The sequence below is a fragment of the Lentzea fradiae genome (assembly GCF_900100955.1).
Taxonomy (GTDB): Bacteria; Actinomycetota; Actinomycetes; order Mycobacteriales; family Pseudonocardiaceae; genus Lentzea; species Lentzea fradiae.
On record NZ_FNCC01000009.1, the window covers coordinates 227,060 to 428,368 of the forward strand.

Consider the following 201,309-nt stretch of genomic DNA (forward strand, 5'->3'; position numbering starts at 1 on the left):
GTACCGGAAGGTCAACGTCGTCGGGCACGACCTGGGCAGCATGGTCGCGTTCGCGTTCGCCGCCAACTTCCCGGAGGCGACGAAGAAGGTCGCCTTCATGGACGTCCTGCACCCGGACGAGAGCTTCTACCACATCCCGCTGCTGCCGCCGCCCGGCGTCTTCAGCGTCTGGTGGTTCGCGTTCAACCAGGTCATGGGGCTGCCGGAGCAGCTGCTGGCCGGGCGGTTCCGGTACCTGGCCGACTGGCTGTTCGCCAACACCGCGTTCACCCCGTCCGCCATCGACGAGCGGTCGCGGTCGATCTACGCGCGGGCCTACGACTCACCGGAGGCGATCCGCGCGAGCAACGGCTGGTACCAGGCGTTCCACCAGGACATCGCGGACGGCAAGACCTACGCGAAGCTCACGCCGCCGGTGCTCGGGCTCGCGTCGGTGTCGTCCTACGACCAGTTCCTGGGGACGCTCCCGGCCGTCGCGAACCAGTTCGAGGTCGTGCCGGTCGACGGGTCCGGCCACTGGCTCGCCGAGGAGCGGCCGGACGTCGTCACGAGCGAGATCATCCGTTTCTTCGGCTGACCGACGGGAGGAACGCCGCGATCGCGACGGCCACCAGCGCGGTCGCGGCGCCCAGCCCCATGATCAGGTGGAACCGCAGCGGGGCGGCGACCTGCGTCAGCACGACGCCCGCCACCGCGCTGGACACCGACGTGCCGATCGAGCGCATGAGCGTGTTGAGGCCGTTGGCGGCGGCCGTCTCCGAGGTCGGCACGGCGCCCATGATCAGGGCGGGCATCGCGCCGTAGCCCAGGCCGATGCCGAGGCCGATCACGGCGGAGATGAGCACGAGCTGCCAGATCTCGGACAGCAGGAAGATCCCGATGCAGTAGCCGAAGGCGACGACCAGCGCGCCGACCATCAGCGTCGTCCGGGGGCCGCGCGCGTTCGAGATCCGCGCGGACAGCGGCGACGACGCCATCATGACGAGCCCGGACGGCACCAGCACCAGGCCGGTGACCAGCAGCGACTGACCGAGCCCGTGCCCGTCCCCCACCGGCGCCTGCAGCACCGCCGGCAGCACCAGCGACTGCGCGAACAGGGCGAACGCGAACGACACAGACGCGATGTTGGTCAGCAGCACCTGCTTGCGGGCGGTGGTGCGCAGGTCGACCAGCGGCCGCGGCGCCCTCAGCTCCCACCAGCCCCACACGGCGAGCACGACGGCCGCGCCGACGAACAGGGTGGTGACGGTGCCGCCGCCCCACGTCGACGCCTTCGACACGCCCAGCAGCAGGCAGATCAGCGCGATCGAGAGCCCGACGGCGCCGGGGAAGTCGAACCGGCCGCCGCTGCGCACCGGTGACTCCGGCACCCAGACCAGCACCGCCACGACGGCCAGCGCACCGACGCACGCGGACGTCCAGAACAGCATGTGCCAGTCGCTCTGCTCCACCAGGAACGCCGCCGCGGGCAGGCCGAGCGCGCCGCCGACGCCGAGCGAGGCGCTCATCAGCGCGGTCGCCCCCGCCAGCCGTTCGCGGGGCAGCTCGTCGCGCATGATGCTGATGCCGAGCGGGATCACGCCGACCGCCATGCCCTGCACGACACGCCCGACGACCAGCGGCCCCAGCGAGTTGCTCATCGCCGCGATCAGCGACCCCAGGACGACCATAGACAGGCTGACCAGCAGCATCCGGCGCTTGCCGTACATGTCCCCGAGCCGGCCGATGACGGGCGTCGCGACCGCGCCCGCCAGCAGCGTGGAGGTGATCACCCACGTCGTGTTGCCCGGCGACGAGCCCAGGAGCCGCGGAAACATCGGCAGCAGCGGGACGACGAGGGTCTGCATCAACGAGACGGTGATGCCGCCCGCCGCGAGCACCGCCACGACGACGTTGGGACGCGTGACGGGGCGCGTTTCTTCGAGGAGCACGCCACCGAGTCTAAGTCAGTCACTTGACTTAATCTGGAGCGGTCAAGATGTCCGCGATGTCCGGAGCCGCTCCGGCCACGCGCAGGCGACGCGGGGAAGATGGTGCCGTGATGAGCAAGGTGGACAGCCCGTCCCGGACCGAACGCGCCAACGCCACCCGCGAGCTGATCCTGACGGCCGCGGAGCGCCTGTTCGCCGAGCACGGCGTGCTGGCCGTGTCGAACAGGCAGGTCAGCGAGGCGGCCGGGCAGGGCAACAACGCCGCCGTCGGCTACCACTTCGGCACCAAGGCCGACCTGGTCCGCGCCATCGCGCGCAAGCACCTCGCGCAGGTCGAGGAGGTCCGGCAGCGGATGATCTCCCGGCTCGGGCAGGAGCCGGACCTGCGGGACTGGATGCGGTGCCTGGTCCACCCGCTCACCGAGCACCTGGAGGCGCTCGGCAACCCCACGTGGTTCGCGCGGTTCGGCGCCCAGGTGATGACCGACCCGAGGCTGCGGCCGATCATCGTCGAGGAGAACCGGTCGTCACCGTCGCAGCGGCGCATCCTCGCCGGGCTGGACGTCTGCCTGGCCCACCTGCCGCAGGACGTGCGGGCCGAACGGCACGACATGGCGCGGCAGCTGCTCGTGCACATCATCGCCGAACGGGAACGCGCCCTCGCCGAGAACACCCCGACCCCGAGGACGAGCTGGCACGACGCCGCGACGGGTCTGGTCGACGCGCTGGTGGGCCTGTGGCAGGCGCCGGTCAGCGGCGAGCGCCGCCCCTGAGCCGGACGTCAGCGGGTGGCGGCGTTGTCGCGCAGCCGCCGCAGCACCAGGGCCAGCCGCAGCCGGAACCGCCCCGGTGCCTCGTCGAGGCCGAACCCGAGCACCGCCTCGGCCCGCGCGAGGCGCGCGGTCATCGTGCTGTGGTGCCGGTGCAGCACCGCCGCCGCCTTGCGCACCGAACCGGTGGCGCACAGGGCGTCCAGCGCCGTGATCATGTCCGGTTCCCCGGCGAGCCGGTCGAGCGCGCGGACGTCCGGCAGCGCCGCGATCTCCGCCGGGCTCGTGCCCGCCAGGAGCGCCAGCCCGCCCAGCTCCTCCCACCGCACCACCGGTTCACCGTCCGATGTGTACCGCAGTGCGGCGCGGGCGGCGCGCCACGACTCGGCCGCGTCGATCGCGGGCAGCAGCGGCCCGACGCCCATCCGCCCGGTCACCGGCGGCACCTCCGTGGCGAGCACCGCCCGCACGGAGCCGAGCACCACCGACCGTCCCGGCACCTCCCCGGTGACCGCCAGCACGCGCATCGGCGCCGTGGCGGCGATGCCGAGCAGGTGCAGGGCGCGGGAACGTTCCGCCGTGCCAACGCTTTCCGAGAGCACCAGCTCGACCAGCGCCGGGTCGCCCAGCTCCGGCAGCGGGACGCCGGAGTGCTCCAGCAACACGGCGGCGGCGATCGCGAACCGCTCCAGCAGCATGTCGTCCAGCGGTGCGGGGGTGCCCGGCCGCGCGACCCACACCTCCACGCCGCCCTCCAGCGCGCGGACGGCGGCCTTCGCGGGCACCGGGCCCACCGTGACGGGACCGCCCGCGTCCGCCCGCAGCGCGAGGCCCTGGCCGGGCGCGTGCAGACCGGCGGGGCACCCGGCGAGCTCGGACGTGCTGCGCACCAGCCGGTCGAGCCCCGCCCGCTCGGTGATCAGGCGGTCGAAGAACCCGATCACCCGCACCGCGCCCTCGGCGTCGGCGTCCAGCTCCGACAACCTCAGCAGCAAGCCCTTCATCCCGTCACGATAGCCCCGCCAGGTGGTGGGCGAAGGGCCTGAACCGCCCGCCAGGTGTCGGATGCGCGCGCCACCGCGGAGCACCGAGGATCGGTTCATGAGCTACGACTACGACCCCGAGCTCCTCCCCTGGCTCCACCTGCTGCCCGACGTGCAGCTGACCGGCTACGACTCCTTGCTGGCACTGCGCGCCCAGCAGGAGGGCCCGATGGCCGGTGGGCCCGAGTACGAACCGGTGCACCCGATCGACGTCCGGGACGTCCTGGTGCCCGGACCGTCGGACGCGCCCGACGTGCGGGTGCGGATCTACAGCCCCGCCGACCGCCAGGGGCCCGTGCCGGGGCTGGTCTACGTCCACGGCGGCGGGTTCGTGCTCGGCGACCTGGAGTCGTTCCACCCCCAGGTTCTGCGCGTCGCGGACGAGCTGGGGATCGTGGTCGTGGCCGTGGACTACCGGCTCGCGCCCGAGCACCCCTTCCCCGCTCCGGTCGAGGACTGCTACGCGGCGCTGAAGTGGGTCGCGGAGAAGGCTTCGGAGCTGGGCATCGACCCCGCACGCCTGGGCATCTCCGGAGAGAGCGCCGGCGGCGGGCTCTCCGCCGCGACCGCGCTGCTGGCGCGCGACCGCGGCGGCCCCGCGCTGGCGTTCCAGCTGCTCTCCTTCCCCGAGCTGGACGACCGCCTCGGCACCGAGTCGATGCGGGACTACGTCGACACGCCGATCTGGCACCGCCGCAACGCGATCTACAGCTGGACCGCGTACCTGGGCACCGAGCCGGGCGGCGAGGACGTGTCGCCCTACGCCGCCCCGGCCCGCGCCACCGACCTGTCCGGGCTGCCGCCCGCGTTCGTGACGGCCTGCCAGTACGACCCGCTGCGCGACGAGGGCATCGAGTACGCCCGCCGGCTCGCCCACGCGGGCGTGCCGGTCGAGCTGCGCCTCTACCCCGGCACGTTCCACGGCTCGGTGCTGGTCGGGAGCGCGTCGATCTCGCGCCGGATGACCGACGACGAGCTCGACGCGCTGCGCAGGGGTCTGCGGATCACGGAGTCCCGCTGACCGAGCTGCCCGACCTCGTGACGCGGTAGGTGACGGTGGCGCCGCTCCAGTAGTGGAACGTCAGCGTCACCTGCGCGTTGTCGCGGACCTCGGCGAAGAACTCCGGCGTCAGCGTCGTCACGCCGCTCGTGTAGTCCGGCGCGAAGGCGCGGTCGAACTCCTTGAAGGAGGTCCAGTCGTGCGGCCCGGCGTTCGTCCCGTCGGCGTACCTGGCCTCCATCGTGGCGAGCCGGTCGCCGCGGAAGGCCGTCGGGATCGAGAACGCCCCGGTCGTGCCGGTGGCCGCGGACAGCACCGGCACGTCGTGCGTGATGACGTCGATCCGCCACGGCACCCCGGCCGAGAAGTGGGCGGTCAGCACGGCGTTCGTGCCGTAGACCCGTGAGCCGCTCAACCGGGTCAGCGCCGCGGCGGTCAGGGTGAGCTGGTCGCCGGAGATCGTGTAGTCCGTGCCGCGCACCAGGTCCACGCCGTTGTGCCGCAACGCCGTGAACGTGGTTCCGTTGGGCTGCAACGTGATCGTCTTGGCGGTGATCGCGTTCGCCTTCGCGCTGAACACCATGTCGCTCGACGCCGTGCCGGACCTGGTCGTCCAGCTCGACCTGATCTGCGCCCACAGCTCGGGATCGCTCCACGCGAACGACGTCCGGCCGAGGTGCTGGCCGTTGTCCCACAGCATCGTGGTGATCTGCTTGGCGCGCGCGTAATGACCGAACAGCTCGAAGAACTTGAGCTTCTCGCCCTGCTCGATGGTGCCGGTGTGCCGGTCGAAGCCGAGCAGCCCGTACTCCCCCAGCACCACGGGAACGCCGCGTGCCACGAAGGTGTCGTGGACGCGGTCGAACGAGTCGGTGAGGTCCTTCTGCGCCGTCGCGTCGAAACGGAAGCCACCGGCGACGTTCACGCTGAACGGCCAGTACCCGTAGTAGTGCACGGTCGCGGCGATGTTGCGGTCGCCGAACCCGCTGATCGAGGCCGCCAGCTCGTCGAGCCGCGCCTGCTCCGAGGACGTGTGCAGGGTGGGCAGCACGAGCAGCCGGTTCGCGTTGTTGCCGCCGGAACGCCGCACGATGTCGCGGAACGAGGAGTTCAGCTCGTGCAGCAGCTGCGCGTTCTGGGCGTCACCGGAGCTGCCGGTGAACTGCGGTTCGTTGACGCTTTCGAACACGAGCTTCGCGGGCGCGTCCTTGAACGCGGTCGCCAGCTGCGTCCAGATCGCGTTGTAGCGGGCGAGGACCCCGGTGCGGTCCGAAGGCATGGCGGAGATCCACTGCCACGAGTCGTGGTGGATGTTGATCATCACGTGGAAGCCGTCCGCCAGTGCCCAGCCGACGACCTCCTTGACGCGGTTGAGATACGCGGCCTCGACGGTGTGGTCGGCGGCCTGGTGCTGGCCCCACGTCACGGGGATGCGGATGCTGTTGAAACCCTGCGCCCGCACGGAGTCCAGCAGCGCCTCGGTGACCCGCGGGTTGCCCCACGACGTCTCGTCGGCGCCGGTCGAATCCAGCGTGTTGCCGAGGTTCCACCCCGGCTGCATCGCGGCGACCTGCGCCATCGCATCGCCGGGCACGGGGTTCTCGGTGGTGGTGGTCGTGGTCGTGACCGGGCTGCCGGTGCAGGTGACCCCGTTGAGGGAGAACGACCGCGGCGCGGTGTTCGCGCCCGTCCAGGTGCCGTTGAAGCCGAAGGACACCGTGCGGTTCGTCTCGATCACGGCGTTGTAGCCGGCGTCGGTGGCCACCGCCTGGCCGCCGGACGACGTGACGGTGGCGTTCCAGGCTTGGGCGACCTGCTGACCGGACGGCCACTCCCAGGTCAGCCGCCAGCCGTCGACCCGGTCCCCGACGTTGGCCACGGCGACGTTCGCCGTGAAGCCGCCCTGCCACTGGCTCGCGACCTCGTAGTCCACGCGGCACCCCGGCGCCGCTGCCGCCGGTGCCGCCACCGCGAGCCCGATTCCCGTCGCCACCACCGCGAAAGCCGCCAACAGCGCCACGCCGCGCCGTCCGCTCATGATCCACCTCCGTTTTCTGGGAACGTTCCCAGATTTTCGAAACTGTAGCCATGTCCTTGTGCGACAGGAAGATCGTGTCGAACCGGAGGACACCGACGTCGAACTGTGGTCGAACGGAATCGATGGGAGCGTTGCGCAGCACGCAATTAAGTCGAACTGTCGAACAGGAGCGGAAAATTTCCTGCGTGACCGTTACAGTCCGGTTTCTGGGAGCGCTCCCAGTCCTACGTCGAAGCTTCAGTCATCGGAGGCTCACGTGCGCATGTCGAGAGCTGTGCCGGTCGTCCTCGCCGCCGTGCTGACGGCGCTCGCGGCGTTGTCGGGGCCGCTGGCGTCCCCGTCGGCCGCCGCTCCCGCGTACAACTACGCGGAGGCGTTGCAGAAGTCGATCTGGTTCTACGACGCCCAGCGCTCGGGGGCGCTTCCGGCGGGCAACCGCGTGAGCTGGCGGGCCGGCTCCGCGCTGAACGACGGGTCCGACGTCGGGCTCGACCTGTCCGGCGGGTTCTACGACGCGGGCGACCACGTGAAGTTCGGTCTGCCCTTCGCGTTCACGATGTCGATGCTCGCCTGGGGCGTCGTGGAGAACCGGGACGCCTACGCGAGCTCCGGCCAGCTGCCGCACCTGCTCTCGAACCTCAAGCACGGCACCGACTGGATCATCAAGGCGCACCCGTCGCCCAACGTCGTCTACGGGCAGGTCGGCGCGGGCAACCCCGACCACGCCTGGTGGGGCTCGGCCGAGGTCATGACGATGGCCCGTCCTTCGTACAAAGTGGACGCTTCCTGCCCCGGCTCCGACCTCGCGGGCGAGTACGCGGCCGCGATGGCCTCGGCCTCGATGGTCTTCCAGGCCACCGACCCCACCTACGCGGCGACCCTGCTGACGCACGCGAAGCAGCTCTACTCGTTCGCGGACACCTACCGCGGCAAGTACAGCTCCTGCATCACCGACGCCTCGAACTTCTACAACTCGTGGAGCGGCTACCAGGACGAGCTGGTGTGGGGCGCGATCTGGCTGCACCGCGCCACCGGTGACGCGTCCTACCTCACCAAGGCGAAGGCCGAGTACGAGAAGCTCAGCACCGAACCGCAGAGCAGCGAGCGGTCCTACAAGTGGACGATCGCGTGGGACGACAAGTCTTATGGCGCCTACGTCCTGATGGCGAAGCTGACCGGTGAGCAGACCTACGTCAACGACGCGAACCGCTGGCTCGACTACTGGACGACCGGGTACAACGGCAACCGGATCCGCTACTCCCCCGGCGGCCAGGCGGTGCTCGACAGCTGGGGATCGCTGCGGTACGCGGCCAACACCGCGTTCGCCGCGCTGACCTACTCCGACTGGCTGTCCACCCGGGACAGCACGCGGGCGCGCACCTACCACGACTTCGGCGTGCGGCAGATCAACTACGCGCTGGGCGACAACCCGCGCAACTCCAGCTACGTCGTCGGCTTCGGCGCGAACTCGCCGCGCAACCCGCACCACCGCACGGCGCACGGCTCGTGGGCCGACAGCATCCAGGAACCCGCCGTCAGCCGGCACGTGCTCTACGGCGCGCTGGTCGGCGGTCCCAGCACCAACAACGACGCCTACACCGACAGCCGCAGCGACTACGTGATGAACGAGGTCGCGCTCGACTACAACGCGGGCTTCACCAGTGCCCTCGCCCGCCTCTACGGCGAGTACGGCGGCACGCCGCTCGCGAACTTCCCCGTGGCCGAGACGCCGGACGGGCCCGAGCTCACGGTTCAGGCGTCGGTGAACCAGAGTGCCACGCAGTTCACCGAGGTGAAGGCGTTCCTGCTCAACAAGAGCGCGTGGCCGGCCAGGACGTTCAACGGCACCCTGCGCTACTACTTCACGCTCGACGGCGCGACGACGCCGAGCCAGATCACCGTCACGACGAACTACAACCAGTGCGGGGCGGCGAGCGCGCCCGTGCAGCACCAGGGTTCGGTGTACTACGTGGAGATCCCGTGTCCCGGTGTGGCACCGGCCGGGCAGTCCGCGTACCGCAAGGAGGTCCAGTTCCGCATCACCAGCGCGGGCACCTGGGACCCGTCCAACGACTGGTCGTACGTGGGCCTCGGCAGCGGCAACACCGTCGTCCAGACCGACCGGCTCGTGCTGCGCGAGAACGGCAAGACCGTCTGGGGCACCGAACCGGACGGCGGCAGCGGAGTCGAGGACTCCGAACCCCCGTCGGTCCCGAGTGGACTGACCACGTCGAACGTCACCAGCAGCGGCGTCACGCTGAGCTGGACGGCTTCGACCGACAACCTCGGCGTGGCCGGGTACGAGGTCCTGAACGGCAGCACTGTCCTCGGTTCGTCAGCCACCACCACCCTCCGGCTGACCGGCCTCACCCCCGACACGTCCTACTCGCTCGCGGTGCGGGCCAGGGACGCCGCGGGGAACGTCTCCGCCGCGAGCAGCGCGGTCACCGTGCGGACTCTTCCCGGTGACAGCGGCGGCGGGACGCTGGCGGTGCAGCACAAGGGATCCGGCCCGGCCACGTCGAACCAGATCGGCGCCACGCTCCAGCTGACCAACCGCGGCACGTCCCCCGCCGCCCTCGGCACCACGACGATCCGGTACTGGTTCACCGGCGACTCGCCGTCGGCGAGCTACCAGGCGTGGTGCGACTGGGCGCAGCTCGGCTGCTCGGGCATCACGGTGCGGGTGATCAAGCTCACGACCGCCCGCACCGGAGCCGACGCCTACCTGGAGGTCACCCTGCCCTCCCGCGACCTCGCGGCGGGGGCGAGCACGGGCGACATCCAGGTGCGGATCGCCAAGTCCGATTGGTCCACTTTCAACCAGTCCGACGACCACAGCTACCGCGTGAGCGCCGCTCTCACGGACTTCGACAGGGTGACCGCGCACACCGGCGGGACCCTCGTGTGGGGCACCGAGCCCTGAGGACTTCGGGGCGGGACGTTCTGCACCTGCAGGCGTCCCGCACCGACCCCAAGCCGCGTTCCCGGCACAGCGGCGTGTCGGGAACGCGCTCTCACGGCCCTACGATGAAGTCATGACGGAGATCGACCGGCACCGGCGGCCAGGCCCGCGCATCGAGGAGGTGGCGCGGTTGGCCGGTGTTTCCAAGTCGACGGTCTCCCGCGTGATCAACGGCGAGCAGTACGTCAGCGCCAAGGCGCGCGACGCCGTGCACACCGCCATCACGCACCTCAAGTACAGCCCGAACCAGGCGGCCCGCTCGCTCGCGGGCAGCAAGGCCAACGCGATCGCGCTGATCGTCTCCGAGCAGGGCGGGCGGGTCCTCGGCGACCCGTTCTTCGCCGGGGTGATGCGCGGCGTGCACGCCGAGCTGGCAGGGCGCCACATCCAGCTGCTGCTCATGATGAGCCGGCCGGAGGACCACAACGACCTGCTCACCTACCTCGCGGGCGGCCACGTCGACGGCGCGCTGCTGGTGAGCCTGCACGGCGACGACCCGTTGCCGCGCAAGCTCCAGGAGCTCGGCGTTCCCGTGGTCGTGGGCGGCCGTCCCCTCGCCGCCACCACCGTTCCCTTCGTCGACTCGGACAACTTCACCGGTGGCCTCGACGCCGTCCGGCACCTCGTCTCGATAGGACGGCACCGGATCGCGACGGTGGCGGGCCCGCGCGACATGGCGGCGGGGCTCGACCGGCTCAGCGGCTGGCGGCGCGGGCTCGGCGAGGCGAAGCTGCCCGCGGACCTCGTCGCCGAGGCCGACTTCACGCCGGAGAGCGGCGCGCAGGCGATGGCGAACCTGCTGGACAGGGCCCCTGACATCGATGCCGTCTTCGTGGCGGCGGACATCATCGCCATCGGCGCCCTCCAGGTCCTGCACGCCAGAGGCAGACGCATCCCGCAGGACGTGGCGGTGGTCGGGTTCGACGACTCGCTGCTGGCCTCGACCGCGACGCCGCCGCTCACCACCGTCCGCCAGGACGTCGAGCAGCTCGGCCGCACGATGACGTGGCGCCTGCTGGGCGAGCTCGCGGGCGAGGAAGGACTGCCGCCGTCACTGCTGCTGCCGACGTCGCTGGTGCGTCGCGAGAGCGCCTGACGAGACGTCGTCTCACCCGAAAGCGCTACACCGACCGAGGGAACCGGGGCGGGCGTCCAGCAGGGCGTCCGCCCCGGAACCGTCTGGGGACCTCCCAGAAAGCCGGTTCCCGGCGCGCTGCGTGCCGGACGCGCCACTCACTGTTAACCCAAAGGTCACAGTTCCGGGAACGCTCCCAGGTTTCCCAACTGTGACCTGAGGATGAACATCGAGGTCACCCGGTTATCGCAGCCCGGAAACGCCTGGTGTACCCCGGAGTGTGTCTTGACACACGTTCGAAGCCAGTACGACACTCCTCCGCATCTGGGAGCGCTCCCAGAACCCGCCGCCGAGACCAGAGGAGTTCTCCCGTGCGACACCGTAGGGTCAGCGTGCTGATCTGTGCCGCCGTGTCCGCCGTCGTCATGACCGCGTGCGGATCAGGCGGGTCCGGCCAGTCGGCAGACGGCAAGACCGAGCTGACGATCGCGACGTTCAACGAGTTCGGCTACGAAGAGCTGTTCAAGGAGTACGAGGCAGCTCACCCGGACATCAAGATCACGCAGCGCAAGACCGGCCAGGGCCAGCCGCACCACCAGAACCTGTTCACCAAGCTCGGCGCCGGCTCCGGCCTCGCCGACATCGAGGGCGTCGAAGAGGGCTACCTCAGCCAGGTGATGGCGAAGTCGGGTCAGTTCAACGACCTGAACGAGATCGGCCCGAAGATCGAGGACGGCCGCTGGCTGGACTGGAAGACCCAGGCGATCACCACCAAGGACGGCAAGCTCATCGGCTACGGCACCGACATCGGTCCGCTGGCCATGTGCTACCGCAAGGACCTGTTCGAGCAGGCCGGCCTGCCGTCCGACCCGGAGGGCGTGAAGACGCTCTTCGCCACGTGGGACAGCTACTTCGCCGCGGGTGACCAGTTCATCGCGAAGGTCCCGGGCGTCGCGTGGTTCGACAGCGCCGCGCAGGTCTACAACGCCATGCACAACCAGCTGGAGACCGGCTACTACGACACCTCCGACAAGCTGGTCGTCGACACCAACCCCGACATCAAGAAGAACTGGGACACCGTCGCGGCGGCCGTCTCGAAGGGACAGTCGGCCCGTCTCGTGGCGTTCAGCCCCGAGTGGAACACCGGCTTCAAGCTCGGCAAGTTCGCCACCAAGACCTGCCCGTCGTGGATGCTCGGTGTCGTCGAGTCGCAGGCCGGTGCCGAGAACGCCGGCAAGTGGGCGGTCACCGACGCGTTCCCGAACGGTGGCGGCAACTGGGGCGGTTCGTACCTGACCGTGCCGAAGCAGAGCAAGAACGCGCAGAAGGCCGCCGAGCTCGCCGCGTGGCTGACCCAGCCGGAGCAGCAGATCAAGGCGTTCAAGGCCAAGGGCACGTTCCCGAGCCAGGTCAAGGCCCTCGACGCGCCGGAGCTGCTGGAGCAGACCAACGCGTACTTCGGTGACGTGAAGGCGGGCGAGCTCTTCGCCACGCAGGCCAAGAAGATCAAGGCCGCGCAGTACAAGGGCCCGGCCGACGGTCAGATCCAGGAGACGGTCTTCAGCCCGGCTCTGCAGTCGATCGAGCAGGGCAAGAACGCTGAGGAAGCCTGGACGGCGGCCGTCGACGGCGCTAAGAAGGCGGCCAAGTAGTGACCGCCACTCTTCCTGAGGTGGAGGACCGCGGACGAGCGAACACCGCTCGGCCGCGGCCTCCGCGGCGTCACCGGCTGTCCAACCTGGACGCCAAGGTCTCGCCCTACCTGTTCGTCGCGCCGTTCTTCGTGCTCTTCGGCGCGATCGGGCTGTTCCCGCTGCTCTACACGGCCTACGTCTCCCTGTTCGACTGGGAGGTCGGTGACGACGAACCGGCGTTCATCGGACTGGAGAACTTCCGGACGCTCGTCGCGGACGACCAGTTCTGGAACGCGCTGTTCAACACGTTCAGCATCTTCTTGCTCTCGAGCGCGCCCCAGGTCGTCGTCGCGGTGGTCATCGCGGCGCTGCTGAACGCGAACCTGCGGGCCCGCACGGGCTGGCGGATGGGCGTTCTGCTCCCCTACGTCGCGAGCCTCGTCGCTCTGACGATCATCTTCGGCAACCTGTTCGGCCCCCAGTACGGCCTGGTGAACGACGTGCTCGGGCTCGTCGGCATCGAGCCGATCGACTGGCAGGCCAGCACGTTCGGCAGCCACGTCGCCATCGCCTCGATGGTCAACTGGCGGTGGACCGGCTACAACGCGCTGATCATCCTCGCCGCGATGCAGGCGATCCCGAGGGACGTCTACGAAGCGGCGGTCGTGGACGGCGCCAGCGCCCTGCGGCAGTTCTTCAGCATCACCCTCCCGATGCTGAAGCCGACGCTGATCTTCGTGATCGTCACGTCGACGATCGGCGGCCTGCAGATCTTCACCGAGCCGAAGCTGTTCGAACCAGCCGGCGGCAGTGGCGGCGGCACGGAACACCAGTACCAGACAGTCGTGCTCTACCTGTACCAGTCGGCCTTCCAGGGTCTCGACCTCGGCTACGCCTCCGCCATCGCGTGGGTGCTGTTCCTGATCGTGATCGCGGTCGCCGGCCTCAACTTCCTCATCACCAGGAGGGCGGTCCGATGACGAACCGCAGACCCTCGTTCCTGGTGTACGGCCTCCTCGGCGCGTTCGTGCTCGGCTCGGCGTTCCCGTTCTACTGGTCGTACCTGGTCGCGAGCCGTGACAACTCGGTGCTGACCGGCGACTTCACGCTGATCCCGGGTGGCAACTTCATCGCGAACGCCTCCAGGGTGTTCGACTCCATCCCGTTCTGGAAGGCGCTCGGCAACAGCTTCATCGTGTCCGGCACGGTGACGCTGTCGGTCGTGCTGCTGTCGACGCTCGCCGGGTTCGCCTTCGCCAAGCTGCGGTTCCGCGGCCGCGGGGTGCTGTTCCTGTTCGTCGTGGCCACGCTGGCGGTGCCGACGCAGCTCGGCATCATCCCGCTGTACATGGCGATGGCCGAGTTCGGCTGGGCGGGCGAGCTGGAAGCCGTGATCGTGCCGAACCTGGTCACCGCGTTCGGCGTGTTCTGGATGCGGCAGTACCTCGTGGACGCCATCCCCGACGAGCTCGTCGAGGCGGCGCGCATGGACGGCTGCAGCCTGTGGCGGACGTTCTGGCACGTGGCGCTGCCCGCGGCCCGTCCCGCCGCCGCGATGCTCGGTGTCTTCACGTTCATGCAGTCCTGGAACGACTTCCTGTGGCCGCTCGTCGTCCTCAACGCCGACAACCCGACTCTCCAGGTGGCGCTGGAGAAGCTGCAAAGCGGCTACTACGTCGACTACTCGCTGGTCCTCGCCGGAACGACGCTCGCGACGATTCCGGTGCTCATCGTCTTCCTCGTACTCGGGCGGCAGATCGTCGCCGGTGTCATGCAGGGCGCCGTCAAGGGGTGAAAATGGAGAACATTGTTTTCCCGCAGGGTTTTCTGTGGGGAGCCGCGACCGCGGCCTTCCAGGTGGAAGGCGCGACCGAGGTGGACGGCCGCACCGACTCGATCTGGGACGAGTTCTGTCGCCAGCCCGGGAAGGTGGTCGGCGGAGACTGCGGTGAGCCCGCGGCCGACCACTACCGCCGGTTCGAGCAGGACGTCGCCCTGATGGCGGACCTCGGGCTCAAGGCGTACCGGTTCTCCATCGCCTGGCCGCGCGTGCGGCCGGACGGTGGCAAGGTCAACCAGGCCGGTCTCGACTTCTACAGCAGGCTCGTGGACACGCTGCTGGAGAACGACATCCTGCCGTGGCCGACGCTGTACCACTGGGACCTGCCGCAGGCGCTGGAGGTGGAGGGCGGCTGGGCCAACCGCGACACCGCGTTCCGCTTCGCGGAGTACGCGACGTCCGCGGTCGAAGCCCTCGGCGACCGCGTCAGCTCGTGGACGACGCTCAACGAGCCGTGGTGCTCGGCGTTCCTCGGCTACGCCTCGGGTGTGCACGCCCCCGGCCGCCAGGACCCGCGCGCGGCCGTGTCCGCGGTGCACCACCTGCTGCTGGGCCACGGGCTCGCCGCCGACGCGATCCGCGCCGGCGTCCCCGGTGCCCAGGTGGGCATCACGCTCAACATGTACCCGATCATCCCGGTCGACCCGAGCAACCCCGCGGACCTCGACGTGGCGCGCCGTCTCGACGGCCTTCAGCAGCGGATCTTCCTCGACCCGTTGCTGCGCGGCGAGTACCCGGCCGACATCGTGGCCGACCTGGAGCCGTTCGGGTTCGCCGGCAACGTCCAGGACGGTGACCTGGACATCATCTCCGGGCCGCTCGACATGCTCGGCGTGAACTACTACAGCGAGCACTACGTCAGCTCGTCGGCCAACGGCAGCGAGCCCGGCCCGTCCCCGTGGGTGGGCGTGGAGCAGGCGTCGTTCCCCCGCAGGGACGCGCCGATCACCGACATGGGCTGGGAGGTCCGGCCGGACGGCCTGACCGCCACGCTGCTGCGGCTGCACCACGACTACCCGCGGCTGCCGCTGTACATCACGGAGAACGGGGCCGCGTTCCGCGACCACGTCAACGGCTCCGGTGCGATCGACGACGTCGACCGCACCGGCTTCATCGCCTCCCACCTCCGCGCCGCCCACACGGCGATCGAGGCGGGAGTCGACCTGCGCGGGTACTTCTGCTGGTCGCTGCTGGACAACTTCGAGTGGGCCGAGGGGTACGCGAAGCGGTTCGGCATCGTCCACGTCGACTACGACACCCAGGTCCGCACCCCGAAGATGAGTGCGAGGTGGTACAGCCGGGTGGCGCGCGACAACGCGCTGGTCTCCGTCTCATGACGGAAGGCAGGAGTCGGCGCCCCGGCCCGCGCATCGAAGAGGTCGCGCGCGTGGCCGGGGTGTCGAAGTCGACCGTGTCCAGGGTGATCAACGGCGAGAAGTACGTGAGCGAGCGGTCGCGCCAGGCGGTCCACCGCGCGATCGCGCTGCTCGGGTACAGCCCGAACCACGCCGCCCGCACCCTGGCCGGCAGCAAGGCGAACGCCATCGCGCTGGTGATCTCGGAACAGGGCAGCCGGGTGCTGGCCGACCCGTTCTTCGCCGGGATCCTGCGCGGTGTGCACGCCGAGCTCGCCGGACGGCACGTCCAGCTCCTGCTGATGATGAACCAGCCGCTCGACGGGGAGGACCAGGTCGCCTACCTCACGGGCGGCCACGTCGACGGGGCGCTCGTCGTGAGCCTGCACGGCGAGGACCCGTTGCCGAGGACGTTGCACGAGACGGGCTTGCCCGTCGTGTCGGGTGGCCGTCCCCTCGCGGGTGGCGGCGCCCCGTTCGTCGACTCGGACAACTTCAACGGCTCCCTGGGAGCCGTGCGCTTCCTCATCTCGCTGAACCGCCAGAAGATCGCCACGATCGCGGGCCCGCGGGACATGGCCGTGGGCATGGACCGGCTGAGCGGCTGGCGGTGCGGGCTCGCCGAGCACGGCATGCCCGTGGACCTGGTGGTGCACAGCGACTTCACGCCCGAGAGCGGCGCCCTCGCCATGGAGGAGCTGCTGCGCAGGGCACCCGATCTCGACGCGGTCTTCGTGGCCGCGGACATCATGGCCGTGGGCGCGTTGCGGGTGTTGCAGGCCCAGGGCCGCCGGATTCCCGACGACGTGGCCGTCGTGGGGTTCGACGACTCGGTGCTGGCCGCCACCGCGACGCCGCCGCTCACCACCGTCCGGCAGAACGTCGAGCAGCTCGGCCGCACCATGACGTGGCGCCTGCTCGCCGAGCTCGGCGGGGACGAGAAGCTGCCGCAGTCGATGCTGCTGCCGACCTCCCTGGTGCGCCGCGCGAGCGCGTGACCGCGCGGACGCGCGTGGGCGCCCACCCTTGCGGATGAGCGCCCACGTGGCGGTGAAGACTCAGACGGTCGCGGCGGTGCGGGACGCGAGGCCCTCGATCACGGCGGCCAGCTTCTCGGTGACCTCGGGGTCGTCGACCGGGTGCAGCTCGGCGAAGCGCACGACGGAGCCCGGGATGGACAGGGTCAGGTCCTCGGCGACCGCCGCACCGGCGATCTTGACGGCCTTGCGGGCCTCGTCCTGCGCCCACACGCCGCCGTACTGGCCGTAGGCGGTGCCCACGACGGCGACCGGCTTCTCCTGCAGCGCGCCGGCGCCGAACGGGCGCGACAGCCAGTCGATGGCGTTCTTCAGCACGGCGGGGATGGTGCCGTTGTACTCCGGCGAGACGAGCAGCACGGCGTCGGCCTCGGCGACGGCCTCGCGCAGCTTCGTCGCGGCGGCCGGGACCGTGCCCTCGACGTCGATGTCCTCGTTGTAGAACGGCACGGCGTCCAGGCCCTCGTACACGCTGATCTCGACCTGCTCCGGCGCGATCTGCACGGCGGCCTCGGCGAGCCTGCGGTTGTGCGAGCCGGACCGGAGAGAGCCGACGAGCGTGATGATGCGAACGGCCATGATGTGAACTCCCGGAGGATGAGAGGGTGAGGTCGACTACGGCGATAAACGGGACGCGGCCCGGTTGTCTTCCGGATAGGCTGCCATAGTGATCGACGGCACACCCCTCCCCCTCGCGGACCAGCGGAAGCCACCGCGGGCGGACGCAGCACGCAACCGGGCGCTGCTGCTCGACGCCGCGGCGGCGCTGGCGGCGCGGTGCGGGGCGGCGGCGATCACGATGGAGTCCGTCGCCGCGGCGGCCGGCGTGGGCAAGGGCACCGTGTCGCGGCGGTTCGGCGACCGCAACGGCCTGCTCCAGGCCCTGCTCGACCACTCGGAACGCCAGTTCCAGGAGGCGTTCCTGACCGGCCCTCCCCCACTCGGGCCCGGCGCGGACCCGCTGACGCGGCTGCACGCCTACGGCCCGGCCGCGGTGCGCCACGAACACCTCCACCGCGACCTCTACCTGGCGGCCGAACCGCCGCCGGGACGCCGGTACTCGGTCCCCGCCGGGCAGCTGCGGCACCGGCACGTGGCCCTGCTGCTGCGCGCCGCCCTCCCGGACGCCGACGCGGGACTCCTCGCCCACACCCTGCTGGCGTCGGTGGACCGCGTGCTCGTGGACCACCTGGTGCGCGAGGAGGGCGTGTCGCTGGAACGGGTGGAGGCGGCGTGGCACGACCTGGTCGACCGCCTGCTGGGACGGCGCGCGTAGACGTCGGCTGGTCACGTCCGGGACAGTCGCGACCGGACGGACTTCCCGGACATCGCCGGGATCGAGTCGAATCGACCATCGAACGCGGCCACTGACCGACCGGCTCTTGTAGCCGCCGCCGAACTCGCCCTACGGTCGCCTGGGAGCGCTCCCAGACACCCCGTCGGCGAGGCGCTCCCAGACGCCCGTCGACGAGGACGGAGAACCTCACTGCCATGAGATCGCAACCCCCACGCCTGCTCGCCGCGACCCTGCTCGTGGCGCTCACCGCGTTCCCGCTGGCGGCACCCGCCGCCGCGGCGGACTACGAGCGCGTGCTCAACGGGTCGTTCGACAGCGGCAGCGCCGATCCCTGGTGGCCCGGCGCCGGAGTGTCCAACCGCGTGACCGGCGGCGAGCTGTGCGCGTCGGTCACCGGCGGCACCGCGAACCCCTGGGACGCCCTGATCGGCCAGAACGGCGTGCCGTTCGAGAGCGACCAGTCGTACACGTTCTCGTTCGACGCCCACGCCACGACGGAGCAGCCCGTCACGGCCGCGGCGGGCGAAAGCGTGAGCCCCTACCGCGGGATCGCCAGCAAGCAGTTCACGGTCACGCCGCAGAAGCAGCGCTTCACGTTCACCTTCACGTCCACTCTGGACTTCCCCGACGCCGGTCACGGCCAGGTGGCGTTCCAGCTCGGCGGGCAGGACTTCGACAACACGGTCTGCGTCGACAACGTGTCGGTGGTCGGCGGCGTGAAGCCGCCCGGCGGGGGCAACCCGACGCCCACCAAGAAGGTCCAGGTCGACCTCGTGGCGTACGCGCCGGGCCTGCCCAAGCGCGCGACGCTCGTCTCCGACGCCACCGCCCCGCAGGCGTGGACGCTCAAGAGCTCCGCGGGCGCGACCGTCGCGAGTGGACAGACCACGCCGAAGGGCCTGGACGCCACGTCCGGCGACCGGGTGCACATCATCGACTTCTCGTCGTTCGACACCCCCGGCTCCGGCTACACGCTGGTCGTGGGCGAGGAGAGCAGCTACCCGTTCGACATCTCCGCGGACGCGTTCAAGAAGCTGCGCTACGACTCGCTGGCGTTCTTCTACCACCAGCGCAGCGGAACGCCGATCGAGGCGCAGTACGTCGGTGACGAGTACGCGCGTCCCGCCGGGCACATCAACGTCGCGCCCAACAAGGGCGACAACAACGTCCCGTGCCGCGCCGACCTCGCCTGCGGCTACACGCTCGACGTGCGCGGCGGCTGGTACGACGCGGGTGACCACGGCAAGTACGTCGTCAACGGCGGCATCGCGACCTGGCAGCTGCTCAACGCCTACGAGCGCGCCTCCCTGGTCGGCGACGCGACCGCGTTCCGCGACGGCTCGCTGGCCATCCCGGAGAAGGCCAACGGCGTGCCCGACCTGCTCGACGAGGCGCGCTGGGAGGTCGACTTCCTGCTGAAGATGCAGGCACCCGGCGGCATGGCGCACCACAAGATCCACGACGAGAACTGGACGGCACTGCCGACCAGGCCCGAACTGGACTCCGAGGTCCGCCGCCTGTCGGCGACCAGCACGGCGGCGACGCTGAACCTGGCCGCCGTCGCGGCGCAGGCGTCCCGGCTGTGGAAGAACATCGACGCCACCTACGCGGCGACGACGCTGGAAGCGGCCCGCAAGGCGTACGCCGCGGCCAAGGCCAACCCGGCCAAGATCGCCGACCCGAACGACGGCACCGGCGGCGGCGCGTACAGCGACAACGTCCTCACCGACGAGTTCTACTGGGCCGCCTCGGAACTGTTCGCGACGACCGGCGAGGCCGCCTACCGCACCGACGTGACGTCGTCCCCGCACTACAAGGCGGCGAGCCTGAGCCGTGAGGGCTTCCACTGGGGCGGCACGGCCCCGCTGGGCGACATCACGCTCGCCCTCGTCCCGAACGGCCTGCCGGCGGCGGACGTCTCGGCGATCAAGTCGTCCTTCGCCACCGTCGCGGACCAGCACCTGACCGCGATGTCCGGCATGGGCTACGCCGCGCCGTACGACAACAGCACGGCGGGCTACGTCTGGGGCTCGAACTCGGCGGTCCTGAACAACGCCACCGTGCTCGCACTGGCGCACGACTTCACCGGTGCCGAGAAGTACCGCGAAGGCGTGTTCGAGGCGCTGCACTACCTCCTCGGCCGCAACCCGCTCACCACCTCGTACGTGGCGGGCTACGGCGACCAGGCGATGCGCAACGCCCACCACCGCTTCTGGGCCAACCAGAACGACCCGACCCTGCCGATCGCCCCGCCCGGATCGCTGTCGGGCGGCCCGAACAGCGCTCTGCAGGACCCGGTCGCGCAGCGCGTGCTCGTCGGCTGCCCGCAGCAGAAGTGCTGGGTCGACGACATCGAGGCGTACTCGGTGAACGAGGTGGCGATCAACTGGAACTCCGCCCTCGCGTGGGTCTCCGGCTGGGCGGCGGAGAAGGTGGGCACCCCCACCACCCCGCCGACGCCGGACTGCGAGGTCGGCTTCACCGCGGGCCGCTGGCCCGGCGGCCTGTCCGCGCAGGTCAAGGTGACCAACACCGGCACCACCCCGTGGGCCGACTGGAAGCTCGCCTTCGCCCTGCCCGGCGACCAGCGGGTGACCGCCGGCTGGTCGGCGACCTGGAGCCAGACCGGCCAGAACGTGACCGCGACGAGCATGTCGTGGAACGGCGCGGTCGAGGCGGGCAAGTCCGTCTACATCGGCTTCAACGGGTCCGGGAGCGGAGGCGACCCGACCGCCTTCACGGTCAACGGCAAGACCTGCCGGACCGCCTGAGCACCCGCTGACCGAGCGCCCGTCCCCACCGCGGTGGGGGCGGGCGTTTGGCGTTTCCGGGGTGGCGGGGTGCGGCTGGGGCTCGGGCGGCGCGGAGGAGGCAGCCCGGTTGGGCGCGACCCGATCGAGGGCTGCCCGGCCGACAGGCTGCCCGGCCCACCTCCGAACCCCCGCCCCGCGACCCGGCAGAACCCGCCAGCCGAACCCCCCAAGCCTCCCCGTTTCCCCTGCCACCCGCGCTGTGAGCGCTAACAGCATCACCTTGCCGTTACCGTCTCGACTCTTGACGCGGCTGTTGTTAGCGATAACACTCGCCCCCCACAGCATTGTTGCCTGCCGGTGACATCGAGGAGAACCAATGAGGCTTGTCCGGATCGCGGTCACCACCGCACTCGCCGTCTCCCTCGCGGCCTGCGGTTCCACGGAGAAGACAGTCGACCAGCAGAGCGGAACCGGGGACGGTGCGCTGGTGGGCGTCACGATGCCAACCCGGTCGTCCGAGCGGTGGGTCCGCGACGGCGACAGCCTCAAGAAGAGCCTTGAGGCCAAGGGGTACAAGGTCGACCTGCAGTACGCGGAGGACAACATCCCGACGCAGGCCAACCAGATCGAGAACCAGATCACCAAGGGCGTGAAGCTGCTGATCGTCGCGTCGATCGACGGCAAGGCGCTCAGCTCGCAGCTGCAGCAGGCCGCGGACGCGAAGATCCCCGTGATCTCCTACGACCGGTTGCTCCTGAACACGCCGAACGTCGACTACTACGCGACGTTCGACAACTTCAAGGTCGGTGTGCAGCAGGCGAACTCGCTGCTGGACGGGCTGAAGACCAGGGGCGAGGGGCCGTTCAACATCGAGATCTTCGCCGGATCCCCAGACGACAACAACGCCACGTTCTTCTACAACGGCGCGATGTCGGTGCTCCAGCCGCTGATCGACCAGGGCAAGCTCGTCGTCAAGTCCGGTCAGACGGACTTCAAGACCACCGCGATCCTGCGCTGGGACGCGGCCACCGCGCAGCGGCGCATGGAGGACCTGCTGACCTCGACGTACGGCAACGCCAAGGTCGACGGCGTCCTGTCGCCGTTCGACGGCCTGTCGATCGGCATCCTCTCGGCGCTCAAGAGCAACGGCTACGGCACGGGCGGCCAGCCCTACCCGATCGTGACCGGGCAGGACGCCGAGGTCGCCTCGATGAAGTCGATCATCGCGGGTGAGCAGTACTCGACGATCTTCAAGGACCTCCGCCAGCTCACCGACGTGGCGGCGAACATGGCCGACGCGGTGCTCAAGGGCACCAAGCCGGAGGTCAACAACACGACCGACTACGACAACGGCGAGAAGGTCGTGCCGTCGTTCCTGCTCCAGCCGGTTCCCGTCGACAAGTCGAACTACCAGAAAGAGCTGATCGACTCCGGCTACTACACCGCCGACCAGCTCAGGTAGGGCCCGTGTCCGACGACGTCCTGGTGATGCGCGGCATCACCAAGAGGTTCGCGGGTGTCACCGCGCTGCACGAGGTCTCGCTGACCGTGCGGCGCGGTGAGATCCACGCGATCTGCGGGGAGAACGGCGCTGGCAAGTCCACGCTGATGAAGGTGCTGTCCGGGGTGCACCCGCACGGCACGTACGAGGGCGAGATCCTCTTCGAGGGTGAGCCGTGCGCGTTCCAGAGCGTGCGCGACAGCGAGCGGCGCGGGATCGTGATCATCCACCAGGAGCTGGCGCTGTGCGGCCAGCTCTCGGTCGCGGAGAACATCTTCCTCGGCAACGAGCGGTCGCGGCGCGGGTTCGTCGACTGGAACCGCACCAACCACGAGGCCCAGGCGCTGCTCGACCGCGTCGGGCTGCGGGAGAGCCCGACGACGCGGGTCGACGACCTCGGCGTAGGCAAGCAGCAGCTCGTCGAGATCGCGAAGGCGCTGTCGAAGGAGGTCAAGCTCCTCATCCTCGACGAGCCGACGGCGGCGCTCAACGACGACGACTCGCAGCACCTGCTCGACCTGCTCGACGGGCTGCGGTCGGAGGGCGTCACCTCGGTGATCATCTCCCACAAGCTGGGTGAGGTCACGAGGATCTCCGACACCGTCACGGTGCTGCGCGACGGCAAGACCATCGAGACGCTGCCCGCGCAGGGGCTGAGCGAGGACCGCATCATCGCCGGCATGGTCGGCCGCGACCTGGAGCACCGGTTCCCGCCGCGCACGCCCGACATCGGCGAGGAGGTGCTGCGCATCGAGGACTGGACGGTGCACAGCCCCGCCCAGCCGGACCGGGTGGTCGTGGACAGGGCGACGTTGTCGTTGCGGCGCGGGGAGATCGTCGGTCTCGCCGGCCTGATGGGCGCCGGGCGCACGGAGCTCGCGATGAGCGTGTTCGGCCGCTCCTACGGTGTCGGCGTCTCCGGGCGGGTCGTCAAGGACGGCCGGGAGATCGACACGCGCACGGTGCGGTCGGCGATCCGGCACGGCATCGCGTACGTGAGCGAGGACCGCAAGCGCTACGGGCTCAACCTGATCGAGGGCGTACAGCGCAACGTCTCCGCGGCGGCGCTGGACAAGCTGTCGAGCCGCGGCTGGGTGAACGAGAACGAGGAGAACTCGGTCGCCGAGCGGTACCGCAGGTCCATGGGCATCAGGACGTCGTCGGTGTCCACGCCGACCGGCACGCTGTCGGGCGGCAACCAGCAGAAGGTCGTGCTGGCGAAGTGGATGTTCACCGACCCGGACGTGCTGATCCTCGACGAGCCGACGCGCGGCATCGACGTCGGCGCGAAGTACGAGATCTACTCGATCATCAACGACCTGGCCGCGCAGGGCAGAGCCGTGCTGGTGATCTCCTCCGAGCTGCCGGAGCTCCTCGGCCTGTGCGACCGCGTGTACGCGCTGTCGGAGGGCCGCATCACCGGCGAGGTGAGCCGAGAAGAGGCCACGCAGGAACGTCTGATGCAGTACATGACGCGAGGACAGGGCTCATGACCACGAAGACCGCCGCGGCACCGGCCGCCGCTCCCTCGGAACCATCCAGCCGGTTCTCGATCAACATGCGGCAGTCGGGCATCTACGTCGCGTTCGCGCTGATCGTCGTGCTGTTCGCGGTGCTGACAGACGGCGCGCTGCTGCAGCCGCAGAACATCTCGAACATCATCGTGCAGAACTCGTACGTGCTCATCCTCGCGATCGGCATGATCCTGGTGATCATCGGCGGGCACATCGACCTGTCGGTGGGCTCGACCGTCGCGCTGACGGGCGCGGTCTGCGCGGTGCTGACCGTCCAATGGGGACTGCCGTGGCCGCTGGCGGTGCTGCTGACGCTGCTGTCCGGCGCGCTGATCGGCGCGGCGCAGGGCTACTGGATCGCCTACTTCGGCATCCCCGCGTTCATCGTCACGCTGGCCGGCATGCTGGTGTTCCGCGCTCTCACCATGACGACGCTGGGCAACCAGGGCATCGGCCCGTTCCCCGACGAGATCCGGTCGCTGTCCAACGGGTTCACGAGCGGCTACCTCGGCAACATCGGCCTCGGCCCGCTCGGCGGCGCCGACCTGGTGAGCCTGCTCGCCGGGCTCGCCTGCGTCGCCGGGTTCGCGTTGTCGCAGTGGCGCAAGCGGTCCGCGCGGCTCGGCTACGGGCAGAGCGTCGACCCGATGCCGGTGTTCGTGCTCAAGATCGCGGGCGTGGCGCTGGTCGTGATGGCGGTCGTGGTGCAGCTCGCCCGGTTCCGCAACCTGCCGTGGGTGCTGGTGCTGCTGGCGGCGCTCGCGCTCGGGTACTCGCTGATGGCGAACAACTCGGTGTTCGGCAGGCACATCTACTCGATCGGCGGCAACCTCCAGGCGGCGACGCTGTCGGGTGTGAAGGTCAAGGCCGTCACGTTCTGGGTGTTCGTCAACATGGGCGCGCTGGCGGGACTCGCCGGCGTGATCTTCGCCGGGCGGCTCAACCAGGCGGGGCCGACGGCGGGCATGTCGTTCGAGCTCGACGCCATCGCGGCCGCGTTCATCGGCGGCGCGGCGGTGCAGGGCGGTGTCGGCAAGGTGGTCGGCGCGATCACCGGTGGCCTGATCATGGGTGTCATCAACAACGGCATGTCGCTGATCGGCTCGCCCAGCGAACGGGTGATGCTGGTGAAGGGTCTCGTGCTGCTCGTGGCCGTCGCCTACGACGTGTGGACCAAGCGCCGCGGCTGAGCCCCCACCGGCCGGGACTCGCCGCGTTCCCGGCCGGTGGGAACCACCCGGCGGACGGTGCCGCGATCTCCTACGATCGACTACGAAAAGCACCGCACCACAACGGTTCCGGCCACCGCACAGCCGGGGTCCGGGCGCACTCGACCCAAGGAGTTCCATGTCCCAGCGGGAACCCGAGCTCAGCCGGGAGCTCTTCGGCAGGCTCGGTGACACCGACGTCCACCGGTTCGTCCTCTCGTCCCCGGGAGGCGTGACCGTGCGGGTGCTGGACTACGGCGGCGTCGTCCAGTCGCTCGACGCGCCGGACCGCGACGGTGAGCCGGCCAACGTGGTGCTCGGGTTCCCCGCGCTCGACGACTACGTGAAGAACAGCCAGCCCGGCGCGAACAGGGTGTTCTTCGGCGCGCTGGTGGGCCGCTACGCGAACCGCATCGCGCGCGGCACCTTCACCCTCGACGGCGTCACGTACCGGTTGCCGGTCAACGACGGCCCGAACACCCTGCACGGCGGGCCGGAGGGGTTCGACTCCGAGGTGTGGTCCGCGACCGAGCTGCGCGAACCGGACAGCGTGGGCGTGCGGCTGGAACTGGTGAGCCCGGCCGGGGACAGCGGTTTCCCGGCGACGGTCTCGACGGAGGTGACGTACCGCCTCGACCGGGACGACAGGCTCAGCATCACCTACCGCGCGACGGCGGACGCGCCGACGGTGCTGAACCTCACCAACCACACCTACTGGAACCTCGCGGGCGAGGGCAACGGCGACGTGCGCGGTCACGCGCTGACGTTGCACGCCAGCCGGTTCTGCGCGGTCGACGACACGTTGATCCCGGTCGGCGAGCCGGTGCCGGTCGAGGCGAGCCCGTTCGACTTCCGTCAGGCGACGACGATCGGCGCCCGCATCGGCGAGTCCCACCCGCAGCTCGGGATCGCGGGTGGCTACGACCACAACTGGGTGCTGGACGAGGAGGCGCCGTTCGCCGCCCAGGCCACCGACCCGGAGTCGGGGCGGAGGCTGACGATGTGGACGACGGAGCCCGGTCTGCAGTTCTACTCCGGCAACTTCCTCACCGACGAGCTCGTCGGCACCGGTGGCCGCCCGTACGGGCGCTACTCCGGTTTCGCCCTGGAGGCGCAGCACTTCCCGGACTCGCCGAACCGCGACGACTTTCCCAGCACGGTGCTGCGGCCGGGTGAGGTGTACCGGCAGGAGACGGTCTTCCAACTGTCCACTGCGGACTGAAGTGTGACGAAAGTTACTTCATGGCAAAACTTCTCGAATCGACAGGTGATTCGACACACGACGAAACCTGAAACGGGCACCCTCGTGGTGTGTTCAGGGAATCCGTTCTGCGCGACCTTCCGCCCGCCGATCGCGCGCTGTTCCTGGAGTTCGGCGCGGGGCCGATCAGGACCCCGCCGTTCGACCACGTGCACCACGCCTTCGAGCGGCACGCCGAACGACGCCCGCACGTCACGGCGGTGGAGCACCTCGGCGAGTCGCTGACGTACGGGGAGCTCGACGCCAGGGCCTCGCTGCTGGCCGAGCTCCTCGTCCGGCGCGGTGTGCGGCCGGGTGACCACGTCGGACTGTTCCTGTCCCGGTCGATCGCCATGGTGGTCGGGATTCTCGCGGTGCTGAAGGCGGGCGCGACCTACGTGCCGCAGGACACCCGCACCGCCACGGAGGAACGCCTGCGGCACGTCGTGCGGACCGCGCGCATCGACGTGGTGCTCTCCACCACCGCGGACGCCCTGCCCGCCCACCTGGCCGCCGTCGTCACCATCGACGACCTGCCGGACGTGCGCTCGTTCTCCCGCACCATCACCCCGGACGCCGAGATCGCCGCCGTGGTCTTCGGTTCCGGCGCCGGGGTCAGGGTCTCGCACGCCAACCTGTGCAACCTCCTGCTCACCGCGCCGGGGTCGCTCGGCGTCACCACGGGCACGCGGGTGGCGCACCTGCTCGACATCGACTCCGGGGTGGCGATGTGGGAGGTGCTGGGCACGCTCGCGAACGGCGGCACGCTGGTGATCCGCGGTGACGACGCCGGACCGGCCGCGAGCACCGCGGAGGTCATCATCGCGACGCCCGGCGTGCTCGCCTCGCTCGACCCGGACGCGTGCCGGCGGGTGCACACCGTCGCGGTGGCCGGTGACCGGTGCCCGCGGGACCTGGCGGACCTGTGGTCACGGCGCGCGATCTTCCACAACGCCGGTGGCCGCACCGAGGTGAGCATCGTGAACACCGTGCAGCGCTACCGGCCGCGCACCGGGCCCCTCACCTTCGGCAGGCCGCTGCCGAACACGACGACGTACGTCCTGGACCAGGAGCTGCACCCGCGCCCCATCGGCGCGGCCGGCGAGATGTGGGCCGGGGGCGCGTGCGTCACGGCCGGCTACCTCGGCGACGGAGACCTGACCGCGCAACGGTTCCGGCCGGACCCGTTCCTCGGCGGGGACCACCTGATGTTCCGGACGCACGTGCTCGGCCGGTGGACCAGCGACGGCGAGCTGGAACACCTCGGGCCGCCGGCGGGGGTGACGGCGCACCCCCGCCGGCGGTCTCTCAGCAGGGCGAGTTGGTCTGCGTGAGCAGCCCGAGCCGCCACGGCAGCCGGTTGTACTCCCCGCCCGCGTCCGGGTCCATGCCCTGGTAGAGGTAGCTCAACCGGCAGGGACTGATCTCCATGTTCTGGTCCACGTTGGTCCGCACCATCTCGCCGTGGCTGATGTCCTGCGTCCACCGTCCACCCGGGAACGTCACGTTGTTGGCCCGGGCGAACGGGTTCGACTCGGTGTCGGCGAGCGCCGTCCACGGCCCGGTGATCCCCGGCGCGGTCCACGAGCGGAACCAGCGGCGGCCGTCGGTGCCGATCGCCTCGTGCACCAGCAGCCACTGGTCCTTGCCGGCGATCTTGTAGACGTTGGCCGCCTCGAACAGCCGGTAGCGGTCGCTGTCCTCCATGGCGATCACCGTGTTGCCGAAGCCCTGGGGGAACTGGGCGAGCGTCGTCTCCGACCGGTAGAGGTGCCCGTTGTCGTCGGAGGAGAACAGGTAGCACTTCGCGGTGTCGCACACCGTCCAGAAGTCGACCCAGTAGCCCTCGCCGATGTTGTCGCGGATGATCTGCGGCATCCCGTTGGCGTAGAACTGCTTCGGCGTGGACCAGGACAGCGGGTCCGAGATGTTCGAGGTCGTCGAGTAGGACGCGTTGTCCCCGGTCTGGTAGACGAGATACCACAACCGCTGGGGCGCGAAGTAGAAGACCTGCGGCGCGGCCCGGTAGCCGGTGCCGATGCCGGAGCGGTCGAGGTAGTGGTGCGTCGCGTTCGGCGCCTCCGACCAGTCCCGGAAGCTCGTGTACATCAGGTTGTAGCCGTCGGTGTAGGTCGACGCGAAGACGTGGTACTTGCCGTCGTGGTAGACGACGCTCGGGTCCTTCACCGCGACGTTCGCGTGGGTGGAGTCCGGCTTCGGGCTGATCAGCTGACCGCTGGACGACCAGCTGAAGCTCGACGGCAGGCCGGGCACGGGCCCGGTCGTCGTGGTCGTGGTGGTCGTCGTGGTCGGGACGACGTCACCGGTGCACCGGGTGCCGTTGAGGGAGAACCCCGTGGGGTGCGGGTTGTTCGCGCCCGTGCTGGCGCCGTTGAACCCGAACTCGACCTCACCGCCGGTGCGGATCGTCCGGTTGTAGGAGACGTTGCGCGCGGTCACCTCGGAGCCGGACTGCCGCACGTCGGCGTTCCACGCCTGCCGCACCTGCTGGCCCGCGCCGAAGCTCCAGGTGAGCGTCCAGCCGTCGACCGGGTCACCGAGGTTGGTGATGACCACCTTCGCGGTGAACCCCCCGTCCCACTGCGCCGGCGCGGAGTAGGAGACGGAACATCCCGGAGCCGCCGCGGCGGGCTGCTGCGCCACGGCGGTCAGCGCGGCCACCGTGAGGACCGAGACGGCGGCGGCGGTGAGCCGGGAGGTGAACGATCGCGCGAACATGATCACCCTTCATGGCAGGAGGATCCGTCGCCGAACCGCCGTCCACAGTGGACGGCGAGACTGCGGCAGTGCGACTTCCTGCAATGTAGAAGACACCGTCTCACATGGTCAAAGCTAAATTGTGAGCGCTAACTTTTAGCCGCCGCACCGGTTCGGGGGCGCCACCGACGCACGCAGGCGCACACGGGGCGGAACGCGGTGGACCAGAGGGGCCGGCAGGACGTGCGTGTCCAGCAACGAGGTCAGCACCGCGACCGCCCGTGCGCCGAGCTCGTGGCGCGACACGGCCACCGTCGTCAGCTGGGGGCGCATCCACGATGCCGCGGGGTCGTCCCCGAACCCCAGCACCGACACGTCACGGGGTGTCGAGAGCCCGGCCTCCGTCAGCGCCTGCTGGGCACCGAACGCGAGGCGGTCGTCCAGGCACACCAACGCGGTGGGCCGGCAGTGCCGCACCAGCGCGCGGGTGGCGTCGTAACCCGCCTCCGGTGTCCACTCGGGACAGCGGGACCCGGACACCGCGACCCCGGCCGCGTCGAAGACGTCGCGCAGCCCGATCAGCCGTTCCAGGGCCGTGATCCCGTCGGGCGGGACGTCGAACCGGCCGGGTCCGGCACCGACCAGGTGCACGTGCCGGTGTCCCGCCTCGACCAGGACGCGTGCCGCCGCACGACCGCCCCGCACCTCGTCGGGAACGACCGAGGGCACCGCGGCCGCGGTGGAGTTGAGGAGCACGACCGGTCCCGGACGCAGGCCGCGCGGCGCGGTGGTCGTCCTGGTGCCCGCGACGTGGACGACGCCGTTGACCGGCTCTCCGCCGGAACCCATGACCAGCAAGGAGAAACCACGCCAGGACGCGGCCTCCGCCACTCCCCTGACCACGTCCGGCGCACCGGGCTCCAGCACCAGGCCGATGGTCCGCGCGCGGGGACGTGCGGGCGGGCCGCCACGCCGGTAGCCCAGCAGGTGCGCCGTCGACCGCACCCGTTGTTCGGCCGCCTCGGAGATGCGCAGCTCTCGCGCACGTCCGGTCAGCACCAGCGACGCCGTCGTGACCGAGACGCCGGAGGCCGCGGCGACGTCGGCCAGCGTCACCCGTGTCCTGCTCACCGCGTCTCCCACGGGGAAGGCCGGTGCCCCGTCCCGGAGCGGGACGGGGCACCGGTGTGGATCAGGAGGAGCAGGGCACGTCGTTCAGCGTCGCCCCGGAGAACGGGGGCGTGGAGCCGCTGAGGTTGGCGTTGTAGCCGAGGGTCAGCTGACCGCCGGCCGCGATCGAGCCGTTCCACGCCGCGTTGGTCACCCTCACCACGTCACCGGTGTCGGACCAGGTGCCGTTCCAGCCCGAGGTGACGCTCACGCCCGGTGCCGAGAACGAGAACGTCCAGCCGTTGATCGCCCCACCGCGGTTCTCGATGACGATCTCGCCGGTGTAGCCGCCCTGCCACTGGCTGACGACCCGGTGGGTCGCCTTGCAGCCGCTGCCGGGGTTGCCACCCGTCGTCGTCGTAGTGGTCGTGGTGGTGGTGGTGGTGGTCGTCGTCGTCGTGGTGATCGGTCCCGCCGCGATGGCGAGGTCGTAGGCGCGCTGCGGCACGAACTGGCCGGCCGGGCCGATGCAGCCGTCCGACTCGCCCGGCAGCTTGACCCACAGGAACGCCGCGATCTGCGAGTCGCCCGTGTTCGTCGTGCTGGGCGTGCCGATCGCGCGGCCGGGCGGGTCGCACCACTCGCTGCCCGCGGGGCCGTTGCCGTTGCGGCTCGTGTCGACGACGGCCTTCAGCCGGCCGTCACCGAGGTTGTTGAGCACGCTCTTCGCGAAGTTCACCTCGTCGGAGGTGCTGCGGTAGTTCGACACGTTCGTCGAGATGCCGTCGGCGCTGTTGAAGATGTCCGCGCCGCGCAACCGGTTCGCGGCCTCCGACGGCGCCAGCCACGCCGAGTGGCCGATGTCGAAGTACACCTTCGCCTGGCTGGAGCCCTGCTTGAGCTTCTTGCCCGCGTAGGCCATGGAAGCCATCGTCTCGGCCTGCTGGCCCGAGTTCTGGCAGCTGGTCATCAGCGGCAGCACGTCCGGTTCCAGCACGATCGTCGCCGGACGGCCACCGAGGCCGGCGGCCACCTCGTCGACCCACGCGCGGTAGGCCGAGTGCGACGGCGCACCGCCGCCGCTGGCGCCTCCGCAGTCCCGGTTCGGGACGTTGTAGACGACCATGATCGGGATCTTGCCCGCGGCCGCGGCGGCGCCGACGAAGGAGCTGACCTCCGACCGCACGGACGAGGTGTTGGTCGTGGTGTACCAGCGTGCCTGCGGGACTTCGGCGATCCGGTCGCGGATGACCGCCGCCCTGGAGTCACCGGGGTTGGCCGCCACCCACCTCGCCGCCCCGGTGTTCGGGTCCACGTAGAAGGCCGACTCGGCGGCGCTGACGGTCGCGGTTCCCCCGACCGCGAGGACGGTGACCCCGGCAACGACCGCGCTGGCGAGCAGGCCCGCGCCCGTCGTCTTGCTCCACCGTGTCATCGTGTCTCCACTTCGCTCGGTTGCGATGATTCAGGTTCTCGCAGCGGCGTTGCTGTCCGGACGTGAGAATCGGCGACGCGAGAGCACTCTCAGAACGTCGGAGAAGCGAATGCGAGCTCGGGCCAACGTAACCATGCGGCGCTGAATCGTCAACGTCGCGAGTGATCATGACAACGTTGACGGATCGATGTTTCGAAAATTCGACGAACAATCCCCGCACGCCCCTGACGTGGCACTTGGGAGCGCTCCCTACGCCGTTCAGGGCAACCTGCTGTCGAATTCGACAGCGACTTCTTGTGAGTTCGCTGGAACGGCTGCGACACTCCGGAACGGCACCGGCGGGCGATGACGGAACAACTCCCGTCAATTCTTCACGCTCACCGAGATCCGGCTTTGGCGCACCGGGTCCGGCCATCCGTCCTGCCCATCCCCACCCTGCATTAGGGGTGACCACAGGAAAGTGCGGAACATGAGACTGACAGCGAAGTCAGTGGCCCTGATCCCGGCCATCGCCACGGTCGCGGCAGCGGCGATCGGCGCCACCCTGATCACAACCCCGGTCGCGAACGCGGCGACCACACTGGCCGCCGCGGCCCAGCAGAGCGGCCGGTACTTCGGGACCGCCGTCGCGGCGTACAAGCTCAACGACTCGACCTACACGGGCATCCTGAACCGCGAGTTCGACATGGTCACGGCCGAGAACGAGATGAAGATGGACGCTCTCGAGCCGAACCAGAACCAGTTCAGCTACGGCACCGCGGACCGGATCGTCAACCTGGCTCTCAACCAGGGCAAGCGGGTGCGCGGTCACGCGCTGGCGTGGCACATGCAGCAGCCCGGCTGGATGCAGAACATGGGCGGCACCCAGCTGCGCAACGCGATGCTGAACCACATCACGCAGGTGGCCACGTACTACCGGGGCAAGATCTACGCCTGGGACGTGGTGAACGAGGCGTTCGCCGACGGCAGCAGCGGCGGGCGTCGTGACTCGAACCTGCAGCGCACGGGCGACGACTGGATCGAGGCCGCGTTCCGCGCGGCACGGGCCGCGGACCCGACCGCGAAGCTCTGCTACAACGACTACAACACCGACGACTGGTCGCACGCCAAGACCCAGGGCGTGTACCGGATGGTGCAGGACTTCAAGTCGCGCGGCGTCCCGATCGACTGCGTCGGCTTCCAGTCGCACTTCAACAGCCAGAGCCCGGTGCCGGGCAACTACCAGACCACGCTGCAGAACTTCGCGAACCTCGGCGTGGACGTGCAGATCACCGAGCTCGACATCGAGGGCTCCGGCAGCACGCAGGCCCAGAACTACTCCAGGGTCACGCAGGCTTGCCTCGCCGTCGCCCGCTGCACCGGCATCACCGTGTGGGGCATCCGCGACACCGACTCGTGGCGCGCCTCCGGCACCCCGCTGCTGTTCGACGGCAACGGCAACAAGAAGCAGGCGTACAACTCGACGCTGGACGCGTTGAACGCGGGCGGCACCACCGACCCGACCACGTCGACGACGACCACCACGACCACGACCACGACGACCACCACGAGCAACAACCCCGGTAACGGTGCCTGCACCGCGACGGTGTCGTTGAACCAGTGGAACGAGGGCTTCGTGGCGACGATCAGGGTCACGGCCGGATCGAGCGGCCTCAACGGCTGGAGGGTCACGACCACGTTGTCCAACGCGACGGTCACCGGGTCGTGGAACGCTGATCGCAGCGGCAACAGCGGCAGTGTGAACTGGACGAACGTGTCCTACAACGGGAACGTGCCCGCCGGCGGCTGGACCGAGTTCGGCTTCCAGGGCAGCGGCAACGGATCGGGCCTCAACCCGACCTGCTCGGCGCGATAACCCGCACCCACCACACCACAGGCAGGTTCCCGCGGAACGGACGTGAGGTCCCCCGCGGGAACCGTCCTGCGCTGGTGCGCTTCAGCGCCCGACCCCCGATCCCACGCCGTCCTGCCGCGGCGGGACGGCGCCCCCAGCGAGGAGGCGAGGTCACCGTGACCACCGCTAGCCCCACCCGCACACCCCGCAAGTCCACCAACATCGTCGCGATCGTCGCGGCCGCACTGGCGTTGATCACCGCCGTCGGCCTGTCCCTGGTCCCCCAACCCGCGCACGCCGCGTCCCTGCAGCAGGTGACGAACTTCGGCACCAACCCGACCAACCTGAACATGTACGTCTACGCACCGGACCGGCTGGCCGCCAGGCCGGCGATGCTCGTGATGATCCACTTCTGCACCGGGTCCGCGAGCGCCGTGCACAACGGCGGCGGCCGGGACTTCGTCTCGGCGGCCGACCGCTACGGGTACGTGATCGTGTACCCGGAGGCGACCAGGGAGGGCCGCTGCTTCGACGTGTCCACCCAGAACGCGTTGCGGCGCAACGGAGGCAGCGACTCCACCGGCATCATGTCGATGGTGTCACACGCGCGTCAGCGCTACAACGTCGACCCGTCGCGGATCGTCGTCGCCGGCATCTCGTCCGGCGCGATGATGACCAACGTCCTCGCGGCCCAGTACCCGGACGTGTTCAGCGCGGCGTCGGCCTTCGCCGGTGTGCCCGCCGGGTGCTTCGCCACCACGGACGGGTCGATGTGGAACAACCAGTGCTCCACCGGCAACCTGAACAAGACCCCGCAGCAGTGGGGTGACCAGGCACGGGCGATGTACCCCGGCTACACCGGCAGCTACCCCCGGATCCAGCTCTTCCACGGCACGAACGACACCACCCTGGCCTACCCGAACTTCGGTGAGGCGCTCGACCAGTGGACGAACGTGCACGGCGTGAGCAGGACCCCGGTCTCCACCGACCAGCCGCAGTCCAACTGGACGCGCACGCGGTACGGCTCCAACGGCGTCGTCGAGGGCATCAGCGCCCAGGGCGTCGGCCACGACGTGCCGACCAACGGGATGGTCGGGTACGCCATCTCCTTCCTCGGCCTGGACCGCCCGTCGGAGACCACGACCACGACCACCACGACGACCACCACGACGACCACCACCACCACGACCACGACGACCACCACCACGAGCAACGACCCCGGTAACGGTGCCTGCACCGCGACGGTGTCGCTGAACCAGTGGAACGAGGGCTTCGTGGCCACGATCAGGATCACCGCCGGCTCCAGCGGCCTCAACGGCTGGAGGGTCACGACCACGTTGTCCAACGCGACGGTCACCGGGTCCTGGAACGCCGACCGCAGCGGCAACAGCGGCAGTGTGAACTGGACGAACGTGTCCTACAACGGGAACGTGCCCGCCGGCGGCTGGACCGAGTTCGGCTTCCAGGGCAGTGGCAACGGATCGGGCCTCAACCCGACCTGCTCGGCGCGATGACGAAAAGGAGGATGACCATGTCACGGCACAGGATGGCGCTTCTGGGAGCGGCCACGAGCGCGATGGTGTTCCTCGGCGCGGCGGGCATCGCCCTCGGCGGCCCGGCGACCGGTGAGACGCCGGCGGCGGCGGGGGAGGTCAGCGCCGCGGCGGGCACCGCGGGCTGCGGCAAGGCACCACTGACCAGCGGGCAGCGCACCATCAGCTCCGGCGGGCAGAACCGGACGTACTTCCTCCGGGTGCCCTCCAACTACGACAGCAACCGCCAGTACCGGCTCTTCGTGGGCTTCCACTGGCTCAACGGCACCGCGAGCGAGGTCGACTCCGGCGGTGGCGACGGCTACAACTGGTCCTACTACGGCCTGCGCCGGCTCTCCGACAACGCGAACAACGACACCATCTTCGTGGCGCCGCAGGGCAACAACAACGGCTGGGCCAACCCCGGCGGCCAGGACCTGAGGTTCGTCGACGACCTCGTGGCGCTGCTCGACAACTCGCTGTGCATCGACACGACCCGGCGCTTCGCGGGTGGTTTCAGCTACGGCGGCGCCATGTCCTACGCGGTGGCCTGCGCGCGGGCGAACGTGTTCCGGGCGGTCGTCGTGTACGCGGGCGCACAGCTCAGCGGGTGCGACGGCGGCAACCAGCCGATCGGGTACCTGGGCATCCACGGCGTCAGCGACTCCGTGCTGAACATCAGCATGGGTCGCCAGCTGCGCGACACGTTCGTCCGCAACAACGGCTGCACGTCCCAGAACCCCCCGGAACCGGGGCGGGGCAGCCGGACCCACTACGTCACCGAGTACAGCGGGTGCCGTCAGGGGTACCCGGTCGTCTGGGCGGCGTTCGACGGCGACCACACCCCGGCTCCGCTCGACAACGGCGGCACCGGCTGGCAGACCTGGACCTCCGGTGAGGCGTGGAAGTTCATCAACCGGTTCGCCGGTGACCCGACGACCACGACGAGCACCACCACGTCCACGACGACGAGCACCACGACCACGACCACGACGACCACCACCACGAGCAACAACCCCGGCAACGGTGCCTGCACCGCGACGGTGTCGTTGAACCAGTGGAACGAGGGCTTCGTGGCGACGATCAGGGTCACGGCGGGGTCCAGCGCCATCAACGGCTGGACCGTCACGACCACCTTGTCCAACGCGACGGTCACCGGCTCGTGGAACGCTGACCGCAGCGGCAACAGCGGCAGCGTGAACTGGACGAACGTGTCCTACAACGGGAACGTGCCCGCCGGCGGCTGGACCGAGTTCGGCTTCCAGGGCAGCGGCAACGGATCGGGCCTCAACCCGACCTGCTCCGCGCGATAACCCGCACACATGAGAACGCGACCGGCTCGCTGAGCCGGTCGCGTTGTCATGTCAGGAGGTTCAGCGTTGCAGGGTCAGCAGGCCCGGCCGGTAGGGCAGGCGGCCGTAGTCACCTCCGGAGTTCGGGTCGCGGCCCTGGTAGAGCAGCTGCAGGTTGCAGGGGTCGATGGTCTTGGTCTGGTCGGGGTTCGTGCGGACCAGGTCACCGTGGCTGATGTCGTTGGTCCAGGTGGCACCGCTGTTCGCGCGGCCGGCGAACGGGTTGCCCTCCGAGGCGGCCTGCGGGGTCCAGGACCCGTTGAGGCTGCTGGAGGTGAACGACCGGAAGTAGCGGCCGTTGTTGCCGATCGCCTCGACGATCATGAGGTACTGGTTCTGGCCCTGGACCTTGTACACCTCGACGCCCTCGAAGAGGTTCGCCTGGGTGTCGCTCATGATCTCGGTGTAGCTCGACCCGAAACTGCCGGGGAAGTTGCCGATCGGCATGCTGGAGCGGTAGATCTTGCCGTTGTCACCGGCGAAGAACAGGTACATGTTCGACCCGTCCGCGATGAGCGTCTGGTCGATCGGACCCGTGCCGGAGTTGGGGATGCTGCCGGTGAACAGCGGCTGTGCCGAAGACCACCCGTTGGCGTTCGTCGGGTCGTTCGACGTGCGGTAGCTGAACGCGGTCGGGCCCCACTGGTAGGCGAGCACCCAGATGTTCTTCGGCGCGAAGTAAAGCAGCGTCGGCGCCACCGCGGAGAAGTTCATCCCGTTCTGGCTGACGGAGCCCATCTCCGACCAGTTGGAGAACTGGCCGAAGTTCATCGAGCCCCAGCTGCTCCCGTTGTCGTGGGTCGTCCCGTAGACCAGGTGCTTGCCGTTGTGGACGACGTTGGTGAAGTCCTTGAGCGACACCCAGCCCTGTTTCGGCTGCGCCAGCGGGCCCGACGACGACCAGCGGTAGGTCGACGGCAGCTGGCAGGAGCCACCGGGGTTGGTCGTCGTCGTGGTGGTCGTGGTGGGGTTCGTGCCGCCGCCGACGCGAACCAGCTGCCACTGCTGGTTGGAACCGTTCCAGTCGCGGTACTGCACGATGTTGGCGCCGTCGGCGGTGGAACCGCCCTGCACCTCGACCGCCTTGCCGCTGTTGCGGTTCACCAGCCGCACGTACCCGCCGTCGGAGTCGGCGAGGCGGAACTGCTGGTTGGAGCCGTTGCCGTCGGTCCACTGCACGATGCTGCCGCCGTCGGCGGTGGAGAAGTTGTAGACGTCGAGGACCTTCCCCGACAGCCGTGACTTCAACCGGTAGTAACCGCCGCCCGAGTCCACGAACTGCCATTGTTGCTGGTTGCCGTCGTTGCGCGCCCACTGGGTGATGCGCGCGCCGTCGTTCGTGGCGAGGTTGTAGACGTCCAGCGCCTTGCCGCTGTTGCGGTTGACCAGCACGTACCAGGCTGTGGTGTCCACGGTCGCCGCCGACACGGGCGCGGCGGTGAACGCTGCCGCGAGACCGCCCAGGAGGACCGTGACGGCGGCGAGGACGCCTGCCATCCGGGTTCTGCCGGCGCGGGGGACGGAGGTGGGCGGGTGGCCTGTTGCGGCCATGAGCGTGCTCCTCTTCGTCGAGGTTCGAAAAAAGAACCGCGACCGGAAGGACGTCCGATCGACCGCCTGCGCCAACGGTCGAGCGGCCACGTGCGTCGCCGGAAGCGACAGCACGGTTACCGGCCGCGTCCTTGCACTGTGGAGGAGATTCCCCTTTGAGGTCAAGAAGTGTCGAACGCGTTCGACTGTGGACGGACTCCGTTCGACGGCCGGAGGGCGTCACCGGCAGGGCCCGGGGGTGCACGAGGTGGCGGCGCCGCTCCCCCTCGGCCGCGCCGCCACCTTCCCCCCAGACCGTGGAGCCCCCTCCTCCACGGCGCACAGCTTGCCCGGTGGAACCTGAAGCGACGCTGAAGGACTCTGAACCGGATTTCAGGACTCGATCACGGGAGATGCGGCACGCTCTTCCCATGCGCGTGCTCGTGGTGGAGGACGACCGGCGCCTCGCCGAACTGCTGACCCGCGGCCTGACCGCCGAGGGGTTCGCCGTCGACGTCGAACGCACCGGCACGGACGGGCTGTGGCGGGCGAGGGAGCACCCGTACGACGTGATCGTCCTGGACATCATGCTGCCCGGCCTCAACGGCTACCGGGTGTGCCAGGAGCTGCGGGAGGCCGGGGTGTGGACGCCGATCCTGATGCTCACCGCCAAGGACGGCGAGTTCGAAGAGGCGGAGGGCCTCGACACGGGAGCGGACGACTACCTGACCAAGCCGTTCTCCTACGTGGTGCTCGTGGCGCGGCTGCGGGCGCTCGCGCGGCGGTCGCGCACCGCCCAGCCGGTGCTGCTGCGGGCGGGTGACCTGGTGCTGGACCCGGTCAGCAGGCAGTGCCACCGCGGCACCACCGCGATCGACCTGAAGGCGAAGGAGTTCTCGGTGCTGAGCTTCCTGCTCAGGCACACCAACGAGGTGGTCACCAAGGCCGAGATCATCGAGGGCGTGTGGGACTCGGCGCAGGACCCCGACCCCAACCTCGTCGAGGTCTACATCAGCTCGCTGCGGCGCAAGATCGACGCGCCGTTCGGCAGGCGGTCCATCACGACGGTGCGCGGCGTCGGCTACCGGCTGGTGGACCGGTGAAGTCCCTGCAGGTCAGGATCACCGTGCTGGCGACGGTGGTCACCGCGCTGCTGGCGGGGCTCGCCGGGGTGCTGCTGCTGGAGGTCCAGCGCGACCAGGTCACCGCCAGTGCCGTGGACGGGTCGCGCCGGTACCACCTGTGCGCGGGGCAGGACTGCGCCGAGCTCGTCCCGGGTGCTCTCGCCGGCGCGCCGGCGCCACTGGTGCGGTACGTCGGCTCCGAGGTCCACCCGGAGCTGTCGCTGTGGCCGTTCGGCGGCGACACGCGGACGCCGTACCAGGTCACCGGGGACGGCCCGCCGATCGCACCGGAGTTCGCTCAGGGCGTCGCCGACGCTGCCCAGTGGCGGCTCAACAGCATCACGACAGCGTTCCTCGTCGTGCTGGCCGCGGTCACGACGGCGGTGGCGGTCACCGTCTCGGCCGCGGTCGGCCGGGTGCTGCGGCCGGTGGAGCGGATGCGCGCCGAGGTGGCCGAGATCAACGAGAACAACCTCACCCGCCGCGTCCCCGTGCCGTCCTCCGACAGCGAGGTCGCGCGGCTGGGCGCCGCGCTGAACGAGACGCTCGACCGGATGCACCGCAGCGTGGAGGACACCCGCAGGTTCGTCGCCGACGCCTCGCACGAGCTGCGCAGCCCGCTGGCCGCGCTGCGGGCCGAGCTGGAGATCGCGTTGTCACACCCGTACCTCGCGGACTGGCCGACCGTCGTGAAGGCGGCGCTGGAGGACGCCGAGCGGCTGCAGGAGCTGACCACGGACCTGTTGCTGCTGGCCAGGCTGGACGCCGACGCGCCGGAGAACCAGGACACCGTCGACCTCAGCGCCGTGGTGCGCCGCGAGGTGGCCCGCCGGGCGATGGTCACCCTGGAGGCCGACGACCACGTGCTCGTCCCCGGACGGCGCGCCCAGCTGTCCCGGCTGCTCGGCAACCTGCTGGACAACGCGGAACGGCACGCGGGCACCGCCGTGGTGGTGCGCCTGCGCGGCGGGCCGTCCGCGACGCTGGAGGTGATCGACGACGGCCCCGGCATCCCCGAGGCGGACCGGGAACGCGTCTTCGACCGGTTCGCCCGCCTCGACGAGGCCCGCACGCGGGACGCGGGTGGTGCCGGTCTGGGTCTCGCGATCGCCCGGCGCATCGCGACGAGGCACCACGGCACGCTGGAGGCCACCGACGCGGAGGGGTTCCGCGGGGTCCGGTTCGTCGCGTCGATCCCGACCGGCATCCCGCAGCCCCGCAAGGCCGTCGTCGCGCACCGGCGCACGGGGGACGAGGTCTGGCAGTTCCTCAACGGCTCGATCGTCCCCGCGCACGGCTTCCTGCCGGAGCCCCGCCCCGCCCCCGAGCCGGAACAGGTGTGGGAGCTGGTGTTCGGCGGGCACCCGCCGGTGTCGCTGGGCCGCACGCCCCCTCGTGACCTGCTGCCCGCCGGACACCGGCGCTGGACCTGACGCCACCGCCCGGCACCGCAGCCTGATGTCGCCACCCGACGCCAACACCCGACTCCGTCCGGCGTCACCGCCCGGCGGTGAGCTCCGCGGCCAGCGCCGCGATGGCGGCCGGGCCGGTCCGGCAGCACCCGCCGACGAGCCTGGCACCGGCGCCGGCCCACTCCCCCGCCGCGAAGCCCGCCGCACCACCGCTCCACGCGCGTTCCCTCGCGTCCCAGGTCTCGCCGCTGTTCGGGTACACGACGACCGGCAGACCGGTCACCTCCCGCGCCACGGCCACCGCGCCCGCCACGTCCTGCGGCGCGCAGCAGTTCACGCCGACGGCGACCACCTCGTCCACATCGGACACCACGGCGAACGCCTCCTCCAGGGGCTGGCCCGCGCACGTCCGGTCGCCGCGCACGCTGTACGAGAGCCAGGCCGGAACTCCGCTGCCGCGCACCACTTCCAGCACGGCGCGTGCCTCGTCGACGTCCGGGACGGTCTCCACGGCGAGCACGTCCGGCTCCGCCTCGGCCAGCGCCTCGATCCGCGGGCGGTGGAACCGCACCAGCTCCCGCGTGGTCAGCCCGTACCGGCCGCGGTACTCCGAGCCGTCCGCCAGCACCGCCCCGTAGGGCCCGACGGACGCCGCGACCCAGCGCTGTCCGTCCACTTCGGACGCGGTGGAGCGGGCCAGTCCCACCGAGGACCGCAGCAGCCGCGCCGTCTCGCGCGCGCCGAGGCCGTGCCGGGCGAACCCGGCGAAGCTCGCCTGGTAGCTCGCGGTGATGGCGACCTGCGCGCCCGCCCGGAAGTAGGCGAGGTGCGCGGCGCGGACGGCGTCCGGCTCCGTGAGCAGCAGGCGGGCCGACCACAGCTCGTCGGACAGGTCGTGCCCGGCCTCTTCCAGGGCCGTGGACAGACCACCGTCGAGCACGACCACGTCTTTTGCCAGTGCCTCCGCCAGTTCCACCGGCCGAGTCTACGAAGACCCGGCCCCACGTGTGTGCGGAGGAGTGCGCGACAGCCGCTCCGCCGATTGGGTCGCGCACTCCTCCAGGACGGTGTCCGGGGCACGTTCGCACGCGCGCGCCGCGTTTCCGCGCGTGCGAACACCCGTCGACCGCCCGTTCGAGCCGCCCTCCAGGACCTGGAGGGCGGAGTCAGCCGGTCGCGCCGTGGCGGGCGATCGGGTCCGGTGTGCTGGCCCGCCGGGACAGCCGTGGCGGCAGCAGCAACAGCGGGGGCGGTTGCTTGCCCTCCAGCTTCGCCACGAGCAGGTCCACGGCGTGCCGGCCGAGCTCCTCCGCCGGCAGCCGCACCGAGGTGAGCAGCGGGGACGACTGCTCCGCCAGCTCGTCGGGGCAGATCGCCACGACCGCGACGTCGTGCGGGACCTGACGGCCCGCCGCGCGCAGGCAGGGCGTGATCCAGCCCAGCGCCGCCTCGTTGTGCACGACCAGCGCCGTCATCGACGGGTGGGCGCGGATGAGGGCCTTCGTCGCCCTGAGCACCGAGTCGTGGTCGCCCTCGACGGACAGCGCGGTCGCGGCCACTCCCCTGCGCATGGCCGCCGCGCTGAAGCCGTTCATGGTGCGGTGGGCGAAACCCGTGCTGCGCCGGTAGACCGCGCTCGGGGCGCCGAGGAAGCCGATGGAGCGGTGGCCGAGGTCGGCGAGGTGGTCGACGCACTTCGCGCCCGCCGCCTCGAAGTCCAGGTCCACGCAGGTGAGGCCGCGCGCGGCGGCCGGGTGTCCGATGAGGACGGACGGCTTGGACAGCTGCCTCAGCAAGGGCACGCGGTCGTCGTCCATCTCCACGTCCATCACGAGGAAGCCGTCGACCTGGGCGCTGTTGGCCGCCCTGCGCAGCCCCGCCGCGCCGTCGTCCGCCGTCATGAGCAACAGGTCCATCTCGTACCTGCGCGCTGTCGTCACCGCCGCCGTGACGAAGCGCATCACCGCCGGCAGGTGCGTGCCCGCGCGCAGCGGGAGCACCAGCCCGATCACGTTGGTCCTGCTGGACGACAACGCGCGGTCGGTGACGTGCGGCTGGTAGCCCAGCTGCCTGATGCTCTCCCGGACTCTCGACTTCGTGCCCGCGGAGATCGTTCTCTTGCCGGTGAGGACGTAGGAGACCGTGCTGGGGGCGACCCCGGCGTGCCGTGCGACGTCCGCGATGGTGACCACGCAGCCTCCTTTCGCGCTTACACCCGGTGAGCGTGTCGACACCATAAGGAGCACCTTCTGAGACATCAAGAGTTATGTGTGCGTTAACATTGCGCATCTCAGGTGGTCCAGACGAATTCCGCACCGTCTGGAAACTTGCCGGAATGAAGATCAGCGCTGCCAGGAAGAGCGGGCCCACACGGCGCGACCCCCGAAACGGGAGCCGGCCGCATGGGCACGCTCACATGAACCTGGTGTTACATCACATCGCGTTCATATCGACCGCGTGTCACAGCGCCGGGTAGGCGTTGGCCAGGAGCTCCTGGAACTGCGCGGAGAACCAGTGACCGGACACGGGGGCGTTGGGAAGCGCACCGGACGGGTTGTTGCCGTTGCGCACGTTGCCGCCGTACGTCGGGTCGCACATGCGGTCGAAGCCCTTGCCCTCGTTGTTCGGGATCTCCTCGCTGGCACCGTCGGACTCACCCGGCGGCTTGACCCACACGTAGGCGTCGATGCCGGCCGCGGGGCTGGCCTTCGGGCGCTCGCCGATGCCCGCACCGGCCTGGTTGCACCAGTTGCCGGTGTGGAGACGGCGGTCGAGCCTGCCGCCGTCGACGTAGGCGTCGACCGACGTCTTCGGGCCGGGGCCCGTCGGACGCGCGGAGCCGCCCCAGCCGTTGCGGCTGGTGTCGATCAGCATGCCGATGTTGGAGTCGAAGCCCGCCTGGATGGCGCGCTGCCGGAACGCCTGCGCGTAGGGCAGCTCACCGGTGTAGCGGTTCCAGTCGACCCACTTCGACTGCCGCACCGGGGTGCCGTTGATCGACTCGTCGATCGAGAAGTTCGGCTCGGTGAGGGCGCCGTAGTTGGCCACGTTGGCGACGAAGCCGTGGACGTTGGCCTTGGTGCTGCCGGACGCGTTGGCCGCCGTGTAGAGCAGCTCGGCCGTGGCACCGAAGTTGTCGTCCCAGCCCAGCCAGCCGTGGTGGCCGATGTCGATGTAGTTGTAGGTGTTCGACTTGGCACCGAGCTTCGCGAGCGCGTAGCCGACACCGGTGACGTAGTTGCCGTTCGCCTTCATCACGTCGCACTCGGGAACCTGCGTCTCGCGGGGCGAGACGTTGGTGATCAGGTTCGGGAGCGAGTCGATCTCGACGATCGTCACGATGCGCAGGTTCGCGTACTCGGGACGACCGATGATCTCCGCGATCGGGTCGATGTACTCGGACTTGTACCGGTCGATCTCCGTCGGGCCCAGCTCACCGTTGGACGCCAGCGCCGAGCAGTCACGACCGGGCAGGTTGTAGATCACGACCTGGAAGACGAGTGGTGAGCCCGCCGCCTGGCGCACCGCCTCGTCGAGGTGTGCCGCGAGACCGCGGCTGGTCGAGGTGCCCGCGATGGCCGCGATGCGGTCCATCCACACCGCCGTGGGCTGGTTGGAGATCTTGGTGCCGCCCGGCTCCGCCGCCGCCTTGGCCGACCAGTCCGGGTCCACGTACATCTTCGCGCCGGCGTACGGGTTGTCCACCCTCGTGCCGGGGTTGTTGCCGCCGGAGGTCGTGGTCGTGGTGGTGGTCGTCGTGGTGGTGGTCGTGGTCGTCGGCCCGACCTGACCGGTGCACGTCGTGCCGTTCAGGGTGAACGTCGTCGGGTTGGCGTCGTTGGCACCGGCGCCGCTGCCGTTGAAGCCGAGGTCGATCGACTGGTTGGTGCCGAGGTTGCCGTTCCACGACATGCTGGCGGCCGTGACGTCCTTGCCGGACTGCGACCAGGTCGCGCTCCACCCCTGGGCCACGCGCTGGCTGCCCGGGAAGGAGAACTTGAGCGTCCACCCTCCCGAGATCGCGTCACCCAGGTTGGTGATCTTCACGGTGGCGCCGAAGTTCCCGCCACCCCAGCTGTTCGCCGCGTAGTCCACGCGACATCCGGGTGCGGCGCCCGCCGGGGCGCTCATCGCCACCCCGAAGGTCGCCACGGCGGTGGCGACCACGGCACCCGCCGCGGCCCACCGCCTTTGTCCGTTGAGCTTCATTGCTCCGGATCTCCTGTCTCTCAATGGTGTTCGATCTCTATGAGCGAGCACGCGGTGGGCGTGCACTCGAGTCGTTTCAGGCCCAGGTACTCCATCCCGATCGAGCCGGTGAGCGCGAAGCCGTCCCCGAAGGCGAGGTCCGGGTCACCCCGGACCTCGCCGTTGGCGAGCGCCGTCCGCCATGCCTGTTCGAGGCCAGGCCGCAGGACCAGCAACCCGAGCCGTGAGTACGGCTCCTTGGCGCAGGTCCCCCACTCCACCACGAACGGCGCGTAGACCTTCGACCGCACCGGCCCTGCGAAGTCGGTGAAGTCGTCCCCCCGCCGGACGTCGGAGCACTCGCCGGTGAGCTCGTTGAGCCACGCGGCGATGCCGTCGACGCCACGGCTGAGGTCCGGGGTGGGTTCGGTACGTCCTACGAGGAGGGCGAACGCGACCGAACCCACCACCAGGAGGGCGAGGAGCACCCTCATCACCGGATGGCGCACACGGATCCGTTGAGCGTGAAGGACGTCGGATCCGCCGGCGTGGACGTCGTCGTGGCGTTGAAGCCGAACGACGCCGTCGCGCCGGGTGCCAGGTTGGCGTTGTAGGACGCGCCTGTCGCGGTCGCCTTGCCGTTCGCGACCGTGATGGTCGACGACCACGCCTGCGAGAGCTGCTGCCCGGACGGGAAGTCCCAGACGAGCTGCCACGCGTTGACCGCGCTGGTGCCGGTGTTCTTCACCGCGACGTTCGCGGTGAACCCGCCGCTCCACGAGCTCGGCCTGCTGTAGCTGACCTCGCAGGAGCCCGTCGGGTCACCACCGCCGCCGGACGCCGTTCTGACCGTGACGCTCGACGACGCCGGGGACGTGTTGCCCGCGGAGTCCTTCGCGACGACGGTGAACGAGTACTGCGTGTCCGCGGACAGCCCGGTGATCGTGGCCGACGTCGACGACGTCGTCGCGACCGCCTGGGTACCGCGATACACGGTGTAGGACGTCACGCCCACGTTGTCCGTGGCGGCACTCCAGTCGAGCTTCACCGAGTTGCTGGTGACGTTCGACGCGACGGGCGTGCCGGGCGCCGACGGCGCGGTGGTGTCACCGTTGTTGTTGCCGCCGCCGAACACGACGTCCGAGCAGCTGTAGAACGCCTCGGGGCTGTCCGACCGCTGCCACAGCGAGTAGATGATGTGCCGGCCCGTCTTGTTGGGCAGACGGGCCTGCCAGGAGTACTCACCGTTGGCGAGCGGCGGGTTCGTCACCGAGTCGAAGGGCACCGACTCGAGGTCGGACCACTTCAGCGGCTGCGACGGGTCGTAGCCGTCCCTGGTGACGTACTGGTCCCACGTCCCGGGGTGCGGTGCCCACGCGTTGTACCGGAACGTGACCGTGGAGTTCGCCTGGACCTGCGTCACGGGCCAGTCGGACCGCGCGAGGTTGTAGGCGGCGAACTTCGTGGTGGGACCGCAGAGGTTGCCGTCCGGGATGATCTCCCGGTGGCGCCCGGCCGCGTTGCTGATCAGGTTGCCGAACCAGTCCCACAGCGGTTGCTTGCCGCCCTGTGCCACCGCCGCGGCACACGCGGGGTTGGTGGGCTGCAGGTCACCGCCGCCACCGCCGGCACGCCCGTCCTCGTAGCAGAGGTACGTGCGGCTGCCGGGCCAGACCATCGATCCGTGTGCGACCGCCGTGCCGCCGGTGTGCACCAGCACGGCACCCACTGTCGCCGCGACCGCCAGTAATGCGATGCGTTTCTTCAACTGGTCCCTCCTCACCCGAAGAGCTCTGCGTGCAGCGCGAACGCCGTGGCGATCTCGGCCTGCGCCCAGAAGCGGTGGTAGGTGAACGTCGGAGCGGGGCCACCGTCCAGGTACGCCTGGACCTTCGGCCACTGCGGGTCGTTCTTGTACATCGACCGCATCGACAGGAACGAGGAACCCTGGCCGATCTGGTCGCCGTTCGGCATCTTGCCGGTCCAGCCCGGCGGAACGTACGGGCCTTCCCGCGTGCTGGTGTCGTAGACGTCGTCGAACCGGTTGTAGTCCGACCGGGTCTCCGGCGTCGCGATGCCGAGGTCGTCCTGGTGGTCGAGCAACGCCGTCAGCAGCGCCTCACCCGTGGTCTTCGCCGCTTCGTTGCCGGAGCGCTCCGCGTAGTTCAGCAGCACCTTGGCGTAGGAGGCGGCGATGCCGACGTCCTGGTTGTAGTTGAGCACGCGGACCCGCAGGTTCGCGTTCGAGCCCGGGTTGCTCGCGTTCCACGTGTCCGGCGCGCCCGTCCACTCCATGTCGGACGGGATCTGGAAGTTCGTGCCGGTCGTCGTGTTGGCGATGGCCCACGGCACCCACTTGTCGAGGATCTTCTTGGCCCGCGCGTCACCGGTCAGCCGGTACAGCGCCGCCGTGCGCTCGATCCCCCACACCTGGAAGCCGAACCACCGGTTGCTCGGCGGGTCGCGCCACACCGGGTGGGCGTCGTAGTACATGCCGTAGAACGTCGGCGTGCCCGAAGGCGGCGCGCCGTACTGGCCCTCCCAGCTGTTCGTCACACCGCCGGCGATCGCACCGTCGGCCGACTGCAGCCACTGCAGGAGCTCCAGCTGCCGGTCGAGGCTCGTCGACCAGTCCTGCTGCCCGGTGGCGGACAGCGGCTTGAGCGCCGGAACCTGCGACAGCGCGTACGCCGCCAGCGGGTTCTGGTAGCCCTGGTGCGAGGCACCGTCACCGATGCGCCACGCCCAACCGGCGGACGTGTCGGTCGCACCACCCCACGCGTAGTACCAGGACATCAGGTAGTGCGCGCTGCTCTTGCCACTACCACCGGGGCACGACGTCGGGCTGTTGCAGTTACCGATGCGCTTGAAGTACTTGTCGAACATCGCGTACCGCAGGTAGTCGCCCATCTTGGCGGACTTGCCGATCTCGGTCGAGATCTCGCTCGCCTTGCCCTGCGCCGTCGCCCACTGCTGGGCGAGCAGTGCCACCTGCACCACGCGGGCGTCCGCGTCCGGCGCGTTGGTGTACTTCCACTGCTTGGCGTAGGACGCGTCCTTCGTGAACAGGTCCAGGAAGCCGTTGGGGCCACCGTGCTTGAACGTGTCGCAGGAAGGCTGCGGGATGGTCTCCCACACCGACTCCGACGAGCCGCGCTGGTAGGTGTTGATGTACGACGGTGCCGTCGTGCCGTCACCGCAGCGGCCGAAGCCGTAGGTGTTGTCGACGTCGATCAGCCAGTGCATGCCGTAGATGTCCGAGTTGCCGTACGCCGCCTTCAGCTCGGCCGCGATCGGGTCGGAGCCGACCGGAGCGGAGCTGTTCAGCTCGGACGGGTACTGGTCCATCCGCGGGTGCTCGGGCGCGTAGGTCGCCGGCTTCGACGCGTCGTACTTGTCGTTGGTCGGCTGGTCCTCCTTCGCCGGGATGATGAACTTCTCCATCGACGCGAAGGCCGACTTGAACGGCGCCCAGTCCCCGGTGACGCGGCCGTAGCTCGCCTCCAGCCACAGGTAGTAGCTGAACGCCTCGGACGTGGTCTGGTGACCGTGGTCCGGTGCCTCCACCATCAGCGTCTCGACCGAGTGGTAGGGCACGAGCAGGTCGCCGAACTTGCGGAAGTATCCGCTCGCCGGGTCCTTGATCTTGTTGTACTGGTTCAGGAACGCCTGGTTGAAGTCCGAGGTGGACGGGTCCAGTTCCTTCACCGTGACCGTCGCCGGGGTGTGGCCGGTGGCCGACGCCGTGAAGGTCGCCGTCCCGAGCTCACCGCCGTTGCCGGTCGAGGTGACCGTGACCGTCTGCTTCGCCGTGCTGCTGAACGTCAGCGTCGACGGGCTCACCGTCAGGTTTCCGCTCCCGCTGCGGGTGAGCGTGACCGTGACGGGCGAGCTCGGCGCCGTGGCCAGCGAGACGTCGAAGGTGGCCGTCTGCCCCTGCTTCACCGAGACGGTGCTCGGTGAGGCCAGCACCGCGGGCCCCGACAGGACCTTCACGCCCACCGGTGCCGACGTGGCCACCAGGCCGAGGTTGTCGGTCGCCCTCGCGGTGATGCTGTGGTCACCGGCCGGCGCCGACGACCACGTGCCGGTGAACGGCGCGCTGGTGTCGGTCGCGATCAGCTGGTCGCCCGCGTAGAAGTCGACCTTCGCGACGGAGCCGTCGTCCGTCGCGGTCGCCGCCAGCGGGATCTGCGCGGGAACGGTGTAGCTGGCCCCGCTCGTGGGCGAGGTGAGCGCCACGGTCGGTGCCTTGTTCGGTCCCGTGCAGGACACGCCGTTCACGGCGAAGTCCGTCGGTGCGGTGTTCGTGGCTCCCTTGCTGCCGTTGAACCCGACCTCGGCCGTGCCTCCGGTGGGCAGGTTCCTCGCCCAGTCCGGGTTGGTCACGGTCACCACGGACCCGTTCTGCGAGAACGTGCCGTTCCAGCCCTGCTGGACACGCTGCCCGTCGGGGAACGTCCAGGTAAGCCTCCACCCGTTCATCGCGTCGCCGTCGTTCCGGATCGCCACCGAGGCGCCGAAACCGTTGTTCCACTCGTTGGTGACTTTGTAGGTGACGGTGCAGGCCACCGCGAGCGGTGCCGCCACAGCGGGTACCCCGCCGCTCAGCACCACCGCCGCAACCGCCAACGCCACTCTTCGTCGAGTCATGCCGCCGCCCTCTCGACAACTGGGAGCGCTCCCAGAGTTCACGGCACTGTAACGTGGACCACAGGAGCCGTTCTGGCGGCGGTGCAACGACTTCTCCCCCGGAAGGCGCTTTCCACTCGGCTGCCCGGACCAACGTCGGCTCGTCTTCCGGTTCCTCTTACTGCTCCCTTCGAGTGGAATTCTGGGAGCGGTCCCAGATAACAGCGAAAGCGCCCGCACGAGTGCGGGCGCTCCCCGTCCTGGCCCCTCTCCTGGACCGATGAAGTCGTTGGTGACCAGGCGTTTCAGCGAACTCACGCGGTCGGCGGCCGACAGGTGAGGACGGCTCTTCGCCGAACCGCTTCGACCACCCGGCGTCGAGTGGCCGGGGTGCTCGTTCGACAAGACCGGAAAACCACCGGATGAGCCGCGCCCATCACGGTGGAACAGCTCCCGGTGTTCTCGCGGAAGCCGCTTGCGGCCAGGACGCTCACCTCGAAGGCCGACGCGTCCGCCGGGCGGTCACACCGCCGTAATAGTCGCGGTGAACGCGCACGGAGCGCTCCCGCGCGAACATCAGGTGACCGCTACACGAGCTCGCACTGCCTGGGCGGTGCGGTGCCGCATCCGCCAGGGGGCAACGGCTCTCCCACCGGCCCGCGATCACCGGACCCCGGCGCCGGTTCCCCCGGCGAGCCGAGAGCACGCCCGACCCGGCGCAGACTGCTCTCCCTGCCGAGCAGCACGAGCGACTCGTACAGCGGCAGGGTCACCCGGCGGCCGGTGATGCTCAGGCGCAGCGCGGTGAGCGCGGCGCGGGCGAAGGCGACGTCCTCACCGAAACCGTCCTTCAGCTGAACCTGCAGCGTTTCCTCCGTCCACTCCGGGACGTCCGCCAGGATCTCGGCGGCGGCACGCAACGCCGTCCGGTCCACGCGCGAGGCGATCTCCTCGTCCTGCAAGGAGATGGAGTCGTCCCGTTGGAACAGGAACGCGACGAGACCGGCCGCCTCGTCGAGGTTTCTCGCTCGGTCGCGGACGAGCGGCGCGGCACGGCGCAGCAGGCGCCGCTGCCGGGCGTCGAGTCGCGAAGGGAGCACACCGGTGTCCGTGGCGAACGAACGCAGGGCGGAGGTGAACCGTTCCGTGTCGAGCGCACGCAGGTGCGCGGTGTTCATCGAGGCGGCCTTCTTGGTGTCGAGCTTGACCGGCCGCGGCTTGATGCGGCGCGGGTCGAACGCCTCGACCAGCTCCGCCGCCGAGAAGATCTCGCCGGCGCTCGGGTGCGTCCATCCGATGGAGGCCAGGTAGTTGACCATCGCCTCGGGGAGGAACCCCCTGTCCCGGTAGCCGAGCACCGCGGCGTCCGGGACCGCCCTGGACAGCGGGCGGCCCTGCTCGTCCAGCACGGAGGAGATGTGGCCGAAGCGGGGCGTGAACCGGGCGACACCGATCCGTTCGAGCGCCAGGTAGGCGCCCAGGTGCCGCGGGACCGACGCCAGCAGGTCCTCGCCGCGCAGGATGTGGGTGATCCCCATGAGCGCGTCGTCCACCGGGTTGGCCAGCGTGAAGGTCGGATCGCCGTTGGCGCGCACCATGACCGGGTCCGGCGTGGCGTCGAGCCGGAGCACCATCGGTCCCCGGACCAGGTCGTCGTAGACGACCTCCCGGGAGGGCATGCGCAGCCTCAGCACGGGCACGCGGCCCTCGGCGCGCAACGCCGCCTTGCGGGCTTCGGAGAGGTCGCGGTCGGCGTTGTCGTAGCCCATGCGCGGGTGCCGCCCCGCCGCGCGGTTGCGCTGCTCGACCTCCTCCGGCGTGGAGAACGACTCGTACAGCTCGCCCGCGGCCTGCAGCTGCCGGGCGACGTCGAGGTGGAGCGGGCGCCGCTGGGTCTGCAGGTACGGCCCGTTCGGGCCTCCCACGTCCGGGCCCTCGTCCCAGTCCAGCCCCAGCCAGCGCAGGACCTCCAGCAGCGGCTCGTAGTACTCCTGCCGCCCTCTGGCCAGGTCGGTGTCCTCGATGCGCAGCACGAACCTCCCGCCGTGGTGGCGGGCGAGGGCCCAGTTGTAGACCGCCGCGCGGATCAGCCCGATGCTGGGCGGCCCGATCGGCGAGGGGTTGAAGGTCGTGCGCACCTGCCGTGTGGACGAATCGACGGCATGCGGAACATGGGCCACTTGTTTCCCCGTCCTGCTCGGCCCGTGAAAGGGTACCAGCGAGTCAAAAAACCACCGGTAATCCCGGAGGAATTCCCCGGCAATTCACCCGGTGGCGACACTAATCGTTGCGCGCACTCGTCAGAACGACGCCGTGCCGATGGCCACCGGGCCGCGCGACATAACCGAACTCCATCGCGTTCACGACCATCTCGACCTTCGTCGCGGCGTTGAGCTTCTCCCTGATGCGGCGGGCGTAGGTGCCCACGGTGGCCTCGGACAGCCCCATCCTGCGGGCGACCTGCCGGTAGGTCAGCCCGGCGCCGATGTGCCGCATGGTCTCGATCTCGCGGCGGCTGAGCGGAGCGCCCCGGTGAGGCCGGGGGTGGCCGTCGCGCGGGCGGTCCGCCTCCACCTCGGCGGCGAGCCCGCGCAGCGCGGCGACCAGGTCCGTGACCTCCGCGTCGTGCTCCACCACCAGGTGAGCGCCGGTGTCCGCGGCGAGCTCGCGGGTGGCGGGGTCGCTCGCGGACACCAGGAGCAGCACCTTGCTCGTCCTGGCCAGCCTGGCGAGCGTCGCCGCGCACGGCGGCCTGCGCAGGGGGTCGAACTCCGCGACGACCAGGTCGGCGGGCCGGGCGAGGTCCTCGGCCGACTCCACCGACTCGACCACGCGGAACCCGTTCTCCGCGGCCGCCGCCCAGGCGACGCCCGCTCGCACCAGTGGATGACGCGCGGCGATCGCCACCGTGCACGACCGGCTCTTCTGACCATTCCACCCGTGATCGACGGGAGTGATGGACGCGGCCACCGTCGGCCCTCCTTCGTGGTGCCGGAATGCGTGTTCCCACTGTCTCCGCGACTGTTCCCCTTGCGGTCCTGCTCCATGACCGCTCGCGTTCCCCCATTGCTCCCGACCTTTGTCAAGTCATGGTTCGTGTGACTTCCTGGACGGCGGCGGATAGCTGTCCACTGCTCCCCAGGCCCAGCGCTCGAATGGCGCGCGACACGAACCAGGAGTGGTGATGAGTCCTACCGGAAAGCGGGGTTCACGCAGGATCTCGGTGTTCGACACGACGCTGCGCGACGGTGAGCAGGCTCCGGGCAACGCGATGTCCGCGCAGACCAAGCTGGAGCTCGCGCTCGCCATCGAGGCCCTCGGCGTGGACGTGATCGAGGTGGGGTTCCCCAACTCCAGCCCCAGCGACCTCGCGGCGCTGCGGCTCGTGTCGGAGGCGTTGACGACCGCCCGGTTCTGCTCGCTGGCACGGGCCAACCGCGCGGACATCGAGGCCGCCGTCACGGCCGGTGGCACCGAGCGCCACCAGGTCGAGATCATGGTGACCGGCAGCGAGCTGCACATGGAGCACAAGCGCGGCATCACCCGCGCGGAGAACCTGGCGGAGACCGAGTTCGCCATCGGCCTCGCGCGGTCGCTGGGCGTGCGGGACATCTCGCTGGGTCTGGAGGACGCCAGCCGCGGGTCGGACGACCTGCTGCGCGCCCTGATCGAGACCGGCCTGTCCGAAGGCGCCACCACCGTCGTGCTGGCCGACACGACCGGGCACATGGTGCCCGCCGAGTTCGGTGACATGACCGCCAAGGTGCGTTCCTGGATCCCCTCCGACGTCGTGCTGAGCGTCCACTGCCACGACGACATGGGGCTGTCGCTGGCGAACGCGCTCGCGGCCGTCGAGGCGGGCGCGGACGAGGTGCAGGCGACGGTGGCCGGGATCGGCGAACGCGCCGGGAACACGCCGCTGGAGGAGCTCGCGACGGTGCTGACCTACAAGGGGCACCTGTACGACGCGTACACGACCCTCGACACCACCGGGCTGTACGAGGTGTTCCAGACCCTGTCCAGGAAGATCGGCCTGGCCCCGCCGCGCAACAAGGCGGTCTTCGGTGACAACGTGTTCAGCACCCTGGCCGGCATCCACCAGGCGGGAATGCTGCGCAACCCGATCACCTACGAGTACGTCGAGCCGGAGCGGTTCGGCCGGGAGCGGAAGATCCTGGTGGGCAGGCACTCCGGCCGCGCGGTGCTGCGGCACGTGTTCGACGAGCTGGGCCTGCCATGGGACCAGGAGCTGGGGCAGAAGCTGTACGAGGAGCACATCGCCAGCCGTTCGGACGGCGACTTCATCTCGGTGGCGGAGCTGAAGCACGTGCTGAGCACGACGGTCGCGGCGGCGATCTGATGACTCGACCGAAGACCGTCATCGACAAGATCTGGGACGACCACGTCGTCTGTTCCGACGCCAAGGGCGACCTGCTCTACATCGACCTGCACCTGGTCCACGAAGTCACGTCGCCACAAGCGTTCGACGGCATCGAGCACGAGGGACGGCGGGTGCGTCGTCCCGACCTCACCCTCGCCGTGGAGGACCACAACGTCCCGACCGACAGCCTGCTGATCCGCGACCCGATGGGCAGCGCCCAGGTCGAACGGCTGCGCGAGAACTGCGCCCGGCACGGGATCGAGCACTTCGCCCACGGTGACGAACGGCAGGGCGTGGTCCACGTCGTCGCACCGGAACTGGGCCTCGTGCAGCCGGGCATGTCCGTGGTGTGCGGTGACAGCCACACGTCCACGCACGGTGCCTTGGGCGCGTTGGCGTTCGGGGTGGGCACCAGCGACGTCGAACACGTGCTGGCCACGCAGACGCTGCGGATCACCAAACCCGCGACCATGGCCGTGGAGTTCGTCGGCACGCTGCCCGCGGGGGTGTCGCCGAAAGACCTGGTGATGGCGCTGATCGCGGAGATCGGCGCGAACGGCGCGAACGGTCACGTCATCGAGTACCGCGGCCCCGTGATGCGCGAGATCTCGATGGAAGGGCGGATGTCCATCTGCAACATGGCCGTCGAGGCCGGTGCGCGCGCCGGTCTCGTGGCGCCGGACGAGGTGACGGAGGAGTACCTGCGCGGCAGGCCCGCCGCGCCCTCGGGCTCCCGGTGGGACGAAGCCGTGGCCGCCTGGCGGGAGCTGCGGACCGACGACGGCGCGTCGTTCGACAAGACCGTCCGGATCGACGTGTCCACCTTGACCCCGTACGCCACGTGGGGCACCAACCCGGGACAGGCGGCGCGGGTCGGTGACGGCGTCGTTCCCGACCCGGCGACGTTCACCGACCCCGGTGAGCGTGCCGCCGCACAACGCGCGCTCGAGTACATGGGCCTCGCGCCGGGCACCAGGCTGCGCGACATCAAGATCGACACCGTCTTCCTGGGCTCCTGCACCAACGGCCGCATCGAGGACCTGCGGGCCGCGGCGGAGGTGCTCGAAGGCCGCAGGCTGGCCAACGGCGTGCGCATGATCGTGGTGCCGGGCAGCATGCAGGTCCGCAAGCAGGCCGAGCAGGAGGGCCTGCACGAGGTCTTCACCGCGGCGGGCGCGCAGTGGCGGCTGTCGGGCTGCTCGATGTGCCTCGGGATGAACACCGACCGGCTCACCGGCCCCGCCCGCGTGGCGTCCACGTCCAACCGCAACTACGAACGCAGGCAAGGAGATCACGCGCGAACGCACCTGGTCTCCCCCGCGACCGCGGCGGCCACCGCCGTGGCGGGACACCTCGCCGCACCCCAGCACCTGGACGGAGCCACCACGTGACCACGACACCGTTCACCGTCCACAGCGGACGGGCGATGGTCCTGCGCCGCGACGACATCGACACGGACCAGATCATCCCCGCCGAGTTCTGCAAGCGGCTCACCAAGCACGGCTACGAGGACGGGCTGTTCGCCGGGTGGCGCGGCGAGCCGGGGTTCCCGCTCGACCAGCCGCACCTGCGTTCGGCGACGGTCCTGGTGGCGGGCAGCAACTTCGGCACCGGCAGCTCCCGCGAGCACGCGGTGTGGGCGTTGCGCGACTGGGGTTTCCGCGCCGTCGTCGCCGTCAGCTTCGGCGACATCTTCCGCCGCAACGCGTTCACCAACGGCCTGCTGCCGGTCTGCCTGTCCAAAGAGGACGTCGCGGCGCTGTCCGACGCGGTGGAGGCCGATCCCGCGATGCCCGTCACGATCGACCTGCTGGAGCGGGAGCTGCGCACCCCCGGCACGAGCAGGAGCTTCGACGTCGACGAGCGCGCCAGGCACCTGCTGGTCAACGGCCTGGACGAGATCGGGCTCACCGAGCAGCAGGAGCAGCACATCGCGCGGTACGAGCTGACCCGCAGGCCCTGGTTCCCCTCCCTGCGCCCCGGCTGCCTGTCGGGCGGCAGGTGGCAAGCCGCCCGCTGACCCCACCCCCAGCAGACAGGAACGACGAGAATGACCGTCATCTCGGTGCTCCCAGGAGACGGCGTCGGCCAGGAGGTCGTGCCGGAGGCCCTCCGCGTGCTCGACGACCTCGGCCTCGGCTTGGAGTTCGACGTCCTGGACCACGTCAACGCCGGCGCGTACCTCGCCACCGGCACCGCCCTGTCCGACGACGACGTCGACCGGATCAGGCGCAGTGACGCCGCGTTGTTCGGCGCCATCGGCGATCCCAGGGTCACCAGCCCCGACTACGCCAGGGGCGTGCTGCTGCGGCTGCGGTTCGAGCTCGACCTCTACGTGAACCACCGCCCGGTCAGCCTGCCCGCCGAACGGCTGAGCCCGCTCAAGGACGCGAAGCGCGGCGCCATCGACTGCGTGGTGGTCCGCGAGAACAGCGAGGGGCTCTACGCGGGGATCGGCGGCGCGCTGCGGCAGGCGACGTCGCACGAGGTCGCGCTCGACGTCGAGGTCAACACCCACAGCGGGGTGTCGCGCATCCTCGACTACGCGTTCGGCATCGCCCGCTCCGAGGTCTGCATGGTCGACAAGTCGAACGCCGTGCCGAACGGCGGGCGGCTCTGGCAGCGCTGCTGGGCGGACGCCCGGCGGCGGCACCCCGCGATGGTCACGCGGCACCTCTACGTCGACGCCGCGGCCATGCGGCTGGTCTCCGACCCCGCCGGGTTCGACGTGATCGTCACGAACAACTCCTACGGCGACATCCTCAGCGACCTCGCCGCCGAGCTCGGTGGCGGGATCGGCATCGCGACCTCGGTCAACCTGAACCCGTCGACCGGCTTCGGCCTCTACGAGCCGGTGCACGGCAGCGCGCCCGACCTCGCGGGGCGCGGCGTCGCCAACCCCGTCGCCGCGATCCTCTGCGCCGCGCTGATGCTCGGCGACCTCGGTCACACGGCCGAGGCCGAGGCGGTGCGCGCCGCGGTGGCGCGCACGGTGGAGGCGGGACGGTGCACGCCGGACCTCGGCGGGTCGCTCGGCACCGCGCAGGCGGGTGCGGCGATCCGCGCCGAGCTCGGCTGACGTCCGCGACGGCGCCGGACACTTCCTTCCGCACCACCACCTTCCGAGGAGAACACCCCGATGGGCGAAGCCACCGTCATCCCGGGCAGGACCATCCCCCAGCTGCCCGGCGACTACTTCCAGAACCCGCACGAGGTGCACGACGCGCTGCGCGCGGAGGGCCCGGCGCGGGAGGTCCGCATGCCGGGCGGGCTCAAGGTCTGGTTCGTGACCCGCTACGACGAGGTGAAGGCCGCCCTCAACGCCCCGGGGGTCAGCAAGAACGTCGGGGGCAGGGTGACCCACGACGCGCTGGCCGAGCACATCGTCTACATGGACCCGCCGCACCACACCCGGCTGCGCAGGCTCGTGACCAAGCCGTTCACCGCCCGCCGCGTCGAGAAGATGCGGGCACGGATCGAGGAGATCACGGCCGAGCTGCTCGCGGAGCTGGCCGACGGCGACGTGGTCGACCTGCTGGAGGCGTTCGCGTTCCCCTTGCCGGTCAACGTCATCTGCGAGCTGCTCGGCATCCCGATCGACAACCGCGACGAGTTCCGCGAGTGGTCCAACCAGGTGCTGACCTTCGGCACCCCGGAGCAGGTGAGGGCGGCCACCGCGGGGATGGCGGCCTTCCTGCACCAGCACGTCGCCAAGGTGCAGGCGGCCGAGCCCGACGACACGTTCTTCTCCGCCCTCGTGCACGCCACCGACTCCGGCGACCTGCTGAGCCGGGAGGAGCTCGTGTCGATGGCGTTCCTCCTGCTGGTGGCGGGCCACGAGACGACGGTGAACCTCATCGGCAACGCGGTGCTGGCCCTGCTGCGCAACCCGGACCAGCTGCGGATCCTGCGGGAGAGGCCCGAGCTGATCCCCGCGAGCACCGACGAGTTCCTCCGGCTGGAGGGCTCGATCAACATCGCGTCGTTCCGCTACACCACCGAACCCCTGGAGCTGGGCGAGGTCACGGTGCCCGCCGGGGAGCTGCTGATGGTGTCGCTGCTGGCGGCGAACCGGGACCCCGAGCGGTTCGAGGACCCCGGCCGGCTCGACGTGACGCGGTCCGCGCAGGGCCACGTCGGGTTCGGGCACGGCATCCACTACTGCCTGGGGGCCCCGCTGGCCAGGCTGGAGTTCGACGTGGCGCTGACCCGGCTGCTGGAGCGGTTCCCGAACCTCGAGCTCGCCGCGGAGCCGGAGACGCTGGTGTGGCGGGAGAGCACGCTGATCCGCGGCCTGCACACGCTGCCCGTGCGCCTCGGCTGATCTTCGCGAACGCCGTCACGGCAATTCCTCCGCACGTCTCACCCCATCCCGGAACGACGGCCGGAAAATCGACGGACAATCACGCGGGAACCTCGAACGATTACCGCCGAATTGCTGACCGATGACCGGCGGCCGTTAGCATCGCGCGATATGTTAAGGCAATTTTCGGTTCCCGCGGGCACATCCCGGCAGCTCGTGCTGGCGAGCCTGCTGATGTCCGCGGGCAACGGCGCTTTTCTGACCTGTTCCGCCATCTACTTCACCAGGGTGGCGGGGCTGTCCCCGGCTCAGCTCGGGCTCGGGCTGACGGTCGCGGGCGCGGTGGGCCTGTTCGCGGGGGTGCCGCTCGGGCACCTGGCGGACCGCCGCGGGCCGCGGGAGGTCGCCGCCGCGCTGGTCGCGTTGAACGGCGTGGCGGCCGCCGCCTACCTGTTCGTGCGCGAGTTCTGGACGTTCGTGCTCGTGGCCGCCGTGTTCGTGCTGGCGGAGCGCGGGTCGCGGGCGGCCATCCAGGCGCTCACGTCGGGGCTGCTCGGAGGCGACGAGCTGGTGCGGATTCGGGCCGTGGTGCGATCGGTCAACAACGTCGGCGTCGCGGTCGGCACCCTCGTCGCCGGCGTCGCGCTCCAGATCGGGACGGCACCGGCCCTGTCCTCGGTGCTCGTGCTCGACGCCCTGAGCTTCCTCGGTTCCGCCGCGGTGCTGGCACGCCTGGGGAGGGTGGCGCCGACTCCCCCGGCCGCCGCGGGCGAACCGAAGCACTCCGTGCTGCGCGACGGGCCGTTCGCGCTGTTCACCGCCCTGAGCGGGGTGCTCGCGCTGCACACCGTGCTGCTGGAGATCGCGGTGCCGCTGTGGATCGTGACGCACACGGAGGCGCCCGCGGTCATGGTGACCGTGCTGTTCCTGGTCAACACGATCAGCGTGGTCCTGTTCCAGGTCCGCGTGGCGACCCGGCTGAACACCCTGGACCGCTCGGTGAAGGGCTTCCGGCTGGCCGGCTTCGCGCTGCTCGGCGCGTGCGGCCTGTTCTCCGCGTCCTCCGCCGGGTCCGCGGTCTTCGCCGCGATCGCCCTGGTCGCCGCCGGGCTCGTCCACGTGTGCGGCGAGATGCTCGCCGCCGCGGCGGCGTGGACGACCAGCTACGGCCTGGCCCCCGCCGACCGCCAGGGCCAGTACCAGGGCTTCTTCTTCACCGGGTACGCCGCGTCGATGATGGTCGCGCCCGCGCTGACGTTGCTGCTCGTCCAGTGGGGCACGCCGGGGTGGTGGGTCCTGGGCGGGCTGTTCGTGTCCACCGCCCTGGCGATGGGACCGGCGGTCGCCTGGGCCCAACGGGTCGCGGCGCGCCGCCAGGTCAGTCCCGCGCCGGTCTGACCACCCCGGAACGCCCGCACGATTGCAGCGCGGGAATTCACGATTACCGCTCACTTGGCAAAGCTGGACGCAATTACCCGCCGATGTGCCCGCAAAGCGGCGCAAAGCTGTCCAACACCGGACACCGCCGGTAATGTCGGACGCGTCGAAGATCTTCTCGAAATGCGCACCGGCATCAATGCGGAGTAGCGCACGACAACCCTCGTCCCGTCGGGAGGAAAAGTGCGAACCGGCGTATTCGCGGAGCAGGACCACTACACCCACGTCGCCGCACGGCAGGCCCTGCTGGACTCGTCCAGGACGCTGCCCGAACCTCTCGGCGGGGCCGTCGCCACCGCCGGCGGGACCCCCGCCGAGGTCGCCGGAGTCGTCCGGGCCGCGCTCCGGCAGCACGGCGCCGCCGTGGTGCAGCTGGAGGAGCTGCTGTCGGACGACGACTTCCGCGCGGTGGGCGCGCACCTCGGCACCGCGATGCCGGAGACCGACCCGGCCGTGCAGCCGTTCGTCACCGACGGGGTGGTCCTCAACCTCGTCACCCGGCACTCGCACACCGCCGACACCTCGCTCCAGCCGTTCGCGGAGAACTCGCTGTCGCTGCACACCGAAGGCAGCGGCCGTCCCGCCGGGCAGCAGCCGCGCCACATCGTGCTGATGTGCCAGGACCCCGGCGCGAACCCCGCGTCCGCCCAGACGGTGCTGGTGCCGATGTCCGGGGTCCGGCAACAGCTTTCACCCGAGCACGAAGCCGTGCTGTCGCGCACGCGCTACGCCCACCTGCCCGCGGGAGAGACGATCCTGCGCGAGCACGAAGGCCGTGCCGTGTTCTCGTTCCGGGACTTCCTTAACGACAAGTTGGAGTGGGTCAACGAGGGCGACGACAGCGCGGAGGCCGTAGAGCAGGCCCTGCAAGCACTTCTGTCCGGGATGTACACGGCGGGCGCCGCCGGCGTGCACTGGCGCCGCGGCCTGCTCGTGGTCGTCGACAACACGTACTTCTTCCACGGCAGGACGGCCGGTGTCTCCTCCCCCGCGCATCCACGGCACCTCAAGCGCCTGCGCCTCACCTGACCACGCCGAGCCGGAATCCGAGCAGGAACGGAGACCCGTCATGCATCCACCCACCCATGTCCTGGGTCCTCGTCAGCTCGAGGTCCCGGCGCGCCCCGGTGTCCTCCCCCGGCAGGTCGCCCATGTCTGACAACGCGAAGCGCGTCCTCGGGATGATCCACCTCCAGCCGCTGCCGGGCACCCCCTTCCACGAGCCCGGCAGCCTCGACCGCATCATCAAGACGGCGGTGCGGTCGGCGAAGGCGCTGGAGAACGGCGGTGCGGACGGCTGCCTCGTGCAGACCGTCGACCGCGTCTACTCCGTCGAGGACGAGTCCGACCCCGCCCGCACCGCGGCGATGGCCCTGGTCGTGGCCGCCGTGGTGGACGCGACGGGTCCCTGTTTCGAGACCGGCGTGCAGATCATGCGCAACGCCGCGTCCGCGTCGCTCGCCGTGGCCGCCGTCACCGGTGCCGAGTTCGTGCGGGTCGGCGCGCTCGTCGGCGAGACGCGGTCGCACCAGGGCGTGGTGCGACCGGACCCGCTGGCGCTGGCCACCTACCGGAAGATCATCGACGCGACCGACATCGAGCTCGTCGCGGACGTCGACACCATGCACTACTCGTGGCTCGGCGGGGGCAAGACACCGGGCGAGGTGGCCAAGGCCGCGCGGGCGGCCGGTGCCGACGCGGTGGCCGTGAGCGACCCCGACGAGGAGACGGCGCTGCGCAAGATCGCGTCGGTCCGCGCCGCCGCACCCGACCTGCCCGTGCTGCTCGCGGGGCACACCGACCACGGCAACGCGGCGAGGCTGCTGTGCGCGGCCGACGGGGCGTTCGTGGGGTCGTGCCTCGAAAGCGGCGGCTGGGGCGGCGAGATCGACGAGCGCCGGGTCAGCGAGTACACGGCGATCGTGCGGAGCCTGTCATGACCGGGCCCGTCGTGACCGGACCGCCCGTGACCGCGACCGCCTCGCTCGTGCGGCAGGCCGAACGGCTGGCCGCCGACGTGGCGGACCTCGTCCCCGCGCTGTCGGCCCAGCTGACCACCCCGTTCCCCGGCGTGCGGCAGGTGCTCCTCGTCGGCAACGGCGACTCGCACCACGCGGGCGCCGCCGCCGAGCACGCGTTCACCACCTTCGCCGGGGTGCGCTGCCGTGCGGTGCCCGCCCAGCGCTTCGCCGACTACCCCGGCACGCACCGGCTCGACGCCAGGACGCTCGTCGTGGGCACCTCCGCGTCCGGCGGCAGCCCCAGGGTGGCGGAGGCGCTCGACCGGGCGGCGGCGCTGGGCGCGAGCACGCTGGCCATCACGGGAAAACCCGGCAGCGCCGTCGACGAACGCGCCCGCCACCGCCTGCACGCCGTGCCCGAGAACCTCGAACGCGGCCCGGGAATCCGGACGCACCAGGCGAGTCTGCTGGCGCTGCTGCTGCTCGCGATCCACACAGGACGCTCACGCGGGGTGCTCGGCGCGGCCGAGGCACGCGGGCTCGAAGACGAGCTGACGGCCACGGCGGAGCGGATCGACCGCACCCTCGCCCTGGTCGCGCCGGGCTGCCGGGCCATCGCGCCCGTGGTGGCGTCGGCGCCGGTGCGCTACCTGCTCGGCGCCGGACCGGGTTTCGGCACCGCCGGGTACGCGGCGGCGAAGCTCGTCGAGGCCGCCGGGGTGCCGAGCTCCGCCCAGGACTTCGAGGAGTGGTGGCACGTCGAGCGGTTCTGCCGCCCCACCGACCTGCCGGTGTTCCTCATCGCCACCCCCGGCAAGGCCGCGGACCGCGCGGCGGCACTGGCCGCACGCGCCACGGCGGCCGGACGGCGGATCGCACTGGTCGGTGCCACCGCACCGGACGTGTGGGCCGCACTGCCCGTGGCGGACGGGGTGCGCGAGGAGCTCTCGCCGCTCGTCCACTCGGTGTTCGCTCCCCTGCTCGCGGCCGGGGTCGCCGACCACCTCGGCCGGCAACCGTTCCACGGCGACCTGCGCACGGCGGAACGCACGACGGACTCTTCACCAAGGAGGCAGCAGACATGACCACCTCGTTCGAGACGGCGCTCAGGACCGACGTCCGGTTCGACCCGGAGGTCCACATCCGGGGCATCCAGGACGAGCCGTTCGTCCAGCTGGTCGACCACCACGGTCGCCCGCTGGAGGGCATCAAGGGCGTCGCGGGCGTCGCCGAGGAGATCGGGCTCGGTGTCCCGATCGGCGCCGACCGGCTCGTGATGCAGCCGGGGACGGCCTTCGAGCTGCACACGCACCCCGGCGCGCACATCCTCTACGTGCTGTCGTCGCGCGGGTTCATCCACATCGACGGCGTCGACTACGAGATGAAGGCGGGCGACACCGTGTTCGTCCCCGCCGACTACGCGCACGGGGTCAAGACCAACGCGAAGGTCAGCGAACCGTTGCAGATCCTGGCCTTCGGCGTGCCGCACATGCCGCTGGAGTCCAAGGAACGCATGACCCTCGTCGAGGGGTGAGCGGACCGGTGCGCACCCTGACCACCACCGCGCCGGCGGGCCCGCATGCCTGAGCTGAGGTTCGGCGTCCACTCCGGACAGCAGTACGCGTCCTTCTCCGAGGCCCTGGAGCTGTGGCGGCTGGCGGAGGAGCTGGGGTACGACTGGTGCTCGCTGTTCGACCACCTGCGTCCGCCGATGGGCGGCCCGGACGGGCCGTGCTTCGAAGGTCCGACGCTGCTGTCCGCCCTGGCCGCACGGACGGAACGCGTCAGGTGCGCGCTGCTCGTGTCCGGCGTCTCGTGGCGCCACCCGGCGCTGCTGGCGTCCGCCGCGGCGACGATCGACCACGTCAGCGGCGGACGGGCGGAGATCGGCATCGGGACGGGCTCGGCGGACCTGGCCACCTCCCAGTACGGCCTGCCGCACCCGCCGGGGCGGACGCGGGTCGAGCTGCTGGAGGAGACGGCGGCGGTGCTGCGCGGGCTGTGGGACGGCGGCCCGTTCTCGTTCCGGGGCAAGCACTTCCAGCTCCAGGACGCCTACCTGCGTCCCGCGCCGGTGCAGCGGCGGCTGCCGCTCGTGTTCGGTGGCGCCGGACCGGAGCTGCTCCGGGTCGCCGCCCGGCACGCCGACGTGTGGAACAGCCTGGTGGCGCCTCCCGACGCCTACCGCGCCCGGTGCGCGACGCTCGACCGGCACTGCGCCGAGGCGGGCCGCGATCCCGGTGAGATCCGGCGGTCGATGACGTTCCGCGCCCTGCTCGTGGAGCACGAGGACGAGCTGCCCGCCCGGCTGGCCGGCCTGCGCCGCTCGTTCCCGCCCGACTCGCCGGTGTGGCCTGAGTACCTGGTGTTCGGCACGCCCGAGCAGTGCGTGGCCGCGCTCCAGCCCTACTTGGCGCTCGGCGTCACGGACTTCCTGTTCGGCGCCCGCCCACCGGTCGACCGGGTCAGCCTGACGTTGTTCGCCGAACGCGTGGTGCCCGAGCTGCGCCGCCTGACCGAAGGGACCCCCGATGCCCAGGACCGAGCGCGCCTCGGCGGGCCACACCCCGGCCGGCCGCGAGGTCGAGTCGTACCTGCTGTCCTGTGACGACCTGTCGATCGAGGTGTGGACGTACGGCGCGACGCTCGTCGAGGTCCGCACCCCCGATCGGGACGGGCGCGTCGCCAACGTCTGCGCCCGGCTGCCGGACCTGGAGTCCTATGTGGACCGGGCACGCAACCCGTACGTGGGTGCGACGATGGGCCGGTTCTGCCGCTGCGTCGCCGGTGGAGAGTTCGAGCTGGACGGCGAGATCCACACCCTCGACCGCAACGACGGCCGGCACCACCTGCACGGCGGGTCCGCGGGCTTCGACACGCGGGTCTGGACGGCGGAGGCGTTCGCCGACGGCGGTGCCGCCGCGGTGCGGCTCTCGCTGACCAGCGAGGACGGCGACCAGGGTTACCCCGGCGAGCTGACCGCGCACACGACCTACCGCGTCGAGCCCGGCGGGGTGCTCGTGATCGAGCACGAGGCGACCACGACCAAGCCCACCGTCGTCGGCCTCACCAACCACGCGTTCTGGAACCTCTCCGGGACCGGCACGGTCGACGGCCACCGGTTGCGGCTCAACACCGCCGAGGCCGTCCGCTTCGACGACGACCTGGTCCCGCTGCCCGGCCCTCCCGCCGACCTGAGCGGGACACCGCTGGACTTCACCTCCGAGCGGCTCCTCGGCGACACGCGCATCGACAACTGCTTCCTGCTCCACGACGACGCCTGGGCTGCCGAGCTGCGGCACCCCGGCAGCGGGCGGACGATGCGCGTCACGACGGACCAGCCCGGCGTCGGCGTCTACACCGGTGACTGGTTCGGCGCACGGCCGCGGTGCGGCATCTGCCTGGAGACAGGACCGCTGCCCGACGCGCCCAACCGGCCCGACTACCCGTCCGCCCGGCTCGACCCCGGTGAGGTCTACCGGCACCGGGCCGCGCACGTCTTCACCACCGACCAGACCGGATAGGAAGCGAGCATGGAGAACTACTACTCGGAGAGCTTCGCCGCGTTCTTCGACGGCAACTACACCGGCTGGGTCAACAGGTTCTCGCCGCGGCTGGCCGAGGCGCTCGGCAAGTCCCTCGACCTGCCCCGCACGGCACTGGACCTGTGCTGCGGCACCGGCATCACCACGCGGTACTTCCTCGACGAGGGCTGGCAGGTGTCCGGTGTGGACGGTTCGGATGCGATGCTGGCGCTCAACCGCGCCCGCAACGCCGACGCCTGCGACGAGGGCCGGCTCAGCCTCACCACCGCCGACGCCAGGGAGTTCACGCTGCCCGAACCCGTCGCGGCGGCCTTCAGCCTGGACGGCGCGCTCAACCACCTGCCGGCTCTCGCCGAGCTGCGGCGCTGTTTCGAACAGGTGCACGAGGCGCTGCTCCCGGGCGGGGAGTTCGTGTTCGACCTGTTCGAGCAGTCGCACTTCGAGCACTGGAACCACGTCACCGTGACGGACAAGCCGGAGGTGGCGGTCGTCAAGCGCGGTGTGTGGGACGTCGGCGCGCGCCGCGGGATGCTCCGGGTCTCCGGTGTGTTCGGGGGTTTCGAGAACGCCCGCCGCGTGGAGCAGACCCTGAGCAGCTGGTACTACGACGCCGACGAGGTGAACGGCGCGCTGCGCGAGGCCGGTTTCGAGCCGCGTCCCCACGAGTTCGCGGGACCCGACCTGAAGTGCGACTCGGGCTCCTGCTCGTTGACGCCCGTGCCGTGCAGGCAGGTCTACCGGGCGGTCCGCCCCGCATGACGCCGTTGAGAACGGGGCCTGACCACTGCGGTCAGGCCCCGTTCTCGCTGTCCGGAGCGAAGATCAAGCCTTCGCCACGGCCACCGTGATCTCCGCGCCGCTGCCGACCGTGCCCGCCGCACCGCCGGGCAGCTCGTCGGCGAAGTCCAGCGAGAGGGCCAGCGTCTCGTGCCGCACGAACTCGCCGTGCACGCGCAGGACCTCCTTCACCTCGTCACTCGCCACGACGGACAGCGTGATGCGGTCGGCGATGTCGAGCCCGGCGTCCTTGCGGGCCTGCTGGACCACGCGGACGACGTCCCTGGCGGTGCCCTCCGCCTCCAGCTCCGGGGTCACCACCGTGTCGATGGCGATGGTCAGCCCCTTCTGCGACTCCACGACCCACCCGCTGCGCGGCACCTCGGTCACGACCACGTCACCCGGTTCGACCGTGATCTTGCCGTCCTCGAAGGGGATCTCGAACTTGCCGAACTCGCGGATGCCGTCCACGACGGCCCTCGGGTCCGCACCGGAGATCGCGCGGGCGACCTCCTGCGTCTTCTTCCCGTAGCGCCGGCCCAGCTCCCGGAAGTTGGCCTTGACCTGCACGTCGACGACCTCGTCACCCGCGCCGAGCGGCTGCAGCACCTTGACGTTCAGCTCCGCGGCGATGTCGTCCAGCAGCTCTTGGCCGACCTGCACCCCCGGCGGGAGCCCGACCAGGGCGTTGCCGAGGGGCTGGCGGACCCGGATGCCCGTGGCCTTGCGCGCCGCCCTGCCCAGCTCCGCCAGGCCCCGTGCGCTCGCGACCTGCTTCGACAGCCCGGCGTCGACGAGCCGCTGGTCCGCCCGCGGCCAGGACGCGAGGTGCACCGACTCGGCGGCCGAGGGCGCACCGGGGCGGATCACCCGCTGCCAGACCTCCTCCGAGATGAACGGGACGAACGGGGCGAGCAGCCTGGTGACGACGTCGAGGCACTCGTACAGCGTCACGAGCGCGTCCTGGTCGCCCTCCCAGAACCGCTGGCGGGTGCGGCGGACGTACCAGTTCGACAGGTCGTCGATGAAGTCGGCGAGCAGCCTGCCCGCGCGTGCCGTGTCGTACTGCTCCATCTGCTCGTCGACAGCCGCGGCCAGGGCGTGCAGCTCCGAGAGGATCCACCGGTCGAGCACGGGCCTGTCGCCCGGCGCGTTGGCGGTCTCGGGGGCCCACGACGAGGAGCCCGCGTACAGGGAGAAGAACGACGCGGTGTTCCAGTACGTCAGCAGGATCTTCCGCACGATCTCGTCGAGGGGACCCGGTCCCACGCGACGGGCCGACCACGGAGATCCCGAGCAGGCCATGAACCAGCGCAGCGCGTCCGCGCCGTGCGCGTCCATCAGCGGCACCGGCTCCAGGATGTTGCCCAGGTGCTTGCTCATCTTGCGGCCGTCCTCGGCCAAAATGTGGCCCAGGCACACGACGTTCTCGTAGGACGACTTGTCGAAGACAAGCGTGCCGATCGCCATCAGCGTGTAGAACCAGCCGCGGGTCTGGTCGATCGCCTCGCAGATGTACTGCGCCGGGTACGCGGCGGCGAACGCCTCCTCGCTGCCGGGGACGTGCGGGTAGCCGAGGGAGGCGAACGGCATCGCGCCCGAGTCGTACCAGGCGTCGATCACCTCGGGGACGCGCGTCGCGGTCTGCCCGCAGCCGGGGCAGGCGAACGTGATCGCGTCGACGAACGGCCGATGCGGGTCGAGCTCGGACATGTCCTGGCCGGCGAGGGTGCCCAGCTCGGCGCGCGAGCCCACGGCGGTGATGTGGCCGTCCGCGCAGCGCCAGAGCGGCAGCGGCGTGCCCCAGTAGCGGGACCGCGACACGGCCCAGTCGATGTTGTTGGTCAGCCAGTCGCCGTAGCGGCCGTGCTTGACGCTGTCGGGGAACCAGTTGGTGTTCTCGTTCTCCCGCAGCAAGGCGTCGCGCACCTCGGTGGTGCGGATGTACCACGACGGCTGGGCGTAGTAGATCAACGCGGTGTGGCAGCGCCAGCAGTGCGGGTACGAGTGCTCGAAGTCCTCGTAGCGGAACAGCAGCCCGGACTCCCGCAGCTGCTCGACGAGAGCGGCGTTGGCGTCCTTGAAGAACACCCCGCCCACCAGCGGCACCTCGTCGAGGAAGCGTCCGTCGGGAGCGACCGGGTTGACCAGCGGGAGCCCGTTCGCCCGGCACACGGCGAGGTCGTCGGCACCGAACGCGGGCGCCTGGTGCACGAGGCCGGTGCCGTCGGTGGTCGTGACGTAGTCGGCGAGCACGACGATGTGGGCGTCCGGGATTTCGACGAAGTCGAAGGGGCGCCGGTAGTGCAGCCCCGCGAGGTCCGCGCCCTGCACGGACGCGAGCACCTCGGCGTCCTCACCGAGCACGGCTTCCAGGCGCGGCTCGGCGATCACGAACACGCCCTGCGCGGTGCGGGCGACGGCGTAGGTCACCTCGGGGTGCACCGCCACGGCCGTGTTCGACACCAGCGTCCACGGCGTGGTCGTCCAGATCAGCAGCTCGGCGCCCTCGACCCCGGCCACCGGCGCGGACAGCGGGAACCGGACGTAGACCGACGGGTCGGTGACGGTCTCGTACCCCTGCGCGACCTCGTGGTCCGACAGCGTCGTCCCGTCCTTCGCGCAGTACGGCGCGACGCGGAAGTCCTCGACCAGGCGGCCGTCGTCGAAGATGCGCTTGAGCGACCACCAGACGCTGTCGACGTACTCGGGCGACATGGTCGTGTACGGCTTGGAGAGGTCGATCCAGTAGCCCATGCGCTCGGTGAGCTTCTCGAACTCGCCGACGTGGCGCAGCACGGACTCGCGGCACCGCGCGTTGAACTCGGCGATGCCGATCTTCTCGATGTCGGGCTTGCCGGACAGCCCGAGCTCCTTCTCCACCGCCAGCTCGACGGGCAGGCCGTGGCAGTCCCAGCCCGCCCTGCGCGGGACCGAGAAGCCCTTCATCGTCTTGAAGCGGGGGAAGATGTCCTTGAAGACACGGGCCTCGACGTGGTGGGTGCCGGGCATGCCGTTGGCCGTGGGCGGCCCCTCGTAGAAGACCCACGGGCTCCCGTCGGCGGTCTGCGCCAGGCTGCGGTCGAAGATGTCGTTGTCCCGCCACCACTGGATGATGCCGCGGTCCAGCTCCCCGAGGTCGATCTTGTTCGGCAGCGCTGCGAACGGGGACGCCTGGCTGTCCTGGTGCATGTCCGTAAAACTCCTCGCTTCGTCTCACGTCGTACGAACGGCTGCTACGCCGTTCACACGGGGACGAAGCGCCTCGGCACGACCGTGCCGGGGACTCCGCGGTACCACCCCGCTTGCACCCGGCGAGCCGGGTGCCACTCGATTCGGTCGCGTGACGTGCGACGGACGTCCGGTTCTACTGGGGCTCGCGCCCGTTCTTCCGGAGGCTCCCCGGTGATGGCCGGATCAAAGCCTGTGCGGTGGATCATATCGGGGGTCGACGCGGGTCACCGAGCACGGTGCCGCGGACGGCGCGCCACTCGGGTTCCCGCGTCGAACGCCCAGCTGACGCCTACGCGAGCGGCTTGCGGACGAGGATCAGCCGCGATCCGGGCAGCCGTCCCTCGACGATCCGCTCGACCTGGAAACCCGCCTCGGTGAACGCCGCCGACCACTGCTCGGCGTTCATCAGCCGCTGCGACATCAACGCCTGGGTGTAGACGTACTCCGGTCCGAACGCCTCCGCGGTGTCCTCGCTCTGGGTCGGCGGAGCCACCTCGGTGGTGAGGACGTACGCACCGGCGGGCAGCCGCTCGCACGTCCTGGTGAGGTAGTCGACGAGCACGTCGTGGCCCAGCTCCAGCACCTCGTGCATGAAGAAGAAGGCCATCACCAGGTCGATGTTCTCCAGGTGCGGCACGCTGTCCACGTCGGTGGCGTCGACCTGGACGATGTCGATGCGGTCGCCGAACCCGGCCCTCTCGACCTCCTGCGTCGCCTCCGCGCAGGCGGCGGGGCTGATGTCGAAGCCGACCCCCTTCGCGTCGGTCGCGCGGCACAGGTCGATCAGGAAGTGGCCGTTGCCGCAGCCGATGTCGCCGATCGTGGTGAACTCGATGCCGCCCAGGATCTCCATGACCTCGGCCCGCAGGTCGGCCTCGCCGACCAGCGCGCTGCCGACCGCGACCCAGCGCACGTCGCGGTCCACCTCGGTGCCGAAGGTCTGCTTGCGCGACAGCAGGCCGTCGAGGCTGTTGAGGGCCTCGCCGTAGCCGCCCGCGAGCCACAGGAGGTAGCCGCGCTCGTCGTAGAGGTGGCGGCCGGACTTCGTGAGCACGTACCGGTTCCCCTCCTGCCGCACGATCCCCCGCTCCGCGAGGTAGCGGAACGTGGCCTCGCCGAGGAACTCCTCGTACCCCAGCTCGGCCGGGACGACGCCGTGCTCCGCCAGCTGGTCGAGCGCGCCGAGCTTCTCCAGCGCGGAAATGACGGTGCAGGTCACGTACGCCTGCATGTAGTCGAAGACCGGACGGTCGATCACCTGCTGTGCCACGGTTGTGCTCCCATCTCAATCCTGCTCGGAAAGTCGGTCAGAGCCCGGTGCCGGACATGCCGGTCCGGAAGGAGGCCAGCCGGACGGCCACCTCGTCGAGGAACTCCGAACTGCGGTTGAACGCCACGCGCACGTGGTCCGCGCCGGCCGCGGGGTCCACGTGGAAAACGGTTCCCGGCGCCACCAGCACACCGGCCTCGCGGACCAGCCTGTGCGCGAAGTCGTCGCTGCTCTCGCCCCGCGGCACCCGTGCCATCAGGTAGCAGCCGCCGTCCGGGAGACGGCACTCCATGCCGATCTTCTCCAGCAACGTGACGACCCGGTCGCGCTGGGACCGCAGGTCGTCCGCCGGCGTGGCGAAGCCGGGGTCCTGTGCCGCCGCTTTCGCGACCGCCTCCTGCAACGGCGCGGGGGCGCCCGCGCACACCGTCGCGTGCACCCGACGGGCGATGGCCGTGAGCTCGGCGCTCGCACGGAGGTAGCCGAGCCGCCAGCCGCTCACCGAGTGGGTCTTCGAGAGGCTGCCGACGAGGAAGCTCCGGTCGCGCAGGCCGGGGACCTCGGTCACCGAGATGTGCGGCTTGGCGAAGGTGAACCCGCTGTAGATCTCGTCGGAGATGACGACGGCGTTCCACTGGTGGCACAGCGCGGCGATCTCGGCCCACTCGGACTCGTCCAGCATGTGGCCGGTCGGGTTGTTGGGCGTGCTGACGATCACCGCCTTGGTGGCGGGGCCGAACGCCGCGCGCAGCTCGGCGGGGTCGAAGCGCCAGTCGTCCGGCCGGGTGCGCACGAACCGCGGGACGCCTCCCGCCAGTACCACGGCGTTGACGAAGTTCTCGTAGTACGGCTCGAACACCACCACCTCGTCGCCGGGGTCGACCACGGCCAGCACGGCGGCCATGAGCGCCTCGGTGGCGCCGACCGTGATGGTCAGCTCGGTGCCGGGGTCGGTGTCGCCGGGCAGCGTGTCCGCGATCCAGCGGCGCAACGCGCGGTTGCCCTCCGGCAGCTCGTACTGGTTGTGGCCGGAGCGCAGCGCGGCGCAGGCTTCGTCGATCACCAGCGGCGACGTCTCCGGCGCGCCCGGCACCCCGAGCCCGAGGTCGACGGCGTCCGACCGCGCCGCTTCCGCGAGCAGCTCGAAGATCCGGCCGGAGATCATGCCGCGCACGCGTGACGACGCGCGCGGGAACGCGGGACCGGTCACGTCCCGTTCCGTTGTCGAGGTCACGGCTCAGCCCTCGTCCTCGGCGAAACGCCGCTGCAGTTCCATCAGGTCCGTCTTGCCGTTCGCGTTGACGGGCAGCGCCTTGAGCTCCAGCCAGCGCCTCGGGACCATGTAGGCGGGCAGCCTGCGTGCCACCGCCTCCCGCAGCACGGGGACGGTCAGCCCCTCTTCGGCGGGGACGTACGCCGCGCAGATCTCCAGTGCGCCGCTGCGGCCCGGCGTGGTCACGACCGCCGCCATCGCGACCTCCGGCACCGCGTGCAGCGCCGTCAGCAGGTCGTCGAGCTCGATGCGGTACCCGCTGATCTTCACCTGCCGGTCCGCGCGGCCGTGGAAGCGCAGCAGCCCGTCGGGACCGATCCGGCCGAGGTCACCGGTCCGGTAGTAACGGCGGCCGTCCCGCTCGAAGAACGCCTTGGCCGTGCGTTCCGGCGAACGCCAGTAGCCCGGCGTCACGCCGACGCCGCCGATGACGACCTCGCCGATCTCGCCGATCGGCAGCGGGGCCAGGTCCTCGCCGACGACGGACACGTCCTCCCCCGGGATCGCCACGCCCATCGGCAGCGGCTCGTGCGGCGGTTCGGTCACGGTGTGGAAGCAGCTCGCGATCGTCGCCTCGGTGGTGCCGTAGACACCGGTGAACGAGACGTGCGGCAGCCGCTTCATCCAGTACGCGAGGTCGTCCGGCAGGAACACCTCGCCGCCCCAGACGAGGCGGCGCAGGTCCGGCAGGTCGTCCTCGGCGAGCACGTCGTACCGGGCGATCGCGCTGAGCACGGACGGCACGGTCGCCAGCTGCGTCACCCGCGAGGACCGCAGGAACTCCACCAGCGCGGTGGGCGTCAGGCTCGCCGACGGTGGCACCAGGTGCAGTTCGGCGCCGCAGCTCAGCGCGCCGTAGACGTCCCACAGGGAACCGTCGAAGTGCATCTGGAGATGACAGGAGATCCGGTCTTCCGCGGTGAACCCGAAGTGGTCGTGGGCCCAGCCGACGAAGTGCGCGATGCCGTCGTGCGTGAGCTGCACCCCCTTCGGCTCGCCCGTGGACCCGGAGGTGAACAGGAGGTACGCGACGCCGGACTCACCGGCAGGCGCCTGCGGGTCCTTTGTGGACGCTTCGGCCAGCGTGGTCTCGTCCAGCACGGGGACTTGCGCGGTCGCGGTGCCGTCGGGGACGAACAGCGCGGTCACGACGTCCGCGGGCACGGCGGCCAGCACGTCCGCCGCCAGCGGGGCACGGGCGGTGTCGGCCAGCAGCACGCACGGACCCACCTGCCCGACGACGGAGACGAGGCGGCTCACCGGGCTCGCCACGTCCAGCGGCACGCACACACCGCCCGCCCTCAGCACGCCCAGCAGGTACACGACCATCTCCGGTGACTTCGGCACCAGCACGCAGACCCGGCCGCCCGGCCGCAAACCGGCCGCCAGCAACGCGTTCGCCACGCGGCTCGCCGTCTCGTCGAGCCTTCCGTAGGTCAGCCGCCGGTCACCGTGGACGATCGCGACCGCGTCCGGCGTCCGCGCGGCCTGGGCGCCGACGAGCGCGTCGAGCCGCGTCACGCCGGTTCACCCGCTTCACCCACGCCTTGGATTCCCACCGAGCTACCTCCTCGCAGAACGCGGTGCATGCGCCTTTCGACGAGTGACCTTGCACCGGGGCGTTCCTTCGGCGATACCGGCGCATTCCCGCGCCGGCGCCCCGAGTTCCTGGCGCTCCGCTTGCCTGGCAACGATTACGCACCGATGAGCGCTGCGGTGCCGCGGATTACCGCAGAGTGGATCTCCGCCGTGGCCCGGCTCCGCGCTCCGGGCCTTTACTGAGGCGCATGCCCTCGACTGCCACGGATCCGAGGACCGGTGTCCCCCGACAGGTCTTCCCCACGCTGCGCGAAGACGACATCCACCGAGCCGTCCACTCGGCACGCCTCAGCGCGGCCGGGTGGGCGGCCCTGACCACCGGCGAACGCTCCCGGCGTCTGCTGCGGCTCGCCGCCGCGGTCGAGGACGACGCCGCGGCCTACGTGCGGAGCGAGTGCGCCGGCACCGGCAAACCCCGCTCGGAGGCCGAGGGCGAGATCGCGAACTGCGTCGACCTGCTGCGCTTCTACGCGGGCGTGGTCAGGGGCGACCTCAGCCCCGCGAGCGGGCACCGGATTCCCGGCCGGGAGAGCTGGGTGCGGTGGGAGCCGCTCGGCGTCGTCGGCGTGGTCGTGCCGTGGAACTACCCGTTGATGATGGCGATCTGGCGTCTCGCGCCCGCGCTCGCCGCCGGGAACGCGGTCGTGCTGAAACCGGCCGAGACCACGCCGGACAGCGTGCTGCTGCTGGCCGAGCACGCCGCGGAGGTGCTGGGGCCGGACGTGCTGACCGTGACGCCCGGTGACCGCGAGACCGGCAGGCTCCTGGTGGCGAGCGACGTCGACGCGATCGCGTTCACCGGCAGCCTGCAAGGCGGTCTCGACGTGCACGCCCGCGCCGGGGTGCGCCGGGTGAGCCTCGAGCTGGGCGGCAACTGCCCGGCGATCGTGCTCCCGGACGCCCCCGCGCACACCTACGAGGACCTCGTGGCGGCGTGCACCTACAACGCCGGCCAGAGCTGTGCCGCCCCGGCACGGGTGATCACCCTCGCCGAGAACTTCGACTCGACCGTCAGCGCACTGGCCGAAGCCATGCGCGGACGCCGTGCGGGCGCCGACTTCGGTCCCCTCAACAACCCCGACCAGCTCGCGCGGTACGACTCCATCCTGAACGCGAGCAAGGCCGCGATCCGCGAGCAGGGCGACGTGGTCGTGGCACCTGACGAACGCGGCGGTTACTGGCGCCCCGGCGTCGTCCTCGCCGACCTGCCGGACGACGACCCCGCCGTCACCGAGGAGATCTTCGGCCCGGTCCTGACGGTGCAGGCGGCGGACTCGCCGGAGCACGCCGTCCGGATGGCCAACGACGTGCCGCAGGCCCTGGCGGCGAGCGTCTGGGGTGACTCGGTCTCCGGCCTCCTCGGCATCAGCCGCGAGCTGCAGGCGGGCGAGGTCTGGGTGAACTGCCACCTGGAGCAGACCGCCGACCTCCCGCACGGCGGCCGCAAGCAGTCGGGCTCCGGCACCGACCTGAGCGTGCTGGCCCTCACCGAGTACCAGCGGCCGAAGACCGTCACCGTCAGGATCGCCTGACCGGCGCCCAACGACCGATCCCCTGACCACGCCGTCGCTCCGGCATCGGAGCGGCGCCGACAGCTGTGCGCCATCACGCAGAAGGAGACCCGCATGACCACCGTCCCGCCGCCGGCCTCGGACACCGTTCTCGCCGCGGTCAGCGAAAGCCTGCTCGAACTGCTCGGCCTCACCGAGCTGCACCCGGAGACCGAGCTCGTGGACAGCGGTGTGCTGAGCTCGCTCGCGATGGTCGGCCTCATCGCGAAGCTCGAACGGCGCTTCGACATCCGCATCGGCAAGGACGACCTGGAGCTCACCAACTTCCGCACCCCGCTCGCGATCACCAGGCTGGTGAGCGCGAAGACCGCGGCCACGTCCGCCGGCTGAGCACTCCGCCAGAGGTTCTGTCCCTCTCCCGCCCCACACCCGCCCGAGCGTCACCCATCCAGCCGGTCCCCGCCTCCCCTCCGTGACGCGGCTTTAGTACGCGGGGGCCCCGCGTACGCCGAGACAGTACGAAAGGGCCCCGCGTGCGACACGGGAAACGCGAAAGAGAGTCGCGAGCGGGGCGGGGCGTTACGGACAGCAGTTCTGAAGCGTGCTGGGACGGGTGTCCCCAGCGCAGATGACGACCTTCTCGACCGGGAGCCTTTGATGAGCGAGACCTTCGCACTCTCCGGGTGCCTGCCGCCGGACGTTCCGGAGATCCTGGAGCTGCAGGACGCCCTGTGGCACGGCGAAGAGCACAACCTCGCCTACTACCACTGGAAGTACCGCGACAACCCGTACCTGGACGGGCGCTTCTCCGTGCTGGCCAGGGACGGTTCCGGCCGGGTGGTGGGGATGGTCGGGGTGTTCGGTTCGCGGTGGGAACGCGACGGTGCCCGGTTCACGCTGCCGTGCGTCACCGACACGATCGTCGTTCCCGAGCACCGCAACAGCCCGTTGTTCCACCTGATGCTCGACGAGGCGGCCCGCCGGCTGCGGGACGCGGGCATCCCCTGGCTGCTCGACTTCGGCGACCAGGGCGCGATCCCCGCCATGCTGCTGCGGGGCTGGAAGATGGCCGGGCCGTGGCCGCTCTCGGTCGTCACCAGGACCGGCGACCCGTTCCGGCCGGGGTGGGCGGACGAGCCGGTGCGGACCGGTACCAGGTCGGGCGTCCCCATCTCGGTGGCGACGGGCGACGAGCACACCATCGCGGCGATGGCCGAGGTCGCGTCCCGCGTCCCCGACGACGGCCGGGTCCGCGTGGCGCGCGACGCCGAGTACTACGCCTGGCGGGCGGCCAACCCGATGGCCGACTACCGCTACCTCGTGGCGGGGGACGAGAAGCCGGTCGGGTTCCTGGTCGGCCACCGCTTCGTGCTCGACCCCGCCGACGGGGACACGCCGACGACCATCGTCGAGTGCGAGGCCGACGACCCGGACGTCAAGGCGGACCTGGTCGACGTGGCCCACGACCTCCTGCCGGGGCGGTGGATCCTGCTCTGCACGCAGGACCTGCCCGCCGAGGCGCGGGAGGTGCTCCTGCGGCGGGGAGCGGAGATCTCCGAACCCACCGGCCGGTTCGCCCTGGACGGCCACCTGCCCACGCTCATGCTCAAGCCCACCGGTGCCGAGCCGGGCGCCCCGGTGCCGCCCGACCTCGCCGAGCCGGGGAGCTGGGACGTGCGCGGGACTCCCGGCCGCGCCTGGCGCTGAAGCCACCGATGCCGGAGTGCCGCCCGAACCGCGTGGTTCGGGCGGCACTCCGGCGTTTCGGGGCCCGGTCAGCGGCCGAGGGGCCGGTGGAGGTGCACGACGTGCGAGCCTTCGCGCTGATCGGCGAGGACGAACCCGAGTGCCTGCAACAGCTCCACGGTGTGCGCCAGTCCCGGGTTCGCCTCGCAGCGCACCGCGTCGGCCCCGAGACCGGTCGCGGTGGCGATGGCCCGGCGCACGCACATCATCCCGGCCAGCGAGCCGGCGGCCTCCGGCCTGACCGCGAGCCGGGTCAGGTAGACCGGCCGGACCGCGGGAGGGAACGCGTCCGGAGGCTCGTCGAAGGGCGGGCTCTCCACGAGCGTGAACATCGCCGTCGGCAGCTCGCCGTCGCGCAGCAGGTGGACCCGGCCGGCAGCGACGTGCGCCGCGGTGCCGGCGGGGTTGCGCACGGGTGCCGCCGTGCCGGTCCGTTCGGCCTGGAAGCGGTCGCTGGCGCACAGCAGGTCGTGCACCTCGGCCGGGTCTGCGGCCATTTCCCAGCGGTATCCCGTCGAGGTCATCGCACCTTCCCTTGATAGGTCGCGACCACGTTAGGAAGGCACCTCCGAATCGGCAATCAATTCCGGAATGGAAGCGGTAACTGACATTCCGGTTACCCGCCGCCTACCCACGGTTCGGCAGCGGCGCAGGAAAATGAGAGGGCACTGATCGTCGTTCACGCGAGCATCTCGACGTGTCCGCCGCACTAGTTCCCGGGACATTTCGCCATTGCTCCCGGGGACCGGTCGCGGCCCTGGGTCCGCCCGCGAGCACCGGACGCGCATTCACCACGACCACGAACAGGAGCTGCTCGATGAAGGTGCTCATGCTCAGGCACAACTGGCACCAGCTGGTGCTCGACCACGCCGACGAGGTCTACGCGGTCCTGGACTCCTCGCCCGGCTGCCTCGCCATGCCCCCCGAGGCCCTCGCCCGCTTCGCCGGGGTCTACCGGATCTCGTCGTACGACTCGCTGGAGGAGCTGAGCGCCGTCGCGGGCGACCTCCTGTCCCGCGGGATCGAGATCGACCGCGTCGTCAGCTTCCCCGAGTTCACCCAGTACGCCGCGGGGTACCTCGCGCACCTGCTCGGCCTCGGCCACTTCTCGCCGTCCGTGGCGCTGGCCACCCGCGACAAGCGGGTCACGAAGCTCCGCGCCGCCCAGGCCGGTGTGCCGACGGCCCGCTGGTGCTCGGTCCCCGACCTCGCCACCGCCGACCCCGCCGCGATCGAGCGGGCCGTCGGCTACCCGCTGGTCCTCAAGCCGGCGGGCGGCTGGGGCACCACGGCCACGGTGAAGGTCGACGGCCCCGCCGAGCTGGCGGAGGCGCTGCGGACCCTCTCCGACGAGCTGCCCAGCCCTCTCGCCGCGCAGTTCATCGCGGAGGAGTTCATCGACGGCGAGGAGTTCCACGTCGACGCCGTGTGGCGGGACGGCAAGCCGTGGACCTTCCACGTGAGCCGCTACTTCTCGCCCCGGCTGCGAGCCTGGTCCGGGCGGGCGGCCCACGGTTCGGTGCTGTTGCGCGAGTCGGAGTTCGGCGACCTGTACGCCCAGCTCCTCAAGATCAGCACGCAGCTGAACTCCGCCGTGGGCGTCGAGCGCGGCGCCACCCACCTGGAGGTGTTCCGCGAGCACGGCACCGGGCGGCTGCTCGTCTCGGAGATCGCCTCGCGGATCGGCGGAGCGAACGTGGCGAACGTCGTCGAGGCGCTGGACGGCGTGCACGGCGGGCTGGTCGTCCTGCACGAGCTGCTCGACGGCGAGCGCTCCGGCCTGCCGTTCGCCTCCGGGTCCCACCCCGTCGTCGGCGGCCTGTGCCTGGTCCCGCGGCGGTCCGGCGTGATCGTCTCGATGCCGGACAGGTCCGAGCTGCTGGCACACCCGAACGTGCTGGACGCGGTCAGCTACCACCAGGTGGGCGACCACGTCGAGGCGTCCCACCCGTCCGTCTGGTGCACGCTCCTCGTCATCGGCGCCGAGACCGAGCCCGAGCTGGAACGGACCGCCCTCGCGCTGTCCGAGATCTTCGAGATCCGGACGGAACCCGCGGGGAGATGACCCGGTGCCCGCCGGGCACCGCGCACCAATTCAGTGTGACCACCGTGGAAATTCGATGGAGCTGCTCTCGGCGACGCGTTTTTCAACGTGGCTCGAATGCAGCCGGGAGAACGGGAAAACAATGGCGCTGTTCGACTCGCTGTCCGAACCACGCACTATCTCAGTACCCGAGGAAGCACGCGTGATGGCCGCGCGCGCATTACCCCCGGAACAGGACGAGAACACTTTCGTGCCGTACGTCGGGGAACGCACCCTGGACGTCTTCGCCCGCGCGGTGAACCCCGCGGACCCGTTCGAGCTGCGGGACCTGTTCCTCGGCCGCGTCGAGCACGAGCTGGGGAAAGCCTCGCTGCGCCCCGAGCTCGCGCAGGCGTGGCGGCGGTCCCGGCGCAGGCGGGAGGTGACCGCGGACGAGGTGTACCACTCCCGTTCCGCGGTGCGGTTCGTCAAGGAGCTCTTCAACTTCTACTTCCGCGACGACCTCTACGGCGCGCTGGCCGGTGACCACCTCCTGCTGTCCAGCGGCTCGGTCGACGAGCAGGAGTGGGGCCTGCCCGCCGCGTTGAAGGACTGCCTCCGGTACGCGCTCGACCGGGACTGGTACGGCTACTCGGACTCCCGCGGCCGCGTGCCCGCGCGTGAGGCCATCGCCGCCTACGAGAACGCGATGATGGAACGCAGCGTCTACACCGAGGCCAACGTGGCCATCACCCTCGGGGGGACGTTCACCGTCAGCAACATCGCCGACTACGTCCTCACCGGACGGTCCCGCGCGGCCGGACCGGCGCTGTGCGGGATTCCGAACTACCCGCCGCTGGTCGAGGCGGTGGCACGGCGGAGCGCCACCCGGATGGTCCCGCTGGCCAGCACCGCCGGCCAGGTCTCGTTGCGGCCGTTGATCGACGCGCTGCGGCCGGACACCCCGCTGGTGCTGCTGCAGACCGCGATCAACCCCACCGGCGCCGTCGTCGACGAGGCCGAGCTCGCCGAGCTGATCCGCACCGCGTCCCCGGACACGATGATCCTGCTGGACGAGTGCCACGAGTGGCTCGGGCCGGAGCGCAGGAGGTCGGCGCAGCGCGCCGCGCCGAACGTCATCCGCATCTCCAGCCTGTCGAAGAACTGGTCGGCGCCGGGGCTCAAGACCGGCTGGATCATGGCGGACCAGGCGTTCGTGGCGGACTACTACGAGCACGCCTCCACGATGTTCGGCGGCCCGCAGTCGTTCTTCTACACGGCGGTCGAGGTGCTCGCCAGGATGGAGCGCTGGATGGTCACCGGGCTGACCGTGCCGGGGCCCGCCGAGCTGGCCGAGTTCGAGCCGAGCTACGGCCTGACCACCGACTCGCTGCGCCGCGCCTACGCGGGGTACGTCCACGAACGCCGGAGCCGGCACGAGGCGCTGACCGTGCTGCGGGGCGCGACGTGCGCCGGTTTCGCGGAGGCGGGCACCGTGACCGCCCCCGCCTACTCGATCAACGCGGCGGTGACGTTCCCCGACTGGGACGACAGCTACCTCGCCTTCCGCAGCCTGCTGGACCGCACCGGCGTCTCCACCTACCCCGCCATCCTGAACTTCTGCTTCGACGGCGGGGCGGTGCGGCTGACGACCGCCCGGCCCTGGACCGACCTGCGGGAGGCGGGCGACAGGGTGACGTCGGCCCTGCGCCCGCGCCAGCTGCAGGCGACCAGCTCCCACCGCTGACCCGATCTCGTGACCCAGGAGGAAGTCTTGAGCTCACCCACGTCCTCGCTGACCGAAGCGGTCCGCGGGATCCTCGGCCGCACCCTGCCCGGCGGCGCCGCACCGGCCGACGACGAGGTCCCGCTGCGCGACCTCGGGCTGACCTCCCTGCGCATGGTGCGGGTGGTCGTGGCGCTCCGCGAGGAGCTGGGCGCCGACCTGCCGGACGACCTGCTGCGCCCGGAGACCTTCCACAGCGTGCGCACCCTGGTGTCCGCGGTCCGGGCGGCCACTGACGGGACCTGACCCGGCGGCGTCGCGACCAGGCGGGTTCCGCGGTTCCCCCGCCGACGGGAACCCGCCAGGTCGGCGCCGGTAACAGCACGGTCAGAAAACGGTAGCGCCGGACGGCAAGGTCAGCTTCGCATCGGTCTCCTGTTCTCTGCGAGGTGGTCAGCCGTGCAGTTCTCTCTCCTCGGGCCGCTCGAAGTCGTGGCGGACGGCAGGCCGATCGCCGTGGGGGGTGTCCAGCAACGGCTCGCGCTGTCGATGTTGTTGCTGCACCACAACTCCGTGGTGCCGACCCGGCAGATGCTCCAGGCGCTCTGGCCGGACGAGGTACCGGCCTCCGCGCGCAAGATGCTGCACAACGCGGTGTCCGCGCTGCGCAGGCTCCTGGAGATGGGCGAGCCCGGCGGTGAACGGCCGCAGCTGCTCACCCGCGCCCCCGGCTACCTCCTGCAGGTGCGGCCGGAGTCCATCGACGTGGTCCGCTTCCAGCGCTGGGCGGCGCAGGGACACCAGGCGCTGGCCGCGGGAGAGTGGGAGGCGGCTTCGGTGCGGCTGCGGGAGGCCCTGGACCTGTGGCACGGGCCGCTGCTGCCGGACCTCGCCGAGCAGGGCTTCGACTGGCCGGAGGCCACCGCCCTGCGCAACGCCAGGCTCAACGCCCTGGAGGACCGGATCGAGGCCGACTTCCAGCTGGGCCGGTTCATGGAGCTGACGGGCGAGCTGGAGGCGCTGGCCGAGCAGGAGCCGCTGCGGGAAGGCTTGTGCGCCAAGCTGATGCGCCTGCTCTACCGGCGGGGGCGGCAGGCGGACGCGCTGGCGGTCTACCGCAGGACCCGCGAGGCGCTGGTCGACCGCCTCGGGCTCGACCCGAGCCCGGAGCTGCAGGAGCTGGAGCTCGCGATCCTCAACCACGACACCTCGCTGCTGGCCGCGCCCGCGGTGGGAGGCACCGCCAAGGTCTCCCCCGCGACGCGCGCCGCGGCCGAGCCGGTCGCCGTCGACGAGATGCGGTGGACGACGGCGCTGCTGGTGTCCGCCAGGCCCGCGCTCGGCAGGACGCCGACCGGGCAGGACTTCGCGCTGCTGCGCGAACGCCTCCGCACGACGGTCTCGGAGGAGGCCGGGTCTCGGTGGACGTACGCCGTCGTGGACGAGTGCGCGCTCGCGGGCTCCGAGCAGGACGTGCCCCTCTGGCTGGTGACCTCCGAGCTCGACGGCGTGGACAGCGCCGCGTCGAGCAGGGCGGTCCGGCTGGCGCGCTCGATCAACGCCCGCTTCAGCCCGGTGTCGGGCCTGGAACGCCCCGACGGTGGCTGGCTGCCGTTCGAGGTCCGCGTCGCCGTGGTGGCGGGCGAGGTGCACCTGCGGCGGGAGAACCGAGGGGGTTCGCGGCCGTGGATCTCCGCGGACCTCGCCGCGCGCTGCCGGCAGCTGCTCGCGGACCCGGCGGCCGGTCCGATCGAGGTGTGCACCACCACGACGGAGGCGCTGCGCACGCCGGAGGGACCGGAACCGCCGCCGTTCCTGTGCCGCGACCACGAGCTGCGCGCCCTCGACCGGTCGCTCAGGGCGGCGCGGGAGCTCCGGCAGCCGCACCTGCTCACGGTGTTCGGGGAGGACGGCGCCGGGCGCAGCAGGCTGCTGCGGGAATGGGCGCGCGGCCTGCGCGACGTCACCCTGCTCTCCGCGGCCTCCTCCCGCGGCTCCGACCCCGTCTCCGGGCTGGCCGCGCTGGTGCGGGCCGCGGCGGGCATCCACGCGGACGAACCCACGCACGTGGTCGCGGCCAGGCTGACCGAGCTGATCTCCCGCCTGGTGGACAGCCACCGGGCACCGTGGATGCTGGCCCACGTCGACGGCCTGCTCGGGCTCGACGACACGCCGGTGCCGGTGACGGCGGAGTCCTTCGACGCGCTCACGCAGTTCTTCGAGGCGCTGGCGCGCGTGAAGCCGCTGGTGCTCCTGGTCGACGACCTGCACGTCGCCGACGACCTCGTCCCCGGCTTCCTGGACCACCTGCTCAGGTACTCCGGCGGGGTGCCGCTGCTGGTCGTGGCGAGCGCACGGCCCGACCTGCTGACCCGGTTCCCGTTCTGGGGCAGCGGGATGGTCCGCGGCGGCTCGCTGTGCCTGGCCCCGCTGCCCGACGACGTGATCGCCACGCTGCTGTGGCAGTCGTACCGGTCGACGCTCGAGACGCGGACCGGCGGCACCCCGCAGCACTGCCCGGAGCACCTCCTGTCCTTCGCGGCCGAGCTCGGCGGCAACCCGCTGTTCGCGATCGAGTACGGCCGCATGCTCGCCACCCCGCCCGACGCGATCCCCGCGAGGCCCGGCCTCACCCGCATCCCGTACGCGGTCCGGTCGCGGCTGGAGTGCCTGCTCGACACCCTGCCCGCCGAGGCGAGGGCCGTGCTGTACGACGCCTCGCTCGTCGACGGCGACTTCACCGAGCGCGCCGTGGCCGTCCTCGCGACCGACGCCAGGTCGCGGCAGGCCGGTCGCTGGCTGCGCGTCCTCGTGCAGCGCGGCATCCTGCGCGCGACCGGCGCGTCCGGCGGGTACCGCTTCGCCGACCCCCGGATGCGCGCGGTGACGCGGGGGCGGGTGCCGGACGAGGTCCGGTCCCGCAAGGGGGACCTGCTCAAGGGGATGCCCAGGGTCCTCGACGCCGCACACCGGTGACGACCGACGGAGGAGACCGACCATGACCGTGACCGCCGTCCACTCCACAGTGGACTCCCTCGTCCCCCGCTGGCCGTCACCGGTCGCGGCCCTCGCGCACTTCGGCCGCGTCCGCGGCCACCGGCCGTGGCTCACCGCGGTGGCGCGGTCCGGCGAGGAGACCGTGCTGACGTTCGGCGCGGCGGACCGGGCGACGCGAGCGATCGCCGCGCGCCTGACGGCGGAGTTCGGCAGCACGCCGACGACGCTCGCTCTCGCACCCGTCAACGACATCCCGTCGGTGCTGACCGTCCTGGGCGCACTGCGCGCCGGGCACCGGCTGCTGATGCTGGGGCCCGCCGACCCACCGGAACGGACCTCGCAGCAGATCGCGGCAGCGGGTGCCGTCGCCGTGCTGCACACACCGGGCACGACGCCCCCGGCAGGTGCGGACGCCTTCCACCTGGCCGACTGGCGGGAGGCCCCGGCCGGCGACCTGGCCGCCCGCTGGACCGATCCCCGCCTCGACGCCGCGCTGGACGCGCTCTACTTCGCCACGTCGGGCTCCACCGCGGCGTCCAAGCTGGTCGCCCAGTCGCGGCTGAACGCGACCGCGAACGCCGAGGCCGTGCGCAGGCACCACCGGCTCTCGTCCGGCAGCAGGGTGCTCGGCTGTCTGCCCGTGCACCACGTCAACGGCCTGCACTTCAGCGTCCTGGGCACCCTCATGGCCGGTGCCCAGCTCGTCCTCGCCGACTCGTTCTCACCGCTGACCTACCCCGGCCTGGTCGAGCGCTACCGCCCGCACGTCGCCAGCGTCGTGCCGAGCGTGCTGGAGACGTTGCTGGAGGTGTGGGGACGGCACAGGCTGCCTTCCGGTTTCCGCTACTTCCTCACCGCGGCGGCACCGCTGCCCTCCGCCACGGCCCGAGCCGTCGCCGACCGCATCGGAACCCGTGTCGTACAAGGGTATGGGCTCTCGGAGACGACGAACTTCTCCACGACCATGCCTCCCGGCGTCTCCGGTCCCACCTACCGCGAGCTGATGCTCGACGCCGAGATCCCCTCGGTGGGCGTGGCCCTGCCCGGCAACGAGGTGGCCGTGCTCGGCCCGGACGGCGAGCGCCTGCCGGCGGGTGAGGTCGGCGAGGTGTGCATGCGCGGGCTCAACGTCATGACCCGGTACCTGGGCAACGACGAGGCCACGAGTGAGGCGTTCCGCGGCGGCTGGTTCCACTCGCAGGACCTCGGTTTCCGCGTGGAGGCGGACAACCGGGACTTCTTCGTCCTCACCGGCAGGGTGAAGAACATCGCGAAGGTCGCCGGGGAGACGGTGTCGCTCGACGAGATGGACCGTGCGCTGCGCGCCCTCCCCCAGGTGCGCGACGCGGCGTGCGTCGCGCTGCCCGACCGCTTCGCGGGCGAACGGATCGTGGCCGCAGTGGTCACGACCGGCGACGACGGGCCCGAGATCGCGACGGCGCTCCGTGCCCTCTTCTCCGAGGCCGTGGTCCCCGAACGGTTCATCGCGCTCGACCGCATCCCGAGGACCCCGACCGGCAAGGTGCTGCGCCCCGAGCTGCGATCGCTGCTACAGCACCGCGAGGAGCAGACCGCCGGACGGTCGTGACCCGCCGCTCCCTCTCCACCGCCCGTGTGTCACCTGGCCAGGGATCACCGACGCCTCTGCGTGACGCGGCTTTAGTACGCGGGGCCCCCGCGTACGCCGAGACAGTACGAAAGGGCCCCGCGTGCGGCAGGGGAAACGCGAAAGAGAGTCGCGAGGCGGGCGGGGGGTTGCGGACAGTGCTTCTGGGAGCGTGTTTGCTCAGTCCTCCTCGACGACCACGCGTACTCCGGCGCTGGCTTGCAGGGCGCGGGAACGCGCCTCGACCGCCGAGGCCCCTTCCACCAGGAGGAAACCCGCGTCGTGCGCGGTCAGCAGCTCGCCCGGCCGGTGCGGGAAGAACACCTCGACCACGCCGGGCGACCTGCTCGCCTCGGCCAGCCCGGCGACGGAGACCAGCCGTCCCGGCCTGCCCGGCCGGAGGAACTGCACCGTGGCCGTGCGGGCGGTGGACGGCTTCAGCACCGCCCCGTCCGTGAGCATCCGGACCAGCTCGGTCTCCAGGTCCAGGCCGGTGCTGAACTCCAGCAGCGACAGGAACTCGTCGGGCCCGAACCAGGTGCGCGCGGAGTCGACCCGTGCGCCGTTCTCCGTGAGCATCACGGTCACGTGCGCCGGTCCGCGCTCGTACCCCACGAGGTCGAGCAGGGAGGTGACGGCGGCGCGCACGTCCGCCTCCTGCCGTGCGGTCAGCGGCGCGGGGTGCAGCAGGTGCCCGGACGAGGTGGCCGTGACACCGACGACCTGGTGCATCCCCTCGAACGTCAGCGTGGTGACCACGACCGCGGGCACCCCCGGTGCCGGGCCCGCCTGGCGGGAGAAGTCGCGGTGCAGGCGCGGCCGGGGCTCGGTGTCGTCCACCCCGCTCCGCTGCGCCGCGGTGTCCTGGTCGCGCAGCGCGGCGAAGAACCCGAAGTCCAGCGCGGCGTCCACATCGGAGCCCCGCTCCGCGTGCCTGCTCCTCACCGCGTCCACCCGGTCGAGCAGCCGCACGGCGGCGGACGGTCCCGGCATCAGCATCGACTGCCTGCGCAGGCCGTGGGAGCGGCCACAGCGGCACAGCACGTGCGCGATCCTGTTGCGGCGCACCGTTTTCACGACGAGCACGTCGAGGACGGCCAGGTCGCCGAGATCGACGGCGAGCACCTGCTTCGCGGCCGACCCGAGCAGCCGGAGCTGTCCGCTGTCGTACCGGCTCGGGTCGACGACGGCCCAGACGTCGAAGCCCTCCTTCACCGCCTTGAGGACGAACCCCGGGCTCGGCTGCACCACGAGAACGCGGATCGGCCACATCGACTCGGCGCCGAGGCCCCAGGCGCCATCACGGGTAATCCGGCTTCGCCGGCCAGACCCAGCCACCACTCCTCCAACTTCGACTTCCGGCGCCGCGCCCGTGGCCCCCTCCCGGGCGGGGACCGGCAGGCGGTCCCGCCGGACCACCGCGAGCCGGTCCCGGCCCGCACGGCGACTCCGCACCGCCCCCAGTGGCGGTTCGGCCGAACCACCACCTTGCACCGCGACGGCCGGTCCGGCACTCCCTGGGCCCCGTCGCGTGCACGAACACCCGGCAACTCCGGTACCGATGTACGTGGTCGTCCCGTTTTCGCGGCGGCCGAGCCGCGGGACGACGTGCGGCAGGACCCGTGCGGAGACCCGATGGTCCCGGCGAGCCGGAGCAGCGCACCGACCACGTCCCCGGCCGGCTCGGACCGCGTGCACCACACGATTCTTCCAGTGGGCGTTCCCCAACGGATCCCGTTCCGTGCCCGTTCCGCCCGGCGCTCACGCCCGCGGCGGGACGCCGGCCGTCCGCGACCCCGGCCGGGCACTCGTCACGGCCGGTTCCCCCGGTTGACCGCGCGAGGAGTATCGAGGTCGGAACGACCTGGGAACGGGGTCGTCCAGCATTGAGCTCGACACAGGTTCCTGCACACGAACGAGCGGAGTTCCCATGCGTTGCAAGCTGGTCGGTTTCGTCCTCCTCCTGATCGCCGCCGCGGGCGTTCCGGCCACCTCCGCGTCAGCCGCACCGTCCGACCACAGCCGGCCCGTCTTCACCACGCAGGACCCCGGCGGCGGCGAGGGCCCCAACAGCTGACATCGATGTCAGCTGGATCGCCGGTACTGCTCGTCGATCCCCAGCTCGCCGAACAGCTCGTCAGCCCGCCGCCGGCGCTCGGCGGCGGCGCGGACGTCCCCGAGTGCCTCGTACGCCTCCGCGAGACCTCGCAGCGCACGGGCCTCCTCGACCAGGTAGCGCGCCTCGGAGGCGACCAGGTACGCGTTGCCGTGCAGATGCAGCGCGACCTGGCTCCGCCCGTCCCGCAGCTCCAGGCCACCGAGGATGTTCTCGACCCTGGCCTGCCTGATCGGCGTCCGGCTGCTCCGGCAGAGGGTGAGCGCGCGCTCGGCCAGGGTGGCGACGCGGGCGTGCTCACCCCGCCGGTGGGCCACCTTCGCGGACAGCGCCAGCACCAGGGCGCGGTCGGCGGCGGGTGAGGTGTCGTCGGCCAGCTCCACCGCCTGGTCGAGGTGGCGCTGAGCCTCCTCGTCCTGGCCGAGGCCGAGGTGGGCCGTCGCCAGGTCGGCCAGGGACACCAGCTCGTTGTCCCTGGTCCCGAGCTCCCGGTTGAGCTCCAGCGCACGACGTGCCGCGGCGGCGGCCTCCTCGAAGTGGCCCCACTGCTCGTACAGGGTGCTGAGGTTGGTGAGCGACTCGGCCTCCGCCCGGCGCGCGCCGAGCTCGCGCTTGAGCGCGATGGACCGCTGGAGCCGGGACAGCGCCTCGTCGAACCGGCCGAGCGCGGCCAGCAGCACGCCGAGCACCCCGGTGTCCTTGGCCTCCCCCAGCCGGTCTCCCAGCCGCAGCGCGAGGTTCAGCGCCTCCGTCGCCGCCTCGATCCCGTCGTAGAAGCGGCCGAGCTTCCAGTCCGCGATGGCCAGGTTGGACAGGCTCACCCGCAGCAGGGCGCCGTGGCCCAGCTCGCGGGAGGACGCCACGGCGATCTCGGCGATCTCCCGGTACTCCTCGAACTGGCCCTTGGCGTCGAACTGGAAGACGGCGTTGCGGGCCAGCGCCGCCGCGTGGCGGTGCAGGCCCATCCGGTGGGCGAGCGTCACCGCGTTGCGCAGGGCGTTCTGCTCGCGCGCCAGCCAGGCCCTCGCCTGGGTGCCGTCACGCAACGGCGGCAGGCTCGCCCTGTCGTCGCGCAGCTCGGACTCCAGCACCACCCGGCCGGGGAACGCCAGGTCGCAGGCCAGGTCGGTGGCCAGCACGTAGTAGTTGAGCAGGCGTCCGACCGCCACCTCGTCCTCGGGCTGACCGCGGTCCCGCTCACCGCCGGTCCCCTGCTGGCGGCCGAGCCGTCGCGCGAAGCTGCGGACGAGGTCGTGGAAGGCGTAGTAGCTCAGCTCGTGCTGCTGGATCAGGTGCACGTCCAGCAGGTGCTCCATGATCTCCTCGGCCTCCTCCACACCGGTGTCGAGGAGGGCGGCGGCCGAGCGGGCGTCGATGTTGTTGTGCCCGGGGTGCAGCGCGAGCAGGTGCAGGGCCGCGCGGTGCTGGGGGGTGAGCCCCAGGTAGGACAGCTTCAGCGTCAGCTCGACGCTGCGCTCCCCCGACCGCAGCTCGTCGAGCCTGCGCGACTCGTTGCCCAGCCGGTCGACGAGGTAGGCGATCGTCCACCGCGGCCGGTTGTGCAGGCGTGCCGCGGCGATGCGCAGCGCGAGCGGCAGGTGCCCGCACAGCTCCGCCATCGCGGCCGCTGCGGCGGGCTCGGCGGCCACGCGCTTCTCGCCCAGCGTGTCGACCAGCATCGCGAGGCTGGCCTCCGGGGACATCGTCCCCAGCGAGATCCAGTACGCGCCGTCGAGGTCGAGCAGCCGGCCCCTGCTCGTGACCAGCATCATCGAGTGCGCGCCCGGTGGCAGCAGCGGCCGGACCTGCGCGGCGCTGCCGGCGTTGTCGAGCAGGAGCAGCAACCTCCGTTGCGCGGCGATCGCCCGCCACTCGGCGACCTTGCCGTGGGCGTCGCCGGGAATCCTGTCGCTCGGCACACCGAGCTGCCTCAGCAGCGTCTCGGCGACGGCGTCGACGCTCAGCGCCGGCTGCTGCGGCGTGTAGCCGCACAGGTCCACGTACAGCTGCCCGTCCGGGTACTGCTCGGCGAGCAGGTACGCGGCGCGCACGGCCAGGGAGGTCTTGCCGATGCCTCCCATGCCGTCGATCGCCACGATGCGACCGCCCTCTTCACGCGCGTAGTCGAGCAGCTCGTCCAGCTCGCGCTCGCGTCCGGTGAAGTCCCGCAGGTCGTAGGGCAGCGAACAGGTGGGCGTGTCGGTCTCGGGGATCAGCTCCGCAGGGGCGTGCACCTGCTGCGGGGTGACCAGCGACGGGTCGTTGCGCAGGATGGCGTCGCGCAGCTCCGTCAGTCTGACGTCCGGGTCGATCCCCAGCTCGTCGGCCAGCAGCCGGCGCAGGTGGTTGTACGCCTCCAGCGCCTCCGCCTGCCTGCCCGACCGGAACAGCGCCAGCATCAGCTGGTGGTGCAGGGTCTCCCGCAACGGGTACGCGGCCACCAGCTCGACGAGCTCGCCCACCAGCTCGGCCGCCTCGCGGTTGGCCAGCCGCAGCTCCATCAGCTGCTCGACGGCGGCGAGCCTGCGCTCCTCCAGCGCGGCGGAGGCGGCGTTGATCAGCCGGCCGCCACCACCGGACAGGACCGGGCCGCGCCACAGCGCGAGCGCCCTGGTCAGCAGGGTCGCCGTCTCGGCGGCGGACCCCGCGGCCGCGGCCTCGCGCGCCTGGCCGAGCAGGGACAGGAACCGGTCGAGGTCCAGGTCGACCCAGCCGGTGACGGCCCGGTACCCCGAGCCCTCGGTGGTGATCAGCCGCGCGCCGCCGGGGATGACCTGGCGCAGCTTCGCCACCGCCTTGCGCACCTGGTGCCCGGCGGTCGCGGGCGGGGCGTCCTCCCAGACCGCCTCGACCAGCCGCGGCACCGACAGCACCTGTCCCGGTTCGAGCAGCAGGCTCACCAGCACGCGCTCGTGCACCGGGCCGCCGAGTCGCAACCGAGTCGTCCCGGCCCAGCACTCGAGCAGTCCCAGGACGTTGAACCGCAGGTGTGGCTCAGAATGTGACAACGGTGAATGCTCCAGACCTCTATCGACGCACTCGGTCCAGCGGAACTCGCATCATGGAGCGGTTACCGCGACCGCTCCGGACTCCAGAACACCCTGCTTCAGCTCATCCCGCGCGACCCGCGGGACGAAAAAGCACTTTGTCCGATTCCATGTCGATTCCCGGACGCCTCCGTTCGGCCTATCGGCCACGAGCGGGACGGCCGCATTCACCCCTTCCGGAAGTCATCCCCAGGCCAAGCCACACGGTAGCGTCGGTTTCCGACATTTGCACACACCGACCAATTAGCGTCTCATTAGGCTCCGGCCGTCCCGTGCCGGTGCGCGACGAGCCGGACCTGCGGCTTTTCCCCAAGCGCAGGCCGGATACACCGAAACCTGAGAATTAAGTGGGAGTTTCTGCACATCCCCTATGGGAAGTCCTGCCGCCCGCAGTGCGAAGGCGGCGCCCAGGGCCTCTTCGCGGACGGTCGCCGTTCCTCGAGCCGGCGCATTTTACAGCAATTGAAGGGGTGCGGTGCCCGCCCGGTTTCCGCCCGGAAGCCCGCCGCGGTCAGGAGTTCTTGACCGGTTTCAGCATCGGTGTCAACGCCAACGCCGGCAACAACAAGACCGGCACGATCAGCAGCGCTTTCAGGACACCCACCTCGTTGCCGAGGAACCCGACGAGAGGCGGCCCGGCGAGGAACGCCGTGTACCCGATGACGGCGACCACGCTCACCCGTGCGGCGGCCCGTTCGGGATCGTCGGCGGCGGCGCTCATGCCCACCGGGAACCCGAGCGCGGTCCCCAGCCCCCACACGCCGACGCCCACCACGGCCAGCACGGGCGAGGACGCGAACACCGCGAGCGCCACACCGGCCGCCGCCAGCACGATCGACAGACCCACCGCCGGCACGCGGCCCCAGCGGTCCAGCGCGATCGTGCCGAAGACGCGCCCGAACGTCATCGTCGTGACGAACACGCCGAACACCGCGGCGCCCAGGGCCGGGTCCAGGTCGTACCCGTCGACGAACGCGACGCCCACCCAGTCGTTCGCGGTGCCCTCGGTGAACGCCAGCACGAGCACCAGCAGGCCGATCAGCAGGGTGCGGGGTTCGCGCCACGCGGCCAGCACACCGCTGCCCCCGCCGTGCTCGGCCTCACCGGCCAGGCGGTACGTGCGCGTCGCGAACAGGGTGCCGACCGCCACGACGAGTGCGACGACGCCGAGGTGCGCGGTCACCGGGAGCAGCGCCCACGCCGCGAACGACGCGAGGCCCGCCGCGACCACCGTGCCGAGGCTCCACATCGCGTGGAAGCGCGGCATGACCGTCTTGGCCAGCGCGCGTTCCACCTCGGCGGCCTCGACGTTCATCGCGACGTCGCACAGGCCGGAGCCGTAGCCGAGGGTGAAGATGCCGATGCCCGTCAGGACGGGTGACGGGAACGCGCCGATGCCGATGCCCGCGACCGCCAGTCCTACCGACACGGTCACGGCCGCCACCGCCACGGCGCGTTTGGGGCGCAGGCGGTGGGTGACCTCGCCGGCGGTGAGCATCGCGGCGAAGGCGCCGACCGACATCGACAGCAGCAGGAGACCGAGCGCGGCGGGGGTGAGGCCCAGTGCGTCGCGGGCGGTGGGGACCCTGGCGAACCAGGTCGCCACGCCGACACCGTTGAGGCCGAACGTGACCGCCACCCCCGCAGCCGCGGCACGGACCTGTTCGCGTGACACCGCGACCGCCATCCCGGTTCTCCTTTCTCGATACACCGACATCCAACCCCACACGTGGAAGCGTTTCCACAGCAATACTGTGAAGATGACGGCAGAACGCACCGCCACGCTTGACGACGTGGCACGCGCCGCGGGCGTGTCCCGGGCGACCGCCTCACGTGTTGTCACGGGCCAGGGTCACGCGTCACCGCGGGCACGCGACAGGGTCAACGCCGCTGTGGCGGCTCTGGGTTATGTGCCGGACGCCTCCGCTCGCGCGTTGGTCACCAGGACCGGCACCCGTCTCGCCATCGCCGTCATCGGCCGCACCGCCGCCGTGCTCGACGACCCTTACGTGGGGCGGGTGCTGACGTCGGCGGCGCACGTGGCCGCGGAGCGCGAGGTCGGTGTCTCGTTGCACTGGATCCCCTTGGCCGACCTGGCTTCGCTGTCCCGGCTCGCCGGGAGCCGCGGGCTGGGCGGGCTCGTGGTGGTGAACCCGACCCCGCCGGCGCTCGCGACCGTGCCGCGCGACCTGCGCGGACGGGTGGCCGCGGTCGGCGTGGGGGCGCCGCACGTGCCGTCGTTCGACGTCGACAACCGGTCCGGCACGGACGGTGTCGTGCGGCACCTGGTGCGCACGGGACGGCGGCGGATCGCGATGGTCAGCGGGCCGGACTGGCTGCCGTGCGGTGCCCGTGCCATCGAGGCGTACCAGCGGGTGCTGCACGAGAGCGGCGGCGAGCCGAGAATCGTGCCGGGGGACTTCACCGTCGCGCGTGGCGCGAAGGCGGCGATCGAGATCATGGCGCGGTGGCCGGACACCGACGCGGTGTTCGCGCTCAGCGACCTGACCGCGCTGGGGGTCCTCGACGGACTCCACGGGCTCGGCGTGCGGGTGCCGGGAGACGTGGCGGTCGCCGGGTTCGACGACATCGCCTTCGCCGGGCTCGCCCGGCCCGCTCTCACCACGACCACGCATCCGGTCGAGAAGATCGCCACGGCCGCGGCGGCGGCCGTCCTGGACCGCCGTGACACGAGCGGCGCCACGTTCTACCCGTCGACGCTCGTGGTGCGCGAAAGCGCCTGATGTCGTGACGACACAAGAGGTCCCGCCGGACGGGGGCGCGTATCCGTCCGGCGGGACCTCTGTTCCGAAGCGCTCGCCCCGTTGCGAAGACGGGACCTGACCGCGGAGGCGGTTACCTCAGCTGACAGGTGGCGAAACGCTCCAGTCCTTCGGGCTTCACCGCTACCCGGCCCACGGCCGTCTCGATGCGGTTCAGCGCCGCGACCCTCTTGTCCTCCAAGGGACCCAGGATCGCGTTCTGCACGAAGTCGGGTCCTCCCTGACCGACCGAGGTGCGCAGGCGCTCGTTGGCCTCGGCGATCTGCTTGTCCAGGTTGGCGAGCTCGCGCTGCACCTCCGCCTGCGCCGCCGACGGAACGGCGGGCAGCGCGGGCGCCGGGCACGCGATGGCCCCGCCCGCCGCACCGCCGTCCGGCACCTCGGCCGACGGGGACGGCGGGGTGCTGGAGCCGCCCGCCGGGGCGGACGGTTCCGGTACGGCGGGGGCGTCACCGAGCCCGCAGGTCGCGAACCTCTCCAGGCCGTCGGGCTTGTCCGCGACGCGGCCGATGGCCGTCTCGATGCGATTCAGCGCCGCGACGCGCTTGCTCGCGAGCGGGCCGAGGATGGCGTTCTGCACGAAGTTCGGCCCTCCCTCCCCCGCCGAGGTGCGCAGGCGCTCGTTGGCCTCGGCGATCTGCTTGTCCAGGTTGGCGAGCTCGCGCTGCACCTCGGCCTGCGCCGCCGCGGGCACCGCCGGGACGACCGGCCGCGGGCACGCGATCGACCCGGTCACCTCCTCGCCGCCCGCGAAGGCGGCGGCCGCGGTGACTGCGGACAACGCCGCCGCCACCGCGACTCCGGCGATCAGAACCCGCTTCCTGCGTTCCGGTTGTGCATGCGCTCTCGACATGGTCGAAACCTCACGAGTAGGGGACGTTTTCTGCCGGCACACCAGGAGTACGGGCTCCGAAGATGATCGGTTCAACCCCTGGAAGGCGCCGCGGAGAAGTCCCTTCACACGCCAGGTTTTCAAGGTTCTAGCGGAGCCCTCCGGCGAGACGGTGGTAGGCCGCGTTCCACCGCAACCGGTCGGTGAACGACGCGGGAGTCGTCTCGGAGTCGATGAGCACGAGCTCCGTGTCCGCCATCTGTGCGAAGTCGCGCAGCACCTCACCTCCGACGGCCTGCGTCATCACCGTGTGGTGCGGACCGCCCGCCGTGAGCCAGCACTCCGCCGACGTCGACAGCGACGGCGCGGGCTTCCACACCGCCCGTGCGACCGGCAGCGCAGGCAGCGGCTCGTCCGGCGGCACGACCTCGACCTCATTGGCCACCAGGCGGAACCGGTCGCCGAGGTCGGCGAGACCGACCACCACGGCGGGCCCGGAGGCCGCGTCGAACACCAGCCGCACCGGGTCCTCGCGGTCGCCGATGCCGAGCGGGTGGATCTCGCACGACGGCTGGTCCCCGGCGATCGTCGGGCACACCTCCAGCATGTGCGCGCCGAGGATCTTCGGCTCGCCCGGTCCGAAGTGGTAGGTGTAGTCCTCCATGAAGGACGTTCCGCGGCCGGTCCCCGCGCCCATCGCCTTCACCGCGGCGAGCAGTGCCGACGTCTTCCAGTCGCCCTCGCCGCCGAAGCCGTAGCCGTCGGCCATCAGCCGCTGCACGGCGAGGCCCGGCAGCTGCCGCAACCCGCCCAGGTCCTGGAAGTTCGTGGTGAACGCCCCGAAACCGCCGTCGCTGAGGAACGACCGCAGCCCGATCTCGATGCGGGCCGCGTACCGCAGCGACTCGTGCCGCTCCGCCCCGCGCGCCAGCTCCCCGGCGAGCCGGTAGGTCTCGGCGTAGTCGGCCACGAGGAGGTCGATGTCCGCGTCGGACACCGCGTCGACCACGGCCACGAGGTCGTTGACGCCGTAGGTGTTCACCGAGACGCCGAACCGCAGCTCCGCCTCGACCTTGTCGCCCTCGGTCACCGCGACGTCGCGCATGTTGTCGCCGAACCGCGCCAGCCGCAACGACCTCAGGTGCGCGTACCCGGCCGCGGCGCGGGCCCACCCGTCGATCCGGTCCGCCACCACCGGGTCGCTCGCGTGCCCTGCGACGGTCTTGCGCGCCACCCCGATCCTGGTCTGCACGTAGGCGAACTCGCGGTCGCCGTGCGCGGCCTGGTTGAGGTTCATGAAGTCCATGTCGATGCTGGACCACGGCAGCGCCTCGTTGAGCTGCGTGTGCAGGTGCAGCAACGGTTTGCGCAGCAGGTCCAGCCCGGTGATCCACATCTTGGCCGGGGAGAACGTGTGCATCCACGCGATCACGCCGATGCACGACGGGTCGTTGTTCGCCTCCTGCATCACCGCGCGGATCGCGGCGGAGTCGGTGAGCACCGGCTTCCACACGATCTCCGCGCTGATCCTGCCGGAGTCGGACAGCATCCGCTGGATCTGCTGGGACTGGGCCGCGACCTGGTCGAGCGTCTCGGGGCCGTAGAGGTGCTGGCTGCCGGTGAGGAACCAGATCTGGGGCTTGTCCGGCATGTGCTCTCCTTCTGGCTCACGGACTTGCGGGCTCACTGGCCGTAGACGTTCTGGTAGCGCTCGTAGAGCCGGTCGACGTGCTCCTGGGCGATGACGTCGGGCTTGCCGAGCTGGAGTGCGAAGTGGACGGTGCGGGCGACGTCCTCCAGCAGCACCGCGGCCTTCACCGCGGCACGGGCCGTCGCGCCCACGGTGAACGGGCCGTGGTTGCGCATCAGCACCGCCGGGGACCGGCTGGCGCTCAGCGTCTCGACGATCCCCTTGCCGATCGAGTCGTCGCCGATCAGGGCGAACGGCCCGACCGGGATGTCGCCGCCGAACTCGTCCGCGATCATCGTCAGCACGCACGGGATGGGCTCACCGCGGGCCGCCCACGCTGTGGCGTAAGGGGAATGCGTGTGCACGACACCGCCGACGTGCGGCATGTGCCGGTACACGTAGGCGTGCGCGGCGGTGTCGGAGGACGGCGCCAGCTCCCCCTCCACCAGCTTGCCGTGCAGGTCCGTCACGACCATCGCGTGCGGTCCCAGCTCGTCGTAGGACACACCGGACGGCTTGATCACCATCAGGTCCTGGTCCGGGACGCGCGCCGACACGTTGCCCGCCGTCCAGGTGACCAGCTCGTAGCGGGTCAGCTCGCGGTGCAGCTCGGCGACAGTGCGGCGCAGCTCCGTCGTGGCGGACATCAGCTCTTCCTCTCCAGGGCGTCGCGCCGGTAGCCGCGCAGCCGGTGCATGACGTCGTTCGCGCCGCGGCCGAAGTAGTCGTGCAGTTCCTGGTACTCCAGGAAAAGCCGTTCGTACGCCTCGACGTTCTCCGGGATCGGCGTGAAGGCGTTGTGCCGCACCGAACCCATCGCCGCGGCCGCCGCGCGGATGTCCGGATAGGACCCGGCGGCCACCGCGGCGTGCATCGCGGACCCGAGCGCGGGCCCCTGCGCGGAGCCGATGACCGACAGCGGCAGGTTCACGACGTCGGCGTAGATCTGCATCAGCAGGCGGTTCTTCATCAGCCCGCCCGCGATCACCAGCTCCGTGACCGGCACGCCCGCGTCCGTGAAGCCGTCGATGATGACCCTGGTGCCGAACGCCGTGGCCTCCAGCAGCGCGCGGTAGACGTCCTCCGCCTTGGTGGCGAGGGTCTGGCCGACGACCACACCGGACAGCTCGTGGTCGACGAGCACGGACCTGTTGCCGCTGTGCCAGTCGAGCGCGATGAGCCCGTGCTCACCGACCTCCTGCCGGGCGGCCAGCTCGGAGAGCAGCTCGTGCACCGTGATGCCGCGTTCGGCGGCCTGCTCGTGGTAGGCGGGCGGCACCTGGTTGCGCAGGAACCACGCGAAGATGTCGCCGACGCCGCTCTGCCCGGCCTCGTAGCCCCACAGCCCCGGCACGATGCCGCCGTCGACGACGCCGCACATGCCCGGCACCTCGCGCAGCACGTCGCCGCTCATCACGTGGCACGTGGACGTGCCCATGATCGCGACCATCTGGCCGGGCTCGACCGCCTGCGCGGCGGGCGCGGTGACGTGCGCGTCGACGTTGCCGACCGCGACCGCGATCCCCTCCGGCAGCCCGGTCCACGCGGCGGCCTCGGCGGACAGCGAACCCGCCTTGTCCCCCAACGCCGACAACGGGTGGTCGAGCTTCTCGGCCACGAAGTCCGCGAACGCGGGGTTCAGCTCCGCGAGGAAGTCCGCGCCGGGGTAGCCGCCGTCCTGGTGGATCCCCTTGTAGCCGGCGGTGCACGCGTTGCGCGTGTAGAGACCCGTGAGCTGCCAGACGATCCAGTCCGCGGCCTCCACCCAGTGCGTCATCGCCGCGTAGACCTCGGGTGCCTCCTCCAGCACCTGTAGCCCCTTGGCGAACTCCCACTCCGAGGAGATGAGCCCGCCGTAGCGCGGAAGCCACGACTCCTTGCGCTGCCGGGCCAGCTCGTTGATCCGGTCCGCCTGACCCTGGGCCGCGTGGTGGCGCCACAGCTTCACGTAGGCGTGCGGGTTCTCGGCGAACTCCGGCAGCTCGCACAACGGCGTGCCGTCCCCGGTCACCGGCACCATCGTGCAGGCGGTGAAGTCCGTGCCGATGCCGATCACCTGGTCCGCGGAGATCCCGGCCGCCTGGACGGCCTGCGGCACAGCGGTTCTCAGGACCTCGACGTAGTCGGAAGGCACCTGCAGCGCCCATTCCGGTGGCAACGGCCGGCCGGTCGCGGGCAGCACCTGGTCCACGACACCGTGCCGGTACTCGTGGACCGCCGTGCCGAGCTCGGCACCGTCGCGCACGCGCACGACCACGGCGCGACCGGACAGAGTGCCGAAGTCGACCCCCACCACACAGGCGTCGCGGTCGATCGTCTTGTCAGTCACGACCTGAGTGTTATCGCTAACAATCGGTGAGTCAAGATGCGCTGGGAATGTCGTGATTCCGCAGGGAGAGCGCCGAATGTGGGGCGTGGTGAGCGCACGACAAAGCCCGGTCCGATCGGGTGACCGGACCGGGACGGCCACTCACTCGCCGTGGACCGGCCGGAGGTGACGGGGCGCGGACGAGGGCGGGAGTGGGCCAACCGGGGACAGGGCGCGAGTTGAGACGGCTCGGACGCGGCCGGGCAGGAGGTTCGGGCAGCTCGGGGCGCACGGGGGCAGGGGCGACTCACGGAGAGTTCGTCCCTGGTGGCAGCACGATCACCGGCGGCCCCGCAGCGGAGTGGCACCCGCGGCCAGTGGCACTCGGCCGGTCACCGGCACCAAGCCGGTCACCGGCCAGCAGCCCACGACACTCGCCGCCGGCGACGCCCCGCGGCAGGGTCTCGTCCCCGCTCGGGACACCCGCGCGGGCGAGGGCCTCACCTCGGTGGCGGCGCCACACTTTCCCGCTTCACCAGCGTCGGTTCCACGGTCCGCCGCGGTGCCGCCGCTCCCCCGTCGCTGACCTGCTGCAACAGCAACCCCAGCGTCTCCCGCGCCACGGCGGCGAAGTCGGGGCGGACGGTGGTGAGCGGCGGGATGAAGTACGCCGCCTCCGGCACGTCGTCGAAGCCGACCACGCTGAGGTCGTGCGGCACGCGCCTGCCGCGTTCGCTCATCGCCCTCAGCAGGCCGAGGGCCAGGTGGTCGTTGGAGCAGAAGACGGCCGTCACCTCGGGCATCCTGGCGAGCATCTGCCCCGCCCGGTAGCCGGCGGCGGCGCTCCAGTCCGCCGTCACGACGGGCGGGACCTCGGCGTGCGCGGCTTCGAGCGCCTGGCGCCAGCCGTGGACGCGGCCGGCCGCGTCGAACCAGTCGGCGGGACCGGAGACGTGCCACACCGTCTCGTGGCCCGCCTCCAGCAGGTGCCGGGTGGCCTCGTACGCGCCCGCCGCCTGGTCGACCGTGACCAGCGGGGTGGGGCGGTCCGGGTCGCCGTCCACCGTCACGAGCGGGACGCCCGCCGGGACGTCGGCCAGGGCGTCGGCGGCGGACGAGGTGGGGGCGATGACGACGATGCCCGCCACCCGCTGGTCGCGGTGGCGTTCGACGGCGGCGGAGATGGACTCGCGGTCGAGCACCTTGACCCTGCCGACGCTGACCGCGAACCCGGCCGCGGCCGCCGCCTCCTCGAAGGCGGACAGCAGCGAGGCCGGGCCGTACAGCGTCGAGTTCTGCGCCACCACGCCGATCAGCTGCGTCTTGCCGGTGACCAGGGCGCGGGCCGCCCGGTTGGGGCGGTAGTCCAGTTCCTTGATCGCCGCCTGCACGCGCAGCCTGGTCTGCTCCCGCACGTTCGGGTGGTTGTTGAGCACACGCGAGACCGTCTGGTGCGACACCCCGGCGAGTCGTGCGACATCGGTCATCGCGGGGTCACGCGACGTCTTCTCCACTACGGTCTCCGATCTTCGATCTGCACCGGTGATGTTAGCGATAACACCTGGTCGGCATCGATGCAGTGCTCATTGTCCACTCATCCGAGACGGAATGTGGCCCTGCGGCGCGCTTGCTGGTCATTGTCAGGTTTCGAAACAACGAATCGACCCGTGTCGTGTGCGAGATAGGTGTCAGTCCCGACACGGAGCGATACCGCTGAACTGTCACCCAGCCCCGAAATGCGAACAAAACTCGCAGCACGGCCATAGGCGTCCGAGTCTTCGAACGGGTCGATGCGAATCGACGACGAATCCACGCGCACGTAGCGGTCCGGGTAGTTCACCGACTGCAACGAGACCGTGCCCGCACCGAGCAGCCCCGGCACGAACCGGAACTGCGTGTCGGCGAGCTCGCGGACGTTGCCGTCGACGCGCAGCCGGTAGTCGTAGTGCCGCACGAACAGCCCGGGCGCGTCGAGCGGCGACAACCGCACGATCGGCCCACCCTTGCCCACCGGTACGCCGAACGACGGTGTGCCGTCGGTGTTCCAGTGCAGCTGCTGCACGCGGGTGTGCCGGTTCGGGTCGAACAACGGGTCGCCGTTGATGTCGCGGTAGTCGCGCGAGTGGTAGACGAGCACGTCGGTGGACCCGACCGTGGTGAACGAGTTGTGCCCTGGACCGTACTGCGACGTCTGCACGTTGGTCGTGAACACCGGGTTCGGCGACTTCGTCCACGACCGCGCGTCGAGCAGGTTCGCGTTCTCGTCCGCGGTCAGCAACCCCATGCAGTACCGGGAGTCGGTGGCGCTGGCCGAGAACGTCACGAAGACGCGGCCGTTGCGGACCAGCACCGCGGCTCCCTCGTTGACCTTGAACCCCTGCGTCTCCCACGACAGCGTCGGCGTGGCGATCCGCACGGGCGCCGTCCGCAGCGCGAACGGTGAGGCCATCTCGGCGATGTAGAGGTTCGAGTTGGTGGCGATGCCGGGTTCGCTCTGCGCCCAGAGGAAGTAGCGCTTGCCGCGGTGCTCGAACGTGGTCGCGTCGAGGGTGAACGTGTCCCACGCCGTCACCATCTGGCCGCGCAGCACCCAGCCGCCCTCGCGCGGGTCGGCGTTCGGCGACTCCAGCACGTAGGTGCGGATGCGGAACGGGTCGTCCTTGTCCCCCGCGGCGAAGTAGACGTACCACCTGCCGTCGATGCGGTGCAGCTCCGGCGCCCAGATGTAGCCACCCATCCGGCCGGACGACGGCCTGCGCCAGATGGTGCGTTCCCGCGCGGAGGCCAGACCGTCCAGAGTGGACGCCCCGCGGATGACGACCCGGTCGTACTCGGGCACGGACCCGGTCAGGTAGTACATGCCGTCGGTCGGGGGCGTGATGAACGGGTCGGCGCGTTGTTCGACGAGCGGGTTGCGGGTCGGCAGCGCGGGGTCGGGTTCGGCAGCGGCGGCGGCACCTGCCGGTGCGGCGGACGCGAGCGCACCGGTCGCGGCGATGACGCCGCCCGTGCGCAGCAGGGATCGTCGGTTGATCACGAGCGGCTCCTGATCCGGAGGAACGTGACGGAGTGCGGCGGAAACGTGTGGGTGAAGGTGCTCGCCACCCGCACCTGCCCGGTGCTCGGGCGGATCGGCTGGGTGAACTCGGTGTTCACGTCGTCGGGAAGGCCCTGCAGCACGGTCGCCCTGGCGGATGCGGACACCGGGACGCCGAGCTCCACGCGGGTGCGGGCGGGACTGCCCTGGGCGTTGACGACCTTCACGACCAGCTCACCGGTGGCGGTGTCGCGGGTGACGACCTGGCGGAACGGCTCGGCCACGCGGTCGTCGGTGAACTCGCCCCACTTCCGGCCGTCGAGGAAAAGCGCGACGTGCCGGCCGCGCACCTCGATCCGCACGTCGTAGGTGCGACCGGTGTCGACGCGGGTGCCGTCGGAGATCAGCGTGCTCTTGCCGCCGCCGGCGGCCTTCTCCACCGCCGACTGGGTGTTGTTCCAGCCACCCAGGTTCCACCAGTAGTGGTTGCCGGTGTCCTGCACGCCGAACGCGACGAGGAAGCCCTCGCGGCCGGACTGCTTGGTGGCCTTGACGTTCAGCGTGTAGTTCTGCCAGCTCCGGTCACCCGCCGTGACGAGCGTGTCCTCGGCGGCGGCGTCGGACTGGACGTAGGCGCCGTTGACGACGTTCCACGTGCCGCGGCCCGACTTGGTCCACCGCGAGTCGCCGCCGGAGAAGTCGTCGCTGAACAACGTCTCACCGGAGGCGCCGGTCACCGTCACGTCGTCATAGCTCGCGGCGGTCGCCCAGGTCGAAAGCCCGATGGCGCCGGTGATCGGCGTCCGGGTGGACGGGGTGGCGGTCGCGGTGCTCGGCACGACGTGGTCGCCCACGTTGGTCATGAAGAGCTTCTGCACCTCGTAGCTGGCCGAGCCCCACGACGCGTGGTTGTTGAACCAGATCATGTCCGGCCGCCACTGCACGTAGTCCTCGTTGGCCAGCAACGGCGCGTAGGAGGCGAGCTTGACGACGTCGGCGTTGCGTTCGAGGCCCGTCATGAACGCGGCCTCGCTCAGCGCGTTGAAGAACGTGTTGTCCTGGGAGGCGTACTCGCCGAGGAACACCTTGGGGCCGTTGCGGTCGTACGAGTCGTAACGGTCGTTGTTCTCCAGGAACCAGCTCGGGCTGTTGTAGTAGTGCTCGTCGACCATCTGCACCCCGGCCTGCCGGTTGAGCTGCCAGAGGCGGTCGAACGTGCCGCCGGCGTCGTCCGGGCCGGAGTTGCTCACCACGACGATGTCCGGGTACTTCGCGTTGATCGCCGCGCGGAACTCGGTGAAGCGGGCGAAGAACTCGTCCGGCAGGTTCTCCTCGTTGCCGACGGCGAGGTGGGTGAGCTTGAACGGCTCGGGGTGGCCCATCTCGGCGCGTTTGCGGCCCCACGTCGAGTCGGCGGGACCGTTGGCGAACTCGACCAGGTCGAGCGTGTCCTGGATGTGCCGTCGCAGCAACGCCGGGTCGTCGGTGGCGCGGTTCTGGCCGCAGCCGGTGACCAGCGCGGGCACGACGGGCAGCGGCATCGCGCCGATGTCCTCGGCGAACTGGAAGTACTCGAAGTAGCCGAGCCCGTAGGACTGGTTGTAGCCCCAGAAGTTCCAGTTCGTGGCGCGCTGCTCGACCGGGCCGATGGTGTCCTTCCACTGGTACGAACGGCGGCGTTCGTAGTCCGGCGCGTCGTAGCCGTGGTGGCTGCCGGTGTTGACCAGGCAGCCGCCGGGGAACCGGACGAAGCCTGGCTTGAGCGCGGCGATCTTCTCCGCGAGGTCGCGGCGCAGGCCGTGACCCTTGAACGTGTCGCGTGGCAGCAGCGAGACCATGTCCAGGCGCAGGGTGCCGGTGCCGTCGCCGGTCACCAGGAGCCGGCCGGTGGTCGTGGACCGCTTCGCGCGGATCGTGCCGGTGTAGCGGGTCCAGCCGTCACCGCGGACGTCGACGCGCACCGGGTCGCCCAGCGGCGTGCCGGCCGGGTCGGTGACGGTGGCGGTCAGCCTGGCCGTCCGGTCGGCGCGGGCCCAGACGGAGAAGTCGTAGTGCTGGCCCTTGGTGACGGCGATACCGCTGTTGTAGCCGGAGTTGATGACCCCGGCGGGCAGGCCGAGCTTCAGGTAGCGGCGGTTGCGCTCGTTGAGGCGGGCGTCGTCGTCGGCGACGTCGACCGTGCCGCTGTGCGGTGCCCACGACGTCAGGCCGGTGTAGCCCGCGTTGTCGGCGGGGTCGTACTCGAACGACCGGTTCTGGACGAGCTCGGCGTACAGGCCGCCGTCGGCGGCGCGGTTGATGTCCTCGAAGAACACGCCGTACATCGAGTCGTCGATGGACGGGCCCGTCCTCGTGGTGTCGACTCGCAGGGTGTAGTCGGTCTCGACGGCGGCGCCGGAACCGGGAACGGCGACCAGGAGACTGGCCGCAAGAAGGGCGGACAACAGGGCGTGCGTGCGGTGCACGGAATCCTCCCCCGCTCGGAAGTGAGCGTTAACATAGGACTGCGACTTCGTTACGGGCAAGGTCTTGACGACACAGATGTGAACGTTCACTCTTGGCAGCCTGACACCGCGGACACGCGGTCTAGCTCCGCGACAAAGCCGTCACCCCGGAGGAATCCCAGTGCTGAAGAAGATCACGACAGCCGTCAGCGTGGTCCTGCTGAGCGCGCTCACGGCCTGTGGCTCGGGAGGTGGTGGGGGCACCGGCTCGTCCGGCGACACCATCACGATGGGCTTCGCCCAGGTCGGTGCCGAGAGCGGCTGGCGCACCGCCAACACCAAGTCCATCCAGGACGAGGCGAAGGCCGCCGGCATCGACCTCAAGTTCTCCGACGCCCAGCAGAAGCAGGAGAACCAGATCAAGGCGATCCGCTCCTACATCCAGCAGAAGGTGTCGGTGATCGCGTTCAGCCCCGTCGTGGAGACGGGCTGGGACACCGTGCTGCTGGAAGCCAAGCGCGCGAACATCCCGGTCATCCTCACCGACAGGTCGATCGACTCGGACGACACCTCGCTGTACAAGACGTTCCTCGGCTCGGACTTCGTCGAGGAGGGCCGCAGGGCGGGCGACTGGCTCGTGGCCAACGTGAACGGCCCGACGAACGTGGTGGAGCTGCAGGGCACCACCGGCGCCGCGCCGGCGATCGACCGCAAGAAGGGCTTCGAGGAGAAGATCGCCGCCAAGCCCGACATCAAGGTCGTGGCGTCGCAGACCGGTGACTTCACGCGGTCCGGCGGCAAGCAGGTCATGGAGGCGTTCCTCAAGTCCCAGCCGCAGATCGACGTCGTCTACGCGCACAACGACGACATGGGCCTCGGCGCCATCGAGGCGATCAAGGCCGCGGGCAAGGTGCCCGGCAAGGACATCAAGATCATCACCGTGGACGCGGTGAAGGACGGCATGACCGCGCTGGCCAACGGCGAGATCAACTTCATCGTCGAGTGCAACCCGTTGCTGGGCAAGCAGCTGATGGAGCTCGCGAAGAAGGTCGTCGCGGGCGAGGAGGTGCCGGCGCGGGTCGTCACCGAGGAGGGCACCTTCACCCAGGAGCAGGCCAAGGAAGCGCTCCCGAACCGCCAGTACTGACGCCGGGGCTGGACACCGCTCGGCCCTGAAGACACCGTGGGACCGTCACCTGCGCCGGTGACGGTCCCACGGCCCAGCGACGAAAGCCAGAGCACATGACCGAGTCACCGCCGCCTGTCGTCGAGATGCGGGGCATCAGCCTCGCGTTTCCCGGCGTGAAGGCGTTGCAGGACGTCGACTTCCGGCTGTTCCCCGGCGAGGTGCACGCCCTCATGGGCGAGAACGGCGCCGGGAAGTCCACCCTGATCAAGACGCTGACCGGCGTGCACCGCCCGGACAGCGGCCAGGTCTCGCTGGCGGGCGAGGACGTGGCGTTCTCCTCCCCCGGCGAGGCCCAGCAGGCCGGGATCAGCACGGTCTACCAGGAGGTCAACCTCTGCGCGAACCTCTCGGTCGCGGAGAACATCCTGCTCGGCCGTGAGCCTCGGAAGCTGGGCGGCATCGACTTCCCGGCGATGCGCACGCGCGCGGCCGAGGTGCTCGCGCGCATCGGCGTGCACATCGACCCTGGGTCGAGCCTCGGCGAGCACCCGATCGCCGTGCAGCAGCTGGTCGCCATCGCCAGGGCCATCGCGGTCGACTGCCGCGTGCTGGTGCTCGACGAGCCGACGTCGAGCCTCGACGCGGGCGAGGTCGCCGAGCTGTTCCGGATCATGCGGGTGCTGCGCGACGAGGGTGTCGCGATCCTGTTCGTGTCGCACTTCCTCGACCAGGTCTACGAGATCTCCGACCGGATGACGGTGCTGCGCAACGGGGCGCTCGTCGGTGAGCACCTCACCGCGGACGTCGACCGGCGCACGCTCATCGCGCAGATGATCGGCCGCGACCTCGGCGCGCTGGAGGCGATCGAGGACGCGGCGGAGAAGCACCAGGTCGAGGGACCCGTGCTCGTGCGGGCCGAGGGCCTGGGCAAGCGCGGCGCCATCGAGCCGTTCGACCTGGACATCCGCTCGGGCGAGGTGGTCGGGCTGGCCGGGTTGCTCGGCTCCGGCCGCACCGAGCTCGCCCGGCTGCTCTTCGGCGCGGACCGCGCGGACTCCGGAACCCTGCTGGTGGACGGGAAGCCGGTGAAGCTGCGCGGGCCTCGGTCGGCCATCGCGGCGGGCATCGCGTTCAGCTCCGAGGACCGCAAGGGCGAGGGCCTCGTCGCGGACCTCTCGATCCGCGACAACCTGGTGCTCGCGATGCAGGCGGCCCGTGGCTGGACCCGCCCGCTGCCGCGCAGGACGAAGGACCAGCTCGTCGAGAAGTACCTGAAGGCGCTGGACATCCGGCCGGCCAACCCGGACGCGCTGGTGCGCACCCTGTCCGGCGGCAACCAGCAGAAGGTGCTGCTGGCGCGGTGGCTCGTCACCGAGCCGCGGCTGCTGATCCTCGACGAGCCCACCCGCGGCATCGACATCGGCGCCAAGGCCCAGATCCAGCAGCTCGTCACGACGCTGGCCGCCGAGGGCACCGCCGTGCTGTTCATCTCGGCGGAGCTGGAGGAGGTCGTGCGCATCGCGGACCGGATCGTCGTGCTGCGCGACCGCCGCAAGATCGCCGAGCTGGACGGCTCGACCGGCGTGGACGAGGTGGTCGAGCTCATCGCGGGCGGGGCCGCCCCCGAACCGGAGAAGGTGGTGTCGTGAGGACCCCGACCGCACCGCAGGAGGTGGCCCGATGAAGAACCGGCTGCTCTGGCCGCTCCTGGCCCTCGTGGCCCTGCTGCTGCTCAACCTGGTCGTCACCCCGTCGTTCTTCTCCTTGCGGGTGCAGGACGGCCACCTCTACGGCGGCCTGGTCGACGTCCTCAAGAACGGCGCGCCGACCCTGCTGATCGCCCTCGGCATGACGCTGGTCATCGCCACCAGGGGCATCGACCTGTCGGTCGGCGCGGTGGCCGCCATCGCGGGCGCCGTCGCGTGCGTCCACATCGGAACCTCCGACAGCGCGGGAACGGCCATCGTGGGCATGGTGCTCGCGCTGGCGCTCTGCGCGCTGCTGGGGCTGTGGAACGGGTTCCTGGTGGCGGGCCTGGGCATCCAGCCCATCATCGCCACCCTGGTGCTGATGACAGCGGGCCGCGGTGTCGCCATGCTGGTGACCGAGGGCCAGATCGTCACGGTCAACAACACCGCCTACAAGCAGGTCGGCGCCGGGTTCGTGGTCCTGCCGACCGCGATCCTGATCGCCCTGCTGGTGCTGGGCGTCGTCGCGTTCGTGACGCGGCGGACCGCGCTGGGCATGCTGATCGAGGCCGTCGGCGTGAACCCGGAGGCGTCCCGGCTCGCCGGGGTGCGCTCCCGCACGATCATCTGGACCGTCTACGTGTTCGCCGCCGTGTGCGCGGGCATCGCCGGGCTGATGATCAGCTCGAACGTGAGCGCCGCCGACGCCAACAACGCCGGGCTGTGGATCGAGATGGACGCCATCCTCGCCGTCGTCATCGGCGGCACGTCGCTCGCGGGCGGGCGGTACTCGCTCACCGGGACGCTGCTCGGCGCCCTGATCATCCAGACCCTCACCACCACCGTCTACACGATCGGCGTCGCACCGGAGGTGACGCTCGTCTTCAAGGCGGTCGTCGTCATCGCCGTGTGCCTGGTGCAGGCGCCGAAGGCCCGTGCGGCACTGAGCTTCCGGAAGGTGGCCGTCCCGTCATGACCGCTCTCTCCCAGCGGGTGCCGTCGCGGTTCCTGCCCGTCATCGCGACCGTCGTGCTGTTCGTCCTCGCCTTCGGCGCCGGGTCGGCGCGCTACGACGGCTTCGCGTCCGGCCAGGTGATCGCGAACCTGTTCATCGACAACGCCTTCCTCATCGTGCTCGCCGCGGGCATGACGTTCGTGATCCTCAGCGGCGGCATCGACCTGTCCGTCGGCTCCGTCGTCGCGCTGTCCACGATGGTCACCGCCGCCGGGCTGCGCGCGGGCTGGCCGGTGCCGCTGGTGGTGCTGGCGGTGCTGCTCATCGGCTCCACGCTCGGGCTGCTGATGGGGATCGTGATCCACAAGTTCGACATCCAGCCGTTCATCGTGACGCTGGCGGGCATGTTCCTGGCCCGCGGCCTGTGCTTCCTGATCAGCGTCGAGTCGGTGTCGATCAAGAACAGCACGTTCCGCGACGTCGCCACGGCCGCGATCGAGCTGCCCGGCGGCGTCACGATCACCTACAACGTGGTGATCGCACTGGTCGTCGTCGCCGTCGCGGTGTACGTCCTGCACCGCACCCGCTTCGGCCGCACCGTCTACGCCGTCGGCGGCAACGAGTCGTCCGCGCTGCTGATGGGCCTGCCCACCGCACGCACGAAGGTCGGCGTCTACGTGATCAGCGGCTTCTGCTCGGCGTTGGCGGGCCTGCTGTTCAGCCTCTACATGCTGTCCGGCTACGGCCTGCACGCCGTCGGCATGGAGCTGGACGCCATCGCGGCCGTCGTGATCGGCGGAACGCTGCTGGCGGGTGGCGTCGGGTACGTGCTCGGCGGCGTCGTCGGCGTCCTCGTGCTCGGCACGATCCAGACGCTGATCTCGTTCCAGGGCACGCTCAGCTCGTGGTGGACGAAAATCGTGATCGGCGTCCTGCTGCTGGTGTTCATCGCCGTGCAGCGGACTATGGTTCGGCGGTGAGACGCACCGGTCCCCTCCTGTTCGTCCTGGTCGCACTCCTGGCGGTGCTCGGTGTGGCGGTGCTGCGCGACCCGCCGGGCGTCGCCGGCGCACCCGTGGCCGCCGCGTCGCCCGCTGCCGAGACGACCACCCCCGAGACGACCACCCCGGTCCCCACCACTCCACCGGTCACCACGACCACCACCACGCAGGCTCCTCCCCCGGCGCCGGTCGCGGCTCCTCTCGCCAGGAAGATCAAGCCCGGCGAGGAGCGGACCGGCGTCGCGACGTTCTACGACTCCGACGGCGGCGGCGCCTGCTCGTACGACCCCGGACCGGACCCGCTGACCGCGGCGATGAACGAGACCGACTACGACAACGCCGCCGCCTGCGGCGCGCACGTGCGGGTGGAGCACGGCGGCAAGAGCATCACCGTCCGGATCACCAACCTGTGCCCCGCGCCCTGCCGTCCCGGCCAGCTCGACCTGAGCGCGGAGGCGTTCGCGCAGCTCGCGGCGCCCGTCCAGGGCGAGGTCCCGATCACCTGGACGCTCGTGAGCCCGCAGACCTCCGAGAAGGTCGCGATCCGCTACAAGACCGGCTCCAGCCAGTGGTGGTGCGGCATCCAGGTGCTCGGCCACCGCAACCCAGTGGCACGGCTGGAGGTCCAGGCGGGCGGGCAGTGGCGGGAGCTGAACCGCGCCCAGTACAACTACTTCCTGTCCGAGTCGGGCGCGGGCTGCGGTGGCGCGCTGGCGGTCACCGACGTCTACGGCGAGAGGCTGGAACTGGGCGCGCTGCCCGTGCGGCCCGGCGTCGTCCAGCCCACGAACGGGCAGTTCACCGCCCGCTGACTCGCGGCGGAATCATCCCGGCGCGAGAATTGTTGATCGTGGACATGGGACAAGTGGAGCTCAGCCCCGCCGAGTGGGTGCAGAACCAGACGAAGAAGATCCTGGAGACCGGGACCACCGACAGCGTGGAGATCCTGGGCAGGAAGATCGTGCTCCTCACGGTCCGCGGCGCCAAGACCGGCAAGCTGCGCTACACCCCGGTGATGCGGGTGGAGCACGAGGGGAGCTACGCGGTCGTGGCGTCCAACGGCGGTGCGACCGAGCACCCGACCTGGTACCACAACATCAAGGCGCACCCGGAGATCCTGCTGCAGGACGGCACGGAGACGAAGACGTACGTCGCCCGCGAGTCCGAGGGCGACGAACGCGCCGCGTGGTGGGAGCGCGCCGTCGCCGCCTTCCCGAACTACGCCGAGTACCAGGAGAAGACCGACCGGCTCATCCCGTTGTTCGTGCTCGACCCGAAGTGACGTCCCGGGGCTGTCCCTCCTACCAGCGCAGGGACAGCCCCGCCAGGTAGTCGCCCAGCTTGGCCGCGATGAGCCGGTGGTCGCGGGCCGAGAAGTGCCAGTCGCACCCGAGCCGGTCGAGTGCCGGGTCGGCGTAGTTCCAGTAGTGGAGCCGTTGCTCGCCCAGCGCGACGCGGTCCCGCACGACCTGGCTCGCGGCCTCGGGGAACGCGCCCGACGCGTCCGGCACGCTCACGATGATCGTCGTCGCGGGGCCGTAGCGGGTGCGCAGCTTGTCGAGGAACCCGTGGTAGGCGGTCTTGTACTCGGCCACCAGGGTTTCCGGCGTCCACGGTTCGCCGGGTTTCACGGCGGTGGAGAAGTCGTTGGTGCCCAGGCCGACCACGACGACCCGCGGCCGCCAGGTGGGCGGTTTGCGCCAGACGTCGCCCTCGACGTGCAGCAACGCCCGGTCGTAGTAGTCGCGGTAGCTGGTGCCGGGGGTGTGGCCGTCGTAGTTGCGCACCATGCCCAGGCCGGAGAACCCGTTGATCTGGTAGTCGGCGTCCAGTGCCTTCGCGGTCAGCGCCCCGAAGCTCAGGTCGGTGTTGGTGTTGCGGGTGACGCCACCCGTGGCCGAGCAGTCGCGGCCGGTCGACATGTTGCCGTAGCCGGCGGTCAGGGAGTCTCCGATGAACTCGACCTGCCGGGTCCGCGGCCCTGGTTTGGGCAGCACCGCCCCACCGCTCGTGGCGACGAACCCGCCGAACTCGCCCGCGGCGTGCGGGCTTTCAGTCCGCTTGACCAGACGCACGCGATGGTCACCGTCGCTCAACCCCTCGACCCGGTAGGTGGTGCGGCCGGGAGCCACCAGTGTCGCGGTGGTGACGCCGTCGACCTGCACGTCGTAGTCGTTGGCGGCGTCGTTCAGCACGATCCCGACGCCGGTGCCGCGGAACCGCCCCTCGAAGTACACGCCGGGCCAGCTGTACTGCCCGGTGCTCGTGACGCGGCCGGCGGTGTGCGCCTTGCCGAGAGGACTGGCCGCCTGCTGTTCTGGAGCGGCGCACGCCGCCGTGGTGACCGCGAGGGTCGCCACGGCGGCGAGCACCACCGCTGTTCCGGTTCGATGCACCCGCAACCTCCGATGGTCCGCGGCGGGCGGCATCTCACCGTAGCGCGGTTGGGAAGCGGGTGACCGGGAGTGCCGCATTCTCCCGGCCACCCGCGGGCTTGGCTACTTCTTGCCGTACAGGCGGAAGTAGGCGGGCTTCGGCTTCAGGTTCTCGTCGAAGAGGCAGGCCGCGTCCTCACCGGGGAACACGTCGGGCACCCACGAGTGCCGGTCGGTGAAGCCCCAGGTGGTGAACTCGACGCACCGCTTGACCGCGTGGCAGGCGTCCCATACGTTCCCGAAGTAGTCCGCCTGCGCCTTGAGCTTCTCCGGCGTCACGGGCAACGGGATGCGCACGTCCATCTCGGTGATGGCGACGTCCACGCCGAGGTCCGCGAACCGCTTGATGTTCTCCTTCACGCCCTGCGGGAAGTCGTACATCAGCGACAGGTGACCCTGGATGCCGACGCCGTGGATCGGGACGCCCTTGCGCTTCAACGACTTCACCAGCTCGTACGTGGCGTCGCTCTTGGGGTTGAGCCCCTCGATGTTGTAGTCGTTGATGTAGAGCTTGGCCTTCGGGTCGGCGGCGTGGGCCAGGCGGAACGCGTCGGCGATGTAGTCGTCGCCGAGCTTCGTCTGGAACACCGTCTCCCGGCGCGTGCCGTCCTCGTTGAACGCCTCGTTGACGACGTCCCACGCCCTGATCTTACCGCGGTAGCGGCCGGCCTCGTCCGCGATGTGCTTGCGCACCACGGACTTCAGCTCCGCTGCCTCCAGGTCGGCGACCCAGTCGGGCAGCTGGCTGTGCCAGATCAGCGTGTGGCCCCTGATCGACTTGCCGGTCTTCTTGGCGTAGTCGACGATCGCGTCGGCACCGGACCAGTCGTACTGGCCGCGCACGGCCTCGACCGTGCCCCACTTCATCTCGTTCTCGGGCGTGACGCTGTCGAACTCGCGCGTCAGCACCTTCTTGTAGTCCGCCTCGGCGCTCAGGTGCTGGGCAGCCACCGCGCTGCCCACCCACCTGTTCGTCTTGCTGTGCAGCGGTCCACCGTGGTGCGGCGGTTCCGGGTGGTGGTGCCCCGGTCCCACCGCCGAGGCGGGGACGGCCTGGACGAGCATCACCACGGCGGCGATGCCTGCGGCTAATCGGGTTCGCACGATTTCACTCCCTTGTGAAGTCAGCCCTTGACCGAACCGGTGAGGCCACCGACCATGCGGCGTTCGGCGAGCACGAAGAACGTGAGCGCGGGAATCATGGACAACGCCGTGAAGGCCAGGACCTTCGCCGTGTCCTGCGTGTGTTCGGACTGGAACATCGCCACGCCCAGCGGCAGTGTGAAGTTCGTGGAGTCGTTGAACACGAGCAACGGCAGCAGGTAGAAGTTCCAGCTGGTGACGAACGCGAGCACGGACACCGTGATCAGCGCCGGCCGCGACAGGGGCAGCAGGATCCGCCAGAAGAAGCCGAGCTTCGCCGCTCCGTCGAGCAGCGCGGCGTCCTCCAGCTCGTTGGGGATCGCGTGCATGAACGGCCGCAGGATCACGATCGTCACCGGCAGCGAGAACGCCGCCTCCGGGATAGCGACGCCGAGCGGGTTCTCCAGCAGGTTCAGCTCGCGCAGCCACAGGTACAGCGGCAAGGTGGCCACGCCGAGCGGGAACAGCAGTCCGAGCGTGAAGAGCGTGTAGAACCCCTCACGGCCGCGGAACCGGTAGCGGGACAACGCGAACGCCGCCATCGAGCCGAGCACGACCGCGAGCGTCGTGGCGATCACCGCGATCAGCGCGCTGTTGCCGAGCAGGCGCCAGAACACCGGCGAGCCTGCCACTTCCGCGTAGTTGTCCCACACGAACGGCGCCGGCAAGCCGGCAGGTGACGAGTTGATCTGCGCCGTGGTGCGGAAACCGCCCAGCACGACGAAGAGCAGTGGCACCACCGTCATGCCCACGACCGCGAACGCGGCGAGATAACCGATGGCGTTACGACGTGACATCTCAGCGCACTCCCGTCAACGCGCCGTCCGTGTCGCGACGCAGAGCGAACCGCTGGTACAGCAACGCGAACAGGAAGCAGATGATGAACAGGATCACCGCGACGGCGCTGCCGAAACCGAACTCGTAGCGCTTGAAGCCGTGGTCGACGAGGTAGGTCGCCATCGTCGTCGACGCGTTGGCGGGACCGCCGAGCGTCATGATCCAGACCAGGTCGAACAGCTGCAACGACCCGATCACCGACAGGAAGACCCAGATCCGGATCGTCGGTCCCAGCAGGGGGAGCACGACGTGCCGGGTGGTCTGCCAGGCGCTCGCGCCGTCGAGCGCCGCGGCCTCGCGCAGCTCCGGGGGAACGCCCTGGAGACCGGCGAGCAGCAGGATGACACCGAAACCGATGTACTTCCACGTGATCACGAGGAACAGCGTGTAGAGCACGATGGACGGGTCGGCGAGCCAGAGCTGCACCAGGCCACCCAGGCCGATGCCGCGCAGGATCGAGTCGACGAAGCCGCCCGGCTGCAGCATCAGCAGCCAGATCACGGCGGTCACGGCCTCGGACAGCACGTACGGGGCGAAGACCACCATGCGCAGGAAGGTCCTGCCGCGGATCTTGCGGTTGAGCAGCATCGCGAGGCTGATGCTGAGCGGCAGCTGCACGACGATGGACAGCACCGCGATGATCAGGTTGTGCCCGATGGCGCCTTGGAAGACCTCACCGGACAAAGCGTCGACGTAGTTCTGGAACCCGACGAAGTCCGAGAGAGGACCGAAGCCGTTCCAGGAGTAGAGGCTGTAGTACGCCGCGACCCCGATGGGGATCAGGACGAACCCGGCGAACAGCACGAGTGCCGGGGTCAGCAGGAGGGCGAGCTCGAGGCGGGTGCGTGTTCGGGACCGCCGCCGGGTGCCCCCGGCCGCTGGCGCGTGCGGCACGGGGGCGGTCGGCGGCCGCGTGGTGATCGCGGCACTCATCACTTGTTCCCGGCAGCTGCTTCGCTGACCGACTTCACGATGGTGTCAGGGCCTCCCTGGCCCGCGAAGAAGTTCGCGATGGCGTCGTTCAACGCCTGGCCCACCTTCGTCGGGAACGCGGTGTCGAAGTAGAACTGGAGGTGCGACGCCTTGCTCATGTTCTCCGAGATCGTCTTGTGGGCCTCGCTCTTCAGCGCGGCCACGCCGGCCTCGGTCACCGGAAGACCGGATCCCGTCTCGGCCAGGATCTTCTGCACCTCGTCGCTGACGAGGTGGCCGAGGAACTCCGAGCACGCCTGGGCGGCACGCGTGGTGCAGGAGAACCCGTCACCACCGCCGAGCAGCACGGTCGGGTCGCCCTCTCCACCGGTCACGGCGGGGAAGGGGAACCAGCCGAGCTTCGAGTCCAGGTCCTTGTCCTCGGTGAGGGCGCGCATCACGTCGGGGTTCCAGTCGCCCTGGAGCTCCATCGCCGCCTGACCGTTGGCGAGGAGACCGGCCGAGCTGCCCGCGCCCTGCTGGGCGGGGGTGCCGACGAAGCCGTCCTGGAACGGCTTGGTGTCGAGGAACGCCTTGAGGTTCTCGCCCGCCTTGGTGAAGCACGGGTCGGTGAGCTCGGTCTTCTCGACCGCCTTCTTCAGCGTGTCGACCGAGCACTGGCGCACCGCGAAGTAACCCCAGTAGAACGCGTCCGGCCAGCGGTCCTTGCCGCCGATCGCGATCGGGGTGACGCCGGTGCCCTTCAGCTTCGTCACCGCGGCGTTCAGCTCTTCCACGGTGCTCGGCGGCGTCGTGATGCCGGCGGCGGCGAACAGGTCCTTGCGGTACCAGAACCCGACGGCGTGCATCAGGTACGGGACACCGAGCTGCTTGTCGCCGACCTTCCAGCCGTCGGCGTACTTGCCGACCGGGCCGATCCAGCCCTTGGAGGACTCGGTGATGTCGGCGATCTTGCCGGACTTCATCTGGTCGGCGAGCTGGCCGCCGCCCCACTGCTGGAAGATGTCCGGCGGGGTGTTGCCCTGCAGAGCCAGGGGCACCTTGGTCTGGAACTGCTCGTTCTGGAGCGGTTCGATGTTGAACGAAGTGTTCGGGTGGGTCTTGGTGAAGCCGTCCGCGACTTCCTGCCACTTCGACTTCATCGGTTCGGTGGTTCGGTTGTGCCACCACGTGAGCGTGACGGGACCTTCGGTGGAGGCGTCTCCGCCACCACCGCACCCAGCCAGCACGAATGCCGCGGCGGCGAAGAGGGCAAGGGGCTTGTTGGAACGCATGGGAGGTCCACTCCTGACGACGTCGGCCGAGTTGGACTGCGTGTGTTGGGGCCAGAGACTCTCAGCAGGTCGGCCTCGTGTCAATCGTTGTCGATAACGTTTTACACCGCTAGCCTGACCCCGTGCCCCCTCGCCAACGCGTCACCATCCGAGACGTCGCCGCTCAAGCCGGCGTCTCGGTAGCCACCGTGTCCAAGGTCCTCAACCAGCGGTACGGCGTCTCCGCGGACACGTTCGCGCGGGTCACGGCCGTGATCAAGGAAATGGGCTACGAGGCGAGCCTCGTGGCCCAGAGCCTGCGCAACCACCGCACGAACGTCATCGGGATCCTCGTCGCCGACATCGAGCCGTTCAGCACCGAACTGCTCAAAGGCGCGGCGGACGCCATCCGCGGCACCGGTTTCGAGCTCGTCGTCTACTCGGCGGGCGGGCGGATCGGCGACCCGCAGGGCTGGGAGCACCGGTACCTGACGCGGCTGAGCGGCACGCTCGTGGACGGCGCCGTCCTGGTGACGCCCGCGGTCGACCTGGAAGGCATCCCGGGAACCCCGGTCGTCGCGGTCGACCCGCACACCGGGCGCGCGGCGCTGCCGACCATCGACTCGGACAACCTGCACGGCGGACGGCTCGCGACCGAGCACCTGCTCGCGCTGGGCCACCGCCGGATCGCGCTGATCACCGGCCGCGAGGACCTGAAGTCCGCGCAGCAACGCGAGACCGGCTACCGCGGCGCGCTCGCCAGCGCCGGTCTGCCGGTGGACGAGAACCTGGTCAGGCGTGGTGACTACGAGGCAGACATAGCGGCCGAGTCGGCCCGCAGGCTGCTGCGCGAACCCGACCGTCCCACGGCCGTGTTCGCCGCCAACGACATCACCGCCATCGCTGTCATCCAGGCCGCGCAGGAGCTCGGGCTCCGCGTGCCGGAGGACCTCGCGGTGGTCGGTTTCGACAACATCCCCGAGTCCGCGCTGTGCACACCGCCGCTCACGACGGTGCAGCAGCCGATACGCGAAATGGGCCACCGGGCCGTCGAGCTGCTGGTGCGGCTCATCAACGGCGACGAGCCCACCGACACCCACATCACTCTCAGCACCGAGCTGGTCGTCCGGCAGTCGACCCGCCCACTGACCCCGTGAGGTCGTTCCTGTGACAACAGAAGCAACCACGCCGGACGAGTTCTGGCGCAACCCCCACGCTCCCGTGGCAGACCGCGTGCGCGACCTGATCGCACGCATGACGCCGCAGGAGAAGATCGCGCAGCTGCAAGGCATCTGGGTCGGCATCGACGCCGCCGGCGAGATGGCTCCGCACCAGCACGAGTTCGCCGTGGCACCGCAGGACTTCGACAAGCTGACCGCCAACGGGATCGGTCAGCTCACCAGGGTCTTCGGCACGCGGCCGGTCGCGCCGGAGGTGGGCGTGCACACGCTCGCCCGCACGCAGCGGCAGGTCATCGAGTCGAGCCGCTTCGGCATCCCCGCGGTGGTGCACGAGGAGTGCCTCACCGGCCTGGCCGCGTGGCAGGCCACGGTGTTCCCTGCTCCGTTGTCGTGGGGTGCCACCTTCGACCCGGACCTGGTGCGGCGGATGGCCGCGAAGATCGGTGAGTCGATGCGCCGCATCGGCATCCACCAGGGGCTCGCGCCCGTCCTCGACGTCGCGCGCGACCTGCGGTGGGGCCGGATCGAGGAGACCATCGGCGAGGACCCGCACCTGGTGGGCACGATCGCCTCCGCCTACGTCGCCGGCCTGGAGTCGGCGGGGATCGTCTCGACGCTCAAGCACTTCGCCGGCTACTCGGCCTCCCGCGCCGGCCGCAACCACGCGCCGGTGTCGATCGGCCCGCGCGAGCTGGCGGACGTGATCCTGCCGCCGTTCGAGATGGCGCTGAAGGCGGGCGCCCGTTCGGTGATGAACTCCTACGCCGACAACGATGGCGTGCCCGCCGCGTCCGACCCGACGCTGCTCACCACGAAGCTCCGCGAGGAGTACGGCTTCACCGGGACCGTGGTCGCCGACTACTTCTCGGTGGCGTTCCTGCACAAGCTGCACGGCGTGGCCGCCGACCGGGAGGACGCCGCGCGGCTCGCCCTGACGGCGGGCATCGACGTCGAGCTGCCCACCGTGGACTGCTTCGGTGACCCGCTGCTGGAGGGCATCGACGCGGGCAGGGTCGACCTCGCGCTGATCGACAGGGCGCTCGAACGGGTGCTGGCGCAGAAGATCGAGCTGGGCCTGCTCGACCCCGGCTACTCGCCCGTCGGCGACGCCGGCGTGGACCTGGACGACGACGAGTCGCGCGCCATCGCCCGCGAGGTCGCCGAGAGCTCGATCGTGCTGCTGCAGAACGACGGCGTGCTGCCGTTGTCCGGCAAGCGCCTCGCGGTCATCGGGCCGCGCGCGGACGAGGCGGGCGCCATGATGGGCTGCTACTCGTTCCCGCTGCACGTCGGCGTGCACTACCCCGACGTCGAGATGGGCATCGAGGTCCCGACGGTGCTCGAGGCGCTGAGCGCGGACCACGAGGTCGTGTTCGCCCGCGGCTGCCCTGTCACCGGCGGCACCGACGACGAGATCGCCGAGGCCGTCCAGACCGCCCGGCAGGCCGACGTCGCCGTCCTGGTGCTCGGCGACCACGCGGGCCTGTTCGGCAGGGGCACGTCCGGCGAGGGCTGCGACGCCTCCGACCTGAACCTCCCCGGACGGCAGGAGGAGCTGCTCGAAGCCGTGCTGGGCACCGGCATGCCGGTGGTGCTGGTGCTGCTGTCGGGCCGTCCCTACGACCTGTCCCGGCAGGCCGACCGGCTCGCGGCCGTCGTGAGCGGCTTCTACGCCGGTGAGGAGGGCGCGGCGGCGATCGCGGGTGTCCTCAGTGGACGCGTGAACCCGTCCGGCAGGCTCCCGATCAGCTTCCCCGGCGCCGGCTCCACCCAGCCGTCGACCTACCTCACCGCCAAGCTCGGCACGCGCAGCGAGGTCAGCAACGTCGACCCGACGCCGCTGTACCCGTTCGGCCACGGCCTCTCCTACCACCCCGCCACCTGGACGACGGTGGGCAGCGAGGAGCGCGAGTGGCCGACCGACGGCGTCTGCCGCGTGCACGTGGTGCTGCGCAACGAGCTGGAGACCGCGACCACCGAGGTGGTGCAGCTCTACCTGCACGACCCGGTGGCGGAGGTCGCGAGGCCCGTCCGGCTGCTCGTCGGCGCGGTGAAGGTCCACCTGGAACCCGGCCAGACCCGTACGGTGACGGCCGAGCTGCACGCCGACCTGACCTCTTACACGGGACGGTCCGGCCGGCGCCAGGTGGACACCGGTGACGTGGAGCTGCACGTGGGCACGTCCAGCGCGAACATCCACACCGCGCTGCGGCTGACCCTGACCGGCGAGCGCCGCGAGGTCGGGTTCGACCGGGTGATGTCGCCGGTGTTCGAGATCCGGTGACGCGCCCGCGTCGTTGAACGGCAGGCACCTCCGCCGCCCGGTAACGTCCGCTCCGGACGGACCGGACGGCGGAGGGGTGCTTCGTGCTGGAGATCAGCGGACTCACGTGGGCGGGGACGATCGGGCTGATCGTCCTGCTGCTGGCGGTGGACCTCGTGCTCGCCGCCGTGCGGCCGCACCGGGTCGGGTTCCGCGAGGCCACGCTGTGGTCGGTGTTCTACATCCTCGTCGCCGTCGGGTTCGGCGTGTGGTTCGCGAGCGCGTACGGCGGCAGCGCGGGCACCGAGTACTTCGCCGGCTACATCGTCGAGAAGAGCCTCTCGGTCGACAACCTGTTCGTCTTCGTGATCATCATGACGACGTTCTCGGTGCCCGAGGAGCACCAGCACAAGGTGCTGACGTTCGGCATCGTGCTGGCCCTGATCATGCGCGGCATCTTCATCGCCGTCGGCGCCACGCTGCTGTCGTTGTTCTCGTTCATGTTCCTGGTGTTCGGACTGCTGCTCATCTTCACGGCCGTGCAGCTGTTCCGGCACCGCGACGAGGACCCGGACGTCGAGAACAACATCGTCGTGACGACCGCGCGCAAGCTCCTGCCCGTCAGCGAGGACTACGTCGGCGGCAAGATCTTCACCAAGATCGACGGCAAGCGGCTCGCGACGCCGCTGTTCGTGGTGCTGGTGGCGATCGGCGGCGTCGACCTGCTGTTCGCGCTCGACTCGATCCCCGCGGTGTTCGGCGTGACCGAGGAGCCGTTCATCGTGTTCGCCGCGAACGCGTTCGCGCTGCTGGGCCTGCGCGCGTTGTTCTTCCTCGTCAAGGGCCTGCTGGACCGGCTGGTCTACCTGTCCGTCGGCCTGTCGGTCATCCTGGCGTTCATCGGCGTGAAGCTGATCCTGCACTGGGCCCACGTCGACCTCTCGCCGAGCGTGCCCGAGGTGCCGACGCCGCTCAGCCTCGGCGTGATCGTGGTGATCCTGGTGGTCGTGACGGTGGCGAGCCTGGTCAAGACGCGCAACGACCCGTCTGCCAAGGCGCGCCCCGGTTCGCTGCGGGCATCGCGGAAACGCGAGCGCGACTGACCTGGGCGCGCGGCCTGCGGGGCTTCGGCGCGATGAGCGTCGGCGGCCCGAGCGCAGGCAGCGCGCGCACGCACTCCTGCGCGGTCGGACGGCGGGAGGCCGAGGGCGCGGTCATCGCCGCCAGCAGCCGCTGGAGGTCGAACGGCAGGTCGTCCGGCACCTCGGGGGTGGCCTGCGGACGTCCGGTGAGGCACTCCAGCAGCACCAGGCCGAGCGCGTAGACGTCGACCGCCGGGGTGATCTCCCCGCCGTGCGACTGCTCCGGCGCCTGGTAGGCGGCCGTGCCGAAGATCTGCCCCGCCAGCCGGAGACAGGCGCTGTCGGCGAGGTGGGCGAGCCCGAAGTCCGCGAGCCGCGGCGCGTTGTCGTCAGCCAGCAGCACCGTTGCGGGCCTGACCGCACAATGCACGAACCCGTGCGAGTGCACGTGCGCAAGCGCGTCAGCCAACGCCGCCCCAAGCCGCCGCACGTCGGCGACGTTGAGACTCCCCGCCGTGACGCGGTCGTGCAACGTGCGCCCCTCGACCCGTTCGAGCACCGCGTACGGCACCTCCGCGGCGGGGTCTGCGTCGAACACCCCGATCACCCCGGGGTGCGACAACCGCGCGAGCGCGCGGATCTCGTCGTGGACCCGGCGCGTGCCCGGCCGGAAGAACTTGATCGCGACGTCGCGGGCGAGCACGGTGTCCCTGCCACGGCGCACCTCGGCCCTGCCGCTCGCCGTCAGCAGCTCGCCGACCTCGTAGCGGCCGGCGAGGAGAGTTGTGTCCGGCATGGTCGAGGATTCCCCCCGGACGGGTGATCCAATCATGGCCCCTCGTAACGATTTCGCCTCGTGGCTGGTGTCGTTCTCGCGGCCGCATTCATTTCCGTCCACGAGAACGAGGTGAGAAATCGTGCGTGCGATTCCGGTGTTCGTGATGAGTGCCGTCGCGACAATGGCCTTCGCATTTCCGGCCTCGGCGGCGGCGATCGACGCTTCCGTCGCGCTGCAACCCCAGGCGAGGCTGGAGGCACGCGGCGCCGCCGTCACCGTGCCCATGCGCGTGATGTGCGCGAACGGCGCTTCCGGGTCGCTGTGGGTGCAGGTCACGCAGAACGTGCGGGGCGAGCTCGCGGTCGGCGACAGGTACGCGCCGAGCGTTCCGTGCAGCGGTCGGTTCCACAAGGTCGACGTGACCGTGGTGTCGCGCACGAAAGCGTTCCGGCCGGGGGTGGCTTTCACTTCCGCGACTTTGAACGTCTTCCTGGCGCCGGACGGTTCCGGCGTCGCGGAGGAGAACCGGGAAATGACGATCGTCCGGTAGCTCGTCCGGGTGGCTGAGCCGGATGGACCGGCTCAGCCGCTGTCAGGGCTGCCGCCGCACCGCCGTCGACGCGCGGACCACCAGCTCCGGCTGAAACTTCACGTGCCGGTGCTCGTGCCCGGGCTCGTTCTCCCCCAGCAACAACCGCGTCGCCGTCCGCCCGAGCTGTTCCCGAGGCTGCCGCACCGAGGTGAGCGGCACGGCGGCAGCCGCCGCGAACTCGATGTCGTCGTACCCCACCACGGCGAGGTCGTCCGGCACCCGCAGGCCCTGCTGCGTCATCGACTGCAACAACCCGAGCGCCAGCAGGTCGTTGGCGCAGAACGCCGCCGTGGGCCGACGCGACGAGGGCAGGCCGACGAGCCGCTCCCCCGCGTTGCGGCCCTCCCCCACCTGCAGGCCCCTGGTCTCCAGGAACGTCAGCGCGTCGGCGGGCAGTCCGGCGGCCTCCACCGCGCGCAGCGCGCCTTCGCGGCGGTCGCGCACCTGCTGGATCGACAGGGGGCCGCCGACCATCGCCATGCGGGTGTGGCCGTTCTCGATCAGGTGAGTGACGGCCAGTTCGCCGCCGAGCACGTCGTCCACGGCCACCGAGCAGCGCGTGCCGTCGGTCGCGCCGCGGTCGACCAGCACCACGGGTGTGCCGCGGTCGAGGAGCTGGGCGCTTTCGGCGTCCACCGGGGTGATGAGGATGCCCTCGACGCGTTGTTCGTGCAGGAGTTCGAGGTACTCGCGTTCGCGGTTGCCGTCGGAGGCGCTGTTGCACAGGAACAACGCCAAACCGGCGTCGCGGGCCGCGTCCTCCACGCCACGGGCCACGTCGGTGAAGAACGGGTTCGCGGCGTCGAGCACGACGTAGGCCAAGACGCGGCTGCGGCCCGCCCTGAGCTGGCGGGCGGACTCGTTGCGGACGAAGCCGAGCTCCTCGATCGCGGCCAGGACCCGCTGGCGGGTCGCGGGGGCGACCACGTCGGGGCGGTTCAGCACGTTCGAGACCGTCGCGTTCGACACGCCGGCGTGCTGCGCGACGTCGCGGATGCCCACTGACGGCTTCACGGCGGCTCCTTTGTTGAAACGTGACAACGAATCGTACCTCGCAACCCTTGACATGGTGACGCAGCGCACCCAGAGTTCACGTAGCTCAACCGTTAAAACGTTTCAACGAAGAGACGGAGACGGACGTGGACCGACCTCCCGTGGTGGCGCTGGACGAGGTGAGCAAGTCCTTCGGCGCCGTCCGCGCGTTGTCCGGCGTGTCGTTGCGGCTGCTGCCCGGCGAGGCCCACGCCCTGCTCGGGGAGAACGGCGCCGGCAAGTCGACGCTGATCAAGACGCTGGCCGGGGTCCACCGGCCGGACGCGGGACGGGTGCTGGTCGACGGGGAGGCCGTGCGGTTCTCCGGTCCCGCCGACGCGCTGGCCGCCGGTATCGCGATCATCTACCAGGAGCCGACGCTGTTCGGGGACCTGTCGGTGGCGGAGAACGTGTTCATGGGCCGCCAGCCGCTCGGGCTCGGGCGGCGCATCGACGTGGCCGCGATGCACGCGCGGACGTCGGAGCTGTTCGCGCGCCTCGGTGTCCGGCTCGACCCGGCGCGTCCGGCGCGCGGGCTGTCCATCGCGGACCAGCAGCTCGTGGAGATCGCGAAGGCGCTGTCGTTCGCCGCGCGCGTGATCGTCATGGACGAACCCACGGCGGCGCTGTCCGCGCACGAGGTGCAGCGGCTTTTCGGTGTGGTGCAGGCGTTGCGCGACCAGGACGCCGCGGTGCTGTTCGTGTCGCACCGGCTCGGCGAGGTCTTCGAGCTGTGCCAGCGCGCCACCGTGCTGCGCGACGGCGAGTTCGTCTGGTCCGGCGGGCTGGAGGACGAGACGCCGGACTCGGTGGTGCGGCGGATGGTCGGCCGCGAGCTGTCGCAGCTCTTCCCCAAGCAGGACACGACGGCGGGCGAGGTGCTGCTGTCCGTGCGGCGGCTGACCCGCGAGGGCGTGTTCACCGACGTGTCGTTCGACGTGCGGGCGGGCGAGATCGTCGCGTTGTCCGGACTGGTCGGCGCCGGGCGCAGCGAGGTCGCGCGGGCGGTCTTCGGCATCGACCGGCCCGACGCCGGGTCGGTCGAGGTGCGCGGGAAGAAGCTGCGGCACGGCTCCCCCACCGCCGCGATGGCCGCCGGGATCGGGTTCGTGCCGGAGGACCGGCGCCAGCAGGGCCTCGTGATGGACGCGTCGATCGAACGCAACACCGCCCTGGCCTCGCTGGGCCGGCTGTCGACGTTCGGCTTGCTGCGCGGGAAGTCCGAACGCGCGCTGGCCGAGGACTGGGCCGTGAAGCTGCGGCTCAGGTTCGCGCGGCTCGGCGACCCGGTCGGTGTTCTCTCCGGCGGCAACCAGCAGAAGGTCGTGCTGGCCAAGTGGTTGGCGCGCAACCCGTCCGTGCTGATCGTCGACGAACCCACCCGCGGCATCGACGTCGGCACGAAGGCCGAGGTGCACCGGTTGCTCTCGGAGCTGGCGGGGCAGGGCGTGGCGGTGCTGATGATCTCCTCGGAGCTGCCGGAGGTGCTCGGGATGGCCGACCGCGTGCTGGTGATGCACGAGGGGCGCCTGGTGGAGGAGCTGGCCCGACACGAGACCACCGAGGAACGGGTCGCGCTCGCGGCCGCCGGGCAGGTGGCCTCGTGACGGCGACGGCCACCGCACCCTCCCGCCGCACCGCGGCCCGGCGCCTCACCACCCGCGTGGGCCGCGTCCGCGAGCTCGGCATCGTCGTGGCGCTGGCGCTCGTCGTCATCCCCACCGCGATCGTGAACCCGCGGTTCGTCCAGCCCCAGAGCCTGCGCGACCTCGCGCTCAACGCCTCGATCGTCGCGCTGCTCGCGGTGGGCCAGACGCTCGTCGTGATCACCCGCAACGTCGACCTGTCGGTGGGCTCGGTGCTCGGCCTGTCGGCGTTCCTGACGGCGCAGCACTTCGCCGACCACCCCGGCACCCCGCTGCTCGCGGGCATCGGGTTCGGCGTCGCCACCGGGTTCGCCTGCGGGCTGCTCAACGGCCTGCTGGTGGCGCTGGGCAACGTCCCCAGCCTCGTTGTGACGCTCGGCACCCTGTACGTCTTCCGCGGCGTCGACTACGCGCTGGCCCAAGGGCGGCAGGTCAACGCCTCCAACCTCCCCGACGCGCTGCTGGACCTCGGCGGCAGCCGGGTCCTCGGCGTTCCCGTGCTCGTCCTGGTCACCGTCGCGGTGATCGTGGTCGCCGCCGTGTACCTGCGCTCCTACCGGTCGGGCCGCGAGCTGTACGCGATCGGCTCGAACCCGGAGGCGGCCACGCTCGCGGGCATCCCCGTCGCCCGGCGCACCCTCACCACGTTCGTCCTTTCCGGACTGATCGCGGGCCTCGCCGGTGCGCTCTGGGTCGCGCGATACGGCACGGTCGACGCGGCGGCGGGCACCGGGCTGGAGCTCCAGGTCGTCGCCGCGGTGGTCGTCGGCGGCGTGGCGATCTTCGGCGGGTCGGGGACGGTGGCGGGGGCGGCGCTCGGCGCGCTGCTGCTGGGCACGATCACGAGCTGCCTGGTGGTGCTGCAGATCCCGGCGTTCTGGCAGCAGGCCATCTCCGGGGCGCTCCTGCTGAGCGCCATCACGGTCGACCGGCTGCTCGCGCTCCGGCTCGCGAAGGCGTTGCGCACCACGGAAGGGACGAGCCATGCGTAACCTCCTGCGGTGGGAGACCGCGTTGGTGTTCCTGCTGGTCGTGGTGGCGCTGGCTGGTCAGGTGAGCACGGACGGCTCGTTCCTGTCCGGCGGCAACCTCTTCTACCTCGGCCTCGACATCGCGGAGATCGCGCTCATCGCGTTACCGCTCACGCTCGTGATCGTGGCGGGCGAGATCGACCTCTCGGTGGCCTCCGTGCTCGGCCTGTCCAGCGCGCTGATCGGCTGGCTGTGGAACGCGGGCTGGTCGCTGGAGACGATCCTGCCGGCCGTGATCGTCGCGGGAGCCTTGTGCGGGGCGGTCAACGGGCTGCTGGTGACGCGGCTCGGCCTGCCGTCGCTCGCCGTCACCATCGGCACGCTCGCCCTCTACCGGGGTCTCGCGCTGGTCGTGCTGGGAGACACCGCGGTCGCGGACTTCCCGGCGAGCTACACGTCGTTCGGCACCACCCCGATCCCCGGCACCGACATCCCGTACCCGATCGCGCTCGCCGCCGTGCTCGCGGTCCTGTTCGGCATCGCGCTGCACGCCAGCTCGTTCGGCCGGGCCGTCTTCGCGATCGGCGCCAACGAGGAGGGCGCGCGGTTCTCCGGCATCCGGGTCAAGCGCGTTAAGCTGACCCTGTTCGTGCTCGCCGGCGCGGTGGCCGCCATCGCGGGCATCGTCTACACGTTCCGCTTCTCCAGTGCCCGCGCGGACAACGGCGTCGGGCTCGAGCTGGCCGTCGTCGCGGCGGTCCTGCTCGGCGGCGTGTCCATCTTCGGCGGCAAGGGGACGCTCTTCGGCGTCCTCGCGGGTGTGCTGCTGCTCGGCGGCCTGCGCAACCTGCTGATCCTGCAGGACACCTCCACCGAGGTCCTCACCATCGTCACCGGCTTGCTGCTGCTGGTGAGCGTTCTCGCTCCCTCGATCACCCGACGCGTCGGAACTCTGCGAAAGGCCGCGCCATGAAGACACGCTCGTTGCTCGCTCTGGTGATGACCGGGGCGGTCGCTCTCACCGCCTGCGGTGGCGGCACCACCAAGGACAGCGCCGCCCAGGAGACGGGCGGTGCCACCAACGCCGCCAAGGCCGACCCGAACGCGCCGCTCAAGGAAGGTCTGAAGATCACCTTCCTGCCCAAGCAGGTCAACAACCCGTACTTCACCGTGGCGCAGAAGGGCGCGGAGAGCGCGGGCACGGCGGTCAAGGGCGAGGTGAAGGCGACCGGCCCGTCCGACGCCGCCGCCTCGTCGCAGGTCACCTACATCAACACCGCGGCGCAGCAGAGGCAGGACGCGCTGGTGATCTCCGCGAACGACGCCAACGCCGTCGCGCCCGCGTTGAAGACCGCGCGCTCCCAGGGGCTCAAGGTCGTCACGTTCGACTCCGACGCCGCGCCGGACGCCAGGGACGTCTTCATCAACCAGGCCACCTCCGACGAGATCGCGGCGGGCCAGGTGAAGCTGATCTCGGAGGCGGTCGGCGGCAGCGGTGAGATCGCGATCCTGTCCGCGACCCCGAACGCCACCAACCAGAACGCGTGGATCGAGGTCATGAAGACCGAGCTGGCGAAGCCCGAGTACTCGGGTCTGAAGCTGGTGGAGACCGCGTACGGCAACGACGACGACCAGACGTCGTTCCAGAAGACCCAGGGCCTGTTGCAGGCGCACCCGGACCTCAAGGGCATCATCTCGCCCACCACGGTCGGCGTCGCGGCGGCGGCGCGCTACCTCAGCTCGTCGGAGTACAAGGGCAAGGTCCAGCTGACCGGTCTGGGCACGCCCAACCAGATGCGCAAGTTCGTCCAGGACGGCACCGTGAAGTCGTTCGCGCTGTGGGACCCGAGCAAGCTCGGCTACCTCGCCACCTACACCGCCGCCGCGCTCGCGTCCGGCCAGATCACCGGTGCCGAGGGCGAGAAGTACCAGGCGGGCGACCTCGGCGAGTACACGATCGGCGCGAAGGGCGAGGTCGTCCTCGGCCCGCCGACGGTGTTCACCAAGGACAACATCGACCAGTTCGACTTCTGACATGCGCGTGTGCTTCACGTTGCGGGTCCGCCCCGACCGGCTCGGCGAGTACCGGGCGCGGCACCGCGAGGTGTGGCCCGAGATGCGGGCCGCCCTCCGCGAGGCGGGGTGGCGCGACTACTCCCTCTTCCTCGCCGAGGACGGCCTGCTCGTCGGCTACCTGGAGTGCGACGACTTCGACGCGGCGCTCGCGGCGATGGCCCGCACCGAGGTGAACGCGCGCTGGCAGGCCGAGATGGCGGAGCTCTTCGTCGGCGACGGCAACGCCGACGAGCGGATGCGGCCCCTCGACGAGGTCTTCCACCTCGACTGACGCTTTGGGGAGAACGATGAGTGTGAAGGACGCGCTGCGCGAGCAGCGGATCGAGACCCCGTCGTGGGCCTACGCCAACTCGGGCACCCGGTTCAAGGTGTTCGCGCAGCAGGGGGTGCCGCGCACGCCGTACGAGAAGATCGACGACGCTGCGGTGGTGCACCGGCTGACCGGGGTCGCGCCGACCGTCGCGCTGCACATCCCGTGGGACAAGGTCGACGACTACGGCAAGCTCGCGTCGTACGCGCGTGACCGCGGAGTCGCGTTGGGGGCCATCAACTCCAACGTGTTCCAGGACGACGACTACAAGCTCGGCAGCGTCTGCCACCCCGACCCGGTGGTGCGACGCAAGGCGCTCGGGCACCTGCTCGACTGCGTGGACATCATGGACGCCACCGGGTCCCGCGACCTCAAGCTGTGGTTCGCCGACGGGCTCAACTACCCGGGGCAGGACAACATCCGCGCCCGCCAGGACAGGCTCGCCGAGGCGTTGCACGAGACGTACGCACGGCTCGGCTCGGACCAGCGGATGTTGCTGGAGTACAAGCTCTTCGAGCCCGCGTTCTACGTCACGGACGTGCCGGACTGGGGCACGGCGTTCGCGCACTGCCAGCAGCTCGGCGACAGGGCGCAGGTCGTGATCGACACCGGGCACCACGCCCCCGGCACGAACATCGAGTTCATCGTGTCGTTCCTGCTGCGGGCGGGGAAGCTCGGCGCGTTCGACTTCAACTCGCGCTTCTACGCCGACGACGACCTCATGGTCGGGGCGGCCGACCCGTTCCAGCTGTTCCGGATCATGCACGAGATCGTGCTGGCCGACGCGCTGAAACCCGCCGCGGGCATCGCGTTCATGCTCGACCAGTGCCACAACCTGGAGCCGAAGATCCCGGCGATCATCCGGTCGGTGCTGAACGTCCAGGAAGCGACGGCCAAGGCGTTGCTGGTCGACCACGCGGCTTTGGACGAGGCTCAGCGGGCCGGTGACGTGCTCGGGGCGAACGCCGTGCTGATGGACGCCTACAACACCGATGTGCGGCCGTTGTTGCGGGAGCTGCGGGAGGACATGGGGCTCGACCCCGACCCGATGGCCGCGTACCGGCGGTCGGGGTACGCCGAGCAGATCGTCCGGGACCGGGTCGGTGGCGAGGCCGCCGGGTGGGGTGCGTGATGGAGCAGGTCGAGGCGCTGCTGGCGCGGAGCAACCGGCTGGGCGCGGATCCGCGCAACACCAACTACGCGGGCGGGAACACCTCGGCCAAGGGCGTCGAGGTCGACCCGGTCACCGGACAGCCCGTGGACCTGCTGTGGGTCAAGGGATCGGGCGGTGACCTGGGCACGCTGACCGAGGCGGGACTCGCGGTCCTGCGGCTCGACCGGCTGCGCGCGCTGACCGGGGTCTACCCCGGCATCGAGCGCGAGGACGAGATGGTCGCCGCGTTCGACTTCTGCCTGCACGGCAAGGGAGGCGCGGCGCCGTCGATCGACACGGCCATGCACGGCCTGGTGGACGCGGCGCACGTCGACCACCTGCACCCGGACGCGGGCATCGCGTTCGCCACGGCGGCCGACGGCGAGGCGCTCGTCAAGGCGTGCTTCGGCGACCGCGTCGTGTGGGTGCCGTGGCGGCGGCCCGGTTTCCGGCTGGGGCTGGACATCGCGGCCGTGAAGCGGGACAACCCGCAGGCCATCGGTGTGGTTCTGGGCGGGCACGGCATCACCGCGTGGGGCGCGACGAGCGAGGAGTGCGAGGCGCGCTCGCTGGAGATCATCGCCACCGCCCAGCGCTACCTCGACGACCACGGCCGCCCCGACCCGTTCGGCGAGGTGGTGCACGAGGCGTTGCCGGAGCGGGAACGCCGCGTCCGCGCCGCCGAGCTGGCACCGGTGGTCCGGGGCCTGGCCTCGACGGACAACCCGCAGGTCGGCCACTTCACCGACACCGCGGTGGTGCTCGACTTCCTCGCCCGCGCACGGCATCCGGAGCTGGCGGCACGGGGAACCTCGTGCCCCGACCACTTCCTGCGCACCAAGGTCCGGCCTCTCGTGGTGGACCTGCCGCCGACAGCGCCGTTGGGCGACGTCGTCGCGCGGTTGAAGGAACTGCACCAGGAATACCGCGAAGACTACCGGGCGTACTACGAGCGGCACGCCGAGCCGGACAGCCCGCCGATGCGCGGCGCGGACCCGGCGATCGTGCTGGTGCCGGGCGTCGGCATGTTCAGCTTCGGCCGCGACAAGCAGACGGCACGGGTCGCGGGCGAGTTCTACGTGAACGCCATCAACGTCATGCGCGGCGCGGAGTCCGTCTCCCGGTACGCGCCGATCGAGGAAAGCGAGAAGTTCCGCATCGAGTACTGGGCGCTCGAAGAGGCCAAGCTGCGACGGATGCCGAAGCCCAAGCCCTTGGCGACCCGGGTCGCGCTCGTGACCGGCGGTGGTTCCGGCATCGGGCGGGCCATCGCCGAACGGCTGGCCGCGGAGGGCGCGTGCGTGGTGGTCGCGGACCGCAACGCGGACACGGCACGTGAGGTCGCGGAAGGCATCGGTTCGGCGGACGTGGCCGTGCCGGTCACGGTCGACGTGACGTCGGCGGAGGGTGTCGCCGAGGCGTTCCGGGCGGCCGTGCTCGCGTTCGGCGGCGTGGACCTGGTCGTCAACAACGCCGGTCTGTCGATCTCCAAACCGCTCGCCGAGACGACAGAAGCCGACTGGGACTTGCAGCACGACGTGATGGCCAAGGGGTCGTTCCTCGTCTCACGGGAGGCCGCGAAGGTGTTGCGCGCCCAGGGAACGGGCGGCGACATCATCTACATCTCCAGCAAGAACGCGGTGTTCGCCGGACCGAACAACGTCGCGTACGGCGCGGCCAAGGCCGACCAGGCGCACCAGGTGCGGTTGCTCGCGGCCGAGCTGGGCGGTGACGGCATCCGCGTCAACGGCATCAACCCGGACGGCGTGGTCCGCGGTTCCGGCATCTTCGCGGGCGGCTGGGGTGCGCAGCGCGCCGCCGTCTACGGCGTGCCGGAGGAGAAGCTGGGCGAGTTCTACGCCCAGCGCACCCTGCTCAAGCGGGAGGTCCTGCCGTCGCATGTCGCGGCGGCCGTCATCGCGCTGACGGCGGGCGACCTGTCGCTCACCACGGGCCTGCACGTGCCGGTCGACGCCGGTGTGGCAGCGGCGTTCCTGCGATGACCGCGGTGGCGGCGGTCGACCTCGGCGCGTCGAGCGGCCGTGTCATGCGCGGCGTCGTCACCGGCGGCGCCGTCCGGGTCGAGGAGGTGCACCGGTTCGCCAACGGGCCGGTGCACCACGACGGCGCGCTGCGCTGGGACGTGCGGCGCCTGCACCGCGAGGTGGTCGCCGGGCTGAGACTGGCCGGTGACGTCACGAGCATCGGCATCGACAGCTGGGCGGTCGACTACGGCCTGCTGGACGAGCACGGCGAGCTGCTCGCCGACCCGGTCTGCTACCGCGACTCCCGCACCGACGGCGTCCGGCCCGCCGAGGGCCTGTACGAGGTCAACGGGTTGCAGTTCCAGCCGTTCAACACGATGTTCCAGCTGATGGCGGAACCGTTGCTGCCCAGGGCGTCCCAGCTCCTGCTGGTCCCCGACCTGATCTCGTACTGGCTCACCGGAGAACGCGGCGCCGAGCACACCAACGCCACCACAACGGGCCTGGTCGACGTCAGGACGGGCCAGTGGTCGCCGGAGCTGACCGCGGACCTCCCCGCCGGGCTGCTGCCGGACCTGCGCCACCCCGGCGATCCGGCGGGCACGTACGGCGGCGTCCCGGTCACCGCGGTCGGCTCGCACGACACCGCCTCCGCCGTCGTCGCCGTGCCCGCCCGCAACGACCGCTTCGCCTACATCTCGTGCGGCACCTGGTCGTTGGTCGGCGTCGAGCTCTCCGCACCGGTGCTCACGCCGGAGAGCCGTGCGGCCAACTTCACCAACGAGGGCGGCGTGGACGGCACGATCCGCTACCTGCGCAACGTGATGGGCCTGTGGCTGTTGCAGGAGTGCGTCAGGGTGTGGCAGGTCCAGCTCACTCCCCTGCTGCGGGAGGCCGCGCACGCCACGGGGACGGTGTTCGACCCCAACGATCCGGTGTTCCTGCCACCCGGCGACATGCCGGACCGCATCCAGCGGCACTGCGGCAGGACCATGACCAGGCCGGAGGTCGTCCGGTCCGTCCTGGACAGTCTGGCACTGGCCCACCGCGACGCGGTGCTGGACGCGCAGCGGTTGTCCGGCAAGGAGGTCGACGTCGTGCACGTGGTCGGTGGCGGCTCGCGCAACGACCTGCTGTGCCAGCTGACGGCGGACGCGTGCGGCCTGCCGGTGGTCGCGGGCCCGGCCGAGGCGACGGCGCTGGGCAACGTGCTGGTGCAGGCGCGTGCCGCGGGAGCGGTGCCGGGCGGTCTGGCGGACATGAGGCGTCTGGTGCGGCAGTCCCTGCCGTTGCGGCGTTTTCTGCCGCGCGGAGTCGAACATCGTCGAACTGTTTGACCCCTTCGCGCCTGGCCTCCTAGCTTGAGGCTCTGGCGCGGAAAGGGGTTTCAGGATGCGCAGGCGCTCGTTCCTCGGTCTGGCCGTGACGGGGGCGCTCACCGCCCCCGCCGTAGCGCACGCGGCACCACCCGGCGAGCGCTGGGTCCACACCTGGACGTCGATGCCGCAGCTCACCGAGCCGCACAACATGCCGCCACCGCCGTTCACCGACGGCGAGCTGGTGATGGCCGGTGCGACACTGCGCCAGACCGTCCGGGTCACCGTCGGCGGAAAGCGCTTGCGCCTGCGGTTCAACAACGCGTTCGGCGGCGCGGTCCTGCCGCTGACCGCCGTCACCGTCGCACTTCCCGCCGGTGGCAAGGCGGGCGTCAGCGCCGTCCAGCCCGGCAGCGTGCGGCGGGTGACGTTCAACGGACGGTCCTCAGTGGACGTCCGCATCGGTGCACTGGTGGTGTCCGACCCGCTGGACTTCGCGCTGGCCCCCGGCACGAACCTCACCGTCACCGCGTACCTCGCGCGGGGCCAGGCGTCGAGCAGCATCACCTCGCACCCCGGCTCGCGCACCACGTCGTACCTGCTGGCCGGCGACCACGTCACGGCCGCCGACCTGCCCGGCTCGACGCCCACCGACCACTGGTACTTCCTCAGCGGAGTCGAGGTCCTCGCCAGGAAGGCCAACGGCGTCGTCATCATCGGCGACTCGCTGACCGACGGACGCGGGTCCACCACCAACGGCAACGACCGCTGGCCCGACCAGCTCTCCGAGCGGCTGCCCGGTGTCGCGGTGCTCAACCAGGCGGCGGGCGGCAACCGCGTGCTCGACGACGGGCTGGGGCCGAGCGTGCTCGCCCGCCTGGACCGCGACCTGCTGGCGCAGAGCGGGGTGCGCAAGGCGATCCTGTTCGAGGGCGTCAACGACATCGGCACCGCTGAGCCCACGGCGGCAGCGCAACAAGCCGTCGCCGACGACCTCATCGCCGCCTACCAGCAGATCGTGGACCGCGCACACGCGCACGACATCGAGGTGTTCGGCGCGACGCTGCTGCCGTTCGGCGGCCACGACTACGACGACCCCGGCGGGCACCGCGAGGTGGCCCGTCAGTCGGTGAACCGCTGGCTCCGGACCAGCGGAACCTTCGACGCGGTGTTCGACTTCGACGCCGTCGTCCGCGATCCCGCCGACCCGCGACGGTTGCACCCCGTCCCGGACGTCGGCGACCACCTCCACCTCAACCCGGCCGGGTACCGCATGCTCGCGCACGCGGTCCCGGTCAAGCTCCTCCGCTGACCACCACCCACCACCACCCCGTCCCACCACCCTTTCGTGTGTCCGTTGCTGCACGCGGGGCCCCCGCGTACCCGCTGTCAGTACGCGGGGCCCCCGCGTACTCAAGGCAGGGCACGGGGAGCTACCGGGCTCGCCTGGTGGGGTGGCGCTCGGGTGGGTGAAGGCGGGGGTGGAAGGGCTGGGGTCAGGCTGGTGTGGGGTCGGTGCCGTTGAACTTCCAGCGGCCGTGCGGCACCTTCACCACCGAGAAGCTCCTCCCCTGCGGCACGTGGACCTCGGCGGTGGCGCCCACGGGCACCTCGACGGTCAGCCGCAGCGTGCCGTCCACCTTGGCCCACGAGACCGCGATGCGACCGCGGATGCTCTCGAACTCGAACTGGGCCCACGACACGCCGTTCGTCGCGTTTGGACGGACGGTGAAGGTGCGGAAGCCCTCGTCACCGGGCCGTAGCCCGGCCACGTTCTCGTACAGCCACTGCACGAGCGTGCCCTTGAAGTAGTGGTTGCGCGAACGTGTGCCGGTGTCCCACATCTCCCACATCGTGTCGGCGCCGTTCGCGAACCAGTCGCCCCAGTTCGGGTACGACCGCTCCACGGCCATCGCGTGCGCCACGTCCGCGTGTCCGGTGTCGCTCAGCACCTGCAACAGCACGCTGGCGCCGAGACAGCCGACGTTGAGGTGGTTGCCGTTGGCCCGGATCTCGGCGGCCAACCGGTCGGCGACGGCCTGCACGGACCCGGCGGGCACCATGCCGAACGCGAGCGGGACCGCGTTCGACGTCTGCCGGTAGTCCGGGTCCCTGGACGTGCGGTAGCGGTCGCCGTCGAGGAACGTCCGGTTGAACGTGGCCAGCAACCCGGCCGCGACCTCGCGGTAGCGCGGGATCGGTGTGCCGATCACGTCACCGAGCTCGGCGGTGTGCAGCAACGCGCGGTAGAGGTACGCCGTGGCGGTGAGCCGGGTGTCCTCCGGCGGGTTGCCGCCGGAACCGGGCGGCAGCCAGTCGCCGAGCGCGGTCACGGCGAGGCCGTCGCGCAGCCGGTTGATCTCCCAGTCGAGGTAGCGGGTGAGCACCGGCCAGTGCTGGGCGGCGAGCCGGTCGTCGCCGTAGACGCGGTACATCTCCCGCAGCACGAACGGGTACACGGTCGTCCACTCGGGCGCGGGCGCGAGGTCCCGGTAACCCCAGCCGCCGCTGGGCACGATCACCGGGATCTGGCCGGCGGCGTCCTGGGCGTCGGCGAGGTCGCCGAGCCACTTCGTGAAGAACTTCGCCAGGCCGAACTCCGCCAGCATCGAGGGTGCGCCGACCTGCGCGTCACCCGTCCAGCCGTTCTTCTCGAAGACCGGTGTGTCGGTGGGGATGCCGTGCAGGTTGTTGAGGACCGTGCGGCGCATCGCGGAGTCGTACTGCTCGAACAACGGCTCCGAGCACCGGAACCTGCCCACGCTCGGCACGTCGGAGTGCACGACCTTGCCCACCAGACGTGGTGCGGCGGTCAGGCCGGTCACCTCGACGTAGCGGAAGCCCTTGTAGGAGAACTTCGGTTCCCACGTCTCGCCGCCTCCGGCGCAGATGTACTCGTCGAGCTGGCACCGGGAGCCGCTGACGAGCGGGTTCTCCGCGAGCACCGTGCCGTCGGGCTTCAGCACCTCGCCGTGCTTGAGCCGGACGGTCGTCCCGGCGGGCGCGGTGACGGTGAGCTGCGTCCAGCCGGACATCGTGCGGCCCATGTCGGCGACGAACACGCCGGGCTTCGGTTCGGTGACGGCGACCGGTGTCACCGACTCGATCACGCGGATCGGTTCGTGCTCCTGGGCTTTCAGCGTGCCCTTCGGTCCCGGCCGCACGGGTGCGGTCCGCCACCCGCTGTCGTCGAAGCCCGGTTTCGTCCAGTCGCGCGGGGCGAGGCGGGCGTCGTAGGTCTCGCCGAGGTACAGCGAGTTCGACACCGTGGGGCCTTCGGTGAGGCGCCACGACCCGTCGGAGGTGATGGTCGTGCGCGTGCCGTCCGGGTGGTCGACCTCCAGCTGTGCCAGCAGTTTCGGCTCGTCGTGCCACGGCGGCCGGTCCCACGCCCACGCGTTCGGGGTCTTCATGCCGTAGAAGCCGCGGCCGAGCGTGACGCCGATGGCGTTGCGGCCCCGCTTGACCAGGTCCGTGACGTCGTGCGTGGCGTAGAGAACGGTGTTGTCGTAGTCGGTGAAGCCGGGGTCCAGCACGCGGTCGCCGACGCGGCGGCCGTTGATCTCGGTCTCGTGGTAGGCGAGGCCGCAGACGTAGAGCCGGGCCCGCGCGACGGGCTTGGCCAGCGCGAACTCCTTGCGCAGCAACGGCGCCGGCTGCTCGCGCACGGTGACGTCCGACCGCCACGGGCCCTGGCCGTACGGGTCGAGCACGGTCGCCGCCGCCCACGCCGAGTCGTCGAAGTCCGGGTTCTGCCACCCCTGCTGCTCGGTCGCGGTCACCTTCCAGCCGGGACCGGTGACGAGCTCGCGCTGCTGCCCGTCCGGCAGGTCCGCGACGAGCCTCAGCAGCAGACCGGCCGGGCCTTCCGAGCGGTTCGTGGCCCGTGCGGCCACCACGATCCGCCGGCCTGCCAGCGCGGTGACGTCGGCGCGCTGCCCGACTTTCCAGATGTCGGTCTGCACCGGGACGTGCACGACCTGAGTTCCGTTGACGTACAACGTGAAGTCGTCGTCGGCGGTCGCGACGAGCCGGGCTCGCACCGCGTCGGCGGGCAGGTCGAGCGAGGCGCGGAACCACCGGCTCTCCGCCGGGGTGGTCTCCGACCAGATCCACCGGGTGCCGGTGAAGCCCAGCGCGGTGTCCTGTGCGCCGATCCAGCTCGCCTGCCAGGCGGTGCCGAGCAGGGCGGTCTCCCACCAGCTCGTGGTGCTCCAGGCCGACGGCCGGTTCGAGCCGTCCCACACCCGGACCCGCCAGTGGTAGCGGGTGCGCGGCTTGAGCTGCTTGCCGGCGTAGGCGACGCCCGTCGTGCGGTCGGAGGCGACCCGGCCGGACTGCCAGACGTCCGACCGGCCCGGCGCCGTGCCGACCTCGACCTGGTAGGCGGTCTGCCGCGCGCCGGTGCCCCCGGCGGCGAGCACCCAGCCCAGCCGGGGCACGGCGACGTCGGTGCCGAGCAGCGTCTCCGCGTACTCCGCGGTGGTGCGCACGACCCGCAGCCCTCCACCGGCCTTCTCCTCACCGGCACTGGCCGCCCCGGCCACCGCGGCCGGGAGGGCGGTCGCGGTCAGCCCGACCGCCGACGTCCTGAGGAACACCCGTCTGCGCACGTCGCCTCCACCTTCGTCGCTGGATGAAACGTTTCAATCGCGGCGGCGGCTTCAGCGTGTTGGGTGTTTCGAAGTGTGTCAAGGCGCACAGCAACAGGCTGTCCGCAATCGGACAGCCTGTTGAATCGTTTAAACCCGTGCTAGGCGGTCGTGCAGGTGCCCCCGTTCAGCGTGAACGACGACGGTGCCGGGTTCGAGCCGCTGTGCGTGCCGTTGAAGCCGATGCCGGTCGACGCGTTCGGCGCGAGCGCGCCGTTCCACTCCAGGTTCTTCGCGGTCACACCGGTGCCGGACTGGGCGAACGTCGCTCCCCAGCCGGGCAGCGTCACGCGCTGGCCGTTGGCGTAGCTGAACGCGAGCGTCCACCCGTTGAGCGCGGTGGTGCCGGTGTTGGTGATCGTGATGCTCGCGGTGAACCCGCCGCCCCCGCCCCAGTCCTGAGCGGAGTAGGCGACCTTGCACGACCCGGTGCCGCCGCCGCTCGTGGTCGCGGAGCCGATGCCGGACAAGGCCGAGACGTTGCCCGCCGCGTCCCTCGCGCGCACCTGGTACCGGTAGGTGGTCGACGGGGTCAGGCCGCTGTCGGTGAAAGTGGCCGTGGTGGTGATGCCGGCCGTGGTGAACGAGCCGTTGCCCACCGCGCGAAGCACCTCGTAGCCGGTCACACCGACGTTGTCGGTCGACGCCGTCCAGCTGAGCGTGAGACCGGTCGAGGTGATGCCGGACGCCGTGGGCGTGCCAGGCGTCGTCGGCGCCTCCGTGTCGCCGCCACCGCCGCTGTAGATCTTGGCCTCCTTCGACGTCTGGCGGACACCGTTGGCACCGTTGAGGAACCGCTCGCCCCACGGCGTGAGGCTGCTGGGGTCGAAGGAGTTCGTCATGTCGAGGTAGCCGACGTCGCTGCTGTTGCCGCTCCACGACCAGCCGAGGTACCCGAGACCGCGGGCCTGCGCCTGGGCCATGATCGTGTCCTCGTCGGGGTCGCCGTCGCTGTGGTCGTGCCCGAACTCCCCCACCGCCAGGGGCAGACCGGCGGTCCGGAACGCGTCGAAGTAGGCGTTGACCTTGTCCGCGGTGTTGTAGACGCCGTACATGTGGATGGAGAACACGGTGTTGCGCAACGGGTCCGCGGCCAGCACCGACGCCGCGTTGTCGCGCATGATGCCGCCCCAGTCCTGGCCCCACATCGGGGCGTCGGCCATCAGCAGGTGCTGCAACCCGGCGCCGCGCAGCCGGTTGACGGCACTGCTGGTGGCGCTCGCCCAGGTGGCGCTCACCTCCTGGTTGTTGCCGAACGGCTCGTTGCCCAGGTTGATGACGACGTAGTCCTCCTGGCCCTTCAACGCGTTCGCCACGCCGATCCAGTACGTCGCCGCCTGGTCGAGTGATGCCGCACCGCTCTGCTCGCCGTAGCCGGTGGTGTCGTGCACCTCCAGCACGCAGATCAGCTTCGACTGCTTGCACAGCGAGACGACGTTCGACACCTCCGCCGCCGAGGTCGGGCCCCACCGCTGGCCGCTGCCGAGCACGACCCGCACCGTGTTGGCGCCGAAGGACTTGATGTCCGCGAACGCCCTGGTCTGCGTCTGGTACCAGACGTGCGCGTGGTTGACGCCGCGCATGACGAACGGGGTGCCGTCGCCCTCGACGACCTGCGTGCCCTGGACGTGCAGGCCGATCGCCGGTGCCCCGCCGCCGAGCGCCGCCACGACCGCCGGGTACCAGCGGTTCTCGATCTTCTGGATGCCGGTGGTGCTGTTGGGGTGCACGCCGTCGGTGGTGTCGGCCGCGGTGTTGAACCCGGTCCACTGGTCGACGACGGTGATCGGGGACGCCGCGGTGCTGTTGGCCCGCGCCCAGCCGGGGATCAGGTTGTTCAGGTCGACGACCCGCTGCGCGCACGCCGAGCAGTTGGCCGGGGTCATCGGGATGATCTGGGCGACGAGGAGCTTGATCGACGGGTTGCTCGCCCGCATCTGGCCGAGCATCGTCGTGTAGGCGTTGATGATCGTGCTCGCGGGGACGTTGCTCCACACGTCGTTGGTGCCGAGGTGCATCAGCACGACGTCCGGCCGCGCGGAGGCGAGCCAGCCGGGCAGCCGGTTGTCCCGCACGATGTTCGTGGCCAGGATGCCGCCGTGGCCCTCGTTGTCGCCGTCGTAGGTGAAGCCGCAGCCCGGTGCGGGCAGCGAGCCGACGAAGTCGACGTCGTGCCCGGTTTCCTGCAGGTGCCTCCAGAGCAACGCCCGCCAGCAGCCCGGTGACCCCGTGATGGAGTCACCCAGCGCCATGATCCGCGCCGGGGCCGCGGACGCGGTGACAGCCGTGGGGATGACCGCGCAGGCGGCGAGGAGCAGCCCGGCCAGCACGGCCCGGAGAAGTCGCAAGGCCACGAAGACCTCCTGGGAAGAGGGATGCCGAGGTGGATGTCCGATTTCCGGGAGCGCTCCCAGAACCGGACACTAGCCAGCCGATGACCGGGTGACACCGCCGGTTGGCCCACCGCGCGAACCTGTCCGCTGCGGACAAGGACGCGCGGCCGGCGGTCAGCGCGGTACCGAGCTGGCCCGGCTGGAGAGCTTGGGCGCCAACAGGGTCAGCGCCGGAGCGGGCACACCCGCGAGACGGGCGGCGAGCAGCTCGACGGCCCGCCTGCCGAGCTCCTCCGCGGGCAGCTGGACCGACGTCAGCTGGCGTTGCTCGGCGTACTCGTCCGGGCAGATCGCCACGACCGCGACGTCCTCCGGCACCTTGCGGCCCAGCGCCCGCAGACCGGCCACGACCCAGCCCAGCGCGGCCTCGTTGTGCACGACCAGTCCGGTCATCGCGGGCTGTGCGCGCAGCAGGGCGCGCAACGCCCCGAGCACCGACTCGTAGTCGTCCTCGGCGGGCAGGGCGGTCGAGGCGATCCCCCTGCGCATGGCCGCGGCGCCGAAGCCCGCCATCGTGCGCTGCGCGTACCCGGTGTTGCGCTGGTAGACGACGCTCGGGGCGCCGAGGAACCCGACGTGCCGGTGGCCGAGGCCGACGAGGTGCTCGACGCACCGCGCGCCCGCCGCCTCGAAGTCCAGGTCGACGCACACCAGCCCCTTGGCCGCCGCCGGGCGTCCGATGAGGACGGACGGCTGCGGCATCTCGCGCAGCGGCGGGACCCGCACGTCGTCCAGCTCCACGTCCATCACCAGGAACCCGTCGGCCCTGGCACCGGCCGCGACCCGCCGCAGGCCCTCCGCGCCCTGGTCCGCGGTCATGATCAGCACGTCCATGTCGTGCCGCCGGGCCGCGGTGACCACCGAGGTCACGATCCGCATCTGCGCGGGCAGGTGCACGCCGGGCCGCAGCGGCAGCACCAGCGCCACCACGTTCGCCCTGTTGCCCGCGAACGCTCTCGCTCCGGCGTGCGGGTGGTAGCCCAGCTGGCGGATGCTCTCCCGCACCCTCGACCGGGTCCGCGGCGAGATGGACCTCTTGCCTGTCAGCACGTACGACACGGTGCTCGGGGCTACCCCGGCATGTTTCGCCACGTCCGCGATGGTGACCACGCCGGCACCTCCGGGCTCCGCGGTTCCGCGCGACCGTCTCCCCGTCGAGACCGGGTCGAACCGCTTCGAATTTCTTGGAACGTGGCACGTATCGAGACAGGCCGTCAAGAACCACGATCGCCGTTTCGACGCGTTCGACGGACTTTTCGTCGAATTTACCGGCCATTCGACGGTTTATCCTGGAAAGCGCTTACCACCTTCTGGCACAACGACTTGCGCGGAGGCTGCCGCACGGTCCAGGGTAACCACCGTGGATCCGCGACGAAGCGCTCTGCTCCCGTTGGTGGTACTGGCCCTGGTCATCGGGCAGCCACCCGCGTCCGCGCACGGCGGACGCCAGGACCGCGGGCTCGTCGCGGTCACCACGCCCGGCGGCGTCCACCTGAGCTGGCGGTTGCTCGGGCACGAGGCCACCGGCGCCACCGCCACCGGCCTCGCCGGACCGGACTTCGCCGTCTACCGCGACGGCAGGCGGCTCGCGACCGTCACGGACAGCACGACGTTCACCGATCCCGCCCCCGTCCCCGGTGCGCGGTACCGGGTCGCTCCCGTCGTGCGCGGCCACGAGCTCGGACGCAGCGGCGCGGTGACGCCGTGGGCCACCACGTTCCACGACCTGCCGCTGCGCAAGCCGCCGGGCGGTGTGACCCCGGCCGGGGAGACCTACACCTACTCCGCCAACGACGTCAGCCCGTGCGACGTGGACGGTGACGGCCGGTACGAGTACGTCGTGAAGTGGGATCCCGGCAACTCCAAGGACGTCTCGCAGGCCGGCTACACCGGCCCGGTCCACCTCGACACCTACCGGTTCGACGGCACGTTGCTGCACCGCGTCGAGCTGGGCGTGAACATCAGGGCGGGCGCGCACTACACCCAGTTCCTCTGCTACGACTTCGACGGGGACGGACGCGCGGAGCTGATGACGAAGACCGCGCCGGGCACCAGGGACGGACGCGGCCGGTACGTCACCATGCCGCGCGAGGACGTGCGAGCCGGGTACTCCCACACCGACGACTACCGCCTCAGTCCTGCCGGGTACCGGGCGCGTCTGATCACGACGTTCCAGGGCTGGCACGCGCATCCGGAGGTCGTGGCGGGACGCTGGCCCGCGACGCTGGAAGAGGCGTTCGGGATCGAGCCGCGGTACGCGTACCCGTTGTCCGAACAGGACGCCGCCGCACTCGCCGACCACTTCATGGACGTCTACGCCCCGAGTCGCAGCGCCAACAACAGGCTGCGCGCGTTCGCGGGGTTCGTCGTCGACGGTCCCGAGTACCTGACGGTCTTCGACGGTGAGACGGGACGCGAGCTGCGGACCGTCCGCTACGAACCCGGTAGGCACGACGACGGCCTCATGTGGGGCGACTACGCCATGTCCCGCATCGAACCGGGCAACCGCGTGGACCGCTTCCTGTCCGCGGTCGCGTACCTCGACGGCCGCCGCCCGTCCGCCGTCTTCGCCCGCGGCTACTACACGAGGTCGACGGTGGCCGCCTACGACTGGGACGGCAGAAGACTGGCGAAGCGCTGGCTCGCCGACAGCGGCTGGGTGCCGATGACCAATCCGTTCAACGACAGCCCGCACGGCCGTGACGGCACGAACCCGAGCCACGCCGCGCTCACCACGCAGGGCGCCCACTCGATGAGCGTGGCCGACGTGGACGGCGACGGCAGGCAGGAGATCGTCTACGGCGGCGCGACCCTCGACGACGACGGGTCGTTGCTCTACAGCTCCACCGGCGTGCTGCCACCCGGCAGCACCGAGCCGGGGGCCGTCGCCAAGGTCGGTCACGGTGATGCCCTGCACGTCACCGACATCGACCCCGCGCGACCGGGTCTGGAGATCTTCATGGTGCACGAGGGCGCGCGCAGTGCCCCGTTCGGCTACGCGCTGCGCGACGCGGCGACCGGCGCGACGATCTACGGCGCCTACTCGGGGATGGACACCGGTCGCGGCATGGTCGGCGACGTCCTCCCGGACGTGCCGGGCCTGGAGACGTGGTCGTCCATGCCCGGCGGGGAGAGCTCCGGCGGCCTGTGGAGTGCGGACGGCCGCCGGCTCGACACCCGCTCCCCCGGGACGAACATGAGCATCCGCTGGGCGGGTGACCTCACCACGCAGATCGTCAACGGCGCCCAGGACGCGACGCCGACCGTCGACGACTGGCGGCGCGGCACCCTGCTCACCGCCACCGGCACCCGGACCAACAACGGCACCAAGGGAACCCCGTCGCTGGTGGCCGACGTGTTCGGCGACTGGCGCGAGGAACTGGTGGTGCGCACGGAGGACAGCTCGGCGCTGCGCTTCCACGTGAGCACCGAGCCGACGCGTCACAAGATGTACACGTTGATGGCCGACCGCCAGTACCGCGTCGAGGTCGCCCGTCAGCAGACGACGTACAACCAGCCGTCGTACCCCGGCTTCCACCTCGGGGCGGGCGTCGACTGGTCACGCGTTCCCCTCCCCCGGTGGTGCGGGGTACGTTCGCCAGGACCCGCACCAGAGGAGATCCAGTGCCCGTAATCGACCTGTCGGAAGAAGAGCTGCGACTGCACCGCGTCACGACGCCGGAGCCCGCGGACCTCGACGAGTGGTGGGCGGCCCACCTCGCGAAGACCACCGCCGCGGCGACGCCGACGTCGCTGACCCGGCACGAGCCCGAGCTGTACGGGCCGCTGGAAGTGCACGACGTGGAGTTCTCCGGCGCGCACGGTCACCGCGTCCGCGGCTGGTTCCTGCGCCCGCGGAGCGACGAGCCGCTGCCGGTCGTCGTCACCTACATCGGGTACGGCGGCGGACGCGGTCTCCCGGCCCAGCACACGCTGCTGCCCAGCGCGGGCTACGCCGTGTTCGTCATGGACAGCCGCGGCCAGGGCGGCCAGTGGTCGGTGGGCGCCACCGGCGACGCGGGCGCGGGCACCGGCCCCGAGCACCCCGGCGTGATGACCAGGGGCATCTCCAGCCCCGACGACTACTACTACACCCGGCTCTTCCTCGACGCCGCACGGGCCGTGGACGTCGCGGCCGAGCTGCCGGGCGTCGACCCCGGCCGCATCGGCGTCACCGGGGGCAGCCAGGGTGGCGCGCTCGCCCTCGCCGCCTCGGCGCTGCGCCCCGGCCAGGTCAAGGTGTGCCACTCCGACGTGCCGTTCCTGTGCGACCTGCACCGCGCCATCCACATCGGCACCACCCGGCCGTACACCGAGATCAGCGACTTCCTCGCACAGCACGACGCGCTGGTGCCGACGGTGCTGCGGACGCTGCAGTACGTCGACTGCGCGCTGCTGGCCCGCCGGATCACCGCGGCGTCGCTGCTCAGCGTCGGTCTGATGGACGAGACGTGCCCACCGTCCACTGTGTACGCCGCGTACCACGAGATCAGCGCCCCCAAGGAGATGACGGTGTCGCGGTTCGGCAAGCACACGACGCCCACCAGCCACGTGGAGACGCAGCTGCGCCACTTCCGCGACCACCTGTAGTCGCCCGACCCCGGAGCGTCCCGATGTTGTTCTGGGCGAAACGACTGGTTATCGTTGCGCGCCACGACCCTGCGGGAGGCCCGGTTGATCACGATCAAGGACGTCGCCAGGCACGCGGGTGTGTCCATGAGCACGGTGTCGTACGTCCTGAGCGGGAAGAGGCCGATCTCGCCCGCGACGTCGCACCGCGTGCGGCGCAGCATCCGCGAGCTCGGCTTCCACCCGCACGCGGGCGCGCGGGCGCTGGCGAGCAGCCGCACCCGCGTCCTCGCCCTCGTCGTTCCACTGAGGACGGACCTCGACCTGCCGGTGATCATGCAGTTCGTGACGTCGATCCTGACGACGGCCCGCGCGCACGACCACGACGTCCTGCTGCTGACGAAGGAGTCCGGAGCCGACGAGGTGCACCGCGTGATCGCCTCGTCGCGCGCCGACGCGGTGCTGGTGATGGACGTCGAGGCGGACGACCCCCGCCTGCCGTCGCTGCGCGCGCTGGAGGTGCCGGTCGTGCTGGTCGGCGTGCCGGCCGACGCCTCCGGGCTGAGCTGCGTCGACCTCGACTTCACCGCGAGCGGCGCGCGGATGGTGGCGCACCTGGCCGACCTGGGACACCGGTCGATCGGGATGGTCGGGTCCCCGCCCGCCGTCTACGAACGCGGAACCGGTTACGCGTCCAGGTTCCTGGCCGGTGTCACGGACTGCGCGCGGCGGCGCGGGGTCGAGGTGCACGTGCACCCGTGCGCGCCCACGCAGTCCGCGCTCAGCGAGTGCCTGTACGACCTGCTGCGACCGGACCGGGCCATCACCGGGCTCATCGTGCACAACGAGGCCGTGCTCGGTGGTCTCGTGCAGGAGCTGCGCCGCCGCGGCCGCCGGGTGCCGGAGGATCTGTCGGTGATCGCGCTGTGCCCCGACACGACGGCCGCGGCCCAGCAGGTGCCGCTCACGTCGATCGCCGTGCCCGCCGCGGAGGTGGGCGTGATCGCGGTGGAGACGCTGATGCGCGGGCTCGCGGGTGAGCGCTCCCACGGCGTCCGCCTGCTCGCCCCGCACCTGACCGAACGCGGGAGCACGGCGGTCAGGTGACGTCCGTTCCGGCGACGGAAGGTCACCGGGGAGTTGCGCTTCGTCGCCGAACGTCCCACCCTGGACTTCGAAAACGATTTCGACAGCAGGCCGATTTGTCGAACAAGTCGTCGAACGGACTGTCGAATCTCGTTCGAAAGGGTTTCGATGGGCAGGCGGCGGTCGGAAGCGGTGACGCTCGGGGACGTGGCGAGACTCGCCGGCGTGTCCATCGCCACCGCGTCGAAGGCGATCAACGACCGCGGCGAGGTCGCGGCCACGACACGGGCGCGCGTGCTGCGGGCGGCGGCCGAGCTGGCCTTCCAGCCCAACCCGATGGCGCAGGGACTGGTCGCGGGCCGCACCCGTGCGGTCGGCGTGCTCACCGACGAGCTCGACGGCCAGTTCACCGTCCCGGTCCTGCTGGGAGCCGAGAAGGCGCTGGCGGACCTGGAGATGTCGGTGCTGTTGTGCGACACGCGCGGCGACACCATCCGGCGCAACCACCACATCCGCACGTTGCTGGCCCGCCAGGTCGACGGCTTCATCGTCGTCGGCGACAGCGACGACATCCGCGCGTCGCTGACCGCCGAGCTACCGGTCCCGGTGGTGTACGTGCACTGCCGGTCGACCGGCCACGGCGACCTCAGCCTGGTGCCCGACGACGAGGGCGCCGTCCGGCTGGCGGTCGAGCACCTGCTCGCGTTGCGGCGCAGGAACATCGGCCACATCACCGGACCGCAGTCGTGCCGCGCCGCGCGCGACCGGGCCGCCACCACGTCCGCCGTCCTGTCCGAGCACGGCCTGACCCTCGCGGGCGGTCACGCCCTGCACGGCGAGTGGTCGCAGCGCTGGGGCCGCCAGGCCGCCCGGCTGCTCATCGCGACGGCACCGGAGACCGACGCCGTGTTCTGCGGCAACGACCGGATCGCGAGCGGTGTCGCGCAGGAGCTGGCCGGGCTGGGCAGACGGGTGCCGGAGGACGTCGCGATCGTCGGGTACGGCAACAGGGAGATCTTCGCCGCCGACTGCTCCCCGCCGCTCACCACGGTCGACCTCGGCCTGCCGTTGCTGGGCGAGGCCGCGGTGGCGCACCTGGTCGCCGCGATGGCCGGAACGCCGTCGTCCGGGGTGATCCGCCAGCCGTGCCGCCTGGTGCTGCGCGAGTCGACGGCGTGACTCACCCGGCAGGGCCGAGGCCGTGCACCGGTTCTCCGTCTCCCGCGTCGTAGGTGTCGAGCCGGCCGCACATGCCGAACCGCCGCGGGCTCCGGGGTTCGAGCGCGTGCACCTCCGCCTCGCCGAGGTGCCCCGCGTCGCCGGACCGCAGCCGGACGAGGTGCTCGCCGGTCAGCTCGGCCGCCGCCAGCGCACCCGACCGCCACCTCTTCTCCCAGCTGTCCAACGACTCCCGCTTGAGCGCGAGCGCGGCGGCGTAGAACTCCTCCACCGCTTCGGATCCGCCGTCGCGCAGCTCCCGGAACCCTTCCAGCGCCAGGTCTCGCCGACGACGTGCCGTCTCCTCGTCGCCCGCGGCGGCTTCCGCCGCGTACCGCCGCGGGTCCGCCAAGACCTCGGCCGGGAACGTGAACACCGCGTCACCGGCCTCGGGCAGGCCGCTGTTCTGCATCACGACGACGAGCCGCAGGTCGCCGTCGTTCACCAGCCGGTGGATGGTGCCCGGCGTGAACCAGACGACCGAGCCCGCGTGCAGCGGCGTGGCGGCGAACCCGCGCGAGGTCAGCGTCTGCACGCTGCCGGTCCCGCCGACGACGCAGTAGCACTCCGAGCACGTGAGGTGCACGTGCGGCGAGCCCCCGCACACCCCGTCGGCCGCCGGCCAGTCGTACACGTGCAGACCGGAGATGCCCACCCCACCGGGGAACGGCGTCACCACGGGTGTTCCTCCACATAGGACTCCAGCCGGTCGCGGTCCCACGCACCGCACCCCACCACCACCCGGTACCGCAGGCTCAGCTCGTCGCCGGGCGCCAGCGAGACGGTGTCGAAGAAGGCGAACGACGGGTTGACCGCCGCGAACGGCTCGCTGCGCACGAACCAGTGGGTGTTCTTGTTGTCCGGGTGGTCGAGGAACAGCAACGTCGACGAACGGTCCACCTCGTCGTGATGACCGGCGAACGCGAGCCACGGCCCCGTCCGCCCCATCATCGCCTCGCCCGCGCCGCCGTCGGCCGCGATGACCTCGCCGCCGGTGAACGACCGCGGCCCGCGCCAGAAGAACCCCGTGTACCCGGCCAGCTCGCGGCCGTTCGTCGTGGGGCTGCCGAGCTCGAGCGGGGTGGCGCGCAGGTTCGTCAGCGTCGTCGCGAACTCCAGCGTCCACGCGTCGTCCAGCACGTCGCGCACCTCGAACGACCGCACCTCGCCGACCCAGTTCTCCCCCGCCTGCGTGAACCACGACAGCTTCTCGGTGAAGCCGCCGGAGGACAACTCAAACGAGTCGTGCCGCATGCTCCCCACGTTCGGCAGCACCACGTAACCCTGGTCGCGGACGTACGTGACGCCGCCCCAGAAGTTCTCGCCGGACACGTCGGTCGCGGTCATCTGCAGACCTTTGTGCCAGCGGTGGTCGTGCGGCCGGAACGCCGTGACGACGTCGCCGTCGAGCGTGCGGACGGGGTGCAGGTAGGGCTTGGGCCCCTCGAACTCCGGTGTCGACGGCCCGTGCACGTACTGGAAGACCTCGACGTCGCCCACCGACACGGCGAGCACCGACTCGTCCTGCCTGGAGATCACCGGGAGTTCGCCCACGGCGCACCGATCCCTTCCATCGTCGCGTAGAACGGGCTGTCCGGGCCGATCTGGCCCGCCTTCACCACGGTGCCGGTGAACGCCGACGCGTAGAGCGCGGCGATGAACTCCATCGTGGTGCGGGTGTCTTCCAGGGTCACCGGCGGTTTCTCGCCGTTGTCCAGTGCGTCCAGGAACGCCGCCACCTGCCAGCGGTGGCCGCTCACCAGCCCGGACGACGGCTCGTCACGCCACCGCAGGGCCACGTCCTCGCGACCGGGCGCCGGGGTGACCGACCAGTGCGCGTCGGTGTAGCCGTAGAGGTGCTCGACCTCGACGGTGGCGTGCTCGAAGTCGAACCGCAGCTCCGAGGTCTCCCTCGGCGACAGCAGGGAGTTCACCACCGACGCGACGGTGCCGTCCGCGAACGTCACGAGCGCCATCGAGACGTCCTCGGTCTCCACGTCCCGCGCCTGCCGGGCGGCGACCGCCCGGATCTCCTGCCACGGCCCCAGCACCGACAGCAGCAGGTCGAACTGGTGGATGCCGTGGCCCATCGTCGGGCCGCCACCCTCGCTGCGCCACGTGCCGCGCCACGGCATCTCGAAGTAGGAGTCGCCGCGGTACCAGAGCGTGTCGCACTTGGCGACGAACGACCGGCCGAACACGCCCTCCGCGGCCAGCCGCCGCAGCCGCACCGCCGCCGGGCCGAAGCGGTGCTGGAACACCGTGGCGACCGACGCCTCCGAGACGCGTTCGGCGGCGATCAGCGCGTCGACCTCGCCCAGCGACAAGGCGGGCGGTTTCTCCACCAGCACGTGCACGTTCGCCGCCAGGCACTCCAGGGCGAGCGGCACGTGGTGGCGCGGCGGGGTGCACACGTGCACCACGTCCAGCTCCTCCGAGGCGAGCATGTCACCCACCGACGAGTACGACCGCGCCACGCCCTGCTCTCCGGCGAACGTGCCCGCGCGGCCCGCGTCGACGTCCGCCACGGCGACGAGCTCGACCCGGTCCCCCGCCGCCCGCAGCGCCTCGGCGTGGGCGGAGGCGATGCCGCCGGTGCCGGCGATCGCTGCCCGCCTCACCTGGCCGCGTCCACTTCGGACTGGACTTCCTTGATGTACGACGCGGCGGCTTCGTCCGGTGTGGAGCGGCCGAACAGCACGTCCTCGGTGTGCCGCTTGAGGATCGTGTCGAGCGTGCTGGCGCCGTTCGGGGTGACCCGCGGCGGGTCGCTCACCGGCACGGTGTCGAGGTACTCCTTGGCGGCCTTGTCGGTCTCCTTGAGCTGGCCCGCGATGAGCTCGCGGATCTTCTGGTTGGCGGGCACACCGCGCTCGGTCAGCAGGATCTTGGCCGACTCCTCGTCGTTGGCCAGGAAGCTCACGAACGCCGCGGCCTCCGCCGGGTACTTCGACCGCGCGGACACCGACCAGAACATCGACGGCTTGTAGTAGGCGCCGGGCGCCTTGCCCTGGGTCTCGCCGGGCAGCCTCATCAGCTTCAGCCTGGCCCCGCTGGCCGCGGTCAGCGCGGTCAGCTGCGTGTTCCACCACAGGCCGAACGCCGCGGTGCCGGTCGCGGTGGCCGACTGGTTGAGGCCGGCGGAGGCTTTCTCGATCGTCACCGACGGCGGCGCGGTCGCGCCGGACTTCGACAGGTCGAGGATGTACTGCCAGTACTCGCGCGCGATCTCCTGCGGCAGCACGACCTTGGCGTCGGCGTCGAACATGGCCTCACCCTGCTGGCGGGCCCGGATGCCCAGCCCCGCCGCGTCGTTGATGCCGGGCGACTGCACGCCGAACACCGTGCCGCCGCTGGCCTTCGAGACCTGGTCGCCGATGGTCTTGAGGTCGTCCCAGGACCACTTCGTGTCGTCGGGGACGGGAACGCCGTACTTCTCCAGCAGGTCGAGGTTGGCGATGATCGAGTACATGGCGAGGCCGACCGGCAGGCCGTACCGCTTGCCGCCGATGGTCCCGGTGGCGAGCGCCTTCTCGTCGAAGTTCGCGGTGTCGAGGTGCTTCCCCGCCTCGTTGAGGTCGAGCAGCGCCCCGCGCTCGGCGTAGGAGCCGATGTAGAGCTCGTCCATCTGGATGATGTCCGGGGCGTCGTTGGCGGCCATCGTCGTGGCGAGGCTGTCCCAGTAGCCGTTCCACTCCTTGAACTCGCCCTTGATGGTGATGTTCGGGTGCTTCTTCTGGAACAGCTCGATGACCTGCTGCGTGCGCTTGTGCCGGTCGTCCCCGCCCCACCACGTGAAGCGCAGCGTCACCTGCTCGGTCGTCAGGTCACCGCCCGCCTCGGAGCCGGAGCCGCACGCGGCGAGCAGCGACGCGGTCAGCGACAGCAGGACGGCCCACGCGGTCCCGCGCCGAACACCTCTGGACATCGGCTTTCCTTTCGGCTACTTGCCCCCGGTCGTGGCGATCCCCTTGACGAGGTACCGCTGGCCGACGAGGAACGCGAGGAAGATGGGGACGAGCGAGACCACGCTCATCGCGAACTGGGAGCCCCACGACGTGGCCACCGTCGAGTCGACGAACGAGCGCAGGGCGACCGGAACCGTGTACATCTCCGGGTCCGTCAGGTAGATCAGCTGGCTGAAGAAGTCGTTCCACGTCCAGATGAACGTGAAGATCGTCGTGGTGGCGAGCGCCGGGGTCATCAGCGGCAGCACGATCCGCAGGAAGATGCGCGGGTGGCCGCAGCCGTCGATGCGCGCCGCCTCGTCGAGCTCGCGGGGAAGGCCGCGGATGAACTGCACCATGAGGAACACGAAGAACGCGTCGGTGGCGAGGATCTTCGGCACGATCAGCGGCAGGAACGTGTTGACCCAGCCGATGTTCGAGAACAGCACGTACTGCGGCACGATGATCACGTGGATCGGCAGCATGATCGTGCCGAGCATGATCCCGAACCACCAGCGCTTGCCGGTGAAGTGCAGCCGGGCGAACGCGTAGGCGGCCATCGAGCACGACACGAGGTTGCCGACGATGCACCCGAGCACGAGGACCGCCGAGTTGACCAGGTAGGTCCCGAACGACGGGGTGAGCGCGTTCCAGCCCTCGGTGTAGTTCTGGGTGTGCAGCGTCTCCGGCACGAGACCGGGGCTGCGGAAGATCTCGTCGCCCGGCCGCAACGAGCCGGCGACCATCCACAGCACCGGGTAGAGCATGACGAACCCGATGAGGACGAGGCCGGCGTGCTTCGCCGGGACGACCAGCCGGCGGCGCAGTTCAGTCGTCATAGAACACCCAGTACCTCGCCGCCCAGAAGTTGATAGCCGTGAACGCCGCGATGATCAGCAGCAGGAACCAGGCGAGCGCCGACGCGTAGCCCATGTCGAACCGGCTGAAACCCTGCTGGTACAGGTAGAGCGTGTAGAACATCGTCGAGTCGGACGGCCCTCCCGTGCCGCCGGAGACGACGAACGCCTGGGTGAACGACTGGAACGCGTGGATGATCTGCAGCACCAGGTTGAAGAACAGGATCGGCGACAGCAGCGGCAGCGTGATCCGCCGGAACCGCGCCCACCTGCTCGCCCCGTCGATGGCGGCGGCCTCGTAGTACACCACCGGGATCTGCCGCAGCCCGGCCAGGAAGATGATCATCGGGGAGCCGAACGTCCACACGTTCAGCACGATCAGCGTGGACAGCGCCGTGTCCGGGTCGGAGATCCAGCCCCTGCCCTCGACCCCGAACAGGCCCAGCACGCGGTTCACCAGGCCCTCGGTGCCGAAGACCTGCGTCCACAGCACGGCGATCGCCACGCTCGACCCGAGCAGCGAGGGCAGGTAGAACGCCGAGCGGTAGAACGCGAGGCCGCGCAGCCCCTTGTCGAGCAGCAGCGCGACTCCCAGCGCGCACGCCAGCTGGAGCGGCACCGACACCAGGACGTAGGTGAACGTGACACCCAGGGCGTTGTGCAGCCGTTCGTCGGTCAGGATGCGCGCGAAGTTGTCCAGTCCGATGAACCGGGGCGGCTGGATCAGGTTGTACTTGGTGAAGCCCAGCCCGAACGACGCGAGCACCGGGCCGATCGTGATGAAGACCAGCCCGGCGAACCAGGGTGCCAGGAACCAGAACGCGGCCCGGTTGTCGCGACTGCGCACCTGCGCGCCGCCGCGGCGCAGCTGACGCAGTTCGTCGAGAGCGCTCATGAACTCCTGACCTCATCGTCTGGAAAACGCTTTCCGGAGTTTGCATGGGCGCTTCGCGCAGCGTCAAGCACGCTGTCGAACAGCGTCGAACGGAGCTGTCGAACAGCGGTGGGGCGATTCGATCTCAGTCCTGTGTGGAGGCTCCTCCGCCGGGGCGGAGGAGCCGTGTGCGTCGATTCAGAAAGGTGGTCAGCTCGCGTCGAGCGGGCGGTGGACGAACTCGGAGAACTCCGCCCACGACTCGCTCGGCGCGCCGGCGCTCGTCGCGTGCAGTCCGATGTGGACTCCGGTGAACCCGCCAGCGACCGGCGTGCTGAGCACCCTGCCGTCGAACGGCTCGCCGAGCGGCCGCCAGTCACCGGACCCGGTGGCCACCAGCGCCTGGTGGCTCTGCCCGCGCGCCTCGACCGCCAGCCGCACGACGGGACCACCGGCCTGCGTCGTGGCGAGCAGCTCGTCGCGGCCTCCCGCGCGGAGCACGAGCGTGACCTCTCCCCCGGCGCCGAGCAGCAGCCGGACGTGGTGGTCCTCGTTCTGCCGCAGCACGAGCCCGGCCGCCTCGGACGGGCCGCCCGGCGTGAGCTCCACCGCGACCGAGACGTGGAAGTCCTGGTAGCGCTGGGGCCGCAGGACGACGCTCGGCGCGGCCTGCTCCGTCAGCGTCTCCGGCCGCACCCGCAGCCGCAGGCGTCCCGGCTCGGGGACCGACCAGAACGGCTCCTCCGGAGTGCGCAGGCCCGCCCACGCGGCCCCGAGCCCCGGCCCGGGGAACTCCCGCTCGGCGGGCCACGGGTGCGCGGGCAGGTCCGGGACGGGGTAGGACTCCTCGACCCGGCCGCTGCCGGGGCTGAGGACCGGCTCCCCGTCCTCCCACACCACCGGGACGAGGAAGGTCTCGCGCCCGAGGTTGTAGTAGTAGCCGCCGTACGGGCGGGTCGCGAGCAGCACGGCGTACCACTCGCCGTTCGGCGTGTCCACGAGGTCCGCGTGCCCGGCCGCCGCGATCGGGTGCGCCCGGCCGAGGTGCCGGTGCGTCAGCAGGGGGTTGCGCTTCGAGCTCGTGTACGGCCCGGTCACCGCGTCCGCCGTGGCCACCACCACGGAGTGCTCGAAGTCCGTGCCGCCCTCGGCGCACACGAGCACGTACCGTCCGTCCACCTTGTACAGGTGCGGCGCCTCGGCCCACACGGCGTTCTGCATCGCGCCGTGGAAGAGCACGTGCTCCTCACCGACCAGCTCCAGCTTCGCCGCGTCGAACTCGCGCAGGTAGACCTCGGTGCGCCCGTTCCCGATCTCCCGCGTCGCGGTCCACCACGCGCGGTCGTCGTCGTCGAAGAACAGCGACGGGTCGAACCCGGCGGCCTCGGGCAGCCAGTGCGGTTCCGACCAGTCGCCCGCCGGGTCGGTGGCCGTGACGACGAAGTTGCCGGACTCGCGCGTGCCGTCGACGAGGGTGCAGACGACGTAGAACACGCCGTCGTGGTGCCGGATGGTCGGCGCGTACAGCCCGCCGGAGGACCGCACGCCCTGCAACGGCAGCTGCGACGGCCGGTCCAGCACGTGCCCGGCCTGGCGCCAGTGCACCAGGTCGCGGCTGTGGTGGATCGGCAGTCCCGGGTAGTGCTCGAACGTCGAGGTGACCACGTAGTAGTCCTCACCGGCCCGGCACACCGACGGGTCGGGGTGGGAGCCGGGGAGGACCGGGTTCGCGAACTGTGCCAAGAGATGCTCTTCCCACGCGTCTGCCGGGCACGCCGCCGGACGCCCTGGGTGGCGCAGCCGGGACCGTCGCCGCCTGCCCACGGCTGGTCCCGGCTGCGCGGGTGCTGCGGCGGTCCGCCGGATCGTCGCAGAGGTCGTCGCCCCGGAGTTCGGTTGTCGGAGCCAGAGGCTGCCGTGTCCGCCGGGTCGTGTCAATCGTTGTCGATAACGTTCCACACTACTCCGCCGCGGACCATTCGTGTCCAACTGAGACGTGGCCGTCCCCTTGCCGGCGGGAGTCGATCGCACTTCGACGAATTCGATCACCATGTCGTCGAACAACCTCTTCGACGCTAACGTGCCCGGCGCACAAGGCAATCCCTGCTTTCCCCGGACGAACGAGGGAGATTTGCCATGTCCAGGAACAAGTGGTGGGCGGTGGCGGCCGTCGCGGCGATGACGCTCGCGGGCGCACCCGCCGCCGCGGCCGAGGTCGGCGCGCTGGCCTGCGGCGACCGCTCCTACCAGGCAGAAGCGGTGAACAACGGCGGCACGTGGACCGCCCGCAACGCCGGCCGCACCGTCTACACGGGCACCGACATGCGCTCGGCGGTTCAAGCGGCGATTTCGAGCCTCACCGCCGGCCGAACCTACAAACAATGGGTCGTCGTCCGCGGCAACGGCTGGGTGAGCACCGGCTCGCGGATCTCGCTGCCCAGCTACACCGGAATCGACGTCTGCGGCACGATCGACGTCTCCGGCTCCGGTTCCGGCGACCAGGCCCCGATCTACTCCAGGGGCACCCGCGAGGTCGAGGTGGGCCACCTCACCGTGACCGGCCGCCCGCTGTACGGCATCTTCATGCGCAACGTCGAGAACGTCGTCCTCGGCCAGATCAACATGTACCTGTCCGCGGGCCTCGGCGTGCGTATCGACAACCGTGGCGACACCAGCGTCCGCAGCCGCAACATCCGCATCGACTCCGTGTACGTCTCCGGCGCCAGCAGCCACGCCGTGGAGACCTACGGCGTCGACAACATCTCCATCGGCACGGTCACCGCCCGCAACGTCGGCGAGTCCGGACTGCTCCTCAACGACACCATCAACGCCACCGTGAGCACCGTCGACGCCGAGAACGCGGGCTCCGGCACCGGCTACGCGGCGTTCCGCACCGCCAACCGCAACGGCCGCATCGGCAACGGCTACCCGACCAACATCCGGGTCGGCACCGTCAAGGCCCGCGGCGGCGGCCGGGGCGTGTTCTGCGTGTCCGAGAGCGGCGGGCTCACCATCGACCGCGTCGACCTCGCCAACACCGGCAACAACGCCGTGTTGATCGAGAACTGCCACAACGTGGTCCTCGCGGCGCAGAGCGGGACCGTGTCCGGTGGTGGCGAGCTCCGCCTGGCCGCCCGGTCGGAGTTCCCGAACAACAGCGACATCCTCGTGCAGAACCTCTCCGTGACGAACTCCTCGGTGCGGGAGAGCCCGTGCGGCAACAACACGACGTTCCGCAACATCCAGCTCTACAACAGCAGCATGAACGTCTGCCCGTAGGGCACCTGGTGGGCCGCGCGGCCACTCACCGGGCGTGCTGGAACACCGGCGGTTCGCCGGCCGCCAGGTCGTCCGGCAGCCGCAGCCCCTGACTGCGCGGCACGAGCTCCGACTGCAGCACGATCGCCGCGGCCCCGATCGCGGGCGCTGACGCGGCCGATGGTGAGAGCCGCACCGACACCGGGTGCACCCCGCGTGCGATGAAGGCCCGGTCCAGCTCCTCCCGCAGCACCGGCAGGTAGGTCGACCCGGCGATGGCGAAGCTCGGCCCGGTGAGCACCAGCACCTCCAGGTCGAGGGCGTTGGCCAGGGTGCGGGCGGCGGCCGCGACGTAGCGGGCGGAGCGTTCCAGCAGGGCCAGCGCCCGGCCGTCGCCCTGGCGCGCGGCGCGGCTGATCGCGGCGAAGTCGGCGGCGACCGGGGCGGAGCCCTTGCGGCCGAGGCCGGCGGCGCGGGCCAGCGAGCGGTTCGCGCGGGCCTGCGCGACGACCGCGGCGGGACCCGCCAGCACCTCCAGGCAGCCGCGGGCGCCACACGGGCACGGCGGGCCGTCGACGTCGAGGCAGGCGTGGCCGATGCCGCCTGCCTGGCCGCCCGGGCCGCGGTACGTGGTGCCGCCCAGCACGATCCCGGCGCCGATGCCGGAGCCCATGCAGAGCGCGGCGAACGTGGCGGTGGCGCCGACACCGCCGGACCAGTGCTCGCCTATCGCGGCCGCCGTGGCGTCGTCGTCCAGCACGACGGGCAGGCCCGTGGCGCGTTCGAGGTCCTCGCCGAAGCCCGGTGAGCCGGCGGAGACGAGGCCCAGGCCGAGGACGCGGTCGCGGTCGACGCCGACGCTGTCGATCAGCGCGTCCACCTCGCGGGCCATCCGCGCGACGACGGCGGCCGGGTCCTCGCTCGCGCTGCCGGGGCGGGAGATGCGGGCCACGACCGCGCCGCCGAGGTTCGTCAGCACGTAGGTGATCCGGGCGTCGTCGAGGTGCACGCCGACGGCGTAGCGGGCGAAGTGGTTGAGCTGCAGCATGACCCGGCGCTTGCCGCCGGTCGACTCGGCGTGCCCCGTCTCGGCGACGAGGCCCTCGTCGATCAGGCCGCGCACGACCGTGGAGATCGTCCCGCCGGTCAGGCCGCTGGCGTTGACCAGGCCGACCCTGCTGATCATCCCCGCGGCGCGGACCAGGTCCAGCACGGCGGCCCTGGTGCTCGCGTGGGTCACCCGCGCAGGTCGGCTCACGTCAGGTCCCTCCGCACTCCGTCGAACGACGAACGTCGCCCATCGACGACCGCTCGTCAAGTCAACCACGTCTGGCCGTTGACTTTCTTTGTTTAGCAACTGAAGAATCTCCGCCGCAGCATCCCAGCCACGGGGAGGATCAACGATGTTCCTGCTGAAGCGGCTCTGCGGCGTGACCCTGGCGGTGGCTCTGACGGCCGGGTGCGCCGCGAGCGGCGGCCGGGCCGATGACACCCTGGTCGTCTACACCGGCCAGGCCGGCGACTACCAGCTCAACTTCAACCCGTACGCCCCCACCCAGATCGAGGGGCCCGGCACGATCTACGAACCGCTGTTCTTCTACAACATCGCGAGCGACGGGCCGCCGAAGCCGATGCTGGGCACGGCGTTCGAGTGGAACGCGGACGGCACCGAGCTGTCGATCACCCTGCGCGACGACGCCACCTGGTCCGACGGGCAGAAGTTCACCTCGAAGGACGTCGTCTTCACGCTCGACATGGTCGCGAAGACCCCGGCCATGAACAGGACAGGCTTCCGCGGCACCGCGACGGCCACCGACGACACGCACGTCGTGGTCAAGTTCCCCGAACCGTCCTACATGGACGGACCGCAGGTGCTGGGCCAGCTGTGGATGATGCCCGAACACATCTGGAAGAACCACTCCTCCCCCGCCACCGAGGTGAACGAGAACCCGGTCGGCACCGGCCCGTACACGCTCGGCGACTTCAAGGCGCAGTCGTTCACGCTCAAGGCGAACCCGGCCTACTGGGGCGGCGAGCCCGCCGTCAAGCAGGTGCGGTACCTGTCGCTGTCGGGCAACCAGGCGGGCGTGGACGCGCTCAAGGCCGGGTCCGTCGACTGGCAGACCGGCCCGATCCCGGACATCGCGGACATCGAGAAGAACTACCCCGGCTACAAGGCGATCACCCTGCCGCTCAACCAGGTCGCGCTCTTCACCTGTTCCAACGCCCAGCTGGGCTGCCAGGGCGCCCAGACCGACCCTGCCGTGCGCAAGGCGATCTACTACGGGATGAACCGGACCCAGATCAACTCGCTGGCGTTCCAGAACCTCAACACCGAGATGTCGCCCGGCTTCACGCTCCTGCCCCGCGACAACGACCTGGTGGCGGACGGGCTCACCGACCGGCTCGCGCCGATGAGCCCCGATGTCGCCAAGGCGGACCAGCTGCTCACCTCCGCCGGGTACGTCAAGGGCGGCGACGGGATCTACGCCAAGGACGGCACACCGCTGGCCCTGACGGTGAAGGTGGTCGCGGGCTGGACCGACTACATCACCGCGCTGGAGACGCTCGCCCAGCAGATGCTGCGGATCGGTGTGAAGCTCACGCCGCAGCAGCTGTCGTGGAACGAGTGGGCCGACGCACGCGGCCGCGGCCAGTACGAGCTGCTGATCGACTCGGTGGAACAGGGTCCCGCGCCCGATCCCTACTACACCTACAGCTACTTCTTCTCCACGGCCACGACGGCACCGGTCGGGCAGACGGCCACGCCGAACTTCTCGCGGTTCAGCAACCCGGTCGTCGACCAGGCGCTGGCCGAGCTGAAGAAGACCGACCGCGGCGACCCGTCACGACAGCGGCACTACGACGCGATCCAGGTCGAGCTGGAGAAGTCCATGCCGTACATCCCGGTGCTGACCGGTGGCGTCCCCACCGAGTACAACGCCCGGGGCTTCACCGGCTGGCCGACCGAGGACGACCTCTACGCGTTCCCGGCCGTCTGGAAGCGGCCCGACGCCTCGCAGGTGTACGTGAACCTCAAGCCCGCAGGCCGGTGACATGGGCTACCACCTGCGCAAGCTCGCGTTCTACCTGACCGCGCTGTGGGCGGCGGTGACGCTGAACTTCGTCATCCCGCGCCTGCTCCCTGGCAACCCCGTCGACATCCTGATGGCGAAGCTGCAGCAGCGCGGCGGAAGCGTCGACCCCGCCGCCCGGCAGGCGTACGAGACGTTGCTCGGCACCGGCGGGCGCGAGTCGTTCGTCCAGGAGTACCTGGCGTACCTGGGCAACCTGCTGCGCGGCGAGCTCGGTGTGTCGGTCAGCGCGTTCCCGGCGAAGGTGACGGACGTGATCGCGGGATCGCTGCCGTGGACCGTCGTGCTGGTCGGGCTCGCGACGCTGCTGTCGTTCCTGCTCGGCGTCGGACTCGGCGCCGTCGTCGGGTGGAAGCGCGGCACGTGGCTCGACTCGCTGGTCCCCGCCACCACGATGCTGTCGGCGGTGCCGTACTTCTGGCTGGCGCTGATCCTGGTCGCGGTGCTGGCGTCGGGACTCGGCTGGTTCCCGCTGAACGGCGGCTACGACGTCGTGCTGGATCCCGGCTGGAGCCCGGAGTTCCTCGCTTCGGCGCTCTACCACGGCACGTTGCCGGCGTTGACGATCGTGCTCTCGTCGGTCGGCGGATGGCTGCTCGGCATGCGCAACATGATGGTCTCGGCGATGTCGGAGGACTACGTGCTGACCGCGCGGGCCAAGGGCCTGCGCGGCAGCCGGGTGATGATGCGGTACGCCGCCCGCAACGCCGTGCTGCCGTCGGTCGCCGGGTTCGCGATCTCGCTCGGGTTCGTGGTGTCCGGGTCGATCGTCACCGAGCAGGTGTTCTCCTACCCCGGCATCGGCTCGAAGCTGCTGCAGGCCGTGCAGAACAACGACTACGCGCTCATGCAGGGCATCTTCCTGGTGATCACGGTCGCGGTGCTCGGCGCCAACCTCGTGGTGGACCTGCTGTACGGCCTGGTCGACGCCCGCACGAGGGATCGGAGCACGGTGTCGTGACCCGGTCCCCCAAGCTCGTCACCGGCCTGGCGCTCGCCGGTGTCATCGTCCTCTTCGGACTGCTCGGGCCGCTGCTCACCGGCGACCCCGCCACGATCAGGGACAGCGGCCTCACCCCGCCCGGCGGCGAGCACCTCCTCGGCACGACGCTCACCGGCCAGGACGTGCTCGCCCAGCTGGCCCACGCCACCCGCGGGTCGCTGTGGCTCGGCCTGCTCGTCGGCGTGCTGGCCACGGTGCTGTCCGGGGTCTTCGGCATCGTCGGCGCGTACGCGGGTGGCGCCGTGGACGAGGTGTTCTCGTTGTTCTCCAACGTGGTCCTGGTGATCCCGGGACTGCCGCTGGTGATCGTGGTGGCCGGGTTCGTGCCCGCCGACCAGCGCGGTACGTCGACCATCGCGCTCGTGCTGGCGATCACGGGCTGGGCGGCGGCGGCACGGGTGCTGCGGGCGCAGACGTTGTCGTTGCGCAACAGGGACTACGTTGCCGCGGCACGGGTGTCCGGCGAGAAGACGTGGCGGGTGATCGGCGTCGAGATCCTGCCGAACCTGCTGCCGGTCATCGCCTCCCAGTTCGTGTTCGCGGTCGTGCTCGCGATCCTCAGCGAGGCGGGGCTGTCGTTCCTCGGGCTCGGCGCCGCCGACTCGTCGACGCTGGGCACGATGCTCTACTACGCGCAGAACGGGTTCGCGCTGCAACGCGAGGCGTGGTGGTGGTTCGTGCCGCCCGGTCTGGTGATCGCGGTCTTCGGCGGCGCGCTGTCACTGATCAACTTCAGCATCGACGAGATCGTCAACCCCGCCCTGCGCGACCGGGTCCGGCGTGACGGGGACGTCGTCGCCTCCGACCCGGCGCCACCCGAGCCGGACGCGGTGCTCACCGTCCGGAACCTGAACGTCGTCTACCGGGGTGACACACCTGTGCACGCCGTCAAGGACGTGTCGCTGACGCTCCGCAGAGGGGAGATCCTCGGTCTGGCAGGCGAATCGGGCTGCGGCAAGACAACGCTGGCGTACGCGGTCAACCGCCTGCACCGGCCGCCGGCGGAGGTCACGTCCGGCTCGGTCATGTTCGGCGACGTCGACGTGCTGGCGCTGGAAGCGGAGGAGCTGCGGCGGTTCCGGTGGGTGAAGCTGTCGATGGTGTTCCAGGGCGCCATGAACTCGCTGAACCCCGTCACAACCGTTCGTGCGCAGCTGAAGGACGTCCTGACCACGCACCGTCCGGAGATGTCCTCGGCACAGCGCGAGGAGCGGTGCGCGGAGGTGCTCCGGCTCGTCGGCGTCGACCCGGCCAGGCTGGGCGCGTACCCGCACGAGCTGTCCGGCGGGATGCGGCAGCGCGTCATGATCGCGATGGCCCTGCTGCTCGAACCGCGGGTCATGATCATGGACGAGCCGACCACCGCGCTGGACGTGCTGGTGCAGCGGGAGATCCTCGACGAGATCAAGCGCTTGCGGGACGAGCTGGGGTTCGCGGTCCTGTTCATCACGCACGACCTGCCGCTGCTGCTGGAGCTGAGCGACCGGATCGCGGTGATGCGCGACGGCGAGGTGGTCGAGCACGCCACCGCGGAGGACCTCTACCTGAGGCCGCACCACCCCTACACCCGCGAACTGCTGGCGTCGTTCCCCAGCCTGACCGGAGAAGCGGGAGCGCTGACCCGATGACCACGCTCGAAGTCCGCGACCTGACCAAGACCTTCCGCGGGTTCCGCGCCGTCGACGACGTGTCGTTCACGCTCAGTCCCGGCCGCACCGTCGCGCTGGTGGGCGCGTCCGGCTCCGGTAAGTCGACCATCGCTCGCATGATCGCGCGGCTGGTGAAGCCGACGTCCGGGGAGATCGTGCTGACCGGACCGGACGGAACCGCTGTGCCGCGACGGCGGTACCGCGACCACGTCCAGATGATCTTCCAGGACCCGTTCGCCTCGCTGAACCCGTTCCACACGGTCGAGCACCACCTCGCGCGGCCGCTGCGGCTGCACGGCAAGTCCCCCGCGGAGGTGCCGCACCTGCTGGAGCGGGTGACCCTGCCGCCGGAGATCGCGCGCAGGCGCCCGCACGAGCTGTCCGGCGGACAACGCCAGCGGGTCGCCATCGCCCGCGCGCTCGCGCCGGGCGCCAAGGTGATCATCGCCGACGAGCCGGTGTCCATGCTCGACGTCTCGATCCGCCTCGGCGTGCTGAAGCTGCTCGCCCGGCTGCAGCGGGAGGAGGGCCTCGCCGTCCTCTACATCACCCACGACCTCGCCACGGCCCGGCACTTCTCCGACGAGGTCCTGGTGCTGCACCAGGGCCGGATCGTCGAACGCGGGCCGGGCGACGACGTGCTGCTGCGTCCGGCCGATCCGTACACCCGGCTGCTCGCCGCCGCCGCGCCGAACCCGGAAACCCGCTTCCGACAGGGAGGACCGTCTTGATCCGGCAGTACCTGCACGACGGCTGGCAGCTGTCCGCGACGACGAACGAGGTGCCGGACGACGTCCGCGGCCGCACGGTGCCCGCGACGGTGCCCGGCGGCACGCACCTCGACCTGCTCGCGGCCGGGCTGATCACCGACCCGTTCCTGGACCGGGCGGAGGAGGAGCTGACCTGGCTGCACCGCGCGGACTGGCGGTACCGCACCACGTTCCTCGCCACCGCCGCCGACGCCCGCGCGGACCTCGTGTTCGAGGGCCTCGACACGGTCGCCGCGGTCGAGCTGAACGGGCACCTGCTCGGCCGCACCGAGAACATGCACCGCGGTTACCGCTTCGACGTGCGGGACGTGCTGGCCGAGGGCGCCAACGAGCTGACCGTGTCGTTCTCGTCCGCGCTGACGCACGCCGAGAAGACCGAGGCCGCGCTCGGCCGCCGCCCGCACGTGAACGCCCACCCGTTCAACATGATCCGCAAGATGGCGTGCAGCTTCGGCTGGGACTGGGGACCCGACCTGCAGACCGCGGGCATCTGGCGGCCGGTGCGGCTGGAACGCTGGCACACCGCCAGGTTCGCGCGGGTCCGCCCGGTCGTGACGGTCGCGGGGCGCACCGGCAGGGTGGAGCTGCACGCCGAGATCGAGTGGGACCGCCACGAGGACCTGACGCTGCACGTGGCGGTCGGCGGCTACGGCTGCACCGTCCGCGTGCCCGCCGGGCAGACCTCGGTGACCGCGCGCGTGGAGGTGCCCGACGCCGGACTGTGGTGGCCGGCCGGGTACGGCGCCCAGCCGCTCTACGACCTCACGGTCTCGTTGAGCGGCACCGAGGTCCTCGACGTCGTGGAGAAGCGCATCGGGTTCCGCACCATCACCGTCGACACGACGCCCGACGAGCTCGGCACGCCGTTCACGGTCGTCGTGAACGACAGGCCGGTGTTCGTGAAGGGCGCCAACTGGATTCCCGACGACCACTTCCTCACCCGGATCACCCGCGACCGGCTCGCCCGGCGCGTCGGCCAGGCCGTGGAGGCGCACGTCAACCTGCTGCGGGTCTGGGGTGGCGGCATCTACGAGTCGGACGACTTCTACGACGTCTGCGACGAGCGCGGAATCCTGGTGTGGCAGGACTTCCCGCTCGCGTGCGCCGCGTACCCCGAGGAGGAGCCGCTGCGCTCCGAGATCGAGGCGGAGGCCCGCGAGAACGTCGTGCGGCTCATGTCGCACGCCTCGCTCGCCTTGTGGAACGGCGGCAACGAGAACCTGTGGGGCTTCGCGGACTGGGGCTGGCCGCAGCAGCTCGACGGCCGCACCTGGGGACCGGCCTACTACGACGAGGTCTTCCCCGCGATCGTCGCCGAGCTGGACCCGACCCGGTTCTACTGCGCGGGAAGCCCGTACGGCGGCCCGCACCCGAACGACGCGGACCACGGCACGCGGCACGAGTGGCAGGTTTGGAACCAGGCCGACTACACGCACTACCGCGACCACGTGCCGCGGTTCTGCTCGGAGTTCGGCTTCCAGGGCCCGCCGACGTGGTCCACGCTCACCCGCTGGGTCCACGACGAACCGCTGACGCCGACGTCGCGGAGCTTCCTCACCCACCAGAAAGCCGAGGACGGCAACGGAAAGCTCGACCGCGGCCTGGCCGCGCACCTGCCGGTCCCCGAACGGTTCGAGGACTGGCACTGGGCGACGCAGCTCAACCAGGCGCGGGCGGTGGCGTTCGGCGTCGAGCACTTCCGCTCGTGGTGGCCGCGCACGGCGGGCGCGATCGTGTGGCAGCTCAACGACTGCTGGCCCGTCACGTCGTGGGCGGCCATCGACAGCGAAGAGCGGGTGAAACCCCTCTACTACGGGCTGCGGCACGCGTTCGCGCCGCGCCTGCTCACCTTCCAGCCGCGCGGCGACCGGCTCGTGCTGTTCGCCGTCAACGACCACGACGAACCGTGGGACGCGCATGTGACACTCGACCGCCAGACGTTCCGGGGCGTCACGCTGCACCTGACTAGACTGCGCCGGACGGTGCCGCCCCGGTCAGTGCTCGCGCTCGACCTCGACGAGGCACTGCTGACGCCGGTGCACGAGGACGCGGAGGTGGTGGTGGCGACGACCGCCGAGGCCCGTGCGCTGCACACGTTCCGCGAGGACCGGGACCTGGCGTACGACCCCGCTCCCCTCACCGCGCGGGCACAGGCGGTGCCCGGCGGGTACGAGGTCGAGGTGCGGGCGTCGTCGTTCGCGCGCGACGTCGCGATCCTGGCCGACCGGGTGGCGCCCGACGCGGTCGTGGACGACCTGCTGGTCCCGTTGCTGGCCGGGGAGGTGCGCGTGTTCGGCGTCCGCACGCACGCGCCGGTCGACCCGGCGGCGTTCACCGGCCCGCTCGTCCTGCGCTGTGCCAACGATCTGGGCGCGGTGCCCGGTGCGAGCTGAGTCGACCGGCGCCATCGGGCTGGTGCTGGCGCGCCCGGCCCGGCTGCTCGGCGTGGAGCCGTTCTTCATGGAGTTCATCGCGGGCATCGAGGAGCGGCTCGCCGAACGCGACCTCTCCGTGCTGCTGCACGTCGTGGCCGACCACGAGACGGAGATCGCCGCGTACCGCCGCTGGGCGGTACGCGGCCTGGTCGACGCCGTCGTGGTGGTGAACCCGGTGGCGGACGACCCTCGCCCGGCCGTGCTGCGGGAGCTCGCACTGCCCGCGGTCGCCGTCGGCGACTCGATCCTGCCGTGCGTGCGCACCGACCACGCCGGACCGGTCGCCGAAGCACTCGGGCACCTGCTGGAGCTCGGCCACCGGCGGATCGCCAGGGTCACCGGCCCCGGCGCACTGCTGCACACGCGGGCCCGCACCGAGGCGCTGCTCGCGGGCTGCGCGGCGGCGGGCGTGACCCCGGTGGTCGTCGAGGGCGACTACTCCGAGGAGGCGGGCGCGAAGCTGACGACATCGCTGCTCACCGCCCCGAACCCGCCCACGGCGATCCTCTACGACAACGACGTGATGGCCGTGGCGGGGCTCGCCGCGGCCACCGCCCTCGGCGTCGAGGTGCCCGCCGGGCTGAGCCTCGTGGCGTGGGACGACTCGACGCTGTGCCGGCTCGCCTCCCCCGCTCTGACGACGATGAGCGTGGACGTGCACCAGTTCGGCACGGCGGTCGCCGACTCCCTGCTGGAACTGGTGGACGGCGGCCCGGTCACACCGCGCTGGTCCCCGACCGCCCGCTACGTCCCGCGCGGGACGACGGCACCCGCACCCGCCTGACGCTCACTGCCGCAGCAGCGGCCGGACCTCCTCCGCGCACTCGACGAGCGTCCGCACCACGGGCAGGTCCGTGCCGCGCGACCGCCACACCATCGACGTGAACGAGGTGACCAAGGCGGCCGCGGCGTCCCACGCGGCGGGCGAACGTCCTCGGCGACCCCGAGCCGTGCACCCCGGTCCCGTACTTCTGGACCGGGGTGTACGACGCGCGCGTCCAGGCGTGCCCACTACCACCACGACGGTGACCTGGCCGGGGTGCTCGGCCGGAACGTGCCGAGGGAGGTCCGCGCCACCCGCGCCCTGCTCACGTGAGACACCGGACCTGGGCAGAACGCGGGCGGGTCAATACGATCGGCCCCGATGACTGCAGGCGGCCACGCGGGAGAGGTCTTGGACGACGACGCCGGGACACGGACCACGCGCGAGATCGACAACGACCTGAGCGAGATCGGACGGGCACGCGCGTGGGTGCGCGACCAGGTGAGCGGCCTCTCCCCCGACCAGGCGGAGGACGTCGTGCTCGCGGCCGACGAGCTGATCTCCAACGCGCTGCGGCACAGCGTCGCCCCGCGGCGGCTGCACCTCGTCCGCGGCCCCGCGTTCCTGCGCGTCGAGGTGGAGGACGGGTCACCGGTCCCCGCCACGCCGCGGGAGGGCACGCTGACGGGCGGGCGCGGGATGATGCTGGTCGGCGTGCTGGCCGCGCAGTGGGGCCAGCGGGCGACGGGACAGGGCAAGGTCGTGTGGGCCGAGTTCACGCTCGCCTGACGAGCGGGGTGCCGGGCACCCCGCTCGCCGGTGCCGGTGCTCCGGCGCCAAGCCCGTCGCTACGGCAGCTCGAGCCGGTCGATGTCGTCGTTCCAGCCGCTGGGGAGCTGGGAGTAGTCGCCGTTGAGGTCGAGGTGCCGGTCCGGCAGCCCGGTGCGCACGTCGGTGACCTTGAAGCCGCCGGTGCGCTTGTCCCGGATGCTGGAGGTCTTCTCGCGGAAGTTCCAGTCCCCGAGCTCCTTGCGGCCCGACTCGTTCCACTTCAGCATCCGGCCGTCCGCGTGCCGGTTGAAGTCGCTGTGCTCGTACAGGCACACGTAGCCGGTGGGGCAGGGCTGGTTCCGCTCGGTCACGGTCGCGTTCGCGGCGGGCATGGCCATCGCGACAGCGGCCAGAGCGGACAGCACAGCGGCGGCGCTGACCCGGAGAATCCTCATCGGTCACCCTTTCTTCGCCGGGAAATCCTGACGGGACCGACCGTAGGAAGCTTTCCGGCGGCGGTGGAAGGGAACGGGTTCGGCTTTGGTCGAACAACCGCATAATCGCAGCTCGGCGATTTGGCCATGGACATTTCACGGCCGTGCGGAGCCGGTGCAGAACCACTGTGCGCCCAGCAGTGCGGAGCTGTCCTGGCTGCTGCCGCCGGCGCGGATGTCACCGACCTCGTTCTTCTGCGAGTCGAAGAACCGCGCCGTGATGGCCGTGTTGTTGTCGTACGAGAAAACCGCGTCCCGCAGGTGGTAGTCCGCGAGGTTCCAGCACGCGTTCTGCCGCTGGGTCCGGAAGTTCATGTCGTCGAAGCCGATGTTGCGGTACAGGCACAGCCACGACGCCTCGCACGGTTCGGCGATCGTGCGGACCACCGGCCGGTCGGCATGCGTCCAGAACGCGGCGACCAGGGCCACCCCGGCCACGAGGGCCGCCACCAGCGCCCACCACCCGCTCCCCGGCCCCCGCGTCCCCGCCCGCGCGGCCGGCCGCTCCACCGGGAGCACCACGGCCGGTGCCGGAACCGCGGCCGCTGCCCGGTCCCACCGCTGCCGCCACTCCGCGCGCACCCGCTCCTCGTCCCGGCCGAGCACGCCGACGGCCAGCGGCCGGACGAACTCCCAGGTCGTGGTCCACGACGGCAGCTGCGCGCCGCGGGCCGCCGCCGACAACGCCGACTTCGACGCCAGCGCACCGTGCTCACGACGCATCACGTCGTACGACGGGTCCCCCGCACAGCGCTTCAGCTCCCACAGCCGCCGGGCGAACACCGCCACCGGGCCGTCGCCCTCGGGCGGCTTGGCCACCCGTCCCCTCCGGCCCGTCCTGATCGTCTCGTTGCTCATGGCTCCCCCTGCTGGACGCTCCCCTTGCGCGGAGTATGGAGCCGGGACGAGCCCTCTGGAGGAGCAGGACGGCGGGGCCGGGTGAGAAATTCACCCGGCCGTGGCGAAGTGTGTTACCCGACCGAGCACTGGGTGCCGTTGAGCGAGAAACCCGCCGGGGCGCGGTGCGAGCCGCGGGTGGTGCCGTTGAAACCGAACCGCACCGACGCGCCGGGGGCGATGCGCGGGTTGTAGTCGGCGTTCGAGGCGCTGACGGACGTCCCGCTCTGCCCGCCCCTGGCGTCCCACATCTCGCGGACGGACTCGCCGTTCGAGAACGTCCAGCGCACCACCCAGCCGTCGACCGGGGCGGAGCCGGTGTTGCGGACGGTCACGTTCGCCTGGAAGCCGCCCTGCCACTGGCCGGAGACCCGGTAGCTGACGACGCAGGCCGCCTTGGCTGCGGGTGGCGGTGTGGCGGTCGTGGCCGTCGGGCGCGGCGCGGTCGTCGCCGGGGCGGGAGCCGCGGCCTCGGTCGTGGTGGTGGTCGTCGTGGGCGTGGGCTTCGCGGTGTCCGAACCGTCGCACGGCGGGCCCCACAGGCCCCGCTTCGCGGCGGACGCCTCGTCCCTGGCGCTGGTCAGCGGGCCGTTGTCGGTGTTCTCCGGCCGCAGCGCCCCCTGCCGCACGGCGAGCACGGCGTAGTCGGTGCCGTCCTCCAGCCGGAGCTCCACCTCACCGACCTGCAGGCCGGTGTAGCGGACGGACCTGGCCAGCAGGGTCGAGCGGGCGAAGTCGCGCGCGGCGGTGGCGAAGCACGCCTTCGGCTCCTCCAGCCGGGCGATGCGGACCTTCGTGCCGTCGGCCAGCTCGACGGTGCGGCCGTCGACGACGTCGCGGACCACGGTCAGCACGTCCTGCGGCGGCACCACCTCGTTGACCAGCGTCGGCGGTTTCACCGGGACGGTGCTGGACGACGGCGGGCGTTCCGGTTCGGACGTGCACGCCGAAACGAGCAGGACCACGGCCACCACCAGCACGTGCTTGCCCAGCACCTGTCACTCCCGATTTGCTCACCCGCGCGCGGAACGTCCTCACGCGACCCACCCGGCCGGACTCCGGCCGGGATGATCACCGCGTCACGCACACGATGCCCTGCTCAGGCGGGCGGGGCCAGCACGATGGCCGAGTTGTGACCACCCATTCCGAGGGAGGACTTGACCGTGAGGCCGTCGGCGACCGCCGTGAGGCCGTCGAGCAGGGCCGGGTGTCCGGACGCGACGACCGGTGGGGCGGGGATCACCCCGCGGTCGTAGCCCATCGCGGTCACCGCGGCCTCGATCGCCGACGCGGCGCCCTGGCAGTGGCCCGTCAGCGGTTTCACCGAGTAGACGCCGGTGCCCGGCTCGAACAGCTGCTCCAGGACGGTCGCCTCGGCGGCGTCGCACTGGGCGGTGCCGGGCCCGTGCGCGTTGAGGTAGCGGACGTCCGCGGCGCTCACGCCCGCGTTGTCCAGGGCGTCGCTGAAGCACGCCGTGACCTGCTCCAGCTGGGGATCGATCGAGGTCACGTGGTACGCGTCGTGCGACATCGCGCCGCCGAGCGTCAGCGCGTACGGGGTCCTCGCCCGTCTCGACAGGACGAACGCCACCGACGCCTCGCCCATCACGAAGCCGCGGCTGCCCTGCTGGAACGGCCGGCACGCGTCGAGCGGCTCGGAGTCCACGACGGCCACGCCGAGCCGGACGAAGTGGGCGACGTTCTCCGGGGTGAGGGACAGGTCCGTGGCGACGAACACCACGTCGTCGACGATTCCCGCGTCGAGCCACGCCTTCGCCGTGATCAGCCCGGCGTTGCCGGAGGCGCACATCGCCGAGACGTTCATCGCGGGACCGTGGAAGCCGTACTCCTGCATGAACGTCGACATCGGAGTGGACGGCATCAACGCCAGGTAGTCGCGCACCGGCAGTTTTCCGCCGCGGGTGATGTAGAAGTCACGCCACAGGTCGACCTCGCCGAGCACCACGGCGTGCAGGAGCCCGACCCGCCGCCCCGGCTGCCAGCCGCGGTTCCCGGCGTCCTCGATGGCCTCCCTGGCCGCGGCCCGCATGGCCTGCGCGAACCGGCTGGGCCCGTCGAGCGGGTCGCCGTCGTCGCCGACTCTGGCCGCCCAGACCGTGTCTCCCGGGACTCTGCCCAGCTCAGGGACTACGAAGGCGGCGGGCTTCCCGCTCGCCAGACCGTCCCACAGCGACTCCCTGTTCCAGCCGTAGGCGCTCACCACGCCGACACCGCAGATCCCCACGCCTCGCGCGACCATAACCGCTCCCCGCCCCGAGGGCCGACACCTCTTCTACCAGCTTAACCGCCGGGAGCGACTCGCGTGGAACACGTCCATTCGTCTACAATGGACAATGAAAACGACCCCTGATCAAGCGGACGGATTCGATTACCGATATAACGGCACACCATGTTCACGCCAGACGGATGCGGTTCTGCTCTGCTGTGCGGTAGGACTTCACGATGGCCACGCCACCGGGAATTCGAGGGACTGCTGGATCTGGGAGTCACGACGTGAGCGGCCTGATCGGTGACGGCGAGTTCGACCACGAGCTGCTGGCCGGCCTCGGGACGTCGATCGGCGCCGCCGTGGTGTGGTGGCTCGACCTCGACGACGAGCAGCTCGGCTGGATGCCGGGGCTCGACGCCGTCCTCGGCGTGTCCGGAAGCGACCAGGACGTCGTCCGCACCCGGCTGGCCGAGCTGGTGGAGCCGCTGGCCGTGACCGCCCGCACGGCACCGGCCTGGCAGGACTTCGAGCTGGTCCAGCCTCTCGACACGGCGGACGGGCGGCGCTGGCTGCAGTTCCGCGCCCGCCTCTCGACCAAGGACTCCGCCCGCGCGCTGGTCGGCGTGGTCGCCGACGTGACCAGGCGGCACAACCAGCAGCAGGAGCTCGCCGACCTCGCGGACCGCTACCGGCTGCTCGTGGAGCTCGCGCCCGAGGCGATCGTGGTGCACGAGGCCGGCCGGATCGTCTACGCGAACCCGGCGGCGGTCCGGTTCGTGCGGGCCGCGTCCGACGCGGACATCATCGGACGGCCGATCACCGACTTCGTCCACCCCTCCTCGCAGGCGGAGATGCTCCAGCGCATCGCCAAGCTGACCGAACCCGGCGTGACGAGCGAGCCCGCGGACACCGTGCTGGTGCGGTTCGACGGCGGCACGATCGACGTCGAGTCGGTCTCGGTGCGCACGACCTGGGAGGGCAGGCCCGCCTTCCAGGTGATCATGCGGGACGTCACCGACCAGAAGGCGGCCGCGGCGGCGCTGCGCTACCAGGCCGCGCTCGTCGCCCACGTGAGCGACGCGCTCATCGCCACCACCTCCGACGGCGTCGTGACCAGCTGGAACCCCAGCGCGGAGTCCGTCTACGGGCGCAGTGCCGCCGCGGCCATCGGCCGTCCGATCAGCGAGGTCGTGGGGGCGCCGCTCGACCCCGTGGCCGTGCTGGACTCCGGCGGCGTCGTCCAGGCCGACCACCGCAAGGCCGACGGCGACGCGCTGTCGGTGCGGATCTCGGTCGCCAGGATGGACGACGGCTACGTGCTGATCTGCGCGGACGAGACGGCCCGCAGGCGCGCGGAGCAGCACTTCACCGCGGTCGTCGCCGCCATCGAGGAGGGCGTGCTGGTCGTCGGCCCGACCGGCCGCGTCGAGTCCGTCAACCCCGCGGCCGAGCGGATCCTCGGCGTGAGCGCGCGGGACGCGGTCGGCCAGCTGGCGTCGTCGACCGAGCTGCACGACGAGACCGGCCAGCAGATCCCGCTGTCGCGGTTCCCGTCGGCCATCACCAGGACGACCGGCAAGTCCCAGCACGGCCGGATCGTGCGGGCGCTGCGCCCGGACGGCACCCGCGTGTGGCTGTCGCTGAGCGCACGGGCGCTGAACCCGACCGGGGACCTGCCCACGGCGACGGTCGTGTCGTTCACCGACATCACCGAGCGCCGCATGATCGACAGCCAGCTGGAGCACGAGGCGACGCACGACGCGCTGACCGGGCTGTTCAACCGGACGGTGACCATCAACCGGCTGAGCCCCGGCGAGCGGTCGCACCGCTCGGGCCTCACCGCGGTGCTGTTCATCGACCTGGACAAGTTCAAGGTCATCAACGACTCCCTCGGCCACAGCGCCGGTGACGACGTGCTGAGGGTCGTGGGCCACCGGCTCAGCCGCAGCACCCGCCGCGGCGACGTCGTGGGCAGGCTCGGCGGCGACGAGTTCACCGTCATCGCCTACGGCGTGGCGGGCCCGGAGGAGGCGCGGGCCATCGCCGACCACGTGCGGGCCGAGCTGAACAAGCCGATCACCGTGGAGGGCAGGCAGCTGCACGTCGACGCGAGCGTGGGCATCGTGCTCGCCGAGTCCGGCGACCCGCGGGACGGCGCCGACCTGCTGCGCGACGCCGACCTCGCGATGTACCAGGCGAAGACCAGGGGCCGCGGCCGGATCTCCTTCTTCGACGTGGAGCTGCGCGAGCGCATCCAGCGGCGGCTGCAGCTGGAGCAGGACCTGCGGATGGCGCCGCTGGGCGACGAGCTGTGGCTCGCCTACCAGCCGATCGTCGACCTGGGCACGAACCGGCGCACCGCCGTCGAGGGCCTGCTGCGCTGGACGCACCCCCGCTACGGCCTGATCCTGCCCGGCGAGTTCATCACGCTCGCCGAGGAGAGCGACCTGATCAACATCGTCGGGGCGCACATGCTCTACACCGCGTCGCGCGAGATCGCGACGCACGCGCCGGAGCTGCAGCTGACGGTGAACCTGTCGGCCCGGCAGCTCGACGACCCGTGGCTCGTGTCGTCGGTCCGCAACGCCACCCAGAAGTCGGGGCTGGCGCCCAGCTCGTTGTGCCTGGAGATCACCGAGAGCGCGCTCATGCAGGACCCGAAGCTCGCGGCCCGCACCCTCTCGGCGTTGCGCGACCTGGGCGTGCGGCTCGCGATCGACGACTTCGGCACCGGCCACAGCTCGCTCGCCCAGCTGCTCACCCTGCCCCTCGACACCCTCAAGATCGACCGCTCGTTCACCGCGGGTCTCGGCCGGTCAGACGAGGCGGAGGCGATCGTCACGAGCATCGTCGCGATGGCGCACGCGGTCGACCTGACCGTGATCGCGGAGGGCGTGGAGGAACCCGCCCAGCTGGAGATCCTGCGCGCGCTCGGGTGCGACCAGGCCCAGGGCTACCACCTCGGAAGACCGGTACCGCTCGCCGACCTGTGACGAGGCACCCGTCACATCCGCTGGAACTTGACACCGGTGTCAGCACCTAGCTTCGGGATCACCGCGTTCCGACAGCCGGGACGCGGAGACCGGAAGAGGGATCCACGATGGGTCAGGTGTGGGGGTACCGCGGTTTCGGCGGTGCCGAGGTGCAGGAGTTCTTCGAGCGGCCGGACCCGTCACCCGGTCCCGGCGAGGTGCTGGTGCGGGTCGAGGCGGCGGGCGTCAACCCGCTCGACCACCTGCTGCGCTCGGGACACGTGCCCACGATGAACGGCGAGGTGCCGTTCCCCCAGGTCCTCGGCATGGAGGCGGCCGGCACGGTGCTCGCCCTCGGTGACGGGGTGACGGGCCTGGCCGTCGGCGACCGGGTCACCGGCTTCGCGCTGACGTTCGCGGGCACGTACGCCGAGACGACGCTGCTGCTCGCCGAGTCCACGGCCCGCATCCCCGACGCGCTGCCCGCGACGTGGGCGGCGACCATCCCGGTGGCCGGCACGACGGCCCTGGACGTGGTCGACCAGCTCGACCTGCCCTCCGGCGCGTCGGTGCTGGTGAACGGGATCGGCGGCGGCGTCGGCATCGCGGTGGCGCAGGTCGCCCGCGACCGGGGCCTGGTGGTGACCGGCACGGCGAGCGCGGCCAAGCGGGACCTCGTGACGGCGCTCGGCGCGACGTTCGCCGACTACTCGGAGGGCGACGTCGTCGAACGCCTCCGCCCGTCGGCCCCGTTCGACGCGGTGGTCGACACGGTCGGCGGCGAGTCGCTGCGCGCACTCGCCCCGCTCGCGGCCAAGCCGGACCGGGTGATCTCCGTCGGCGACTTCTCGGTCACCGAGATCGGCGGCGTGGCGGTGGAACGCCGTCTCGGCCGTGAGGGCCTCGAACGCGTCGCCCGGCTGATGGTGGAGGGGCGGCTCGACCCGCACATCACCGCCACCTACCCGCTCGCGCGGGCGCACGAGGCGCTGGCGCTCGTCGAGTCGCGGCACGCCACCGGCAAGCTCGTCCTCGACCTGAGCCTCTGAGACCAGGGGGCTGCGGCGGTCAGGGGCTGGGGCGCTCAGGCGGCGCCGATCCCCTGCCGGTACCGGGTGTTGACGTCGATCAGCTCGTCGAGGGCCGCACGGGCCTCGACGAGCCGCTCGATCTCGGCGGTCAGCCGTCCGCGCTCCCCGACCATCGTGGTGAAGGCGTCCTCGGCGACCTCCCTGGTGTCGCTGTCCACGCACGGCAGCAGGCGGGCGATCACCTTGCTGCTCAGCCCGGCGTCGAACAGCCGGCGGATGATCTCGACCCTCGCGGGCTCCGTCGGCGCGTAGTGCCGCTGGCCGCCGACGGACCGCGTGCTGTGCACCAGGCCCTGCTGCTCGTAGTAGCGCAGCGAGCGGGGGCTGACCCCGGTCAGCGCGGCGAGTTCTCCGATCCGCATGGGACCAGACTAGTCACGCGAAGACCGGCTCCCGGGCTTCGAGACGGGGCAGCCGGATTCCGCGTTCCCTCGCCTCCGCGAGCACGTCGCGGGAGTAGAGGCCGGCCAGGTGGCGGTCCAGGTGGCCGGTGCGCTCGATCTGCCGGAAGAAGAACGCGGCCAGGTTGTCGCCGCCGAGCGTCTTGCGCAGGACGAAGCTCACCAGTCCCGCCGGCAGGTACGTCATGAGCGCGGCGCCGATGCGCGGGGTGCCGCCCTTGGCCTTCAGCAGCGGGACCATCTCGCGGACGAGCAGCACGGACCCGCTGACGGCCTCGGGTGAGCCCAGGTAGGCGTCGACGCTCCCGGCCGCGAGGACCTCGGTGAGCATCCCGGCGTCGAGGATGTAGTGGAACCACAGCCAGCTGCGGAAGTCCCTCACCCGCGAGACCGAGAACCCCGCTCCGGTGAACAGGTCCCGCACCGCCTCGTGGCGCAAGCCGCGGTTCGAGCCGTCGACGTACCCGAGGAAGACGTTCTTCAGCATTCCGCCGCTGACCCGCGACCCGGTGAACCCGCCGCCCGCGCCGGGGAACCCCCAGACCACCTGGTCCGCCGGCAACGAGGACACGACCTCCGCCGGGTCGGCCCACACGTTGCCGAAGACCAGCACGGTGGCGGTGCCGACGCGGCCGGTCAGGAACTCGACGGCCCCGGCGAGCTGGTCGGGGTTCACGCTCACCAGGACCAGGTCGAAGTCGTGGCCGGGAGCGAGCTCCTCCCGGAGGGTGACCGGCCATCGCTCGGAGACCTCGGCGCCCTTCTCGCGCCCGTCCCTGATCGACAGCTCGATCTCCGGGCCGTGCTGCGCCGCCCGGCCCGGCCGCACGTAGAACTCCACCTGGTGGCCCGCCTTTTCGAAAGCCCACCCGTAAACGGACGCGATCATGCCGCGGCCGAACATCAGAATCTTCATCAGGAATTCCTCGCATCTTTTCACAACGCCGCAACAAACGCCCTTTCACCGTAGCGAGGCAAGTGGAAACCGGCTTCCACTTGCCTGCAAATGAGAACGACTGCTTCCCGGCCGACTCACTTCGGAACTGGAAAATGTTTTCCACTTGCGCTTGACTGGACGCGTGGCCGAACCAGCCGACCTGCGCTCCGACGCGGCGCGCAACCGCACCCGGATCGTCGAGGCGGCACGCGAGCTGTTCCGCACGCGCGGCATCGACGTCCCGATGAGCACCATCGCCCGCCGTGCCGGAGTGGGCGTGGCGACGCTGTTCCGCCGGTTCCCGAGCAGGGAGGCGTTGCTCGCCGAGGTGTTCGCCGAGCAACGCGCGCACTGCGAGGCCCTGCTGCACGAGGCCGCCACCGACCCGGACGCCTGGCGGGGTTTCCGGCGGCTGGTCGAGTTCATGGTGGCCGAGCAACTGGAGGACCGCGGCTTCACCGAGGCGTTCCTCTCGGCGTTCGCCACCGAGAGCGCCGAACGCGCCGTCGCGGAGTCGGCGTTCGACACGATGGTCCGCCGCGTGAAGGAGACCGGGAAGCTGCGGCACGACTTCGAGGTGGGCGACCTGCTCATGCTGCTGCTGGCCCACGCCGGCCTGCGCTCCGCCCCGCCCGAGCACGTCCGCACCCTGTCGCGCCGGTTCACCGGCTACCTGCTCCAGGCGTTCGGCACGGAGACGCCGCCCGGCGCCGAGCCGCTCCCCCCGGCCAGCGGGTTCGGCCTGGCCGAGCACGTCACGCCGCGCACACCGAACCCGCACGCGGGATAGCCCCATTCGTGTCTGCCTCCGGGTACGCGGGGGCCCCGCGTACTGTCCGCGGACACGCGGGGCCCCCGCGTACTAAGAGCACGTCACGCGGAGACATTGGTGGCCGTTGGGCGGGTGACACTCGGACGGGTGAGTGGTGGGCGGCGGCACGGCTTCTGCCGAGGTGTCCAGGACGCTGGCCGCTCGCCAGGTGGCCGCGACTTGCCCGAACCGCCGTCCACCGGGTAAACCTGCACCCGTGTCCCTCACCGTCCGTCTTGCCCGTGGCCGCCGGCCGCGTGGCTGCCGCGCGCCCGCACGGCGCGTGCTCGGGCGTCGGGTGAGGTACGTGATCGGCTCCGAAGCGGGTCAGGTCAACGGGATGCGATGGCGTCGTGCGCCGCGCACCGCGCGGAATCGCTGATTCCCAGACCACCCACACCCCGGGCCCAGGGCACCCCTGGCGGTTCCGGGTCAGGAGCACATCTTCATGGAGACTTCGCACTTCTTCCCGGCCGCCCGAGGCGGCCTTCCCACCGCTGACGGCTACTTCGGCGGTTTCGGCGGGCAATTCGTGCCGCAGGCGCTCGTCGCCGCCGTCGACCAGGTCGCCGCGGAGTACGAGCGGGCCAAGGCCGATCCCGCGTTCGTGGCACGGCTCGAGGACCTGCTGGTCCACTACGTCGGGCGGCCGAGCGCGCTCACGGAGGTGCCGCGGTTCGCGGCGCACGCCGGGGGCGCGCGGGTCTTCCTCAAGCGGGAGGACCTGAACCACACCGGCTCGCACAAGGTGAACAACGCGATCGGCCAGGCGTTGCTGGCCCAGCGCATGGGCAAGACCCGCGTCATCGCCGAGACCGGCGCCGGGTCGCACGGCGTGGCGACCGCCACCGCGTGCGCGCTGATGGGGCTCTCCTGCACCGTCTACATGGGAGAGACGGACATGCGGCGCCAGGCCGTGAACGTGGCGCGGATGGAGCTGCTCGGCGCCGAGGTCGTGCCGGTGACATCCGGGTCGCGCACGCTCAAGGACGCGATCAACGAGACGTTCCGCGACTGGGTCGCCCGTACCGAGGACACGCACTACCTGTTCGGCACGGTCGCGGGGCCGCACCCGTTCCCCGCGATGATCCGCGACTTCCAGCGCGTCATCGGGGTCGAGGCCCGCAGGCAGCTGCTCGAACGGACCGGGCGGCTGCCCGACGCGGCCATCGCGTGCGTCGGCGGCGGGTCGAACGCGATCGGGCTGTTCCACGCGTTCCTCGACGACCCGGTGCGGCTGGTCGGCTGCGAGGCCGCCGGACACGGCGTGACGAGCGGCGAGCACGCGGCGTCGCTGTCGGCCGGTGAGCCGGGCGTGCTGCACGGTTCGCGGTCGTACGTGCTGCAGGACGACGAGGGGCAGATCCGCGAGGCGTGGTCGATCTCGGCCGGGCTCGACTACCCCGGCGTCGGACCGGAGCACGCCCACCTGCACGAGTCGGGCCGCGCCGAGTACCGGCCGGTCACCGACGACGAGGCGATGCGCGCGTTCCGGCTGCTCGCCGTCACCGAGGGCATCGTCCCGGCGATCGAGAGCGCGCACGCGCTGGCGGGCACCCTCCAGGTCGGCGCCGAGCTGGGCCCCGACGCCGTGCTCCTGGTCAACCTGTCCGGCCGCGGCGACAAGGACCTCGACACCGCGTCCGTCCACTTCGGACTGGAGGCCGCGCGATGACCGGCAACCTGCGTCTTCTCACCGACACCCTCGCGGCCGCGAAACACGCGGGCAGGGCCGCCCTCATCACCTACCTGCCCGCCGGTTTCCCCACCGTCGACGACGGCATCGCCGCGATCCTGGCGACGGTCGACGCCGGTGCGGACGTCATCGAGGTGGGGTTGCCGCACAGCGACCCGGTCCTGGACGGTCCGGTGATCCAGACGGCGGACGACATCGCGTTGCGCGGCGGCGTGCGGATCGCCGACGTGCTGCGCACGGTGCGCGAGGTGCACGCCGCCACCGGCAAGCCGGTGCTGGTGATGTCGTACTGGAACCCGGTGTCGCGCTACGGCGTCGAGCGGTTCGCGCGCGAGCTGGCCGAGGCGGGTGGCGCGGGCTGCGTGCTGCCGGACCTGCCGGTGTCCGAGTCGGGCCCGTGGCGGCGGCAGGCGGAGGCCCACGGCCTCGCCACCGTGTTCGTGGTCGCGCCGAGCAGCACGGACGCGCACCTGGCGGAGACGGCCGCGGCCGGTTCCGGGTTCGTGTACGCGTCCGCGCTGATGGGCGTCACCGGTGCCCGTGCAGCGGTCGACGAGGCCGCCGCCGTGCTCACGGCCCGGCTCCGCGCGGTCACCGACCTGCCGGTGTGCGTCGGCATGGGCATCTCGGACGCGGACCAGGCCGCGCAGGTGGCCGGGTTCGCCGACGGGGTGATCGTCGGGTCCGCGCTGGTCTCGACGCTGCTCGACACGGGTGACCGCGCCGCCCTCGCCCGGCTGACCGGCGAGCTCGCGGCCGGGGTCAGGGCCTGACGCGCGGTGCTCGCCGGCTGGTTCGCGTCAGCCGGCGAGCGCCGTCCCGAGGTTCTCCACCGCGAGGTAGGAGTTGAGGTGCGGGTGGCGGCTGCCCACGGCGACGTCCCGCCAGAAGCGTTGCAGGACGTTCGCCGTGTCGAACCCGCTCGTGCCATGCAGGTCCAGCATGAGGTCGACGGCGTCCCGGCAGTCCTTGCCCGCACCGGCCAACGTCCGGTACAGCCGTGGAAGGTCCTCAGCGGACAGTTCCCGTTCGTCCGCTTCCTCCGCCGCGGTGAGCATCGCGGTCTCGGCGCGTTGCACCAGATGGGCGGCCTCGGCCAGCCAGTGCCGTGCTCCCGGCGACTCCCCCATGCGCGTGTAGGACGTCATGAACGGCTTGCGGTCGGAGGCGAACATCGCGGTGACGGCGTCCAGTGCGCCCTGAGCGGCACCGACGACCGGCCCGAGCGCCGTCATGGCGAACAAGATCCTGTCGTTGGGGGCGAAGGGGTGCGCGGGCGCGGTCCGCTCCTGCGGGACCAGGACGTCGTCGGCGACCAGGGTGTGGCTGCCCGTGCCGCGCATGCCCGCCATCCGCCAGGTCGGTTCGACGACGAGGTCGGCCGTCGGCACCAGGACGAACGAGAACACGCCGTCCACCATGACGCCGAGCACGGCCCACACGGCGTCCTCGCAGCCGGAGACGTTCGGCCACCGCCCGGTGAGCCGCACCCCGCCGGCCACCGGTTCGCCGCGGCCGCCGGGGATGCCCGAGCCGCAGAAGAGCACGTCGGGGTCGGCGAACGCCTCCGCGCCGCCGACCGCGTTCGCCACCAGGGTCTTCGCGGTCGCGCACGTGCCGGCGACCCACGCGGAGGACGGGCAGGCACGCCCCGCCTCGGTCAGCAGCCGGGCGACCGCCGCGATGCCGGCCCGCCCGTCCCCCGGTGTCCGCAGGGCGAAGAGCCCGTTCTCGCGCAACGCTTCCACGGCTTCGGTGGAGAGCCTGTCGTTCTCCTCCGCTTTCACCGCGTGGGCGCGCAGAACCGCGGCGAGGTTCGAAAGTTCGATCACGCCGCCGACTCAAGCAGCGGTCACGGCCGCGGTGCCATGCGCGAGCGGCACCAGTTCATGCGCGAGCGAATACCATGGCCGTCGTGGACCTGATCAGCGAGATGATCCGCGCCGTGCGGGTGGGCGGCGCGGGCGCCCGGCTGATCAGGAAGACGGCTCCCGGCGCCCGGTTCGCCGCGTTCGAGGGCAGCGGGTTCCACGTCATCACGACCGGGCCGTGCTGGCTGGTCAGCCACGACGAGCCGGTGCGGCTGGACACCGGGGACATCGTGCTGGTCACGTCCGGCGGTGAGCACGGGCTGAGCACCGAGCCCCTCCCGTTGCACGACCTCCCGCTCGTCGAGATGGGCCCGTTCCCGCCCGCGCCGGGGCCCGCGGACTTCGAGTTCCTGTGCGGCGCCTACCACCTCCAGCGGGCACCGCGGTACCTGCGCGCGCTGCCCGGCCTCATCACCGTGTCGCCGGAGCCCGGCCGCCACCCGGTGCTGCGCTCGCTCGTCGGCCTGCTCACCGAGGACGCGACGGGTCCCGGTGCGGCCGCGACGCTGCGGGCGGTGCTGGACCTGGTGCTCGTGCAGGCGTTGCGGCAGTGGCACGAGGACAACCAGGGGCACGGGGACGACCAGGGGCCGCCGCGGGTCACCCACCCCGGCATCGCCGCCGCCCTGCGCGAGATCCACGACAAGCCGCACCACCGGTGGTCCGTGGGCACGCTGAGCGAGGCGGCGGGCCTGCCCCGCGCGGCGTTCTCCCGGCTGTTCACCGCCGCCGTGGGCCAGGCCCCGACGGCCTACCTGACGGGCTGGCGCCTGCACCGCGCCGCCCAGCTGCTCCGCGACACGGACGCGCCGCTGGCCAGGATCGCGTCCCAGGTCGGGTACTCGACCGAGTTCGCCCTGTCCGCCGCGTTCCGCCGCGAGTACGGCGTCCCGCCCGGCCGGTTCCGCGACACGGTCCCCGTGCTCCCCTCCCCGACCGCCCGCTGACCCCGGGGAGCGCCGTGCCCACACCCGTCATCATCGACTGCGACCCCGGCCACGACGACGTCTTCGCGTTGTGGCTCGCCGCGGGCAACCCCGAGGTCAGCCTGCTCGGCGTCACGACGGTCGCCGGCAACGGCGAGCTGGAGCACACCACGACGAACGCGCGGATCGCGCTCACGGTCGCGGGTGTCGAAGGCGTGCCGGTGGCCGCGGGCGCGGACGGACCGTTGCGGCGCAAGCTCACCCCGGCGACGTGGATCCACGGCGACAACGCGCTGGGCGGCCCCGTCCTGCCCGCACCGGCGGTGCCGCTGGACGGGCGCACCGCGACCGAGCTGACCGCCGACCTGCTGGAGGCGTCCGCCGAGCCCGTCACGCTCATCCCGACCGGGCCGCTGACGAACGTCGCGTTGTTCCTGGAGCAGCGCCCCGGCCTGCGCGGACGCATCCGGGAGATCATCTGGATGGGCGGCTCGACCGGCAGGGGCAACGTCGGCGCCTACGCCGAGTTCAACGCCTGGTCCGACCCCGAGGCCGCCGACCTCGTCTTCCGCTCCGGCCTGCCGGTCACGATGGTCGGGCTGAACATCTCGCACCAGGCGCTGGTGACCGAGGACGTGATCGCGTCGATCGCGGCGATCGGCAACGAGACCAGCGCGTTCGGCGTCGAGCTGCTGCGGTTCTTCTGCGCCGCGTACGAGGTGTCGCAGGGCATGCCGGACGGGCCGCTGCACGACCCCATCACCGTCGCGATCGCGATCGACCGGGCCGTGGCCGAGGTGCGGCGCTGCCACGTCGACGTCGAGACGAGGGGCGAGTTCACGGCCGGTGCCACGGCGGTCGACCTGCGGGACATGCTCGGCAAGGAGCACAACGCCGACGTCGCGATCTCGCTGGACGTGCCCCGCTTCTGGCGCCTCGTCCGCGACGCCGTCGCCGCCCTCAGGTAGCGAGCCTGGCCCGCGCCGCCGGGTCCGACCGGTACCCGAGCAGGCCCTCGACACCGGCCACGAACGTCTCGCCGACCCGCTCGGCGTCGGCGAGGCACCCCGCGGCCATCGCACCGTCGCGGAGCAGCATGAAGTGCCGTCCGGCCGACTCGGCCGTCTCCTCGTCCATGCGCGCGAACAGGTCCGTGACGGCGCCCTGGAACCAGGCCCGGTGCTCCAGCACCGTCGCGTGCACGGGATGCGCGGCGTCCGGGTACTCGGCGGCGGCGTTGAGGAACGCGCAGCCGCGGAAGCCGTCCGAGCCGATGGCCTCCGCGATGGACGCGGCGAGCGCCCGCAGCGCGTCCGGCGCGGACCGGTCGCCGTCCACCGCGGCGGCGACCAGGCCGCGTTCCAGCTCCGCGACCGACCGCAGGTAGGCGACGACGAGCTCGTCCTTGCTCGCGAAGTGCCGGTACAGGGTCGCGCGGGTGACCTTGGCCTCCGCGACGATCCGGTCGATGCCGACGGAGTGCAGGCCCTCCGCGTAGAAGATCCGGGAGGCCGTCGCGAGCAGCCGCGTGCGGGCCTCGGAGACCTGACCTCGAACGTTGTGCGCCATCACGCCCACGCTAGCAGACAGAACGGTCAGTACGCCCTGCCGCACGTCCCTGGAGACGCACGGCAGGGCACCGGCTCAGCGGTAGCGCTCGAGGTCCTCCGCCTCCGCCACCTGCCGCACCTCGACCGACATCTCCTCGACGCCCGCGAAGCAGCCGATGTACTCCTCGGCGATGGCCGTGGCCTCGGCCAGGTCCGCGGCGTTGATCAGCAGAAACCCGCCGACGACCTCCTTGGCCTCGGCGAACGGGCCGTCGACGGCGCTGACCGCGGTGCCGCGCCTGCGCACCACCGCACCGGTCCGCTGCACCCCCTCCGCACCCAGCAGCACGCCTTGCGCGGCCAGCCTCGTGGCGAACTCGTCCATCCGCTGGACGAGCTCCGGGACCGGCTCCCAGGACGACGAGTCGTCCTCCGGGACCCGGTGCATGAGCAGGAACCGCATGGTCTTCTCTCCTCGTGGTCGGCAGGCGGCATCCGGATGCCGCCACCCCTGCGTCGATCGGCGGCACCGGGCTTCGACATCCCGCGGAGAACTTCTCTCACCGCCACCGCGTGACGAGGTGCCCCGCCGTGCGGAGGGCCAGCGCTGCCATCGTGAGCGACGGGTTGGACGTGCCGAGCGACGGCATGCTGCCGCAGCCCACCGCGTACAGGTTCGGGTGGTCCCAGCACCGCTGCCACTGGTCCACGACGGAGTCGCGCGGTGACGTGCCCATCACGTGCGTGCCGCCGCTGTGCCCGGCACCCCAGTACCGCAGTGGTTCGCCGTCGTGCTCGAAGTAGCGCTCGTCGTCCGGTTTGTACGCCGTGTGGTCCTCGGCCCCGAGCAGCTCGAAGATCCGGTCCGACACGCGTTTCGCGGCCAGCATCCCGTCCTTGGCGTACTCGGACAGTTCGTAGTGGACGGACGGCCGCGGGTTGCCCAGCGCGTCGCGCTCGGCGGCGAGCGTGACGCGGTTGGCCGGGTCCGCCTCGTGCTCGACCTCGATCTGGAGGGTGAACTGCCTGCTCACCCGCTCCGCGACGGCCCGGCGCAACGCCGTGCCGCGCAGGCCGGCCGCGACCAGCTCGGCCGTGTCGGACTCCGGGCTGCCCGCGGACCAGCCCCAGCCCCAGTTGCCGATCTCGACGCGGAACGGCGCCCGCGCGGCCCGTTCGGGACCCGTGCGGAACGCCTCGATGCCGGTGGTCGAGCCGGGACCGCGGAACGGGCCGACCGGGTGCGGCATGAGCGCCCACGTCAGCAGCACCGGGTGGCCCATGAGGTTGCGGCCCACCTGGTCGCTGCTGTTCGCGAGACCGGACAGGAGCAGCAGCTTGGCGTTCTCGACGGCGTGCGCGGCCAGGACCACGACGTCGGCCTCCACCTCGTGACGGGTGTGCGCGCCGGTCGTGTCGTCCTCATAGCGCTGGTAGCCGACCTTGGTGACACGGCCCGACTCGTCGGCGTGCAGGCGGTTCACCACGCACCGCGTGCGCAGCTCCACGGTGGCGGGCCAGCGCTTCTGCGTGCGGTGCGGCGTGTACTTGGCGCCCTCCGGGCAGACCGGCACGCAGCTCGCGAACCCGGCGCAGAGCCGTCCGTCCGGCCGGTAGCCGTCGACCGGGACCCCGTTGCGCGCCTGGGGTGTGCCGACGACCAGCAGCTCCCGTCCGTCCACCCGCTGTCCGTCCACAGCGGACGCGATGGCCTCGTCGAGGAACGTGCGCGGAAGGGCGTGCATCGGGTAGCGGTAGCCATCGGCGACGGGGAGGTGCTGACGCTGCTCGTCGGCGTCGGCCGCGACGCCGATCTCCCACTCCGCGGCGCGGTAGTGGGGTTCCAGGTCGTCGTAGGACAGCGGCCAGCTGCGGCCGTGCCCGAAGTCGGCGGTGCGGAAGTCGTCGGGCAGCATCCGGGGCGTGAGGCCGGCCCACGCCGTGCCGGTGCCGCCGTTCATCCGCAGGTACTGGCTGGCGACCGAGTGCGGCCCGGTGTCGACGACGTAGTCGCTCGACGGCGCGGCGGCGGTCCGCCGGAACGGCACGAGCGGCGTCCTGGCCGGTGCCGTGCGGTACCGCTCGACCGCCTCGCCGGGGTCGTGGCCCGCGCCCGCCTCCAGGACGAGCACGCGGAACCCGTTGTCCCCCAGCACCTTCGCGATCAGCGACCCGGCGAACCCGGCGCCGACCACCACGGCCCTCACCGGGAGCTGCCGCGCGGTCTGCGTTCCCAGCTGCCGAAACCGGGGCCGCGGGTGCCGGGCGCGGCCACCCCGGCGGCCTTCCAGGCGAGCCCCTCGGCGTAGGCGCGGGCGCTCGGGACCGTTCCGCGCCAGACGCCGGTGTACCACAGCTGGATGATCTCGGCCTCGGACGCGCCTTCGGCGAGCGCGCGGTACGGCTCGACCAGTCCGGTCGACCTCAGCTCCTCCGCCGAGAACCCGGTCAGCTCGGCGGACAACTCCACGAAGGCGTCCACCGGGCCATCCTCGACCCGGCGGCCGCGCGCACCAACGGCTCGGGCCGAGCCTCACCCACGTGGTGGAACCTCCATCTCGCCGAGCAACGACCAGTCGTCCTGCTCCACGCTCTGGCTGACGATCCGCGGCGTCTCGGCGAGATAGCGCGGCAGCTCCGTCTGGGCGGCCTTGAAGTGGTCGGAACCCACGTGCTCGCCGCCCGCGTCACCGTCGCGGAACGCCTCGACGAGGACGTACTCGTTCGGGTCGTCCAGGCTGCGCGACCAGTCGAACCACAGGCAGCCGGGCTCGGCGCGGGTGGCCTCGGTGAAGCTCCTGCTGATGTCCGGCCACGCCTCCGCGTGCTCGGGCAGGACGCGGAACTTGGCGGTGATGAAGATCAAGACGTGCCTCCTCTGTGCTCCGCCCAGACCCTATGACCACCCGGCCGCGGCAACCACCCGGGCCAGCGGAACCGCCGGAGCTGGGCCATCATCGGCGGTGCCCGAGGTAGACACCCGCCGCCGGAACCTGGTCGTCGCCGCCGTCCTGCTCGCGATGCTGCTGGCCGCCCTCGACCAGACGATCGTGTCCACCGCCCTGCCCACGATGGTCGCCGACCTCGGCGGCGGGGCCCACCTGTCGTGGGTGGTGACGTCCTACCTGCTCGCCGAGACGATCATGACGGTGCTGATCGGCAAGTTCGGCGACCTCTACGGCCGCAAGAAGACGTTCGTGATCAGCGTCGTGCTGTTCCTCGTCGGCTCGTTCTTCGCGGGCTGGTCGGAGTCGATGGGGATGCTCATCGCGTTCCGCGCGGTGCAGGGCCTGGGCGCGGGCGGGCTGATGGTCACGTCGACCGCGATCATCGCCGACGTCGTGCCGCTGCGGGAACGCGGCAAGTTCCAGGGCCTCGCAGGAGCGGTGTTCGGCGTCGCGACCGTGGCGGGGCCGCTGCTCGGCGGGCTGTTCGTCGACCACCTGAGCTGGCGCTGGGCGTTCTACGTGAACATCCCGCTCGGCGTCGCGGTCGTGCTGGTGGCGCTGGCCGCCCTCCCGACGATCAGGACCGACGCCCGGCCGAGGATCGACTACGCGGGCATCGCCCTGATCGCGCTCGCGGCGACCGGGCTGACGCTCGTCACGAGCTGGGGCGGCACCGAGTACGCGTGGACGTCGCCGACGATCCTGGGGATGGCGGCCGGGTCGGTCGTGCTGCTGGTGGCGTTCGTGCTCGTCGAGCAGCGCGCCGCCGAGCCGATGCTGCCGATGCGGCTGTTCCGCGGCCGGGTGTTCACGGTGTCCGGCATCCTGAGCTTCGTCGTCGGGTTCGCGATGCTCGGCGGCATCACCTACCTGCCGATCTACCTGCAGTACGTGCGCGGCGAGTCGGCCACGGCGTCCGGCCTGTGGATGCTGCCGCTGATCGCCGGCCTGATGGTCACCGCGCTCGTCACGGGCAGCACGATCAGCCGCACCGGCCGGTACCGGATCTTCCCGCTGATCGGGTCGGTGGGGCTCTCGCTCGGCCTGTTCCTGCTGTCCAACCTGGACGCCACGACGAGCTACTGGGTGATGGGCCTGTTCATGGCGGTGCTGGGCGCGGGCATCGGCCTGGTCATGCAGGTGCCGGTGATCGTCGTGCAGAGCACCACCAGCTACGGCGACCTCGGCGTGGCGACGTCCGGCATCAGCTTCCTGCGCACGATCGGCAGCTCGTTCGGTGTGGCCGCGTTCGGCACGATCTACGCCAACCAGCTGCCGCGGAACCTGGTCGTCCCGCCCGGCGTGGACCCGCGCGCCATCGCGAGCCCCGCCGCCGTGCACGCGCTGCCGGAGGCCGTCCGCGCGCCGATCGTCGACGGCTACGCCGAGACCGTGCAGACGATGTTCCTGATCGCCGCCCCGATCGGCCTGGTCGCGCTCGCCGTCGCGTTCTTCCTGCCGGAGGTGCCGTTGCGCGACACCTCACGGGCCGCCGCGGCGGGCAACAGCGGCGTGGGCGAGAGCTTCGCCGCACCACCGTCCAACTCCTACGACGAGCTGCGCAAGCTGGTGTCGGCGGTGGTCGCGAGGTCGGAGGACGACCCGGGACCGGCCGTGCTGCGGCGTTCGGGCGTGGACCTGCCGCTGGAGCAGGCGTGGCTGCTCGGCCGGGTCTACCGGGCGTCGGCGGACGACGGCGTCGCCACCCCCGACGAGATCGCCGAGATGACGAACGTGCCGGGCGGCATCTTCGAGCCCACCCTGCGCAGCCTCGTGCGGTCGGGGCACCTCGCGTTCAACGACGACGGCTACCGGTTCACCGAGCAGGGCGCCGAGGTGTTCACCCGGCTCGTGCAGGCGTGGCGGGGCTGGCTGCTCGACCAGCTGCACGACTGGCAGGAGCCGGACCAGCGCGAGTTCGCGCAGGCGCTCGACACGTTCACCGGCGAGCTGATCGAGAGCGGACGCCGCCTGAGCCACGTCTGAGCCCACCTCCAGAGCTGCTGTCCGTAACACCCCACCCCGCTCACGACTCTCTTTCGCGTTTCCCCGCCCGCACGCGGGGCCCTTTCGTACTGTCTCGGCGTACGCGGGGTCCCCGCGTACTAAAGCCGTGTTACGCAGGGGAGGCGGGAGCCACTGGGTGGGTGACACGCGGGCGGGTGTGGGAAGGGCAAGGCGGGACAGAGCCTCTGGTGCAGCGCTTAGGGTCGAGACCGTGTCCACCGCGAACAAGCCCGACCCCGCCCGGCTCGTCGTGTCCGGGAGCGCCGGCGACGCGACCACCGAGCTCGTGGTTCCCGCTCTGCTGCTGCGCGCCCCCGAAGCGGCGTGGTCGGAGCTCGTCCACGTCTACGTGCCGCAGGGCCCCACGGTCGCGTTCAGTGGCCGCGACCTCCGCTCCCCCGGCATCGCCGCGGCCACCGAGGTCGCGCACGAGGCGGGGTTCGCGACCGTCGTCCGCTCTCCCGGCGGACGGATGGTCGCCTACGACGAGGGCGCGGTCGTGATCGACCACCTCGACCGGACGACCGGCCTCCGGCACGCGGGCAGCGCGACGTTCGCCGCCAACGCCGAGAGCCACGTCCAGGTGCTTCGCGCGTTGGGTGACGTCGACGCGCGCGTAGGCGAAGTGGACGGCGAGTACTGCCCCGGCGAGTACAGCATCAACGTCGGTGGCGTCGCGAAGGTCGTGGGCTCGGCGCAGCGCATCACCGCCACCGGCTCCCTGTTCAGCACAGTGGTGCAGGTGACCGTCTCGGACCGGGTGCGGGCGGTTCTCGCCGCCGTGTCGGACGCGCTCGGCTACGAGCTGACGCGGAGCACCGTCGCGGGCCTGACCGACTACGCGCCCACGCTGACTCCCGCCGAGGTGGCCGCGGCGTTCTCGAAGGACTACCTGAGCAGACTCGGCGCCGTGGAAGGGATGTTGCCTTCCGGAGTGGCCGAGCACGCGTCGGCGGCCCGTGGTGCCGCACCGTTCCGCGTGGACGACTGGACGCGGTCTCACCCGCTGCGCTGACCTCTGTGCGTGACTGGCATCTGACGGGACGGCCGCGGTATCGCCCGGCCGGCCCTGCGCGCACCTACTGACGGTGCCCTTCGGGACCGCCACCGCACCGCAAGAGGTGGTTTGCCCGGCAAGCACCTTCCTCACCGCCGCGAGCGGGTACATCCTCAGCGCACTCCTGCGAACGGACGAGGCGAGGAGGACCGGATGCCCGCTCGATCAGGTGCCGTGCGGAGAGTCCTCCTGTTGACCGCCCTCCTCCTGTCCATCACCCCGGCCGCGCGGGCGGAGACTGTCCTCCCGGTAGGACGGGCGCAGTCGTTCTGGCTCCACCTCAACAGCACACCGGTGTCCGACGCGACCATCGCCGTCGAGGCGAAGCGGCGCGCGCACATCGCGTTGAACGCCTGGGAAGGCGAACTGCTGCGCAAGCTCAAGGCTGTGAACCCGGACGTCAAGGTGTACGTCTACAAAGACCTGTCCTCGACCCGTTCGTACGCCTGCAAGAACGGGGTGGACGACGCCCAGCTGCCCACCGGTCTCGGCTACTGCGACGTGCGCAAGCGCAACCCCGAGTGGTTCCTGCGCGACAAGAACGGCCGGGAGCTCGCCTACTCCGGCTACGACGGCCATTGGCAGATGGACGTCGGGAACACCGCCTACCGCAAGGCGTGGGTGCAGAGCGTCGTCGCGAACGCCAAGGCCACCGGGTTCGACGGCGTGTTCCTCGACAACGCGCTCTTCACGTGCGACACCTACCACCCCGGGGTGTGCCCGGCGAAGTACCCCGACGACGCCTCCTTCCAGCGGGCGTACCGGGGCATGCTCGCCGAGGTGCGGCGCGGGTTCACCGCCGCGGGACTGAAGTCGGTCGCGAACCTCTCCAACGCCCGCCTGCAACGCGGCGCCTGGGACTCCTACAGCACCTACCTCGACGGCGGGTTCGACGAGTGGTGGCTCACGTTCTCCAGCGGCAAGCTCCTGGAGGACTACGAGCTGGGCTGGCGCAAGCAGGTCGCGCAGATCGCGGCCAACGAGACCCACGGCAGGATGACCTGGGTCCAGCCGCACTTCGACGTGGGCGACACGCGGGCCTTCCGGTACGCGCTCGCCAGCCTGTACATGACCACCACCGGGGAAGCCGCCATCGCGGAGATCGCCAAGACCGACGGCTACGGCGACCCGACGCCGTGGCATCCCGAGTACGAGTGGAACCTCGGCTACGCCGCCGGGTCCTACCGCGCCGTCGCCGAGAAGGTGTACCGCCGCGACTTCGCCTGCGGTGTCGCGCTGGTCAACGCGAACCCCACCGGGAGCGCCAAGGTCGAGGTCCTCCTGCACCGCGCGCACCGCGACCACGAAGGCAGGACGGTGCGGTCCGTGCAGCTGCCCGGCACGACCGGCGTGCTGCTCCGCGCACCCTGCCCATCCGGCCTCTGACCAGTCACGACAAGAATTGTCAGACCTCGTTGCTACGGTCCTCCCAACTGATCAACACGAGGGGGAAGACCGTGGCTGCCACCACCTACCTGGAGCTGTCGGAGACCGGCGGCGGTGCGCACAAGTTCTACGAGGTGGTCGTGGACGGCACGACCGTCACGATCACGTTCGGGCGCATCGGGGAGCGCGGTTCCACCCGCGAGTCGACCTTCGCCGACGAGACGAAGGCCGTCCAGGCAGCCCAGAAGAAGATCGGCGAGAAGGTGCGCAAGGGGTACGCGCCCGCCGTGAAGGGCGAGCGGCAGCGGCGTCCGATCACCCGCCGTGAGATCACCAGCGTGCGGTCGAGCGCGCGGCAGGCCCCGGTGTTGTGGCGCTTCCACTCCGGCGCGCCCGCGTTCGGCATCTTCGTCGGCGAGAACGAGGCGTGGGTGGGCAACGAGCGCGGCGACGTGTTCACCCTGTCGCACGAGGGTCAGGTCACCGGCCGCTACGGCCTGCCGGACGGGGTGAAGTGCATCGTCGCCGACGACTTCTGGATCTACGCGGGCTGCGACGACGGCCGCGTGTACGACCTGGGCGGCAAGGTGCCGCGCGTCGCGTACGAGATCGCGAGCGACGTCGACATCTACTGGCTGGACATCGACGACGGCGTGCTCGGCGTGTCCGACCGCAACGGCGGCATCACGACCGTCGACCACGAGGACGAGTTCCAGTGGTCGCGGCGCAGCACCGGCAACCACGCGTGGATGGTGAGGTGCGCGCAGGAGGGCGTGTTCCACGGGCACTCGCGGGGCGTCACGCACTACGCGGCCCGCACCGGCGAGCCGGTGTGGCACGCCGACACGGTCGGCGAGGTGCTGTTCGGCTGGCAGGAGCCGACGGAGGTGTTCGCGGGCACGAGCCGCGGCTGGGTGCACCGGCTGGCGCGGGCGACCGGCGCCGAGACGGCCCGCTACCGCTGCGACGCGGCGGTCTTCTCCTGCGCCACCTCCCCCTCCGGCGACTACGTCTTCGCCGGCGACAACCACTCGTCCGTGTACTGCTTCGCCGCAGACGGCACACGCCTGTGGAAGCTCGGCACGGGATGCGGTTCCGCGTACTCCATGCAGTACCGCGACGAACGCCTCTACATCGTGACGACCGACGGCTCGCTGGCGTGCATCGACGCGAGCCCGGCCGCGATCCACGCCGCCGAGCAGGGCGAGCTGCCGCAGAGCCACGACATCAAGGCCGACCACTGGAAGCGCGTGGAGGCCACCGCCGAGGTCGAGACCGTCACGGCGAGCGCGGTCCCGTCCGGCGCCGTCGTCGTGGAGTGCGTCCAGGAAGCAGGTCGCCTGCGCGTGCACGTGGTGTCCGAGGGCTACGACCGCACCCGCGCCGTGCAGTTCCCGAAGGACATCCGCGTCCCCGGTGCCCGCTACCTGGTGACGGAGATCCACACCTCGGCGAGCGGCGGTTTCTACCGCGCGAGGGGCGAGATCAAGCGCCTTCTTTGAAACGCCGCGTTAATCACGTGTCACGACGCCCCGTTGCGGGCATCCACCCAGCAGTTACCGCCTGAAGTCCAAGCGTGGAGGAAGGACGGACAATGGGTGCCGATGACAAGCTCGAAGCCAAGGGCGACCAGCTCAAGGGCAAGCTCAAGGAAGGCGTCGGTGACGCCACGGACGACCAGGGCCTGCAGGCCGAGGGCGCCGCTGAGCAGGGCAAGGGTCACCTGAAGGAAGCGGCCGAGAAGGTCAAGGACGCTTTCAAGAAGGACTGACTCCCCACGCCGAGGGCCCCGCACCATCTGGTGCGGGGCCCTTCGCCATGTCCGGCTTGACTCGGGTCGCCTTTCCGTGGCGCGCCACATCTGTCGTGACGCGCCACCGGAAAACTCGATCTTCTGAGACCATCCTCGACAGACAGTCCACTGAAGACAGTTTCGGACCGAGGACGACCGGGTTCAGGACGCGGCGGACTGAGCGTCCGTCTTGTCGGCGTTGTCGTCCTTGTCCGCGTTGTCGACGTCGAGGACCTTCAGCAGCGACTCGACCTGACCGCCCTGGAACGCCCGGCGCTGGCGGTCCGCGCCGTTGCCCTCCGTCTCCAGCAGCCGCAGGCCCCGCCGCACAGCGGGCAGGTCACCGTTGGCCTCGAAGATGGGCGTCAACCGGCGCACCAGGTCGTCCAGCTGGTCCCGCACGGGCCGCGGCTCCCCGGCCAGGACGTCGAGGATCGTGCCCCGCAGCCCTTCGTTGGCCGCGCTCCAGCACGCCTGCCGCAGCACCTCCTGCGTCACGGGCTCGGCCTCGACACCGTTCCCGACGTCCACGACCGCCTGCGCGACCAACGCGCGCACCAGCGCCGCGAGCAGCACGGCCTCGTCCACGGACGCCGCGACGTCGGAGACCCGCACCTCGACGGTCGGCAGCTCGGTGGCCGGCCGGACGTCCCAGTAGACCATCGCGCGGTCCAGGGCCGTACCCGCCGTGATCATGGTGTCGCAGACCTCCTCGTAGTGCTCCCACGAGGTGAACACCGGCGGCGGCCCGGAAACCGGCCAGCGCGACCACACGGTCGAGCGCCAGCTGGCGAACCCGGTGTCCTCACCACCGGAGAACGGCGAGTTCGCCGTCACCGCGGCCAGCACCGGCAGCCACGGCCGGACGTGGTTGCACACCTGCACCGCGGTCTCCCGGTCGGGAACGGCGACGTGCACGTGGCACCCGCAGATCAGCTGCTGCTCGGCCAGCGCCCCGAACTCGCGGGCGATCCGCCGGTACCGCAGGCTGTCCGTGATCTCCCCGGAAGCCTCACCCAGCGGCGGCGCGCCCACGGCGACAGCCCGGCACCCGGCGAGCCGCGCGGCCTCGGCCACCAGCCGCCGCGTCCGCAGCAGCTCGTCACGAGCCTGCTCCACGTCCTGACACACCGACGTGTTGATCTCCACCTGCGCCCCGGTCAGCTCGTGCTCCAGCTCGAGCCCGAGCCGCTCACGCGCGACCGAGACGACCTCGTCCGCCAGGTTGACCGGCGCTCCGGTCACCGGGTCCACGAGGAGGAACTCCTCCTCCACACCGACCGTAGGCCCCCACACGTCCTTCGGAGGCGTCATCTCCACGTCTCACCATCCTGCTCAAGGCGCCTTGGGCGCCGCGGGGGAATCAGGACCGGCGAATACCCAAGCAGTGCCGCGGGAAAACGCGCCCGTGGTGAGGCCGGGTGGCCGCACCGGATCTCCGATGCCGCGCACCGAGCCCGCCGAAGCCGCAGGCAGGAGCCGCGAGACGGCGCAGGCAGGGCCAGCGATGCGGCGCGGGCAGGGACCGCGAGACGGCGCAGGCAGAGGACAGCGGTGCGGCGCGGGCAAAGGCCGCGAGCGGCGCAGGCAGGGGCCAGCGGCGCGGGCAGAGGGCGCGAGCGGCGCAAGGGGGCCAAGCGGTACGGCGCGAGCGGTTGGCTTGCCGGGCCGTCGGAGCGGACAGGACGTCCTCACTCTCCGTCGAGGACTGTGGCGGGCGGTGCGTCGACTCCACCGTTGTACACACCGCCCGCACCGAACCCTCCATCCCGTGAGGCGGAACCGCCCGGCCCGGCTCACGCCGTCCACATCGGCGTCCCCGTCACCACCTCCGCGATGGCCGACAGCGGGATCACGGTCCACTCCGGACGGAACCGGTGCTCGTGCCGCACCTCCAGCACCGCCCGGTCCAGCTCCACGGCGGTCAGCAGCACGTCGTCGCGGCGCAGGTCGGCGGAGATCTCCGAATAACCGTCGCAGAACGCGGTCCGGTTGCGGTCCAGCCACCGGGCTGCCTGGGGCAGCAGCGCGGTGACGTCGTCGGCGCCCACGAGCAGCTGGGCGGCGGCGTAGTGCAGGGACCGCAGGACCGTCGCCACGTCGTGGGCGGCCGGCCGGGGGCGGGAGCGTTCGGTGGTGGTGCCGTGCGGCACGCCCTCGAAGTCCACGAGGACCCAGGCTCTCGGTGACCTCAGGACCTGGCCCAGGTGCAGGTCGCCGTGGACGCGCTGGAGGCGGATCGGGCCCGCCGCGTCGAGCACCGCGTCGAAGCGGGTGCGCAGGCCCTGTTCGAACGGGGCCAGGTCCGGGACCTCGGCCAGGGCGGCGTCCAGGCGGTGGTGCATGGCCGCGACGAACTCCGCCTCGTCGTCGGGGCCCGCCAGGTGGTCGCCGAGGGTGAGGCGGAGGTCGGCGTGCACGCGGGCCACGGCTCGGCCCAGGCGGTGGGCCTCGGCGGCGAAGTCGCCTCCGGCGGAGGCCGGGTCGCTGGCGGAGGCGGCGAGGAAGTCGCGCACGCTGGCGGTGGCCATCGGCCAGCCGAGGGCGCCCAGCGGCACGAACTCGTGCAGGACGGCGAAGGTGGTGCGGACGCCGTCCAGGTCGGACTCCAGGGCGCCCTGCGGGCGGGCGATGTGGGGGTCGTCCACCGAGGCGAGGGCGTCGTGCAGCACCAGTTCCGGGTTGTCGCCGGGCGTCAGTTCGCGGAAGAACTTCAGCACGTGCCGCTGCCCGTAGACGATCGAGCAGTTGCGCTGCGGGCCGGGGAACGGCCTGCCGACCGGTGCGGTGGTGTGGCGCGGGGGCAGGGTGGCGCGGAACCGCAGGCCCGCCACCTCGGTGGACTCCTCGAAGTGGTCCAGCAGCACGGCGGTCAGGTCGGGGTCGTAGACCGCCTCGTACACCTGGCGGTCGCCCGCGGTGCCGATCCTGGCGTGCAGCAGGCGTTCCGGCAGCTCCTGCCGGACGCCCAGGAGCGCCTGGTAGCGGCGTCCGCCGCTCGCCAGGACCACGTGCGCGAGGGTGGGGTCCCCCTCGCGCAGGAACGCGACCCGCTCGCACGTCACCGACCGGCGGCGGCCGTGGAACCACGGCTGGGCGTGCAGCCAGCGTTCCAGCTGGTCGGAGGCGGGAAGGACCTCGACGGCCTTGCTCGTCGTCACTTCTTGTCGCCACCTTCCACGTCGGCGGTCAGCTGGAACCAGTAGAAGCCGTGGCCGGGCAGGGTGAGCTGGTACGGCAGCTCGCCGACGACCGGGAACCGCACGCCGCCGGTCAGCTCGACGGGGACGGTGCCGGCGTGCTCGGACAGGTCGAGCTCGACGGGCTGCGGGAAGCGGGACAGGTTGTTCACGCACAGGACGACGTCGGCGCCGAGACTGCGGCGGTACGCGAGGACCGTCGGGTTGGACGCGCCCAGCTCGGTGAAGTCGCCGTGCCCGAACGCGCGGTGCTGCTTGCGCACCTCGATCATCCGGCGCGTCCAGTTGAGCAGCGAGTACTGGCTGCGGCTCTGCGCCTCGACGTTCAGGCCCTGGTAGCCGTAGACCGGGTCCATGATCACCGGCAGGTAGATGCGGCCGGGGTCGCACGACGAGAAACCGGCGTTGCGGTCCGGTGTCCACTGCATCGGCGTGCGCACGGCGTCGCGGTCGGCCAGCCAGATGTTGTCGCCCATGCCGATCTCGTCGCCGTAGTACAGCACGGGCGAGCCGGGCAGCGAGAGCAGCAGCGCGGTGAACAGTTCGTGCTGGTTGCGGTCGTTCTCCAGCAACGGGGCCAACCGCCTGCGGATGCCGATGTTCGCCTTCATCCGCGGATCCTTGGCGTACTCCGCGTACATGTAGTCACGTTCCTCGTCCGTGACCATCTCCAGCGTCAGCTCGTCGTGGTTGCGCAGGAAGATGCCCCACTGCGCGTTCTCCGGGATCGCCGGCGTCTGCGCCAGGATCTCCGAGATCGGGAACCGCGACTCGCGCCGCACCGCCATGAAGATCCGCGGCATCAGCGGGAAGTGGAACGCCATGTGGCACTCGTCGCCGTCACCGAAGTACTCGACGACGTCGGACGGCCACTGGTTGGCCTCGGCGAGCAGGACGCGGCCGGGGTACTCGTCGTCGACGACCTTGCGGCACTTGCGCAGGAAGTCGTGCGTCTCGGGCAGGTTCTCGCAGTTCGTGCCCTCGCGCTCGAACAGGTACGGCACGGCGTCGAGGCGGAAGCCGTCGATGCCGATGTCGAGCCAGAACCGCAGGACGTCGAGCATCGCGTCCTGGACGGCGGGGTTGTCGTAGTTCAGGTCGGGCTGGTGGCTGAAGAACCGGTGCCAGAAGAACTGGCCGCGCACCGGGTCGTACGTCCAGTTCGAGGTTTCGGTGTCGACGAAGATGATCCGCGCGTCGCTGTAGTGCGAGTCCTCGTCGCTCCACACGTAGTAGTCGCCGTACGGGCCGTCGGGGTTCTGGCGCGACTCCTGGAACCACGGGTGCGCGTCCGAGGTGTGGTTGAGGACCAGGTCGGTGATCACCCGGATGCCGCGCCGGTGGGCCTCCTCCAGCAGGTGCACGAAGTCCTCGACCGTGCCGAACTCGGGCAGCACCGCGCGGAAGTCGCTGATGTCGTACCCGCCGTCGCGCAGCGGCGACGCGTAGAACGGCGGCAACCAGAGGCAGTCGACGCCCAGCCACTGGAGATAGTCCAGTTTGGACGCCAGCCCCCTGAGGTCGCCTGTGCCGTCACCGTTCGAGTCGCTGAACGCGCGAACCAGCACCTCGTAGAAGACAGCGCCCTTGAACCAGTTCTCCTCGTGCTCCATGGCACCTCTCGCTCGCACGTCGTCGTGGAATTGCGGCAGAGTGCGGCACGGGTGCCGAGAAGATCAAATCGTTCACCTGACCGTGTGAAAGCCCCCTGGAGGGCGGCGCCGTTTCAGCACGGAAGCGATGCGCTGCACCGGAATCTCGTGCCTGACGTGCGTGAGTTCCTCCTGGACGACGTACAGGAGCTTCTTCCCCACGCTGCGCAGCAACATGACGATGCCCCGGCGTCGTTCCTCGCCGTCGAGGCGGAACTCGACGAGGTCCCCTTGCTTCGCGTCAGAGCCGTAGTCGCGCAGAATCACCGACCCACCTCCACCGTCGTGGCTGCGACCAGCACTTCTTCCCGGAAGTACCACCTGCGTCCGTCCACAATCGACGTTCACCGGGTCAGGTGACGCGGCCGGCCGCTCCCGCTCGTCGTTCCCGGAAGGCGATCATGTTCATCCGGTTGCCGCACCGGACGCCGCAGAACCGCTTCAGGCCGTTGCGGGACAGGTCCAGCAGCAGGCCCTCGCAGTCGTCGGCGGCGCAGATCCGCAGGCGGTCCATCTCGTCCGTCCTGATCACGTCGATGAGCGCGAGGGCGGCCTCCGCGCGCAGGCGCTCGGCGAGCGGGGCGTCCGGCTCGGTGGCGTGGATGTGCCAGTCCTGGGTGTCGTGGCGGACGAGGCGCGGGAGCGCGTGGGCGTCGCGGAGCATCTTGTTCACCGCCTCGACGGCCTCGTCCCGGCTGAGCGTCCAGACCTGCCGCAGGAGCGCGCGCACCTCGCGGACGTCGCGCAGCTCGGCCTCGTCGCGGTCGAAGCGGCCGGTGTACCCGTGCTCGCGGAGCAGGTCGTGGAGCGCCTCGACGGTGAGCAGCTCGTCCTCTCCGCTGCGCGACGCCTGCGCCTCGGTGTTGCACAGGACCACCATGAACGCGAGGTTCATCTCCGTGTCAGGGGCAAAACGCAAGTTGACTCCTTACCGGGCGCGACTTAGCGTCAGGGTCGTCAAGCAGGTTAGGCCATGACGCCGCACGGTAGCGGGAGGTACGCGCACATGGGAGTCCCGTCGAAGACCACCGGTCTGGTCGCGGCAGTGGTCTCGTTCGTCTCGTTCGGCACCTCCGGCGCGTTCGTGAAGCCGCTGCTGGAGGCGGGCTGGTCGCCGACGGCCGCCGTGACGGCGCGGGCGCTCACGGCCGGGCTCGTGCTGCTGCCGTTCGTGCTGTTCTCGCTGCGCGGACGCTGGTCGCTGCTGCTGAGAGCGAGATGGCGGGTGCTGGGCATGGGCCTGGTCGGCGTGGCGATCACGCAGGTCTTCTACTTCGCGGCGATCCAGCGCATCCCGGTGGCGACGGCGCTGCTGATCGAGTTCCTCGCTCCCCTGCTGCTGGTCGGGCTCAGCTGGGCGCTCACCCGGCGCACGCCGGCGCCGGTCGTCCTGGCCGGCTCGGTCCTCGCGGCCGGCGGCCTGGTGCTGGTCATCGGGCCGGGCGCGATCCAGGCCGTCGACCCGCTCGGCCTGGCCGCCGCGTTCGGCGCCGCCGTCGGCTGCGCCGCGTACTTCCTGATCGCCGCGCGTCCCGCCGAGGGCCTGCCGCCGGTCGCTCTGGCCGGTGCCGGGCTGCTGGTGGCCGCACCCGTCCTGGCGCTCGTCGGGGCGCTCGGCCTGCTGCCGTTCACGGCCACGGCCCGCGACGTCACCCTGTTCGACGTGGCCACACCGTGGTGGGTGCCGTTGCTGGTGGTCGCGGTGATCGGCACGGCGCTCGCCTACGCCTCGGGCATCACCGCCACCAGCGTCCTCGGGTCGCGCCTGGCCTCGTTCATCGGCCTGATGGAGGTCGTGTGCGCCTCCCTGTACGCTTGGCTGCTGCTCGGCGAGGAGCTCACCGCGTTGCAGCTCTTCGGCGGCGTGCTGATCCTCGCCGGCATCGCGGCCGTGCGGGCGGAACGGGAGCCGGCCGAACCCGCCGTTCCCGCCGCCGTCGGTTGACCAGCACGTACCGCCGACCGGGTCAGGCCCGGCGGCGGAGGGCGGGGTTCGCGACCGCCGGGGGCACGTGCTCCACGTCGACCGGCCCCAGGTCGGTGCCCGGTGCCACGATCTCGTCGATCCGGTCCAGCACGTCCGCGCCGAGCACGGTGCCGGCGCCCGCGAGCAGGCCGTCCAGCTGGTCCGGCGTGCGCGGGCCGATGATCGCCGACGTCACGGCCGGGTGGGCGGTGACGAACCCGAGCGCGAGCCGCGGCAGCGACAGCGACGCCTCCTCGGCCAGTGCGGCGAGGGCCTCGACGGCGTCGAGCTTGCGTTCGTCGGTCAGGTGCTTCGGCACCCAGTGCAGGCGGCCCGCGGACGGCTGCTCGCCGTTGCCGCGGCGGATGCGGCCGGACAGCAGGCCCATCGACAGCGGGCTCCACACCAGCACGCCGAGGCCGTAGCGCTCGCAGACGGGGAGGATCTCCCGTTCCACTCCCCTGTTCAGCACCGAGTAGTGCGGCTGCTCGCTGCGGAACCGGGCGAGGTTGCGCCGTTCGGCGACCCACTGGGCCTCGACGATCTCCGACGGCGGCAGGTTGGAGTGGCCGATGGCGCGGACCTTGCCCGCCCGCATCAGGTCCGTGAGCGCGCTCAGGGTCTCCTCGACGTCGGTGTCCGGGTCGGGGTGGTGGACCTGGTAGAGGTCGACGTGGTCGACCCCGAGGCGGCGCAGCGAGCCCTCCACGGCCTCGGTGACCCAGCGGCGGGAGCTGCCGCGCCGGTTCGGGTCGCCGCCCATCGGGCCGTTGAACTTGGTGGCGAGGACGACGTCGTCACGGCGCCCGCGCAGGGCCTTGCCGAGGATGCGTTCGGACTCGCCGTCACCGCCGTAGACGTCGGCGGTGTCGATGGTGTTGATCCCCTGGTCGAGTGCGCGGTGGACGATCCGCACGCACTCGTCGGCATCGGGGTTGCCGTACGGCCCGAACATCATCGTGCCCAGCGTGAACGTGCTGACCTGGATGCCGGTGCGGCCGAGCGGACGGGTGTGCATGGTGTGTTCTCCAGGGGAAGGGGCGGGGCGCCGGGCGCGCCCCGCCTCGCGCGGCTCAGGCGTGGGCGACGTCGATGACCCAGGTGACGCCGAACCTGTCGGTCAGCATCCCGAAGCCGGGCGACCACTGCGCCGGGCCGAACTCCTCGATGACCGTGGCGCCCTCGGCGAGGCCCTTCCAGACCGGCGTGACCTCGTCGGCGCTCTCGCCGCGCACGGACAGGAAGAACCGCTCCGCGGTGACGGTGGTGCCGTTCTCGCGGCGGGTGGCGGGCTCGGCCACCTCGACGGGCCGGTTCTCGCCCGGCACGTCGTAGGCCATCACGCGGAAGCCGTTCTCGGCGACGACCTCGCCGAACACGACGTTGGCCGAACCGGGCACCTCGGCGGGCATCCCGAAGTCGCCGTAGGTGACGACGGTGGCCCGGCCGCCGAAGACCGACGCGTAGAACTCGAGGGCCTCCCGGGCCTGGCCGCGGAAGTTCAGGTGGGCGACAGCGTTGAGCGGCATGGTGCGCATTCCTTCAGTCGTTCTCGGTTACCGGAGGTCTCCAGCGTCGAGAGCGACTCTGTCAGCAGTACCGGACAGGGAACGTCCGCTTCTTGTGCGATCCTCGTTCCATGCCGATTTCCGCGTCCACGACCACGTCGAGCCGGCTGCTCTCGCTGCTGTCACTGTTGCAGGTCCGGCGCGACTGGCCCGGTCTCCTGCTGGCCCAGCGCCTGGGCGTCAGCGAACGCACCGTCCGCAGGGACGTGGACCGGCTGCGCGAGCTCGGCTACCTCGTCCAGGCCGTGAAGGGGCCGGACGGCGGCTACCGGCTCGAAGCGGGCAGCCAGATGCCGCCGCTGCTGTTCGACGAGGAGCAGGCCGTGGCGCTGGCCGTGGCGCTGCGGATCGCCGTGGGCACGGGGGCGGGCATCGAGGAGGCCGCGGCACGGGCGCTGGCCACCGTGCGGCAGGTTCTGCCGTCACGGCTGCGCCGCCGCATCGACGCGCTGGAGGTCGAACCCGCCGGGCGCGGCACGCAGGTGGACACCGACGTGCTGCTCGCGCTCAGCTCCGCCGTGCACGCGTGCGAGGAGCTGCGGTTCGACTACCGCGCCCCCGGCGGCCCGGAGCCGGACGGGCCGCCGCGCCGCGTGCAGCCGCACCACCTCGTGGTCAGGGCGGGCCGCTGGTACGTGGTCGGGTGGAGTCCCGAACGCGAGGACTGGCGGTCCTACCGCGCCGACCGCATGACGCTGCGGGTCCCGAACGGGCCGCGGTTCAGCCCGCGCGAGGTGCCGGGCGGCGACGTCGCGGAGTTCCTGTCCGCCCGGTTCAAGGGCTCGGACACCCCCGGCTGGCCGTGCCGCGGCGAGGTGCTCCTCGACCTGCCGCTCGCGGCCGTGGCACCGTTCGCGGGCGACGGCACCGCCACGGCCGCCGGGGACCGGACCAGGCTGTCGGCGGGGTCGTGGTCGTGGGCCGCGCTGGCCGCGCAGCTGGCCCGGTTCGACGCGGACGTCGAGGTGCTCGGGCCGGACGAGCTGAGGGCCGCGTTCGCCGGCCTGTCGGAACGGGCCGCACGCGCCGCACGACGATGAGGGCGCTCTTCCCGACTGCTGCGCCCTGAGCTGCCCGTCCGGTGATCCGGCCGATGGTTTGGCATATCCGGCCGGATCGCGGGTATCGCCTCAGCGACGGACCCGCTCTGAGGAGGATGCTTTGGCCACCCGGAAGCCAGGCAAAGTGAAGGCAGTGGTCGAGAAGGCCGTGGACAAGGTCACCGAGATGGTGAACCCGCCGATCCCCGGCGTCCCGAACAGCGAGCCGCCCTCACTCGCAGAACCGACCGACCCGCGTGGCCCCTTGCCGCCCAAGGGTGACCAGGACGGCCCCGAGACCGTCTCGCCGACGGGCGCGCCCACGGGTGCCCCGAAGACCTCGATGGGACAGCAGGGCGAGTTCCTCACCACGTCGGCCGGCGCGCGGATCCGCGACACCGACCACTCGCTGAAGGCGGGCGAGCGCGGCCCGACGCTGCTGCAGGACCACCACCTGCGCGAGAAGGTCATGCACTTCGACCACGAGCGCATCCCGGAGCGCGTGGTCCACGCCCGCGGCTACGGCGCGCACGGCACGTTCGTCGGCTACGGCACGGCCTCGAACGTCTGCAAGTCCGCGTTCCTCGCCGACGGCATCGAGACGCCCGTGTTCGTGCGGTTCTCCACGGTGCTGGGCTCGCGCGGCTCGGCGGACACCGTCCGCGACACCCGCGGGTTCGCGACGAAGTTCTACACCCAGGAGGGCAACTTCGACCTGGTCGGCAACAACATCCCGGTCTTCTTCATCCAGGACGGCATCAAGTTCCCCGACGTCATCCACGCGGGCAAGCCGCACCCGGACCGGGAGATCCCGCAGGCCCAGAGCGCGCACGACACGTTCTGGGACTTCGTGTCGACCCACACCGAGGCCACCCACCACGTCATGTGGAACATGTCCGACCGCGGCATCCCGCGCTCGTACCGGACGATGGAGGGCTTCGGCGTCCACACGTTCCGCCTGGTCAACGAGGCCGGCGAGACGGTGCTCGCGAAGTTCCACTGGAAGCCCAAGCTCGGCGTGCACTCCCTGGTGTGGGAGGAGGCGCAGATGATCAACGGCTTCGACCCGGACTTCCACCGCCGCGACCTCGCCGACGCCATCGAGTCCGGCGCGCACCCGCAGTGGGAGCTCGGCCTGCAGATCTTCCCGGACACGCCGAAGCAGACGTTCGAGGGCATCGACCTGCTCGACCCGACGAAGATCGTGCCGGAGGAGCTGGCGCCGGTGCAGCCGGTCGGCCTGCTGACCCTCAACCGCAACACGATGAACTTCTTCGCCGAGACCGAGCAGGTCGCGTTCCATCTCGGCAACCTGGTGCCGGGCATCGACGTCACCGACGACCCGCTGTTCCAGGCGCGGCTGTTCTCCTACCTCGACACGCAGCTGACGAGGCTCGCCGGGCCGAACTTCAACCAGATCCCGATCAACCGGCCGCACGTGCCGGTGAACGACATGTTCCGCGACGGCTACCACCAGCACGCGGTGCACGCGGGTGTGGCGCCGTACAAGCCGAACACCCTCGACGGCGGCAACCCGTTCGAGGCCGGTGCGGAGAACCGGCCGTTCGTCGAGGTGGCGCAGCCGGTGGCGCGGTCGGCGAAGGTCAGGGAGGCGCCCGCGTCGTACTCCGACCACTTCTCGCAGCCGCGGCTGTTCTGGCTGAGCATGTCGCCGGTCGAGAAGGAGCACCTGATCCGCGCGTTCACGTTCGAGCTCGGCAAGTGCTACGAGCAGGCCGTGAAGGAACGCCAGCTGCAGGTGCTCGCGAACGTCGACGCGACGCTGTGCTCGGAGGTCGCGAAGGGTCTCGGCCTGCCGGCGCCCGCGCCGACCGTGCGGCCGAGGAAGGTCACGCCGAGCCCCGCGCTCTCGCAGGTCGGGCAGACCTGGCCCACCGACGGCAGGCTGATCGGCATCGTGGTGGACCCGGCCGACCTCGACGGCGTCCGCACGGTCCGCGAGACGATCCTGGCGGGCGGCATGGTGCCGCTGCTGATCGCCCCGACCGGCGGCCCGATCGGCGACAGCGGCCTCGTGGCACAGCGGACGCTGCTCACCGCCCGGTCGATCGAGTTCGACGCGCTGCTGCTCGCGGGCAGCCCGCCGCCCGGACCCGACGCGGTGCCCGCACGGGACGCGAAGGCCGGTGCCCCCGGCACGGCCGTCGACCCGCGGGTGCTGCTGATGATCGAGGAGTGCTACCGGCACGCCAAGGCCATCGGCGCGTGGGGTGCCGGACGCGCGGCGCTGGAGGCGTCCGGGTGCACCGGCCTGGGCGTCGTGACCGGTGACGACGCGTCGAAGGTGTTCACCGAGCTGATGACGTTGCTGGGCGCCCACCGCGTGTGGGACCGCTTCCCGGCGACCGTCTCCTGAGGAGCCCCGCCGTGACTCTCACCGAGGAGGAGCTCACCCTCCTGCGCTCGATGTTCGACCTGGCCCGCACCGGCGACACCGCCCGGCTGGCCGAGGCGGTCGACGCGGGGATCCCGGTGAACCTCACCAACGACTCGGGCGACACCCTGCTGATCCTCGCCGCGTACCACGTCCACCCGGACACCGTCGCGGCGTTGCTGGAGCGGGGAGCCGACACCGCCAGGGTCAACGACCGGGGCCAGACGGCGCTCGGCGCGGCGGTCTTCCGCCGTTCCGAGCGCACCGTCCGGCTGCTGCTCGACGCGGGCGCCGACCCCGCGCTGGGACCGCGGTCCGCGCTCGACGTGGCCCGGTTCTTCGACCTGCCGGAGATGCTGGCTCTGCTGACCGCCGGGAAAGCCGCGGTGGACAGCTGACACCCGCACAAAGGGCCCTCACGTGCGTGTAGCGCGCTCGCGAGGGCCTTTCGTGCATGTAGCGGAGCTTTCGTGCGTGTAGCGCGCACGAAAGCTCCCCGCGTGCAGGGGCAAGCCCTAGATGATTGATTCCGTTTGGCTCTTGAGCTGAAGGCGGTCCTGAGACGCAGGAGGAGGGTGTCAAGATCAGGTTTGTGACGACCGATCTGGA

Annotated in this window: 161 protein-coding genes (1 of these 161 running past the window's edge); 93 read left to right on the plus strand and 68 right to left on the minus strand. The window is 71.0% G+C overall.

Annotated elements, in window-relative coordinates:
• On the plus strand, positions 1-577 hold the 3' portion of the coding sequence (locus BLT23_RS22650) for an alpha/beta fold hydrolase (protein ID WP_245744097.1). It extends 407 nt beyond the left edge of the window; the window shows 577 of its 984 coding nt (coding positions 408-984); the start codon falls outside the window, past its left edge; its stop codon occupies positions 575-577.
• Here BLT23_RS22650 and BLT23_RS22655 read toward each other — a convergent pair.
• The gene (locus BLT23_RS22655) at positions 558-1,931 is read right to left on the minus strand and encodes an MFS transporter (protein WP_281248879.1); all 1,374 of its coding nucleotides are present in this window, start codon (positions 1,929-1,931) and stop codon (positions 558-560) included. The two genes, BLT23_RS22650 and BLT23_RS22655, sit on opposite strands and share 20 nt — an antisense overlap.
• 110 nt (positions 1,932-2,041) lie before the next feature.
• Between BLT23_RS22655 and BLT23_RS22660 the strand changes: the two genes are divergently transcribed.
• Positions 2,042-2,704 (plus strand): TetR/AcrR family transcriptional regulator, encoded by a 663-nt coding sequence (locus tag BLT23_RS22660; RefSeq protein WP_090051838.1) that lies wholly within the window; start codon positions 2,042-2,044, stop codon positions 2,702-2,704.
• An 8-nt stretch (positions 2,705-2,712) separates the two neighbouring features.
• Here the strand turns inward: BLT23_RS22660 and BLT23_RS22665 are convergent, their stop codons facing one another.
• On the minus strand, positions 2,713-3,705 hold the full coding sequence (locus BLT23_RS22665) for a helix-turn-helix domain-containing protein (protein WP_090051839.1): 993 nt from the start codon (positions 3,703-3,705) through the stop codon (positions 2,713-2,715).
• 97 nt (positions 3,706-3,802) lie between these two features.
• Here BLT23_RS22665 and BLT23_RS22670 point away from each other — a divergent pair, with 97 nt between their 5' ends.
• Complete coding sequence (locus tag BLT23_RS22670) at positions 3,803-4,765, plus strand: alpha/beta hydrolase (RefSeq protein ID WP_090051840.1); 963 nt, start codon at positions 3,803-3,805, stop codon at positions 4,763-4,765.
• Here the strand turns inward: BLT23_RS22670 and BLT23_RS22675 are convergent.
• Positions 4,749-6,782 (minus strand): cellulase family glycosylhydrolase, encoded by a 2,034-nt coding sequence (locus BLT23_RS22675; protein WP_090051841.1) that lies wholly within the window; start codon positions 6,780-6,782, stop codon positions 4,749-4,751. The genes BLT23_RS22670 and BLT23_RS22675 overlap by 17 nt on opposite strands.
• A 262-nt stretch (positions 6,783-7,044) precedes the next feature.
• On the opposite strand from BLT23_RS22675, the gene BLT23_RS22680 reads away from it, so the two are divergent.
• From BLT23_RS22680 to BLT23_RS22710, 7 genes are all read left to right on the plus strand, one after another.
• Complete coding sequence (locus tag BLT23_RS22680; protein ID WP_090051842.1) at positions 7,045-9,708, plus strand: glycoside hydrolase family 9 protein; 2,664 nt, start codon at positions 7,045-7,047, stop codon at positions 9,706-9,708.
• Between the two features lie 112 nt (positions 9,709-9,820).
• Complete coding sequence (locus tag BLT23_RS22685; protein ID WP_090051843.1) at positions 9,821-10,843, plus strand: LacI family DNA-binding transcriptional regulator; 1,023 nt, start codon at positions 9,821-9,823, stop codon at positions 10,841-10,843.
• Positions 10,844-11,193: 350 nt separating this feature from the next.
• On the plus strand, positions 11,194-12,474 hold the full coding sequence (locus BLT23_RS22690; protein ID WP_425434405.1) for an ABC transporter substrate-binding protein: 1,281 nt from the start codon (positions 11,194-11,196) through the stop codon (positions 12,472-12,474).
• A 20-nt stretch (positions 12,475-12,494) separates the two neighbouring features.
• Positions 12,495-13,436 carry a carbohydrate ABC transporter permease gene (locus BLT23_RS22695; RefSeq protein ID WP_245744098.1) on the plus strand — a complete coding sequence of 314 codons (942 nt, stop codon included), beginning with the start codon at positions 12,495-12,497 and terminating at the stop codon, positions 13,434-13,436.
• Entirely contained in the window at positions 13,433-14,251 is an 819-nt protein-coding gene (locus tag BLT23_RS22700; RefSeq protein ID WP_090051845.1) for a carbohydrate ABC transporter permease, read from the plus strand. The genes BLT23_RS22695 and BLT23_RS22700 overlap by 4 nt, the downstream gene beginning before the upstream one ends.
• Before the next feature lie 2 nt (positions 14,252-14,253).
• Positions 14,254-15,633, plus strand: coding sequence for a GH1 family beta-glucosidase (locus BLT23_RS22705; protein WP_090051846.1), 1,380 nt, complete (start codon positions 14,254-14,256; stop codon positions 15,631-15,633).
• Positions 15,630-16,649, plus strand: coding sequence for a LacI family DNA-binding transcriptional regulator (locus BLT23_RS22710; protein WP_090051847.1), 1,020 nt, complete (start codon positions 15,630-15,632; stop codon positions 16,647-16,649). Before BLT23_RS22705 ends, BLT23_RS22710 begins: the two co-directional genes overlap by 4 nt.
• A 60-nt stretch (positions 16,650-16,709) precedes the next feature.
• Here BLT23_RS22710 and BLT23_RS22715 read toward each other — a convergent pair whose 3' ends face one another.
• Positions 16,710-17,267, minus strand: coding sequence for an NADPH-dependent FMN reductase (locus BLT23_RS22715; RefSeq protein WP_090051848.1), 558 nt, complete (start codon positions 17,265-17,267; stop codon positions 16,710-16,712).
• A gap of 88 nt (positions 17,268-17,355) precedes the next feature.
• Between BLT23_RS22715 and BLT23_RS22720 the strand changes: the two genes are divergently transcribed.
• The 7 genes from BLT23_RS22720 (at position 17,356) to BLT23_RS22750 (ending at position 27,535) form a co-directional block, all read left to right on the plus strand.
• Positions 17,356-17,964: a TetR/AcrR family transcriptional regulator gene (locus BLT23_RS22720; protein WP_245744099.1), complete on the plus strand. Its 609-nt coding sequence runs from the start codon at positions 17,356-17,358 to the stop codon at positions 17,962-17,964.
• 215 nt (positions 17,965-18,179) lie between these two features.
• Positions 18,180-20,756 carry a glycoside hydrolase family 9 protein gene (locus tag BLT23_RS22725; protein ID WP_090051850.1) on the plus strand — a complete coding sequence of 859 codons (2,577 nt, stop codon included), beginning with the start codon at positions 18,180-18,182 and terminating at the stop codon, positions 20,754-20,756.
• A 358-nt stretch (positions 20,757-21,114) separates the two neighbouring features.
• A complete protein-coding gene (gene chvE, locus BLT23_RS22730; RefSeq protein WP_090051851.1) occupies positions 21,115-22,200 on the plus strand; it encodes a multiple monosaccharide ABC transporter substrate-binding protein in 1,086 nt (361 codons plus the stop codon).
• A 26-nt stretch (positions 22,201-22,226) separates the two neighbouring features.
• A complete protein-coding gene (gene mmsA / locus BLT23_RS22735; protein WP_090052098.1) occupies positions 22,227-23,732 on the plus strand; it encodes a multiple monosaccharide ABC transporter ATP-binding protein in 1,506 nt (501 codons plus the stop codon).
• Positions 23,729-24,943 carry a multiple monosaccharide ABC transporter permease gene (mmsB, locus tag BLT23_RS22740; protein WP_090051852.1) on the plus strand — a complete coding sequence of 405 codons (1,215 nt, stop codon included), beginning with the start codon at positions 23,729-23,731 and terminating at the stop codon, positions 24,941-24,943. The genes mmsA and mmsB overlap by 4 nt, the downstream gene beginning before the upstream one ends.
• Positions 24,944-25,100: 157 nt before the next feature.
• Complete coding sequence (locus BLT23_RS22745) at positions 25,101-26,183, plus strand: aldose epimerase family protein (protein ID WP_090051853.1); 1,083 nt, start codon at positions 25,101-25,103, stop codon at positions 26,181-26,183.
• 89 nt (positions 26,184-26,272) lie between these two features.
• Positions 26,273-27,535, plus strand: coding sequence for an AMP-binding protein (locus tag BLT23_RS22750; protein WP_090051854.1), 1,263 nt, complete (start codon positions 26,273-26,275; stop codon positions 27,533-27,535).
• On the opposite strand, the gene BLT23_RS22755 is transcribed toward BLT23_RS22750, so the two are convergent.
• The 3 genes from BLT23_RS22755 to BLT23_RS22765 all read right to left on the minus strand — a co-directional run bounded on the left by BLT23_RS22755 (position 27,510) and on the right by BLT23_RS22765 (position 31,464).
• A complete protein-coding gene (locus BLT23_RS22755; protein WP_090052100.1) occupies positions 27,510-28,940 on the minus strand; it encodes a glycoside hydrolase family 62 protein in 1,431 nt (476 codons plus the stop codon). The genes BLT23_RS22750 and BLT23_RS22755 overlap by 26 nt on opposite strands.
• Before the next feature lie 135 nt (positions 28,941-29,075).
• Entirely contained in the window at positions 29,076-30,050 is a 975-nt protein-coding gene (locus BLT23_RS22760) for a LacI family DNA-binding transcriptional regulator (RefSeq protein ID WP_090052103.1), read from the minus strand.
• A 61-nt stretch (positions 30,051-30,111) separates the two neighbouring features.
• Positions 30,112-31,464, minus strand: coding sequence for a glycoside hydrolase family 6 protein (locus BLT23_RS22765; RefSeq protein ID WP_090051855.1), 1,353 nt, complete (start codon positions 31,462-31,464; stop codon positions 30,112-30,114).
• A gap of 469 nt (positions 31,465-31,933) precedes the next feature.
• Here BLT23_RS22765 and BLT23_RS22770 point away from each other — a divergent pair, with 469 nt between their 5' ends.
• From BLT23_RS22770 to BLT23_RS22780, 3 genes are all read left to right on the plus strand, one after another.
• On the plus strand, positions 31,934-33,319 hold the full coding sequence (locus tag BLT23_RS22770) for a glycoside hydrolase family 10 protein (RefSeq protein WP_090051856.1): 1,386 nt from the start codon (positions 31,934-31,936) through the stop codon (positions 33,317-33,319).
• A gap of 155 nt (positions 33,320-33,474) precedes the next feature.
• A complete protein-coding gene (locus BLT23_RS22775) occupies positions 33,475-34,812 on the plus strand; it encodes an extracellular catalytic domain type 1 short-chain-length polyhydroxyalkanoate depolymerase (protein WP_245744100.1) in 1,338 nt (445 codons plus the stop codon).
• 17 nt (positions 34,813-34,829) lie between these two features.
• Positions 34,830-36,143, plus strand: coding sequence for a CE1 family esterase (locus BLT23_RS22780; RefSeq protein WP_090052107.1), 1,314 nt, complete (start codon positions 34,830-34,832; stop codon positions 36,141-36,143).
• 60 nt (positions 36,144-36,203) lie between these two features.
• Here the strand turns inward: BLT23_RS22780 and BLT23_RS22785 are convergent, their stop codons facing one another.
• Positions 36,204-37,733, minus strand: coding sequence for a non-reducing end alpha-L-arabinofuranosidase family hydrolase (locus BLT23_RS22785; protein ID WP_090051857.1), 1,530 nt, complete (start codon positions 37,731-37,733; stop codon positions 36,204-36,206).
• 410 nt (positions 37,734-38,143) lie between these two features.
• Here BLT23_RS22785 and BLT23_RS22790 point away from each other — a divergent pair, with 410 nt between their 5' ends.
• Together BLT23_RS22790 and BLT23_RS41330 are read left to right on the plus strand one after the other, a co-directional pair.
• A complete protein-coding gene (locus BLT23_RS22790; protein WP_090051858.1) occupies positions 38,144-38,815 on the plus strand; it encodes a response regulator transcription factor in 672 nt (223 codons plus the stop codon).
• Entirely contained in the window at positions 38,812-40,269 is a 1,458-nt protein-coding gene (locus BLT23_RS41330) for a sensor histidine kinase (RefSeq protein WP_218133840.1), read from the plus strand. Before BLT23_RS22790 ends, BLT23_RS41330 begins: the two co-directional genes overlap by 4 nt.
• 64 nt (positions 40,270-40,333) lie before the next feature.
• Here BLT23_RS41330 and mmuM read toward each other — a convergent pair whose 3' ends face one another.
• The 8 genes from mmuM to BLT23_RS22835 all read right to left on the minus strand — a co-directional run bounded on the left by mmuM (position 40,334) and on the right by BLT23_RS22835 (position 52,038).
• Complete coding sequence (mmuM, locus tag BLT23_RS22800; protein WP_090051859.1) at positions 40,334-41,224, minus strand: homocysteine S-methyltransferase; 891 nt, start codon at positions 41,222-41,224, stop codon at positions 40,334-40,336.
• A gap of 190 nt (positions 41,225-41,414) precedes the next feature.
• A complete protein-coding gene (locus tag BLT23_RS22805) occupies positions 41,415-42,440 on the minus strand; it encodes a LacI family DNA-binding transcriptional regulator (RefSeq protein WP_218133841.1) in 1,026 nt (341 codons plus the stop codon).
• Positions 42,441-42,708: 268 nt separating this feature from the next.
• The gene (locus tag BLT23_RS22810; protein WP_090051861.1) at positions 42,709-44,457 is read right to left on the minus strand and encodes a glycoside hydrolase family 6 protein; all 1,749 of its coding nucleotides are present in this window, start codon (positions 44,455-44,457) and stop codon (positions 42,709-42,711) included.
• Positions 44,458-44,477: 20 nt separating this feature from the next.
• Positions 44,478-44,930 carry a hypothetical protein gene (locus tag BLT23_RS22815; RefSeq protein WP_143036003.1) on the minus strand — a complete coding sequence of 151 codons (453 nt, stop codon included), beginning with the start codon at positions 44,928-44,930 and terminating at the stop codon, positions 44,478-44,480.
• Positions 44,930-46,204 carry a lytic polysaccharide monooxygenase gene (locus tag BLT23_RS22820; RefSeq protein WP_245744101.1) on the minus strand — a complete coding sequence of 425 codons (1,275 nt, stop codon included), beginning with the start codon at positions 46,202-46,204 and terminating at the stop codon, positions 44,930-44,932. Before BLT23_RS22820 ends, BLT23_RS22815 begins: the two co-directional genes overlap by 1 nt.
• An 11-nt stretch (positions 46,205-46,215) precedes the next feature.
• Entirely contained in the window at positions 46,216-49,089 is a 2,874-nt protein-coding gene (locus BLT23_RS22825; protein WP_090051863.1) for a glycoside hydrolase family 48 protein, read from the minus strand.
• Between the two features lie 566 nt (positions 49,090-49,655).
• A complete protein-coding gene (gene gltX / locus BLT23_RS22830; protein ID WP_090051864.1) occupies positions 49,656-51,206 on the minus strand; it encodes a glutamate--tRNA ligase in 1,551 nt (516 codons plus the stop codon).
• Positions 51,207-51,348: 142 nt separating this feature from the next.
• Complete coding sequence (locus tag BLT23_RS22835; protein WP_143036004.1) at positions 51,349-52,038, minus strand: helix-turn-helix transcriptional regulator; 690 nt, start codon at positions 52,036-52,038, stop codon at positions 51,349-51,351.
• A gap of 214 nt (positions 52,039-52,252) precedes the next feature.
• On the opposite strand from BLT23_RS22835, the gene BLT23_RS22840 reads away from it, so the two are divergent.
• From BLT23_RS22840 to BLT23_RS22900, 13 genes are all read left to right on the plus strand, one after another.
• Complete coding sequence (locus BLT23_RS22840) at positions 52,253-53,428, plus strand: LeuA family protein (protein ID WP_090052113.1); 1,176 nt, start codon at positions 52,253-52,255, stop codon at positions 53,426-53,428.
• The gene (leuC, locus tag BLT23_RS22845) at positions 53,428-54,840 is read left to right on the plus strand and encodes a 3-isopropylmalate dehydratase large subunit (protein WP_090051866.1); all 1,413 of its coding nucleotides are present in this window, start codon (positions 53,428-53,430) and stop codon (positions 54,838-54,840) included. Before BLT23_RS22840 ends, leuC begins: the two co-directional genes overlap by 1 nt.
• Positions 54,837-55,469 (plus strand): 3-isopropylmalate dehydratase small subunit, encoded by a 633-nt coding sequence (gene leuD, locus BLT23_RS22850; protein ID WP_218133842.1) that lies wholly within the window; start codon positions 54,837-54,839, stop codon positions 55,467-55,469. The genes leuC and leuD overlap by 4 nt, the downstream gene beginning before the upstream one ends.
• Before the next feature lie 30 nt (positions 55,470-55,499).
• Positions 55,500-56,528: an isocitrate/isopropylmalate dehydrogenase family protein gene (locus BLT23_RS22855; protein WP_090051867.1), complete on the plus strand. Its 1,029-nt coding sequence runs from the start codon at positions 55,500-55,502 to the stop codon at positions 56,526-56,528.
• A gap of 60 nt (positions 56,529-56,588) precedes the next feature.
• On the plus strand, positions 56,589-57,773 hold the full coding sequence (locus tag BLT23_RS22860; protein WP_090051868.1) for a cytochrome P450 family protein: 1,185 nt from the start codon (positions 56,589-56,591) through the stop codon (positions 57,771-57,773).
• 150 nt (positions 57,774-57,923) lie between these two features.
• Positions 57,924-59,150 carry an MFS transporter gene (locus BLT23_RS22865; protein WP_090051869.1) on the plus strand — a complete coding sequence of 409 codons (1,227 nt, stop codon included), beginning with the start codon at positions 57,924-57,926 and terminating at the stop codon, positions 59,148-59,150.
• 222 nt (positions 59,151-59,372) lie between these two features.
• Positions 59,373-60,218, plus strand: coding sequence for a TauD/TfdA family dioxygenase (locus BLT23_RS22870; protein WP_090051870.1), 846 nt, complete (start codon positions 59,373-59,375; stop codon positions 60,216-60,218).
• 122 nt (positions 60,219-60,340) lie between these two features.
• Positions 60,341-61,129, plus strand: a complete 789-nt coding sequence (locus BLT23_RS22875; RefSeq protein ID WP_090051871.1) for a BtpA/SgcQ family protein — start codon at positions 60,341-60,343, stop codon at positions 61,127-61,129.
• Positions 61,126-62,235 carry an SIS domain-containing protein gene (locus tag BLT23_RS22880; protein ID WP_090051872.1) on the plus strand — a complete coding sequence of 370 codons (1,110 nt, stop codon included), beginning with the start codon at positions 61,126-61,128 and terminating at the stop codon, positions 62,233-62,235. Before BLT23_RS22875 ends, BLT23_RS22880 begins: the two co-directional genes overlap by 4 nt.
• Complete coding sequence (locus tag BLT23_RS22885; RefSeq protein WP_090051873.1) at positions 62,232-62,684, plus strand: cupin domain-containing protein; 453 nt, start codon at positions 62,232-62,234, stop codon at positions 62,682-62,684. The genes BLT23_RS22880 and BLT23_RS22885 overlap by 4 nt, the downstream gene beginning before the upstream one ends.
• 45 nt (positions 62,685-62,729) lie before the next feature.
• On the plus strand, positions 62,730-63,758 hold the full coding sequence (locus BLT23_RS22890; RefSeq protein WP_090051874.1) for an LLM class flavin-dependent oxidoreductase: 1,029 nt from the start codon (positions 62,730-62,732) through the stop codon (positions 63,756-63,758).
• Entirely contained in the window at positions 63,682-64,674 is a 993-nt protein-coding gene (locus BLT23_RS22895; protein ID WP_090051875.1) for an aldose epimerase family protein, read from the plus strand. Before BLT23_RS22890 ends, BLT23_RS22895 begins: the two co-directional genes overlap by 77 nt.
• A gap of 9 nt (positions 64,675-64,683) precedes the next feature.
• Positions 64,684-65,454: a class I SAM-dependent methyltransferase gene (locus BLT23_RS22900; protein WP_090051876.1), complete on the plus strand. Its 771-nt coding sequence runs from the start codon at positions 64,684-64,686 to the stop codon at positions 65,452-65,454.
• A 63-nt stretch (positions 65,455-65,517) separates the two neighbouring features.
• On the opposite strand, the gene ileS is transcribed toward BLT23_RS22900, so the two are convergent.
• From ileS to BLT23_RS22920, 4 genes are all read right to left on the minus strand, one after another.
• On the minus strand, positions 65,518-68,664 hold the full coding sequence (gene ileS, locus BLT23_RS22905) for an isoleucine--tRNA ligase (protein ID WP_090051877.1): 3,147 nt from the start codon (positions 68,662-68,664) through the stop codon (positions 65,518-65,520).
• 331 nt (positions 68,665-68,995) lie between these two features.
• Entirely contained in the window at positions 68,996-69,976 is a 981-nt protein-coding gene (locus BLT23_RS22910) for an SAM-dependent methyltransferase (RefSeq protein ID WP_090051878.1), read from the minus strand.
• Between the two features lie 37 nt (positions 69,977-70,013).
• Positions 70,014-71,210: a pyridoxal phosphate-dependent aminotransferase gene (locus tag BLT23_RS22915; protein WP_245744102.1), complete on the minus strand. Its 1,197-nt coding sequence runs from the start codon at positions 71,208-71,210 to the stop codon at positions 70,014-70,016.
• 3 nt (positions 71,211-71,213) lie between these two features.
• Positions 71,214-72,770 (minus strand): amino acid adenylation domain-containing protein, encoded by a 1,557-nt coding sequence (locus BLT23_RS22920; protein WP_090051879.1) that lies wholly within the window; start codon positions 72,768-72,770, stop codon positions 71,214-71,216.
• Between the two features lie 266 nt (positions 72,771-73,036).
• On the opposite strand from BLT23_RS22920, the gene BLT23_RS22925 reads away from it, so the two are divergent.
• The 3 genes from BLT23_RS22925 (at position 73,037) to BLT23_RS22935 (ending at position 76,066) form a co-directional block, all read left to right on the plus strand.
• Positions 73,037-74,380, plus strand: a complete 1,344-nt coding sequence (locus tag BLT23_RS22925; RefSeq protein ID WP_090051880.1) for an aldehyde dehydrogenase family protein — start codon at positions 73,037-73,039, stop codon at positions 74,378-74,380.
• A gap of 93 nt (positions 74,381-74,473) precedes the next feature.
• Positions 74,474-74,749, plus strand: a complete 276-nt coding sequence (locus tag BLT23_RS22930; protein WP_090051881.1) for an acyl carrier protein — start codon at positions 74,474-74,476, stop codon at positions 74,747-74,749.
• A gap of 267 nt (positions 74,750-75,016) precedes the next feature.
• Complete coding sequence (locus BLT23_RS22935; RefSeq protein ID WP_090051882.1) at positions 75,017-76,066, plus strand: GNAT family N-acetyltransferase; 1,050 nt, start codon at positions 75,017-75,019, stop codon at positions 76,064-76,066.
• A gap of 68 nt (positions 76,067-76,134) precedes the next feature.
• On the opposite strand, the gene BLT23_RS22940 is transcribed toward BLT23_RS22935, so the two are convergent.
• Positions 76,135-76,629 (minus strand): N-acetyltransferase, encoded by a 495-nt coding sequence (locus BLT23_RS22940; RefSeq protein ID WP_143036005.1) that lies wholly within the window; start codon positions 76,627-76,629, stop codon positions 76,135-76,137.
• Positions 76,630-76,922: 293 nt separating this feature from the next.
• Between BLT23_RS22940 and BLT23_RS22945 the strand changes: the two genes are divergently transcribed.
• The 5 genes from BLT23_RS22945 (at position 76,923) to BLT23_RS22965 (ending at position 84,439) form a co-directional block, all read left to right on the plus strand.
• On the plus strand, positions 76,923-78,170 hold the full coding sequence (locus BLT23_RS22945) for an ATP-grasp domain-containing protein (RefSeq protein ID WP_090051884.1): 1,248 nt from the start codon (positions 76,923-76,925) through the stop codon (positions 78,168-78,170).
• A 184-nt stretch (positions 78,171-78,354) separates the two neighbouring features.
• On the plus strand, positions 78,355-79,875 hold the full coding sequence (locus BLT23_RS22950; RefSeq protein WP_245744116.1) for a pyridoxal phosphate-dependent aminotransferase: 1,521 nt from the start codon (positions 78,355-78,357) through the stop codon (positions 79,873-79,875).
• 27 nt (positions 79,876-79,902) lie between these two features.
• Positions 79,903-80,160 (plus strand): phosphopantetheine-binding protein, encoded by a 258-nt coding sequence (locus BLT23_RS22955; RefSeq protein WP_176946880.1) that lies wholly within the window; start codon positions 79,903-79,905, stop codon positions 80,158-80,160.
• A 153-nt stretch (positions 80,161-80,313) separates the two neighbouring features.
• On the plus strand, positions 80,314-82,830 hold the full coding sequence (locus tag BLT23_RS22960; RefSeq protein WP_090051887.1) for an ATP-binding protein: 2,517 nt from the start codon (positions 80,314-80,316) through the stop codon (positions 82,828-82,830).
• Between the two features lie 22 nt (positions 82,831-82,852).
• Entirely contained in the window at positions 82,853-84,439 is a 1,587-nt protein-coding gene (locus tag BLT23_RS22965) for a class I adenylate-forming enzyme family protein (RefSeq protein WP_090051888.1), read from the plus strand.
• Positions 84,440-84,637: 198 nt separating this feature from the next.
• Here the strand turns inward: BLT23_RS22965 and BLT23_RS22970 are convergent, their stop codons facing one another.
• The gene (locus tag BLT23_RS22970) at positions 84,638-85,795 is read right to left on the minus strand and encodes a hypothetical protein (protein ID WP_143036006.1); all 1,158 of its coding nucleotides are present in this window, start codon (positions 85,793-85,795) and stop codon (positions 84,638-84,640) included.
• Between the two features lie 592 nt (positions 85,796-86,387).
• On the opposite strand from BLT23_RS22970, the gene BLT23_RS40895 reads away from it, so the two are divergent.
• Complete coding sequence (locus BLT23_RS40895; RefSeq protein ID WP_176946881.1) at positions 86,388-86,534, plus strand: hypothetical protein; 147 nt, start codon at positions 86,388-86,390, stop codon at positions 86,532-86,534.
• 8 nt (positions 86,535-86,542) lie between these two features.
• On the opposite strand, the gene BLT23_RS22975 is transcribed toward BLT23_RS40895, so the two are convergent.
• A complete protein-coding gene (locus tag BLT23_RS22975) occupies positions 86,543-89,581 on the minus strand; it encodes an AfsR/SARP family transcriptional regulator (RefSeq protein ID WP_090051890.1) in 3,039 nt (1,012 codons plus the stop codon).
• Positions 89,582-90,131: 550 nt separating this feature from the next.
• Positions 90,132-91,307: an MFS transporter gene (locus BLT23_RS22980; protein WP_090051891.1), complete on the minus strand. Its 1,176-nt coding sequence runs from the start codon at positions 91,305-91,307 to the stop codon at positions 90,132-90,134.
• A gap of 73 nt (positions 91,308-91,380) precedes the next feature.
• Here BLT23_RS22980 and BLT23_RS22985 point away from each other — a divergent pair, with 73 nt between their 5' ends.
• On the plus strand, positions 91,381-92,364 hold the full coding sequence (locus BLT23_RS22985; RefSeq protein ID WP_090052121.1) for a LacI family DNA-binding transcriptional regulator: 984 nt from the start codon (positions 91,381-91,383) through the stop codon (positions 92,362-92,364).
• A gap of 112 nt (positions 92,365-92,476) precedes the next feature.
• On the opposite strand, the gene BLT23_RS22990 is transcribed toward BLT23_RS22985, so the two are convergent.
• From BLT23_RS22990 to BLT23_RS23020, 7 genes are all read right to left on the minus strand, one after another.
• Positions 92,477-93,256, minus strand: coding sequence for a hypothetical protein (locus BLT23_RS22990; RefSeq protein WP_090051892.1), 780 nt, complete (start codon positions 93,254-93,256; stop codon positions 92,477-92,479).
• Positions 93,257-93,383: 127 nt separating this feature from the next.
• Positions 93,384-94,886 (minus strand): L-arabinose isomerase, encoded by a 1,503-nt coding sequence (gene araA, locus BLT23_RS22995; protein WP_090051893.1) that lies wholly within the window; start codon positions 94,884-94,886, stop codon positions 93,384-93,386.
• Between the two features lie 32 nt (positions 94,887-94,918).
• Complete coding sequence (locus BLT23_RS23000; protein ID WP_090051894.1) at positions 94,919-95,572, minus strand: L-ribulose-5-phosphate 4-epimerase; 654 nt, start codon at positions 95,570-95,572, stop codon at positions 94,919-94,921.
• Positions 95,572-97,254, minus strand: a complete 1,683-nt coding sequence (gene araB / locus BLT23_RS23005; RefSeq protein WP_245744103.1) for a ribulokinase — start codon at positions 97,252-97,254, stop codon at positions 95,572-95,574. The genes BLT23_RS23000 and araB overlap by 1 nt, the downstream gene beginning before the upstream one ends.
• 479 nt (positions 97,255-97,733) lie before the next feature.
• Positions 97,734-98,720, minus strand: a complete 987-nt coding sequence (locus tag BLT23_RS23010; protein WP_090052127.1) for a LacI family DNA-binding transcriptional regulator — start codon at positions 98,718-98,720, stop codon at positions 97,734-97,736.
• 107 nt (positions 98,721-98,827) lie between these two features.
• The gene (locus BLT23_RS23015; protein ID WP_090051895.1) at positions 98,828-100,270 is read right to left on the minus strand and encodes a family 43 glycosylhydrolase; all 1,443 of its coding nucleotides are present in this window, start codon (positions 100,268-100,270) and stop codon (positions 98,828-98,830) included.
• On the minus strand, positions 100,267-102,735 hold the full coding sequence (locus BLT23_RS23020; RefSeq protein WP_090051896.1) for an alpha-L-arabinofuranosidase C-terminal domain-containing protein: 2,469 nt from the start codon (positions 102,733-102,735) through the stop codon (positions 100,267-100,269). The genes BLT23_RS23015 and BLT23_RS23020 overlap by 4 nt, the downstream gene beginning before the upstream one ends.
• A gap of 160 nt (positions 102,736-102,895) precedes the next feature.
• On the opposite strand from BLT23_RS23020, the gene BLT23_RS23025 reads away from it, so the two are divergent.
• The 6 genes from BLT23_RS23025 (at position 102,896) to BLT23_RS23050 (ending at position 108,769) form a co-directional block, all read left to right on the plus strand.
• Complete coding sequence (locus BLT23_RS23025) at positions 102,896-103,861, plus strand: ABC transporter substrate-binding protein (protein WP_090051897.1); 966 nt, start codon at positions 102,896-102,898, stop codon at positions 103,859-103,861.
• 95 nt (positions 103,862-103,956) lie between these two features.
• Positions 103,957-105,492 carry a sugar ABC transporter ATP-binding protein gene (locus BLT23_RS23030; RefSeq protein WP_090051898.1) on the plus strand — a complete coding sequence of 512 codons (1,536 nt, stop codon included), beginning with the start codon at positions 103,957-103,959 and terminating at the stop codon, positions 105,490-105,492.
• Positions 105,493-105,523: 31 nt separating this feature from the next.
• Positions 105,524-106,507, plus strand: coding sequence for an ABC transporter permease (locus BLT23_RS23035; protein WP_090051899.1), 984 nt, complete (start codon positions 105,524-105,526; stop codon positions 106,505-106,507).
• Complete coding sequence (gene yjfF, locus BLT23_RS23040; protein WP_090051900.1) at positions 106,504-107,466, plus strand: galactofuranose ABC transporter, permease protein YjfF; 963 nt, start codon at positions 106,504-106,506, stop codon at positions 107,464-107,466. Before BLT23_RS23035 ends, yjfF begins: the two co-directional genes overlap by 4 nt.
• Positions 107,463-108,299 carry an expansin EXLX1 family cellulose-binding protein gene (locus tag BLT23_RS23045; protein ID WP_090051901.1) on the plus strand — a complete coding sequence of 279 codons (837 nt, stop codon included), beginning with the start codon at positions 107,463-107,465 and terminating at the stop codon, positions 108,297-108,299. Before yjfF ends, BLT23_RS23045 begins: the two co-directional genes overlap by 4 nt.
• A gap of 44 nt (positions 108,300-108,343) precedes the next feature.
• Positions 108,344-108,769 (plus strand): nitroreductase family deazaflavin-dependent oxidoreductase, encoded by a 426-nt coding sequence (locus tag BLT23_RS23050; protein WP_090052129.1) that lies wholly within the window; start codon positions 108,344-108,346, stop codon positions 108,767-108,769.
• A 19-nt stretch (positions 108,770-108,788) separates the two neighbouring features.
• Here BLT23_RS23050 and BLT23_RS23055 read toward each other — a convergent pair whose 3' ends face one another.
• From BLT23_RS23055 to BLT23_RS23075, 5 genes are all read right to left on the minus strand, one after another.
• Positions 108,789-109,883 carry an SGNH/GDSL hydrolase family protein gene (locus BLT23_RS23055; RefSeq protein WP_245744105.1) on the minus strand — a complete coding sequence of 365 codons (1,095 nt, stop codon included), beginning with the start codon at positions 109,881-109,883 and terminating at the stop codon, positions 108,789-108,791.
• Positions 109,884-109,985: 102 nt separating this feature from the next.
• On the minus strand, positions 109,986-111,026 hold the full coding sequence (locus BLT23_RS23060; RefSeq protein ID WP_245744106.1) for an endo-1,4-beta-xylanase: 1,041 nt from the start codon (positions 111,024-111,026) through the stop codon (positions 109,986-109,988).
• 20 nt (positions 111,027-111,046) lie between these two features.
• Positions 111,047-111,862, minus strand: coding sequence for a carbohydrate ABC transporter permease (locus tag BLT23_RS23065; protein ID WP_090051903.1), 816 nt, complete (start codon positions 111,860-111,862; stop codon positions 111,047-111,049).
• 1 nt (position 111,863) lies between these two features.
• A complete protein-coding gene (locus BLT23_RS23070) occupies positions 111,864-112,835 on the minus strand; it encodes a carbohydrate ABC transporter permease (RefSeq protein WP_090051904.1) in 972 nt (323 codons plus the stop codon).
• A complete protein-coding gene (locus tag BLT23_RS23075; protein WP_090051905.1) occupies positions 112,835-114,109 on the minus strand; it encodes an extracellular solute-binding protein in 1,275 nt (424 codons plus the stop codon). The genes BLT23_RS23070 and BLT23_RS23075 overlap by 1 nt, the downstream gene beginning before the upstream one ends.
• Positions 114,110-114,231: 122 nt before the next feature.
• Here BLT23_RS23075 and BLT23_RS23080 point away from each other — a divergent pair, with 122 nt between their 5' ends.
• The 3 genes from BLT23_RS23080 (at position 114,232) to BLT23_RS23090 (ending at position 118,635) form a co-directional block, all read left to right on the plus strand.
• On the plus strand, positions 114,232-115,245 hold the full coding sequence (locus BLT23_RS23080) for a LacI family DNA-binding transcriptional regulator (RefSeq protein WP_090051906.1): 1,014 nt from the start codon (positions 114,232-114,234) through the stop codon (positions 115,243-115,245).
• Between the two features lie 10 nt (positions 115,246-115,255).
• Positions 115,256-117,553 (plus strand): beta-xylosidase/alpha-l-arabinosidase, encoded by a 2,298-nt coding sequence (locus BLT23_RS23085; RefSeq protein ID WP_090051907.1) that lies wholly within the window; start codon positions 115,256-115,258, stop codon positions 117,551-117,553.
• A gap of 83 nt (positions 117,554-117,636) precedes the next feature.
• Positions 117,637-118,635, plus strand: coding sequence for a TerC family protein (locus BLT23_RS23090; RefSeq protein ID WP_090051908.1), 999 nt, complete (start codon positions 117,637-117,639; stop codon positions 118,633-118,635).
• Here the strand turns inward: BLT23_RS23090 and BLT23_RS23095 are convergent.
• Positions 118,559-119,410 carry a serine/threonine-protein kinase gene (locus BLT23_RS23095; protein WP_176946882.1) on the minus strand — a complete coding sequence of 284 codons (852 nt, stop codon included), beginning with the start codon at positions 119,408-119,410 and terminating at the stop codon, positions 118,559-118,561. The two genes, BLT23_RS23090 and BLT23_RS23095, sit on opposite strands and share 77 nt — an antisense overlap.
• 163 nt (positions 119,411-119,573) lie before the next feature.
• On the opposite strand from BLT23_RS23095, the gene BLT23_RS40900 reads away from it, so the two are divergent.
• The gene (locus tag BLT23_RS40900) at positions 119,574-119,942 is read left to right on the plus strand and encodes a hypothetical protein (protein ID WP_176946883.1); all 369 of its coding nucleotides are present in this window, start codon (positions 119,574-119,576) and stop codon (positions 119,940-119,942) included.
• Positions 119,943-119,984: 42 nt separating this feature from the next.
• On the opposite strand, the gene BLT23_RS23105 is transcribed toward BLT23_RS40900, so the two are convergent.
• Positions 119,985-120,998 (minus strand): LacI family DNA-binding transcriptional regulator, encoded by a 1,014-nt coding sequence (locus tag BLT23_RS23105; RefSeq protein WP_245744107.1) that lies wholly within the window; start codon positions 120,996-120,998, stop codon positions 119,985-119,987.
• Positions 120,999-121,123: 125 nt separating this feature from the next.
• Between BLT23_RS23105 and BLT23_RS23110 the strand changes: the two genes are divergently transcribed.
• Genes BLT23_RS23110 through BLT23_RS23150 form a run of 9 tightly spaced genes read left to right on the plus strand, consistent with a single transcriptional unit; the run spans position 121,124 to position 131,785 of the window.
• Complete coding sequence (locus BLT23_RS23110; RefSeq protein WP_090051911.1) at positions 121,124-122,623, plus strand: sugar ABC transporter ATP-binding protein; 1,500 nt, start codon at positions 121,124-121,126, stop codon at positions 122,621-122,623.
• Positions 122,620-123,654, plus strand: a complete 1,035-nt coding sequence (locus BLT23_RS23115; protein WP_218133845.1) for an ABC transporter permease — start codon at positions 122,620-122,622, stop codon at positions 123,652-123,654. Before BLT23_RS23110 ends, BLT23_RS23115 begins: the two co-directional genes overlap by 4 nt.
• Positions 123,647-124,606: an ABC transporter permease gene (locus BLT23_RS23120; protein WP_090051912.1), complete on the plus strand. Its 960-nt coding sequence runs from the start codon at positions 123,647-123,649 to the stop codon at positions 124,604-124,606. The genes BLT23_RS23115 and BLT23_RS23120 overlap by 8 nt, the downstream gene beginning before the upstream one ends.
• Positions 124,603-125,667 carry a rhamnose ABC transporter substrate-binding protein gene (gene rhaS / locus BLT23_RS23125; RefSeq protein WP_245744108.1) on the plus strand — a complete coding sequence of 355 codons (1,065 nt, stop codon included), beginning with the start codon at positions 124,603-124,605 and terminating at the stop codon, positions 125,665-125,667. Before BLT23_RS23120 ends, rhaS begins: the two co-directional genes overlap by 4 nt.
• Before the next feature lies 1 nt (position 125,668).
• Positions 125,669-125,980 carry an L-rhamnose mutarotase gene (locus BLT23_RS23130; protein WP_090051913.1) on the plus strand — a complete coding sequence of 104 codons (312 nt, stop codon included), beginning with the start codon at positions 125,669-125,671 and terminating at the stop codon, positions 125,978-125,980.
• A 16-nt stretch (positions 125,981-125,996) separates the two neighbouring features.
• Positions 125,997-127,151: an L-rhamnose isomerase gene (gene rhaI / locus BLT23_RS23135; RefSeq protein WP_090051914.1), complete on the plus strand. Its 1,155-nt coding sequence runs from the start codon at positions 125,997-125,999 to the stop codon at positions 127,149-127,151.
• Positions 127,151-129,175 (plus strand): bifunctional aldolase/short-chain dehydrogenase, encoded by a 2,025-nt coding sequence (locus BLT23_RS23140; RefSeq protein ID WP_090052142.1) that lies wholly within the window; start codon positions 127,151-127,153, stop codon positions 129,173-129,175. Before rhaI ends, BLT23_RS23140 begins: the two co-directional genes overlap by 1 nt.
• Positions 129,172-130,494 (plus strand): rhamnulokinase, encoded by a 1,323-nt coding sequence (locus tag BLT23_RS23145; protein WP_090051915.1) that lies wholly within the window; start codon positions 129,172-129,174, stop codon positions 130,492-130,494. The genes BLT23_RS23140 and BLT23_RS23145 overlap by 4 nt, the downstream gene beginning before the upstream one ends.
• 55 nt (positions 130,495-130,549) lie before the next feature.
• On the plus strand, positions 130,550-131,785 hold the full coding sequence (locus BLT23_RS23150; RefSeq protein ID WP_090051916.1) for an SGNH/GDSL hydrolase family protein: 1,236 nt from the start codon (positions 130,550-130,552) through the stop codon (positions 131,783-131,785).
• A 184-nt stretch (positions 131,786-131,969) separates the two neighbouring features.
• Here BLT23_RS23150 and BLT23_RS23155 read toward each other — a convergent pair whose 3' ends face one another.
• The 3 genes from BLT23_RS23155 to BLT23_RS23165 form a co-directional block, all read right to left on the minus strand.
• Entirely contained in the window at positions 131,970-135,086 is a 3,117-nt protein-coding gene (locus BLT23_RS23155; RefSeq protein WP_090051917.1) for a family 78 glycoside hydrolase catalytic domain, read from the minus strand.
• Between the two features lie 140 nt (positions 135,087-135,226).
• Positions 135,227-137,479, minus strand: coding sequence for a cellulase family glycosylhydrolase (locus BLT23_RS23160; RefSeq protein WP_090051919.1), 2,253 nt, complete (start codon positions 137,477-137,479; stop codon positions 135,227-135,229).
• 153 nt (positions 137,480-137,632) lie between these two features.
• Positions 137,633-138,628: a LacI family DNA-binding transcriptional regulator gene (locus BLT23_RS23165; RefSeq protein WP_090051921.1), complete on the minus strand. Its 996-nt coding sequence runs from the start codon at positions 138,626-138,628 to the stop codon at positions 137,633-137,635.
• 250 nt (positions 138,629-138,878) lie between these two features.
• On the opposite strand from BLT23_RS23165, the gene BLT23_RS23170 reads away from it, so the two are divergent.
• The 4 genes from BLT23_RS23170 (at position 138,879) to BLT23_RS23185 (ending at position 144,352) form a co-directional block, all read left to right on the plus strand.
• Positions 138,879-141,152, plus strand: a complete 2,274-nt coding sequence (locus BLT23_RS23170; protein ID WP_218133846.1) for a rhamnogalacturonan lyase — start codon at positions 138,879-138,881, stop codon at positions 141,150-141,152.
• Positions 141,143-142,108, plus strand: a complete 966-nt coding sequence (locus tag BLT23_RS23175) for an acetylxylan esterase (protein WP_176946885.1) — start codon at positions 141,143-141,145, stop codon at positions 142,106-142,108. The genes BLT23_RS23170 and BLT23_RS23175 overlap by 10 nt, the downstream gene beginning before the upstream one ends.
• 54 nt (positions 142,109-142,162) lie before the next feature.
• On the plus strand, positions 142,163-143,194 hold the full coding sequence (locus tag BLT23_RS23180) for a LacI family DNA-binding transcriptional regulator (protein WP_342713687.1): 1,032 nt from the start codon (positions 142,163-142,165) through the stop codon (positions 143,192-143,194).
• Between the two features lie 186 nt (positions 143,195-143,380).
• Positions 143,381-144,352, plus strand: a complete 972-nt coding sequence (locus BLT23_RS23185) for a LacI family DNA-binding transcriptional regulator (protein WP_245744109.1) — start codon at positions 143,381-143,383, stop codon at positions 144,350-144,352.
• A gap of 1 nt (position 144,353) precedes the next feature.
• Here BLT23_RS23185 and BLT23_RS23190 read toward each other — a convergent pair whose 3' ends face one another.
• The 7 genes from BLT23_RS23190 to BLT23_RS23220 form a co-directional block, all read right to left on the minus strand.
• Entirely contained in the window at positions 144,354-145,070 is a 717-nt protein-coding gene (locus tag BLT23_RS23190; RefSeq protein ID WP_245744110.1) for a cupin domain-containing protein, read from the minus strand.
• The gene (locus tag BLT23_RS23195) at positions 145,064-145,945 is read right to left on the minus strand and encodes a DUF6807 domain-containing protein (RefSeq protein ID WP_090051927.1); all 882 of its coding nucleotides are present in this window, start codon (positions 145,943-145,945) and stop codon (positions 145,064-145,066) included. Before BLT23_RS23195 ends, BLT23_RS23190 begins: the two co-directional genes overlap by 7 nt.
• On the minus strand, positions 145,927-147,012 hold the full coding sequence (locus BLT23_RS23200) for a Gfo/Idh/MocA family protein (protein ID WP_090051929.1): 1,086 nt from the start codon (positions 147,010-147,012) through the stop codon (positions 145,927-145,929). The genes BLT23_RS23195 and BLT23_RS23200 overlap by 19 nt, the downstream gene beginning before the upstream one ends.
• Positions 147,009-148,319 (minus strand): ABC transporter substrate-binding protein, encoded by a 1,311-nt coding sequence (locus BLT23_RS23205; RefSeq protein WP_090051932.1) that lies wholly within the window; start codon positions 148,317-148,319, stop codon positions 147,009-147,011. The genes BLT23_RS23200 and BLT23_RS23205 overlap by 4 nt, the downstream gene beginning before the upstream one ends.
• A gap of 15 nt (positions 148,320-148,334) precedes the next feature.
• The gene (locus BLT23_RS23210; RefSeq protein ID WP_090051935.1) at positions 148,335-149,177 is read right to left on the minus strand and encodes a carbohydrate ABC transporter permease; all 843 of its coding nucleotides are present in this window, start codon (positions 149,175-149,177) and stop codon (positions 148,335-148,337) included.
• Positions 149,167-150,090 carry a carbohydrate ABC transporter permease gene (locus tag BLT23_RS23215; protein WP_090051938.1) on the minus strand — a complete coding sequence of 308 codons (924 nt, stop codon included), beginning with the start codon at positions 150,088-150,090 and terminating at the stop codon, positions 149,167-149,169. The genes BLT23_RS23210 and BLT23_RS23215 overlap by 11 nt, the downstream gene beginning before the upstream one ends.
• 189 nt (positions 150,091-150,279) lie before the next feature.
• On the minus strand, positions 150,280-151,812 hold the full coding sequence (locus BLT23_RS23220; RefSeq protein WP_218133847.1) for a glycoside hydrolase family 43 protein: 1,533 nt from the start codon (positions 151,810-151,812) through the stop codon (positions 150,280-150,282).
• A gap of 393 nt (positions 151,813-152,205) precedes the next feature.
• Between BLT23_RS23220 and BLT23_RS23225 the strand changes: the two genes are divergently transcribed.
• Positions 152,206-153,348 carry a hypothetical protein gene (locus tag BLT23_RS23225; RefSeq protein ID WP_090051941.1) on the plus strand — a complete coding sequence of 381 codons (1,143 nt, stop codon included), beginning with the start codon at positions 152,206-152,208 and terminating at the stop codon, positions 153,346-153,348.
• 25 nt (positions 153,349-153,373) lie between these two features.
• Here the strand turns inward: BLT23_RS23225 and BLT23_RS23230 are convergent, their stop codons facing one another.
• Complete coding sequence (locus BLT23_RS23230; RefSeq protein ID WP_090051944.1) at positions 153,374-154,585, minus strand: ROK family protein; 1,212 nt, start codon at positions 154,583-154,585, stop codon at positions 153,374-153,376.
• A gap of 145 nt (positions 154,586-154,730) precedes the next feature.
• On the opposite strand from BLT23_RS23230, the gene BLT23_RS23235 reads away from it, so the two are divergent.
• The 7 genes from BLT23_RS23235 (at position 154,731) to BLT23_RS23265 (ending at position 163,831) form a co-directional block, all read left to right on the plus strand.
• The gene (locus BLT23_RS23235) at positions 154,731-156,383 is read left to right on the plus strand and encodes an ABC transporter substrate-binding protein (protein ID WP_090051946.1); all 1,653 of its coding nucleotides are present in this window, start codon (positions 154,731-154,733) and stop codon (positions 156,381-156,383) included.
• A 1-nt stretch (position 156,384) separates the two neighbouring features.
• Complete coding sequence (locus BLT23_RS40905) at positions 156,385-157,383, plus strand: ABC transporter permease (RefSeq protein WP_090051949.1); 999 nt, start codon at positions 156,385-156,387, stop codon at positions 157,381-157,383.
• Entirely contained in the window at positions 157,380-159,053 is a 1,674-nt protein-coding gene (locus tag BLT23_RS23245; RefSeq protein ID WP_090051952.1) for a dipeptide/oligopeptide/nickel ABC transporter permease/ATP-binding protein, read from the plus strand. The genes BLT23_RS40905 and BLT23_RS23245 overlap by 4 nt, the downstream gene beginning before the upstream one ends.
• Positions 159,050-159,805: an ABC transporter ATP-binding protein gene (locus BLT23_RS23250; protein WP_090051954.1), complete on the plus strand. Its 756-nt coding sequence runs from the start codon at positions 159,050-159,052 to the stop codon at positions 159,803-159,805. The genes BLT23_RS23245 and BLT23_RS23250 overlap by 4 nt, the downstream gene beginning before the upstream one ends.
• A complete protein-coding gene (locus BLT23_RS23255; protein WP_090051957.1) occupies positions 159,802-162,237 on the plus strand; it encodes a glycoside hydrolase family 2 protein in 2,436 nt (811 codons plus the stop codon). Before BLT23_RS23250 ends, BLT23_RS23255 begins: the two co-directional genes overlap by 4 nt.
• On the plus strand, positions 162,227-163,063 hold the full coding sequence (locus BLT23_RS23260; protein ID WP_090051960.1) for a LacI family DNA-binding transcriptional regulator: 837 nt from the start codon (positions 162,227-162,229) through the stop codon (positions 163,061-163,063). Before BLT23_RS23255 ends, BLT23_RS23260 begins: the two co-directional genes overlap by 11 nt.
• A gap of 360 nt (positions 163,064-163,423) precedes the next feature.
• Positions 163,424-163,831 (plus strand): ATP-binding protein, encoded by a 408-nt coding sequence (locus BLT23_RS23265; protein WP_090051963.1) that lies wholly within the window; start codon positions 163,424-163,426, stop codon positions 163,829-163,831.
• 59 nt (positions 163,832-163,890) lie between these two features.
• Here the strand turns inward: BLT23_RS23265 and BLT23_RS23270 are convergent, their stop codons facing one another.
• The 4 genes from BLT23_RS23270 to BLT23_RS23285 form a co-directional block, all read right to left on the minus strand.
• A complete protein-coding gene (locus BLT23_RS23270; protein ID WP_090051965.1) occupies positions 163,891-164,268 on the minus strand; it encodes a peptidase inhibitor family I36 protein in 378 nt (125 codons plus the stop codon).
• 135 nt (positions 164,269-164,403) lie between these two features.
• Complete coding sequence (locus BLT23_RS40105) at positions 164,404-165,165, minus strand: peptidase inhibitor family I36 protein (protein WP_143036009.1); 762 nt, start codon at positions 165,163-165,165, stop codon at positions 164,404-164,406.
• Positions 165,166-165,278: 113 nt separating this feature from the next.
• Complete coding sequence (locus tag BLT23_RS23280) at positions 165,279-166,199, minus strand: cellulose binding domain-containing protein (RefSeq protein WP_090051968.1); 921 nt, start codon at positions 166,197-166,199, stop codon at positions 165,279-165,281.
• 104 nt (positions 166,200-166,303) lie between these two features.
• Positions 166,304-167,464 carry a beta-ketoacyl synthase N-terminal-like domain-containing protein gene (locus tag BLT23_RS23285; protein ID WP_090051971.1) on the minus strand — a complete coding sequence of 387 codons (1,161 nt, stop codon included), beginning with the start codon at positions 167,462-167,464 and terminating at the stop codon, positions 166,304-166,306.
• Between the two features lie 203 nt (positions 167,465-167,667).
• Between BLT23_RS23285 and BLT23_RS23290 the strand changes: the two genes are divergently transcribed.
• Positions 167,668-170,427: a sensor domain-containing protein gene (locus BLT23_RS23290; RefSeq protein ID WP_090051974.1), complete on the plus strand. Its 2,760-nt coding sequence runs from the start codon at positions 167,668-167,670 to the stop codon at positions 170,425-170,427.
• 107 nt (positions 170,428-170,534) lie between these two features.
• Positions 170,535-171,455 carry an NADP-dependent oxidoreductase gene (locus BLT23_RS23295; protein ID WP_090051977.1) on the plus strand — a complete coding sequence of 307 codons (921 nt, stop codon included), beginning with the start codon at positions 170,535-170,537 and terminating at the stop codon, positions 171,453-171,455.
• Positions 171,456-171,490: 35 nt separating this feature from the next.
• Here the strand turns inward: BLT23_RS23295 and BLT23_RS23300 are convergent, their stop codons facing one another.
• A complete protein-coding gene (locus BLT23_RS23300; protein ID WP_090051980.1) occupies positions 171,491-171,859 on the minus strand; it encodes a MerR family transcriptional regulator in 369 nt (122 codons plus the stop codon).
• A 13-nt stretch (positions 171,860-171,872) separates the two neighbouring features.
• Positions 171,873-172,814 (minus strand): ketopantoate reductase family protein, encoded by a 942-nt coding sequence (locus BLT23_RS23305; protein WP_090051982.1) that lies wholly within the window; start codon positions 172,812-172,814, stop codon positions 171,873-171,875.
• A 163-nt stretch (positions 172,815-172,977) separates the two neighbouring features.
• Here BLT23_RS23305 and BLT23_RS23310 point away from each other — a divergent pair, with 163 nt between their 5' ends.
• From BLT23_RS23310 to trpA, 4 genes are all read left to right on the plus strand, one after another.
• Entirely contained in the window at positions 172,978-173,625 is a 648-nt protein-coding gene (locus BLT23_RS23310; protein ID WP_218133848.1) for a TetR/AcrR family transcriptional regulator, read from the plus strand.
• 238 nt (positions 173,626-173,863) lie between these two features.
• A complete protein-coding gene (gene trpM, locus BLT23_RS42275; RefSeq protein ID WP_090051987.1) occupies positions 173,864-174,028 on the plus strand; it encodes a tryptophan biosynthesis modulator TrpM in 165 nt (54 codons plus the stop codon).
• A 66-nt stretch (positions 174,029-174,094) separates the two neighbouring features.
• Entirely contained in the window at positions 174,095-175,321 is a 1,227-nt protein-coding gene (gene trpB / locus BLT23_RS23320) for a tryptophan synthase subunit beta (protein WP_090051990.1), read from the plus strand.
• Entirely contained in the window at positions 175,318-176,115 is a 798-nt protein-coding gene (gene trpA / locus BLT23_RS23325) for a tryptophan synthase subunit alpha (RefSeq protein ID WP_090051992.1), read from the plus strand. Before trpB ends, trpA begins: the two co-directional genes overlap by 4 nt.
• Positions 176,116-176,142: 27 nt before the next feature.
• Here trpA and BLT23_RS23330 read toward each other — a convergent pair whose 3' ends face one another.
• Complete coding sequence (locus tag BLT23_RS23330; protein ID WP_090051995.1) at positions 176,143-177,174, minus strand: acyl-CoA dehydrogenase family protein; 1,032 nt, start codon at positions 177,172-177,174, stop codon at positions 176,143-176,145.
• A gap of 83 nt (positions 177,175-177,257) precedes the next feature.
• Here BLT23_RS23330 and BLT23_RS23335 point away from each other — a divergent pair, with 83 nt between their 5' ends.
• Both BLT23_RS23335 and BLT23_RS23340 read left to right on the plus strand, forming a co-directional pair.
• The gene (locus tag BLT23_RS23335; protein ID WP_090052156.1) at positions 177,258-178,160 is read left to right on the plus strand and encodes an AraC family transcriptional regulator; all 903 of its coding nucleotides are present in this window, start codon (positions 177,258-177,260) and stop codon (positions 178,158-178,160) included.
• Positions 178,161-178,174: 14 nt separating this feature from the next.
• Entirely contained in the window at positions 178,175-179,107 is a 933-nt protein-coding gene (locus tag BLT23_RS23340; protein ID WP_090051999.1) for a nucleoside hydrolase, read from the plus strand.
• Here BLT23_RS23340 and BLT23_RS23345 read toward each other — a convergent pair.
• From BLT23_RS23345 to BLT23_RS23365, 5 genes are all read right to left on the minus strand, one after another.
• Positions 179,100-179,708, minus strand: coding sequence for a TetR/AcrR family transcriptional regulator (locus BLT23_RS23345; protein WP_090052158.1), 609 nt, complete (start codon positions 179,706-179,708; stop codon positions 179,100-179,102). The genes BLT23_RS23340 and BLT23_RS23345 overlap by 8 nt on opposite strands.
• Before the next feature lie 75 nt (positions 179,709-179,783).
• Positions 179,784-180,152: a YciI family protein gene (locus BLT23_RS23350; RefSeq protein ID WP_090052001.1), complete on the minus strand. Its 369-nt coding sequence runs from the start codon at positions 180,150-180,152 to the stop codon at positions 179,784-179,786.
• 97 nt (positions 180,153-180,249) lie between these two features.
• On the minus strand, positions 180,250-181,896 hold the full coding sequence (locus tag BLT23_RS23355) for a GMC family oxidoreductase (protein ID WP_090052003.1): 1,647 nt from the start codon (positions 181,894-181,896) through the stop codon (positions 180,250-180,252).
• The gene (locus BLT23_RS23360) at positions 181,893-182,171 is read right to left on the minus strand and encodes a hypothetical protein (protein ID WP_090052005.1); all 279 of its coding nucleotides are present in this window, start codon (positions 182,169-182,171) and stop codon (positions 181,893-181,895) included. Before BLT23_RS23360 ends, BLT23_RS23355 begins: the two co-directional genes overlap by 4 nt.
• A 51-nt stretch (positions 182,172-182,222) precedes the next feature.
• Positions 182,223-182,555 carry a putative quinol monooxygenase gene (locus BLT23_RS23365; protein WP_090052161.1) on the minus strand — a complete coding sequence of 111 codons (333 nt, stop codon included), beginning with the start codon at positions 182,553-182,555 and terminating at the stop codon, positions 182,223-182,225.
• Between the two features lie 154 nt (positions 182,556-182,709).
• On the opposite strand from BLT23_RS23365, the gene BLT23_RS23370 reads away from it, so the two are divergent.
• The 5 genes from BLT23_RS23370 to BLT23_RS23390 all read left to right on the plus strand — a co-directional run bounded on the left by BLT23_RS23370 (position 182,710) and on the right by BLT23_RS23390 (position 188,858).
• Positions 182,710-184,623, plus strand: a complete 1,914-nt coding sequence (locus BLT23_RS23370; RefSeq protein WP_245744117.1) for a DHA2 family efflux MFS transporter permease subunit — start codon at positions 182,710-182,712, stop codon at positions 184,621-184,623.
• A gap of 232 nt (positions 184,624-184,855) precedes the next feature.
• Positions 184,856-185,659, plus strand: a complete 804-nt coding sequence (locus tag BLT23_RS23375) for a lipoyl protein ligase domain-containing protein (protein WP_090052007.1) — start codon at positions 184,856-184,858, stop codon at positions 185,657-185,659.
• Positions 185,660-185,893: 234 nt separating this feature from the next.
• Positions 185,894-187,087, plus strand: coding sequence for a putative glycoside hydrolase (locus BLT23_RS23380; protein WP_176946886.1), 1,194 nt, complete (start codon positions 185,894-185,896; stop codon positions 187,085-187,087).
• Between the two features lie 71 nt (positions 187,088-187,158).
• Complete coding sequence (locus BLT23_RS23385; RefSeq protein WP_090052011.1) at positions 187,159-188,589, plus strand: WGR domain-containing protein; 1,431 nt, start codon at positions 187,159-187,161, stop codon at positions 188,587-188,589.
• A gap of 92 nt (positions 188,590-188,681) precedes the next feature.
• Positions 188,682-188,858 (plus strand): CsbD family protein, encoded by a 177-nt coding sequence (locus BLT23_RS23390; protein WP_090052013.1) that lies wholly within the window; start codon positions 188,682-188,684, stop codon positions 188,856-188,858.
• A gap of 183 nt (positions 188,859-189,041) precedes the next feature.
• Here the strand turns inward: BLT23_RS23390 and BLT23_RS23395 are convergent, their stop codons facing one another.
• From BLT23_RS23395 to BLT23_RS23415, 5 genes are all read right to left on the minus strand, one after another.
• A complete protein-coding gene (locus BLT23_RS23395) occupies positions 189,042-190,193 on the minus strand; it encodes a carboxylate-amine ligase (protein ID WP_090052165.1) in 1,152 nt (383 codons plus the stop codon).
• Between the two features lie 482 nt (positions 190,194-190,675).
• Positions 190,676-192,040, minus strand: a complete 1,365-nt coding sequence (locus tag BLT23_RS23400; protein ID WP_090052015.1) for a maltokinase N-terminal cap-like domain-containing protein — start codon at positions 192,038-192,040, stop codon at positions 190,676-190,678.
• On the minus strand, positions 192,037-193,692 hold the full coding sequence (treS, locus tag BLT23_RS23405) for a maltose alpha-D-glucosyltransferase (protein ID WP_090052018.1): 1,656 nt from the start codon (positions 193,690-193,692) through the stop codon (positions 192,037-192,039). Before treS ends, BLT23_RS23400 begins: the two co-directional genes overlap by 4 nt.
• 72 nt (positions 193,693-193,764) lie before the next feature.
• Positions 193,765-193,998, minus strand: coding sequence for a hypothetical protein (locus BLT23_RS23410; RefSeq protein WP_090052020.1), 234 nt, complete (start codon positions 193,996-193,998; stop codon positions 193,765-193,767).
• Between the two features lie 85 nt (positions 193,999-194,083).
• Positions 194,084-194,650 carry a CGNR zinc finger domain-containing protein gene (locus BLT23_RS23415; protein WP_176946887.1) on the minus strand — a complete coding sequence of 189 codons (567 nt, stop codon included), beginning with the start codon at positions 194,648-194,650 and terminating at the stop codon, positions 194,084-194,086.
• A gap of 87 nt (positions 194,651-194,737) precedes the next feature.
• On the opposite strand from BLT23_RS23415, the gene BLT23_RS23420 reads away from it, so the two are divergent.
• A complete protein-coding gene (locus tag BLT23_RS23420; RefSeq protein WP_090052023.1) occupies positions 194,738-195,676 on the plus strand; it encodes an EamA family transporter in 939 nt (312 codons plus the stop codon).
• Between the two features lie 22 nt (positions 195,677-195,698).
• Here the strand turns inward: BLT23_RS23420 and BLT23_RS23425 are convergent, their stop codons facing one another.
• The gene (locus BLT23_RS23425) at positions 195,699-196,715 is read right to left on the minus strand and encodes an aldo/keto reductase (RefSeq protein ID WP_090052026.1); all 1,017 of its coding nucleotides are present in this window, start codon (positions 196,713-196,715) and stop codon (positions 195,699-195,701) included.
• Positions 196,716-196,770: 55 nt separating this feature from the next.
• Positions 196,771-197,226: a VOC family protein gene (locus BLT23_RS23430; protein ID WP_090052168.1), complete on the minus strand. Its 456-nt coding sequence runs from the start codon at positions 197,224-197,226 to the stop codon at positions 196,771-196,773.
• Positions 197,227-197,336: 110 nt separating this feature from the next.
• On the opposite strand from BLT23_RS23430, the gene BLT23_RS23435 reads away from it, so the two are divergent.
• From BLT23_RS23435 to BLT23_RS23445, 3 genes are all read left to right on the plus strand, one after another.
• On the plus strand, positions 197,337-198,305 hold the full coding sequence (locus BLT23_RS23435) for a helix-turn-helix transcriptional regulator (protein ID WP_090052029.1): 969 nt from the start codon (positions 197,337-197,339) through the stop codon (positions 198,303-198,305).
• A 187-nt stretch (positions 198,306-198,492) separates the two neighbouring features.
• Positions 198,493-200,682 carry a catalase gene (locus BLT23_RS23440; RefSeq protein WP_176946892.1) on the plus strand — a complete coding sequence of 730 codons (2,190 nt, stop codon included), beginning with the start codon at positions 198,493-198,495 and terminating at the stop codon, positions 200,680-200,682.
• Between the two features lie 11 nt (positions 200,683-200,693).
• Positions 200,694-201,098, plus strand: a complete 405-nt coding sequence (locus BLT23_RS23445) for an ankyrin repeat domain-containing protein (protein ID WP_245744113.1) — start codon at positions 200,694-200,696, stop codon at positions 201,096-201,098.
• Positions 201,099-201,309: the final 211 nt, after the last annotated feature.

Excerpts from the sequence above, each read along its gene's own strand:
- BLT23_RS22880 (WP_090051872.1), top strand. The coding sequence starts at position 61,126 with ATGACCGGGCCCGTCGTGACCGGACCGCCCGTGACCGCGACCGCCTCG.
- BLT23_RS23250 (WP_090051954.1), top strand. The coding sequence starts at position 159,050 with ATGACCACGCTCGAAGTCCGCGACCTGACCAAGACCTTCCGCGGGTTC.
- ileS (WP_090051877.1), bottom strand. The coding sequence starts at position 68,664 with ATGCACCAGGACAGCCAGGCGTCCCCGTTCGCAGCGCTGCCGAACAAG.
- leuC (WP_090051866.1), top strand. The coding sequence starts at position 53,428 with ATGACTCGACCGAAGACCGTCATCGACAAGATCTGGGACGACCACGTC.
- BLT23_RS23130 (WP_090051913.1), top strand. The coding sequence starts at position 125,669 with ATGCGCGTGTGCTTCACGTTGCGGGTCCGCCCCGACCGGCTCGGCGAG.
- BLT23_RS23010 (WP_090052127.1), bottom strand. The coding sequence starts at position 98,720 with ATGACCGATGTCGCACGACTCGCCGGGGTGTCGCACCAGACGGTCTCG.
- yjfF (WP_090051900.1), top strand. The coding sequence starts at position 106,504 with ATGACCGCTCTCTCCCAGCGGGTGCCGTCGCGGTTCCTGCCCGTCATC.
- BLT23_RS23095 (WP_176946882.1), bottom strand. The coding sequence starts at position 119,410 with ATGCCGGACACAACTCTCCTCGCCGGCCGCTACGAGGTCGGCGAGCTG.
- BLT23_RS22825 (WP_090051863.1), bottom strand. The coding sequence starts at position 49,089 with ATGACTCGACGAAGAGTGGCGTTGGCGGTTGCGGCGGTGGTGCTGAGC.
- BLT23_RS40905 (WP_090051949.1), top strand. The coding sequence starts at position 156,385 with ATGGGCTACCACCTGCGCAAGCTCGCGTTCTACCTGACCGCGCTGTGG.
- treS (WP_090052018.1), bottom strand. The coding sequence starts at position 193,692 with ATGGAGCACGAGGAGAACTGGTTCAAGGGCGCTGTCTTCTACGAGGTG.
- BLT23_RS23205 (WP_090051932.1), bottom strand. The coding sequence starts at position 148,319 with ATGTCCAGAGGTGTTCGGCGCGGGACCGCGTGGGCCGTCCTGCTGTCG.
- BLT23_RS22685 (WP_090051843.1), top strand. The coding sequence starts at position 9,821 with ATGACGGAGATCGACCGGCACCGGCGGCCAGGCCCGCGCATCGAGGAG.
- BLT23_RS22765 (WP_090051855.1), bottom strand. The coding sequence starts at position 31,464 with ATGACACGGTGGAGCAAGACGACGGGCGCGGGCCTGCTCGCCAGCGCG.
- araA (WP_090051893.1), bottom strand. The coding sequence starts at position 94,886 with ATGCCGGACAAGCCCCAGATCTGGTTCCTCACCGGCAGCCAGCACCTC.
- BLT23_RS22770 (WP_090051856.1), top strand. The coding sequence starts at position 31,934 with ATGAGACTGACAGCGAAGTCAGTGGCCCTGATCCCGGCCATCGCCACG.
- BLT23_RS23035 (WP_090051899.1), top strand. The coding sequence starts at position 105,524 with ATGAAGAACCGGCTGCTCTGGCCGCTCCTGGCCCTCGTGGCCCTGCTG.
- BLT23_RS22900 (WP_090051876.1), top strand. The coding sequence starts at position 64,684 with ATGGAGAACTACTACTCGGAGAGCTTCGCCGCGTTCTTCGACGGCAAC.
- BLT23_RS23065 (WP_090051903.1), bottom strand. The coding sequence starts at position 111,862 with ATGTCACGTCGTAACGCCATCGGTTATCTCGCCGCGTTCGCGGTCGTG.
- BLT23_RS22680 (WP_090051842.1), top strand. The coding sequence starts at position 7,045 with ATGTCGAGAGCTGTGCCGGTCGTCCTCGCCGCCGTGCTGACGGCGCTC.
- BLT23_RS22935 (WP_090051882.1), top strand. The coding sequence starts at position 75,017 with ATGAGCGAGACCTTCGCACTCTCCGGGTGCCTGCCGCCGGACGTTCCG.
- BLT23_RS22875 (WP_090051871.1), top strand. The coding sequence starts at position 60,341 with ATGTCTGACAACGCGAAGCGCGTCCTCGGGATGATCCACCTCCAGCCG.
- BLT23_RS22815 (WP_143036003.1), bottom strand. The coding sequence starts at position 44,930 with ATGAGGGTGCTCCTCGCCCTCCTGGTGGTGGGTTCGGTCGCGTTCGCC.
- BLT23_RS23345 (WP_090052158.1), bottom strand. The coding sequence starts at position 179,708 with ATGGCGCACAACGTTCGAGGTCAGGTCTCCGAGGCCCGCACGCGGCTG.
- trpA (WP_090051992.1), top strand. The coding sequence starts at position 175,318 with ATGACCGGCAACCTGCGTCTTCTCACCGACACCCTCGCGGCCGCGAAA.
- BLT23_RS22725 (WP_090051850.1), top strand. The coding sequence starts at position 18,180 with ATGAGATCGCAACCCCCACGCCTGCTCGCCGCGACCCTGCTCGTGGCG.
- BLT23_RS40895 (WP_176946881.1), top strand. The coding sequence starts at position 86,388 with ATGCGTTGCAAGCTGGTCGGTTTCGTCCTCCTCCTGATCGCCGCCGCG.
- BLT23_RS22665 (WP_090051839.1), bottom strand. The coding sequence starts at position 3,705 with ATGAAGGGCTTGCTGCTGAGGTTGTCGGAGCTGGACGCCGACGCCGAG.
- BLT23_RS22855 (WP_090051867.1), top strand. The coding sequence starts at position 55,500 with ATGACCGTCATCTCGGTGCTCCCAGGAGACGGCGTCGGCCAGGAGGTC.
- BLT23_RS22965 (WP_090051888.1), top strand. The coding sequence starts at position 82,853 with ATGACCGTGACCGCCGTCCACTCCACAGTGGACTCCCTCGTCCCCCGC.
- BLT23_RS22780 (WP_090052107.1), top strand. The coding sequence starts at position 34,830 with ATGTCACGGCACAGGATGGCGCTTCTGGGAGCGGCCACGAGCGCGATG.
- BLT23_RS23000 (WP_090051894.1), bottom strand. The coding sequence starts at position 95,572 with ATGTCCGCCACGACGGAGCTGCGCCGCACTGTCGCCGAGCTGCACCGC.
- BLT23_RS22705 (WP_090051846.1), top strand. The coding sequence starts at position 14,254 with ATGGAGAACATTGTTTTCCCGCAGGGTTTTCTGTGGGGAGCCGCGACC.
- BLT23_RS23150 (WP_090051916.1), top strand. The coding sequence starts at position 130,550 with ATGCGCAGGCGCTCGTTCCTCGGTCTGGCCGTGACGGGGGCGCTCACC.
- BLT23_RS23390 (WP_090052013.1), top strand. The coding sequence starts at position 188,682 with ATGGGTGCCGATGACAAGCTCGAAGCCAAGGGCGACCAGCTCAAGGGC.
- BLT23_RS22990 (WP_090051892.1), bottom strand. The coding sequence starts at position 93,256 with ATGTCGAGAGCGCATGCACAACCGGAACGCAGGAAGCGGGTTCTGATC.
- BLT23_RS23075 (WP_090051905.1), bottom strand. The coding sequence starts at position 114,109 with ATGCGTTCCAACAAGCCCCTTGCCCTCTTCGCCGCCGCGGCATTCGTG.
- BLT23_RS22865 (WP_090051869.1), top strand. The coding sequence starts at position 57,924 with ATGTTAAGGCAATTTTCGGTTCCCGCGGGCACATCCCGGCAGCTCGTG.
- BLT23_RS23425 (WP_090052026.1), bottom strand. The coding sequence starts at position 196,715 with ATGCACACCCGTCCGCTCGGCCGCACCGGCATCCAGGTCAGCACGTTC.
- BLT23_RS23270 (WP_090051965.1), bottom strand. The coding sequence starts at position 164,268 with ATGAGGATTCTCCGGGTCAGCGCCGCCGCTGTGCTGTCCGCTCTGGCC.
- BLT23_RS23305 (WP_090051982.1), bottom strand. The coding sequence starts at position 172,814 with ATGAAGATTCTGATGTTCGGCCGCGGCATGATCGCGTCCGTTTACGGG.
- BLT23_RS22930 (WP_090051881.1), top strand. The coding sequence starts at position 74,474 with ATGACCACCGTCCCGCCGCCGGCCTCGGACACCGTTCTCGCCGCGGTC.
- BLT23_RS22810 (WP_090051861.1), bottom strand. The coding sequence starts at position 44,457 with ATGAAGCTCAACGGACAAAGGCGGTGGGCCGCGGCGGGTGCCGTGGTC.
- BLT23_RS23215 (WP_090051938.1), bottom strand. The coding sequence starts at position 150,090 with ATGAGCGCTCTCGACGAACTGCGTCAGCTGCGCCGCGGCGGCGCGCAG.
- BLT23_RS22700 (WP_090051845.1), top strand. The coding sequence starts at position 13,433 with ATGACGAACCGCAGACCCTCGTTCCTGGTGTACGGCCTCCTCGGCGCG.
- BLT23_RS22980 (WP_090051891.1), bottom strand. The coding sequence starts at position 91,307 with ATGGCGGTCGCGGTGTCACGCGAACAGGTCCGTGCCGCGGCTGCGGGG.
- BLT23_RS22985 (WP_090052121.1), top strand. The coding sequence starts at position 91,381 with ATGACGGCAGAACGCACCGCCACGCTTGACGACGTGGCACGCGCCGCG.
- BLT23_RS22885 (WP_090051873.1), top strand. The coding sequence starts at position 62,232 with ATGACCACCTCGTTCGAGACGGCGCTCAGGACCGACGTCCGGTTCGAC.
- BLT23_RS23290 (WP_090051974.1), top strand. The coding sequence starts at position 167,668 with ATGGCCACGCCACCGGGAATTCGAGGGACTGCTGGATCTGGGAGTCAC.
- BLT23_RS23120 (WP_090051912.1), top strand. The coding sequence starts at position 123,647 with ATGCGTAACCTCCTGCGGTGGGAGACCGCGTTGGTGTTCCTGCTGGTC.
- BLT23_RS23435 (WP_090052029.1), top strand. The coding sequence starts at position 197,337 with ATGCCGATTTCCGCGTCCACGACCACGTCGAGCCGGCTGCTCTCGCTG.
- BLT23_RS23145 (WP_090051915.1), top strand. The coding sequence starts at position 129,172 with ATGACCGCGGTGGCGGCGGTCGACCTCGGCGCGTCGAGCGGCCGTGTC.
- mmsB (WP_090051852.1), top strand. The coding sequence starts at position 23,729 with ATGACCACGAAGACCGCCGCGGCACCGGCCGCCGCTCCCTCGGAACCA.
- BLT23_RS22660 (WP_090051838.1), top strand. The coding sequence starts at position 2,042 with ATGAGCAAGGTGGACAGCCCGTCCCGGACCGAACGCGCCAACGCCACC.
- BLT23_RS23440 (WP_176946892.1), top strand. The coding sequence starts at position 198,493 with ATGGTGAACCCGCCGATCCCCGGCGTCCCGAACAGCGAGCCGCCCTCA.
- BLT23_RS23395 (WP_090052165.1), bottom strand. The coding sequence starts at position 190,193 with ATGACGCCTCCGAAGGACGTGTGGGGGCCTACGGTCGGTGTGGAGGAG.
- BLT23_RS23350 (WP_090052001.1), bottom strand. The coding sequence starts at position 180,152 with ATGCGGTTCCTGCTCATGCACCGGGTCCCGGAGGACGACTCGTCGTCC.
- BLT23_RS40105 (WP_143036009.1), bottom strand. The coding sequence starts at position 165,165 with ATGAGCAACGAGACGATCAGGACGGGCCGGAGGGGACGGGTGGCCAAG.
- BLT23_RS40900 (WP_176946883.1), top strand. The coding sequence starts at position 119,574 with ATGGCCTTCGCATTTCCGGCCTCGGCGGCGGCGATCGACGCTTCCGTC.
- BLT23_RS22895 (WP_090051875.1), top strand. The coding sequence starts at position 63,682 with ATGCCCAGGACCGAGCGCGCCTCGGCGGGCCACACCCCGGCCGGCCGC.
- BLT23_RS22755 (WP_090052100.1), bottom strand. The coding sequence starts at position 28,940 with ATGTTCGCGCGATCGTTCACCTCCCGGCTCACCGCCGCCGCCGTCTCG.
- BLT23_RS23295 (WP_090051977.1), top strand. The coding sequence starts at position 170,535 with ATGGGTCAGGTGTGGGGGTACCGCGGTTTCGGCGGTGCCGAGGTGCAG.
- BLT23_RS23050 (WP_090052129.1), top strand. The coding sequence starts at position 108,344 with ATGGGACAAGTGGAGCTCAGCCCCGCCGAGTGGGTGCAGAACCAGACG.
- BLT23_RS23030 (WP_090051898.1), top strand. The coding sequence starts at position 103,957 with ATGACCGAGTCACCGCCGCCTGTCGTCGAGATGCGGGGCATCAGCCTC.
- BLT23_RS23285 (WP_090051971.1), bottom strand. The coding sequence starts at position 167,464 with ATGGTCGCGCGAGGCGTGGGGATCTGCGGTGTCGGCGTGGTGAGCGCC.
- BLT23_RS23140 (WP_090052142.1), top strand. The coding sequence starts at position 127,151 with ATGGAGCAGGTCGAGGCGCTGCTGGCGCGGAGCAACCGGCTGGGCGCG.
- BLT23_RS23370 (WP_245744117.1), top strand. The coding sequence starts at position 182,710 with ATGCTGCTGGCCGCCCTCGACCAGACGATCGTGTCCACCGCCCTGCCC.
- BLT23_RS23225 (WP_090051941.1), top strand. The coding sequence starts at position 152,206 with ATGTCCAGGAACAAGTGGTGGGCGGTGGCGGCCGTCGCGGCGATGACG.
- chvE (WP_090051851.1), top strand. The coding sequence starts at position 21,115 with ATGAGGCTTGTCCGGATCGCGGTCACCACCGCACTCGCCGTCTCCCTC.
- BLT23_RS22790 (WP_090051858.1), top strand. The coding sequence starts at position 38,144 with ATGCGCGTGCTCGTGGTGGAGGACGACCGGCGCCTCGCCGAACTGCTG.
- rhaI (WP_090051914.1), top strand. The coding sequence starts at position 125,997 with ATGAGTGTGAAGGACGCGCTGCGCGAGCAGCGGATCGAGACCCCGTCG.
- BLT23_RS22715 (WP_090051848.1), bottom strand. The coding sequence starts at position 17,267 with ATGGCCGTTCGCATCATCACGCTCGTCGGCTCTCTCCGGTCCGGCTCG.
- BLT23_RS22940 (WP_143036005.1), bottom strand. The coding sequence starts at position 76,629 with ATGACCTCGACGGGATACCGCTGGGAAATGGCCGCAGACCCGGCCGAG.
- BLT23_RS23235 (WP_090051946.1), top strand. The coding sequence starts at position 154,731 with ATGTTCCTGCTGAAGCGGCTCTGCGGCGTGACCCTGGCGGTGGCTCTG.
- BLT23_RS22840 (WP_090052113.1), top strand. The coding sequence starts at position 52,253 with ATGAGTCCTACCGGAAAGCGGGGTTCACGCAGGATCTCGGTGTTCGAC.
- BLT23_RS23430 (WP_090052168.1), bottom strand. The coding sequence starts at position 197,226 with ATGCCGCTCAACGCTGTCGCCCACCTGAACTTCCGCGGCCAGGCCCGG.
- BLT23_RS22860 (WP_090051868.1), top strand. The coding sequence starts at position 56,589 with ATGGGCGAAGCCACCGTCATCCCGGGCAGGACCATCCCCCAGCTGCCC.
- BLT23_RS23210 (WP_090051935.1), bottom strand. The coding sequence starts at position 149,177 with ATGACGACTGAACTGCGCCGCCGGCTGGTCGTCCCGGCGAAGCACGCC.
- BLT23_RS22710 (WP_090051847.1), top strand. The coding sequence starts at position 15,630 with ATGACGGAAGGCAGGAGTCGGCGCCCCGGCCCGCGCATCGAAGAGGTC.
- BLT23_RS23420 (WP_090052023.1), top strand. The coding sequence starts at position 194,738 with ATGGGAGTCCCGTCGAAGACCACCGGTCTGGTCGCGGCAGTGGTCTCG.
- BLT23_RS22890 (WP_090051874.1), top strand. The coding sequence starts at position 62,730 with ATGCCTGAGCTGAGGTTCGGCGTCCACTCCGGACAGCAGTACGCGTCC.
- mmsA (WP_090052098.1), top strand. The coding sequence starts at position 22,227 with ATGCGCGGCATCACCAAGAGGTTCGCGGGTGTCACCGCGCTGCACGAG.
- BLT23_RS22925 (WP_090051880.1), top strand. The coding sequence starts at position 73,037 with ATGCCCTCGACTGCCACGGATCCGAGGACCGGTGTCCCCCGACAGGTC.
- BLT23_RS23300 (WP_090051980.1), bottom strand. The coding sequence starts at position 171,859 with ATGCGGATCGGAGAACTCGCCGCGCTGACCGGGGTCAGCCCCCGCTCG.
- BLT23_RS22670 (WP_090051840.1), top strand. The coding sequence starts at position 3,803 with ATGAGCTACGACTACGACCCCGAGCTCCTCCCCTGGCTCCACCTGCTG.
- trpB (WP_090051990.1), top strand. The coding sequence starts at position 174,095 with ATGGAGACTTCGCACTTCTTCCCGGCCGCCCGAGGCGGCCTTCCCACC.
- BLT23_RS22785 (WP_090051857.1), bottom strand. The coding sequence starts at position 37,733 with ATGGCCGCAACAGGCCACCCGCCCACCTCCGTCCCCCGCGCCGGCAGA.
- BLT23_RS22950 (WP_245744116.1), top strand. The coding sequence starts at position 78,355 with ATGGCCGCGCGCGCATTACCCCCGGAACAGGACGAGAACACTTTCGTG.
- BLT23_RS22945 (WP_090051884.1), top strand. The coding sequence starts at position 76,923 with ATGAAGGTGCTCATGCTCAGGCACAACTGGCACCAGCTGGTGCTCGAC.
- BLT23_RS23265 (WP_090051963.1), top strand. The coding sequence starts at position 163,424 with ATGACTGCAGGCGGCCACGCGGGAGAGGTCTTGGACGACGACGCCGGG.
- BLT23_RS22675 (WP_090051841.1), bottom strand. The coding sequence starts at position 6,782 with ATGAGCGGACGGCGCGGCGTGGCGCTGTTGGCGGCTTTCGCGGTGGTG.
- BLT23_RS22745 (WP_090051853.1), top strand. The coding sequence starts at position 25,101 with ATGTCCCAGCGGGAACCCGAGCTCAGCCGGGAGCTCTTCGGCAGGCTC.
- BLT23_RS23070 (WP_090051904.1), bottom strand. The coding sequence starts at position 112,835 with ATGAGTGCCGCGATCACCACGCGGCCGCCGACCGCCCCCGTGCCGCAC.
- rhaS (WP_245744108.1), top strand. The coding sequence starts at position 124,603 with ATGAAGACACGCTCGTTGCTCGCTCTGGTGATGACCGGGGCGGTCGCT.